Source organism: Cedecea sp. FDAARGOS_727 (assembly GCF_012273235.1).
Classification (GTDB): domain Bacteria; phylum Pseudomonadota; class Gammaproteobacteria; order Enterobacterales; family Enterobacteriaceae; genus Cedecea; species Cedecea davisae.
This window is the reverse complement of the sequence record NZ_CP050966.1, coordinates 4,020,868-4,251,553: the sequence shown is the minus strand read 5'-3', so window position 1 is coordinate 4,251,553 and position 230,686 is coordinate 4,020,868. Positions and strand designations below refer to the sequence as shown.

At 54.8% G+C, this 230,686-nt stretch carries 197 protein-coding genes, 3 pseudogenes and 1 other annotated feature (2 of these 201 running past the window's edge); of the genes and pseudogenes, 88 read left to right on the top strand and 112 right to left on the bottom strand.

The genetic code is table 11. The features are described 5' to 3' along the window. Positions 1 to 173, top strand: partial view of a methionine ABC transporter substrate-binding lipoprotein MetQ gene (gene metQ, locus FOC35_RS19950; RefSeq protein WP_172569941.1) — the 3' portion only. Its footprint begins 652 nt before the window's first position; 173 of the gene's 825 nt are visible here — the last part of the coding sequence; the start codon falls outside the window, past its left edge; the stop codon is at positions 171 to 173. A gap of 113 nt (positions 174 to 286) precedes the next feature. On the opposite strand, the gene FOC35_RS19945 is transcribed toward metQ, so the two are convergent. Continuing rightward, on the bottom strand, positions 287 to 922 hold the full coding sequence (locus FOC35_RS19945; protein WP_172569940.1) for a response regulator transcription factor: 636 nt from the start codon (positions 920 to 922) through the stop codon (positions 287 to 289). Between the two features lie 655 nt (positions 923 to 1,577). On the opposite strand from FOC35_RS19945, the gene FOC35_RS19940 reads away from it, so the two are divergent. The 3 genes from FOC35_RS19940 to FOC35_RS19930 are packed head-to-tail and all read left to right on the top strand — an operon-like array spanning position 1,578 to position 3,730. Further along, positions 1,578 to 2,891, top strand: coding sequence for a hypothetical protein (locus FOC35_RS19940; RefSeq protein WP_254065319.1), 1,314 nt, complete (start codon positions 1,578 to 1,580; stop codon positions 2,889 to 2,891). After that, positions 2,876 to 3,352: a hypothetical protein gene (locus FOC35_RS19935; protein WP_254065318.1), complete on the top strand. Its 477-nt coding sequence runs from the start codon at positions 2,876 to 2,878 to the stop codon at positions 3,350 to 3,352. The genes FOC35_RS19940 and FOC35_RS19935 overlap by 16 nt, the downstream gene beginning before the upstream one ends. Before the next feature lie 51 nt (positions 3,353 to 3,403). Further along, on the top strand, positions 3,404 to 3,730 hold the full coding sequence (locus FOC35_RS19930) for a YkgJ family cysteine cluster protein (protein WP_172569939.1): 327 nt from the start codon (positions 3,404 to 3,406) through the stop codon (positions 3,728 to 3,730). On the opposite strand, the gene FOC35_RS19925 is transcribed toward FOC35_RS19930, so the two are convergent. After that, a complete protein-coding gene (locus tag FOC35_RS19925) occupies positions 3,722 to 4,381 on the bottom strand; it encodes a DUF1345 domain-containing protein (RefSeq protein WP_172569938.1) in 660 nt (219 codons plus the stop codon). The genes FOC35_RS19930 and FOC35_RS19925 overlap by 9 nt on opposite strands. 343 nt (positions 4,382 to 4,724) lie before the next feature. Further along, positions 4,725 to 4,934, bottom strand: a pseudogene (locus FOC35_RS19920) (hypothetical protein); the annotation flags it as partial. On the opposite strand from FOC35_RS19920, the gene FOC35_RS19915 reads away from it, so the two are divergent. From FOC35_RS19915 to FOC35_RS19900, 4 genes are all read left to right on the top strand, one after another. Next, positions 4,909 to 5,214, top strand: coding sequence for a hypothetical protein (locus FOC35_RS19915; RefSeq protein WP_305792511.1), 306 nt, complete (start codon positions 4,909 to 4,911; stop codon positions 5,212 to 5,214). The pseudogene FOC35_RS19920 and the gene FOC35_RS19915 overlap by 26 nt on opposite strands. Positions 5,215 to 5,484: 270 nt before the next feature. Further along, on the top strand, positions 5,485 to 5,673 hold the full coding sequence (locus tag FOC35_RS19910) for a hypothetical protein (protein WP_172569937.1): 189 nt from the start codon (positions 5,485 to 5,487) through the stop codon (positions 5,671 to 5,673). Between the two features lie 449 nt (positions 5,674 to 6,122). Then, positions 6,123 to 7,154, top strand: coding sequence for a glycosyltransferase family 9 protein (locus FOC35_RS19905; protein WP_172569936.1), 1,032 nt, complete (start codon positions 6,123 to 6,125; stop codon positions 7,152 to 7,154). A 54-nt stretch (positions 7,155 to 7,208) separates the two neighbouring features. Further along, entirely contained in the window at positions 7,209 to 7,379 is a 171-nt protein-coding gene (locus FOC35_RS19900) for a hypothetical protein (RefSeq protein ID WP_172569935.1), read from the top strand. An 88-nt stretch (positions 7,380 to 7,467) separates the two neighbouring features. Here the strand turns inward: FOC35_RS19900 and dgcJ are convergent, their stop codons facing one another. Further along, on the bottom strand, positions 7,468 to 9,093 hold the full coding sequence (gene dgcJ / locus FOC35_RS19895; RefSeq protein WP_254065317.1) for a diguanylate cyclase DgcJ: 1,626 nt from the start codon (positions 9,091 to 9,093) through the stop codon (positions 7,468 to 7,470). 422 nt (positions 9,094 to 9,515) lie between these two features. Between dgcJ and FOC35_RS19890 the strand changes: the two genes are divergently transcribed. Further along, positions 9,516 to 10,757 (top strand): condensation domain-containing protein, encoded by a 1,242-nt coding sequence (locus FOC35_RS19890; protein WP_172569934.1) that lies wholly within the window; start codon positions 9,516 to 9,518, stop codon positions 10,755 to 10,757. Positions 10,758 to 10,771: 14 nt separating this feature from the next. Here the strand turns inward: FOC35_RS19890 and FOC35_RS19885 are convergent, their stop codons facing one another. Then, positions 10,772 to 11,680, bottom strand: a complete 909-nt coding sequence (locus tag FOC35_RS19885) for a LysR family transcriptional regulator (RefSeq protein WP_172569933.1) — start codon at positions 11,678 to 11,680, stop codon at positions 10,772 to 10,774. A 134-nt stretch (positions 11,681 to 11,814) separates the two neighbouring features. Here FOC35_RS19885 and FOC35_RS19880 point away from each other — a divergent pair, with 134 nt between their 5' ends. Continuing rightward, the gene (locus tag FOC35_RS19880) at positions 11,815 to 13,218 is read left to right on the top strand and encodes an MFS transporter (protein WP_172569932.1); all 1,404 of its coding nucleotides are present in this window, start codon (positions 11,815 to 11,817) and stop codon (positions 13,216 to 13,218) included. Positions 13,219 to 13,241: 23 nt separating this feature from the next. On the opposite strand, the gene FOC35_RS19875 is transcribed toward FOC35_RS19880, so the two are convergent. Both FOC35_RS19875 and FOC35_RS19870 read right to left on the bottom strand, forming a co-directional pair. Then, positions 13,242 to 13,865 (bottom strand): DNA-binding protein, encoded by a 624-nt coding sequence (locus FOC35_RS19875; RefSeq protein ID WP_172569931.1) that lies wholly within the window; start codon positions 13,863 to 13,865, stop codon positions 13,242 to 13,244. 29 nt (positions 13,866 to 13,894) lie between these two features. Beyond that, positions 13,895 to 14,221, bottom strand: coding sequence for a GNAT family N-acetyltransferase (locus FOC35_RS19870; RefSeq protein WP_172569930.1), 327 nt, complete (start codon positions 14,219 to 14,221; stop codon positions 13,895 to 13,897). 110 nt (positions 14,222 to 14,331) lie between these two features. On the opposite strand from FOC35_RS19870, the gene dsbG reads away from it, so the two are divergent. Beyond that, positions 14,332 to 15,096, top strand: coding sequence for a thiol:disulfide interchange protein DsbG (gene dsbG / locus FOC35_RS19865; RefSeq protein WP_172569929.1), 765 nt, complete (start codon positions 14,332 to 14,334; stop codon positions 15,094 to 15,096). A 3-nt stretch (positions 15,097 to 15,099) separates the two neighbouring features. Here dsbG and FOC35_RS19860 read toward each other — a convergent pair whose 3' ends face one another. Beyond that, positions 15,100 to 16,035: a zinc-dependent alcohol dehydrogenase family protein gene (locus FOC35_RS19860; RefSeq protein ID WP_172569928.1), complete on the bottom strand. Its 936-nt coding sequence runs from the start codon at positions 16,033 to 16,035 to the stop codon at positions 15,100 to 15,102. A 342-nt stretch (positions 16,036 to 16,377) separates the two neighbouring features. Here FOC35_RS19860 and FOC35_RS19855 point away from each other — a divergent pair, with 342 nt between their 5' ends. Continuing rightward, positions 16,378 to 17,838: a T3SS effector OspC family protein gene (locus FOC35_RS19855; protein ID WP_172569927.1), complete on the top strand. Its 1,461-nt coding sequence runs from the start codon at positions 16,378 to 16,380 to the stop codon at positions 17,836 to 17,838. 181 nt (positions 17,839 to 18,019) lie between these two features. Here the strand turns inward: FOC35_RS19855 and FOC35_RS19850 are convergent, their stop codons facing one another. From FOC35_RS19850 to sad, 5 genes are all read right to left on the bottom strand, one after another. Beyond that, the gene (locus tag FOC35_RS19850; protein ID WP_172569926.1) at positions 18,020 to 19,075 is read right to left on the bottom strand and encodes a diguanylate cyclase; all 1,056 of its coding nucleotides are present in this window, start codon (positions 19,073 to 19,075) and stop codon (positions 18,020 to 18,022) included. 82 nt (positions 19,076 to 19,157) lie between these two features. Next, positions 19,158 to 20,627, bottom strand: coding sequence for a GGDEF domain-containing protein (locus tag FOC35_RS19845; protein ID WP_172569925.1), 1,470 nt, complete (start codon positions 20,625 to 20,627; stop codon positions 19,158 to 19,160). A gap of 449 nt (positions 20,628 to 21,076) precedes the next feature. Then, the gene (gene glsB / locus FOC35_RS19840) at positions 21,077 to 22,003 is read right to left on the bottom strand and encodes a glutaminase B (protein WP_172569924.1); all 927 of its coding nucleotides are present in this window, start codon (positions 22,001 to 22,003) and stop codon (positions 21,077 to 21,079) included. A 69-nt stretch (positions 22,004 to 22,072) separates the two neighbouring features. After that, positions 22,073 to 23,674, bottom strand: coding sequence for a methyl-accepting chemotaxis protein (locus FOC35_RS19835; RefSeq protein ID WP_172569923.1), 1,602 nt, complete (start codon positions 23,672 to 23,674; stop codon positions 22,073 to 22,075). 195 nt (positions 23,675 to 23,869) lie between these two features. Next, on the bottom strand, positions 23,870 to 25,261 hold the full coding sequence (gene sad / locus FOC35_RS19830; protein ID WP_172569922.1) for a succinate-semialdehyde dehydrogenase: 1,392 nt from the start codon (positions 25,259 to 25,261) through the stop codon (positions 23,870 to 23,872). Positions 25,262 to 25,363: 102 nt separating this feature from the next. Between sad and FOC35_RS19825 the strand changes: the two genes are divergently transcribed. Together FOC35_RS19825 and FOC35_RS19820 are read left to right on the top strand one after the other, a co-directional pair. Beyond that, complete coding sequence (locus FOC35_RS19825; RefSeq protein ID WP_172570410.1) at positions 25,364 to 26,230, top strand: LysR family transcriptional regulator; 867 nt, start codon at positions 25,364 to 25,366, stop codon at positions 26,228 to 26,230. A gap of 176 nt (positions 26,231 to 26,406) precedes the next feature. After that, positions 26,407 to 27,342: a ChuX/HutX family heme-like substrate-binding protein gene (locus FOC35_RS19820; protein WP_172569921.1), complete on the top strand. Its 936-nt coding sequence runs from the start codon at positions 26,407 to 26,409 to the stop codon at positions 27,340 to 27,342. A 111-nt stretch (positions 27,343 to 27,453) separates the two neighbouring features. On the opposite strand, the gene FOC35_RS19815 is transcribed toward FOC35_RS19820, so the two are convergent. Further along, complete coding sequence (locus FOC35_RS19815; protein ID WP_172569920.1) at positions 27,454 to 28,245, bottom strand: PhzF family phenazine biosynthesis protein; 792 nt, start codon at positions 28,243 to 28,245, stop codon at positions 27,454 to 27,456. 196 nt (positions 28,246 to 28,441) lie between these two features. Here FOC35_RS19815 and FOC35_RS19810 point away from each other — a divergent pair, with 196 nt between their 5' ends. Next, positions 28,442 to 29,641: a sugar transporter gene (locus tag FOC35_RS19810; RefSeq protein WP_016536525.1), complete on the top strand. Its 1,200-nt coding sequence runs from the start codon at positions 28,442 to 28,444 to the stop codon at positions 29,639 to 29,641. Positions 29,642 to 29,670: 29 nt separating this feature from the next. On the opposite strand, the gene FOC35_RS19805 is transcribed toward FOC35_RS19810, so the two are convergent. Further along, complete coding sequence (locus tag FOC35_RS19805; protein ID WP_172569919.1) at positions 29,671 to 30,339, bottom strand: MarC family NAAT transporter; 669 nt, start codon at positions 30,337 to 30,339, stop codon at positions 29,671 to 29,673. Between the two features lie 176 nt (positions 30,340 to 30,515). On the opposite strand from FOC35_RS19805, the gene marR reads away from it, so the two are divergent. The 3 genes from marR to marB are packed head-to-tail and all read left to right on the top strand — an operon-like array spanning position 30,516 to position 31,617. Further along, complete coding sequence (gene marR / locus FOC35_RS19800) at positions 30,516 to 30,950, top strand: multiple antibiotic resistance transcriptional regulator MarR (protein WP_039898250.1); 435 nt, start codon at positions 30,516 to 30,518, stop codon at positions 30,948 to 30,950. Positions 30,951 to 30,971: 21 nt separating this feature from the next. Further along, the gene (marA, locus tag FOC35_RS19795; protein ID WP_016536528.1) at positions 30,972 to 31,364 is read left to right on the top strand and encodes an MDR efflux pump AcrAB transcriptional activator MarA; all 393 of its coding nucleotides are present in this window, start codon (positions 30,972 to 30,974) and stop codon (positions 31,362 to 31,364) included. A gap of 40 nt (positions 31,365 to 31,404) precedes the next feature. Further along, complete coding sequence (gene marB / locus FOC35_RS19790; RefSeq protein WP_172569918.1) at positions 31,405 to 31,617, top strand: multiple antibiotic resistance regulatory protein MarB; 213 nt, start codon at positions 31,405 to 31,407, stop codon at positions 31,615 to 31,617. 43 nt (positions 31,618 to 31,660) lie between these two features. Here the strand turns inward: marB and eamA are convergent, their stop codons facing one another. Then, a complete protein-coding gene (eamA, locus tag FOC35_RS19785) occupies positions 31,661 to 32,563 on the bottom strand; it encodes an O-acetylserine/cysteine exporter (RefSeq protein ID WP_172569917.1) in 903 nt (300 codons plus the stop codon). Between the two features lie 198 nt (positions 32,564 to 32,761). Here eamA and FOC35_RS19780 point away from each other — a divergent pair, with 198 nt between their 5' ends. Continuing rightward, positions 32,762 to 33,973: an MFS transporter gene (locus tag FOC35_RS19780; RefSeq protein WP_305792503.1), complete on the top strand. Its 1,212-nt coding sequence runs from the start codon at positions 32,762 to 32,764 to the stop codon at positions 33,971 to 33,973. Between the two features lie 13 nt (positions 33,974 to 33,986). Here the strand turns inward: FOC35_RS19780 and FOC35_RS22965 are convergent, their stop codons facing one another. The 13 genes from FOC35_RS22965 to FOC35_RS19715 form a co-directional block, all read right to left on the bottom strand. Next, entirely contained in the window at positions 33,987 to 35,165 is a 1,179-nt protein-coding gene (locus tag FOC35_RS22965) for a GNAT family N-acetyltransferase (RefSeq protein WP_172569915.1), read from the bottom strand. Positions 35,166 to 35,259: 94 nt separating this feature from the next. Next, positions 35,260 to 35,958 carry an urea ABC transporter ATP-binding subunit UrtE gene (urtE, locus tag FOC35_RS19770; protein ID WP_172569914.1) on the bottom strand — a complete coding sequence of 233 codons (699 nt, stop codon included), beginning with the start codon at positions 35,956 to 35,958 and terminating at the stop codon, positions 35,260 to 35,262. Positions 35,959 to 35,967: 9 nt separating this feature from the next. Beyond that, the gene (urtD, locus tag FOC35_RS19765; protein WP_172569913.1) at positions 35,968 to 36,765 is read right to left on the bottom strand and encodes an urea ABC transporter ATP-binding protein UrtD; all 798 of its coding nucleotides are present in this window, start codon (positions 36,763 to 36,765) and stop codon (positions 35,968 to 35,970) included. Next, positions 36,765 to 37,838 (bottom strand): urea ABC transporter permease subunit UrtC, encoded by a 1,074-nt coding sequence (gene urtC, locus FOC35_RS19760; RefSeq protein ID WP_172569912.1) that lies wholly within the window; start codon positions 37,836 to 37,838, stop codon positions 36,765 to 36,767. Before urtC ends, urtD begins: the two co-directional genes overlap by 1 nt. Next, positions 37,838 to 39,409: an urea ABC transporter permease subunit UrtB gene (urtB, locus tag FOC35_RS19755; protein WP_172569911.1), complete on the bottom strand. Its 1,572-nt coding sequence runs from the start codon at positions 39,407 to 39,409 to the stop codon at positions 37,838 to 37,840. The genes urtC and urtB overlap by 1 nt, the downstream gene beginning before the upstream one ends. Before the next feature lie 121 nt (positions 39,410 to 39,530). After that, complete coding sequence (gene urtA / locus FOC35_RS19750; protein WP_016536537.1) at positions 39,531 to 40,802, bottom strand: urea ABC transporter substrate-binding protein; 1,272 nt, start codon at positions 40,800 to 40,802, stop codon at positions 39,531 to 39,533. Between the two features lie 30 nt (positions 40,803 to 40,832). Continuing rightward, entirely contained in the window at positions 40,833 to 41,513 is a 681-nt protein-coding gene (locus FOC35_RS19745; RefSeq protein ID WP_172569910.1) for a GntR family transcriptional regulator, read from the bottom strand. Between the two features lie 4 nt (positions 41,514 to 41,517). Beyond that, positions 41,518 to 45,138 (bottom strand): urea carboxylase, encoded by a 3,621-nt coding sequence (uca, locus tag FOC35_RS19740; RefSeq protein WP_172569909.1) that lies wholly within the window; start codon positions 45,136 to 45,138, stop codon positions 41,518 to 41,520. A gap of 9 nt (positions 45,139 to 45,147) precedes the next feature. Beyond that, positions 45,148 to 46,944 carry an allophanate hydrolase gene (gene atzF / locus FOC35_RS19735; protein WP_172569908.1) on the bottom strand — a complete coding sequence of 599 codons (1,797 nt, stop codon included), beginning with the start codon at positions 46,942 to 46,944 and terminating at the stop codon, positions 45,148 to 45,150. Between the two features lie 230 nt (positions 46,945 to 47,174). After that, positions 47,175 to 47,408, bottom strand: coding sequence for a DUF2526 family protein (locus FOC35_RS19730; RefSeq protein WP_172569907.1), 234 nt, complete (start codon positions 47,406 to 47,408; stop codon positions 47,175 to 47,177). A 67-nt stretch (positions 47,409 to 47,475) separates the two neighbouring features. Beyond that, positions 47,476 to 49,074, bottom strand: coding sequence for an ABC transporter substrate-binding protein (locus FOC35_RS19725; protein WP_172569906.1), 1,599 nt, complete (start codon positions 49,072 to 49,074; stop codon positions 47,476 to 47,478). Between the two features lie 136 nt (positions 49,075 to 49,210). Further along, on the bottom strand, positions 49,211 to 49,930 hold the full coding sequence (locus FOC35_RS19720; RefSeq protein WP_172569905.1) for a glutamine amidotransferase: 720 nt from the start codon (positions 49,928 to 49,930) through the stop codon (positions 49,211 to 49,213). Positions 49,931 to 50,028: 98 nt separating this feature from the next. Beyond that, complete coding sequence (locus tag FOC35_RS19715; RefSeq protein WP_172569904.1) at positions 50,029 to 51,228, bottom strand: MFS transporter; 1,200 nt, start codon at positions 51,226 to 51,228, stop codon at positions 50,029 to 50,031. 92 nt (positions 51,229 to 51,320) lie between these two features. On the opposite strand from FOC35_RS19715, the gene FOC35_RS19710 reads away from it, so the two are divergent. After that, on the top strand, positions 51,321 to 51,839 hold the full coding sequence (locus tag FOC35_RS19710; RefSeq protein ID WP_172569903.1) for an Lrp/AsnC family transcriptional regulator: 519 nt from the start codon (positions 51,321 to 51,323) through the stop codon (positions 51,837 to 51,839). 2 nt (positions 51,840 to 51,841) lie between these two features. Here the strand turns inward: FOC35_RS19710 and FOC35_RS19705 are convergent, their stop codons facing one another. From FOC35_RS19705 to FOC35_RS19690, 4 genes and pseudogenes are all read right to left on the bottom strand, one after another. Then, on the bottom strand, positions 51,842 to 52,903 hold the full coding sequence (locus FOC35_RS19705; RefSeq protein ID WP_172569902.1) for a DUF2955 domain-containing protein: 1,062 nt from the start codon (positions 52,901 to 52,903) through the stop codon (positions 51,842 to 51,844). Beyond that, a pseudogene (locus FOC35_RS19700) lies at positions 52,893 to 53,953 on the bottom strand (HlyD family secretion protein). Before FOC35_RS19700 ends, FOC35_RS19705 begins: the two are co-directional and overlap by 11 nt. Positions 53,954 to 54,012: 59 nt before the next feature. Then, positions 54,013 to 54,471 carry a MarR family winged helix-turn-helix transcriptional regulator gene (locus FOC35_RS19695; protein WP_172569901.1) on the bottom strand — a complete coding sequence of 153 codons (459 nt, stop codon included), beginning with the start codon at positions 54,469 to 54,471 and terminating at the stop codon, positions 54,013 to 54,015. Positions 54,472 to 54,633: 162 nt separating this feature from the next. Beyond that, the gene (locus FOC35_RS19690) at positions 54,634 to 55,185 is read right to left on the bottom strand and encodes a flavodoxin family protein (protein WP_172569900.1); all 552 of its coding nucleotides are present in this window, start codon (positions 55,183 to 55,185) and stop codon (positions 54,634 to 54,636) included. Positions 55,186 to 55,464: 279 nt separating this feature from the next. On the opposite strand from FOC35_RS19690, the gene FOC35_RS19685 reads away from it, so the two are divergent. From FOC35_RS19685 to FOC35_RS19665, 5 genes are all read left to right on the top strand, one after another. Further along, positions 55,465 to 56,835, top strand: coding sequence for an SrfA family protein (locus FOC35_RS19685; RefSeq protein ID WP_172569899.1), 1,371 nt, complete (start codon positions 55,465 to 55,467; stop codon positions 56,833 to 56,835). A gap of 2 nt (positions 56,836 to 56,837) precedes the next feature. Continuing rightward, a complete protein-coding gene (locus FOC35_RS19680; RefSeq protein ID WP_172569898.1) occupies positions 56,838 to 59,810 on the top strand; it encodes a virulence factor SrfB in 2,973 nt (990 codons plus the stop codon). After that, positions 59,807 to 61,948: a virulence factor SrfC family protein gene (locus FOC35_RS19675; protein ID WP_172569897.1), complete on the top strand. Its 2,142-nt coding sequence runs from the start codon at positions 59,807 to 59,809 to the stop codon at positions 61,946 to 61,948. The genes FOC35_RS19680 and FOC35_RS19675 overlap by 4 nt, the downstream gene beginning before the upstream one ends. Positions 61,949 to 63,016: 1,068 nt before the next feature. Beyond that, the gene (locus FOC35_RS19670) at positions 63,017 to 64,747 is read left to right on the top strand and encodes an ABC-F family ATP-binding cassette domain-containing protein (RefSeq protein ID WP_172569896.1); all 1,731 of its coding nucleotides are present in this window, start codon (positions 63,017 to 63,019) and stop codon (positions 64,745 to 64,747) included. A 206-nt stretch (positions 64,748 to 64,953) separates the two neighbouring features. Next, the gene (locus FOC35_RS19665; RefSeq protein ID WP_172569895.1) at positions 64,954 to 65,202 is read left to right on the top strand and encodes a hypothetical protein; all 249 of its coding nucleotides are present in this window, start codon (positions 64,954 to 64,956) and stop codon (positions 65,200 to 65,202) included. Positions 65,203 to 65,291: 89 nt separating this feature from the next. Here FOC35_RS19665 and FOC35_RS22700 read toward each other — a convergent pair whose 3' ends face one another. Further along, positions 65,292 to 65,471 (bottom strand): YnfU family zinc-binding protein, encoded by a 180-nt coding sequence (locus FOC35_RS22700; RefSeq protein WP_115586240.1) that lies wholly within the window; start codon positions 65,469 to 65,471, stop codon positions 65,292 to 65,294. A 183-nt stretch (positions 65,472 to 65,654) separates the two neighbouring features. After that, positions 65,655 to 66,992 carry an esterase-like activity of phytase family protein gene (locus FOC35_RS19660; protein WP_172569894.1) on the bottom strand — a complete coding sequence of 446 codons (1,338 nt, stop codon included), beginning with the start codon at positions 66,990 to 66,992 and terminating at the stop codon, positions 65,655 to 65,657. Between the two features lie 194 nt (positions 66,993 to 67,186). On the opposite strand from FOC35_RS19660, the gene FOC35_RS19655 reads away from it, so the two are divergent. Both FOC35_RS19655 and FOC35_RS19650 read left to right on the top strand, forming a co-directional pair. Then, the gene (locus FOC35_RS19655; protein WP_172569893.1) at positions 67,187 to 68,725 is read left to right on the top strand and encodes a methyl-accepting chemotaxis protein; all 1,539 of its coding nucleotides are present in this window, start codon (positions 67,187 to 67,189) and stop codon (positions 68,723 to 68,725) included. 130 nt (positions 68,726 to 68,855) lie between these two features. Then, positions 68,856 to 69,773, top strand: coding sequence for a bestrophin family protein (locus FOC35_RS19650; protein WP_172569892.1), 918 nt, complete (start codon positions 68,856 to 68,858; stop codon positions 69,771 to 69,773). A 50-nt stretch (positions 69,774 to 69,823) separates the two neighbouring features. On the opposite strand, the gene FOC35_RS19645 is transcribed toward FOC35_RS19650, so the two are convergent. Then, positions 69,824 to 70,504, bottom strand: coding sequence for a helix-turn-helix transcriptional regulator (locus tag FOC35_RS19645; RefSeq protein WP_172569891.1), 681 nt, complete (start codon positions 70,502 to 70,504; stop codon positions 69,824 to 69,826). Positions 70,505 to 70,579: 75 nt separating this feature from the next. On the opposite strand from FOC35_RS19645, the gene FOC35_RS19640 reads away from it, so the two are divergent. Beyond that, on the top strand, positions 70,580 to 70,939 hold the full coding sequence (locus FOC35_RS19640; RefSeq protein WP_016536560.1) for an antibiotic biosynthesis monooxygenase: 360 nt from the start codon (positions 70,580 to 70,582) through the stop codon (positions 70,937 to 70,939). Further along, entirely contained in the window at positions 70,932 to 71,675 is a 744-nt protein-coding gene (locus FOC35_RS19635) for a sulfite exporter TauE/SafE family protein (RefSeq protein ID WP_172569890.1), read from the top strand. The genes FOC35_RS19640 and FOC35_RS19635 overlap by 8 nt, the downstream gene beginning before the upstream one ends. Here the strand turns inward: FOC35_RS19635 and FOC35_RS19630 are convergent. Then, positions 71,672 to 72,061, bottom strand: coding sequence for a rhodanese-like domain-containing protein (locus FOC35_RS19630; protein ID WP_172570409.1), 390 nt, complete (start codon positions 72,059 to 72,061; stop codon positions 71,672 to 71,674). The genes FOC35_RS19635 and FOC35_RS19630 overlap by 4 nt on opposite strands. A gap of 66 nt (positions 72,062 to 72,127) precedes the next feature. Between FOC35_RS19630 and ftrA the strand changes: the two genes are divergently transcribed. Both ftrA and mgtS read left to right on the top strand, forming a co-directional pair. Continuing rightward, positions 72,128 to 73,132, top strand: a complete 1,005-nt coding sequence (ftrA, locus tag FOC35_RS19625; RefSeq protein ID WP_172569889.1) for a transcriptional regulator FtrA — start codon at positions 72,128 to 72,130, stop codon at positions 73,130 to 73,132. A gap of 121 nt (positions 73,133 to 73,253) precedes the next feature. Next, entirely contained in the window at positions 73,254 to 73,349 is a 96-nt protein-coding gene (gene mgtS, locus FOC35_RS19620; RefSeq protein WP_039898262.1) for a protein MgtS, read from the top strand. Positions 73,350 to 73,480: 131 nt separating this feature from the next. On the opposite strand, the gene FOC35_RS19615 is transcribed toward mgtS, so the two are convergent. The 3 genes from FOC35_RS19615 to FOC35_RS19605 are packed head-to-tail and all read right to left on the bottom strand — an operon-like array spanning position 73,481 to position 75,198. Further along, positions 73,481 to 74,152 (bottom strand): DUF799 domain-containing protein, encoded by a 672-nt coding sequence (locus tag FOC35_RS19615; protein WP_172569888.1) that lies wholly within the window; start codon positions 74,150 to 74,152, stop codon positions 73,481 to 73,483. Beyond that, positions 74,149 to 74,508 carry a DUF4810 domain-containing protein gene (locus FOC35_RS19610; protein WP_016536566.1) on the bottom strand — a complete coding sequence of 120 codons (360 nt, stop codon included), beginning with the start codon at positions 74,506 to 74,508 and terminating at the stop codon, positions 74,149 to 74,151. The genes FOC35_RS19615 and FOC35_RS19610 overlap by 4 nt, the downstream gene beginning before the upstream one ends. Positions 74,509 to 74,520: 12 nt before the next feature. Beyond that, a complete protein-coding gene (locus FOC35_RS19605; RefSeq protein WP_172569887.1) occupies positions 74,521 to 75,198 on the bottom strand; it encodes a CsgG/HfaB family protein in 678 nt (225 codons plus the stop codon). A gap of 242 nt (positions 75,199 to 75,440) precedes the next feature. On the opposite strand from FOC35_RS19605, the gene FOC35_RS19600 reads away from it, so the two are divergent. Next, a complete protein-coding gene (locus tag FOC35_RS19600; protein ID WP_016536569.1) occupies positions 75,441 to 75,800 on the top strand; it encodes an RcnB family protein in 360 nt (119 codons plus the stop codon). 45 nt (positions 75,801 to 75,845) lie between these two features. On the opposite strand, the gene FOC35_RS19595 is transcribed toward FOC35_RS19600, so the two are convergent. The 4 genes from FOC35_RS19595 to FOC35_RS19580 all read right to left on the bottom strand — a co-directional run bounded on the left by FOC35_RS19595 (position 75,846) and on the right by FOC35_RS19580 (position 81,165). Further along, positions 75,846 to 76,103, bottom strand: a complete 258-nt coding sequence (locus FOC35_RS19595) for a MafI family immunity protein (protein WP_016536570.1) — start codon at positions 76,101 to 76,103, stop codon at positions 75,846 to 75,848. A gap of 148 nt (positions 76,104 to 76,251) precedes the next feature. Next, positions 76,252 to 77,154, bottom strand: coding sequence for an alpha/beta hydrolase (locus FOC35_RS19590; RefSeq protein WP_172569886.1), 903 nt, complete (start codon positions 77,152 to 77,154; stop codon positions 76,252 to 76,254). Positions 77,155 to 77,270: 116 nt separating this feature from the next. After that, on the bottom strand, positions 77,271 to 77,732 hold the full coding sequence (locus FOC35_RS19585) for a hypothetical protein (protein WP_172569885.1): 462 nt from the start codon (positions 77,730 to 77,732) through the stop codon (positions 77,271 to 77,273). A 7-nt stretch (positions 77,733 to 77,739) separates the two neighbouring features. Next, positions 77,740 to 81,165 carry a DEAD/DEAH box helicase gene (locus tag FOC35_RS19580; protein ID WP_172569884.1) on the bottom strand — a complete coding sequence of 1,142 codons (3,426 nt, stop codon included), beginning with the start codon at positions 81,163 to 81,165 and terminating at the stop codon, positions 77,740 to 77,742. A 244-nt stretch (positions 81,166 to 81,409) separates the two neighbouring features. On the opposite strand from FOC35_RS19580, the gene ydfZ reads away from it, so the two are divergent. Beyond that, the gene (ydfZ, locus tag FOC35_RS19575; RefSeq protein WP_172570408.1) at positions 81,410 to 81,613 is read left to right on the top strand and encodes a putative selenium delivery protein YdfZ; all 204 of its coding nucleotides are present in this window, start codon (positions 81,410 to 81,412) and stop codon (positions 81,611 to 81,613) included. A gap of 37 nt (positions 81,614 to 81,650) precedes the next feature. Here the strand turns inward: ydfZ and FOC35_RS19570 are convergent, their stop codons facing one another. Next, on the bottom strand, positions 81,651 to 81,941 hold the full coding sequence (locus tag FOC35_RS19570; protein ID WP_172569883.1) for a hypothetical protein: 291 nt from the start codon (positions 81,939 to 81,941) through the stop codon (positions 81,651 to 81,653). A gap of 64 nt (positions 81,942 to 82,005) precedes the next feature. Here FOC35_RS19570 and tam point away from each other — a divergent pair, with 64 nt between their 5' ends. After that, positions 82,006 to 82,764 carry a trans-aconitate 2-methyltransferase gene (gene tam / locus FOC35_RS19565; protein WP_172569882.1) on the top strand — a complete coding sequence of 253 codons (759 nt, stop codon included), beginning with the start codon at positions 82,006 to 82,008 and terminating at the stop codon, positions 82,762 to 82,764. Here tam and FOC35_RS19560 read toward each other — a convergent pair. The 3 genes from FOC35_RS19560 to FOC35_RS19550 all read right to left on the bottom strand — a co-directional run bounded on the left by FOC35_RS19560 (position 82,761) and on the right by FOC35_RS19550 (position 85,662). Then, positions 82,761 to 83,690, bottom strand: coding sequence for an AraC family transcriptional regulator (locus tag FOC35_RS19560; protein ID WP_172569881.1), 930 nt, complete (start codon positions 83,688 to 83,690; stop codon positions 82,761 to 82,763). The two genes, tam and FOC35_RS19560, sit on opposite strands and share 4 nt — an antisense overlap. Before the next feature lies 1 nt (position 83,691). Further along, positions 83,692 to 85,110 (bottom strand): aldehyde dehydrogenase family protein, encoded by a 1,419-nt coding sequence (locus FOC35_RS19555; RefSeq protein WP_172569880.1) that lies wholly within the window; start codon positions 85,108 to 85,110, stop codon positions 83,692 to 83,694. 117 nt (positions 85,111 to 85,227) lie between these two features. Beyond that, positions 85,228 to 85,662: a multidrug/biocide efflux PACE transporter gene (locus FOC35_RS19550; RefSeq protein WP_016536579.1), complete on the bottom strand. Its 435-nt coding sequence runs from the start codon at positions 85,660 to 85,662 to the stop codon at positions 85,228 to 85,230. An 88-nt stretch (positions 85,663 to 85,750) separates the two neighbouring features. Between FOC35_RS19550 and FOC35_RS19545 the strand changes: the two genes are divergently transcribed. Both FOC35_RS19545 and FOC35_RS19540 read left to right on the top strand, forming a co-directional pair. After that, the gene (locus FOC35_RS19545) at positions 85,751 to 86,614 is read left to right on the top strand and encodes a LysR family transcriptional regulator (RefSeq protein WP_172569879.1); all 864 of its coding nucleotides are present in this window, start codon (positions 85,751 to 85,753) and stop codon (positions 86,612 to 86,614) included. A gap of 82 nt (positions 86,615 to 86,696) precedes the next feature. Further along, positions 86,697 to 87,320, top strand: coding sequence for a LysE family translocator (locus FOC35_RS19540; RefSeq protein ID WP_016536581.1), 624 nt, complete (start codon positions 86,697 to 86,699; stop codon positions 87,318 to 87,320). Between the two features lie 47 nt (positions 87,321 to 87,367). Here the strand turns inward: FOC35_RS19540 and FOC35_RS19535 are convergent, their stop codons facing one another. Further along, on the bottom strand, positions 87,368 to 87,556 hold the full coding sequence (locus tag FOC35_RS19535; protein WP_016536582.1) for a YdiH family protein: 189 nt from the start codon (positions 87,554 to 87,556) through the stop codon (positions 87,368 to 87,370). 123 nt (positions 87,557 to 87,679) lie between these two features. Between FOC35_RS19535 and FOC35_RS19530 the strand changes: the two genes are divergently transcribed. Both FOC35_RS19530 and FOC35_RS19525 read left to right on the top strand, forming a co-directional pair. Further along, positions 87,680 to 88,069, top strand: a complete 390-nt coding sequence (locus FOC35_RS19530) for a thioesterase family protein (RefSeq protein WP_016536583.1) — start codon at positions 87,680 to 87,682, stop codon at positions 88,067 to 88,069. Between the two features lie 118 nt (positions 88,070 to 88,187). Next, on the top strand, positions 88,188 to 88,856 hold the full coding sequence (locus FOC35_RS19525) for an epoxyqueuosine reductase QueH (protein ID WP_016536584.1): 669 nt from the start codon (positions 88,188 to 88,190) through the stop codon (positions 88,854 to 88,856). 264 nt (positions 88,857 to 89,120) lie between these two features. On the opposite strand, the gene dcp is transcribed toward FOC35_RS19525, so the two are convergent. Beyond that, positions 89,121 to 91,169 (bottom strand): peptidyl-dipeptidase Dcp, encoded by a 2,049-nt coding sequence (gene dcp / locus FOC35_RS19520; RefSeq protein WP_172569878.1) that lies wholly within the window; start codon positions 91,167 to 91,169, stop codon positions 89,121 to 89,123. 135 nt (positions 91,170 to 91,304) lie between these two features. On the opposite strand from dcp, the gene ydfG reads away from it, so the two are divergent. Both ydfG and FOC35_RS19510 read left to right on the top strand, forming a co-directional pair. Then, positions 91,305 to 92,054: a bifunctional NADP-dependent 3-hydroxy acid dehydrogenase/3-hydroxypropionate dehydrogenase YdfG gene (ydfG, locus tag FOC35_RS19515; RefSeq protein WP_172569877.1), complete on the top strand. Its 750-nt coding sequence runs from the start codon at positions 91,305 to 91,307 to the stop codon at positions 92,052 to 92,054. Positions 92,055 to 92,145: 91 nt separating this feature from the next. Further along, positions 92,146 to 92,832: a GntR family transcriptional regulator gene (locus FOC35_RS19510; protein ID WP_172569876.1), complete on the top strand. Its 687-nt coding sequence runs from the start codon at positions 92,146 to 92,148 to the stop codon at positions 92,830 to 92,832. Between the two features lie 54 nt (positions 92,833 to 92,886). Here the strand turns inward: FOC35_RS19510 and FOC35_RS19505 are convergent, their stop codons facing one another. The 5 genes from FOC35_RS19505 to FOC35_RS19485 form a co-directional block, all read right to left on the bottom strand. Further along, positions 92,887 to 94,338 (bottom strand): mannitol dehydrogenase family protein, encoded by a 1,452-nt coding sequence (locus FOC35_RS19505; protein WP_172569875.1) that lies wholly within the window; start codon positions 94,336 to 94,338, stop codon positions 92,887 to 92,889. A gap of 36 nt (positions 94,339 to 94,374) precedes the next feature. Further along, the gene (locus FOC35_RS19500) at positions 94,375 to 95,766 is read right to left on the bottom strand and encodes an MFS transporter (protein WP_172569874.1); all 1,392 of its coding nucleotides are present in this window, start codon (positions 95,764 to 95,766) and stop codon (positions 94,375 to 94,377) included. Positions 95,767 to 95,829: 63 nt separating this feature from the next. Further along, positions 95,830 to 96,843: a Zn-dependent oxidoreductase gene (locus FOC35_RS19495; RefSeq protein ID WP_172569873.1), complete on the bottom strand. Its 1,014-nt coding sequence runs from the start codon at positions 96,841 to 96,843 to the stop codon at positions 95,830 to 95,832. 35 nt (positions 96,844 to 96,878) lie between these two features. Beyond that, positions 96,879 to 98,093 (bottom strand): D-mannonate dehydratase ManD, encoded by a 1,215-nt coding sequence (manD, locus tag FOC35_RS19490; protein WP_016536591.1) that lies wholly within the window; start codon positions 98,091 to 98,093, stop codon positions 96,879 to 96,881. A 179-nt stretch (positions 98,094 to 98,272) separates the two neighbouring features. Then, entirely contained in the window at positions 98,273 to 98,599 is a 327-nt protein-coding gene (locus FOC35_RS19485) for a YnfA family protein (protein ID WP_172569872.1), read from the bottom strand. Between the two features lie 112 nt (positions 98,600 to 98,711). Between FOC35_RS19485 and FOC35_RS19480 the strand changes: the two genes are divergently transcribed. Beyond that, positions 98,712 to 99,113: a DUF1283 domain-containing protein gene (locus FOC35_RS19480; RefSeq protein ID WP_016536593.1), complete on the top strand. Its 402-nt coding sequence runs from the start codon at positions 98,712 to 98,714 to the stop codon at positions 99,111 to 99,113. A gap of 62 nt (positions 99,114 to 99,175) precedes the next feature. Next, the gene (gene speG, locus FOC35_RS19475) at positions 99,176 to 99,733 is read left to right on the top strand and encodes a spermidine N1-acetyltransferase (RefSeq protein WP_016536594.1); all 558 of its coding nucleotides are present in this window, start codon (positions 99,176 to 99,178) and stop codon (positions 99,731 to 99,733) included. A 43-nt stretch (positions 99,734 to 99,776) separates the two neighbouring features. On the opposite strand, the gene paaK is transcribed toward speG, so the two are convergent. The 11 genes from paaK to paaA are packed head-to-tail and all read right to left on the bottom strand — an operon-like array spanning position 99,777 to position 109,290. Further along, the gene (paaK, locus tag FOC35_RS19470) at positions 99,777 to 101,093 is read right to left on the bottom strand and encodes a phenylacetate--CoA ligase PaaK (protein ID WP_172569871.1); all 1,317 of its coding nucleotides are present in this window, start codon (positions 101,091 to 101,093) and stop codon (positions 99,777 to 99,779) included. 22 nt (positions 101,094 to 101,115) lie between these two features. Beyond that, complete coding sequence (gene pcaF / locus FOC35_RS19465) at positions 101,116 to 102,324, bottom strand: 3-oxoadipyl-CoA thiolase (RefSeq protein ID WP_172569870.1); 1,209 nt, start codon at positions 102,322 to 102,324, stop codon at positions 101,116 to 101,118. Beyond that, a complete protein-coding gene (paaI, locus tag FOC35_RS19460) occupies positions 102,321 to 102,746 on the bottom strand; it encodes a hydroxyphenylacetyl-CoA thioesterase PaaI (protein ID WP_172569869.1) in 426 nt (141 codons plus the stop codon). Before paaI ends, pcaF begins: the two co-directional genes overlap by 4 nt. Further along, complete coding sequence (locus FOC35_RS19455) at positions 102,736 to 104,160, bottom strand: 3-hydroxyacyl-CoA dehydrogenase (protein WP_172569868.1); 1,425 nt, start codon at positions 104,158 to 104,160, stop codon at positions 102,736 to 102,738. Before FOC35_RS19455 ends, paaI begins: the two co-directional genes overlap by 11 nt. 2 nt (positions 104,161 to 104,162) lie before the next feature. Further along, positions 104,163 to 104,951, bottom strand: a complete 789-nt coding sequence (paaG, locus tag FOC35_RS19450) for a 2-(1,2-epoxy-1,2-dihydrophenyl)acetyl-CoA isomerase PaaG (RefSeq protein WP_172570407.1) — start codon at positions 104,949 to 104,951, stop codon at positions 104,163 to 104,165. Beyond that, positions 104,951 to 105,718 carry a 2,3-dehydroadipyl-CoA hydratase PaaF gene (gene paaF, locus FOC35_RS19445; RefSeq protein WP_172569867.1) on the bottom strand — a complete coding sequence of 256 codons (768 nt, stop codon included), beginning with the start codon at positions 105,716 to 105,718 and terminating at the stop codon, positions 104,951 to 104,953. Before paaF ends, paaG begins: the two co-directional genes overlap by 1 nt. Next, complete coding sequence (gene paaE / locus FOC35_RS19440; protein WP_016536601.1) at positions 105,718 to 106,785, bottom strand: 1,2-phenylacetyl-CoA epoxidase subunit PaaE; 1,068 nt, start codon at positions 106,783 to 106,785, stop codon at positions 105,718 to 105,720. The genes paaF and paaE overlap by 1 nt, the downstream gene beginning before the upstream one ends. Positions 106,786 to 106,792: 7 nt before the next feature. After that, entirely contained in the window at positions 106,793 to 107,287 is a 495-nt protein-coding gene (gene paaD, locus FOC35_RS19435) for a 1,2-phenylacetyl-CoA epoxidase subunit PaaD (RefSeq protein ID WP_172569866.1), read from the bottom strand. A gap of 10 nt (positions 107,288 to 107,297) precedes the next feature. Beyond that, positions 107,298 to 108,053: a 1,2-phenylacetyl-CoA epoxidase subunit PaaC gene (paaC, locus tag FOC35_RS19430; protein WP_172569865.1), complete on the bottom strand. Its 756-nt coding sequence runs from the start codon at positions 108,051 to 108,053 to the stop codon at positions 107,298 to 107,300. 8 nt (positions 108,054 to 108,061) lie between these two features. After that, entirely contained in the window at positions 108,062 to 108,349 is a 288-nt protein-coding gene (gene paaB, locus FOC35_RS19425; protein ID WP_172569864.1) for a 1,2-phenylacetyl-CoA epoxidase subunit PaaB, read from the bottom strand. 11 nt (positions 108,350 to 108,360) lie between these two features. Beyond that, positions 108,361 to 109,290 (bottom strand): 1,2-phenylacetyl-CoA epoxidase subunit PaaA, encoded by a 930-nt coding sequence (gene paaA, locus FOC35_RS19420; RefSeq protein ID WP_172569863.1) that lies wholly within the window; start codon positions 109,288 to 109,290, stop codon positions 108,361 to 108,363. 284 nt (positions 109,291 to 109,574) lie between these two features. Between paaA and paaZ the strand changes: the two genes are divergently transcribed. Together paaZ and tynA are read left to right on the top strand one after the other, a co-directional pair. Beyond that, positions 109,575 to 111,620, top strand: a complete 2,046-nt coding sequence (gene paaZ, locus FOC35_RS19415) for a phenylacetic acid degradation bifunctional protein PaaZ (RefSeq protein WP_172569862.1) — start codon at positions 109,575 to 109,577, stop codon at positions 111,618 to 111,620. A 561-nt stretch (positions 111,621 to 112,181) separates the two neighbouring features. Continuing rightward, on the top strand, positions 112,182 to 114,455 hold the full coding sequence (tynA, locus tag FOC35_RS19410) for a primary-amine oxidase (RefSeq protein WP_172569861.1): 2,274 nt from the start codon (positions 112,182 to 112,184) through the stop codon (positions 114,453 to 114,455). A 34-nt stretch (positions 114,456 to 114,489) separates the two neighbouring features. Here the strand turns inward: tynA and FOC35_RS19405 are convergent, their stop codons facing one another. Continuing rightward, positions 114,490 to 115,185 (bottom strand): class I SAM-dependent methyltransferase, encoded by a 696-nt coding sequence (locus FOC35_RS19405; protein ID WP_172569860.1) that lies wholly within the window; start codon positions 115,183 to 115,185, stop codon positions 114,490 to 114,492. Positions 115,186 to 115,720: 535 nt separating this feature from the next. Here FOC35_RS19405 and FOC35_RS19400 point away from each other — a divergent pair. After that, positions 115,721 to 116,494 carry a hypothetical protein gene (locus FOC35_RS19400; RefSeq protein WP_172569859.1) on the top strand — a complete coding sequence of 258 codons (774 nt, stop codon included), beginning with the start codon at positions 115,721 to 115,723 and terminating at the stop codon, positions 116,492 to 116,494. 29 nt (positions 116,495 to 116,523) lie between these two features. Here FOC35_RS19400 and FOC35_RS19395 read toward each other — a convergent pair whose 3' ends face one another. From FOC35_RS19395 to FOC35_RS19375, 5 genes are all read right to left on the bottom strand, one after another. Next, positions 116,524 to 117,699, bottom strand: coding sequence for an HlyD family type I secretion periplasmic adaptor subunit (locus FOC35_RS19395; protein WP_016536614.1), 1,176 nt, complete (start codon positions 117,697 to 117,699; stop codon positions 116,524 to 116,526). After that, positions 117,696 to 119,876, bottom strand: coding sequence for a type I secretion system permease/ATPase (locus tag FOC35_RS19390; RefSeq protein WP_016536615.1), 2,181 nt, complete (start codon positions 119,874 to 119,876; stop codon positions 117,696 to 117,698). The genes FOC35_RS19395 and FOC35_RS19390 overlap by 4 nt, the downstream gene beginning before the upstream one ends. 96 nt (positions 119,877 to 119,972) lie before the next feature. Continuing rightward, positions 119,973 to 136,220: an Ig-like domain-containing protein gene (locus tag FOC35_RS19385; RefSeq protein ID WP_172569858.1), complete on the bottom strand. Its 16,248-nt coding sequence runs from the start codon at positions 136,218 to 136,220 to the stop codon at positions 119,973 to 119,975. A gap of 134 nt (positions 136,221 to 136,354) precedes the next feature. Continuing rightward, positions 136,355 to 137,698, bottom strand: a complete 1,344-nt coding sequence (locus FOC35_RS19380; RefSeq protein ID WP_016536617.1) for a TolC family outer membrane protein — start codon at positions 137,696 to 137,698, stop codon at positions 136,355 to 136,357. A gap of 876 nt (positions 137,699 to 138,574) precedes the next feature. Continuing rightward, on the bottom strand, positions 138,575 to 140,077 hold the full coding sequence (locus tag FOC35_RS19375; protein WP_172569857.1) for an aldehyde dehydrogenase family protein: 1,503 nt from the start codon (positions 140,075 to 140,077) through the stop codon (positions 138,575 to 138,577). Between the two features lie 191 nt (positions 140,078 to 140,268). Here FOC35_RS19375 and feaR point away from each other — a divergent pair, with 191 nt between their 5' ends. Continuing rightward, the gene (feaR, locus tag FOC35_RS19370) at positions 140,269 to 141,183 is read left to right on the top strand and encodes a transcriptional regulator FeaR (RefSeq protein WP_172569856.1); all 915 of its coding nucleotides are present in this window, start codon (positions 140,269 to 140,271) and stop codon (positions 141,181 to 141,183) included. Positions 141,184 to 141,246: 63 nt separating this feature from the next. On the opposite strand, the gene FOC35_RS19365 is transcribed toward feaR, so the two are convergent. Genes FOC35_RS19365 through FOC35_RS19355 form a run of 3 tightly spaced genes read right to left on the bottom strand, consistent with a single transcriptional unit; the run spans position 141,247 to position 144,415 of the window. Further along, the gene (locus FOC35_RS19365) at positions 141,247 to 141,570 is read right to left on the bottom strand and encodes a YdbL family protein (RefSeq protein ID WP_172569855.1); all 324 of its coding nucleotides are present in this window, start codon (positions 141,568 to 141,570) and stop codon (positions 141,247 to 141,249) included. A gap of 14 nt (positions 141,571 to 141,584) precedes the next feature. Further along, the gene (locus FOC35_RS19360; protein WP_016536623.1) at positions 141,585 to 141,776 is read right to left on the bottom strand and encodes a YnbE family lipoprotein; all 192 of its coding nucleotides are present in this window, start codon (positions 141,774 to 141,776) and stop codon (positions 141,585 to 141,587) included. After that, positions 141,773 to 144,415: a YdbH family protein gene (locus FOC35_RS19355; RefSeq protein ID WP_172569854.1), complete on the bottom strand. Its 2,643-nt coding sequence runs from the start codon at positions 144,413 to 144,415 to the stop codon at positions 141,773 to 141,775. The genes FOC35_RS19360 and FOC35_RS19355 overlap by 4 nt, the downstream gene beginning before the upstream one ends. A gap of 212 nt (positions 144,416 to 144,627) precedes the next feature. On the opposite strand from FOC35_RS19355, the gene FOC35_RS19350 reads away from it, so the two are divergent. Together FOC35_RS19350 and hslJ are read left to right on the top strand one after the other, a co-directional pair. Continuing rightward, positions 144,628 to 145,617: a 2-hydroxyacid dehydrogenase gene (locus FOC35_RS19350; RefSeq protein ID WP_016536626.1), complete on the top strand. Its 990-nt coding sequence runs from the start codon at positions 144,628 to 144,630 to the stop codon at positions 145,615 to 145,617. Positions 145,618 to 145,735: 118 nt separating this feature from the next. Further along, on the top strand, positions 145,736 to 146,167 hold the full coding sequence (gene hslJ / locus FOC35_RS19345; RefSeq protein WP_016536627.1) for a heat shock protein HslJ: 432 nt from the start codon (positions 145,736 to 145,738) through the stop codon (positions 146,165 to 146,167). Here the strand turns inward: hslJ and FOC35_RS19340 are convergent, their stop codons facing one another. Together FOC35_RS19340 and FOC35_RS19335 are read right to left on the bottom strand one after the other, a co-directional pair. Beyond that, positions 146,168 to 146,434, bottom strand: a complete 267-nt coding sequence (locus FOC35_RS19340; protein WP_039898277.1) for a DUF333 domain-containing protein — start codon at positions 146,432 to 146,434, stop codon at positions 146,168 to 146,170. Between the two features lie 179 nt (positions 146,435 to 146,613). After that, positions 146,614 to 146,916 carry a cupin domain-containing protein gene (locus FOC35_RS19335; RefSeq protein WP_254065315.1) on the bottom strand — a complete coding sequence of 101 codons (303 nt, stop codon included), beginning with the start codon at positions 146,914 to 146,916 and terminating at the stop codon, positions 146,614 to 146,616. A 250-nt stretch (positions 146,917 to 147,166) separates the two neighbouring features. Here FOC35_RS19335 and nifJ point away from each other — a divergent pair, with 250 nt between their 5' ends. After that, a complete protein-coding gene (gene nifJ, locus FOC35_RS19330; RefSeq protein WP_172569853.1) occupies positions 147,167 to 150,694 on the top strand; it encodes a pyruvate:ferredoxin (flavodoxin) oxidoreductase in 3,528 nt (1,175 codons plus the stop codon). Between the two features lie 44 nt (positions 150,695 to 150,738). Here nifJ and dbpA read toward each other — a convergent pair whose 3' ends face one another. Beyond that, complete coding sequence (dbpA, locus tag FOC35_RS19325; RefSeq protein ID WP_039899321.1) at positions 150,739 to 152,112, bottom strand: ATP-dependent RNA helicase DbpA; 1,374 nt, start codon at positions 152,110 to 152,112, stop codon at positions 150,739 to 150,741. Between the two features lie 261 nt (positions 152,113 to 152,373). Here dbpA and FOC35_RS19320 point away from each other — a divergent pair, with 261 nt between their 5' ends. After that, positions 152,374 to 152,793 carry a DUF2000 family protein gene (locus FOC35_RS19320; protein WP_016536633.1) on the top strand — a complete coding sequence of 140 codons (420 nt, stop codon included), beginning with the start codon at positions 152,374 to 152,376 and terminating at the stop codon, positions 152,791 to 152,793. A gap of 329 nt (positions 152,794 to 153,122) precedes the next feature. Here FOC35_RS19320 and FOC35_RS19315 read toward each other — a convergent pair whose 3' ends face one another. Then, positions 153,123 to 153,578: a DUF805 domain-containing protein gene (locus tag FOC35_RS19315; RefSeq protein WP_172569852.1), complete on the bottom strand. Its 456-nt coding sequence runs from the start codon at positions 153,576 to 153,578 to the stop codon at positions 153,123 to 153,125. Positions 153,579 to 153,769: 191 nt separating this feature from the next. Here FOC35_RS19315 and FOC35_RS19310 point away from each other — a divergent pair, with 191 nt between their 5' ends. From FOC35_RS19310 to ttcA, 6 genes and pseudogenes are all read left to right on the top strand, one after another. Then, positions 153,770 to 155,806, top strand: a complete 2,037-nt coding sequence (locus FOC35_RS19310; RefSeq protein WP_172569851.1) for a prolyl oligopeptidase family protein — start codon at positions 153,770 to 153,772, stop codon at positions 155,804 to 155,806. A gap of 139 nt (positions 155,807 to 155,945) precedes the next feature. Beyond that, positions 155,946 to 156,344, top strand: a complete 399-nt coding sequence (locus FOC35_RS19305) for an ACT domain-containing protein (protein ID WP_172569850.1) — start codon at positions 155,946 to 155,948, stop codon at positions 156,342 to 156,344. Between the two features lie 385 nt (positions 156,345 to 156,729). Further along, entirely contained in the window at positions 156,730 to 156,957 is a 228-nt protein-coding gene (locus tag FOC35_RS19300; RefSeq protein WP_172569849.1) for a type II toxin-antitoxin system Phd/YefM family antitoxin, read from the top strand. A gap of 29 nt (positions 156,958 to 156,986) precedes the next feature. Continuing rightward, entirely contained in the window at positions 156,987 to 157,316 is a 330-nt protein-coding gene (locus FOC35_RS19295; RefSeq protein ID WP_172569848.1) for a type II toxin-antitoxin system RelE/ParE family toxin, read from the top strand. A gap of 34 nt (positions 157,317 to 157,350) precedes the next feature. Next, positions 157,351 to 157,913, top strand: a pseudogene (locus FOC35_RS22960) (tyrosine-type recombinase/integrase); the annotation flags it as partial. Positions 157,914 to 157,962: 49 nt separating this feature from the next. Next, complete coding sequence (gene ttcA, locus FOC35_RS19285) at positions 157,963 to 158,898, top strand: tRNA 2-thiocytidine(32) synthetase TtcA (RefSeq protein WP_016536646.1); 936 nt, start codon at positions 157,963 to 157,965, stop codon at positions 158,896 to 158,898. A gap of 461 nt (positions 158,899 to 159,359) precedes the next feature. Here the strand turns inward: ttcA and zntB are convergent, their stop codons facing one another. From zntB to FOC35_RS19270, 3 genes are all read right to left on the bottom strand, one after another. Beyond that, positions 159,360 to 160,343: a zinc transporter ZntB gene (gene zntB / locus FOC35_RS19280; RefSeq protein WP_016536649.1), complete on the bottom strand. Its 984-nt coding sequence runs from the start codon at positions 160,341 to 160,343 to the stop codon at positions 159,360 to 159,362. A gap of 168 nt (positions 160,344 to 160,511) precedes the next feature. Further along, the gene (locus tag FOC35_RS19275) at positions 160,512 to 160,778 is read right to left on the bottom strand and encodes a DksA/TraR family C4-type zinc finger protein (protein ID WP_016536650.1); all 267 of its coding nucleotides are present in this window, start codon (positions 160,776 to 160,778) and stop codon (positions 160,512 to 160,514) included. A 71-nt stretch (positions 160,779 to 160,849) separates the two neighbouring features. After that, a complete protein-coding gene (locus FOC35_RS19270; protein WP_016536651.1) occupies positions 160,850 to 162,469 on the bottom strand; it encodes an ABC transporter substrate-binding protein in 1,620 nt (539 codons plus the stop codon). 166 nt (positions 162,470 to 162,635) lie between these two features. Here FOC35_RS19270 and mpaA point away from each other — a divergent pair, with 166 nt between their 5' ends. Further along, on the top strand, positions 162,636 to 163,343 hold the full coding sequence (gene mpaA, locus FOC35_RS19265) for a murein tripeptide amidase MpaA (RefSeq protein WP_172569847.1): 708 nt from the start codon (positions 162,636 to 162,638) through the stop codon (positions 163,341 to 163,343). On the opposite strand, the gene ycjG is transcribed toward mpaA, so the two are convergent. Beyond that, positions 163,344 to 164,309 (bottom strand): L-Ala-D/L-Glu epimerase, encoded by a 966-nt coding sequence (ycjG, locus tag FOC35_RS19260; RefSeq protein WP_172569846.1) that lies wholly within the window; start codon positions 164,307 to 164,309, stop codon positions 163,344 to 163,346. A 138-nt stretch (positions 164,310 to 164,447) separates the two neighbouring features. Between ycjG and tpx the strand changes: the two genes are divergently transcribed. After that, positions 164,448 to 164,954 (top strand): thiol peroxidase, encoded by a 507-nt coding sequence (gene tpx, locus FOC35_RS19255; RefSeq protein WP_016536654.1) that lies wholly within the window; start codon positions 164,448 to 164,450, stop codon positions 164,952 to 164,954. 51 nt (positions 164,955 to 165,005) lie between these two features. Here the strand turns inward: tpx and tyrR are convergent, their stop codons facing one another. The 7 genes from tyrR to pspA all read right to left on the bottom strand — a co-directional run bounded on the left by tyrR (position 165,006) and on the right by pspA (position 170,960). After that, entirely contained in the window at positions 165,006 to 166,568 is a 1,563-nt protein-coding gene (gene tyrR, locus FOC35_RS19250) for a transcriptional regulator TyrR (protein ID WP_172569845.1), read from the bottom strand. A gap of 226 nt (positions 166,569 to 166,794) precedes the next feature. Further along, a complete protein-coding gene (locus FOC35_RS19245) occupies positions 166,795 to 167,862 on the bottom strand; it encodes a YcjF family protein (RefSeq protein ID WP_172569844.1) in 1,068 nt (355 codons plus the stop codon). Further along, on the bottom strand, positions 167,859 to 169,256 hold the full coding sequence (locus FOC35_RS19240; RefSeq protein ID WP_172569843.1) for a YcjX family protein: 1,398 nt from the start codon (positions 169,254 to 169,256) through the stop codon (positions 167,859 to 167,861). The genes FOC35_RS19245 and FOC35_RS19240 overlap by 4 nt, the downstream gene beginning before the upstream one ends. A gap of 114 nt (positions 169,257 to 169,370) precedes the next feature. Beyond that, entirely contained in the window at positions 169,371 to 169,604 is a 234-nt protein-coding gene (pspD, locus tag FOC35_RS19235) for a phage shock protein PspD (protein ID WP_016536658.1), read from the bottom strand. 41 nt (positions 169,605 to 169,645) lie between these two features. Then, positions 169,646 to 170,005 carry an envelope stress response membrane protein PspC gene (gene pspC, locus FOC35_RS19230; protein WP_016536659.1) on the bottom strand — a complete coding sequence of 120 codons (360 nt, stop codon included), beginning with the start codon at positions 170,003 to 170,005 and terminating at the stop codon, positions 169,646 to 169,648. After that, positions 170,005 to 170,229, bottom strand: a complete 225-nt coding sequence (gene pspB / locus FOC35_RS19225; RefSeq protein ID WP_172569842.1) for an envelope stress response membrane protein PspB — start codon at positions 170,227 to 170,229, stop codon at positions 170,005 to 170,007. Before pspB ends, pspC begins: the two co-directional genes overlap by 1 nt. A gap of 62 nt (positions 170,230 to 170,291) precedes the next feature. After that, positions 170,292 to 170,960, bottom strand: coding sequence for a phage shock protein PspA (pspA, locus tag FOC35_RS19220; RefSeq protein ID WP_016536661.1), 669 nt, complete (start codon positions 170,958 to 170,960; stop codon positions 170,292 to 170,294). 172 nt (positions 170,961 to 171,132) lie between these two features. Between pspA and pspF the strand changes: the two genes are divergently transcribed. The 10 genes from pspF (at position 171,133) to pdeR (ending at position 184,050) form a co-directional block, all read left to right on the top strand. Beyond that, positions 171,133 to 172,131, top strand: coding sequence for a phage shock protein operon transcriptional activator (gene pspF / locus FOC35_RS19215; protein WP_016536662.1), 999 nt, complete (start codon positions 171,133 to 171,135; stop codon positions 172,129 to 172,131). A 114-nt stretch (positions 172,132 to 172,245) separates the two neighbouring features. Beyond that, entirely contained in the window at positions 172,246 to 173,883 is a 1,638-nt protein-coding gene (gene sapA, locus FOC35_RS19210; protein WP_016536663.1) for an ABC transporter substrate-binding protein SapA, read from the top strand. Beyond that, entirely contained in the window at positions 173,883 to 174,848 is a 966-nt protein-coding gene (sapB, locus tag FOC35_RS19205) for a putrescine export ABC transporter permease SapB (protein WP_016536664.1), read from the top strand. The genes sapA and sapB overlap by 1 nt, the downstream gene beginning before the upstream one ends. Next, positions 174,835 to 175,725, top strand: a complete 891-nt coding sequence (gene sapC / locus FOC35_RS19200) for a putrescine export ABC transporter permease SapC (protein ID WP_016536665.1) — start codon at positions 174,835 to 174,837, stop codon at positions 175,723 to 175,725. Before sapB ends, sapC begins: the two co-directional genes overlap by 14 nt. Beyond that, positions 175,725 to 176,717 carry a putrescine export ABC transporter ATP-binding protein SapD gene (gene sapD / locus FOC35_RS19195; RefSeq protein ID WP_016536666.1) on the top strand — a complete coding sequence of 331 codons (993 nt, stop codon included), beginning with the start codon at positions 175,725 to 175,727 and terminating at the stop codon, positions 176,715 to 176,717. The genes sapC and sapD overlap by 1 nt, the downstream gene beginning before the upstream one ends. Continuing rightward, positions 176,717 to 177,523 carry a putrescine export ABC transporter ATP-binding protein SapF gene (gene sapF / locus FOC35_RS19190; RefSeq protein WP_016536667.1) on the top strand — a complete coding sequence of 269 codons (807 nt, stop codon included), beginning with the start codon at positions 176,717 to 176,719 and terminating at the stop codon, positions 177,521 to 177,523. The genes sapD and sapF overlap by 1 nt, the downstream gene beginning before the upstream one ends. A 141-nt stretch (positions 177,524 to 177,664) precedes the next feature. Continuing rightward, a complete protein-coding gene (fabI, locus tag FOC35_RS19185; RefSeq protein WP_016536668.1) occupies positions 177,665 to 178,456 on the top strand; it encodes an enoyl-ACP reductase FabI in 792 nt (263 codons plus the stop codon). A gap of 211 nt (positions 178,457 to 178,667) precedes the next feature. Beyond that, the gene (locus tag FOC35_RS19180) at positions 178,668 to 179,843 is read left to right on the top strand and encodes a carboxymuconolactone decarboxylase family protein (RefSeq protein ID WP_172569841.1); all 1,176 of its coding nucleotides are present in this window, start codon (positions 178,668 to 178,670) and stop codon (positions 179,841 to 179,843) included. A gap of 85 nt (positions 179,844 to 179,928) precedes the next feature. Further along, positions 179,929 to 181,863 (top strand): exoribonuclease II, encoded by a 1,935-nt coding sequence (locus tag FOC35_RS19175; RefSeq protein WP_172569840.1) that lies wholly within the window; start codon positions 179,929 to 179,931, stop codon positions 181,861 to 181,863. 195 nt (positions 181,864 to 182,058) lie between these two features. Continuing rightward, complete coding sequence (gene pdeR, locus FOC35_RS19170) at positions 182,059 to 184,050, top strand: cyclic di-GMP phosphodiesterase (RefSeq protein ID WP_172569839.1); 1,992 nt, start codon at positions 182,059 to 182,061, stop codon at positions 184,048 to 184,050. Here the strand turns inward: pdeR and FOC35_RS19165 are convergent. After that, on the bottom strand, positions 184,047 to 184,916 hold the full coding sequence (locus FOC35_RS19165; RefSeq protein WP_172569838.1) for a crotonase/enoyl-CoA hydratase family protein: 870 nt from the start codon (positions 184,914 to 184,916) through the stop codon (positions 184,047 to 184,049). The genes pdeR and FOC35_RS19165 overlap by 4 nt on opposite strands. A gap of 222 nt (positions 184,917 to 185,138) precedes the next feature. Between FOC35_RS19165 and FOC35_RS19160 the strand changes: the two genes are divergently transcribed. After that, on the top strand, positions 185,139 to 185,321 hold the full coding sequence (locus tag FOC35_RS19160) for a hypothetical protein (protein WP_039898281.1): 183 nt from the start codon (positions 185,139 to 185,141) through the stop codon (positions 185,319 to 185,321). A 33-nt stretch (positions 185,322 to 185,354) separates the two neighbouring features. On the opposite strand, the gene fsa is transcribed toward FOC35_RS19160, so the two are convergent. After that, positions 185,355 to 186,017: a fructose-6-phosphate aldolase gene (gene fsa, locus FOC35_RS19155; protein WP_172569837.1), complete on the bottom strand. Its 663-nt coding sequence runs from the start codon at positions 186,015 to 186,017 to the stop codon at positions 185,355 to 185,357. A gap of 137 nt (positions 186,018 to 186,154) precedes the next feature. On the opposite strand from fsa, the gene FOC35_RS19150 reads away from it, so the two are divergent. The 4 genes from FOC35_RS19150 to osmB all read left to right on the top strand — a co-directional run bounded on the left by FOC35_RS19150 (position 186,155) and on the right by osmB (position 190,772). After that, a complete protein-coding gene (locus tag FOC35_RS19150; RefSeq protein ID WP_172569836.1) occupies positions 186,155 to 187,054 on the top strand; it encodes a glycyl-radical enzyme activating protein in 900 nt (299 codons plus the stop codon). A gap of 5 nt (positions 187,055 to 187,059) precedes the next feature. After that, complete coding sequence (locus tag FOC35_RS19145) at positions 187,060 to 189,492, top strand: formate C-acetyltransferase/glycerol dehydratase family glycyl radical enzyme (RefSeq protein ID WP_172569835.1); 2,433 nt, start codon at positions 187,060 to 187,062, stop codon at positions 189,490 to 189,492. A gap of 42 nt (positions 189,493 to 189,534) precedes the next feature. After that, positions 189,535 to 190,293 (top strand): DNA-binding transcriptional regulator YciT, encoded by a 759-nt coding sequence (locus FOC35_RS19140; protein WP_016536679.1) that lies wholly within the window; start codon positions 189,535 to 189,537, stop codon positions 190,291 to 190,293. Positions 190,294 to 190,553: 260 nt separating this feature from the next. After that, the gene (gene osmB, locus FOC35_RS19135) at positions 190,554 to 190,772 is read left to right on the top strand and encodes an osmotically-inducible lipoprotein OsmB (RefSeq protein ID WP_039899323.1); all 219 of its coding nucleotides are present in this window, start codon (positions 190,554 to 190,556) and stop codon (positions 190,770 to 190,772) included. 129 nt (positions 190,773 to 190,901) lie between these two features. Here the strand turns inward: osmB and yciH are convergent, their stop codons facing one another. The 5 genes from yciH to pgpB form a co-directional block, all read right to left on the bottom strand. Continuing rightward, positions 190,902 to 191,228, bottom strand: a complete 327-nt coding sequence (yciH, locus tag FOC35_RS19130) for a stress response translation initiation inhibitor YciH (protein WP_016536682.1) — start codon at positions 191,226 to 191,228, stop codon at positions 190,902 to 190,904. A 6-nt stretch (positions 191,229 to 191,234) separates the two neighbouring features. Further along, positions 191,235 to 191,972 carry an orotidine-5'-phosphate decarboxylase gene (gene pyrF, locus FOC35_RS19125; protein ID WP_016536683.1) on the bottom strand — a complete coding sequence of 246 codons (738 nt, stop codon included), beginning with the start codon at positions 191,970 to 191,972 and terminating at the stop codon, positions 191,235 to 191,237. A gap of 197 nt (positions 191,973 to 192,169) precedes the next feature. After that, positions 192,170 to 193,339 carry a lipopolysaccharide assembly protein LapB gene (gene lapB, locus FOC35_RS19120; RefSeq protein ID WP_016536684.1) on the bottom strand — a complete coding sequence of 390 codons (1,170 nt, stop codon included), beginning with the start codon at positions 193,337 to 193,339 and terminating at the stop codon, positions 192,170 to 192,172. A 6-nt stretch (positions 193,340 to 193,345) separates the two neighbouring features. Next, the gene (locus FOC35_RS19115; RefSeq protein WP_016536685.1) at positions 193,346 to 193,651 is read right to left on the bottom strand and encodes a LapA family protein; all 306 of its coding nucleotides are present in this window, start codon (positions 193,649 to 193,651) and stop codon (positions 193,346 to 193,348) included. 146 nt (positions 193,652 to 193,797) lie between these two features. After that, positions 193,798 to 194,556 (bottom strand): phosphatidylglycerophosphatase B, encoded by a 759-nt coding sequence (gene pgpB / locus FOC35_RS19110; RefSeq protein WP_172569834.1) that lies wholly within the window; start codon positions 194,554 to 194,556, stop codon positions 193,798 to 193,800. A 210-nt stretch (positions 194,557 to 194,766) separates the two neighbouring features. Here pgpB and ribA point away from each other — a divergent pair, with 210 nt between their 5' ends. Continuing rightward, a complete protein-coding gene (gene ribA, locus FOC35_RS19105) occupies positions 194,767 to 195,357 on the top strand; it encodes a GTP cyclohydrolase II (protein ID WP_016536687.1) in 591 nt (196 codons plus the stop codon). A gap of 43 nt (positions 195,358 to 195,400) precedes the next feature. Here the strand turns inward: ribA and acnA are convergent, their stop codons facing one another. From acnA to topA, 6 genes are all read right to left on the bottom strand, one after another. Continuing rightward, positions 195,401 to 198,076, bottom strand: a complete 2,676-nt coding sequence (acnA, locus tag FOC35_RS19100; RefSeq protein WP_172569833.1) for an aconitate hydratase AcnA — start codon at positions 198,074 to 198,076, stop codon at positions 195,401 to 195,403. Between the two features lie 174 nt (positions 198,077 to 198,250). Next, positions 198,251 to 198,349 carry a small membrane protein YmiC gene (gene ymiC, locus FOC35_RS22910; RefSeq protein ID WP_305792502.1) on the bottom strand — a complete coding sequence of 33 codons (99 nt, stop codon included), beginning with the start codon at positions 198,347 to 198,349 and terminating at the stop codon, positions 198,251 to 198,253. Between the two features lie 157 nt (positions 198,350 to 198,506). Next, positions 198,507 to 198,677: a hypothetical protein gene (locus FOC35_RS19095; RefSeq protein ID WP_172569832.1), complete on the bottom strand. Its 171-nt coding sequence runs from the start codon at positions 198,675 to 198,677 to the stop codon at positions 198,507 to 198,509. Between the two features lie 2 nt (positions 198,678 to 198,679). Then, on the bottom strand, positions 198,680 to 198,808 hold the full coding sequence (locus FOC35_RS19090) for a YmiA family putative membrane protein (protein WP_016536690.1): 129 nt from the start codon (positions 198,806 to 198,808) through the stop codon (positions 198,680 to 198,682). A 344-nt stretch (positions 198,809 to 199,152) separates the two neighbouring features. Next, positions 199,153 to 200,127 (bottom strand): HTH-type transcriptional regulator CysB, encoded by a 975-nt coding sequence (gene cysB / locus FOC35_RS19085; RefSeq protein WP_172569831.1) that lies wholly within the window; start codon positions 200,125 to 200,127, stop codon positions 199,153 to 199,155. A 203-nt stretch (positions 200,128 to 200,330) separates the two neighbouring features. After that, positions 200,331 to 202,928 (bottom strand): type I DNA topoisomerase, encoded by a 2,598-nt coding sequence (topA, locus tag FOC35_RS19080; RefSeq protein ID WP_172569830.1) that lies wholly within the window; start codon positions 202,926 to 202,928, stop codon positions 200,331 to 200,333. A 398-nt stretch (positions 202,929 to 203,326) separates the two neighbouring features. Here topA and FOC35_RS19075 point away from each other — a divergent pair, with 398 nt between their 5' ends. Next, complete coding sequence (locus tag FOC35_RS19075; protein ID WP_016536694.1) at positions 203,327 to 203,578, top strand: YciN family protein; 252 nt, start codon at positions 203,327 to 203,329, stop codon at positions 203,576 to 203,578. A gap of 37 nt (positions 203,579 to 203,615) precedes the next feature. Here the strand turns inward: FOC35_RS19075 and sohB are convergent, their stop codons facing one another. Further along, positions 203,616 to 204,665, bottom strand: a complete 1,050-nt coding sequence (gene sohB, locus FOC35_RS19070) for a protease SohB (protein ID WP_172569829.1) — start codon at positions 204,663 to 204,665, stop codon at positions 203,616 to 203,618. 723 nt (positions 204,666 to 205,388) lie between these two features. Between sohB and FOC35_RS22955 the strand changes: the two genes are divergently transcribed. Continuing rightward, complete coding sequence (locus tag FOC35_RS22955; RefSeq protein ID WP_371810708.1) at positions 205,389 to 205,613, top strand: YoaK family small membrane protein; 225 nt, start codon at positions 205,389 to 205,391, stop codon at positions 205,611 to 205,613. 562 nt (positions 205,614 to 206,175) lie between these two features. Here the strand turns inward: FOC35_RS22955 and FOC35_RS19060 are convergent. After that, positions 206,176 to 206,547, bottom strand: coding sequence for a tail fiber assembly protein (locus tag FOC35_RS19060; protein ID WP_256380175.1), 372 nt, complete (start codon positions 206,545 to 206,547; stop codon positions 206,176 to 206,178). A gap of 621 nt (positions 206,548 to 207,168) precedes the next feature. On the opposite strand from FOC35_RS19060, the gene FOC35_RS19055 reads away from it, so the two are divergent. From FOC35_RS19055 to cobO, 4 genes are all read left to right on the top strand, one after another. After that, positions 207,169 to 207,489: a hypothetical protein gene (locus FOC35_RS19055; protein WP_172569828.1), complete on the top strand. Its 321-nt coding sequence runs from the start codon at positions 207,169 to 207,171 to the stop codon at positions 207,487 to 207,489. A 2-nt stretch (positions 207,490 to 207,491) separates the two neighbouring features. Then, positions 207,492 to 207,866, top strand: a complete 375-nt coding sequence (locus FOC35_RS19050) for a tyrosine-type recombinase/integrase (protein ID WP_256380161.1) — start codon at positions 207,492 to 207,494, stop codon at positions 207,864 to 207,866. A gap of 156 nt (positions 207,867 to 208,022) precedes the next feature. Beyond that, on the top strand, positions 208,023 to 208,784 hold the full coding sequence (locus tag FOC35_RS19045) for a YciK family oxidoreductase (protein WP_172569826.1): 762 nt from the start codon (positions 208,023 to 208,025) through the stop codon (positions 208,782 to 208,784). Beyond that, entirely contained in the window at positions 208,781 to 209,371 is a 591-nt protein-coding gene (gene cobO, locus FOC35_RS19040; RefSeq protein ID WP_172569825.1) for a cob(I)yrinic acid a,c-diamide adenosyltransferase, read from the top strand. Before FOC35_RS19045 ends, cobO begins: the two co-directional genes overlap by 4 nt. 30 nt (positions 209,372 to 209,401) lie before the next feature. Here the strand turns inward: cobO and rluB are convergent, their stop codons facing one another. The 4 genes from rluB to FOC35_RS19020 form a co-directional block, all read right to left on the bottom strand. Further along, on the bottom strand, positions 209,402 to 210,289 hold the full coding sequence (gene rluB / locus FOC35_RS19035) for a 23S rRNA pseudouridine(2605) synthase RluB (RefSeq protein WP_016536698.1): 888 nt from the start codon (positions 210,287 to 210,289) through the stop codon (positions 209,402 to 209,404). Positions 210,290 to 210,486: 197 nt separating this feature from the next. Continuing rightward, a complete protein-coding gene (locus tag FOC35_RS19030; RefSeq protein ID WP_172569824.1) occupies positions 210,487 to 211,305 on the bottom strand; it encodes a MerR family transcriptional regulator in 819 nt (272 codons plus the stop codon). Between the two features lie 10 nt (positions 211,306 to 211,315). Continuing rightward, positions 211,316 to 211,936: an L-threonylcarbamoyladenylate synthase gene (locus FOC35_RS19025; RefSeq protein WP_016536700.1), complete on the bottom strand. Its 621-nt coding sequence runs from the start codon at positions 211,934 to 211,936 to the stop codon at positions 211,316 to 211,318. Then, positions 211,933 to 212,829, bottom strand: a complete 897-nt coding sequence (locus FOC35_RS19020) for a PHP domain-containing protein (RefSeq protein WP_172570404.1) — start codon at positions 212,827 to 212,829, stop codon at positions 211,933 to 211,935. The genes FOC35_RS19025 and FOC35_RS19020 overlap by 4 nt, the downstream gene beginning before the upstream one ends. A 141-nt stretch (positions 212,830 to 212,970) precedes the next feature. After that, positions 212,971 to 213,068 (top strand) — a sequence feature (Trp leader region). Between the two features lie 21 nt (positions 213,069 to 213,089). Here FOC35_RS19020 and FOC35_RS19015 point away from each other — a divergent pair. Genes FOC35_RS19015 through trpA form a run of 5 tightly spaced genes read left to right on the top strand, consistent with a single transcriptional unit; the run spans position 213,090 to position 219,622 of the window. Further along, the gene (locus tag FOC35_RS19015; protein WP_172569823.1) at positions 213,090 to 214,652 is read left to right on the top strand and encodes an anthranilate synthase component 1; all 1,563 of its coding nucleotides are present in this window, start codon (positions 213,090 to 213,092) and stop codon (positions 214,650 to 214,652) included. Beyond that, a complete protein-coding gene (gene trpD / locus FOC35_RS19010) occupies positions 214,652 to 216,247 on the top strand; it encodes a bifunctional anthranilate synthase glutamate amidotransferase component TrpG/anthranilate phosphoribosyltransferase TrpD (RefSeq protein ID WP_016536703.1) in 1,596 nt (531 codons plus the stop codon). Before FOC35_RS19015 ends, trpD begins: the two co-directional genes overlap by 1 nt. Before the next feature lie 4 nt (positions 216,248 to 216,251). Next, on the top strand, positions 216,252 to 217,613 hold the full coding sequence (trpCF, locus tag FOC35_RS19005) for a bifunctional indole-3-glycerol-phosphate synthase TrpC/phosphoribosylanthranilate isomerase TrpF (RefSeq protein WP_172569822.1): 1,362 nt from the start codon (positions 216,252 to 216,254) through the stop codon (positions 217,611 to 217,613). Between the two features lie 12 nt (positions 217,614 to 217,625). Beyond that, the gene (gene trpB, locus FOC35_RS19000) at positions 217,626 to 218,816 is read left to right on the top strand and encodes a tryptophan synthase subunit beta (protein ID WP_172569821.1); all 1,191 of its coding nucleotides are present in this window, start codon (positions 217,626 to 217,628) and stop codon (positions 218,814 to 218,816) included. Further along, the gene (gene trpA, locus FOC35_RS18995) at positions 218,816 to 219,622 is read left to right on the top strand and encodes a tryptophan synthase subunit alpha (RefSeq protein WP_016536706.1); all 807 of its coding nucleotides are present in this window, start codon (positions 218,816 to 218,818) and stop codon (positions 219,620 to 219,622) included. Before trpB ends, trpA begins: the two co-directional genes overlap by 1 nt. A 42-nt stretch (positions 219,623 to 219,664) precedes the next feature. Here trpA and ompW read toward each other — a convergent pair whose 3' ends face one another. Further along, positions 219,665 to 220,297, bottom strand: a complete 633-nt coding sequence (gene ompW, locus FOC35_RS18990) for an outer membrane protein OmpW (protein ID WP_016536707.1) — start codon at positions 220,295 to 220,297, stop codon at positions 219,665 to 219,667. Between the two features lie 331 nt (positions 220,298 to 220,628). Between ompW and FOC35_RS18985 the strand changes: the two genes are divergently transcribed. From FOC35_RS18985 to yciA, 3 genes are read left to right on the top strand one after another with little or no spacing between them, the layout of a single operon-like run. Further along, positions 220,629 to 221,372 carry a YciC family protein gene (locus FOC35_RS18985; RefSeq protein ID WP_172569820.1) on the top strand — a complete coding sequence of 248 codons (744 nt, stop codon included), beginning with the start codon at positions 220,629 to 220,631 and terminating at the stop codon, positions 221,370 to 221,372. Between the two features lie 59 nt (positions 221,373 to 221,431). Beyond that, positions 221,432 to 221,968, top strand: a complete 537-nt coding sequence (locus FOC35_RS18980) for a septation protein A (protein WP_016536709.1) — start codon at positions 221,432 to 221,434, stop codon at positions 221,966 to 221,968. Further along, positions 221,968 to 222,363 (top strand): acyl-CoA thioester hydrolase YciA, encoded by a 396-nt coding sequence (gene yciA, locus FOC35_RS18975; RefSeq protein WP_016536710.1) that lies wholly within the window; start codon positions 221,968 to 221,970, stop codon positions 222,361 to 222,363. The genes FOC35_RS18980 and yciA overlap by 1 nt, the downstream gene beginning before the upstream one ends. Before the next feature lie 96 nt (positions 222,364 to 222,459). Here the strand turns inward: yciA and FOC35_RS18970 are convergent, their stop codons facing one another. Both FOC35_RS18970 and FOC35_RS18965 read right to left on the bottom strand, forming a co-directional pair. Continuing rightward, positions 222,460 to 222,708: a hypothetical protein gene (locus tag FOC35_RS18970; RefSeq protein WP_172569819.1), complete on the bottom strand. Its 249-nt coding sequence runs from the start codon at positions 222,706 to 222,708 to the stop codon at positions 222,460 to 222,462. After that, on the bottom strand, positions 222,698 to 230,686 hold the 3' portion of the coding sequence (locus FOC35_RS18965; RefSeq protein WP_172569818.1) for a hemagglutinin repeat-containing protein. It continues 5,676 nt past the right edge of the window; 7,989 of the gene's 13,665 nt are visible here — the last part of the coding sequence; the start codon falls outside the window, past its right edge; its stop codon occupies positions 222,698 to 222,700. Before FOC35_RS18965 ends, FOC35_RS18970 begins: the two co-directional genes overlap by 11 nt.

The following is a 230,686-nucleotide window of genomic DNA, read 5'->3' as shown; positions in this document are numbered from 1 at the left end:
AAAACGGCCTGTTCGTTGAGGATAAAAGCTCGCCTTACGTGAACATTATCGTCGCCCGGGAAGACAATAAAGACAGCGAGAAGGTGAAGAACCTGGTGAAAGCCTACCAGACCGATGAAGTGGCCGCCGCGGCCGACTCAATTTATAAAGGCGATGCGGTAAAAGGCTGGTAACGCTTTGCCGCAGGCCAACGCTAGTTATAACGTTATAGTAGCGTTGGCCATACCGCCGGTATTTACCTTTCAGTGGTTGGAAGGGGTATTAATAATCAGGTGTTTTATATTCATTAACCACTAAATAAAGTCTGGTAATGACCGGTGATAACTTCATTCAGGCTTTTAGCTCCCGCACGGCGCAGGGCAATCATTTTATAGCGGCTCACAGCGGAATAGCTGATACCCATTCTCAGGGCCACTTCTCCTGGGCTTTGACCATCCAGCAGGGCACAGACTACTTCACGCTCCATTTTTCTTGGGTGCCTCTGGAATTCTCTGGCTGAAAGAGATGAGTTACCTTGAGGGGCGTTAACGATCTTCTGAACCAGTTTTGTTAATACCGCCAGCGGGCGTGATTTATCTATTACGGTCATGCTTCCTACCTTCGAGCTGACCTTGCGCTGCCCGCCAGAATAGCTGGTGGTCAATAAAATTGTTTTGCCCGGATAATCATTGAGGACGCTAAACAACGTCGACATCTCCGGGCAAAGGCTATCCGACTCTATAATCAGGAGGTCTGCTTGCGGCCTTACCAGAATGTCTTCCAGCTCGTCCAGATCGGCGCGGGCATCGGAAAATTGCCAGTCACGGTGTGCGTCGCACAAAGCTTTGATACCGAGCAACGTATACACGCAGCGGGCTACAACAACTATCTTCTTTACATCGTTTTGCTGTTCAGAAAAAGCCAATGTTGATTCGCTACGCATTATTTCCCTGCCCGTTAATACTTTATTAAAAAGACAAATTTATATTCTTAGCAATACTCTGACTCTATGGCCGCCAGTCTTGTTTTGCTATGGGGGAATATAATGTTGAAGGCAGGAACTTAAAATAGGACAGGGCACCTTTGATCTGTAGGCTCAGGACTACAAGATTTTTATTAATCAATTGAAAGTATGAACAGGCTCTTTGAGCCTGTTATTTGGGTGCATTTATTTACCGAAAAGATGAGTGCCAACAGAAAGACACCCGCTGAGCAGAAACAGGGATGACAGTACAAACCAGATTGTTAACCGCTTCATTGAATAACCCCGGCATTTAGAAAAGCGACACGCAGCCGCTCAGCATAGAAATTGAACATAAAACCACCAGGTGACACACGATTTTCTGATACATATAGTTTTCCCATTTAACGTCGATATGAGGTTTAGCTTGCCCGGTGTTTGTCAAAGGTCTGTCAATGTGGTGTGGGGAGATAATCAAGTTTACAGAGGGATAACTACAAATTTTAGTAGTTATCTGATTGATGTATTGACCTCGAGTATTTCCGAAGTAACATTTTGACACTTTTATGTTTAACCAGAGCCAATAGCTCTGGCTCTGGATGTACCTTGATTCAATAGAAATCTGGGTGAGATTACTATGGACAAAAAAGCGAACGACTCGTTATTTCCTTCAGATTCAGGCCGAAAACAAAACGATAATAACGATGAAGTAAAACGAGATCGTATTCGTACCGCCACTGCGCTGGCGGGAGATGAGGTTGTAAAGCGTTTTGGGAGTGCGAGCGCTGAGTACCTCAAAGGATACCGCGGCGTTGATAATGAAACGGGACAACAGTTTACTAAAGGTCTGGCGGACGTTGCGAAGCATAAGGTTAATCCCGCTTACGCTAAGCAAAATATTAAGCAACAGGCAGGATTTTCTGCCGAGATAGCAACCACAAGCAGAGATAACGCTGAAGCCATTATTAACGGCGATAGCGCTCGCACCGTCCGCAGTGACGATTTGCCTCAGTATGGCCGCAATCACAACGTAGTCGACCGCGTAAAAATTCAGGATGGCGTAGTTATTGAAGGCTCTCAGAGCCAGATGAAATTTGTTGGTAACCGGGACGATCTTTTTAAAAATATCGCCGGAGAAGAGGGGAAATTCAGCCGCTATCGCGGGGTTAAACTGGAATTACCAACAGAACAATATGAGGGGGCTGCTGCACATTGTCGTGCAAAAGCATCCTCATTGCGCACTCAGGCAGACAGGGTTGAAGCCGAAGGTAAGCAGGATGTAGCCGATCGATTTCGCCGTGAAGCCGATAATTATGAGCAACTGGCTGATAATGTTAGTGACAGCGGCCTGACAAAGGAGCAAGCGATCTATTATCGCGAGCATCCTAAGATTGCAACGGCGATGGATATCGCACGTACCAGCCACCGCGCCGGCATAGAAGGGGCAAAGAATGGGGCAATGGTAGGGGCCGCTATTTCATTATTCACGAATATTTTCAGTGTTGCCCAGCAGGAAAAGGCGCTGGGTGAAGCAATTGAAGATATCGCGATCGATACGGCGAAAGCTGCCGCTCTGGGCTACGGTACAGCATTTGCCGGTTCCGCAATCAAAGCAGGTCTGCAACAATCCGGGGGCCAGGGGTTAAGGGCCATAGCCGGAACATCCGCTCCTACATTGGTAGTCAATATCTGCCTGTCTCTGGGGGTATCGATCAAGCGCTATATCAACGATGAAATTGATGGTGCTGAACTGCTTGAAGAAATCGGAGAGAAGGGCGCAGGTATGCTCTCCAGCGGCATGATGGCTGCCCTTGGACAGATAGCCATTCCGATCCCTGTAGTTGGCGGGATAATTGGCGGCATGATCGGTTACACACTCTCAACGCTACACTTGCATGGTTGGGCGGCGGTTCCCTGGCCACCGGCGGTTTTGGAATGGCTGGCGGCATGATGGTGTTGGGCGGCATTATCGCCGGGCCGGCGCTGGCAATTTTCGGCCATATCCTGGGGAGTAAAGGTGAGGAGGCGCTGAACAATGCCCGAACCAATATGGAACAGGCTCAAACAATTCGAGCCGAGGGACTGCTGATGGTTAGTAAACTTCAGGCTATCGAAAAGGTCACGGCGCTGGCAAACAACGTATTTTCTCACACCAGCGGTCGCCTGCGTGGAACCGTGCGTGAAATGAAAGAAGCTCTGGAAAGCTACGGTGAAGACTTCAAAGCTTTCCCGCAGGAGAGTAAAGAAGCTGTGTTCAAGTCCGTTAAGTATGCGCAATTGCTGAAAGCGATGATCGATACGCCAATTCTTGACGAGGACGGTAACCTGGTGCTCTCAACCGAACGTCGCATCATTGATATTGCTGCTGTGGCCGAGGGCAATAAAGACGAACTCGACGAAGTTATCGCGTAGTCTATAAGTTCAGGCTCGCTGAAAAGGCGAGCCTGATTGCGAGACCTGCCTATGCACTGCAACGACAACTTTTCTTCCTTTCCCTGTGTCCAGTGCGGGCTTTGCTGCCAGCGCGTCAATTTTGCAGAGGAAACCCGCGCTCTTGATCGGGGAGACGGCACTTGCCGATACTATAATGCGGCCAGCAGGGGTTGCAGTATTTACAACGAACGCCCGGACATATGCCGTGTGGACCTGCAATACAAACTTAATTATGTCCACCTTTATACATGGGACGAATTTGTGGCGCTAAACCTGACGGTATGCAGGCAGCTCATTGCTGAAGATGAGTCGGGACAGAAGGGTAGCGCCGTCAGCCCTGTATTTTCCTCAACTTAGCAATCCGGCACCCACGTTGACCGATAACCCCAGAATAGCCAGGTTAAAGAGAAATGAGATAACCGATTGCAGCAGCGTAATCTTTCTCATCTCAGTGGTGCCCGTTGCCACATCCGCAGTTTGCGACGCAACGGCGATAGTAAAGGCGAAATAGAGAAAATCCCAGTAGCCGGGGTCGGCTGGTTTATCAGGGAAGATCATCGGCGTGACGTCTTTGCTCCGGTGCAGGTAATGGTTGTGAGCGTAATGCATAGCAAATGAACTTGGCAGCAATGCCCAGGAGACAATCAGCGTAGTTGCCGTCAGCAATAAATGGAGTATACGCGGCGTTCCGGTAAGAGAGTGCAGCGAAGAAAGCTCGCTCAGAATAGCGACAATGCTGGCAATACAGGCCAGGATAACCATACCAAGAACCAGCGACGCGCTTTGATCCTGTATTTTTGCGATGTGGTGGATATCTTTCACGTCGGTACGCAGCATGCGAAACCAGATAAAAATCAGGTACAACCACGCCAGAACATTCCAGCCGATCAATATGCGTTGCAGAGTGCCTGTCTGAGCCGGAAGCGCATAATAACAAATAACGCCTGCAAGAATTGAAATCAGCAGCCGCAGCCTGGCGAACAGGTGTGTCCTTAGCGAAAGTCCCATGAGGATAAGTTTTCTACGAGTAATGGATAACTTTAACTGTAGACGATGCAGAGACTCAGGGCCTGACCGCTGTATGTTGAAGACCGAGCCAATGAGCCAGAACGTGTTGGTTTCACCAGAGGGAAGGCTGGATATGAAGCTGGGTTAACCTGAGTGCGCACTAATAAATGCAATTTAACATAATATACATTATGCGCACCGATATGAGGTAAGGAAGAATCTGGCGTTTTGTGGGCATCGTTGGCCTGGTTGTTTTTAAGTGCCATAGGCTCTTTCATCTTATCGAACCGACCGTACAACTGTAGATATTGAGCCGCGGCTTAGATGCAGCGGATCAATATTATTAACTAGCCGAAGGCTCATCTGTTACCGAACTGGTACGAATACGCTGACCAATTATTTGTAACGTGCGCAGTACCAGCATCACTCCCAGTAAAGTGTCCGGCTGGCGCAGCAACGAATAAACTGCGCGATAGCTTGGTTGCGGATCGCCCAGCTGTAACTCGGTATGAGCCATCTTTAGCGCGGTGCCACTTTCCCAACCCGCGGATACAGACAAAATTCAGGTAGCCAGCGGCTTATTAAGCGGCGGCGAACGGTTGAAGGCGGCTCTGGCCTGCGTGCTGTATGCCGACCCTGCTCCTGAACTGTTGCTGCTTGATGAACCCAGCAACCACCTTGATTTAGCATCCCTTCACGCACTTGAGAGCATGCTTTCAGGTTACCAGGGGGCCTTTATGGTGGTTTCGCATGACGAGGTATTTCTTAACAACCTCAACCTCACCGGACGTTTATTGCTTGAAGAATCCCGCTGGCAACTTCAGGCGCAGTAGACTGTGATAGTTCAGGAAATATTTAATACAACTGGCCCCCACGCCGATAAAGGTTAAAACAGGCCTGGGGATTAATTTAGTGGCCATTTCAGGAAAAATTAAGCACTAGCGAGCTATTAATTTCAAGTAAAAATATAAGGAAATTAAGCATTTAAGCTTGAAGATAAGAAGCTCATTTAGTATTGTTTTATGGTTTTCTTTATATTTCATTCACAAAGAAAATATATTGTATTTATATAATCACACAGCTTTAAATAGAGGGGAAAGGATATGCCAAAATCAGACTGGGATTACGTTAACAAAAGTCAGGATTATGAATTAAACGATCTCTTGAGCAAGTATGGTTACAGAGAAACAGCGGCGAACAGAACGCTGCTAAAAAACAACCTGCCCGCTAATACAAAGCATAGCGAAGTAAAAGACTTAATTCATAAAATTCCAGGGTTGGAGAAGAAATAACTCCTTAACCTTTCAGGAATAAAACTCAAAGGCCACTTTGGAGAAACACATTATCTTTAGCGGCCTTTTTAGCCCTGTCTAATGGCTCTCTCGCCAGTCCATATACGCATTACAACGGTTCTCAATCATCAACAGGTTTCTATTCATCACCTATACTATATAGCGGTGAGTAACACGTTAAGGTGAAGCAAAATGCCTAATCCACTTGATGCCTGTATGTTTGTCCTGCTTGTGGTGGGAGCCTTACATGAGCTGGGTTTGTTCCCCTATTAAGATGTGCCCCACTACCTCGCAAACGCCTGCGCGGCTCCGGATTATCAGATAGCGCCTGACTGCCTCTCCTGACTGGTAATCCGCCCCGTCTTTACCCACAAAGATAGCCCCGTTGAATTTACCAGAGGCTGGTGTCTTAATGCCTGTTACGATTCCACCATAAGCACAGGAATGACATGAATCCAGAGCTTGAGACCTTTGCAGGCAGTTTGCTTCTCAATGGAAAGACGCTTGTCGCCTCTTACGACCTCGAGCAGTCACCGCTCCCTGCAGATACCGCTATGCAGCTAAAGCCGCTGCACGAGCCTGTAGTTTATAACTATGCTCTACGGCCATTTTCTGTTGATTACCGCACTATCCGGCGTCTCTGCATTATTAACGGCATGGGCGTGACGCTTGGAGATTCGATTATAGGCATCAGCGCCCTTCAGGCAATAAAAGCGATCAATCCTGAAATTCACCTTACCCTGCTTCGCCCGCATACCTGCCCGACCTATATTGAGCAAATTTACCAGCTTGCAGATGCAGTAGTTGATGACCTGCGCTACTTGCCGGTAAATCTTCAAAGCATGTTGGCGCAAAAAGATGTGTTGATTGATATGGGGAACCAGCTGTTCCGGGATGATTTCGGCACAATGGAGATGCACGATTTCTTCCTGCGGCACCTCGGGATCGAACCTGCGACGGTAGAGACCAGTATCAGGACTAATCATTGGCTGCGTGAATCTATTCCGGAGCAACCCTCCCCGCTAAATACGCCTTACGTTTTACTCAGCCATAATGCGAGCACGCCTCTACGCAGTATTCCGCAAAGCGTGCTCGTGGATCTCGTGGAGCATATTTACCGACAGCATAAGATAACGGTGGCCGGATTTACGGCGGTAGACCACCCGTCTTTTATTGACCTCTCCGCCCGCTCGCAATCCACCCTCGATTTTATCGCCATTATCCGGCATGCCAGCGCGCTCTATACCTGCGACTCTTCCGCACTGCATGTTGCCGCAGCGTTTGCAGTGCCAACGGTTTGTTACTTCAACGCCATCAAATCATCACTCCGGGCCGTCTATTATCCGCTATGCAATAGCATAGATTTAGGAACGGAGCGCACCGCGCTATTGCACCAAAGCAATGAGAGCCAACTGCTGGAAGAAATCGAACACAACTACCGGCGCTACCTCGGGGCCGTTCTCAGCAAACATCATATATGATATAATTTTGACCACTTTCACTGGTTAAAAAAACTGTAAACAGAACATATCATTATGAAACACCTGCTGCTGGCCCTCTTTATGTTTGTTCCCCTGAAGCTCTCTTTTGCCTCGGTAACGGCCAGCATCCAGGTCAGCATGACCATAATGTCCGACCGGCTACCCCTGAAGATAACCAGGATAAAGCTTTCTGAAGACCGGGTGATGATAATCAATGAGTGGTAGTTTTTGTGCGACAGGAAAATTAGCGACTTTGTGCTGAGGTTGGAGGAATGGCAATATCCTATCTACCAAAGCGTTAACGCTCAACCCATTATCTGCTGGTAGATGTTTCCCCATATTTATTGCGCTTATGCTGGTATAGCAACTCATCAGCTTTGAGCAACGCGGTTTCCAGAGTATCACCCTGCACTAACTGGTAGCTTCCGTAGGAAAATGCCACCATTTTTTCTTCATCAATCCCGGCCAGATACGCCTGAATGCGGTTTATCACTTCATGCGATTTCGCCAGACTGTAATCAATTAAAATAAGGCTAAACTCGTCGCCACCGAGCCGGATACCGTAATCGCTTTTACGAATCGACTGAGCCAGCGCTCTGCCGAGATACTGGATAGCCCGGTCCCCCATGTGGTGGCCAAGGGTGTCGTTAATTTTTTTCAGGCCGTCGCTATCGACGGAAATCACTGTTACGGCAATGTTTGCCTGTAGCAGAGCCTGAATTTTCTGTTCAAGCGCGGGCGTCAGTACCTTGCGGTTATAGAGACCGGTCATCGCATCGGTCATATTGTCCCGGGACAAGGAACGATGCTTGTCCAGCTGCTTTCTGGCATAGCGGCACAACAGCCAGGTGCCTACAGCGTAAATCACTATCAGCCAGAAGATGTTGATCAGGAAATAGAGCGCATCCAGTTTTATGTGTAGCGTGTAATAGCCGGTTATTTTTTCCTGGCGCGTAATCGGCGTGAATGACTTCAACACCGGGTGGTGGAAGCTGATTTTATCGCCGGTTGCATTATCGGTCACATACAGCGACAGGAAACGCCACAGCAAAGGTCTCTCTGCTGTATAAAATGAGGTCGCAAGATCGTCAATATTGATATCAGTAAGCACCAGCCCTTTAATGGCGTCGTGCTGGAAAACAGGAGTGATCATGCTAATGATATTTTTCCGGGTATAGCCATCATGATAGATGTGGGAAACAATATTTTCCCCAAGGCGTAAATCATGTAACGCCGCAGTATCGATGTTGATGGTTTCCCCGCTACGGTCGATATCTATCTCCCCGTTTTCGCTGGTCAGCCAGTTGCTAAAAGTATAGTGATTGCTGTCAACTAACTTATTGATATAAATATAATTATTTTTAATATCGATGTAGTATCTGACATTATTGAACAGATAGCCGCTGTAGTTCGAGAAACTGTATTTTGATGCCGTATCCGAACTGTTCCCCTGAACCAGATGCAGGGCAAGTACGTCTTTTTTCCAGCTATCGCAGGCGGGGTTCCTCGTTTGCAAAGTGCCACTTAATGCCCTGAAACGCTGACTGGATAGATTTACCCCGTAAACGCCATTCATTGATTCCGCATACTGGCATACAGTATCCAGATTATTTCCTGCCGCGTTGATACCCGCCGGAGCAGTTGAGAATACACGTGACATCCGAAAGGCAATGTTCTGGTTAATATATTCTTCATGAAACAGCGCTGACTTACCGTTCTCGGCAATATACCCCATGTAGCCCTCCAGACTACGATACTCCCGGAGTGCAAAACCGGCGAAGATTGCAGTCGTTAAAATAAAAATAACAATAACTGCGTTTATATATTTAGTCGGCGACAAAATGATGTATTCCCTCAGAAAATTCTGCCTTTCAGGATGAGAGGGAGTATAGCATATAGCGCTGCTCCGGCTTACCTCCCAGTTTTGCAGTAAAAGCATTCCAGGAAAGCTCCGATCCCGAGAAGGCGTGCATTTTGAGCCTGAGTGCTGCACAGTGGCTGAAGGGCGAACCGGGGGATAACAGCCCGCGGAGATGGCCAGCACTTTAACGGCCCGACCAGGGTAACCCTGGATCTTTAGCCAGATGCAAAACACAGGTAATATTCATGCAGGTGTATTCGCTCATGCACCTTATTTTTGAAATATATTATTCATTATATATCCTGGATATATTCCATATACATGCATATTAATTTCATATAATGAAATAACTGTTGATAGCAGGCCAATTATAGATAAAATGCGAATTCAGCATTCTCTGCATGGATAAATATTTAAACCTCCTATTGTCACGCTTTATTCACAATCAATATCAATGAAATAATCATAATATATTTAAACCATTCACTGTGGACAGGTAAATGCTAAATACAGATCAAAGTAAATCAGTTCTTCGCGCGCTTGGCGCACTTGAAAGTTACGCCTGGCAGATTGACACCACCAGCCCCAAACATTTTACGGTGACCGCAGAAGTTAGCGGCAGGACCAAACCCGCCGACTGGCAGGTCGCGCTTAAAACGGTTCAGCTAAGGCACCCGCTGGTGAATGCACGCGTGGACGGCGGCATCGATGGCCGCCTGTATTTTTTGCACGATCAATCCGTGGAGATCCCGCTGCGCATCGCGCGGATAGATAAAATCTTATCTATTGAACATGAAATTAAAAGAGAGTTCTCGGCCCCTTTTGGAACGGGAGATGTGGCTCTGCTTAAAGCCGCGTTGCTTTATGGCGAAGAGCGCTGCGTGATAATTATTACCGCACATCACGCCATCGCAGACGGCATGTCTCTGGCTCATTTTATCTATGACATTCTGCAAACATTAGCCGGCGAATCCCTGCCGCATTTGGCCTTGCTACCTTCCATTGAAGAGATCTGCTCTACCAATAACCAGGCCGCTGGAGCAATTAATTCGCCCGCTTTTACAAATGAACCGGTGCCTTACGCGGAGCGAAGTTTAGATAAGCTCCAGGTTGTCCGCCAGCGGCTTTCCCCTGAACTTTCTGCCTCTTTACGGGAACAATCCAAACGGGAGAACACGACGGTTCATGGAGCCTTAACCGCCGCTTTTGTTATAGCTTTATCTCAATCCCCTGCCCGGACAAGTCGCCCGGTTCGTATCTGCACGCCCATTAACGCCAGGAAATATTCTTCTCTGGATTACGGCCTCAGTTTTTTAGCCTTGTTTCCAACCTACGGCTATCACGACGGTGAAGCAGAAAATTTTTGGGAGATTGCTCGCTCGGTGACCGCCGACTTAGAAGCCTACAGAATTCAGCCGGGAATGGCTGCCCTGATAGGTCTGGTTGAGCCGTTTATGAACAATCACGGACTCAATAAGATGATTCATTTTGACAGTAGGATCTGTGCGCCGGACATTTTAATCTCAAATCTTGGAGTGCTTAATTTCTCACGAAATATTGGGGAATTAACCCTGGAATCACTGTGGGGGCCTAATGTGCTAATCGGTACCGAGGGTGAGCAAACCATCGGCGTTGCCACGATAAACGGCAACATCCATCTGATCCATACTTCGTACCAATCAGCACCTCATCTGTTGGAAGGGGCAAAAAAAATACTGACCGCGGTAACAGGCAGGTTATAAATCTGCGCCGCCGGTCAGGCTGCAAGCTCCCGGCAAACGCTCAATACCAGCTGCCGCAGCCAGCGATGGGAGAGATCCGCTTCCGAGCGTGGGTGCCACATCTGCGAAACGGTGATTTGCCGCGTAGCGACCGGAAGAGCAAAAGCATAAAGCTGGCCTGCGGGCTGGCTAACCACAAAGGATGCAGGCACAAGGGCTATCAAGTCTGAGGCCTGCGCCACTCGCAATGAAACTGGGAAACTTGGCACAACGGCGGCAATATTACGCTTCAGGCCCAGCTCGGCCAGCGAATCATCCACAGGGCCGTGAGGAATACCTCCCCTGCGGGAAGTGACTACATGCCCCCAGGCAATATACTGCTCGGGAGTGATATTTTGCGAGTGCGCGAGTGGATGCCCGGCGCGCACCACGGCTACAAAGCTATCGCGGAACAGCGCCTGAAGCCGAATTTCCGGCCCCATCTCACCCAGCACCCCAATCTCAAGGTCAACCAGCCCCTCACGCAAATGTCGGGAGCCTTTTTCAGGTTTGGGCATAAAGCACAACCGTACGCCCGGAGCCTCACGCGCCGCAGCGGCAATCAGCGCCGGGCCAAAGGCCTCAACAAAACCGTCATTGGCCCGAAGAGTAAAAACGCTGTCCAACGTCGTCAGGTCCAGCTCTGCTCTTGAAGGGCTTAACAAGCTACGAGCCTCATGCGCCGCGTTCCTTGCCCGCTCGCGAATTGCTTCGGCGTAAGGCGTCAGCACCATATTTCGCCCGGCTCTCACCAGCAGCGGGTCACCGGTGGCCTTACGCAGGCGGCTTAACGTCCTGCTCATGGCAGAGGCGCTTAAACCCAGCCTGCGTGCTGCCCCGGCCACGCTTCCTTCTGCCAGAAAGGTATCCAGCGCCAACAGCAAATTCAGATCTGGCTCGCTCATTATGGCTCCTGTAAAAAGACATGGCGTCTCATGCAGCTATTAATTGCAACTGGTGCGTCTTCCGCCTTGTATCAAGTATCACTATATTCTCAGCACTGACAACCGAATGCGCTGCTTTGCGGCAAGGAACGATGATGGAATTACTTTCAACCCGGCCCGGAGATGAGGGTTTACCGGGGCGTCCGCGTCTGCTGGCGATGATTGCCGTGATGACGACGGTAACCATGGCGGTATTTGACGGCTCAATGGTCAATATCGCGCTCCCGGAAATCTCAAGGGCGCTGAGCGTCTCCGCCAGCGATGCCGTTTGGGTGGCAAATGGCTACCTGCTTGCCGCCGCGATGACGCTTGCCATCTTCGCGGCGTTGGCTACCCGCATTGGATTCCGGCAGATATTCGTATTTGGTCTGAGCCTGTTTACCCTGGCTTCCGCTGGCTGCGCACTCTCCTCATCTCTTGATATGCTGGTCTTTATGCGAGTATTGCAGGGGATCGGCGGCGCGGCGGTTCTGAGTATTTCGCCCGCTATTTTACGGTCTATCTTCCCCAACAGGTTGCTGGGGCGGATCCTCGGGCTGAACGCATTTCTTATTGCCACCAGTACGGCCGTTGCGCCTCTTTTGGGCGGCACGCTGCTTTCGACGCTGGGCTGGGAATGGCTGTTTGCAATCAATCTTCCACTGGGAATGGTGGCGTTACTGCTGAGCCTGCGTGCATTACCGTGCAACCCGGCCCGGAACAGTAAACGGTTTGACTATGCCGGCGGCGTGTTCTCCGCTCTTTTATTGGGGGCGCTGATTATGGCTGCGGACAGTTTCACCAAAGCTAGCGGCCTGGTTTCTGCATTGTGTTACAGCGCCACGGCTTTGGTGGCCATCGTCGCTTTTATCTGGCGTGAGCGCCGCGCTTCTCAGCCTCTGTTGCCGCTGGAGATCTTCGCCTCCTCCAGGTTTTCACTCGCGGCGCTGACTTCACTCGCTTCGTTCGTTGGCCAGGGCATCACCTTTGTCGCTTTGCCCTTCTTGTTCCAGAACGTTTACGGCTATAGCGCCTTTGGTTCCGCGCTGCTCTTTACCCCGTGGCCGGTTGGTATCATGCTGGCAGCTCCTTATGCCGGGCGCCTCGCCGACCGCCATCCGCCGGCCATTATTGCCACGCTCGGCCTGAGCGTTTTTACCCTCGGATTACTGCTATTAGCTCTACTTCCTGAGCACGCATCGGCCTGGGATATCGGCCTGCGCAGCCTGGTGTGCGGTATTGGCTTCGGTATTTTCCAGAGCCCGAATAACAGAGAGATGATGGCCAATGCTTCGCGTGAACACAGCGGTTATGCCTCCGGCGTGCTGGCTATTATGCGTACCTTCGGGCAGTGTCTTGGGGCGGCGGTTGTCGGCATTATTCTGGCCCTCTATGGCAACCAGCTCACGCAAGAGCCGCAGGCGGTCCGCCTCAGCCTCTGGATTGCGGCCTGCGCGACTCTGCTGGCCATCGCCTTTAGCGGTCTGCGAACCTTCCGGACGTTAAAAGAGAATATTTAGCCTGATGTTTCAGGAACACTCTCTTAAAGCCGGTAGGCCGGAATAGCTCTGGTCGTGCCGGTCAGGCTGTCAAAAACATCTCTTTCCACCGTGGAGATGGGCACACCGGACTGCCTCAGCACCGACACATCGGCGGCAATACGCTGCTGCCCCAGCCAGAAAAGACCGTCGAGGGCGGTAACCTCCAGCCCGGACTCCAGCGCCAGCTTCAAACGCCCGCGAGGATTTTTTACCTGTAGGGCAACCTGCTGGTAGGCCGCTGCGGTTGCGCCTCCCGCCTCAGTCCTGCGGATACGGTTTGAGAACTTATAGCGAAATGTATCCGGCACGGCGCTCAGGTCAGCCTTAATGCTGTAAACCTGCCCGCGTTTATTGCCGTTCACCAGCACGCTCTTCTGGCTAAGCTGGAGTTCGTCTCGTAATTTATCAATAAGCTGCGGCGCCCGCAGGAGCAGCAGGCGAAAAGGCAGTTCGAAACTGGTGACGTAATCCACATTGAGTAACGCAAGGCGCAGGCGCTGCTGGCTATCCGTAGGATCTTTTTGATACTCGTCCCTGACCTCAGCCCACTGGCGGGCGAGCCGCGGCGTCTCTTCAATCTCGATAAAACTGTATTTTTCAATCTGGTAGTCGATGCGATTGCTCATAACGATGTCCTTCCCATGATTACCCGGTGCTACAGCTCGCAAATCATCTCAAAACAACGCAAAGTTCCGCCTGCCAGGGATGAGGGATATGTCCCCTCTTTTATCACGCTAAACCCCTGTTTCAGGTAAAAGTCACGGGCGTCGGGCGTGGAAGAAAGCATCAACGTACGCATGCCGCGCTGGCGAGCTTCCTGCTTAATCGCATTAAGTATCTGCCGTGCCATGCCCCTTCCGGTGAATGCCGACGCCGCCAGCACTTCAGGTGGGTAATCGGCTCTGCAGCCGTGGCGAATTGCCTGATTCCTGATGTTCCATAATGCTTCCGCTTCAGCGGGAACCGCACGTCTGACAACCATCGCCACCCTCCTGAATGCCCGTTTACGTAATTGAAAGTAAGAGTGATTACTTAGCATAAAAAGGAATGTTACCCTGCGCTCGAAGATAACATTTAATCAAGGACCCTCCGATGAAAAAAAACGCTGCCCTCGCCGTTTCGTTAAGCCTGCTGCTGACGTCCTCCGCTTTTGCTGCCGAAGGCAAACAGCCAGCGCCGATTGAGGCTCTGGAAAAGCAAGGATTTGAGATTAAAGGTGAGTTCAAAGCGCCCGGTGATTTAAAGGGTTATGCGATGCAGTACCAGGGTCAGGGTACCACCGTCTACCTCACGCCGGACGGACAACACGCAATTATGGGTAACCTGGTGGATTCAGCAGGCAAAAACCTGAGCGACGAGCAGGTTGAAAAGTTTGTCTATGCTCCCATGGCGAAGGCAATGTGGCAGAACCTGGAAAAACATCGCTGGATAGCGGCCGGTGACGCAAAAGCGCCGCAAATTGTTTATGTATTTGCCGATCCTTACTGCCCATACTGCACGCAGTTCTGGGAGCAGGCTCAACCTTGGCTCAAGTCAGGAAAGGTCCAGTTGCGTGTGCTGCTGGTCGGCATGCTGCGCCCGGACAGCGGCCAGAAAGCTGCCGCTATTATGATGGCAAAAGATCCGTCTAAAACCCTGGCCGATTACGAGAACAGTAAAGGCAAAATTGCGCTGCAAAAACCGGAAAAAATCACGCCTGAAGTTGGTGAGGCGATAAAAGCCAACCTTACGTTGATGGACGACCTGGGAGGAAACGCCACCCCGTCGATTTATTACCTCAACGCGGAAGGCCGCTTGCAGCAGCACCAGGGCATGCCGGATGCAGAAACGATGAAAACCATTATGGGCGAGAAATAACCGCTAGAGCACCAGCAGCGGCTTACTCTGGCGGCCAGGCTTGCGGAACAGCGCCAGTGCCTGGCGCCACTCTTCCAGCGGGTAACGTTCCGTGCCGGAAAGGTTACAGTGCTCCAGCTCTTGCCACATGGTGACAAACCAGCTCTGCCAAACTTCCACTGGCGTAACCGCCAGCACGTCCCGCAGATGAAAACGTTGAGCAATAACGTTTTTCCCTCGTGGGGAAAATGCTTTGCCGCTTAGCAAACCGTAAGAGACCATGGCCGCTGAAGGATTCAGATTCTCTAGCATCAAAGTAGCCAGCTCGCCGCCTACCGCATCGTATACCACGTCTACCCGCTCTGCTGCTTCTGCAATGGCCGCGCCGTTTTTAATACTCAACGGGATTACGCCGTGGCCTAGTAATTCGGGAACATGCTGCTCAGATCGATAGACGGCGTATATTTCGTCTGCGCCCTGCGCTTTTGCCCATTGAATAAGCAAGCTGGCGCAGGCCGATCCTGCCGCGGTTATCAGTAATTTTTTACCGGCGACCGGCCAGCTAGTAAGCATTAGCCAGGCAGCCAGCGGATTAATATAGCCGCGCGCCGCCAGTTCACTGGATATTGTGTCCGGAACCGGTACGGCCCACCGTGGAGAGCAGTCAACCCTGCGCTGCCAGGTCCCGTCTCCGCGCAGCGGCAGAATTCGTTTCCCCAGCCATTCAGGCTCATGCGCCTGCTCAACTATGCCAACGCCCTCATAGCCCGCAACTCGCGGAGGAAAAACCCGATGGCTATAGGCGCCGGTAATCGGAATCAGGTCGGAAGGGTTTATTGGCGCATAGAGCATTCTCACCCGCAGCGTGCCGGGGCAAAGGGGGGGAAGCCGTGTTTTTTCGAGAGTCAGAACCTGTTCCGGCTCACCAAACTGGCGAAACCAGAGTGCCGAATTTTCCATAAAAAGTGCCTGCAACAGCCGTAATAGGGGCACTATAACATGCTCTGGCGTTATGGGATTCTACGCCGGAACCGCCGAAATTGTCGTTACTTCAGTTGCGGCCGGGCAACAAGCCAGAGTGGTGAAGCTTACTCCGGGAACCTGCCTCTACGCTCCGGGGACCCGATGGGGAAAATGTTATTTAACTCGATTAGCTATCTGGCAGAATTATTTTCAGTGTCACGGTCAACAATATACCAAAGGTTAATGCGAAACCGAACACTACCGGAAGAGTCGTTATTTTAAAGTAATGCAAGCATTGATATGCGACAAAGTCATTTTTACATAAAAGAGGACTTAATCATGCCAAAATCAGCAATACAGCACAGCGTTTCAGCCGGCGCTTATGAGAATAAACTTCATGATAATGCTTGTCTTCCGCCAGATAGAGAAACTGGAAGGGAACGAAGTAACACCATAAAAAATGTCATTTCTGTACAAAACTTTCCGGATACAATGTTTAAGAGTAATGATTTAAAGAACAGAAGTGCGGATGTAATAAAAGCATTTTTTAAGAAAACAATAGCAGCTCAGAGCTATAATAAAATGTTTTCTAAAGGTGATAATTTCAGTGATTTAGGCATCGCTCTGACAGATTCATCAGCAAGGAAATCTTCATTACACTCACTACAGCATCTTAATAATGTATCTAAAAACTATTTAACGAAAATAAAAGAAAAAACCCAAAATTTAACCTCGCAGGAAAAGGTTTTGCTAAGTAAAGTGGTAGATGCAAAAATCCATTTCAGACATCAAAGTAATTCAAATTTGGTAGATGCCGCTGGAATACTTAACATCATGTCGTTGAATAAGTTGCAATCTAATGCAATTAACACTGCAGAAAATACGTACTCAGAAGATATAAGATGTTTAAGCAATCAGGATTTTGTTTTTTTTGGCGTTGAATTTTCTGATGATAAGGCTCAACTCCCTCTCAATACCCGCCATACAACTGTAGATTTTGGAGCCAATGCTTATATAGTTGATGAGCAGTTTCCTCATGGGTATCTGACATTGACTGATCATTTTGATAACAAAATACCACCTGCATTTAAGCATGAGCATAAGGAGTTCATAGCTCAATTCTCTGAGGTAAGAAAAGAAATTGACCGTAGAGTTCATGGAGATAAAGGTAAAAAAGATGTTCCTATCTTTAATTCTAAAGACATGAAACTTGGACTGGGGTTACACCTCATAAATTTCCTTAGAAAAAGCAATGATATAGAGTTTAAAGGATTTGCTCTGAATAAAAACCTGGACGATAAAAATTTAGACAAAATTCTAAATTTTGTATTTCAACCAGAGTTCCATGTCCCGAGGATGGTTAGCACGGATAATTTTAAAGAAGTAAAGCTACGAGAAATAAGTGTGAAGGATGCGGTTAAAGCATCTAATTTTGAAGCTCTTTCGGTACATATGAGAAACAAGGATGATGCATGTAAAGTTATGGGGCTTGCTATAGAATGCGCTAAAAAAGATATTGTTAATTTTTTATTCTCAAAATTCAGTTTTACTAAAAAGGATGTAATAAAAATGTCTACCCGATATGATGTTGAGTACTTACTAAGTCGCTCTAATGCGGATGAAAAAATTCTGAGAGATTTTTTGGAACGTGGGTTAGTGGAACCAAACCATACATTCAGGAAAATTAATTCTGGTGATACAATGTTAGACAATGCAATACAATACAATAAAAAAGAAATGATTGGTATATTGCTTGAATATGGTGCTCTTTGTGGAAAAGAAATTAATAACCACAGGTAAGTAAAAACATCTACAAAGGCTGGTGATTTTTTATCAAGTATAAATTACCAGTCTAAGTGCGCTCGCAACTTAGTAATCATAACAATATGAAAACTCTTTGCAACTCACAATGACATATTCTGCTACCAGCACTGGTGCTTAGAGTACATGTTTACTCTTTATGTCCTGATTTGTTAATCGACTAATAAGACGCAAAAATACGGTTCTTCCCTGCCCGCTTAGCGTTGTAAAGCGCGTCATCGGCTGCCTTCAGCCATTCGGCAGCGTCAGGCATTTCTTTAGTTGCGCAGGCAATACCTATGCTGAGCGTACAGTAGGCATTTTTTTCCGGTAACACGCGTACATTGATCGACTCCAGCAGGATGCGTTGAGCAATACTCCCCGCCTCTTCAAGCGTGGTATTTGGCATCAATACCACAAATTCATCGCCCCCAAGCCTGGCTGGAGTATCGGTTGAACGCGTGACGATTCGCAGAACGTCGGAGACTGCTATCAAAATAGAGTCGCCCACCTTATGCCCAAAACGATCGTTAACTTCTTTGAAGTTATCGATATCGATAAACATTAGCGCCGAGCTTCCGCAGGCGACACGCAGCCTTGCCAGTTCATTACCGATCTTTCGCTCCAGCAGGCGGCGGTTGGCTATACCCAGCAGCGGATCCATCATCGCAATGCTTTCCAGCTCGCGGCTTTTCTCACGCAGCTTTACCGCAATCGAGGCGGTAAGCATGCTAAGCGCGATGGTGTAAACGGAAATAAGCGGAAGCGTGGCGTACATCGTTCGCGTCGAAACGGCAGACTCAAACGGCATGCCGTGGCTCAGCCAGGTGAGCAGGAACGTCACGACCATCGCCAACATGGCTTTGATCATCAGAGGTTTTCCCCCGGCGGCCAGGCGGTCGGAGATGAGTATCGTGACGATGGCAACCGACGGCAGCGGGCTTAGCGCCATCATGGCAATCCAGAAACCGCCAGCGGCAGCATCTATCATCAGGTTTTGCTTTTCACTGTTTACCGGGGAGCGTGAGAAACGAGCCTTCAGCAGTGCAACGTGCGGCCACACAAAGGCGTTAGCCGCCAGCAGGCAGATAACCGGTAACGACGCGCCGTGTTGGTTCAGCACCGACAAGATAGGAAAGAAACACAACAGCGTGCCCAACATTCGCATCAGATACATGCGGTTGACGAATCGTGAGCCTTTTTTTCTGGCTTTTGGTGCAGGATCGGGGGCTATCATAAATTTCTCAGGCGAACAGACCGGCAGCAACACTAACAATAGAGTGTAAGAGATCTCATATGGACAAAGCTATGCCATAAGATTACCGGGGCGTCGCGGGCATCTCTTCGCCTCCGCTATCCGTGATGCTCGTCTTGTTTCTCCCCTGTCGCTTCGACAAATAAAGATTCTTGTCCGCTTCCGGGATAAGCATATTAAAGGTATCTTCCAGCGTTTTTTCTGCCACTTCTCCGGCTGCAAGCCCGATGCTCACGGTAATAAATAACGGCTGCTGCTGGTACAAGAAACTGCCCTGCTCGATGGTTTTACGGATCTGCTCTGCAATTTCGTAGCCTTCATGCAGATCATGGGTTCGGCAAACCACCACGAACTCCTCGCCGCCGATACGAGCCACCATCCCCCGGTCGCCTACGGTGTCCAGCACCCTGGCGGCAAAGGATGCCAGCACCGCGTCTCCGCATTCGTGGCCCCAGCTGTCATTTATGCGCTTGAAGAAATCGATATCAAGCAGCATTACACACAGCAGCGGCTGCTTGTTCAGCGGCAGATGCCCGGTGCGTTTTAATGCTTCAAACAGGCCCGAGCGAGAATAAACGCCGGTAAGATAGTCGAAGTCGGCGCGCAGTGAGGTCTGCTTTATTAGCTGATTAATCGCATCCACGCTGATAGACACAATCAGCGGGCAGATGGCAATTGTTGCAATCCCCAGGCGGGCGGAAAACATCTGATCGACCAGCAGTAAAGGCTGCTCGGAGTGCAGGTTAATCGCGGCGTGGGAAACCAGCACTATCTCCGCCGCACCCGTGATAAGAGTTAGCAGCGCAGTGACCGGCAGCGGATAACGAATGGCGCACCAGATTAACGCCGGAAGCGGGAAAGCGAGGCTACCCGCCCCACCGATAGCAATAGCGGTGCCTACTGCGATAACCACAGCGAACAGCGGATAAAGATCGGAAGGCACCAATGAGGGCTGTTTGCGCCATTTCGGCCAACTCGCGCTGAGCAAACAAGGCAACATAAGCACGCCGGTTGAGAACTGTTCGCTCACCCAGTCGGCGTACAGCGGCATAAATTTTTCATGGTAGTCGCCGCTTATGCCAAGTGAACCTATTGCACCGAACAACGAGCTTAATATCGCCGCAATGAGCGAGAAGTTGAAAATATTAAAGGCGTTTAGCGCCCAGTTGCTTTCGTCCATATTCCGCGAATAGCGCAATAATAGCCGCGCCGCGGTAACGATAAACACCATGTTGGAAAAGTTAATGATGGTTGACTGCCAGCCCCACTGCGTAGTGAACGCGTCATAAACCAGCATTGCCGCATAGCTAATAAAGTAATATACGGCTTTATTGAGCCACGGATTACGCACAAAAATGGCGGCCAGCACCGCGTTCAGCGGCCAAAATAGCGACAGATCGTTAACCAGCCGTAGTGAGGCGCCGAAGAAGTAAAACAGCGTGGTAAAAAAGAAGATGCTGACAGCATTTAACAGCATCTTTTCCGGGGAAAAGAATAAAAACTTAGGTCGATTAATCATGCCATCATGATTCATGTTTATTCATTCACCGCTGAAAAGAATAGCGCCATCAGGTGATTGCGGAAATAAGCAATAGCTTAGCATGTTTGCTGCGGCCAGGAGCCCGGTTGTTGAGAGAAAAAGGGAAAATCACCGCCCTGGCCCGGCTCACCGCATCAACTATTACTCATAAGCTAAATTCTCGCCACTTGATAACCTGGTGATGGAAAGCTTCGGGATTTCTGACTAAAAATTCAGACTTATTGCCAATTAATAATTAGCAGCCTCAGGTTTAACCGATGTTTAAAGTGACTGCCTTATAGTCACAGCATACAGGTTTTCCCGGAGATGAAATGCGCAAAACACCGTGGGCGGAACGATTAATCATCACCGCCATTATGCTAACTGTTCTGGCAACCGTTAGCCTGGTTGGCGTCCTGTGGTTGCGTGTGCCGGGATTGTTGCTGCTGTAAGCCCCAGCAAGTTTAGAAAATTGAACGCCCAATGCGCTGAGAAAGTATTTCCAGCGCTGCCGTGCCCGCCAGAGAGTTACCTGACGCATCCAGTTCAGGGCACCACACCGCGATAGACATCTCGTTCGGCACCACTGCGATAATCCCGCCGCCGACGCCGGACTTACCCGGCAGGCCAACACGATAAGCGAATTCGCCCGCTCCGTCATACATCCCGCTGGTTATCATCAGGGCGTTAATCTGCCTTGCGTGCTGGGCCGAAACCACCGGCTCATCGAGATGCAATGCCTGCCCCTGGTTTGCCAGGAACAGGAAAGTTTTAGCCAGTTCAAGGCAGCTCATTTCCAGCGCACAATAATGGAAATAAGTTTGCAGCACCGTTATTACGTCATTTTCAAAGTTGCCGAAGGACTTCATTAGCCAGGCAATGGCGGCATTGCGGGCAGAATGTTCAAATTCGGAACGCGCCACGCGGGTGTCGTAAACCAAATCGTCTGCGCCTGAAAGCTGGCGTACCACTTCCAGCATGCGTTGTTTTGGCGCGCTGAGCCGCGTTTGCAGCATATCGCACACGACCAGCGCCCCGGCATTAATAAACGGATTTCGCGGCTTTCCCTGCTCCAGCTCCAGCTGCACAAGCGAGTTAAACGGCTGGCCGGAAGGCTCTTTGCCCACGCGCTGCCAAATTTCATCTTCTTCGTAGCGGCCCAGCGCCAGCGTCAGGCTCAGAACTTTTGAAATCGACTGAATAGAAAAGCGTTCAGCGGCGTCCCCGGCGCTAAAGAATTCCCCGTCAACGGTACACACCGCGATGCCAAGCTTACTGCCGGACACTTCTGCCAGCGCGGGAATATAGTCGGCAACCTTCCCTTTACCGAGCAAAGGACGGACTTGTTCGAGGATCTCTTCCAGTAACTGATTATTTAATTGAACCGGCACCGTGCTCTCCTGAGCGATGTGTTAAGCGGCGCAAGTATATCAGAGCGACGGGCCGATAATAAAACGAACTCAGGCCGTCATCTGGAAGCGAGCAACGGCTTTTTCCAGTCGCTGCGACTCGCTGAGCAGCCGCTGGGAGGTATTCGTCGAAGCCTTAATCAGCCGTCCTGTTTGATTCACCGCCTGGTTGAGCGTGGTAATACGGCTTGTCACTTGATGTACGCTGGTCCCCTGGTCTACCGAAGCGCTGGAAATTTCGTTTAACAACCCGCTCAGACGGGTGACCTGAGCAATAACGCTCTTGAGTTGATTCTCCAGTTCCGACACCGCCTCGCTGCCCTGTTCAATGCCCTGCAACGAGTTGTTGATAAGCGCCTGAATATTTCTCGTTGACTGGCTGCTCTGCTTCGCCAGCAGGCCAACTTCACGCGCCACAACGGCGAAGCCACGCCCCTGATTACCGGCATGAGCAGCCTCAATTGCGGCATTAAGCGCCAGGATATTAGTCTGGAAGGCGACATTATCGATCATCGCCACAATGCCGCGCATTTCCGCCGAACGGGTGACAATATCCTGCATCGAGGCGTTAACCGTATGCATCATCTGGTCACCTCCGGCTACCATCTCCCGCGCTTCATCGGCGCGCTGGTTGGCCTGAATAGCATACTGACTGTTTTCCTGAACGCGAGATTCCAGCTCGGTAATGTGCTGCGTCACCCTTTCCAGCTCCTGCTCTTGTTGAGCGGATTGGTTAAACAGCTCATTATTACTCTCGGCGAGCTGGCCGATATTACTCAGCAGCGTAGCGGAAGATTCTCGCACCTCCAGCACCAGCTGCTGTATTCCCTGCTGCATTTCCAGCACGCTGCCGTGGAGCTGCTTCACTTCGCGGTTTACCAGCCTGCGTTCGGCTGGCAGGCGCGATAAATCTCCGGCTGCCAGCACATGCAGATGCTCAATCAACCCTCTAAGCGGGCGGATAACCCAGCGTGCGACGCCGAGCCATACCGCGATTGCAACAACCAACAGAATACCTAACGCGATAATAAACAAAGTCTGCGCCTGGCTCAGGCTGCTCAGAAGCGAGCCGCTGGCCTGCACGGTTTGCTTCTCCCCCTCGGTCTGATAGCGCGCGTACTGCTCGTTGAAATCGGACTGAAACGCCTGAATCGGCACTTCAAAAAATGCGTCTATCGAGGCGTGTTTCTGCATCCCTTCTAGTTGCTCTTTCAGGCCGCTGAAAAATAGCTGATAGCTGCTGGCCAGCGCGTCGCTGCTTGCCGGGTGCAGTTTTTGCCAGGCGGAGAAGTTTTGCTGCGACTCTTTTAACGACTTATCGGCTTCATCTACCAGGCTGTTCCAGCTGCCGACCGAGCCGGTTTCTTTATCCTGCATAAAGTAGACACCCGCGCGGTTTAAGAGGTCGCTGGTCATTAACAATGAAGTTCTCGCCTTTTCCATTACCACCTGCTGCTGGTGAAGCTGGCCGCTTTCAAGCACGCTTTGGCGGGTATCACGGAGGATGTTGGAAAGCGAAACGGTCGAGAGAATTTGCAGCACCGAAAAGAGTGCTATCACGCCAACAACTCCGCTCAGCAGCCCAAACTCGCGCGGCCGCCCGGTCAACAGGTTAAGGGGATTTAAACGGCCAAAAATTTGACTTATGTTCATGATTTTCTTCAGTAACACAACGATGCCGCGAGTGTACTGAGCGAAAATGACAGAAATATTTCATTCCCATGACAAACAAGGCCACCCGAAGAGTGACCTTGTTTAGTGCTGGCTAAATCGCCAAAATCCAGCTCTATCTCTTAATTTGAGGCCGACAATGGAGCATTATCCGCCGGCAGTCTGGTGTCGTTTAAACTAGCGACGATCCTTCCATACGGTCTGAATGTTACAGAACTCATGCAGGCCAAAGTGGGAAAGTTCGCGGCCAAAACCGCTCTTTTTCACTCCGCCGAACGCTACTCGTGGGTCACTGGCGCTGTAGCCGTTGATAAACACGCCGCCGCACTCAAGGCCAGCCGCCATTTCCAGCGCCAGGTTCTCGTTAGCGGTAAAGACCGTTGCCGACAGGCCGAAATCGCTGTCGTTAGCCAGTTCCAGGGCATGTTGACTATCGCGGGCAACGGTAATAGCGGCCACCGGGCCAAACAGTTCCTGGCGGAAGGCGGTCATATCTGGCGTAACACCAGCCAGCACCGTTGGCGCATAGTAATTGCCTTCTCCGACCAGTTTTTCTCCGCCAATCAACAATTTTGCACCCTGACTAAGTGACGTTGTCACTTGCTCATGCAACTCATCTCGTAGATCGTAGCGAGCCATAGGCCCGATACGGGTTGACTCTTCCTGCGGCGCACCCAGCTGGTAGTGTTTAAGCTCGGCAATGAATTTGTCGGTAAAGGCATCGGCGATACCCGCTTCAACGATAAATCTTTTCGCCGCGGCGCAGACCTGCCCTGTGTTCTGAAAGCGGCCCGCAACCGCGGCTTTTACCGCCTCGTCCAGGTCAGCATCTTTGAGGACGATAAACGGGTCGGAACCGCCAAGCTCCAGCACACATTTTTTCAGCGCCGCGCTTGCCTGAGCGCCAATTGCCGCCCCCGCTCTGCCGCTGCCGGTCACCGTGACGGCGGCAATTCGTGGGTCGTTAATCGCCTGGCTAACGCCTTCCGGCGTGACGTTAAGCAATTCGAACAGCGAGGCAGGGAAACCCGCAGCGATAAACATCTGGCGAATAATCTCGGCGCAGCCCATCACATTTGGAGCGTGTTTCAACACATAGCTGTTACCGGCCAGCAAAATCGGCACCGCACCTCGCAGCACCTGCCACAAAGGGAAGTTCCACGGCATCACGGCAAGGATCGGCCCCAAAGGACGGTACTCAATAACCGCTTTATTATTTTCAACCAGCGTGGACTCAGCGCCGAGCATCGCCGGGCCGTGTTCCGCATACCAGTCGCAGAGGTTGGCCGACTTAGCGACTTCGGCACGAGCCTGAAGGATAGGCTTACCCATCTCGGCGCTTATCATCTGCGCCATCGCCTCACCGTGCTGGCGCACCGCTTCACCTAAATCACGCAGCTTTTGCGCGCGGGCTTCCAGCGGCGTAGCCCGCCACTGTTTAAAAGCCTGGTGGTTGCGGGCAAGCGCTGCATTAATCTGCTCTGCATTCTCGAAAGGATAAACCGCAATGTGCTCACCGGTAGCGGGATTGCGTGAAATGGCGTGGGTTTGCCCGGTTACTGATTGCATGGTGGTGCCTCGACAGGTGAATGAGATGTTAACAGTAGCCTTGAGGCACGAAGTTTAAAAATGAATAATACTGAGCAAACCATTCACGATTTGAGAAAGCTTATGGACCTGACCCAGCTGGAAATGTTTAACGCAGTGGCCGAAACGGGCAGTATCAGCGCCGCCGCACAGCAGGTACACCGCGTACCGTCCAACCTCACTACCCGCATCAAACAACTGGAGGCTGACCTCGGGGTTGCGCTATTTATCCGCGAAAACCAGCGGCTGCGGCTTTCGCCTTCCGGCCACAGCTTCCTCGACTACAGCAAACGCATTCTGGCGCTGGTGGATGAGGCCCGAACGGTCGTTTCCGGCGATGAGCCTCAGGGGTCGCTGGCTTTAGGCTCGCTGGAAAGCACAGCGGCTGTACGCATTCCCGGGCTGCTGGCGAACTTTAACCAGCGCTATCCCAAAATCCATCTTTCACTGGCTACCGGGCCTTCCGGGGACCAGATCGACGGCGTGCTTGAGGGCAGGCTTTCCGCCGCTTTTGTTGACGGGCCGGCGCTGCATCCATCGCTTGAAGGCATTGCGGTTTATAGGGAAGAGATGGTTATCGTCGCGCCTGCGGACCATAGGCCAATTCTACGGGGGAGCCAGGTGAACGGTGCAAATATCTACGCTTTCCGGGCTAATTGCTCCTATCGCCGCCACTTCGAAAGCTGGTTTCACGATGACAAAGCCATCCCGGGGAAAATCCATGAAATGGAGTCATATCACGGCATGCTGGCCTGTGTTATTGCCGGAGCCGGGCTGGCGTTAATGCCCAGAAGCATGCTGGAGAGTATGCCTGGCAGTCATCAGGTGAGTACCTGGCCACTGCCGGAGGAGAAGCGTTATCTGAATACCTGGCTACTGTGGCGGCGGGATGCTAAAACGCGTCAGCTTGAGGCTTTTATTTCCCTTCTTGAACAACCTCCGACTGATTAATAATTGCGCAGAAAACGCAACCAATCGGTTATTTATTGAACGCCGCTGTCAATTATAGCGACAATCACTAACCGATTATCTCTTTATATAAGATGATTCTTTTTTGATAGTTTTTTAATGCGGAATATTAAAAATTAAGTGCCCATTATTAATATTGTTTGAAAAAGGAGTTCATTATGGTTGGGAACGTCAACTACTCAATAAGGGAAACAGGTAATGTGTGGGGCATAGATTTGAACAAACCCTCAAGCCCCTCTTCATTGAAAAACATAATCGAAAGCATAAAAAACGTCTCTAATTCAAATGTTGAAGTCGCTACCCCAGGGCCACTTAATCGTTCGAACATACGCGTGTGTGGGCGGGTAAAACAACCCTCCGCAAATGGTCATCTAATCCTCAATCCGGAGGGTGTCGATGTCAGAATAATACCAGGAAAAATAAATAACGTTGAATACGAGAACGTTTCAGGTGATAGATACAAGGCCCGGTTTAAAGATTGTGATAGCAATGATGTGATGAGCATGAGCTTTACCTCAAATGAAAAAATTGATAGCGGCGTCAGGCCTGTCTACTCCAGACAAATCCAAATGAAGAGTATCGACAGTCAAAAAAGCATTGAGGAACTCTGGAGAGGCATGACGGACCCTCATCATTTTTATCCTATGTTACAGCAGCTTGGGATAAGCAAGCTGGACGCTTTTCGGCGTGTGCCGCCCGATCTGGCCTCCCGGGTTGACACCGATAGTTTAGGGCTGACTCTACAGAATATACATAAGAGAAAAGATAACATCATGGCCTTCGTTGGCAACAATGCCGTTGTACAGATATATACCGGTCCGGTATTAAAGATCGCCGAAGTGAAAGGCAGTGATAAAATATTTATTCATGGAGTAACAAAAGAAGGAGAACCAGCAGTCATTAATTTATCAAAAAAAGATATTGCTCAGGCATGGGTGGTAAATAAGAGATCAAATGACGGTTACATTACTAGCCTGGAGATTTTCGATCATCAAGAAAACCACATCGCACAGTTTTACGGGGTCAGAAAAGAAGGTCAGAAACAAAATGAAAATTGGCATAAACTGATGAAAGAACTTCCAACCATCATTTAGCCATACTCGAGCCTTACGAACGGTAACTTGCTTTCAAAAAGGCTCGTTTGATATCTATGGCTTAATAATCAAATTAAAATTATTTCCACCCGTTATTTATTCTTTATTGTACTATCGCAATAACACTTTCCCAATCAAATAAGTCACCGCTTTGCCGCCAATCAGCACTCGCTCACCTTTATACTGGCAGCGTAAATCTCCACCGCGGTAAGAAACCTGGCGCGCCAGCAGATGGGTTTTATTTAATTTATCCGCCCAGTACGGGATAAGCATGCTGTGGGTAGAACCGGTCACGGGATCTTCCGGCACCGACTCACCGGGGCAGAAGAAACGGCTAACAAAATCGTATTCCCCCTCGCCCGGCGCGGTCACGCAGACCATTTTATCCAGCGGGATCATCGCGTTGATATCCGGCTTGATAGCCTCTACTTTCGCCTGGCTCGCCAGCACAACCATATAATCCCTGCCCACACGCAGCTCTTTGCACTCGCTAATACCCAGCGTTTCCAGCAGTTGCGGCAGCGGCGCTATCTGTTCGGTTTCCCATGCGGGGAAGTCCAGCGTTAGCCACTCGCCGTTGCGGGTCACCGTCAGCGGGCCAACAAAACGGGTGCTGAAGTGGATCACCGATTCCGGATAATCAAGATGTTCAAAAATAACGTGCGAGGCCGCGAGCGTAGCGTGTCCGCAAAGGTTGATCTCGCTCTGAGTGGTAAACCAGCGCAGCTCGAAGCCGTCATCGGTATTAACAAAGAAGGCGGTTTCCGACTGGTTATGCTGCTGTGCCATCTTCAGCAGCGTTTCGTCCGGGAGCCATTCGGTGAGCGGGCAAACCGCCGCCGCATTGCCGCCAAACGTGGTGTCGGCAAAAGCATCTACCATATAAAAGTCAATTGCCTGCATAAGTCATTCCTCTGTTTGTCGTTATTATTTTCGTCCTGCCTACCATGACATACTCATTTCCGGCATGCCTGTTTTTTCTCACCCATTTTTTCTCTGCGCCATCAAATGAGACTTAAATCACAAAATGGGTTGTCTGTGTGTTTTGATGGTTTTATCATCCGCCCATTCCTTCCTTTGTTCACCTGCGCGATAAAATATGACTATCAATACAGTTTCACGCAAAACGGCGTGGCTGCGGGTAGTAACGCTTGCCGTTGCGGCCTTTATTTTTAATACCACCGAGTTTGTGCCGGTTGGCCTGCTGTCGGATATCGCCCAAAGTTTTGGCATGGAAACGCCGCAAGTTGGCATCATGCTGACCATTTATGCATGGGTTGTGGCGCTGATGTCCCTGCCGTTTATGCTGATGACGAGCCAGGTAGAGCGCCGCCGCCTGCTTATTGCCATCTTTTCGCTGTTTATCGCAAGCCACGTGCTGTCGTTCCTTGCCTGGAACTTTACCGTGCTGGTGATAAGCCGCATCGGGATTGCTTTCGCCCACGCTATCTTCTGGTCGATTACCGCCTCACTGGCTATTCGTATGGCTCCGGCCGGTAAAAAAGCCCAGGCTCTGAGTCTGATTGCCACCGGCACCGCGCTCGCGATGGTGCTCGGCCTGCCGCTTGGCCGCATCGTTGGGCAATATTTCGGCTGGCGCACCACCTTCTTCGCCATCGGCGTAGTCGCCGCGATCACCCTGTTCTGCCTGATAAAACTACTGCCGAAGCTGCCCAGCGAGCATTCGGGATCGCTCTCCAGCGTGCCAAAATTATTCAGCCGCCCGGCGCTGGTCAGCATCTATGTTCTGACCGCAGTCGTGGTAACGGCAAACTATACCGCCTACAGCTACATTGAGCCGTTTGTTCAGCAGGTTGCCGGGCTAAGCGCCAACTTTGCCACCCTTCTGCTTCTGCTGCTCGGTGGCGCGGGGATAGTCGGCAGCGTGCTGTTCGGCAAACTGGGCAATAAATACGCGTCGCTATTAGTCAGCTCGGCTATCGCTCTGCTGACCCTTTGCCTGGCGCTGTTGCTGCCCGCCGCAGGCAGTGAGCTAAATCTTGGGATGCTGAGCCTGGTCTGGGGCGTGGCGATTATGATTATCACCCTCGGCATGCAGGTTAAAGTGCTGGCCCTGGCGCCGGATGCCACCGACGTGGCGATGTCGTTGTTTTCGGGGATTTTCAATATCGGGATTGGGGCAGGCGCGCTGCTGGGTAACCAGGTCAGCCTGCATCTTTCTATGTCGAACATTGGCTTTGCCGGGGCGGTTCCGGCGCTGGCGGCGTTAATCTGGTCGGTGCTGGTGTTCCGCCGCTGGCCGGTGAAACTTGAAGAACAGGCCCGGACGACGCACTAAAAAAAACGCCCCGAGGGGCGTTTTTGCTATCAGGCGTGGTAAGTCTTAACGATTTCAAGCACGCCGTTAATAATAAACTGAACGCCCATACACACCAGCAGGAAGCCCATCAGGCGGGAAATAGCCTCGATGCCGCTTTTGCCGACCATGCGCATAATTGCCCCGGAGCTGCGCAGGCTTACCCACAGAATCAGGCCGACAGCGAGGAAGATAAGCGGCGGCGCAACGGTAATCACCCATGCAGGGAAATCTGACCCGGCGCGGACGGTAGAGGCAGAGCTGATTATCATCGCAATTGTCCCCGGCCCGGCGGTGCTCGGCATCGCCAGAGGAACAAACGCGATATTGGCTTCAGGCTCTTCGCTCAGCTCTTCTGATTTGCTTTTTGACTCCGGCGATTCGTGCGCCTTTTGCTGCGGAAACAGCATGCGGAAGCCGATAAAGGCAACTATCAGCCCCCCGGCAATACGCAGCCCGGGAATCGAAATGCCGAAGGTGTTCATCACCACCTGCCCGGCGTAATACGCCACCATCATAATGGCAAACACATTCACCGATGCAATCAGCGACGTGCGGTTACGCTGGCGGGTGTTCATGTCTCCCGAAAGCCCGAGGAAAAGCGCCACGGTCGTCAGCGGGTTGGCAAGCGGCAGCAAAACCACCAGACCCAGGCCAATGGCCCTGAGTAAATCCATCATATTTCTGTCCTTTTAATAGCGGGCTGTTAGCGGGTCTGAGTATAGCAGCAAGCAGTTTACCGACGGCAGGTGAAGCGTTTTAGCTTTTCGTGGCATCGGGTAAATCATCAAGTTGACTTATACTTGCCCCGGCAATAATATCTGCCGTGACTAATCTACTTGCCTGGGCAAACATAGTGAAAAGCACCTGTGATCTGTTTAACGAAATCATCCCCCTCGGGCGGCTGATCCATATGGTGAATCAACATAAAGATCGCCTGTTAAACGATTCACTATCGCCGCTGGATATCACCGCTACCCAATTTAAGGTGCTGTGCTCCATTCACTTTGAAGTGTGTATCACCCCTGTCGAGCTGAAAAAAGTGCTTTCCGTTGATCTCGGTGCGCTAACCCGCATGCTCGACCGCCTGCTGTGCAAAGGCTGGATTGAGCGTTTACCGAATCCCAACGATAAGCGCGGCGTGCTTATCAAGCTGACGCCGGAAGGCGTTGCGCTTTGCGAAGAGTGCCGCAACCTTGTGGGGCTAAGCCTCCATAAAGAACTCACAAAAAACCTGACGGAAGACGAAGTGGATACGCTTTATCGACTGTTAACAAAGGTATTGCCGTAAACCTGCAAAAGAGGTGAAACGATGTCCAGACGCAACAATGATGCAATTACGATTCATAGCATTTTGGGATGGATAGAACAGAATCTGGAAACCCCCCTCTCGCTTGAGAAGGTTTCTGAGCGTTCTGGCTACTCTAAATGGCATCTGCAGCGGATGTTTAAAAAAGAGACCGGTCATTCACTGGGCCAGTACATCCGTAATCGCAAACTGACGGAAATCGCGCTGAAGCTCAAAGAGAGCAACGAACCGATTCTCTACCTGGCAGAACGCTATGGTTTTGAGTCGCAACAGACGTTGACCCGCACCTTTAAGAACTACTTTTCGGTGCCACCGCATAAGTACCGGGTGACGCGGCTTGCCGGAGAAGGCAAGTATCTGCATCCGTACAACCAGTATTGTAGTTTGTGTAATTAATAGTATCGCCGCCTGTTTTTGCAGGCGTAAACGAGGAAATATGAAATTCATCTCCGCAGCCACCCTTATTCTGGCTCTGGCATCGGCAAACGCTCTTGCGGAGCAATCCGGCAGCTTCACCGCGTCTCAGGCCAATTACGGCAACATGATCTCCTGCTCGGGCGGTCAATTGTCTAAAGGCCCACAGCACACCGCTGCCGAAAAATCTGAACAACTTGGCTCACCTTATTACCACGGTAATGCTGATTTGTAAGATTGAGGCTAACCCGCCCGGCTTAGGGCGGGTGCCGCAAAAACTAAGAAGAAAGGCCCTTCACAGAACGCCGAACACGCAGGCCAAAAACGTTGATATACAGCCCCGCCATAATCAGCACCGCCCCCAGTAACTGCATTACCGAGAGCTTCTCATCCAGCAGCAGCGCAGCGCTCGCCATGCCGACAACCGGCACCAGCAGCGACAGCGGCGCCACGCGCCATGTTTCGTAGCGCCCCAGAAGCGTCCCCCAGATCCCGTAGCCGATAATGGTCGAGACAAACGCCAGGTAAACAAGCGACAAAACGGTCGTGATGTCGATATTTACCAGGCTAGTCAGCATCACGCCCGGGCCATCCAGCAGCCAGCTTGCGGCAAAAAACGGCAGCACGGGAATAAGCGCGCTCCAGACAATCAGCGACATAATCTGCGGACGCGGCTGATGCTGCATAATTATCTTGTTAAAGATATTGCCGAACGCCCAGCATAGCGCCGCCGCCAGCGTCAACATAAAGCCAAGCAGCGCAACATGCTGCCCGTCGAGACTGCCTTCAATCAGCACCAGCACGCCAAACACCGCCAGAGTTATCCCCGCCAGCTGCTTGCCCTGTAGCCGTTCGCCAAAGAAAAAAGTGCCGAGAATAATGGTAAAAAAGGCCTGTGATTGCAGGACCAGCGAGGCAATACCGGCGGGCATGCCGAACTTAATAGCGGAAAATAAGAAGGCGAACTGCCCGAAGCTGATGGTCAGCGCATACCCAGCCAGCAGGCGAAAAGGAAGTTTTGGCCGGGCGACAAACAGCAGCGCGGGAAACGCCACCAGCAGAAAACGCAGACCCGCCAGCATCAGCGGCGGCATGTTGTGTAGCCCCAGCTTGATAATCACAAAATTCACGCCCCAAATCACCACCACCAGCAATGCCAGTAGCCCATCTTTACGCGTCATAACCCTGCCCTGTATTTATTATCAGTATGTAAAAAAATAATCCCGATGCGCGAAATCAAACAGATACAGATCGCACTTTTTTGTTGGGATACAGATGTGTTGTAACGTGCTTTGCCGCCGTTTATTGTATGTACTTGGCTGATTCTTCATGATAAATCTGTTCCCCACGCACATAAACCTATAATAATGCACACAACCATGACCACCCTGAGCAAACTGTTTTCCGGCAAGCAATTAGCAACAACTGTGTTACTTCTTTCCTCCCTATTACTCACAATAGGGCGCGGCCTGACCCTGCCATTTATGACCATTTACCTTTCGCGCGAATACCATATGCCGCTGAAGGACATCGGCATGGCCATCACCGCCGCGCTGGTTGCTGGCGTGTTGTTCAGCCTGTGGTTCGGTATTCTGGCGGATAAGTTCGACAAGAAAAAAAACATGCTGCTGGCGGTCATCATCTTCTTCGGCGGCTTTCTTGCTATTCCGATGGTGCATCACGCCGGGCTGGTTGTGCTGTTTTACTCCATCATCAACTGCTCTTACACGGTGTTTTCCGTGGTGGTAAAAGCCTGGTTCTCGGACACGCTCGATATCAGCCTGAAGCCCAAAATTTTCTCGCTCAACTACACCTTCGTGAACGTTGGCTGGACGGTTGGCCCGCCGCTTGGCACCTTCGTGGTGATGTACAGCACCAACCTGCCGTTTTTGCTCTCCGGCCTTACCGCCGTCCTGCCGCTGATGATGATTGGCCGCTGGGTTAAACCCCTGCCGATGAGCGCCTCTACCGCTGATGCCTCGGACAAAGTCCTGCCCTCACCGCACATCATGCTGCGCGACAAACAGCTGATGTGGTTCACCAGTTCGGCGTTCCTCGGCTCGATGGTCTACGGCGCGTTCGCGGGCTGCCTGTCTCAATATGCCATCGTCATCGGTGACGCAGGATTGGCGGAAAAAGTGGTCAGCGTGGTGCTTTCGGTTAACGCTATCGTGGTGGTAGCGTTTCAATATTTCCTCGGCAAAAACATCCGCCCCGATAACATCAAAAAAATGATGTTCTACGGCACGCTCTTTTTCGTCTGCGGGCTGGGCGGTTTTATGCTCTCCGGTACTAATCTCTGGCTGTGGGGGCTATCTTCACTGGTGTTTACCATCGGAGAGCTTATCTATGCTCCGGGCGAATATATGCTGATCGACAACATTGCGCCTCCGGGGCTGAAGTCGAGCTACTTTGCCGCCCAGCAGCTTGGCTGGCTCGGCGGAGCCTGTAACCCGCTGGTCACCGGGCTGCTGTTAAGCTGGCTGCCGCCGTATATGCTGTTTGTGGTGCTGATGGCCACCATCCTGCTGGCTTACTACGCCGTAGTGGTCGGGATGAAAGCGCCGCCCCGCCAGCCGATGGCGGCCTGACGGGGCGCCCAGGTTAGACTTCTTTCTGGTATTGAATAAAACCGGACTTCGCCGCTACTTTGTCATACAGGGTTTGAGCGGTGGCGTTAGTCTCGTGGGTGTGCCAGTAGAGGCGGCCGCTGTTATTCGCCTCCGCGTGCTGGCGTACGGCCTCGATTAACGCACGCCCTACGCCCTTGCCTCTCGCCTGTGGAGCCGAGAACAAATCTTCAAGGTAGCAGTAGTGAGTCTCAGACCAGGTGCTGCGATGATAGAGGAAGTGGGTGAAGCCGAGCAGCCTGCCCTGGCCGTCAAACGCGCCCAGCGCCCACATCGGTTCTTTGTCATCAAGCATGCGCCGCCAGGTGAGCGCCGTGACCTCGTCGCTGATTTGAGCATCATAAAACGTCAGGTAACCCTGCCAGAGCGCCAGCCACTGCTCGCGATCGCCGTGATTGAGCAAGCGCACGTTCAGCGAAGGATTGAGTTCAGTATTGCCGCCGCTAAGCTCCGTGCGAATAGCGGCCAGCCCCTGCTGCTGGACGCCACCAACGATATTCGACGCCGAAAGCCAGCGCTCAAAAGCGCTTTTCACCAGCGGCCATTCACCGTCTGTAATTGAGAACCAGGCCGTATCGCGGGTTCTGCCTTTATAAATGCTCATCTGGCGGAAAACGCCTTCAAAACGAAAACCTAAACGCAATGCCGCGCGGCGAGATGGCCCGTTAAGGCTATCGCACTTCCACTCGTAGCGGCGGTAGCCGAGGGTTTCAAATGCGTACTTCATCAGCAGGTAGTGCGCTTCGGTTGCCTGAACGGTACGCTGCAACAGCGGGGAGAACACCACGAAACCGACTTCGATAGAGCCGTTTGCCGGGTCGATTCGCATTAGTGAAAGCGTGCCCATGGCCTGGCCGCTTGCGTTATCCACCACCGCAAAATGGAACGGATCGGCGCTTTTCTCAGCCCCGGCAATATAACCCATAAAATCGGCTTCGGTTTCAAAAGGCCCCACGCTGAGGTAGGTCCAGCCACGCTGATCTTCGTCCTGGCTCCACGCCTGCCAGAGATGAGCGCCATGCTTTTCGGCACTCAGGGGTTCAAGGCGACAATATTGCCCGTTGAGAGTGACCCGCTCAGGCAGCGGGCGACGCTGCCAGTCTGGAAGAGAGAAACCAATCGGCTGCTGAAAACTGTTAACGGTAAAAGACATAATAACCTCTGGAATTCGATAGAGAATACCGAAAACTATAGGCGCGCAGAGGTTCAGCCAGAAGTACCACAATCATTAATTTTTGGCAGACCACTTAAATAGCGACCAGCCCGCGCACGCCCTCCTGCTCCATCTCGCTTCCGCGCCCGCTCTGGACGATTTCTCCTCGCGACATCACCAGATAATTATCCGCCAGTTCGGCGGCAAAGTCGTAAAACTGCTCAACCAGCAGGATAGCCATATCGCCCTTTCCGGCCAGATGGCGGATAACCTGAGCAATCTCTTTGATGATTGAAGGCTGGATGCCTTCGGTTGGCTCATCGAGGATCAGCAATTGCGGTTTGCACGCCAGCGCCCGGCCAATCGCCAGCTGCTGCTGCTGCCCGCCGGAAAGGTCGCCCCCGCGCCGCTGCCTCATCTCATGCAGCACCGGGAATAGCTGGTAGATTTCATCCGGCACCGTTCTGGCCTGGCGACCGGGAAACCGTGAAATCCCCATCAGCAAATTTTCCTCAACAGTCAGGCGCGGAAAAATATCGCGCCCCTGCGGCACATACGCGATTCCGGCCTGCACCCTTTGGTGAGGTTTACGCTGGGTTATCACGCTATCCTGCCAGCTTATGTTTCCACTTTTCACCGGGAGCAGTCCCATCAGGCACTTCAGCAGCGTGGTTTTACCTACGCCGTTGCGCCCCAGCAGGCAGGTCACTTCGCCGATCTTAGCTTCGAAGCTGACGCCGCGCAGAATATGACTGCCGCCGTAATATTGATTTAATTCGCTCACCCGCAGCATGCTCGCTCCTTAACGTCCGAGATAAACTTCGATGACCTGCTCGTTAGCCTGCACTTCGCGCAGCGATCCTTCCGCCAGCACCTGCCCCTGATGCAACACCGTTACATGGTCAGCGATGGTTTCCACAAAGCCCATATCGTGTTCGACCACCATCAACGAGTGTTTTCCCGCCAGGGCGCGAAACAGCTCGGCGGTATATTCGGTTTCCGCATCGGTCATGCCCGCAGCGGGTTCGTCCAGCAACAGCAAATGCGGCTCCTGCACCAGCAGCATGCCGATTTCGAGAAACTGTTTTTGACCGTGCGACAGCAGCCCGGCCCGGCGGTGCCGCTCGCCCGAAAGCCGCAGCGTAATAAGCATCTCGTCGATGCGATCCCGCTGGTCGCTATTCAGCTTTGCCTTAAGGCTGGCCCACACGGATTTATTGCATTTCTGGGCAATCTCCAGATTTTCAAATACCGTCAGCGCCTCAAACACCGTGGGTTTCTGAAACTTGCGGCCAATTCCGCGCCTTGCAATCTCACCCGGCTCAAGGCGCAGCAAATCGATTGACTGGTCGTAAAATGCGCGCCCGCTCTGCGGCTTTGTTTTGCCGGTAATCACGTCCATCAGGGTCGTTTTTCCCGCACCGTTGGGGCCAATAACGCAGCGCAGTTCGCCGACGCCAATCTTTAAAGACAGATTGGTGAGCGCCTGGAAACCGTCAAAATTGACGTTAATATTCTCAAGATCAAGCACTGGATCGGTTTGCTCCCGGAAGCGGTCGGTTGGGTGCTGGCGGGTGAATAGCGGTTCAGCAGGCTGCATCACTTCTCTCCTTTGTGCAGCAGGCCAATTACCCCGCGCGGTAAAAACAGCGTCACCAGAATAAAAATCAGCCCGAGAAACAGCTGCCAGTATTCCGGCACGGCTACGGTAAAATAGCTTTTCGCCCCATTAACCAGCCCGGCCCCCAGAACCGGGCCAATCAGCGTGCCGCGTCCGCCCAGGGCCACCCAGATAGCCGCCTCAATAGAGTTAGTCGGCGACATTTCGCCGGGGTTGATGATGCCGACCTGCGGCACGTACAGCGCTCCGGCCAGGCCGCACAGCACGGCGGAAAGCGTCCAGACCAGCAGCTTGAATCCGCGCGGATCGTAGCCGCAGTAAACCAGCCGGTTTTCCGCATCGCGCACCGCGGTCAGCACCCGGCCAAACTTGCTGCGGGCAAGCGCAAAGCCAATGCCCAGACTTGCAACCAGCAGCAGCACCGTAGCGACAAACAACCCGATGCGTGTGCCGGTGGCGGTAACCGGCATACCGAGCAGCGTGGTAAAGCCGGTAAAACCGTTGTTGCCGCCAAAGCCGGTTTCGTTACGAAAGAACAGCAGCATTCCCGCGTAGGTCAGCGCCTGGGTCATTATCGAAAAATAGACGCCTTTAATTTTTGAGCGGAAGGCGAAGAAGCCAAACAGCAGCGCCAGCAGCCCCGGCACCGCCACTATCAGCACTAGCGCCCAGGCAAAATGCTGAGTGCCCCACCAGTACCACGGCAGCTCGCTCCACGAGAGAAAAGACATAAAACCCGGCAGCCCGTCGCCCGCGGCCTGGCGCATCAGATACATGCCCATTGCATAACCGCCGAGGGCAAAAAATAGCCCGTGCCCGAGCGATAGCAGCCCGGCATAGCCCCATACCAGGTCCAACGCTACGGCAACGGTTGCATAGCAGAGGATCTTGCCGATAAGCGTCATAGTGTAGGTTGACAGGCTCAGCGGGCTACCCGCAGGCAGCAGGGTAAGAAACGGCAGCGTCAGCATCAGAGCAACCAGCAGCGCCCCCAGAACCAAAGTGGCGCGCGGAGCTTTACGGCTCAGCGTTAAAGTCAGCGGCATGCTCATCAGTCAATTACCCTCCCTTTCAGCGCAAACAGCCCTTGCGGACGTTTCTGAATAAACAACACAATCAGCACCAGGATAATGATTTTCCCCAGCACCGCGCCCGTCTGCGGCTCGAGGATTTTATTGAAGATCCCGAGGCCGAAAGCCGCTGCCACGCTGCCCGCCAGTTGTCCGACGCCGCCCAGCACTACCACCAGGAAGGAGTCGATGATGTAGCCCTGGCCAAGCTCCGGCCCGACGTTACCAAGCTGGGAAAGCGCGACCCCGCCCAGGCCGGCAATGCCCGACCCGAGGCCAAAGGCCAGCATATCCACACGCCCGGTAGAAACACCGCAGCAGGCGGCCATCGCCCTGTTTTGCGTGACCGCACGCACGTTCATCCCGAGGCGGGTTTTATTCAGCAGCAGCCAGGTAAACAGCAGCACCAGCAGCACAAACCCCAGCACCGCCAGCCGGTTCCACGGCAGAATCAAATTCGGCAGAACCTGTAGCCCACCGGAGAGCCACGCGGGGTTCGCCACCTCAACGTTTTGCGCGCCGAACGCCATACGCACAATCTGGATAAGCATCAGGCTTATACCCCACGTCGCCAGCAGCGTCTCAAGCGGGCGGCCATAAAGGTGGCGGATAACGCTGCGCTCAAGCGCCATGCCAATCCCTGCGGTCACGACAAAAGCAACCGGCAGCGCGACCAGGGGGTAAATCGCCAGCCATGACGGGGCGAACTGCTGGAAGCCAGCCTGCACCAGCCAGGCCGAGTAAGCCCCGAGCATCAGCATCTCGCCGTGCGCCATGTTGATGACCCCGAGCAGGCCGTAGGTGATGGCCAGGCCAAGCGCCGCCAGCAGCAATATCGAGCCAAGTGACAGGCCCATAAACGCCTGGCCCAGAATCTCGCCCAGCCACTGCCGGTGCTCAATCTTGCGCAGCCCGTCGATAGCGGCCTGGCGCACAGCAGCATCCGGCTCGCCTGCGGCATCGCTTAAGGGGCTGAGTAATGCCTCGGTGTCCGGGTCAGCCGAGTGGCTCAACAGTTTCACGGCAGCCAGGCGGTCGGACGCCTGCGGGCTGGCAAGCTCAAGCCTCGCAATGGCGGCCTCCAGCGCTCCGCGAACGGCATCGTCTTTTTCCATGCCCAGTCTTTGCTGCAAGACGGGCAGCAGTTCAGGCGCGGCGTCTTTCTGCAACGCCCTGGCAGCGCGCAATCTTGTAGTGACGTTGTCACTTACCAGCTGATGGCTGGCAAGCGCCCCCGCCGCCAGAACGCGTAATCTGTTGGTCAGGCGCAGCTTTTTAGTTTCGCCCTGCGGCGCGGCCTCCTGCCCAAGCGGAGCTAATCCGCTGCTGGTCTGGTTAAACGCGCTATGCCCGTCGGTAACCAATGTCTCCTGCTGCAAAGCGTTTAGCAGCGGCAGGCGAGCCGGATTGGGCTTAACCGCCCAGGCCTGCAACAGCCGGGCCTGCTGGCTACGGTTAGCCGCCGCAAATGTCTCCGCATCACCGGCGGCGGCAAGCCCCGGCAGCAGCGCGGCCACAAGCAGCAGCAGCCGGGCCAGTGTTGCTAATGTCATGGCTTTCTCCTGTTTGATTTCATCCTGTTGCCCCTCACCCTAACCCTCTCCCCGGAGGGGCGAGGGAATAAAGTATTTCCCCCTCTCCCTCCCAGGGAGAGGGCCGGGGTGAGGGTAAAAATCAGTTACTGGCGGTCTTCACCGGTAGATCGGATTTTTTATCATTTCCCGGAATAAAAGGACTCCAGGGCTGGGCGCGAACCGGCTTGTCGGTCTGCCAGACCACGTTGAACTGGCCGTTGCCTTCGATCTCACCGATCATCACCGGCTTATGCAGATGATGGTTGGTGGCATCCATTGTCAGAGTAAAACCGGACGGAGCCTTAAACGTCTGTCCGGCCATGGCGGCACGGACTTTATCCACGTCGGTGGTTCCCGCCTTTTCAACGGCCTGCGCCCACATATGGATGCCAACCCAGGTCGCTTCCATCGGGTCGTTGGTCACAACGGTTCCGGCGTTCGGCAAATTGTGGGCTTTGGCATAGGCCTTCCACTCGCTGACAAACTGTTTATTGGTCGGGTTATCAACGGACTCGAAGTAGTTCCAGGCCGCAAGATTGCCCACCAGCGGTTTGGTGTCGATACCGCGTAACTCCTCTTCGCCCACCGAGAAGGCCACAACCGGCACGTCGGTCGCCTTCAGCCCCTGGTTAGCCAGCTCTTTGTAGAAAGGCACGTTAGAGTCGCCGTTGATGGTGGAGATAACCGCCGTTTTGCCGCCCGCTGAGAACTTCTTGATATTGGCAACAATGGTCTGGTAATCGCTGTGGCCAAACGGGGTATAAACTTCTTCGATATCTTTATCCTGAACGCCTTTAGAGTGCAGGAAAGCGCGCAGGATCTTGTTGGTGGTGCGCGGATAAACGTAGTCGGTACCGAGCAGGAAGAAGCGTTTTGCCGCCCCGCCGTCTTCACTCATCAGGTACTCCACGGCGGGAATGGCCTGCTGGTTTGGCGCCGCGCCGGTATAAAACACGTTCGGCGACATCTCCTCGCCTTCGTACTGCACCGGGTAGAACAGCAGGCCGTTCAGCTCCTCAAATACTGGCAGCACCGACTTGCGGGACACCGAGGTCCAGCAGCCGAAAACCACCGCTACTTTGTCCTGGCTCAACAGCTGGCGAGCCTTCTCGGCAAACAGCGGCCAGTTGGATGCCGGGTCAACCACTACCGGCTCAAGCTTTTTCCCCAGTACGCCGCCCTTCGCGTTGATATCGTCGATGCTCATCAGCGCCACGTCTTTTAGCGGCGTTTCGGAGATGGCCATCGTGCCCGACAGCGAGTGCATAATCCCGACCTTGATGGTGTCGGCGGCCTGAGCCGCAAAGGCCAGCCCAAAGCTGACAACCGAGGCGGACAGCGCGAAAGCTTTAACAAAGGTACGACGTTGCATAAGTCTGACTCCCCTAAGAAAAATAGATAGTTAGCCCAGCTTGAGCTTCCGGGCCTGGTGCAGCATATGAAGCGTTATCTGACGAACCTCTTTCTGACTGGCGGCGATATGGTCGTGTAGTCGGGTTTGTGCCTCCTGAAGGTTGCGGTCCCATACGGCGAGCAAAATCTGCCCGTGTTCTGCGTAAGTCGCGGTAACTCGAGGCTGGCGGGTAAAATCCAGCCTGCGCACAATGCGAATTTTTTCGGTGATTTCCCGGTGGATCCTCGCCATTTCCGGGTTGCCCGCCGAGGAAACCAGCGTCATATGAAAAGCCTCATCGTGCGGCGCAACATTCATGCCCTCATCGAGCTGCGGGCTGTCGAGCCAGAATTGTTTAAGCGCCTGCAACGGCTGCGGCCAGTCCGGCTCCGCCCGCAGGCATAGCCGCTTCACCGCTTCAAGCTCCAGCACGATGCGCAGGTCATAAAGTGACTCGAGACTTTCGAAATCCACCGCTTTGATCTGCCAGCCGCTGCGGGGCTGCACATCGACATAGCCTTCCTGTTGTAGGGCATAGAGCGCCTGGCGAACCGGCGTGCGGCTGGCGCTCATGCGGTCCGCAATTTCGTTTTCGCTGAAGCGATCGCCCGGCAGCAGTTGGAAGTCGAAGATCTCCTGCTTTAGCTGCTGGTAAATGCGTTCGGCTACGGCTTCTGGTCGCTTTGGCATAGGCTTACACCGCGTCCAGCCACAGCAGCGCATCTCCCGGCCCCACCGGTCGCCCCTGCAGGCACTGAATGCGCACCACCTTGCCGTCGCACGGGGCGCTGACCAGCAGCTCCATTTTCATAGCCTCGACCACAATCAGCGGCTCGCCCTGCTTCACGCTCTGGCCCGGCTCCACAAGAATTTTCCAGACGTTGCCGTTCAGGTCAGCGCTAACCAGCTGCCCTTCCTGCTCTTCATCCGGCACTCCGGCGGCGAGCAGCGCGCTTTCAACCGCGGCGCTTTCCTGTTCCTTCCAGTGCGCGACTTCGCTGTGGAAGGCGGCCTGCTGGCGGCTGCGGAATGCGGCGATATCTTCTGCGTTGTCGGCAAGGAAGCGGCCGTATTCGGCGAAGTCGAACTCAACCTCTTCAATTTCAATCTGCGCTCGCCCCTCACGGAATGCGGTGCGCAAGCGGGTTAGCACTTCTTCACTTACCGGGTAGAAACGCACCTGGTCGAAGAATTTCAGCAGCCACGGCTCGTCGCCAAACTGCTCGTTTTTGAGGAATTTGTTCCAGATAGGCAGCGTGCGCCCCACCAGTTGATAGCCGCCGGGCGAGTCCATGCCGTAGATGCACATATACATGCCGCCAATGCCCACCGTGCCTTCTGCCGTCCATGTGCGTGCCGGGTTATATTTGGAGCTCAGCAGGCGGTGGCGCGGGTCAAGCGGTACCGCGCAGGGTGCGCCGAGATATACGTCGCCCAGGCCCAGCACCAGATAGCTGGCGTCGAACAGGATCTGCTTCACCTCTTCACGGCTTTGCAGCCCGTTGGTACGCTGAATAAAATCGACGTTGTTTGGCAGCCAGGGCGCCTCCTCCCGCACCGTCTCCCGGTAACGTTCCACCGCAGCCAGCGTGGCGCTATCTTCAAATGCCAGCGGAAGGTGAATCACGCGAGAAGGAATTTTTAGGCCGGTTACGTCGCCAAGCTGTTTTTCCAGACTCAGGAGCAGCGCCAGCAGCTGGCTCTGGGAAATTTGCTGGCCGTCATAGCGAATTTGCAGCGAACGCACGCCCGGAGCTAGCTCTTCAATGCCCGTCTGTCCGGCCTGTTTAATCGCTTTCATCAGCAGGTAAATGCGCAGCCGCAGCGCCAGATCCAGCACGTTGTCGCCGTATTCAATCAGCAGATAGCTGTCTCCCGCCTGGCGATAAGTCACCGCAGGCAGCGCCCCTTCGGCGGCCAGTTGTGCAAGAATAGCGGCGCTGGTCGTCGCACCCGGCTCGATGGAAGGATGCAAGTCAGGCAAGGTGTTTACCGCACAGAGATGGTTGACGGCCACCTGCTGGGCAATTTCCAGCGACTGGGCGTGCTCAAAACTGATGGCGTGAAAACGAATCCGGTCGCCGGGCTTAACCTGCCCGACCTTCCACAACTCGGCTTTGGCAATCGTCACCGGGCAAACAAAGCCGCCGAGGCTTGGCCCGTCTCGCGTGAGGATTACCGGAAAGTCGCCGGTAAAGTTCACCGCGCCGATGGCATATTCGCAGTCGTGAACGTTAGACGGATGCAGCCCCGCCTCGCCGCCGTCGGCTCTCGTCCATTCGGGTTTTGGCCCCACCAGGCGCACGCCGAGACGGTTAGAGTTGTAGTGAACCTGCCATTCGGCGCTGAAGAAGGTTTCCATCGACTCAGGCGTGAAGAAGTCCGGCGCGCCGTGCGGCCCGTACAGCACGCCAATATCCCAGACTTCGCCGTACTGCGGGATAAGCGCCGGTTCCGGGGCCTGCGGCAGGCCGATAGGCGCAGGCGTGGTGCAGGCCGGAAGACCGGGCTGCGAGATAGCCAGCACGTCCGCAATGCGCAGAGTGCGCCCGGCATGGCCGCCAAACTGCCCGAGGGCAAAGGTCGAGCGGCTGCCGAGATAAACCGGCACGTCGAAACCGTTACGCACCGCCAGATAGGTGCGACACCCGCTGCTGGCGCGGCCCAGCTTGAGAACCTGCCCGGCTTTAACCACCGTCGGCAGCCAGAAACTTACCGGCTGGTCGTCAAGCGTGGCCGGGCAAGGCGCGCCGGTGAGCGCAATTGTCGCCTCGCTGTGAAAGCGCAGCGTTGGCCCCTGCAACGTAAACTCCAGCCCGGCGGCGGAAGGATGGTTGCCGACGATACGGTTAGCCAGCCGGGAGGCATAATCGTCCATAGGCCCGGAAGGCGGCACGCCGATGTCCCAGTAGCCCTGGCGACCCGGGCTGTCCTGGATGCTGCTCCAGGTGCCTGGCTCCAGCACCTCAACGGCATGAGCCTGATAACTCACGCTATCCAGCAGGCGCGTCCACATCACGCCCGCTTTAAACTCCGGCAACTGAATAATCTGGCGCAGATAGTCGATATTGGTGGCAATGCCGTGCAGGCGGGTCGCCGCCAGAGCCGCGTTTAGTTTACTTAACGCCTGCTGACGGTCTGCGCCGTGAACGATGATCTTGGCGATCATCGGATCGTAAAACGCGCTCACTTCGCTGCCGGTGCTGACCCAGCCGTCTACCCTGACATCCTGCGGGAAATACACTTCGCTCAAGACGCCAGGCGAGGGCTGGAAGTTTTTCAGCGCATCTTCCGCATAAATACGAACTTCGATGGCCGCGCCCTGAGGGGCTTCCGCCATTTTCTGCCAGTCCGGGGAGTTTCCCGCCGCCACGCGAAGCATGCATTCAATAAGGTCAAGACCGGTTACACACTCGGTTACCGGGTGCTCAACCTGCAAGCGGGTATTCACTTCGAGGAAATAAAAAGCATCCCGGGCCGCATCGTAAATAAACTCCACCGTACCGGTGCTGCGGTAGTTGACCGATTCACCCAGCGCCACGGCAGCACGATGCATAGCCTCGCGGGTTGCCTGCGGCAAATTTGTCGCGGGCGTCTCTTCCACCACCTTCTGATTGCGGCGCTGTAGCGAACAATCACGCTCGCCGAGCGCCACGACCTTCCCTTTGCCATCGCCAAAAATTTGCACTTCAAGGTGACGAGCCTTATCGACAAAGCGTTCGATAAACACGCCGTCATCGCTAAAGAATTGCGCGCCCATGCGCTTAACGCTTTCCCAGGCCTCAAGCAGCATTGCTTCGCTATCGCAGCGCGTAAGGCCGATACCCCCGCCGCCTGCCGTGGTTTTTAGCATCACCGGATAGCCAATTTTTGCCGCCGCCAACTGCGCCTCTGCGAGCGATGTCAGCAGGCCGGTTCCCGGCGTCATGGGGACATCCACCCCGGAAGCCAGTTCACGGGCGCGGTGCTTCAGGCCAAAATCGCTTATTTGCTGCGCGGTTGGGCCGATAAAAATGATGCCAGCGGCCTCACAGGCTTCGGCAAACTCGGCCCGTTCTGAGAGAAAACCATAGCCGGGGAAAATCGCCTCCGCGCCGCTCTCTTTGGCAGCAGCCAGAATTTTTTCAATATTCAGGTAAGTGTCACCGGCTTTGTCTCCACCCAGAGCAATAGCCATATCGGCGTCAATAACGTGCTGCGCGCTGGCGTCGGCGTCCGAATAAACGGCAATGCTGGCAATGCCCATTCGCTTCAGCGTGCGGATGGCACGGCAGGCAATTTCACCGCGGTTGGCTATCAGTACCTTGCTAAACATGTTCCCTCCTCAGGCGCTATGATGGCGAGCGAGCCAGGCTTTCCAGCCGCCCCACGCGGTAATGTCCGTCGCGCCTTCTGTTGCGCACGGTTCACAAATAAAGCCTTTCACGCTGCGCCCGTCGTTCAGGGTGAGCGTGCCAATGCCAAGCGGAGCCGGGATCTCGGCAACAAATTCCCCGAAACGAGCCAGCGGGATGTCCCAAAGCTCAACGGCAATCGGCTGCCCCTCTGCCGCTCGCACCAGGCCAGGTTTTGGCGGCTGGGTATTAGCTAAGGCGTACAGGCGGTAGGTTTCGGCGGTGTGCGTTTCTTCGATAAACACCGCATTACGATCGGTAAGCTGGTGGTTCAGCGGCATACCGCGCAGATGAGCGCCAACGACCGCCACGCGCACGTAGCCCTCATTCGGAGTAAAAGGCCGGGTCGCAGGCAGTTTCTGCGAGGTGGCTCCTGCTTGCAGACCAGACTGGTTTTGCCAGACCGAGCCGAAGTGGCTGAGCGCGGCGTCATGCCAGGCTGGCGCAATCAGCGTTATCCCCGCAGGCAAACCGTCGGCACGGAAATCAGCGGGCAGCGCCAGTGCGCTGAGATCGGCGAGATTTGTGAAGTTGGTATAAGTGCCAAACTGCGAGTTGTAGCGCACAGGCTCATCCCGCATTTCCGCGATGGTATGGATAGTTGGCGAAGTCGGCACGACCAGCGCGTCAAATTCCGCCAGTTGCTGATTGATACGGCGCGACAGCCCGGCGCGGGTATATTCGGCCTGCCAGGCATCGCAGGCTGAGTAATTCAGCCCACCCGCAACAATGCCGCGCACGGTTGGGTCCATGGCTTCCGGGTGTTTTTCAAAAATCTCTTTTACCGCCACGGTACGTTCTGCAACCCATGCGCCGTAATAGAGCTGCTCTGCGAGCGTGATGAAGTCGCTGAAATCAATGGCAACCAGCTCCGCGCCCATTGCCATCAGCCGCTCCAGAGAACGTTGAAATGCATCTTCGCTCTGCGTATCGCCGAAAAACTCCAGCCGGTCTGGAATGGCAAAACGCATAGCCGGGTTGAAACGAGCCGGAGCGGTGTTGGGATTCACGCGCGAATAGGGATCGAGCGGATCGAAGCCGCCCGCCACACTGGCAACCATGCTGGCATCTGCTGCGGTATGGGCGAAAATAGATACGCAGTCATTAAGGCGGCAGGCGGGCACCACGCCCGTGGTTGAAAGCCAGCCTTTGGTCGGCTTTAAGCCCACAATATTGTTAAACCCGGCGGGTACGCGGCCGGAACCTGCCGTGTCGGTTCCCAGCGAGAAGCAAACCAGGCCCCGGGCCACCACGGAGGCAGAGCCAGAACTTGAGCCGCCGCTCACATAATCCGGGTTAAAGGTGTTTACCACCGCCCCAAAAGGCGAACGTGTTCCCACCAGGCCGGTAGCAAACTGGTCGAGGTTGGTTTTGCCCACCACGATTGCCCCGGCTGCTTTAAGGCGCGCAATTACAGTGGCGTCTTTGCCCGGTTGATAAGTAAATTCCGGGCAGGCAGCGCTGGTTGGCATCCCGGCAACATCGATATTATCTTTAACCGCAAACGGTGCGCCTAATAAGGGAAAATCATCCACCGTTTTCGTTCCGGCATTTAACGCCTGCAACAGAAAATTTAGCTGGTCAGCTATTTGCTGCTCGCTTGCAATATAAATCCAGGCATTATCCTGCCGGGAAATATCCCTCATCAGCCGGCGGTAAGCGCCGACGAGAATGTCGGGCTGCGGGCGGTAATCATTAATCCACTGCGATAACAGAGCGACTGTCATAAACTGGCATCCCAACTGGTATACAAGATGGAATAGATAAAGCAATTACAATGCCAGAATATTTAACCTGTTAACTAACAATAACATAGGGTTTATGGATAAGTTTTAATTATATTGATCGCACCGTTATGGCGCTTTATTTTAGTGCGGATGGCTTATTCAGAGGAGATATCCGGCGACCGCATCTTCCGCCGGATATATTATTTGAAGTGATACCGTGAGCAGGCAGTTTAAATAATAGTGCCGCTGCGCGTCAGTAACTCGCGGCGTTCTTCGGTTTCTTCTTTATGATGATTGCCCTTGTGGGCAATGGCGATACGCAGGCGCTGCTGCTGGGCGTAGCGACCTTCACGCGTTAACTCCGCGTCTTCACTTAATTCGATCAGTAACTCGTTCATATGAACAATGACGTCTTCGGCAATTGCCGCGTCTACACGGCTGATAACGTCTTCAAGGTGAGCCATAGATATTCCTTACGGTTCTTACAGGGGTTCGCCCCTCACACCTGCATTCGTGAGGGGCGAGAGTGTCTTAGTCCAGCTTCGCTTTAGAGAAGTCGCTTCCGGCCAGGCTCACGCTGTAGCCGCTGACGTTGCTGCGGGTAACGTAGAAGGTTTTTCCGTTAGCCAGCGCAATCCACGGAGCCTGCTGGTAATAAACCTGCTGAGCCTGAACGTAGAGTTTAGCGCGGGCGGCCGGGTCGCTGGTGAGCTTGGCTTTCTGTACCAGAGCATCGTAGTTTTTATCGCACCAGCGGGCAACGTTGGAGCCGCTGGCAACGCTGCCGCAGCCCAGCAGCGTATCCGCGAAGTTGTCCGGATCGCCGTTGTCGGACATCCAGCCAAACAGCGCGGAGGAGTGCTCGCCTTTGCGCATCCCGGCCAGATATTCGCCCCATTCATACGTCACGATTTTGGCGTTAACGCCAACTTTCGCCCAGTCGCTCTGGATCATCTCGGCAATACGGCGTGAATTTGGATTATAGGGACGCTGCACCGGCATCGACCACAGGTCGGTATCAAAGCCCTTATCCAGCCCGGCTTGCTTCAGCAGCGCTTTAGCTTTCTCCGGGTTGTAATCGTAATCTTTTAAATCTTTGTCATAACCGAGCATGGTCGGCGGGATCGGGGATTTAGCCACCGTGCCGGAGCCCATGAACACTGCGTTAACGATGGCTTTTTTATCCACCGCGTAGTTCAGCGCCTGGCGCACCAGAGCATTATCAAACGGCTTTTTGCCGGTGTTAAACGCCAGATAGCCTACGTTCAGGCCGTCGATGCTGTGCAGCGCGAGGTTTTTATCCGCCTTGATGGCGTCAAACTGCACCGGGCTGGGTGCCGGGATAATCTGGCATTCGTTTTTCTGCAACTTGGCCAGGCGCGTTTGCACGTTAGGCGTAATAGAGAAGATCAGGTGCTTAGTCGGCACCTCGCCTTTCCAGTAGTTCGGGTTGGCAACATAGCGGATCACCGAATCGATTTTGTAATCCTGTAGCGCATACGGCCCGGTGCCGATAGGGTTGTTATCCACGCGCTCCGGCGTGCCCGCTTTTAGCATCGCATCGGCATATTCCGCCGAAAGAATAGAAGCGAAGTCCATGCCCCAGTCGGCAAGGAAGGCGGCGTTCGGCTCTCTGAGGGTGAACTGAACGTGGTAATCATCCAGTTTTTTCACATCGACAATAAGCTTGTCCAGCCCGACGTCGTTAAAGTATTCGTAATTCGCCTGGGAGACTTTGTGGTACGGGTTGTTGGCATCTTTCTGGCGCATGACCGAAAACACCACATCGTCGGCGTTGAAGTCGCGCGTCGGCTTAAAGAATTTATTGCTGTTGAACTTCACGTCCTGACGCAGCGTAAAGGTATATGTTTTGCCGTCCGGGCTGATTTTCCATTCTGTTGCCAGTGAAGGGATCGGCGTATTGTCGCTCGGGTTGAAATCAATCAGGCGGTTATAGAGCGTTTGCGAGCTGGCGACAAAGCTTGGGCCGGAGCTGGCGATTTGCGGGTTAAAGGATTCCGGAGAGGCTTCAGAGCAGTAGACCAGAGTGCTGTTTGCCGCCGCCATTGCGCCGCTCGCCGGGAGGAGCGAGCTCAGCAGCAGGCCGAGCAGAGTTTTCCCTGTAGACATGTTGTTTGCCTTTTATTTGCTTGCCAAATGGTTGATCAACTTATTATTACTCACAGTAATAACAGCACAGCATGGCGCCACAATCAAACAGCAAACATCCGGTTTCCTGTGCAATGGTGGCGGTTAAGGTGTGTATTCAGGCAGATGGCAATACAAAACGCTGCAAAATGGCTCTGGCTTCAGGCGTTCCACTGACCTCGCTCAGCAAGGCCTGTTTGTCTTTGCCCTTCAGCGCCGCCCGCTCGCTGCGGCTGGCAATTATCTTGTTCATCACCGAGGGGGTGAATTCCGGGTGGAACTGCACCGAAATCGCGCTCGGCGTGTAGCGGATAATCTGGTTGGCGTCGTGGGAGGACGCTCCGAGGCAGACCGCGCCCGGAGGCAGTTCCAGCACGCTTTGCTCATGGCTTAAAAATACCGGAAACGCCGGGGAAAGATGAGCGAGCGCCGGGTCTTTTTGGCCCGCCGCGTTTAGCTCAACCTGAAGTTGCCCGACCTCACTTCCCTGCGGGTGGTAGTCCACTCGCCCGCCCAGCGCATAGGCGATAAGCTGATGTCCGTAACAGACGCCAAACAGCGGCGTTCCGGCGGCCACCACCTGTTTAATCCATTCCGCCGTGCGCTCGCTCCAGGCTTCGTGCTCGGTCACCATCGACCAGGAGCCGGTAATTACCGCAGCCTGAAAGGTCTCCGGCGCAGGCAGCGGCTCATCCAGGAACGGGCGAACAATTTTAAGCTCGACATCCGGGTGCTTTAGCGCCGCCTCAAACCACGACGGCTGGTCGCCCACCGCGTTGCGAATATCGACCGGCGGCCGCCCCATCTGCACCAGCAGAACTGGCAATTTTTCACTCATGCGTAAGTCATCCTCAGCGTAATCCCGATGCTCCAGAATTAGCACAGGCCGCCGGGGTTGTCTCAGACAAAAAAGCTATAAAATGTAAGCCAGAATGTTCAATCTGCTGCCCTGATTGCCTGACCGGCGAAGTCCCTCCACAGGCAGGTAAGCACCGCGAGAACGGTTAAACCCAGCGAAACCAGGGCCGCCAGTGCAAAGCCATGATGAGTGTAGAGTGGCCCATAGCCGCTGCTCCCGGCAAAGACCGCAAGGTAGGTTACGGCGCTGTTCAGCCCCATCAGCGTGCCGCGCTTTGCCGGATCGATTGCCGTAAGCCGCTGAATCAGCAGATTGACGCCCAGATGGTTAACCAGCCCAAGCGTAAACAGCAGGAAAATGACGGCCATAAAGCTGCCGCCCAGCAAGGCCAGCCCGAGGTAAACCGCTGCCGCTACCAGCAGCACGGGCTGCATCAGCCTTCGGGTGCCAAGCTTATCCACCATGCCGCTAAGAAATGCCGCACAGCCAAACCCTGCGCCGTAGGCCACGGCTACTACGCCGTTTGCCGTAACCGGCAGGCCCAGCCCCTGATGGAGATGATCGCCAAGGTAAGCATACAGCCCATAAAAAGCGGTCATAAAAACGCCGCAAACCATCAGCAAGGATTTTATGCCGGGTAAACTCAGCGCAGAAAGCGGAGACGGCGCGATCCCGGCAGCCGGGCGATCCTGCATGTTTAAGCGGATAAGCGCGAATAACGCCAAGGCCGCCAGCCCGCTCACAGAAACGTAAACCGCGCGCCAGCTAATCAGCTCGGTAAGAACCACCGAGAAGGAAACGCCCGCCACCATACTCAGCGTCCAGCCGGTCAGCACTTTGCCAATGGTCCGGCTCTCCCTGCCCGGCTGAGCGATGGCCGCGGCGCTGGCATAAATAGCGGGTAAGGCGATCCCGGAGGCAACCCCGGCAATAAGCTGAGAAGCAACGAACAACGTGACGGACGGTGAAGATGCGCAGAACAGCAGAGCCGCACCCAGCAGGCTCATGGTGAATTTCAGCATTCTGGCCGAACCAACCAAATCAATAAACCGGGCCAGGAATAACGCGCTTGCTGCCGTCCCGAGACCAAAGGCCGCAGCGGCCATCATGACCGCCGGCACAGTCGCGCCGAGTGAAGCGGCCACTTCAGGGCCAATAGGCCCCAGCACCATTGAGTTTGCGCCGATTACGCCGACGCAGCCGGTGAGTACATATACGGCTTTAGAGGATGTCAGAGACGGCTCCGGATGACACTCCAGACACTGGCTAGTTTTCATATTGCTTCCAGGATAACGATTAGAACTTGACTTATATTCGATAAAAACCAATTTTAACCGAATGAAATTCAGGATCATCAGCCAGAGGCAATATGAAAAAAGAAACAGATAGTATTAAGCAGAACGGCGTGGCGGAGCGAAATATCAATGCCGCCGACCGAAGAATATTAAGCGCGCTGGTGGAAGATGCCACCATCAGCTATGCGGATCTGGGTGAAAAGGTGGCGCTTTCCGCTCCGGCGGTGCACGAAAGAGTTAAGCGGCTGCGGCGCTCAGGCGTCATTCAGCAGACCTCCGCGATTATTGACCCGAAAGCTATCAACAAGAACCTGCTGGCCTTTGTCCACATTGACACCAAAGGCTGGGGAAAAACGCCGGATCTGCTGCGTATCTCCGCCTACCCGGAGGTAGAAGAGATCCATTCTGTGGCGGGCGATACCTCAATGTTGCTGAAAGTCCGTACCGAGGATTCACATGCCCTGGAGGCCCTGCTCGCCCACCTCTACGAGATTAACGGCGTGCTGGCGACCAGAACCTACATTGTGCTTTCGACCTACCTCGAACGCCCCGTTCAGCCCGGCATCACCAGCGACTGGCCGGGGCAGGAATAGCCTTACTTCATCACATAGCGCGTTGAGGCGAAATTATTCAGCAACTTATGGACAATAAAAGTGACCGCCAGAGTGCCGATAATCGCCACCGAAACCGATGAAATGCGGTACAACGCGCTAAAAACAATGTCCTGATTCGGGTGCATGTATTGCCCGAACATCAGCGCCAGGGTGGTAAGAATAGAGAAACCAACGCCCGGCCCCACTTTCTCAAACACATGTATACGCGCCGCGAGTAAAAAGCCCAGGCTAATCAGCGGCATCAGCAAAATCAGGTGGCGGCTGAAGTCATAAATAACCAACTGCACCAACAGAGCATAAATACAGCCTGCCACCACACCAACAATGCGCCACCACGAAGAAAGGATCGCCCCACGAAAGTGCATCGGGAACAGCGCAAATATTCCGGCCATCAGCGCCGCCAGCGAATCATTCAGCGTGTAAATTTGAAACACCGTAAACAGGAGAGTAGCGGTAATCGAAGCCAGCAGCGTTTCATGCATTACCCTCGCCCCATCCTTTTGGATGGCGGGAGGCGGCTGCCGTGGCTCTACGTCGGGCAGCAGGTAACAGCCCAGCGCCGAAAGCCCGACGGCCAACAGGCTGCCGATGATGTTTGAAATCATCAGGTCGCTCATGTCCGTTGTCGGGTAGCTGAGAAAGTTCGCCATCACGCTCAGGCAAACCACGCCCATTGAGCCGAAAAGAAAAAGCGGCCCGCGGCTCATCAGGTAGAACCGCACCATATACATCAGAAAAACGATAATTGTCATCGGCAGCGGGTATGTCGCCAGCACGGTGAACAGCACCGTCATTTCAACGCAGTTAATCAGGGCGTTGGCTATCATCTGCCGGGCAATGTGGCCGTTAAATATCGGCACCAGCCCGGTCAGCATTATCGGATAGACAACGTAAAACACCCCGTACTGAGTATTCACCCAGCTATAGACAAACATCCCGATGCAGCCCGCCATCACGATGCGCAGCATATGGCGGAAGTCATTACCGCTGAAGGGTGTCGGCTTATTACGCTTGAGCGGGCCGAGGATAAATTTAATAAACATAGTGCAGCCAGCTCACCAGTTTTATCTGCATGCTGCCGATAAACGAGGCAAATGCCGAGGGAGAATTGTATAGCTGAACCGTTGCTCTGGCACCCGCAGGCAGAGCGGGCATGGCCTCGCCTTCAAGCGTCAGGTGGATACGCATTCGCTGCGCGTCACGCACCCAGCGGTTTGAGGTTTCAGGGGCCGATAGCTGGCCGTTGATGGCCTGCTGCCCCGTAAAACGCCCGCATCTTTGCTGGAGACATGTGCTTTAAACACCTGCCCCGGCAGGCCGTCAAAGACGATATCTGCGGCGGTATTGGGCAGGGTTTTACTCAGGCTTTTTTCGCGAAAATCAGCCACGATATCGAGATTATCGCTCACCAGCGCCAGCGCGGGCGCTCCGGCTCCGGCATACCAGCCCTCTTTCAGTTGCAGGTTACTGATTACCCCGTCGCTGCTTGCTACCACGCGGGTGTAATCCAAATTCAGCCGGGCATCGTTGAGCAGGTTACGGTACTTCTGTAGGGTGACGTTTTGCTCATCGCGGCTGCCGCGTGAAATAACCAACTGATCGAGCGCGGCCTTCAGGTTATTGACGTTTTGCTCAGCGCTCTGCCAGCGCGTGAATGCGGTATCTAAATCCTGCCTGGATATCAGGTTGCCGCTGCTCAGGCCGTTGTAGCGGTGATAGCTGCGCCCGGCGTTATCGGCGTCGAGCTGCGCCGCTTTGATTTTCGCCCGGCTGGCAGCAATCTGCGCATCAATTTGCTGGTTATCCAGAATCGCCTGCCGGTAGCCAATTTCCGCGCGCTCGAGCTGGTTCTGATAAGGCTTATTATCGATTTCAAACAGCACGTCGCCCTTTTTCACCAGACTGTTATTGCTGACGTAGATATGCGTCACGTAGCCGGAAATGCGGGAAGATATCGGGGTAACAACGCGCATAACAGTTGAGTCCGGGGTTTGCGGCACCCAGATATCAGCGGCAAGAAAATAGAAAAACATTGCGGCAAACAGCGCCAGCGTCACTTTTACCCAGCGGGTAAATCGTTGTTCAGGGGTCATAACTACTCACAAAAAGAGGACAAAAACGGGCCGCTCATGCCGCAGCCAGAAAAAAGGTATTAGCGAATTTTGATCATGTTGGCCGCGAGCTGGTTAACCGTCTGGCTAAACTGCTCGAGCTGTTTCTGAGGAATGTCCTGCGCAACCTCAAGCTGGCAGCGCTCGACGGTTTCGCTCACGGCTTTAATCGCCTGCCTCCCCGATTCCGTCAGCGAGATAAACTTCACCCGGCGATCTTTCTCATCCGGCATGCGGGTCACATAGCCCTCCTTCTCCAGCACCGCGAGGGTTCGGGTCAGTGGAGGTAAATCAATGCCCTGCGCCCTGGCAAGATCCGTCACGGTCGTTTTATCCGCCGCGACGCTAAGCTGCATCAGCACCGTCCAGCTGCATTGGGTCAGGCCGGTAAAAGCGACGGCGTCATCAACAATCCCTCGCCACAGACGAACCAGCATCGCCAGACGCATACCCAGCGGCCGGTCGGCAAAGCCTGCTATATCGTACTTATCTTCATGCATGATGGGTTCCTGCCGGGAAATAGTTACTTTGATAGTTATCATGATAACTATAACTTTGGAAATTAAAACCGATAATCACCAGGGGTAATCAATACGGGGAAATAGCGGGTGGGATAAAACAAAAAAAGCGCCCGCAGGCGCTTAGAAGGTGAAAGGCAGGATTTAGCTCAGGCGAGCGGCTACATCGGCAACGCGAGCGCCATATTTAACCGCAGTGTCCAGGTCGCCCTGGGCAATTTGCTCTGCGCTGGCATCGGCTGGAGACTGGACCAGCAGGCCAACGGAGCCGCCGAGGTTGTTAACGTCGTCGCGGGTTGCCGCCAGGGTGTTAGAAGGCAGTTGACCGAGGCTGACCCAGATCCCGCCGTGCTGGGAGGCAAGGGTCTGCATCCACTGCAGGCTAACCTGCTTGTCGCCGTTCAGGCTGGCGCTGTTGGTGAAGCCGCCGAACACTTTGTCCTGCCAGCCGCGGGTGAACCAGACTTTGGAAGAGGCATCGGCGAACTTCTTGAACTGCCACGGAACGTTGCCCATGTAGGTTGGTGCGCCGAAGATAATCGCGTCGGCGTCGTTAAGCGTTTGCCAGTCTGCTTCCTGAATATCGCCATTGCTGTCAACGGCGATAAGTTCGGCGCTAGCGCCTTTGGCGACATGCTCCGCCACTCGTTTGGTGTGGCCGTATCCGGAAAAGTAAATAACAGCGATTTTAGCCATAATTTTTCTCGACATGGTTAGTGGAAAGGCTCCGGCCAGATGGCCGCAAAACTTCATCCATCCTCACCTTCTTTTACTTACAGGTCAAGAAGTTACCCGACCGTAAGTTACTTACCTGCGGGTAAGTATCGGCTTTGTAGTTAAGCCACTGTTGTATCTAATAGCCAGATAATTTACCCATTTTGCCGTCTCTTCTGCCGTTTGACTTAGGGCCGCCTGGTTAAAATGCTAAGCGTGAAGGTGGCTCTCGGGTGAGCCGTTAACAGCAGGATTGATGACGTGGCAAAAACATTATTGCGCAGTGGATGCCTTGATGACTTTCTCGCACTGGGCGAAAACGGTCAGGCGGTGTTTGATTCGGCGTTTCAGATACGCGAAACCTTACGCCTTCGTAAGCAGCAGGCCGTCGCCGACGCGCTGGCTATTCCCCAGCCGAACGATGAAGGTGACCGGGTAGACTGGTATTCTCCGCAGGAAGGCAGCGTGACCAGCTGGGCCGCCGCCAGCGATGAAGAACGCCGCACCGCCCTACGCTACCTCGATAATTGTCTGTCTAACGTGGCTTCGCTTAGCGCCCGCTGCCAGCAGGCGGAAAAAACTTCCATTCGCCTGTTTGGTGCCCTGCTCGAGAAAGCGCTGCAATTTCCCGGCAGCCAGCACGTTTACCTGGTGAACGGTAAACCAGTTATCACTTTTTGGGGCTTTGTAAACCTGAACCAGGGCGCGCGTGACGATGTGCTTGGATGCCTGCGTGCGGTCGAACCGCGTGAGCCGGAGATTGCTTTTATCCCGGAAGAGGTAATGCCGGAGCCGGAGCCTCTGCCGGTAGTGATTAGCGAGCCGGAAAAACCGCTGCTCGAAGCGCCGGTTGCGCTCCAGGCCTCAGATGAATCGCCGGTGTACAGCATTGGCCCCGCCCCTGCTAACGCCGCCGTGGTTGAAGAAACACCTGAAGTTCAACCGCAGCCCGCTTCCGCGCCTCAGGCCCGACGCCGCTGGCTACTGCCGGTAGCCGCCGTGGTTGCTCTCGCCGTTGCCGTTCCAGTTGGTTATTTCCTGATTTCAGGCCAGCAGCCCGCATCGGTAGCCGTTGCCCAGGCCGAGGTTGTGCCTCAGCCTGGTGCCCCGCAGCCCGTTCAGGCGGTCGAGGTGGCTAAAAATAGCCTGCCGCTGACCCAGGCCGAAGTCGTGGTGCCGCCAAAACCCGAGCCTGCGCCAGTAGCCGCCCCGGAGCCTGAAGTTATTGCCGTGGCCGCCGACGTACCGAAGAATGCGCTGATCCTCCCTGCCGAGGCGTTAAAGATTGGCTCCACCAAATTCCTCAACGGCACCTGGCGGGCACAGATCAACTTTAGCGATCCTATCACCGGCAAGCCGCCGAGCCTGCGCTACCAGATTGCCAACAACAAAGGCAGCGTGCGCCTGGTTTACGGCGACAATGTAGTCTGTAAAGCCGAAGTCTTCTCCGGCCTGCATCAGTCCGGCGCGTTGATGATTAAAACTCGCGGCAGCGCACGTTGCAGCGACGGCAACCGCTACCCGATGCCGGAAGTCACCTGTAAGACCGGCAGCAACAGTGCCGCAGAGTGCACGGGCCGCTATGAAAACGACAAAGTCGTGCCTATCACCTTCCGTAAAGTGAGTAACTGATAATGCTGGCGACTCTTTTTAACTACAAGCCGAGCGTTACGCTCATCAAAGACAGCGGCATTCAGTTCCTGGATTTTGGCCTGGCGCCGCAAACAAATGCCGCCCACGCCGGGCGCTTTGTGCGCCAGACGGCCAACGGCCCGCTGCTGCGCCTCGACTACGACGTAGTTCCTGGCAAATTTACCCTGCCCGGGGAGAACGGCTCCGCGCCTGAAGTGGTGAAACCCGAAAGCACCATTACGCTAGGTCACTCTCTGCGGATGATGGACAAAACCTGGCTGCCGCTGCCGTTCCTGCGCTTTAACCCGCCGCGTACCTTTGTGGGCGGCCCGGATAACTGGGCGCGCGTGCAGGTTCGTGTCCTCGATACGCCGGACTCTGCTGGCAACACGGTGCGTATCAGCATCGCGCTGGACAGCAAAATCTACGCCGACGATCATCCCGCGGCGCACCTCGCGCCGACCGAGAGCGACGTGCGCAACGGCACCCGTTTTGCGCTGGCATGGCACAACCACGAAATCAAAGATTTTCTCGACCAGACCTGGGTCGACGGCTGGCTGCGTGAAGCCTTTAGCCAGTTTGCCACACGCGTGGAAGAGCGCGCCGAACGCGACCTGAGCGCGGCAATGAAAGCGTTCGAATACCAGGCGCATTACCTGAATATTCTCGAGCTTATCGGCAATCAGCTTGCGGTACCGGAAGTGAAAATCGTCACCGCTACGCTGCAATCTCCGGCGATTGATGTGGATTTAGTGCTCGACGTCGGAAATACCCACACCTGCGGCGTACTGATTGAAGACCACGGCGAAGAGAACGACGGCCTGCGCCAGACAGCCGAACTGCAAATCCGCTCCCTTAGCGAACCGCAGTTGATCAACGACGCAATGTTTACCAGCCGCCTGGAGTTCAGCGAAGCCAAATTCGGCAAGCAGCATTTCTCCGTGGAGAGCGGCCGCGACGATGCGTTCGTCTGGCCTTCTATTGCCCGCGTGGGCGACGAAGCCCGCCGCATGGCCTGCGCCCGCCTGGGTACGGAAGGTGCCAGCGGCATCTCCAGCCCGCGCCGCTATCTGTGGGACGTTACGCCCGCAGGCCAGGACTGGCGCTTCAGCCAGATGGGCGTGAAAAGCCAGCGTGAGCCGCTCGCGACCGCCTTCCCGCTGATGAACCTGATGAACGACGACGGCCAGCCGCTTTACGCCCTGCCGATGGACGAGCGTCTGCCGGTATTTTCCCCGCAGTACAGCCGCAGTTCACTGATGACCCTGATGCTGTGCGAGTTGCTGTCTCAGGCGCTGATGCAGGTCAACAGCATCGGTTCGCGCCAGAGCATGGGCCACCCGACGTCGCCGCGTCAGCTGCGTAACCTCATTCTTACCCTGCCTTCGGCAATGCCGAAGCCCGAGCGCGAGCTGTTCCGCCAGCGCATGCAGGAGGCGGTAGGCCTGGTCTGGAAAGCAATGGACTGGCACCCGACGGACGAAGGCTTCACGCTTGAGCGTGATAAGAAAAAAAGCATTGTGCCGGTGCCGGAAGTGCAGATGGAGTGGGACGAAGCGACCTGCGGACAGCTGGTCTGGCTGTACAATGAGGCGCTGGTTAACTACGCCGGGCAAACCGGGCGCTTCTTTGAAAGCCTGGCCCGCCCCGACCGCGCGCTGAGGCCAGACGAACCAGCAGGCAAAACGTTGCGCGTCGCCTCTATCGATATCGGCGGCGGCACGACGGATATGGCCATCACCCAGTATCAGCTGGACGACGGCGTAGGCAGCAACGTGAAAATCGCCCCGCGTTTGTTGTTCCGCGAAGGGTTTAAGGTTGCCGGTGACGACATCCTGCTGGACGTTATCCAGCGCTGCGTACTGCCCGCATTACAGGCTCATATTCATAAAGCCGGCGTGGCCGATGCTCCGGGTTTGATGACGACGCTGTTCGGCGAGTCAGGACGCATGGATACCCGCGCCACCCTGCGCCAGCAAACCGCGCTCCAGCTGTTTATCCCGCTGGGCCATGCGGTGCTTTCGTTCTGGGAAGAGAGCGACCAGGAAGAACCGGATTCGGTGCTGGAAGCCACCTTTGGCGAGCTGCTGACGCAAATGCCAACCCGCAACGTCATCAATTACGTTCAGCAGGCGGTGCAGCATGAGCTCCCCGCCGACGCGCCGCAGTTCGACGTGATGAGCGTACCGTTACAGGCAGAAATTGCCGCGCTGCAGGATGCGCTGCTGGCGGGCCAGTTTACCCTCACCGCCCCTTTACAGGCGCTGTGCGAAGTGATCAATCATTATTGCTGCGACGTACTGCTGGTCACCGGCCGCCCTGGCTGCCTGCCGGGCGTGCAGGCGCTGCTGCGCCATTTGCAGCCGGTGCCGGTCAACCGTATCGTCTGGCTGGATAACTACCAGACCCACGAATGGTATCCATTCAGCCAGCAGGGGCGCATCGGCAACCCGAAATCTACCGCTGCGGTGGGCGCGATGTTGTGCAGCCTGGCGATGGATCTGCGCCTGCCCAGCTTTAACTTTAAGGCCGCCGATATTCAGGCCTACTCCACGGTGCGTTATCTCGGCATGCTGGACGGCAACGACCGCCTGCTGGAAGAAAACGTCTGGTATCGCGATATCGATCTTGATAGCCCGCAGGCGAGCCTGGACACCCGAGTTCACTTCCCGCTGCGCGGCAACGCCTGCCTCGGTTTTCGTCAGTTGGATAATGCGCGCTGGCCCGCCACGCCGCTGTATACCCTGGCTATCAACTCGCCGCAGCTGGCCAAGTCTATCGCCGGAGACGGCGTACTTAACGTCAGGCTGAAGCAAACCCGTGAGGCCGAGTCGTTCCATCTGGCGGAGGCGTGGCTTTCAGACGGCAGTAAAGTGCCGCTTGAACAACTGAGTTTTAAATTGAATACCCTCGCCGGCAGCTACAGCGGCGCGACGCATTACTGGATAGACAGCGGGAGCGTGTACCAAAAATGAAGCAGTCAACCACCTCGCTTAACCATCTGGTGAACTGGGTTCAGATGACCCGTACTTTTGCTCCGCTGCTGGACAGCGAAGCCGACAGCCTGCTGATAAAACTCCAGCAGCTTAGCGAACGAAATCGACGCATTACCTCGCTTGAAGACGCGCCGCTAACGCTCGGCATCTACGGCCACGCGCTGGACGGTAAAAATCATCTGTTGAATACTCTGCAAGGCAACCCGAATTGCCGCATTGATATTCAGCTTGGCGACAAACGCCTGGATTACCTGACGCACATTAATCCGGGCCATACTCCGGCTGCAATGGCGGTACGCTTTAGCTCACAACAGCCGCCGGAAGTGGATAATTACCCCCTGCTGCTGACACTGTATAGCGAAGTCGAGCTGGCTCAGCAGTTTATTAACCAATATCACGCAGCTCCGGCTCCGCGCCTTGCCACCTCCAGCGCGGTAACCCTGCGCTTAGCCGAACTTGAATCCCGCCGTCAGGCCACGCCGGTAGAGGGGCTAACGGCCGAACAGGTAGCCGATCTGCTGCGTGGCTACCACCGCTTGCAGCGTCGCCAGAATCACCTCGACGTTAACGTTTGTTATCAGATGGCACAGCTCGCCCCGCTGCTTACGGTGGAAGATCGTGCTTCGCTGTTTGCCCTGCTGTGGGGAGAGGATAGCGCCCTGACCGAGACCTGGCTGCGGCTGGCTCACGCGCTCCAGCATCTCGGCGGCGTGGAGCAGGTATTGGCTCCGGCAAGCCTGGTGGTGGACAGCTTCCTGCTGCCAGCCGAAGGTTTCCTGATCCCGGCAAGTCCGGATGATCCTCAGGAGCAGGCCGACGTAATGGTTTGCCCGCTCTCGGAACGACAGCCTGGCCCACATCTTAGCCTGCCGCAGAGCGATCTTGCCCTGCTGTGCGCCGAAGTTGTGTTTACCCTGAACCAGGAATCCGCACTGCAGCTGGTTGATTTGCTGGACATTCCCGGGCACCAGCTCACCTGGTACACCAACCGCCTTCAGCCCGATACGCTGCTGGTTTGCAACGCGGTAAGCGAGCGCGCTGAAGTTCAGGCGACCGGTAAAGCGCTGGCATGGTGGGTGGACAGCACCCAAAGCCCGGGGCACAGTTCGCTGCCGGGTCTGGTCTGGACAATCACGCCGTTCGACGCCCGTTTCACCAGCGGAGCCAGTCTCGATGATGGCGTACAAAGGCTGGTCGGCCACCCCGGCAAACGCTGGGGAACGCTACAGGCGCTGGACAGCCGAAATATGCACCGCCTGCTTGAATGGCTGACAGACGCTCTGAATCACGCCCGCCGCGAACAGCGCATTGCCGCTTTGCGTAACGAGCTGGACGCGCAAACCGTGGCCCTGTTCCAGCGCTTTAGCGAAGCCCATCAGGTCACGCAGCAGCAGGCTCGCCAGCAGGCAGAAGATCTTGTTCGCGCCCTGCAATCCCGAGCGACCCAGCACGGCAACCTGCTTGCCAGCCTGGTGCCTTCCCGCGATGCGCTCCAGCAGCGCTGGCTTCAGCACCAACAGCAGCATCAGCCGAAGCCGGAAGGTTTTGCCCTGGAGATAGACCTGTTTGCCGACACCGTTGAGAGCGAAGCGCCGGTGACCGATGGCATCAGTTATGCCCGCGCCGTGCACCAGCTCTGGGTTAATCACCTGCGACTGCTCGGTCATCGCCGCGAAGCCGCGCACCAGTTTGGCCTCGACGGCATTCAGCTTCAGGCGCTGTGTGAGGTGCTGATTGTCGCCAGCTACCGGCTGGATGTTCCTGCCATGCTGGAACGCAGCATGCAGAGCGGCGAGTCCGGCCTTGAGCTGGACATTTCCCGCGCCAGCACGGTGCTGGGTGACTTCATCGCCTGGCTGGGCTATGCCAGCGTTCCCGTTTCTGGCCGCCCGGCGAGCCGTGTAAACAAAGGCCAGGCGGTATTTGCGCCCCCAGCTCAGGCCGACATCAGCCGCCGCCTGACAAAGCTTGGCGAGCAGCCAACACGGGGCAACGCCAGCTATGTTTACGACTGGCTGGTTGCGCTCTACACCCGAGCGACAGAAAACATCGGCTACCAGAACCCGCAGGATATAAACGATAAGCAGCGCCAGACATTGCTGAAATTATTGGGGTAAATGAGGTTGTCCTGACCCTGGCGGACATTTCACCCAGGGTTGAGCCAAGTTCATATATGCAACGCTAAGAGGTTATCTTTTTTGGTTACAGGCGTTTATGCAAACCCGGAACAATGGCCACGCTTTTATCTCCGGCTCTCATTATCCCCCTCACCCCGGCCCTCTCCCCAAAGGGGCGAGGGGGCAAAAAATAGCTTTATCACCAGCGTTAAATCCCGCAGCGATGCCCTTTCCCCCTGACACGTTCACCGTTCGCAGAACGTGCAGAGGAAGCAGATTTACCGGTGAACGGAACATAGCCGTACTCACAAAGGTTATCTCTCCTGATTAGAGCTGTTTATGCCAACCCGGAGAGAATTCCGTTCACGCAATATCCCGCTGCTTATGAAGCTCCGGCACCCGTGAACGTCTCAGGGGAGTCACCGTCACTCCCCTGAGCACCCGGACTCCCGGCGAGATAAATCGCCGCAAGCGGTAAACCTCCGTTTTATCTCCCTGCCCTGGGTCGGCTGCGATGCGTTCCCGACGCTCACAGCCTCCGCCCGCTCCCGGCGTCCGGACCCTGGTCAGTCGGAGAGAAAACGGAGGCGATTTAAGCCGGAACAAGTGCCGCGCTTTAAGCCCGCAGCAATACTGAAAATAACAGTAGCTTCAGGTCCCACAACCACGCCCTTGCCCCCTGACACGTTCACCGTTCGCAGAGCGTGCAGGGAAAACAGATATACGGGTGAACGGAACATCACAATACTTGCAGAGCTTATCTCTTCTGGTTAGAGCCGTTTATGCAGCCAGGAATTCTGGCAGTTGGCAGCCAGCTGAATTTCCCGCTACAATCGCTTCACCTATAAACCAACTGAATATAAGGAGGATCCCCATGTTGTCTTGTGAGCGTTTTAATCGTTCGCATACTTTTGGCGATCGTCATTGCTCAAGCGTTATCGGTTCCGTGCTGCGATAACTTCGGCTTGAGCGAAGACATTCACTAAATCCCTTCCCTCGGGCTTACCGGGTTATCGTCAGCTTTATACGACGAGGCGTTTTTACGCCCTAACTCTTGAGTAAGTACCTATGAGCACTTTATTAACCGCCCAATCTCTGCACCTCGACACCGCTTTCGGTTCGCTGCTGGAGTCCATCACTTTTACCCTTAAAAAAGGCGACCGCATCGGCTTAATCGGCCATAACGGCTGCGGCAAAAGTACCCTGCTGAAACTGCTGGACGGCACCCTGCTGCCAAATAGCGGCTCGGTAACGCGGGCCAGCGCCTGCCTGATGGCAAGGGTTGAACAACATCTGCCGGAAAGTCTCAATGAGATGACTATGCTGGACGCCGTGCTGGCTCAAATTGAGACGGGTCTGCGCGAGAGTGAACGCTGGCGCGCGGAGGCTCTGCTGGCAAGCATGGGCTTTAACGAAGCCGACTGGCTGCTTACTTCGGGCACGCTGAGCGGCGGGCAGCATACGCGCCTGCTTCTGGCGCGCGCGTTGATTAGCGAACCGGACCTGCTGCTGCTGGATGAGCCGAGCAACCACCTCGACCTGCCTACGCTGCTATGGCTTGAGCAGTTCCTGCGTGGCTGGAACGGCAGCTTCGTGCTGGTTTCACACGACCGCAACCTGCTGGATAACGTCACCAACGGCAGCTGGATTTTGCGCGACCGCACGCTGCATTTCTTTGCTCTGCCCTGCTCTCAGGCGCGTGCCGCGCTGGATGAACGAGATAAAACCGATGCCCACCGCCGCCAGTCGGAGCAGAAGGAAATTGACCGTATCGCCGCCAGCGCCAAACGCCTTGCTATCTGGGGCAAGGTCTACGACAACGAAGATCTGTCGCGTAAAGCTAAGCAGATGGAAAAGCGCATCGACAAGCTCAAGGATGAGCAAACCGAGCTAAGCACCGGGACACAGTGGCAATTGAGGCTGAAAGGCGAAGCGCTACCGGCCGACCGCCTGCTGGAGCTGGAAGCGCTGGACGTACGCCCCGCGCCCGAGTGCGAGCCGCTGTTTAATCTCCCCTTACAGCGGATTAAAAGCAGCGACCGCGTGGCGATTATTGGCCGCAACGGCTGCGGGAAATCTTCGCTATTGCGCCTACTCTGGCAACAGTATCAGCAGCCGGAGCAGGAGGAAGGCATCCGCCTGCATCCTCGCGTTCATCTCGGTTATTATGACCAGACGCTGCACCAGCTAAAAGACGGCAATACGCTGCTCGAAGCGCTTGAGCCCTTTGCCGCGCTTAGCGAACAGAACCGGAAGATGGCGCTGATTAGCGCTGGCTTTCCGTGGCTGCGCCACCAGCAAACCGTCAGCACGCTAAGCGGCGGAGAGCGTTCACGGTTGCTGTTTGTAGGCCTGACGCTGGCGCGCTACTCGCTGCTGATGCTCGACGAGCCGACCAACCATCTGGATATGGAAGGTAAAGAAGCTCTGGCTGAAACGCTGCAAAGCTTTGAAGGTGGCGTGATGCTGGTGACTCACGACCGCGAGCTGATAGTCAGAGGCTGTAATCGCTTCTGGCTGGTGGATAACGGCGAGCTTAGCGAGTGGCACGACCTGGATGCGCTGTACGACCTGCTCACCGCCGAAGAAACCGGCCAACCGGTTTCCGAAGCTCGTCCTCCTCTCCGGGAGGACAGGCCAAAATCCTGGCACGAAAGCGATGAGCTACTGGAGCGGCTAATCGAGCTGGAGGAAAAGCTGGCTGAGGATATGGCGCGTAAGGAAAAGCACCAGAAACCGGCGCTGCAAAGTCAGTGGCGAAGTGAGATTGAAGTGTTAAATAAAAAATTAGCGATTTAACTAATAAGGCCACTGTAATGGTGGCCTTATTTTTCATGAAATACATCAGCGCCACTAATTCCCTAATATATTCTTTTCTTTTTTGCGCGGCTTACTTAACATTAATCACCCCGAGATAACCTTATGCTATTTATCGCCGACGGCAAGCCGTTATTTTAAATAGCTGATGTACTTATTGAATCGACTAAAAACGAAAGGATACGACTATGCAAATAGTAAATTTAACGCGAGCCTTGTTTTGCAATAGTGGGAAAGCAGCATACCGGTTAGTTTTAGGTAACCTGCGATTCAGCCGCTTCGCCACCTTTGTCATCTCGATAAAAAACGAAAATGCTCAATTTAAATTAGCTAACGCTAATCTAAGCAGCAAGGAAACGATTCATTTAAAAAACAAAGTAGCCACCTATAGCAGATACTTAGAAAACATAAACTTCCTTAACGCGATGAGAGGATAAACCCCAGGTTTTTCAACAACCTTCCCCTGGGTTCATATCAGTTTTATGTTGCCCGGGGGATGTTTTATTGGCCGATAACGTGAAAAACGTTACCTCTTGTCTTGCTGGCGGCATTCAGAGGGAAGAAATAGCGTGCCGCAGTGCGTGCAGACCAGAATTCTGCCTTTCTTTACCTTCGCCGAACTTTGCCGTGACCGGTGCCCGCACCATGGACAGGCCAGACTCACCGAGGGAGAGAAAAACGCTTTAATAAAGCTGATATATGACATCAGGCATATCTCGTGAAGGGGTCTGCAACCTTACGCCCGTTACCCGACAATAGCCCTTTATTTAGTTTTTATTTTCTACTTTTGCGTGGTGTCAGCCACATCAGTGAAATTTTTTGCCCGATGACCCAAAACGAAGCATTAGCGCTCCCGCTCTTAAGGAAAGAGAGGGAACGCTCCAAATAATTATTTCAGCGGCTCCGCCAACTTAATCACCCACAGCTCATTCTGTGATTCTGGCTTCTCCAGCGGCTTCAGCTCGATTTTAGCATCCACTTCTTTTCCGTCTTTCAGCAGGTGACCCTTGCCGTCAACCTGATAGTCATCGGCTTTATCCAGCACCGCCTGCAGGCCAAAATCGTTATCGTTGATAACCGCGATGGTCTGCTTATCAATCAGCGCCATTCCTTCGGCTTTCTCCTGCTGCCAGCCAAGCTTGCGCAGGTCGGCAACTTCTTTCTTGCTCGCCAGTTTGATACCGCGCGCTTTCAACTGCTCCGCGTCATCAAATTCAGGCGCTTTTTCTTTATCGAAGCTCGACAGGTCAGAAGCGTCTTTCAGGTCAACAACATAGACCAGGTTACGCATCTGTTTATTCTTGTCGCCACCCTGCTCAATCAGCAGCAGGCGATGATTGTCCAGCGCCACAATGTCACCGATTTTGGCATCTTTGGCCTTTTTGTAGACATCAACGTCTATCGGGTAGCCGTACATTTCAGTTTTGCCGGTCGCCGGATCAAGGCTGACCAGGCGAGTAAACTGTGCGCTGTTTTTGGTTTTACCGTCGATGTCGAGCGTGCTTTGCACCGCTGCGATAATACGTCCATCCGGCATACGGGTAATGCCTTCAAAACCGCGGTTCGGCTGGCGCCATTTGACGATGTTTGGCAGCCCGCCGGCCACGCCTTGCTCACCATGCTCCGCCTGCGGGCCGTATTTCTTCAGAATTTTGCCGTTAGCGTCGATATTTAGCACAAACGGGCCATATTCATCGCAGATCCAATATCCGCCTTTACCGTCCGGCGTGATGCCTTCGGTATCCAGCCCGCGCTTGTCGCTGCTGAGCTGTTTCAACGTGTCGCTGAGCGCGATTTCATTGGTCGCACCGATAAGACCTTCCGGCAGCGGCAGGCCGCTAATTGGCCCCTGGTCATCATGCAGTGGTTTGGCATCCACGGCTTCGGCTTTGCCATTCCCGACACGAATGGTCATCAGCAGCGGGGTAAATTTGGGATTAGCAAAAATCTTTGACTCTTTTTTACCCGCCTTCGGCGAGTCAGCATTTGGCCCGCGATCGGTTACCGTAGCGAACACCAGATCATCGCCCTGCTTGCCGATAAATGTCAGGCCTGAACCCACGCCCACCGGCAACCCATGCGGGAAGTTAGCGGCGTATTCGCCTTTGTATTCCACGCTATCACCTTGCGGGAACGTGACAACGTAACGGTCAGTCTGCGCATCAGCAGCGTGACCGGCCAGAGGTAAAACGGTACTGCAAAGCAAGGCAAGTGTTTTTAATTTCATGGTTTTTATACACATCAGTGGTTGAAGTACCGGAGTTATAAAATAGACAGATGACAGTAAGATTACACTTTGTGCGCTTAACTCGCGCGACGGTAAATATCCGGCTCCCTCTGCCGATAACCCTACAGCCAGCAATGACGAAGAGCGTTCGCCGCTGGCAGGGAAAGAATATTTTATCGATGTAAGGATTAATTATGTCAGTCAGGCGTTTTTCGATTTTAGTTTTCAGTACGTTACTGCTTATTTTTCTCGCCAGCACCGCCACCAATATCTGGTCTCTCACCCGCAGCAACCACGCCCTAAATGACGTAAATAGCGAAATTCGCGTTGTGTTATCGGTTATCGACCCGATCAACCATAGCCGCACCATGCGCGTACGCGCGATGCAGGCAGTCCAGGAGATGGATCTGGGTAACGCGGCACAGGCAACAAAGAGCCTTGAAGGCGCAAGCGAAGCGTTGGGCAAAGCTGATGCCAGCTTCCAGGGCTATATCAACGCCGCTAAACAGCCCGGAGAGCAGATGCTTGCCGATGACTACAAAGCAGCTTATCTCGCCTATCGTGACCGGGGCCTGCACCCCCTGCTGGATGCGGCAAAAGCCAATGATAAAACGCGATCTACCGAACTGGTAACGGCGACAATTCCAATGCTCGATCGCCAATTTGAGATAACGCTGGATAAATTGCTTGCCTTCCGGGAACAGCATGCCCGCCAGCTAAATGAGAACGCGCAAAGCGGGTTCCACTCAAGCCTGGTCACCCTCGCCCTGTTTGCAGCACTGTTTATCGCTATTCTGGCCGCTATCTTTATTCTGCTTAAAGTCCGCGTGCTTAAAGAACTGGATACCGCCAAAGCCCACTGCACTGAAATTGCTAACGGCCTGCTGCATCGCTCGATTGAGATCAAGTCTAAAGATGAAATTGGTGAAATGATGCATAGCCTCGAGCAGATGCGTCTTTCCCTCACCGAAATCATCGGCCAGGTGCGCGAGTCCAGCCATACCGTGGCTCACGCCTCCGAAGAGATAGCCGCGGGCAATACCGACTTATCCGCCAGAACCGAAGAGCAAGCCGCCTCACTTGGCGAAACTGCCGCCAGTATGGAACAGCTTACGGTGACGGTAAAACGCACCTCAGAAAGCTCGCACCAGGCGAATACGCTGGCTAACGGCATGCTGGCCGCCGCCAACGACGGGCAGCAGATTGTCAATCAGGTTATTGATTCTATGCGTAATATCGAAACCAGCTCCGGCAAAATCGACAGCATTATTTCAATTATCGAGGATATTGCCTTCCAGACGAATATTCTGGCTCTTAACGCAGCGGTTGAAGCCGCCCGCGCAGGAGAGCAAGGCCGTGGCTTCGCGGTAGTTGCGTCCGAGGTGCGTAACCTGGCACAACGTTCCTCCGTCGCCGCGAAAGAGATAAAAGATTTGATTGAGCTTTCCGGGCAGCAGGTGACCAACGGCAGCGAGCTGGTGAACCGCGCCGGCCAGAGTATGCAACGCATCTCCTCTTCTATTAATCAGGTCACGACTCTGATGGCAGAAATTGCTGTGTCCACCGGCGAGCAGAGCCGGGGCATCGAACAAATTAACCAGGCCGTGCTGCAAATGGACGTGGTAACCCAGCAGAACGCCGCTCTTGTAGAGCAGGCTTCCGCCGCCGCGATGTCGTTAAAAGAGCAGTCGCAGATGCTCAATGAATCAGTATCGGTATTTAAACTGGCCTAATGTGGCTAACAACGTGCCGCCTCGTTTCTCGGCGCGGTGGCGCTTTGTTAATGTTCTGTAGTGATAAATGTTGATCTGGGTCACGGTCTGCCGTTAAATACAGGCTCTTGTTACTATTCTGTTACTCATCATGATCGTTCGTCCACATCAACATTGGCTGGCCCGGCTGTTCGTCTGGCATGGCTCGGTACTGGAAAAAATCTACTCCCGCCTGCTGCTGAACCTCGCGCTTTCAATCAGCGTGATTTTCTTTCTGCCGTGGTATGAAACGCTTGGCATCAAGCTGACCATTGCGCCATTCAGCATTCTCGGCGTTGCCATTGCTATCTTCCTGGGCTTTCGCAATAGCGCCTGCTACGCCCGTTTTAACGAAGCGAGACTGCTTTGGGGCCAGCTGGCAATCACCTCCCGCTCGCTGCTGCGCGAGGTGAAAACGCTGTCCGGTGAGCAACCAGAGGCGGTACAGCAGTTCGTCAATTTGCAGGTTGCCTTTTGCAACAGCCTGCGCATGACGCTGCGTAAAAAGCCGCAGCACGAAACGTTGAGCCGCTTTCTTACACCGCAGGATTTAGCCTGGGTGAGCGAGAGCCACGCGCCCTGCAACCGTATTTTAATGTTGATGGGCAGTTGGCTGAACGACTGGCGTAAGCGCGGTGTTATCTCGGACGTGCTGTGGCGCAGCCTTGATAATCATCTCAACGAGCTGTCTGCGGTTTCTGGCGGCTGCGAGCGCATTATCTCCACTCCTATGCCGTTTGCCTATAGCCTTATCCAGCACCGCACGGTCTATATTTTCTGCATTATGCTGCCGTTTGCCCTGGTGACCGACCTGCATTACATGACGCCGTTTGTCTCGGTCTTTGTTTCCTACACCTTTATCTCGCTGGACTCGCTGGCGGAAGAGCTGGAGGATCCGTTTGGCACCGAGGATAACGATCTGCCGCTGGATGCCATTTGCGTAGCCATCGAGCGTGATTTGCGGGATATGAATGACGAGGCGGAGAAACCGGAAGCCCTGAAGCCTAACCGGCATTATCGGCTGAACTAATCAGCTGCGCGGGCCTGAAATATCCTCTCCCGGAGTGGGAGAGGAAAACGCTAAAACACCACGCCAAACAATTTCCCAAGCCTGCGCTTGCCGGTGTCGGAAATATGCAGTTCGCGGCTGACTAAATTGCGATTTACCCACCCTTTTTGCTCGCAGGTGTGCAGAAGCGCTTTTCCCAACTGGCCGCCAAGATGCTCGCGCCTCTCGCTCCAGTCGAGGCAGCCGCAGGCCTGGCGCCGCCGCGACGAGCCGATATCTATATTTACCCCAAGCCCAAGCAGTTGCTCACGCCCATGATTCGTTAACTCGTAGCCCTCACCCTCCAGCCAGTTAAGCTGAAACAGCGAGTCGTGAATGGCTACCGCAACTTCTCCGGCCATGTGGTCGTAGCAGGTTCGGGCGTAGCGTAAATTGTCGGGGGTTTTGCTGCGCAAATATGCTCTATCCATTCCCGCAAGCCCCATCAGGCCCTCAAGCGCCCCGGCTATTTGGCTGCTGTAAAGCCGGTAGTAGCGGTGCCGCCCCTGCTGCACGCAGGCAATTAGCGACTGTTCCATCAGCTTTGCCAGATGGCTGCTAGCGGTAGAAGGCGCCACATTTGCCATCACGCTCAGCTCGGTAGCCGTCCAGGCGCGGCCGTCCATCAGCGCGCACAGCATGCTGGCACGGGTTTTATCGGCAATCGCGGAGGCGACGGCGGCGAGGCGGGTTTCGAGAAAATTGGTTTCCATATTTCGATGCTCAGCGAAGCGTCCGGTCCGGCGATGATTTAGGGTTAATGCGACACAACAACAAGGAGCAACCTGATGATCGCCGTGATTTTTGAAGTTCTGCCAGCAAAGAATAACTATAACCGCTATCTTGACCTGGCGGCAGAGCTTAAACCGCTGCTGGCGGAAATAGACGGGTTTATTTCAATCGAACGTTTTCAGAGCCTTAGCGAACCGCAGAAAATTCTTTCGCTCTCGTTCTGGCGTGATGAAGCCGCCGTGTTGCAGTGGCGCAATCAGGAGATGCACCGGGGCGTACAAAGCCAGGGGCGCAATTCCGTGTTTGAAAATTACCGTCTGCGGGTGGCTCACGTCGTACGTGATTACGGCATGTTTGACCGGGAGCAGGCCCCTCAGGACAGCCGCAGCGCCCACGAAGGAAATCCCCATGAATGAATTGACGCTAACGCTGGCAATTGCGGCAACCTTCGTGCTGGCGGGCACGGTCAAGGGCGTAACCGGAATGGGGCTGCCGACGGTTGCAATGGGCATTCTTGGTTCGCTTATTTCTCCGCTAGCAGCAGCAGGCATGCTGCTGCTACCCTCCTTCCTGACCAATTTGTTCCAGCTTTATGAAGGCGGCAATCTGCCTGCTTTGCTGAAGCGCCTGTGGCCGATGATGTTGACCATTGTGCTCGGCACGCTGGCCAGCAGCAGCCTGCTAGCCTCCGGGAGTAGCCACGCCACGACTATTGCCCTGGGCACAGCGCTGATTATCTATGCGCTGTGGACGCTATTTGCCAGTCCCCTGCACATTCCCCCACGCCATGAACCCTGGCTTTCGCCGCTGATAGGCCTGCTAACCGGCCTTTTGACCGGCGGAACCGGCGTGTTTGTTATCCCCGCCGTGCCTTATATCCAGTCGCTGGGTTTACAGCGCGATGAGCTGGTTCAGGCTCTCGGGCTATCGTTCACCTTCTCCACTCTCGCGCTGGCCGCCGGGCTTTGGTGGCACGGAGCTCTGCAAGATATTGCCCTGGGCACTTCGCTAATGGCGGTACTCGCCGCGCTTATCGGGCTGTTTGCCGGGCAGCGTATTCGCAAGCGCATCAGCCCGGTTGCGTTTAAGCGCGGCTTTCTGGTCTGCCTGATACTGCTTGGCGCGGATATGGTGCTACGCGCGCTGCTCTAGGCAAAGGCCAGTTTTTCATCTTCCCACCCGGTGATACCGCCCGGCATCACTTTTACCGGCCTGCCGAGGCGGGCCAGTTTGAGCGCGGCCTGGTCGGCTCCGTTGCAGTGCGGTCCGGCACAATAAACAACGAACAGCGTATCCAGCGGCCATTCAGCCATGCGATCCGCGGTAATAAAACGATGGGGTAAATGAATTGCGCCGGGAATATGGCGGTGGGAAAAAGTTTGTTCCGTTCCAACCACATGCAGAATAACGAAGTCTGTTTCGCCGCTCTGGATAGCGGCATTCACATCCGCACAGTCGGTTTCCAGAGACAATTTGTGCAGGTAATGCGCGGCGGCAATATCAGGTGCAGCGGCCGGGTAATCGGTAACATAGCTCATCATAGTCCTCCTTTTAGAATAAGCTTTGATTGTGCCGGACAGGCCCCCTCTTGACAGCTGGCATAAATGACCATTAGCGTAAAGATTATGACAAAATTAATCGCTGCCGCTAAAAACCCGCTGGTCGTCGCAATCGCCTACGACGGGCTTTGCACTTTCGAATTCGGCGTTGCCGTCGAGATCTTTGGCCTGCCGCGCCCGGAAATGGGCGAAAATTGGTATCGCTTTGCCGTTGCGGGGGTTGAACCCGGCGAACTCCGGGCAATGGGAGGCATAAGGCTGACGGTGGACGGAGGGCCCGAGCTGCTCGATACGGCCAGCCTGATAATCGTTCCCGGCTGGAGAGGCGTTGACCAGCCTGTGCCGGAAGCGCTTATCCGGGCATTGCAGGCTGCTCACCGGCGCGGAGCGCGCATCATGTCTATTTGCTCCGGCGTGTTTGTCCTGGCGGCTGCCGGGCTGCTCAACGGCAAACGGGCAACCACCCACTGGCGCTACACCTCAGCTTTGCAGACTCGCTTCCCGGAAATTGAAGTTGTGCCGGACGTGCTCTACCTGGATAACGGCGATGTGCTGACCTCGGCAGGTAGCGCGGCAGGAATAGATTTGTGCCTTTATCTGGTGCGCCAGGATTTTGGCTCTGCCGCGGCCAATAGCGTCGCACGGCGCCTGGTCGTTCAGCCCCACCGTGCCGGAGGCCAGGCTCAGTTTATTGAGCAGGCGGTGCCCGTTGAGTATGAAGGCGAACGCTTTGCTCCGCTGTTTGACCATCTCCAGCGTCATTTGGCTGATAATCATTCCGTGGCGAGCATGGCGGCCTTTGTCGGTATGAGCTCACGAACTTTTTTACGCAGGTTTGAGGCCGCAACCGGTATGACTCCGGCGCGCTGGCTGCTGCAAACCCGGCTCAAACGCAGTCGCGAACTGCTGGAGAACAGCCAGATGCAGGTGGAGCAGATAGCCGAACTGGCCGGTTTTGGTTGCGCTGCGACCCTGCGGCATCATTTCCGGAAACATTTAGGCACATCTCCCGGCGCTTATAGAAATACATTTACTTCTCAAAACGAATAATTTACCACCGGTTAGGCATTGTTTAAGTTGTGTACGCTATGATGGCTCCACTCATCTGAGTAAACCCTTTTTTATCACGCGAGGTATTTCTATAGAAATGCAGTAATCTGGAGGATTAATTATGTTAGGGAACATGAACGTATTTATGGCAGTACTCGGAATAATATTGTTTTCCGGTTTCCTTGCCGCCTGGTTTAGCCACAAATGGGATGACTAATGAACGGTGACCTTCCCCCACCTACGACGCCTCTCGCGAAATAATATTTCCGGGAGGCGTTTTCTTTTGTACTGCACCAGAAATAAAAAACCGCCAGCAGGCTGACGGTTTGTGAATGAATCGGTCAACTATTACAGCGCTGTTTTACCATATTCAGGTGAGCGAGGCCCGTACAGCAGGCCGTTGCCCCCACCCGCTGACAGCAAACGCGCGCTGGTCACGCCCGCAACATCATGCGATTTATCGGTAGCCGTATTGGCAATCTGCGTCACAGCTGCGGTGATTAAGATACCTAACAGGCTGTTATTGCCGCTGTTATTGTTACCTTCGTCGGACGACGCGGTAGCGCTCTTTTTCCACAGCTCTTTACCGGAACGTAAATCAACCAGGCGAGCGTCAGCCGTTACTCGAGTGCTGCTATTAATAACCTGGTATGACGTCCCATAGTCCGTCACGTTAAGATATAAAACCGCATCTGCGCCAAAAATATCGTGCAGCTTCTTAACAGGGATAGCGTTAATGTCATTCGCATTGCTCACCCCATTTTGCTTAAAGGTTTCTTCAACCACCGCGACCGGGAAAACGTAATAGCCAGACTCTGCCAGTGGCATTGTCACTTCACTCAGGAAGCTATGCCCGGCATTGATCTCCGGGGAGGAATTTTTCGGCGTCAACACCAGGATGCTGCGTGGTTTGCTCTGTTTAAAAGCTGAATAGTCCGTTTTAGGCGCGTTAGAATTCTGGGCACAACCGCTTAAGACCAGAGCAGAGGCTATGGCAAATAGAGCTAATAATGATTTCATTTCAGGGCACTCTTATTTTTGCTGGTGAGAAAATCGATATAAGTAGCAGATTCAGGGAATGCCCTTTTCTCACTATTAAATTCAGTCATCGCCAGATCCATTTTCCCCGTATTGCTATAAAGCATGCCAAGGTGAGCATGTACGCCAGGAGGAACAGGTTTTGAGCTGGCTTTCGCTTTTTCAATCAGCTGCTGCAGAGCAGCAATTTGCTCCTGCGGGTTCGCATCCTGCGAGTAATATTTGTATACCGTGTCCTGATAATTATCCCATTTATAGATTTGAGTGGGTGCCTTAGCGGCGCAACCTGCCAATAATAATGCAAAAGTAACAAGTGTAACTTTATATAAACCAGTCATTATAAATTCCGTTTAGTTTGTTTTTGCCGGGTTCCAGGCGCCGGAATCGATACCAGCAACAAGATTGTTCACCGCTTCACGAATAGCCAGATCCAGCACTTTGCCGTTTAGCGTGGAGTCATAGCTGGCGGTGCCGCCGAAGCCAATAATTTCGCGGCTGGAAAGCGCGTACTCACCGGCCCCCTGAGACGAAAAGACCACTTCAGAAGTTTTTACATTAACGACATTGAGAGCAACTTTGGCATAGGCTATTTGCGATTTACCGCGCCCCAGAATACCGAACAGTGCGCGATCACCGGTTTCTTTACGGCCAAATTCCGTGACGTCACCGGTAATAACATAGGTGGCGCCCTTCAACTGCTGGCTTTTGCCATTAATATCGGCTTCTGCTTTAATTTCCTGCATATTTGAGCGGTCGAGAACGTTGAAACGCCCGGTTTGCTGCAAATCGGTCTGTAAAATAGTCTTAGACTGGTTACCTAATCTGTCTACACCATCCGAAAAAATACCGTTCATGTAATCAGAGCGGTTGTCGAATTTACCAATGGAGATCGGACTGCGAGGGCCCTGCCACGGCGTGTTGTAGCTAGCTACTTTAGCCACTTCGAGCGTACGGGAACTTTCCTGTGCACAGCCGCTGAGCACCAGCGTAGCAACGCACAACGCGCCGAAAGATATTTTTTTATACATTACGTCTTCATTTCCTTGTCAAATGAACGATAAGCCTCTGCAAATCGTGAATAACCCTGAGGATATCGGCAGTGCGACATTCTTCTTTACGGCAATCGCCCCTCCTAAATTTGGTAGATATCGGCACCTTACGGAGGATTTGCTAACAAAAAAATACAGTGCGTAATGAGCAAATCAGGAAAATTCGTTGTCTTCGTTAAACGATTAAACAAAAGCGGACTGGATTTCACTCTGGAGAATTTATGCGCAAGTCGACGAAAGTGGCAGTATTGACAGCTGTATGGCTGGCGGGCGCGTTGCCCTCTTTGGCCTTTGCCTACTCGGGGGATAAACAGCTTAAAGCAACGGCGCCGGGCACGTCCGCGCAATCCTACGAACTTAAAGAATTCTCCTCAGATTTCAAAATGTATAAGATTGGCGATATCGCACCGGAAATCTACCGTAGCGAGCCTTACAACATCAAAAGCTGGCAGCTGCGCCACCTTCCCGCTCCGCAGGCCGGAAGCCACTGGACCTATATGGGCGGCAATTACGTGTTGATTACCGATGCCGAAGGGAAAATACTTCAGGCAATGGCCGGGGATATATTCTACCAGCACTAAGGATTACCCAACCCTAAGGCCGGATATCCTCAGTGTGACTATGGTTTATTTCAATAAATTTCGCAGGGGATCGATATCAGAATATTGATTGTCGATCTCCAGTTGCCCGGCAATATCCAATACCTGTCTGTATTCCTCCGGGCTAATGCGCACCTGATAATTTGCGATATGTCCGCATAGCGTTTCAAACGCCAGTACGTTTTCAGAAAAGTCGATATATTCCAGCGCAAAGTCGATAAGCGACGAATCGAGCCGGTTTTTAAGAGCCTCACCAAAGGTTTTAATTTTTTCGTTGATATCCATGTTGACCACGTAAAGTTAATTGTTATTTGCGTGCCATCATTGCGTAAGAGGATCGGCATCCTGCCGAAATACATCCTTTGGGATATCGGATTACGAGGGAATTTCTTGAGGGGAATTATCAGCTGTATTTTTAAATAACGATCGTTCTCTAACTTTCAGCCAGCCATTTGGCATAATGCTGCGGCCATTTTACGGTTGGCGTTCCGGGCTTACCCATTCCGAACCCGTGACCACCGCTGCTGTAGCGGTGCATTTCTACCGGCACATGCCGCTGCTCGCAGGCTGCCGCCATGATTAGCGTGTTCTGAGGATTGGACACCGGGTCGTCCTCCGCCTGAACCAGGAAGATCGGCGGAGAATGCGGCGTAACATAGTTTTGCACCGACCATTCAGCATTCTGCGCCGCTGGTGCATCTTTGCCCACCAGAATTTTATGGGTTGAGGTATGGCTATAGGGCTCTTCCAGGGTAATTATCGGATAAATCAGCGCCGCGCGGTCTGCAAACGCCGCCGTGTCGTCCAGCTTGTCCTGGCGTGGATACGAACGATAATCCTGCCGTGCAGCGGCCAGGCCAAGCAAATGGCCACCGGCTGAAAACCCCAGCACGCTGACGTGTTTTTCGCGCTGGCGAATCACTCTTAATGCCCGCTGGGCATCCTGGAGCGCCACAAGATTGCCATCGGCCCAGCCTTCCCCCGGCAGCCGGTAGCTGAGTACATAGGCGGTATACCCTCGCTCCGCCAACCATTCGGCGGCGGGCCAGGCTTCTGAGCCCATTTCAATCCGCTTATAGCCTCCACCGGCCGCGACCAGCACCGCATGGCCGTTTGATGAAGCGGGTTCAATAACGGTAAGGACAGGGATCGCAACATTGCTTTGTGCACCGCGTGCGGAGGTTTGAATACTCCCCGAAGGCCCACCTCCGCCGGGAGGCGAGCCGTTCCACAGCGGAATAACCGAGCGTTTAATGCCTGATGAAGCAAAGGATACGCCAGCCTTTGCGGCTAACAGGCTGGCGGTAATACAGGTAATAAAATGACGACGATCCATATTAAGCTCCTGGCAACACAGGCTTTGTAATATGCCAAAACAGTGTTGCTAAACTAGCAGGATAAACGTTAATAAGGTAACCAGCCGTTTCATCAGAATTTATCTGACTACTGTTATCAGGCGCCGCGCCTCCCGAGAATACCGCGCGGCATTTCAGCAATGATGTCGCTTTTGATTTTTTCCATCTGCGACTCAGTTTGAGCCGCCCTGCTCTCATGGGCTTCACGTAGAGTGGTACGTGTTTCCTTCAACTCATCGCGCAGCCTTTCGCTAATGCGGGTTTCCATTTGCTCCATAATTCTGCTTAGCCGTTGCTCAATAACTTCATCAACAATGGCCGGTAGCCGGGATAGGCTGTTTTCGATCTCTTCCTGCTGCTTTTGTATTTCAGCGCTCTTTTCCGTTAATGCAGCAATTGCGATGTTTGCCTGTTCAAATGTGCTGCCGGCGTTTTCCTGTGCATCATGAACATCCGTCAGTAAATTTCTAAGTTCTTCTACTTTGCTTATCACTTCGCCAAGCTTTTCACTGGATGCTTTCACTTTGGCAATGGCATCAAAACCTTCTTCAAAAGACATTATTTCCTCAGATTATTTGAGCTAATTCGTCAGCAACTTCCCGGAAAAGAGCGGATTTGATGGCCGCCGCCGGGAGGTCTTTATGTATAGATAAAAGCTGGTGTCGTGTTGGCTTAGCCTCGAGCAGCCAATGGGCGATAGCTTCCCGGGCGTAGGCGTTACTTCCCGCAACTTTGGTCAGGAGCGTATGCCCGTCCTCTTCCCAAAAGCGAAGAACACCTTCGGGGACAGCTTGTTGAAAACGCATACGTGTTTCAGTGTCTGATGCCGTTTCATTTAATAATTGCAGGCAGGCAGCCGCAAGATTCAGACCGGGGCTTTCCTGAGTGCCCTCAAGTAAACGAGCCAACTGAGCGGATAATTTTCTCAGGATAGAAGCATCGAGGAGCTCCTCGCTATCTTTTGATGTAATTAATGCACAAAGCGCCTCCGCTGACTCGGCCAGCGTCATGTCTCGCAATGAGGCCAGCTGGAACGCATTATTGTCCACTTTAAAAAACGATTCGAGCGTGTCGCGAAAGGCAACGGCCTGCTCGGGCGTGTATTTCAAACAAGCATTGTACAAGTTCCAGGTAGATTGCAGCCTGCTTCCAAGTTGAGTCCTGCGCACCCAATCCAGCAGCAATGAATAAAGCCCTGGCCAGTTTTCTGTTTCTTTGGCCAGGACATTCAATTTGTCTATCACCACTGACTCGGCCGCTCTACCGTCAATGGACTGGATACGAGCTTTAACCGTGCCGCAAGCTTGAGAGAAGCTGGTTTTTAACCGTCGAACCTCTACCGCCTGCACCGAAAGCTCCTCACCTTGTCCTCTCCCCCAGTCAATGACGGTCCAGGGTTCAATTAATCCCATTTGATAGAGGCGGAAAAGCGTCAACTGGAAACGCAAACCGTTGTGCAAATCTCCACATACGCTCTTTATATGTATTGTTAATCTGTCTTTCTCTGAATCGCGGATAATCCCATGGAGGCGGGTAACCAGATCCTGTTCATCCGCCAGAGAAATTAATCCCTGCCTGAGAAACCAAAGCTGTGAACGGAAATCACCTCTGGAAGCCTGGCCTCTTGAGGATATTTCGTTTTCCACCGCTTCAGGTGTCAGGTTTGCTTGCAGCTTGAGCCAGATTTGTTCTGCCTCATCGGTTTCTGCGCGGAATAACATATGGCAGTGCGACGGACGGCGATCTCTCCCGGCGCGGCCAGCCTCCTGGTAAAATGCCTCCATTGAGCCAGGCATTCCGACATGCAGCGTATGCCGAACATTAGACTTGTTGACGCCCATCCCAAAAGCCTTGGTGGTGATAATGATATCAAGCAGCCCCTTCTTCCAGCATGACTGAACCACCTGCTTATATTGCTCATAATCATTTGACGCCGTCAGAGGTTTATTTTGCAATATCCGCCACGCATTTTCAGGGTTAAAGCTCTTAGGCATAGAGCCGGAAAAGAACCCTATTTTTAAATCACCCCGCTTCTTTGCAAGGCTTTGCGATAATAATTCGACACCATTTTTTCCACTGGCGTACCTCGAAAATATATGCACAGCCGGCGGTGGCTCATCACTATTTACTGGCGCTATTTTCTCAATCTTTTTAATCACCTCGCTGGATGAGTTATCTCCTTTATAGATAGAGAAATTTAACTCAGTGCGGCTTCGGTGCATTTCGTAGGCAATGAACTCATCCGGAATCTGGAATTCGGTTTGAATATCCTTCAACACATTCACGCTTGCCGTTGCCGTAAGCCCGAGAACGGGAATATCACCGGCAATTTTGCGGAGTGTACCCGGCAGGGTGAGATAGGAAGGCCGAAAATCGTGCCCCCACTCACTCATACAATGGACTTCATCAATCACAAACATTCTCAGCAAATGGGCCTGGCGTAGCCGGAGAACGATACGGCGGAACCCTTCTGTTTGAAAACGCTCTGGAGAAACAAATACAAAGCGCATATCGCCGCTTAAGATTCGTTCTTGATAAATTTTATCTCTCAACGCTGCGGGCATGTCGCTGTCAATATTGACGACTCGGCCAGAGAAGCCAGCATTTTCTAGTTCTGCACAGTGGTCCCGGCCGAGAGCTTTGATCGGGACCACTACAATGGTGACCCCCTGGCTCAATAACGCAGGGATCTGAAAGCAAAGGGATTTCCCACCTCCTGTCGGCATCAGCCCCAGCGACTTTTGTCCTGATAGCGCATTTAAGATAAGCGTTTCCTGCCCGGGGCGAAAACTGCCATGCCCAAAGATTCGATAATTTAATTCATTCAGGCATTCACCAGAATATAAACCAACAAACCTTTGATCTGGATTTTTCGCGCTTAGATAAGATTTTCCGGAGCACCGCAGCCTGATTAGCTTAGCCGGAGATTGCGTCCCTATAGAAAATGAGTGACTTTGCACCGGGCTGGTATATATCGTTATACCGGCGGTATTTCCCGCATTATCATCCGGGCGGCTGAAAAGTCGCATATCAAAAAGCAACCCATCATCATCAAAAACAAGGTCGGGAAGAGTAAACGCCTGGTTGCGTATTTTTGAAAACAGTGAAAACCAACCAAATAAATCTTCGAACGCTCGACCAATCCATTTGCGCTCTGGATCGGAAATGAAGTCTTGTTTGATATTCACTCGCCAGCTGGATGACAGCAAATCTAATTTGCCGCAGGAAATGGCCAGCATTATTGCAATTTGTAGTCTAAGAATGGCGGTTAATTCATACCGCACCGAGGGTTGCTGCTCTCCGTCTGAGAGCATCTTTTTATATCCAGCAAGCTGCTTGCTCTTTTCAAAATGTGCAGTTAATTGGCCGATAAAATCATAAAAATGATTATTTTTAAGGCGCATATCCTCAGTTTTTAGGCGCAGCGTTTTAATACCATGCTGTACCAGAAAGCTGTCTCTTTGCCGGTCCTTGAGTTTCTGGTGAGTTTCTCCATGCTGCCCTCCATCGATTTCAATAACCAGTTCTGCCTGTGGCAAATAGAAGTCTACTCGTTCAGAGTTGGCTCCGGACATCAGCTTGTAAGACGCACCCAGTGCGCTGAAAAGCGGGTACTCGGGAACCATAAGGCCGCAGACAAATTCCCACCCTCTCAGGTAGTTGGGGATTATCTCATCAAAAAATTCCAGGGCAGGGTTGTAGCCATCGTCGCCACCGAGAATAGTCTCTCCCCAATAAGGGTGGGTTTGCGTCGATAATAACAGCGAAGTCTGGTCCAGCTCTTCCCACTGGCAGCTCATGAGCTTGAGAAGCTGAGGAGTTGGCCGGGTTGGAGCACCTCGAGTTAAAATAGCAAAACTATTTGCCACATAATCAGGTACGGCTCCGCATTCATCTGTTAAGCCATCCACCTCGAACAGAATATCTCCCTTAAAATATCCTGCACAAACCGAAATTCGTGTATTTTTTGAAGCAGCAAAGAAAGGTTGCATTACAAACAACGCTGTATAAAAAGACGATCGGAGAAAGATATTCAGCCGCCAGACTTATGTCAACTCATGCTCCAAATTAGTTAAAAAAACGACACTTAAATAGTTTACAGATGTAACTATCAGCACTCGACATTCATCATACAAATGCACCAGTATTGATCTCGATTAATGTTCAGCTGCCACCGGCTTTTTTAAAATAGTGGCCGTCAGATTTTTTCATTCGCAAAGAGGAGCACTGAAAATGATGATGACCTGGGACCGCAATCGCAATGCCATTACCGCAGGTAGCCGTGTGCTGATTAACGGCACGGGCAAAACTGGCGTGATTAAGGCTATTCACGGCGAAGGGAAAAGTGCCGAGCAGATTCGCCGCAGCAAGTGCGTGGAAGTAGAAGGCTGTGAAGGACAATATGAGCCAACGGAATTATTCCGTCTTGGGCTTCACTAATGACTAAAATTACCCGGCATTGTGCCGGGTAATAAAACTATTTGCGCAGCGCTCGTACCTGGGAAAAGCCGTGCTCAAACACGCTGTCAGCGGCGCAGATAATGACAATGACGTCTCCGCCTGAGGCTTCGCTCAGTAAACGCTCCAGTTCGGCGTCCAGCTCGCGGTTCATCTTCGGCATCGCGAGGTGCATTTCGCCCGGATAATCTTCGTCCTCATCGGGAGGCATGTCCTCGATGCGGCTGCCTTTCACCACGTAAATCAGCAACTCGTTGCCATTATGGTTAAGTTGCAGTCTTAAATATTTGCCTACCGGATGTTTAGCCATGCGTTACCTTCAATAGCGTATAAAATAGTTGTCGGCATGTTAGCAAAGCAACGAGGATAAAACGATGCAGGACTGGAACCCCGCGCTCTATTTGCAGTTTGAAGCTGAACGTACCCGCCCGGCGGCCGAGCTGGTTGCCCGAATTAACCACCCTGATGCCAAAACGTTTACCGATTTAGGCTGCGGCCCCGGCAACTCCACCGCCCTGCTGCGCAACCTTGCCCCCACGGCCGCGATTATCGGCCTTGATAACTCTCCGGCGATGCTGGCCAAAGCCGCCGCCGCGCTGCCCGACTGCCGTTTTGAAGAGGCTGATATCGCCAGCTGGCAGCCGGAAGTGAAGCAGGATGTGATTTTTGCCAACGCCTCGTTACAGTGGATACCGAATCATAGGCAGGTGTTTCCGCACCTTGCCTCACAGCTTGCCGCAGGAGGAGTGCTGGGGGTACAGATGCCGGATAACTGGCAGGAGCCGACGCATAGCCTGATGCGCCAGGTGGCGGACGAACTGGGCATTTCGCGTTCCAGCCGCGAGGCGCTGCTCGTTGCGCAGGAGTATTACGATTTGCTGGCGGGATCCGGCTGCCTGGTTGATATCTGGCGCACCACCTACTTCCACGTCATGCCCTCAGCCCGCGCGATCATCGAATGGCTCAGCTCCACCGGCCTGCGCCCATATCTGAACGGGCTGGACAGTAATCAGCAGGAGGCGTTTCTTGAACGCTATCATCAGTTGCTCCAGCGAGCCTACCGCAAGCAACATGACGGCAACGTGCTGATGCCTTTCCCACGTTTGTTTATCGTGGCGCGTAAACCAGCCTAAAGCGAGGTGCCCTGCTGGCGCAGGGCATCGATATCCTGAAGAGGAGATGCCCCGAACGCGCGGCGGTATTCCCGGCTAAACTGCGAGGGCGAGTCATAGCCCACCTTCCAGGCAACGCTTGCCACATCGCCTTCGCTACTCAGCAAGCGACGGCGCGCTTCCAGCAGCCTTATCTGTTTTTGATATTGCAGCGGGCTCATGATGGTCAGCGCTTTAAAGCGATGATGCAGGCCAGAGGTGCTCATGCCCACGCGCTTCGCCAGCTCATCAATTATTAGCGGTTCGGCATAATTTTGTTTTATCCAGGCGATAGCTTCCCCTACGCCTTTACCCTGCGCCCAGCCCAGGGCCTGTTTCCAGAAAGCGGCTCCCACCGGGGCAACGACCAATCGGTAAAGGATTTCCTGCTTGATAAGCGGGGCAAGGGCGTAAAGGTGTTCCGGGCTGTCCAGCAGCTGAACCAGCCGCAAAAAAGCCGCCTGAAGCTCTTCTTCCGCGTCGGCAACCCAGGCACCGGTTTTCTCCCCGCTGCCGTCCGGGAGCGTAACTTTCATGTTCACTACCAGGTCGGCTATCTCTTTGCCGTCAAGATCGATGCGCACGCCATAATAAGGTTTCTGAGCGGTGGCCTCGGTTACCTGGCCGGAAACCGGCATATCCACCGCCGCCAGCGAGTAGCTTCCCGGCCCGTATTCGCTGACGCGTTCGCCAATCAGCATTTTTTTGCTGCCCTGAAGCACCATGCACATGGAAGGCGAAAGCATGCCGCGGTTAAGCAGCGTCGGGCCGTCCAGGCGAATAAAACTCAGCCACGGCAAGGCGCTACCCAATTCTTTCAGGCCTGAGTCTTGTGGCGAAAAACGCCCGGCAACCAACCTGCATAATTCACTGATAATGCGGCCCGCAGGCCGCTCCTGTTGTTGCATCTCACCGCCCCATAATGGCTTTTGGTTCAAGATACGCTTCCAGCCCGTAGACGCCAAACTCCCGCCCCAGACCCGACTGTTTGAAACCGCCAAACGGTGCGAGCGGCTCGTCGTAAACGCCGTTGATAAACACGCGCCCGGCAATCAGCTGGCTGGCAATAGACGCCGTACGTTGAGCATCGTTCCCGCTGACATAAGCCTGTAGGCCATAAACCGTGTCGTTGGCAATTTGTACCGCTTCGGCATCGTCCCTGTAGGTTATAACAGACAATACCGGCCCGAAGATCTCCTGCCGGGCGATAGTCATGTCATTGCGCACGTTGACGAATACCGTAGGCTTAACAAAATAGCCGCTGGTTAAGCCCGCTGGACGACCTTCCCCGCCGCACAGCAGCTCCGCACCTTCTTCGATGCCGGTACGAATGTAATTCTGCACGCGCTGATACTGGCGGGCGGTAACGGCGGTCCCGATAGTAGTCTGCGGGTCGCGCGGGTCACCCACCACCAGCGTATTCAGGTGTTTCAGTATCTGCTCTTTAACTTCTTCCAGACGGTTTTCATGCACCAGCAGCCGCGTTCCGGCAATACAGGCCTGGCCGCTGTTCCACGACATAACCTGCAAGGCCAGAGGAATTGCCCGCTCAAGATCCACATCGTCGAGCAGCACATTGGCCGATTTTCCACCCAATTCAAGCGTTACGCGCTTCATGGTCGCCGCGCCGTCACGGGCAATAGTTTTGCCCACGTCGGTTGAGCCGGTAAAGGAGATTTTGGCGACGTCCGGGTGGCGCGTTATCTCGGCTCCCACCACATTGCCGAGGCCGGTGACAATATTAATCACGCCGTCAGGAAGGCCAGCCTCATGCAGACATTCGGTAATCAAGGCCGTTTGCTGCGCGCTTAGCTCGCTGGGTTTAATAACGGCCGTGCTGCCGGAGGCGATAACCATGGACAGCTTATTGGCAATAAAACCGTAATTAGCATTCCATGGCGTAATCAGGCCGACAACGCCAAGCGGCTCCATAGCTACTGTAGCCGTACCAACCTGGGTTTCGAATGGATAGTTTTTCAGCAACTCGCTGGCCTGAAGAAAGCCGGTATATGAGCGGATGACGGTGCTTTGGGCAAAGCCGATCGGGCAACCGTACTCTTCTACCATAGTTTCTATAAGCTCGGACTCACGCGCTTTTAGTGCATCATGCAGCCTTTGCAGCCAAATCATCCGCTGTTCGCGGCTTGAAAGGCGCATCTGGGGAAAAGCTGCTTTTGCGGCGGCGATGGCAAGGCGGGTATCTTCTTCATCCGCCAGGCGAACCTGGGCGACGGGCTGCTCGCTGACCGGGTGAAGCAAAGTCAGCACCTCGGTGCCGTGCGGCCTAAGGTGCTGACCGTTGATATAAATAGTATTGAGGATTTTCATGGGTTGCGCTCCAGGGGTTGTGTCTACCGTTTAAGTCTCGGTGACTCAGGCCATTTTCCTGTAGCGCAATCCTGTTGGATGATTGCACAATCCTGCAAAAGCGGATTAAATTTTCAACTACCTGTTCTCTGCGGTCTGGAAACGACGCGCCCGTACCCAGTCGTAACACCAGTTATAAAGCACGGTATACGGCAGGAAGAACAAGAAGAAGCCGATTTCAACCATCAGCGCCTGCAGCAGAGTGACGTTAAGCATCCACGCCGCCAGCGGCAGACCGATCAGAATAAAGCCCCCTTCAAAGCCCAGCGCGTGGGCGATGCGCAGAGGCATGCCGCGTTTGCGGGACGGCGGGAAGAATTTATCAAACCCGGTGTTATAAATAATGTTCCAGACCATGGCGACGGTGGACAGCATGATCGCCAGCGCTCCCATCTGGAACAGCGGCTTATTCATCAGCCATGCGGCCGTGGGTGCACAAATACCAATGGCGATAACTTCAAAACCGACGGCGTGCACGATACGTTCGGCGAAGGTTCTGTTTTGCGATTTCATTTTTATGACTCCTGTTTCACAAGGTCGCCATTATCATCGCAATTACTGATATGATTAAGCTAACAGCCATCGATAAAAGCGATAGTTCATGCGTTACTCACCGGAATCTCTGGAAGCCTTCTTACAGGCCGTTGAAACGGGCTCTTTTTCCGCCGCCGCGCGCAAGCTGAAAAAGAGCCAGTCCACCATCAGCAGCGCGATTGCCAATCTTGAGGCGGATTTGGGCGTGACGCTGTTTGACCGCCACGCCCGCCAGCCAACGATTACCGCCCACGGTCAGCGGATTCTGCCCTACGTACAGGCCATATTTGCCGCCAGCGAGCGGCTTGATGAGGTCTCGGTAAGGTTGGCGGATAACGTCGAACCGCGCCTGAGCTTTGTGCTCTCCGACATGTGGCAAACCGCCCATCATGAGTCGATTCTTCAGCAGTTTTCCGCGCTCTACCCGGATATAGAGTTCGAGTGCATGATTGCCGAAGATGAAGACGTTATCGACCTGCTGCAATCCGGCCGCGCCCACGTAGGCGTTTTGCGTGTGCAGAAAAATTATCCGCCGGATATCACCGTCGCACGCCTGCAGGTTGGCGCCGAGATGACCATTTTTATCCATCGGGATCACCCTCTGGCCGCCCGTAAAGAGGTGCGAATGGACGAGTTACATACCGTACGGCAGCTGGTGCTGAAAACTTTTGTTCGCCCGCGTAATGTGGCCGAGCGCGGGCCCGTTTGGTCTTCACCCTCTCTGCTGTTGCTGCTGGAGATGGCGGAACAGGGATTTGGCTGGGGAATATTGCCGAGCTGGCTGGTGAAACAGTTTGGCCACGGCGTGCTGAAGGCGCTGCCGGTGGAAGGCTGGCCTCAAATGCTGGAAGTTGACGTTGCATGGTCGAATAAAACACCGCCGGGCCCTGCCGGGCGATGGATGATAGACAGGTTACGGGAGCGGCAGTAATAAATGCGCACACAGTTTCGGTTGTCAGCCTTTGTATTTTCAGGTTAAAAGTTTTGTTTCCCCACTCACAGAAAGGCCGCAGATGAGCGCTATTACCACTCTTTTCGCAATTACCGCCACCGTTACGTTGGGGGCGATGAGCCCCGGCCCCAGCTTTGTTTATGTGGCGCAGAATGCCGTTGCTCGTTCACGGGCGCACGGCCTGGTGACGGCTTTAGGCACCGGCGTTGGTGCTGCGGCGTTCTCGCTGATGGCGCTTCTGGGTTTACAGGCTTTTCTTCTGGCGGTTCCGGTGGCGTATACCGGAATAAAAATTGCGGGGGGCATTTATCTGCTGTGGCTGGCTTATAAAATCATTCGCCATTCACGCGAGCCGCTACACGTAGGCAATGTCGGCAAAAGTGAGAAGAGCATGTTTTCGACCTTTCGCGACGGGCTTTTCACCCAGCTTAGTAACCCGAAAACGGCGGTGGTTTTTGCCAGTATTTTCACCGCGTTGCTGCCGCGAGAGATCCCGACCTTCTATTATGTGGTGCTACCGTTGCTCTGTTTTGTGATTGACGCAGGCTGGTACTCGATTGTTACGCTGGTGCTCTCATCTGAAAGGCCACGCAACGCGTATCTGCGCTTTAAGACAGTTATCGACAGGCTGGCGGGCGGCGTGATGGGGATTCTGGGGCTGAAGCTGATTTTCTTTTCACGCTGAGCATTAAAACAGAAAGCCACCGCAGACGGTGGCTCATTCGAGAGGAATCAATGAATCCCCAACCGGTGCGCATGGGAGATTTCTTCGCGCAGCTCAAGGTGGGTTAAGCCCAGTAGATCGGCAAACTCCAGTTTTAGCTGCTGCAGGCGGATCAGGAATTGTGCGGGGGTCAACTGCTCCTGCTCACGGCGAAGAAATTCAAACGCTAAGGTGGTTGGGGTTATCTCGGTGTCCATGTTAATCCTCTGTTTGGTTGTGAAATCAGGACGATTGTATCACAAATGAGCTGTGCAAAAAACGGTCAAAACGGCGTTTTCTGGCGCTTTTAACTCTTACCTAAACGACATCAGGAACGAAGCATGTTTTCAAAGCATTATGAAGTTGATGAAAGCCATATTGATTTTCAGGGCGTGGTAGACGGCCTTTATTACCCGTTTTATATGGAGTGGACCCGCCACGCGTATATGCGTGAAGCGCTGGGGATTGATATCGAAGAAGAGTTTCGCCAGGGCAAGCTCTATATGGTGCTGGAATACTCCCTGCGCTTTCGCAAAAGCCTGCAAAAAGGCGACAGCGTCGAAGTCACCTGCCAATTAGAGCGCAATGAGAAGCGTAACCGCGTGAACTTCGCCCAGCAGATAAAAGTCGACGGTGTGGTTTATGCCGAGGCGACTTTTGTCGCAACCTGCCTGGCAAACGGCCGCCCTTCTATGCCGGAAGCCGTGATGAGTGCGTTAGAGCAACTCTGAATATCGTTAAGGCCTGAAAATGGCCTTAACATTAATATCTTTAATTATTTATGGTTATTCTGTTGCCCAAATCCTGCTAACCTTTGCCGATACGTGAATTCAATTTCAGGATATTGCTATGCAAGAATTTATCCGCCCAATGTTGCAACTGCCTAATAACGAAAAGAAACTGTTGCTGCATTCCTGCTGTGCCCCCTGCTCGGGCGAAGTGATGGAGGCGATTCAGGCTTCCGGTATCGAATACACCGTTTTCTTCTACAACCCTAATATTCACCCGCAGAAAGAGTATCTGCTGCGTAAAGAAGAGAATATCCGCTTTGCCGAGCAACATGGCGTGCCGTTTGTGGATGCCGACTATGATACCGATAACTGGTTTGAACGGGCAAAAGGGATGGAGTGGGAGCCTGAGCGCGGGGTCAGATGCACGATGTGCTTCGATATGCGTTTTGAACGCACCGCGCTGTATGCCCACGAGCACGGGTTTAACGTCATCAGTAGTTCACTCGGTATTTCTCGCTGGAAAAATATGCAGCAAATCAATGACTGCGGCCAGCGAGCGGCCGCGCCTTATGAAGGCATGAGCTACTGGGATTATAACTGGCGTAAACAGGGCGGCTCTGCACGCATGATTGAGATAAGCAAGCGCGAGCAGTTTTACCAGCAGGAGTATTGCGGCTGCGTTTATTCCCTGCGCGACACCAACCTGCACCGCAAAGCCAACGATCGCCCGCTGATTAAGATAGGCAAGCTTTACTACGGCAAAGACGACGACACTTCGCAGGCATAAATAAACGGGGCGGGTGAACGAGCGTGCGGTGGGGTTAAAAATCCGGGAGCCTGCCGACATCAGTCAGGCCCCGTAATTACTCAGTAAATCCCAGAAGTCCCCTGCACTTTCCTGAGCAGGTCTGCAATTTATAGTCAGCAACCCTGTAAATTGCACGGATATATTCTATTTGATTTTTAAGGCACTTAACGCAAATCATAGCTTTGCAGTTTGCGTTAAGTGCGATTTCACTGTGGCTACATTAATGAGAGCGCTTTCTTCGCGTTATTCTCCCGCCAGCCCGCGATTTTTTAACATCGGCTCGCTGCGTGGATCATGACCGCGCCAATCGCGATACAGCGCTTCCAAATCGCTGCTGTTGCCGCGCGATAAAATACCCTCCCTGAAACGCTGCCCGTTTTCCTGCGTCAGCCCGCCCTGCTCCACAAACCACTGATAGCCGTCATCCGCCAGCATCTGCGTCCAGATATAGGCGTAGTAGCCTGCCGCATAGCCGCCGCCAAAGATATGGGCGAAATAGCTGCTGCGGTAACGCGGAGGAACTTCGGCCAGCCGGATATGCTCTTTTTCCAGCGCCTGAGATTCAAAGAGTGTGACATCCTCAATTTGCGTTCCCGCCTCAAGGCTGTGCCAGTTCATATCCAGCAACGCGGCCGCCAGCAGCTCGGTCATGTCATAGCCTTTGTTAAACTGCGCGGCACGGAACAGTTTGCTGCGCAGCGCTTCCGGCATAGGTTCATTGGTTTGGTAATGGCGGGCGTAGTTGGCAAACACCTGCGGCTGGCTGGCCCAGTGCTCGTTGATTTGCGAAGGAAACTCCACAAAGTCACGCGGCGTATTGGTGCCGGAAAGGCTTGCATAGCGCTGGGTCGCAAACAGGCCGTGCAACGTGTGGCCAAATTCATGGAATAGCGTCACTACGTCATCCCAGGAAATCAGCGCCGCTTCACCGGCCGCCGGTTTAACGTAGTTACAGACGTTGTAGATAACCGGCATAGCGCCAAATAGCGTTGACTGCTCGACAAAGTTGCCCATCCACGCCCCGCCGCTTTTGCTGTCGCGGGCAAAGAAATCGCCGTAGAACAGCGCCATGCCGCGCCCGTCTTTATCGAATATTTCCCAGGTTCGCACGTCCCGGTGATAAGTCGGGATATCAAACCGCTCGACGAAGTTCAGGCCAAAAAGCTGGCTGGCCGCCCAGAACACGCCGTTGTGCAACACGCCGTTAAGCTCGAAGTAGGGTTTAATCTGGCCTTCGTCGAGATCGTATTTAGCGCTGCGAACCTGTTCGGCGTAGAACTGCCAGTCCCAGGCTGCTGCCTGAAAACCACCCTGCTGTTGGTCAATAACATGCTGAATGTCTTTCAGTTCGCGCCCGGCGCGCCCGGTTGCGGCAGGCACAATATTTCTCATAAAGCGCAGCGCCGCATCGGGCGTTTTTGCCATCTGGTCGGCCATTTTCCAGGCCGCATAATTGTCAAAGCCCAACAGCCTGGCCTGTTCTGCTCGCAGTACCGCCAGGCGCGCCACAATGGAACGAGTGTCGTTGACGTCGTTGCGCTGAGAGCGTTCCCAGCCCGCGTTAAACAGTTTTTCACGCGTGGCCCTGTTAGCCAGGCTTTGCAATGCGGGTTGTTGGGTAAAGTTCAGCAGAGGTATAAGCCATTTACCCTCCAGCCCTTTGTCCGCTGCGGCCTGAGCGGCGGCGGCAATTTCAGCGCCGGTTAAGCCTTGCAGCTCGCTGACATCATCAACAACAAGCCCGCCGGCTTTATCTGCCGCATGCAGGCGATTGTTGAACTGGCTGGTCAACTGCGCGCTCTCTTTATTCAGCGCTTTCAGACGCGTTTTATCGCCCTGGCTAAGCGTTGCCCCGGCCAGCTTGAAGTATTGCCATGTGACCTCGATCAGGCGCAGCGATTCCGCATCCAGTTCTAAACCGTGGCGCTGACGATAAACCTCGTCGAGACGGGCAAACAGCCTGTCATTAAGGCGAATGTCATCGGCCAGTTCCGCCAGTTCGGTTGAAAACGCTTCATCAAGCTGCTGCAAAAAATCGCTGGTATGAGCCGACGTCATGGCATAAAAAACGCTGGTCACCCGCCCCAGCATCGCGCCGGTTTGCTCCAGCGCCAGATAAGTGTTTTCAAACGTTGGCGCATCCGGGTTAGCGGCGATAGCGGCAACCTCTTCCCGTTTTATACGCTTACCTTCATCAAAGGCAGGACGATAATGCTCGTTAGCAATGACGTCAAAATGCGGAGCCTGATAAGGCAATAAACTCGGCTGTAAAAATGGGTTGTCGTGCAGCATTCTTTACTCCCGGTGACCTGAAAAGATCTCTAGTTATAGCGTATTTGCCTCTGTTTCTTAATATAAAAACTAAGATTACCGCAGCCCGCTGGCGTGCTAATGTAGAGGAAAACAAAAGTGTTGAGGAACGAAAAGATGATTGTACTGGTTACGGGTGCTACGGCAGGTTTCGGTGAAAGCATTACCCGCCGCTTTATTAAGAATGGCCATAAGGTTATCGCCACCGGCCGCCGTCAGGAGCGCCTGATAGAGCTGAAAGAAGAGCTTGGGGATAACCTGATGACGCTGCAACTCGATGTGCGCAACCGCGCCGCTATCGAAGAAGCGCTGGCAAGTCTGCCGGACGCATGGCGGCAGATTGATATCCTGGTGAACAATGCCGGTCTGGCGCTGGGCATGGAGCTAGCGCACAAAGCTAACGTTGACGACTGGGAAACCATGATCGACACCAACAACAAGGGCCTGGTTTACATGACCCGCGCCGTGCTGCCCGGCATGGTCGAGCGCAATCGCGGCCATATCATCAACATAGGTTCCACCGCAGGAAGCTGGCCGTATGCGGGCGGTAACGTCTATGGAGCAACTAAGGCGTTTGTGCGCCAGTTCAGCCTGAACCTGCGTACCGACCTGCATAAAACCGCCGTGCGCGTGACCGATATTGAGCCGGGCATGGTTGGCGGCACAGAGTTTTCCAATGTACGCTTCAAAGGCGACGATGATATGGCGGGTAAAACCTACGAAAATGCCAATGCTTTGACCCCGGAAGACGTAACCGAGGCGGTCTGGTGGGTTGCAACGCTGCCTAAGCACGTTAACATCAACACGCTGGAGATGATGCCGGTTAGCCAATCCTTTGCCGGGCTGAGTATTCACCGCGAAGGTTAATCCTCCCCCTGTACCCGGATGATTACTCCGGGTATAGGTTTTAACGTTATTCGGTGTTAAATTTGCCTAAAAGCTCTAATAAGAAAAACGCATGCCACTTTCCAGCGAAATCAATCCCACTCAGCCGGTAAATCAGCAAATTTATCGCATCCTGCGGCACGAAATTGTGCGCTGCCTGATAGCACCAGGTACGCCACTTTCGGAGAAAGAAGTTTCGCTGCGCTTTGACGTCTCGCGCCAGCCGGTGCGGGAAGCGTTTATCAAACTCGCGGAAACGGGCCTGGTGCAAATTCGCCCTCAGCGCGGCACATGGGTAAGTAAAATATCCATCAGCCACGTAAAAAACGGGTGTTTTATCCGCGAGGCCATCGAAAGAGCGGTGGTTAAACGCGCGGCGGCGAAAGTAACCCACTCGGATTTATTCACGCTTGAGCATTTACTCAATCAGCAAAGCGTGGCTATCAGCGACGGTAAAATTGATGATTTTTTCTCTCTTGACGATAAATTCCACCAGCAGCTCGCGCTGATTGCGGATTGCAGCCTGGCGTGGGAAACGGTCGAAAATATTAAAGCAACTATGGATCGTGTGCGTTACATGAGCCTCGATCACGTTTCGCCCCCGGCGATGCTGCTGGAGCAGCACCACGACATTTTTAATGCGCTGAAAGCTCAGAATGAAGAAGAAGTTGATGCCGCAATGCACCGCCATTTACATGAAATAAGCCAGTCTATCTTGCAAATCAGGCAGGAAAAACAGGACTGGTTTAGCGACGAGTAATTTTATTTCCCCTACAGCGAAATAAGCATCAGGCGGGTTACCCCGCCCGGTAAATCAGAACTTTGCTACCGTCGCCATTGCGCCGTTTTCCCACAGTTCCAGATACAACTCGGTTACCAGCGCCACAAATTCGCTGTTCGCAGGCAGGTCTTTCCCAAAGATAGTTTCCAGACCAAGCAGGGCGATGACTCGCTCAGCCCCTTCTTCGCTTTGCACCACCTTACTTTTAATCACTCTCGCTAGCGGATCGCTAATTTCTATTGGCTCCCCCAGGTCGTCTACGCCGCCCACATAGCGCAACCAGCCCGCAACGCCGAGCGCCAGCAGATCGTATCTGCTACCGTTGGCGATATGCCATCGAACGGCATCCAGCCAGCGCTGAGGAAGCTTCTGGCTGCCGTCCATCGCAATTTGCCAGGTGAGATGCCGCAGAGCCGGGTTGGTATAACGGCTAATGAGCGAATCAGCATAGATTTGCAGGTCTACGCCCCTCACGCGGAGCGTTGGCGCTTGCTCATCGAGCATCAACCGTTTTGCCACACGGCGATAATTTTCGTCCCACATGCAGTCGGAAATATACCTGTAGCCTGCCAGACAACCCAGGTATGCCAGAAAGGAGTGGCTACCGTTAAGCATTCGCAGCTTCATCTCTTCGAACGGCAGCACGTCGTGGACCAGCTCAGCACCCGCAAGCTCCCAGGCCGGGCGACCGGCAACAAAGTTGTCTTCAATCACCCACTGACGGAAAGGCTCACAGGCAACCGCCACCGAATCGGCTACGCCAGTTTGCTCCGCCACCAAGGCAAGCGTTTCCGGCGTAACGGCCGGAACTATTCGGTCAACCATGGTCGAGGGAAAAGTCACGCTGGCCTCAATCCAGGCTGCCAGTTCCTCGTCAATAGCTCTCGCCCAGGCGATAATCACGCGGCGGGTTATGCGGCCATTTTCCGGCATGTTATCGCATGACATCACGCTGAATGCCCCAAGGCCTGCTGCTCTGCGCCGAGCCAGCGCCTCCACAATTACGCCCGGTGCGGACTGCGGCCGATGCGGGTTGGCAAGGTCATGTATAAATAATGGATGATCGGTCAGTAATTCCCCGGTTGCTGGGGAATGACAGTAGCCCTTTTCGGTCACCGTCAAGGAGACAATCGCTACTTCAGACTGGGTTAGCGCGGCCAGCACCGCTTCGATGCCATCCATCTTCGCATGCAGCGCCTGTGTCACTACGCCCACTACACGGATATGCCAGGCATCAGCGGACATCTCCGCTACGCTATACAAGTTACCCTGCCGTTTCAGGTCAGCAATTTGCTGCTCACCGCCGATTAAATTGACCTCACAATACCCCCAGTCGCTACCGTGCTCGTCAGCCAGAATATCGGCGTACACCGCCTGATGTGCGCGGTGGAAAGCCCCAAATCCGAGATGGACGATGCGCGTAACCAGCCGGCTTCGGTCGTAGCCAGGAACAACCGCCCTGGCCGCGAGTAATTTATTTTCCATAATAGATTTCCTGTGGGTTGCGCTGTGTATAGCGCTTCAGTAACTACGTGCTTGATCAAGCGCTGGCGTGGCTTTGGGTTCGGCGGCGTCTTCCTCAATACTAAGGTCACGATCCCTGACCTCCGGCATCAACAGCGCGGAAAGCAGCCCAATAATCGAGTAACAAACCAGCATCACCACAACGGGCCACCAGGAATCCGTCATATTAACGAAAATACCGGCCAGCACCGGCCCGAAACCAACGGCCACCAGCCCGCCCACTTCCTTGGAGATAGCCATGCGGGTAAAGCGATTACGCGAGCCGAACATTTCCGCCATCGTGATGTTCTCCAGCGCAAACAGCCCCAGGACAGCAACGTTATGAATGATGATAATGGAGGCCATAATCACGCTTACCCCCTTGCTGCTATCAACAATCATCGAGAGCATTGGCCAGGCGAGAATAATCGCCGAAATATTGATGATGATATAAGGTACGCGGCGGCCCACTTTGTCGGACAGCCATCCAAGAAGCGGAATAGTGATGAATCCGATAGCCGAGCTGATCATTAAGGCATCGGTCGGAATGCTTTTATCAAACAGCAGGGTCTGTACAAGGTAGCCCGCAAGGAAAGTCTGGATCAGGCCTGAATTACCCGCCTGACCAAACCGCAGGCCGGTTGCCAGCCAGAAGGACTTGCTGGTGAACATAGCGCTAAGCGAATGGGTGTCGCCGCGCTCTTTTACGCCAGCCGTTGCCTCCTCCTCGCTGACTTTCTCAAACACCGGGCTTTCTTTCAGGTTAAGCCGCAGCCAGATCGCAAATATCATCACCACCGCGCTTGCGAGGAACGGCACGCGCCAGCCCCACGCCAGCAGCTGTTCTTTATCCAACACAAAGAACATCACCGCCCAGATTGCCGTAGCCGATAACGTACCGCAGTTGGTGCCCATAGCGACCAGGGAAGAAATAATGCCGCGCCTACCCTTTGGCGCATATTCCGCCAGCATTGTTCCCGCTCCGGAAATCTCGGCTCCCGCCCCCAAGCCCTGGATAATACGCAGGGCAACCAGCAGCAGCGGTGCAAAAATCCCGATTTGTGCATACGTCGGTAATACGCCAATCAGCGTGGTACAAATCCCCATCATAGTGATGGTAATAAACAGGACTTTTTTACGCCCGATGGTGTCACCCATACGGCCAAAAATAAAAGCCCCGACTATCCTGGCAATATAACCTGCACCGTAGGTTCCCATTGCCAGAATTAATGCCATGGAAGCAGACTGCTCCGGAAAAAATATTTCGTGAAACACCAGCGCTGCGCCAAGAGAGTAAAGCTGGAAGTCCATGAATTCCAGCGCGGTGCCCAGCCAGCCTGAAACGGCGGCCTTTATCAAGTCTGAAGTGCTTCTTTCCGGCTGTTGCGGATTTAATAGGGTTGTCGTCATAGTTCTGATCTCTGAAATTTATTGTTGTAGGTACAGAAAATATTCAGAAACAGCAGCTGTGGCTCAGAAATTCAATAAGACCTTACAGCAGTGCTGCTGGTCTTTTTCGAAGGTTTCCATCGCCTCAATAATCTGAACATAATTAAAATGATGAGTGATTAGTTTTTTAGGCTGAATAAGCCCGGCCAGCATCCAGCTGATGACCTGAGAAAAGCGATTACTGTTGAGACGGGAGCTATAGATAGTTAGCTCTTTGCTGGTAATGCCCTGCTGGCTAATGACGCAGGGTTCGGAGGAAAAACCCATAATGCCGATACGCGCCGCAGGGGATGCGAGGCGAATCGCCTCCGGCAGAATGGAAGGATGGCAGGCTGCATCGATAATAACCGTCGGGAGGATGCCAAGCACGGTGAGCTCTTCAACCAGATCCAGCCCTGCGTTATTGATAACGCGATCCGCGCCGCAGGTTTTTGCCATTTGCAGGCGTTCCTCAATGCGGTCGACGGCAATCACCTCTTTTACGCCATACACTCCGCGCAGCGCCTGAATACAGGTCAGCCCCATCGGCCCTGCGCCGTATACCAGGGCGGTATCCAGCTTGCCGGGAGTCAGCTGGCTGCAAAGATTGGCGGCGATGGTAAAAGGCTCAATCATCGTCGCTTCATCGTCGGAGATTGCATCCGGCACAATGTGGACATTTTTAGCGGGGAGCGTCACGTATTCGCTGAAGCCGCCGTCGCGGTGCACGCCGATAACCTGGAGTTCTTCGCAGACGTTAGGCCGCCCGACGGAGCAAGGATAGCAGCGCCCGCAGCTTACTACCGGGTCCCCCGCCACTCGCGCCCCGAGCAGGTTTGTGTCAACGCCCTCGCCAACGGCATCAACGTGGCCAAAGAATTCATGTCCGATCACGCGTGGGTATTTAGCAAAAGGATTATGCCCGCGCCAGATGTGCAGGTCCGAGCCGCAAATTCCCGCACTGGCAACACGCATTCGCACCTCGCCCGCCTCCGGGTGCGGGTCTTCGCGCTCTTCGATAACTAAATCATTCGGGGTTCTGACGGTAATAGATTGCATTATTTTTACTCCATCCAGTTTCGATAAAGGCTCGATCACCAGTTCCAGAGCGTGCCGTCTTCCAGGCGAGCCACCGGAAGATAGGCTGGTTCGTAGGGATATTTAGCCGCCAGCTTTTCGTCAAATTCGATGCCGAGGCCGGGCTTATTGCCGGGATGCATATAGCCGCTGTCGAACGACCAGCTATGGGGGAAGACTTCCAGCATCTGCTCTGAGTAACCCATATATTCCTGCACGCCAAAATTCGGCACCCAGAGGTCAAAATGCAGCGCTGCGGCCATGCAGACCGGCGAGAGGTCGGACGGCCCATGCGAGCCGGTGCGGACCTGGTACAATGAGGCAAAATCGGCAATACGGCGCATGCCTGTAATCCCGCCCGCGTGGGTAATGGTGGTGCGGATATAATCGATAAGCTGCTCTTCAATCAGCTGCTTGCAGTCCCAGATGCTGTTGAACACTTCTCCCACGGCAATTGGCGTCACCGTGTGCTGGCGAATCAGGCGGAAGCACTCCTGGTTCTCCGCAGGCGTTGGATCTTCCATCCAGAACAGGCGGTAGTCCTCAACGCTTTTGCCAAAACGCGCGGCTTCTATCGGCGTCAGCCGATGGTGCATGTCGTGCAGCAGATGCTCCTCGAAGCCAAACTTCGAGCGAACCGCATCAAACAGCTTTGGCGTAAAGTCGAGGTATTTTTCCGTGGACCACAGCTGCTCTTCCGGCCAGTCACCCTTGGTCGCTGGCTCGTATGCCTGCCCTTTGCCTTTCGCCATACCGTAAGTCGTTTTCATGCCCGGCACGCCGCACTGGACACGAATAGCTTTGAAACCCATCTCTTTATGGCGGGCATAGTCTTCCAGCACTTCATCAATGGAGTGCCCTGTGGTGTGGCAATAGACCATGACGCCTTCGCGCGATGCCCCACCCAAAAGCTGGTAGAGCGGCATTCCGGCGGCCTTAGCTTTAATATCCCACAGCGCCATATCCACAGCCGAAATGGCAGACATTGTGACCGGTCCGCGCCGCCAGTAGGCGCCTTTGTAGAAAAACTGCCAGATATCTTCGATGCGCTGGGCATCGCGACCTATAAGCTGCGGGCAGACGTGATCCCGCAGATAGGAGGCGACCGGCAGTTCGCGCCCGTTGAGCGTGGCATCCCCCAGCCCGGTTATTCCCTCATCGGTGGTTATTTTCAGCGTGACAAAGTTACGCCCCGGACAGGTGACAAACACCTCGGCACTCACTATTTTCATTACCTGATTCCTTGCGGCAGATTGCAGCGGCGACAATTATTGAGGCAGAAACTACCCTCAACACAACTACCATACAAGTATGCAAATAATGATATCCGAAGATGAGTCACACTTTATGTATGACTCAATGCAACATATACATCCGAAATGGGAAGAGGATTGGAGGGAAAAAAAGAGAATCAGGCCCGGCCCCAGCCGGCGACGATAATAAGCATGCCGCAGAAGGCAATGGCCGCCCCGGTCCAGTCATAAACGCTAAGTTTTACGCCATCAACAATGCGCAGCCAGAGCAGCGCGGTGACCACATAGACTCCGCCGTAGGCTGCATATACCCTACCGCTCGCCGCCGGATGCAGCGTTAACAGCCAGACAAAAATCACCAGAGAGAGCGCAGCAGGCAGCAGTAACAACACCGAACCGCCTCGCCTCAACCATAGCCAGGGCAGAAAACAGCCGATAATTTCCGCAAGCGCGGTGGCAAAAAACAGCAATGTCGTTTTGATCATATTGTGATTTATTCAGTAATAATGGTTGCAGAAGATTGACGCATATAGGCGCAATCCTGGACGAATGGTATTATTCGCTCTGAAAACTGCTTAACCCTAAAAGGAAATTGCAATGAACTCAATCCTTCGTAAGCCTCTGTCATGGATGCCGTTAGCCTTGCTGGGTGCAGCGCTCATGGTTTCCGTTCCGGTGCAGGCAGATACGAACGTTGTCGTCGTCCAGCCAGGCTCCGGCAACACCGTGGGCGGTCAGGAAAACTCGCTGACCCGACAGCGCGCCGCTGAAGAAAAAGAACAGTGGAACGACACCCGCACTCTGCGCCAGAAGATTAACCGCCACAACGAAAAAGTATTCGATCGTGAATCTGCCCGTGGTGATAAAAACTGGGACAAAGAAGATGCCGCCCAGGACAACTTCGACAAATGCCAGCAAAGCGCCAACGTCAACGTCTACTGGGAGCCAAACACAATGCGCTGCCTGGACCGCCGTACCGGCCGCATTGCTAACCCATAATTTCACCCGTCTTTAAAGGCTCCTGCCGCCGGGAGCCTTCCCCATCTGCGCAAGGACAAGCCATGAGTCAGGAATTAACAATTCGCCTTCGCCCGCTTGAGCGCGAAGATCTTCGCTTCGTTCACCAACTGGACAACAATGCCAGCGTGATGCGCTACTGGTTTGAAGAGCCTTACGAAGCGTTCGTGGAGCTTTCCGACCTTTACGACAAGCACATTCACGACCAGAGCGAACGCCGCTTCGTTATCGACTGCAACGGCATGAACGCCGGCCTGGTGGAGCTGGTAGAAATAGACCATATTCACCGCCGCGCGGAGTTCCAGATAATTATTACCCCGGATTATCAGGGCAAAGGCCTGGCCTCACGCGCCGCCAAGCTGGCGATGGATTACGGTTTTACCGTGCTCAATCTCTATAAGCTGTATTTGATTGTCGATAAAGAGAACGAAAAAGCGGTGCATATCTACAAGAAGCTAGGCTTTATTGTGGAAGGCGAATTGATTCACGAGTTCTTTATTAACGGCCAGTATCGGGACGCTATCCGCATGTGCATTTTCCAGCATCAGTTTTTGGCGAAAAAAACGCCGGAAAACACTTTACTGAAGCCTACCGCACAGTAGGCCAGAACCCTCTCCCGGCCCGGGGAGAGGGCATTAATCCCGGCTACTGATTCGCCGCCTGGCGCAGGTCACACACCCGAATAGCCTTTCCTTCCGAACGCGGCAGGCTGCCGCAGTTAACGATAGTAATATCGGTAGAAATCCCCACCATCGACTTGATGCGATGACGCAGCTCGTGGCACACGCCGCAGCGCTGTTCATGGCTGAGGTAGAGGCTGCTTTCCTTCAGTTCCACCTTGATTGCCAGGGTGTCGAGATGCCCGCGGCGATGCACTTCCAGCTGATAGTGCGGCGCAAGATGCTGGAATTTGAGGATCTCTTCTTCCAGCTGCGACGGGAAGACGTTTACCCCACGGATAATCAGCATATCGTCCGAACGCCCGGTGATTTGGTCCATGCGGCGCATAGTGCGCGCGCTGCCGGGCAGTAAGCGCGTCAGGTCGCGCGTGCGGTAGCGAATAACCGGTAATGCTTCTTTGGTGAGCGTGGTAAACAGCAGTTCGCCTTGCTCACCGTCTTCCAGCGGCACGCCGCTCTGCGGATCGACAATTTCCGGGTAAAAATGATCTTCCCAGATGGTCGGCCCGTCGCGAGATTCGAGGCACTCCATGGCAACACCTGGCCCCATCACTTCCGACAGGCCATAAATATCCAGGGCGGTAATACCCAGGCGACGCTCTATTTCCGCGCGCATGGCTTTAGTCCACGGCTCCGCGCCAAACACACCAACCCGCAGAGAGCAACCGCTGGCATCCCCGCCCATCTGGCGCTCCATCTCTTCAATCAGATTCAGGCACCAGGATGGCGTAACCATAATCATATCCGGCTTAAAATCACGGATCAGCTGCGCCTGTTTTTCGGTCTGGCCGCCGGACATCGGGATCACCGTAGCACCGAGTCTTTCTGCGCCGTAATGCGCACCCAGCCCGCCGGTAAACAGGCCATAGCCGTAGGAAACGTGGATTTTATCTTTGGGCGTTCCGCCAGCGGCACGCAGAGAACGGGCAACCAGGTTAGCCCAGGTATCGATATCGTTCTGGGTATAGCCCACTACCGTGGGTTTGCCGGTGGTGCCGGAAGAAGCGTGAATACGCACCACTTGTTCCATCGGCACCGCGAAGGTGTCAAAAGGATAGTTATCGCGTAGATCCTGCTTAGTGGTGCACGGAAACAGGCGAATATCTTTCAGCTCTTTAAAATCATCAGGGTGAACGCCAACGGCGTCAAATTTACGCTTATACATTGGGACATTGTTATAAGCGTGATTCAGGGTCCACTTCATGCGCTCCGTTTGCAGGGACTGAAGTTCATCCAGCGATGCGGTTTCAATCGTTTCCAGCTTGGTTGCAGAGGTTATCATTATAGGGTACTCGCAGGTTTGATTAGCTCACACGCTCAAGGATCAGGGCAATGCCCTGACCCACACCGATACACATGGTGCAAAGGGCATAGCGCCCGCCGCGCCGGTGCAGCTCCAGGCTGGCCGTCAATGCCAGTCTGGCTCCGCTCATCCCCAGCGGGTGCCCTAAGGCGATGGCGCCTCCGTTAGGATTCACATGCGGGGCATCATCCGGGAGCCCCAGTTGACGAAGCACGCCGAGCGCCTGCGCGGCGAACGCTTCGTTTAATTCAATTAAATCCATGTCGTGAATACTGAGCCCGGCGATTTCCAACACTTTTCGTACCGCAGGGACCGGGCCAAGCCCCATCAGACGGGGTTCGACGCCTGCGGTCGCCATAGCAACAATTCGCGCTTTCGGGGTCAGACCCTGGCGTAACGCGGCGGATTCGCTGGCAATAATCAGCGCCGCAGCTCCGTCGTTCACGCCGGAAGCATTACCCGCGGTTACCACGCCGTTTGCACGGAACGGAGTTTTCAGTCCTGCCAGCTGTTCCAGCGTCGTTTCCGCTCGCGGATGCTCGTCTTCACACACTTCAGTTACAGCCCCCTTGCGCCCGCTAAGGGTCACCGGAACAATCTCTTCGGCCAGAATTCCCTTCTGCTGAGCCTGCGCGGTGCGCTGCTGGCTGCGCCAGGCGAAGGCATCCTGATCGGCACGACTTATATTTAACAATTCTGCTACATTCTCTGCCGTTTCCGGCATGCTGTCAGTACCAAATTGCGCGGCCATGAGCGGGTTCACAAAACGCCAGCCGATGGTAGTGTCGAACATCTCCGCCTGGCGCTGAAACGGCGAGCTGGCCTTGCCCATCACAAACGGCGCCCGCGACATGGACTCCACTCCGCCCGCCAGCATCAACTGTGCGTCGCCCACTTTTATTGCGCGAGCGGCGAAGCCCACGGCATCCAGCCCGGAGCCGCACAGGCGGTTAATAGTCGTGCCCGGCACGCTCTGGCCTAATCCCGCCAGCAAGGTCGCCATGCGCGCCACGTTGCGGTTATCTTCCCCGGCCTGGTTGGCGCAGCCGAAAATCACGTCGTCCACCGCGCTCCAGTCCAGATTCGGGTAACGGGCCAGCAATTCCCGGAGAGGAAGCGCCGCTAAATCATCCGCACGCACGCCGGAAAGCACACCGCCGTATCGGCCAATCGGAGTGCGAACGCCGTCGCATATAAAAGCCTGATTCATAATTTTTCTCCCGAAACGGTAGTCCCGATGCGATGTGCACGCCCGCGAAACAGCGCCAGCGTTTTCTCATCCTGATTGATAATTTCGATGTCGTAGACCCCGGTCTGCCGTCCCTGATGGCGCACCTGAGCCACCGCTTTCAGGCGGTCACCCTCTTTACCCGGACGCATGAAATCGATATTGCAGCCCGAAGCGACCGCCGCCAGCCCCTGGCTGTTGCAGGCGTAGGCAAAAGCGGTATCGGCGAGGGTAAAAAGCTGCCCGCCGTGGCAGGTCTGGTGCCCGTTGAGCATTTCGGCGGTAATCGTCATGGTCAGCACCGCAAACCCTTCGCCCATTTCGATGATTTCAATGCCCATTTGCTTTGCGCAGTTGTCGCGGGCGTACATTTCGCGGGCGTTAGCCCATGCATTAGTGCTCATGTTGGTTCTCCAGCAGCGCGCGCTGGCGCAACAGTGAGGTTGGCCGGTAACGCTCTTCTCCGTAGTGGCGCTGGAGGTTTTCCAGCAGCGTTAGCACGTTCTGCCAGCCGAGTTTTGCGCCCCAGGCGAGCGGCCCCTGCGGATAATTGACGCCCAGGCGCATAGCGGTATCGATATCCGCCTCGCTGGCGACGCCTTTTTGCAGCGCATCCAGCGCCTCGTTTGCCAGCATCGCGACCGTGCGCCAGACCAGCATTCCGGGGTAATCTTTAATCACCAGCACGCGCTTGCCCTGCTGCTGGAAATAATGAATAACTTTCGCCAACTGCAAAGACGTGACCGATGCAGATGCCGCCAGTATCTCCAGCGAGGTGTCGGCCAGCCTGTCTCTCAGCACCACCGGGCGCTTTAGCTCTGCCGACAGCGCCGTTGCGGTAATCCCGCTGGTCACCGCCACCAGAACTTCATCCAGCTCGAGCGTTTTACCCGTATGTACCACCTGCGTAGCGGCGTTATCGTTCGGCTGCCCGGCCTGATATTCCGGCTGGACATCCAGCGGCCAGCGGTATACGCCCTGCCCGGTTTTCTTGCCGAGGCGTTTGCCCAGCACTAATTCCTGCTGAGCCAGTGACGGCAGGAATCGGCGCTCCTGCCAGAAGGCGTTAAACACCGAGCAGGTCACGGCAAAATTTACGTCCTGACCAATCAGGTCAGTCAGCGCCAGCGGCCCCATCGGGAAACCGGCGCCCTCACGTAAAGCGGCATCAATCACTGCCGCAGGAGCAACCTGCTCCTCCAGGGCTCGCCACGCTTCGGCGTAATAAGGGCGAGCCACTCGGTTAACGATGAAGCCCGGCGTGGACTGGCAGCACACCGGCTGTTTTCCCCAGCGCAGAGCCAGCTCGCTCAACTGCCCGGCAACCTCAGTAGAGGTCTCCAGGCCGCTAACAATTTCCACCAGCTTCATGACCGGTGCGGGATTAAAGAAGTGCAGTCCGGCCACGCGCTGAGGGTTTTCAATTCCGCTGGCGAGAGCGGTAATTGAAATCGATGAGGTATTACTGGCAAAAACCGCATCCGGAGAGCAAATTGCAGCAAGATCGCGGAAAATTGCTTGTTTGATATCGATTTGCTCGGCGGCGGCTTCGATGACCAGGCCCACATCGGCGAGGTCTGCCAGCTTTTCTGCCGCATGCAGACGGGCCACCGTCGCCAGCCTGCTGGCTTCATCAAGCTTTCCCTTTGCCACACGGGCGCTGAGCGCGGTGGCAATACCGTCGATGGCGCGTTTAGCCGCGCCGGGCTGAATGTCGTAGAGCCAGACGCGATAACCGGCACCGGCGGCAACCTGCGCAATACCCGCGCCCATTGTGCCGCTGCCGATCACCGCAATAACTGCATCAGGCGTCAGCATGATCATTTCCCCTTAAAGGTTGCCGGGCGCCTGGCCAGAAACGCAGAAACGCCTTCACGGTAATCTTCGCTGCGCCCGGCGAGGCGCTGGTAATCACGTTCCAGATCCAGTTGGGCATCAAGCGTGTTGGTTTCTGAGGCATAAAGCGCTTTTTTGATAAGCCCAAGGCCGAAGGTCGGCTGGCTGGCAAAATGGGTCGCCAGCTGCCGCGCGGTATCGCCCAGTTGCTCGTCGTCCACTACCTGCCAAATCATGCCCCACTGGTGAGCCTGTTCGGCGCTAAGCGTATCGCCCATCAGCGCCAGGCCCATTGCCCGGGCGCGGCCCGTAAGGCGGGGTAAAAACCAGGTACCGCCGCAGTCGGGAACCAGACCCAGCTTGCTGAAAGACATAATGAATTTTGCCGAACGTGCGGCGATAACCATATCGCAGCCCAGCGCAAGCGTAGCGCCCGCTCCGGCAGCCACGCCGTTTACCGCGGCGATGACCGGTTTTGGCAATTTAGCCAGGCGGCGCATCAGCGGGTTATAGAAAGTCTCTACCGAATAGCCGAGATCGGGTACTTCGCCGCTCGGGTCAACATTGCGGTCATTAAGATCCTGCCCGGCACAGAACCCGCGCCCCGCGCCGGTAATCAACAGGCAGCGAATAGTTTCATCGCGTTCGGCTTGGGTCAGAACTTCCGCCAGCTGGCGGTGCATCTCGTCGTTAAAACTATTGAGGCGCTCCGGGCGGTTCAGGGTCAGGGTCATTACCCCGTTTTGCACATCGCTAACAATAAAACTCATGATTAACGTCCTTTGAAGGCGGCAGGTCGTTTTTCCAGGAAGGCGGCAATGCCCTCCTGGCGATCTTCGGTGGCGGCGAGCAGCGTAAACAGCTGGCGTTCCTGCAACAGCCCCTGATTAAGGCCGGTTTCCTGAGCCTGGCGAAGAGCCGTTTTTGCCGCCTGAAGCGCAAGTGGAGCGTGGCGGGCAATTTGCGCGGCCAGCTTTTGCGCATACTCGAGGGTAAGCGCCGAAGGATGAACCTCCGCAACCAGCCCGGCCTGCAAGGCCCGCTGCGCATCAATTGGCTCGCCGCTCAACACCATGCGGTAGGCCAGCGCTTTTCCTACGCTGCGGATAAGCCGCTGCGTACCGCCTGCCCCCGGCATAATGCCGAGCGTAATTTCCGGCAGGCCGAAGCGGGCATTATCCCCGGCAATAATAATGTCGCTTAGCAATGCCAGTTCGCAGCCTGCGCCGAGCGCATAGCCGTTAACGGCGGTAATCAGCGGTTTAGAAAAGCGTTCAATGCGCGCCCAAAGCTGCGGGCGCGGGTCGTTGAGCGTGGCGGGCATATCGCGGCTTGCCATCTCTTTTAAATCCGCCCCGGCGGCAAAAAAACGTTCATTGCCTGCAACAACAACGGCGCCAATGCTTTGCTCCTGCTGCGCCGCTTCCAGCGCTTCGGCGAGCTTCGTCAACAGCCCATTATTCAGGGCATTACGCGCCTGGGGGCGGTTCAGCGTCAGGGTTAAAACTCGCCCGATCTGGTGGCTCAGTATTTCGCTCATCACAGCCCCTGCGCGTCAAAATCAAGTACCACATCGTCACCCTTCGGCAGCGCCTGGCAGCTCAGCACATAGCCCGCCGCCAGCTGATCCGGCTCCAGGCTGTAGTTGACGCCCATTTCCACTTCACCGCTTATTACTTTGCAGCGGCAGGTGGCACAGACGCCGCCCTTGCAGGCATACGGCAGGTCAGCCCCCTGACGCAGCGCCGCATCAAGAATGCTTTCGTCCCCGGCGGTAAGCGTAATCTGGCGAGCGACTCCGTCCTGGCGCAGAGTGACAACTTTGCCTGCGGCCTGCGCCCGCGAGCGGGAACTCGGGGTGATGCCCGGCGTGTTGAAGTGTTCGATATAGATATTCTGCTGCGCTACGCCAAGCTCCAGCAGCGTGGCCTCGGCTTCCTGCATCATGCTTTGCGGGCCGCAGATAAAGGTGCGATCAAAGCCTTTGAGATCCAGCAGATGGTCGCCCAGCGCCCGGAGCTTCGCGCCGTCCAGCCGCCCGCTGAGCAGGTCACTTTCCGGCTTTTCCTGGCTGAACAGATAGATAAGCTGTAGCCGCTGCGGGTAGCGGTCTTTAAGATCGGCCAGCGCCTGGCGGAACATCATGCTGCCGCTGCTGCGGTTGCCATAAACCAGCGTGATGCGGCTTTGGGGTTCAGCGGCGAGCGTAGAGCCGATAATGGCCAGCATCGGCGTAATGCCGGAGCCAACCGCCAGCGCCAGATAATTGCCTGTGGTTTGCGGGTTTGGCTGGTAGCCAAATGTCCCCTGTGGAACCATCACTTCCAGCGACATACCTGCCGCCAGGTCGCTTAATGCATATTGAGAAAAGCGCCCGCCTTCAATGGCTTTTACCGCCACGCAAATTTCGCCCGGCTTTTCCTCACGGCAGATAGAGTAACAGCGGCGCAGCTCTTCGCCGCCCAACTTAGCCTTCAACGTCAGGTGCTGGCCGGGACGAAAACGATAATGGCCGCGCAGCTCGTCGGGAACGGCAAAAGTGATAGCCACCGCTTCCGGGGTTTCAGGTTCAATACGCGCCACTTTCAGGGAATGAAACGTCGTCATGGCAACCTCAAATACATTTAAAGTAATCAAAGGGTTCGCGGCAGCTGTCGCAGCGGTAAAGCGCTTTACAGGCCGTGGAACCGAATTCGCTAATCAGCGAGGTGTGCTCGCTGCCGCAGCGCGGACAGGTCACCTGTGCCGCCAGAGTTGCGTGGCACGAATGCCCCTGAGGCGGGCTGATGCCGTAGGCACGCAGTCGGGATTTAGCCTCCGGCGTCATCCAGTCGGTTGTCCAGGCGGGATGCAGAACCTGCTTGATATGCACCGGGCTTAGCTCTGCCGCTTCCAGCGTTTCGCGAATCGCAGAGAGTAAAAACTCGGTCGCCGGGCAGCCTGAATAAGTCGGCGTAAAGCCGATGTGCCAGCCGTCCTGCCGGTGCTCCACGCTGCGAACCATGCCCAGGTCGGTGATGGTCAGCACCGGAATTTCCGGGTCGCTTATTTCACCAAGCAGGCGCCATACGTCGCGCACGGCTGCGGGTTGAAGCGTTGCGGTTTGCATCCTGTTCTCCTTACCACTGCTGATTCGGATAAGCGCGCTGGAGGTATTGCATTTCTGCCAGCAGCGGGCCGAGGTGTTCGGTGTGCAGGCCCTGCTTGCCGCCGGTGCGGTACGGCGCTTCTGCCGGTATCTGCAACGAGGCTTCGCTCAGCCCGGCGACGACCTCCAGAAGCCATTCGTCTCTGAGAGCCCGCGAGTCAACCGCAATGCCCTGCTCCGCCAGCTCAATCTCCAGCTCATCGGCGACAAACATTTCGCCGCTAAAGCGCCACAGTTTGTTAAGAGCGTTTTGCATTTTTTCTTGCGACAACGCCGTCCCGTTACCCAGGCGCAGCAGCCAGCCGCGGCTAAAACGCAGGTGGTAACGCACCTCTTTAATCGCTTTGGCAGAGATAGCCGCCAACTGCTGGTCTTTGCTGTCCACCAGGCGACTGAACAGTGCGACGTGCCAGGCGTCCAGCAGGTACTGGCGCATTAAAGTTTCGGAAAAATCGCCGTTTGGCTGCTCGGCCAGCAGCAGATTTTTGTATTCGCGTTCATCGCGCCCGAATGCCAGCTTGTCTTCATCCAGACCGCTGCCTTCACGTTCCGCCGCATAAGTCAGGAAATTGCGGGCCTGTCCCAGCAGGTCGAGGCCGATATTTGCCAGCGCGAGATCGATTTCCAGTTCAGGGGCATGGCCGCACCAGGCACTGAGACGCTGGGCCAGCACCAGGCAGGTATCGCCGAGGCGCAGGCTGTATGTTGCTACGGGATCGAGTGTCATCGGCTGCCTCACATATGCTCGATGCCGTCAGGCAGCGTGTAGAAAGTGGGGTGGCGGTAAACTTTGCTGTCCGCGGGGTCGAAGAACTCCGGGCGTTCTTCCGGCTGGGAAGCCACTATCTCGCTGGCCTTGACGACCCAAATAGAGCAGCCTTCGCTGCGGCGGGTATAAGCGTCGCGGGCGTTTTCCAGCGCCATCCGATCGTCGGCGGCGTGCAGACTGCCTACGTGACGGTGGGATAATCCATTTTTGTTGCGGATAAAAACTTCGTACAGCGGCCAATAGACATTGCTCATTTTTCTCTCCTTCAGGCGGCGTTGCGTGCCTGTTGTTTTTCGGCATACGCAAGGGCGGCTTCGCGCACCCATGCCCCTTCTTCCCAGGCTTTACGTTTGGCGGCCAGGCGCTCTTCGTTGCAGACCCCGCGCCCGGCAACCACTTCATTAAATTCCTGCCAGTCAATTTCGCCGAAGCGGTAATGACCGCTTTCTTCATCAAGGTGCAGGTCTTTGTCCGGTACGGTCATGCCCAGCAGTTCAACCTGCGGCACGGTGTTGTCCACAAAGCGCTGGCGCAGTTCGTCATTGCCAAAGCGTTTGATTTTCCAGGCCAGGCTTTGTGCGCTGTTTGGCGAGTTGTCGTCGTTCGGGCCAAACATCATCAGCGCCGGCCACCAGAAGCGGTTGATGGCGTCCTGCAACATCTGACGCTGTTCGGGGCTGCCGTTTGCCAGCACCGCGCAGGCTTCAAAACCCTGCCGCTGGTGGAAACTTTCTTCTTTGCAGATTTTCACCATTGCTCTGGCGTAAGGGCCATAAGAGGTGCGGCACAGCGCAACCTGGTTAACGATGGCGGCCCCGTCTACCAGCCAGCCAATGACGCCGATGTCGGCCCAGTTCAGCGTCGGGTAGTTGAAGATTGAGGAATACTTCATCTTGCCGTCGAGCATCTTCTGGTAGAGATCTTCCCGCGCACAGCCCAGCGTTTCGGCCGCGCTGTAGAGATAAAGACCGTGCCCCGCCTCGTCCTGCACTTTTGCCAGCAATATCGCCTTACGGCGCAGGCTTGGAGCGCGAGTAAGCCAGTTCCCCTCCGGCAGCATGCCAACTATCTCAGAGTGGGCGTGCTGCCCAATCTGGCGAATCAGCGTTTTACGGTAGGCCTCCGGCATCCAGTCCTGAGGCTCAATAGCGGTTTCCTGGCGGATCCGCTCCTCAAAGCGTTGTTGTTCTGTCACGGCATCACCTTATGATTCAGTTTAAATCCACAAGTCGTTAAAATGTGAATCACGTAATGATTAAAAGTTACAGATAAGTTAATGGAGATCGCAAAGTCATCACCACACGTTTGTGAGGCTTATCACGATAAATATCTACAAATGTCTATTTATCATTGAGATAACCTAATGACCGATAAAACACACAATCACATTGTTAATAAATTATTAAACTACGACTTGATTTTTATGATTCACAAAACAAACATTATATGAATTAAATGCAGCGAATCATGGAGAGTGTGATGCAACAGTTAACCAGTTATCTGGCCGGGCAGTGGTTTACCGGTCACGGTAAAGAAAGAACTATTTTTCATGCCGTTAGCGGCGAACCTTTGTGGCAGGTCACCAGCGAAGGTGCGGATATGGCGCAGGCGCGCCGCTTTGCCATAGAGCAAGGCGGCAAAGCGCTTCAGGAAATGACCTTTATTCAACGAGCGGCGATGCTAAAGGCGGTTGCCAAACATCTGCTGGCAAACAAAGAGGCGTTTTACGAGGTTTCCTACCAGACCGGCGCAACCAAAGCAGATAGCTGGGTCGATATCGAAGGCGGCATTGCTACCCTTTTTGCCTATGCGGGAATGGGCAACCGCGAACTGCCGGACGACATCCTCTGGCCGGAAGATGAGTTAATTCCGCTGTCAAAACAAGGAGGCTTTGCCGCCCGCCACGTACTGACTTCAAAATCCGGCATGGCGCTGCACATCAACGCCTTTAACTTCCCCTGCTGGGGCATGTTGGAAAAACTGGCCCCGACGTGGCTCGCGGGTATGCCAGCCATCATCAAACCCGGCACCGCCAGCGCGCAGCTGACTCATGCTATGGTTAAGTCGATTGTTGAGTCTGGCCTGGTGCCGGACGGCGCTATCAGCCTGATCTGCGGAGGCGTTGGCAACCTTTTCGAACAGCTGGACGAGCAGGATGTGGTGACCTTCACCGGCTCCGCCAGCACCGGCCAAAAGTTACGTTGTCACTCAAATATTGTCGCCCGATCCATCCCGTTCACCATGGAGGCGGACTCGCTTAACTGCTGCGTGCTTGCGGAGGATGTTTCGCTGGAGCAGCCTGAATTTGCCTTGTTTATTCGCGAGATAGTCCGCGAAATGACCGCCAAATCAGGCCAGAAATGTACCGCTATCCGTCGCATCATCGTTCCCCACAAGCAGCTTGATGCCGTGATCAGCGCTCTGAAAGCGAAACTGGAAAAAATTCAGCCTGGCGATCCGGCAGTGGAAGGCGTGCGCATGGGCGCATTAGTCAGCGTGGAGCAGCGCGAAGACGTTCAGCGCAGAGTCGACCAGCTGCTCGAGGCCGGTTGCGAAGCCGTGCTCGGCGGCAAGGCTGATGCCTCGCTGCGCGGCGCATTCTTCCCGCCAACCCTGCTGCTCTGCCAGCAGCCGGACGAAACGCCTGCGGTACATGAGCTTGAGGCCTTCGGCCCGGTGGCAACCGTTATGCCGTATCGCGATATGAACCACGCCATGGCGCTGGCTCGCGCAGGCCAGGGTAGCCTTGCCGGAACGCTGGTTACGGCCGACGAGAAAATCGCCCGCGAATTTATTCTTGGCGCGGCGCGCGCTCATGGCCGAATTCAGGTACTCAACCAGGAGTCAGCGGTTGAATCTACCGGCCACGGCTCGCCGCTGCCAATGCTAGTTCACGGTGGCCCCGGGCGAGCAGGCGGCGGCGAGGAACTAGGTGGCCTGCGGGCGGTGAAGCATTATATGCAGCGTACGGCAATTCAGGGCAGCCCGACGATGCTGGCCGCCATCAGCCAGCAGTGGAACTATGGCGCTAAAGTTCAGGAAGATGCGGTGCACCCATTCCGCAAGCACTTTGAAGAACTGCGCCTCGGCGAAAGTATTCTTACAGCACGCCGAACGATTACCGAGGCCGATATTGCGAACTTCGCAAACCTCAGCGGCGACCGTTTCTATGCTCATACCGACAAGATAGGCGCGGCGGAATCTTTCTTTGGCGAGCGTGTGGCACACGGCTACTTTGTTGTCTCTGCCGCGGCCGGGCTGTTTGTTGACCCAGGCGTAGGCCCGGTTATCGCCAACTACGGCATGGAAAACCTGCGTTTTATCGAGCCGGTCAAAATTGACGATACCATTCAGGTGCGCCTGACCTGCAAACGCAAAACGGCAAAGCCACAGAAAAGCGCGGAAGATAAGCCGGTTGGCGTGGTGGAATGGGCGGTGGATATCACCAACCAGCATCAGCAGATTGTCGCCCGCTATTCGATTCTTACTTTAGTGGCCCGTTTACACGGTGATTTCGCCTTGTAGTTTTACTCACCTTGCAGCAAGTGCCTCGCTTCAGGCCCGCAGCGATGCCCTTTCCCCTGGCTCTCACCGCCCCCGGCTTTGACCCATTTCAGGCGGGGTTGAGCTGCCGGGAGCAGCGAAAGAGAGCGATCGTCGGGAACGGATCGCGAACGACCCCGAATGTTTGGGTGATAGCCGGGGGTTTACCGCTTTAGCGGCGATGAGTTTGCCGGGCGCCGGGGGTTGCCAGGGGGAAAGGCGTAATTTCCCCTGACACGTTCACCGTGCACGGAGGTGCCAGAGATAATCCGCTGTGCGGGTGAACGGAACATAACCAACCTTGCAGAGGTTATATCTCCTGGTTACAGCCGTTAATGCCAACCCGGAGAGGATTCCGCCGGACGGATGAACGGAACAGATCCGGGCGAATAGCTCCCCCTCCAAACCCGCATTCTGGCAACCACAACAAAACGGTTGGCAGACACGACAAGGGAAGCGCCGACGGAAGTTGTTATGTTGAATCCGACACTCTTTATCCAGCACGCAGATAACAACACAACACACTCTGAAGGTGAGAACGTGATGACAATTAAAACTGGAAAAAAAGCGCTGGCGCTGGCCATTGCGCTCCTGACCTCTGCCGGTGTTAACGCCCCAGCCTTCGCCCACGGCGGCGAAGCGCATATGGTGCCCATGCAGAAAACGCTCGCTAATTTTGGCGCGGACGTCCAGTGGGACGATTACGCGCAAATGTTTACCCTCATCAAAGACGGCGCTTATGTAAAAGTGAAGCCAAACGCCACCACGGCGGTGGTTAACGGTAAAACGCTGAAACTTGAAGTGCCGGTTATCTTTAAAGACAAAACGGCGTTTATCTCCGAAGGCTTTATCAATGAAGTTTTCCAGTCCGGGCTGGATCAAACCTTCGCCGTAGAGAAAAAACCACACCCGCTTAATTCCCTCAGCGCCGATGAAATTAATAAAACGGTGGAGATAATCAAAACAGCGGCGGAGTACAAAGCCAATATCCGCTTTACCGAGATTTCACTGCGCGAGCCGCCTAAAGAGCAGGTATGGAAGTTTGTGATGGACGGCACCAGCATTAGTCAGCCCCGCGAGACCGATGTCATTATGCTCGATGGTCGCCATATTATTGAGGCCACTGTGGATATAAGCGCGGGAAAAGTGAATTCATGGAAGCCCATAGAGGGTGCTCACGGCATGGTATTGCTGGACGATTTTGCCAGCGTACAGTCAATAATCAACGGCAGTAAAGAATTTGCCGAGGCGGTGAAAAAACGCGGTATCAACGATCCGTCTAAAGTGGTGACCACCCCGCTCACGGTCGGCTATTTTGACGGTAAAGACGGCCTGAAGCAGGATCAGCGTCTGCTTAAGGTCATCAGCTATCTCGACGTTGGCGACGGCAACTACTGGGCGCATCCGATTGAAAATCTAGTCGCCGTGGTAGACCTCGAGCAGAAGAAAATCATAAAGATTGAAGAAGGCCCGACTATCCCTGTACCGATGACGCCGCGTCCTTATGACGGGCGCGACCGCGCTGCCCCGAGTCATAAACCGCTGGAAATTATCGAACCGGAGGGCAAAAACTACACCATTACCGGCGACACCATCCGCTGGCAAAACTGGGATTTTCACCTGCGCCTCAATTCCCGCGTCGGGCCAATCATCTCTACCGTGACCTATAACGACAACGGCACCAAACGCAAAATAATGTATGAAGGTTCGCTGGGCGGGATGATTGTGCCATATGGCGACCCGGATATCGGCTGGTACTTCAAGGCCTATCTGGATGCAGGTGATTACGGCATGGGCACGCTGACCTCGCCAATAGCACGCGGTAAGGACGCACCGGGCAATGCGATTTTATTGGATGAAACCATTGCCGATTACACAGGTAAACCAACCACGATACCACGCGCTATCGCCGTTTTTGAGCGCTATGCCGGGCCGGAGTACAAGCATCAGGAAATGGGCCAGCCGAACGTCAGCAGCGAACGCCGCGAACTGGTGTTGCGCTGGATTAGTACCGTCGGCAACTACGACTATATCTTTGACTGGGTATTCCACCAGAACGGCAGCATCGGTATCGACGCGGGCGCTACGGGCATTGAAGCGGTAAAAGGCGTGAAGGCTAAAACCATGCACGATGCCAGCGCGAAGGAAGATACGCGCTACGGCACGCTGATTGACCACAATATCGTCGGCACCACCCACCAGCATATTTATAACTTCCGCCTGGACCTGGATATTGATGGCGAAAATAATAGCCTGACTGCTATCGATCCGGTAGTGAAGCCAAATACCAGCGGCGGGCCACGCACCAGCACCATGCAGACCGATGAATATGCGATTAAAAATGAGCAGGATGCGGCCCAGAAATTTGACCCCGGTACCGTGCGCCTGTTGAGCAATCCTAATAAAGAGAACCGCATGGGCAACCCGGTTTCTTATCAACTGATCCCTTATGCGGGAGGCACTCATCCGGTAGCCACCGGCGCGAAATTTGCTCCGGACGAATGGATTTATCACCGCCTGAGTTTTATGGATAAACAGCTGTGGGTGACCCGCTATAATCCGGATGAACGCTATTCAGAAGGCAAATACCCTAACCGCTCCGCCCACGATACCGGGCTGGGAGCCTATACCAAAGACAACCAGTCGCTGGAAAACAGCGATAACGTAGTCTGGCTGACCACAGGCACCACGCATATTGCGCGTGCTGAAGAGTGGCCAATCATGCCAACGGAATGGGTACATGCCCTGCTGAAACCGTGGAACTTCTTTAACGAAACGCCAACCCTGGTGCAGTCGGCGGATAAGGCCGGGAAGTAGTCAATAAGGGCGCTCCGCAACGAGCGCCCGCTTTTTATTCCGCAGACTTAACAGCTTGCCAGGCGTGGATCAGCAGCGACTGAAAGAACTGGACGCTGCTCGCAAAACCCGCTTCCAGCAACAGCGCCTCCGTTTGCCGCGGTGCAAGCAGCAGCAGGCGACGGTTTAGCTCAGCCTTAACCTCTTCGATATCGCGCGGGCGCTGGGTGAACGCCTGCTGCAACGCTACCCAATTTTTCAACTGCCCGTTAAAAGCCGAGTCCTGCATATCACCGGCTATCTCGGCCGCTATCAACTGCCCGTTTGGCTTCAGCCTGTCAGCAATGTGCTGATAAATGCCGCCGCGCCGTGGGTGCTGGATAAAATGCGCCACCAGCAGGCAAAGCGCCACGTCGAATTTGCTCTGCGGCCGAACATCATCCACATGGCCGACAATCAATTCGCAACGTTCGCTGAGCCCTTCCCGCTCAAGTTTTTCAGCGCATACCGCCAGCATATCCGGCGAAGGATCAACCCCGGTAAAGCGCCATGTCGGGTGCTCTTTTGCCAGCCTGACTATCTCTGTTCCGGTGCCGACACCCACGCACAGCACACGAAAATCATCTGGAAAATCTCGCAGCAGCAATGAGATAAGCAGGTGCAGGTTGTCCGAAATTTCCTTCAGCCGCTGGTTACTGACGTCGTACTGGCGTGAAAACTCAGCGTTAAAAATGTCATTGGTATCGTTCATCAGGCTGCCTCGGTTCACGGCTTTAACAACTCATGTAACTTACGATAGCACATGAGTTGAGGGTTTAAAAATCGTTTTCTTCAGCGCCATCAACGCCTCTCAGAACAGATTCTCCGCTGAAAAATATCCGATTAAATAACCGATTGATTAATATCCAGGCAAATAAAACAGCCCCTAATGAAATTTCTTTTCCGCTGTCGGAATAATTTTTTCCGCAAAATGAAACAAAATATTACCTGAGTAAAAATAAGCATTTTTAGTCACGAAAAAGTAAAGTTTAAATAATTCCGAGACGATCTTTTTTATTTGGAGACAACTAGTGATATACTGCCAGACGGTTTGCAAACCATTTAAGAATAATCAGGCCACTTGTTATCTGGCCTTACAAAACCTCAATCTGGCACTCATTTTATGGGTTCGATCCCCCGTAACTGAAAGACCGGGACAATAAATAATTATGACCTACCATCCACTTCAAAACACCATAGCAACATACAGTCAGAAAATAAAAAGCCACCCTCGATTTCGGGAGGCTATGCGGCATCATTATGACTCACTGTTAGTTACTTATAAAAAGCAGCCGCTATTTTATAAAACTATTCTGCAAAGCTCCCGCTTTCATGTTGTGCTGGCGCTGCTTTGCTTCCACTATGGCGACCGTCGTGCGGTGCTGGCGGATATTAAAGAGTTTTGCGTGAGAATGGAGTTAACCAGCCTGAACACCGTGAATTCGCTGGTGACTCTGCTGCGCATCACCGGGCGTATGACGCTGGAAAAAAGCGAGGATGACCGCCGGGTTTTGCTCTATACCCCCAGCGAAAAAGGCCTCAATGAAACGCGCAGTTATATGCAAATTTCCATACCTTCGCTGAAACTTTTACTCCCGGAAAATACGCTTTCGATTCACGCTCTGGAAGATGAGGCAACCTTCACACAGTTTTTCCGTCGCAGCTCCGGGCTGTTATTTGATGAAGTAATATTGAGCCGACTGGTAGACAACAGCGCGATGTTTGTCGATAAAGATGCCGGGCATATTATCATGTTAAGAATATTACTTAACGCCCGCCAGGATGAAAATGGCCGCTGGTGGCTACAGCCCAACTACAATAAAACGGCAAAAGAGCTGTCAATTTCGCGCATGCATCTTCGCCGCATTATTAACTGTGGCATCTTAGCCGGGCTATTCAGCGAGGATAATGAAGGTCTGCTGGAAATTCATCAGAGCTTTATTGAAATGGCCGAATCTTATTTTGGGTATTACTTCTCATTTATCCTTTACGGGCTTAATATCAATCCTTGTGAAGTGTAAGAAAAGCCGGCATAAAGCCGGCTTTTCTATTATCTCTCCCGCAGCGCCTCTCTCGCCTTATTCAGCGGTTTCAGCAGATAGTCGAGTATCGATTTGCTGCCGGTTTTAATATCTACCGTCGCTATCATACCCGGGAAGATCGGGAACGCTTTTCCTTCGCGGTTTTCAAGCTGGCTGGCGTCGGTGCGAATGTAAACCCGATAGTAGTAAACGTCCCGCTTCACTTCATCCTGAAGGGTGTCAGGCGAAATCATCGTAACCACGCCCTGCAGCCCGCCGTAGATGGAGTAATCGTAAGCGGTTATTTTGACCAAAGCCTTTTGTCCTGGATGGATAAACGCTACGTCTCGCGGGGAGATCTTCGCTTCAATCAGCATTTGGTCATCAAGCGGAACCAGCGTCATCAGCTTGCCGTTCGGCGGGATCACTCCGCCAACGGTGGTCACTTCGATGCCCTTCACAATCGCCCGCAGCGGCGCGGTGAACTTCAGCCGGGTCAGGGAATCCGTTCGCCCACGCATCACCGAGCGCTGGGTTTCTATTTCTTCATTGGTTTTTGCCAGCTCTTCACGCGCGCGCACGTAATACTGGTTTTGCATTTCGGTAATTTTGTTTTGCAGCTCATTTTTCTGCCTTTGCAGGCGCAGCACCTCAACGCTGCTGGCCGCTCCCTGCTTAACCAGCGGTTGAGTCATGGCCAGCTCCCGCTGCACCAGCGCTACGGCCTCGCGTAAACCGGCAACCCCTTTTTCCAGGCTGCTACGGCGTGATTCGTATAAAGCCGTCTCCTGGCTGACCAGCTCGCTGTCGGTTGCCAGAATGTCAGGGAAAGTCAGAGGCGTACCGCCAACTTCGGCTTTTAAACGAGAAGCCGTCGCTATCGCGGCGTGCAAACGTGATTCGCTCTCCTGCACGCCGGACTCGGTTTTGGTGCGATCAAGCTGGGCCAGGACCTGCCCGCGTTCCACAATATCGCCCTCATGGACTTCAAGCTTGTATAGGATCCCTCCTTCCAGCGACTGAATGACCTGCTCACGGGCGGAAGGCACAACTTTGCCCGAACCTGTTGTCACCTCATCGAGGGTGAAGAAGTTTGCCCAGACAACAAAAACCAGCAGCATCAGCCCCAGGGCCCAGGCAACCAGGCTGGAGCGAGGGAGCGCAGGCTCCTTGAGGCGGCTGTTATAACGCGTGATGTCATTCATGCCTGCGCCTCCGTGGCTTCGGCCGTTTTAAGAGTTGCGGTACGGCGCGGCGCGGCCTTTTTCTCCATCATGCCGTGCTGTTGTAGAATTTTGTCACGCGGGCCGTCCATGACGATACGGCCCTGATCCAGCACGATAATGCGGTCAACAAGCTGCAAAATCGGCATTCTGTGAGTCGCCACCACCATCGTTCGGTTGCCGAGCCAGCCCCCAAGATTGGCAATCAGCTGCCGCTCGCTCACTTCATCCAGCCAGGCCGTTGGCTCATCAAGCAGCAGGATCTGCGGCTGGGTTATCAGGGCTCTTGCCAGCAAAAGCGCCTGCCGCTGCCCGCCGGACAGCCCCGCGCCGCCTTCGGTAATCAGATAATTGAGGCCATTTTTCTGTTTCTGCACAAAGCTCAGAGCGCCGCTAAGAACCAGCGCCCGATGGATCTCTTCGTCGGTCGCCAGCGGGCGCCCCATCGTCAGGTTGTCGCGTACCGAGCCAAAGAACAGCCGGGCCTGCTGGCTCAACAGATGCATATCGCGGCGCAGATCGGCGGTATCCAGCTGGCCGAGACTAATATCATCTAGCAGGATCTGGCCATGCTGCGGCGTCTGCATTCCTGCCAGCAGCTGCAATAGCGTGCTTTTCCCCGACCCGTTGCGGCCCAGCAGCGCAATCTTTTCCCCGGCCTGAATGGTCAACCTGGCGATATCGAGGTCGTTAACCTTCTCTTCTTCGTCGTAATAAAACGCGGCGTAGTTGAGCTGATAATTGCCCCGCAGGTGAGATTTATGCACTTTCTTACCCTGCTCGGGATCGTCAAGCGGGCGCTGCATAAGGTCGTCCAGCCCCTTGCGCGCGACTTTCGCCTGCTGCCAGCGCGAAAGAACGCCGGAAATCTGCGCCAGCGGCGCAATAGTGCGAGATGCGAGGATCGAGGTTCCTACCAGCGCACCGGTGGTCATATCGCCATTGATAACCAGATAACAGCCGACAAGCAGCACAACGGCGTAAACAATCGACTGCACTTCCTGAGTCCAGGTCATCAGCATGCTGGTTAGCCAGCGCTGCTTCATGCCTACCGCCGCCGCCACGTCGTTGGTGTTATTCCACTGATTCTGGAACCGCTGTTCCGCCCGCAGCAGTTTAATGTCTTCGATGGACTGCACGGCTTCAACCAGCGTTGCGTTGCGGATAGCAGACTCGCGCATTCCTTCATTGGAAAGCTGCGCCAGCGGGCGCTGTACTAGCAGGCCGGGGATCAGCAACAGCGGAATAGCCAACAGCACCACAAACACCAGCGGGCCGCCGATAAGCCACAGGATAAAGACAAACAGCAGGAAGAACGGGATATCCGAAACCGTGCTGATGGTGGTGGAGGTAATTAACTCGCGCACCGATTCCAGCTCGCGGATTTGCGAGATAAACGAGCCGGTGGATTTTGGCCGCGCGTTATTTTTAATGCGCAGCGCGCGGGCAAAAACCCGGTCAGAAATACGCAGGTCGGCCCGCTTGCCGACCACATCGGCAATGTGTACACGAAGCATACGCATGGTGAATTCAAAAATAATCGCCAGCATCACCCCGCCGAACAGCACCCAGAGCGTCGGTACCGACTGGGAAGGCACGACGCGGTCATATACCTGCATCGAAAAAATCATCCCGGCAAGCGCCAGCACGTTGGCCGCCATTGCCACCAGCATGATGTCTCCGTAACGCTTCCAGTCTTTCAGGGCCAGCGTCCAGAACCAGTTTTTCTGATACGGCTTAACGTAATCGTCCACGCGCGCATCGGGAATGGAGTTCAGCGGGCGCAGCAGAATAATGCCTTTAAGGCGCTTTGCCAGCTCGTCACGGCTAACGACGGTTTCCAGCCCGCCGTCTCCGCTGAGCTGCACGCTAATCTGCCCATAGTTATCCATACGTGTCAAAACGGCCATTTGCCCGTCGGTAAACTCGGCCACCAGCGGCAGTCGCCACGGATCGATAAGCGAAACGTCTGCCGGTGCGGTACGCATGGCGAGCCCAAGCTGGCGAGCGATATCTTCCAGCACCAGATGATGAGGGCTTTGGCTCTCCTGATTGATGCCCACGCGAACGTGTTCCTCGGAGAAATCCAGACGATAGTGGCGCGCGACGCTAAGCATCGCCTGCAGCCAGGGTTCGTAGCGGGTATGCGTTGAAGTCATTACGTTTCACGTCCTGCGAAAGAAAAATAAATCTGCGGCTATATCTTTTAAGCGACAGCTGCCCCGCCGGGCTTAACTCCGGCGGGGCCTGTTACGCTAGATAACCAACAGCTGGTGGTTGGCCAGTAGCGTAGCCAGATCGGTCTGCACGCCGTTGAGCGTGACGACCGTGGTTGGGTCAAAGGCTCCTCCCTTGCCGTCACGATCGATCTGGATTTCGGTATTACTGCCGTTCTGCACCACTTTGATGTAATCGCCGATATTGCCTGCCCCCGCGCCCAGCTGCGCCACGCCGTTGATGTAATGCGCCGAGCCATCTCCGGCATAGCCGCTGCCCTGCAACAGTTCGCGCAGGTCGATACGGTCGCTGTCTGCGGTACCTTCCCAGGTGCCAACCGAGAAGCCGTTAACCACATCGCTGCCGTTCCCGCCGGTCGCATCCGCGTTATTCAGCAACTTGTATAACAGCGTATCGTGGCCGCCGTTGCCGATATTGAAGATGTCGTTGCCGCCGCGACCTTCGAAGACGTTATTCCCGCTGTTTCCGGTTATCACATCATCGTGGTCAGAGCCTGCAATGCCTTCGATATTGGTGAAGGTTGCGGTGTTAAACCCGGTGTTTTGCGCGCCGGTTTTACTCAGATCCGCATTGATCCCAACGGTGGAGTTTTTGAAGTCAACAACATCCATACCGCCGGTTGCGCTCCAGGTCTGGTGATCCGAAGAGGTTTCCCATCCGCCGCCGCCGTTGTAGACGTAGGTTCCCTGTGCGGCGACAAAGGTATCGTTGTAGCCGGTTCCGGTCAGGTTTCCGCCGTGAATACCGGTTGCAGCGTCTGCCGTCAGGGCATAGCTTTCTTTTCCGTCTCCGGCGGTTAACCCGTCCCACGTTTCGTTGCTGGAAACGCCGTTAATGGCGCGCACCAGTACCGCGCTGTAGGTTTCTGACGGGCTTAAACCGTAGAAGCTCACCAGCGCCGAAGCATCGTTAATGCCGATGCCCGACTGGGCGTTAATCACCTGGCTTGCCACCAGCACGCCCGCGGAGTTGTACAGCTTCACGGTGTTGCCGTAGAAGACGTTCATCCCTTCACCATCGACTATTTTGAGGTGGATAGCCGTACCCGGCGCAACGGTGTTGGTGTTGCGCTCCAGCACTACGCTGCCGTTCTGGCGGAAGATCAGCAGATCCTGTGCACCATCCCAGTCGTAATCCACCAGCGCCGCGCCGGAAACCTGGCTGGCGGTGGCCGATCCAAACTTAGACGAGGTAAAGCTCGCCGCACCCGGCAGCGCGTCGTTGGTGTAAATGTACGACTGCCCGGTATTCGCCAGCTTGATGATGTCCATCCTGCCGTCGAGGTTCCAGTCCACCGCCACGCTCACGGTGCCGTTATACTTCTCTGTGCCTACCGCCGTTCCGGTCTGCAAATTGCCCTTGCCGTCGTTCAGCATTAGCAAGCCGCCGGTTCCCGCGCGGGACATGCCCATATACAGATCCATATAACCGTCACCGTTAAAGTCGGCCCAGGTCATGCTGACCGCATTACTCGCCGCCGCAGAGCCGGTTGCGCTGTACATGGTGTTAATGAAGTTCTGGCTCCAGGTAAACGTCCCATCACCTTTGCTGAACATGGTGGACAGCGCGTAGTTATTGCCGCCGTTGGTGGTGTGCTGGGCAATATCCACCATGCCATCGTTGTTCAGGTCAACGCCGGAAGCTTCAATCAGGCTGTTGTAGTTACCCACTTTTGCGCCGGTCACGAAGTTGCTGTAGGTCCCACTGCCGGATGTGCCCGTCAGCTTGCCGCCGTTGTTGTTCATAAAGGTGCTGGAGTCCGGCCCGCCCGCGTCGCCCATCACAAAGTCAACGTAGCCGTCGCCCTGGAAATCAATCGCCACCACCGCGCCGTACCAGAGCAGTGCGCCAACCGCCGCGCTGCTGCCGGTGCTGGTCGACGTATAGGTCCCGTCGCCGTTGTTTATCAACTGGGCGATGTAGCTATAGTTGGTGCTTTCCACCAGCATATCTGCCAGCCCATCGCGGTTGATGTCAGCATAGGCGCCGGTGGTGTAGCTCCCGGTCATGGTGAAGTTGCCGCTGACGCTGTAATTGTTGCGGTCGTTAGCGGAGGCAAACTGCTGGTTGCTGGCAAACGTCCACATACCGTCCGTATCCAGCATATAGCTTGCTGAATAAGCGTTGGTTGCGCTGGTGAAGGACCAGCCCGGCGTCATAGATGCCTCCGCCCCGACCACTACTGTGCCGTGCGTAAGACCCGCGTTGTTGCCGTTACCCGCGCTGCTCATTACCTGCGCCGTTACGTCATAGCTTTTCAGCCCCAGGGCATTTCCGTCAGGGATCTGCAAATACCAGGTGTTAGACGAAGGATCGACCACCACCGCACCGCCGCGTTCAGAGCTGTAGGTTTTGCCGTCTACCGTGACAACCACATACTGCCCGTTGACCAAATCGGCATTTACGGTGCCGGTAATAATCGGCGTGGTGTCCGTCGTCGTCAGGCCGTCAACCAGCGCTTTGGTGGTAGGTATCGAGGTATCTACCGTCAGGCTAAACTTGTTCGAGTCGGTGTAGTTCCCGGCTTTGTCGGTGATACGCAGCACATAGTTGTAATTGCCGTCCAGCAGGCCGGAATCCGCAAACGTCCAGTTGGTTCCGCCGGTAATAGTCACCTTGCCCACCAGCACGCCGTCGCGGAAAATTTGGGCTATTTCGCCGTCCGCCAGCGCATGATTCAGAGTGCCGTTAAGCACCGGAGAGTTATCATCCGTCGGATAGCTGCCGTCGAAGTTACCGGTACGTTCGCCGGTATCATCGGTGTAGCTCACAATAGTGCCGAGCGTGTCCGGCGCCAGGGTATCAACCGTGACGGTCTGGTTGGCGGTTGAGCCAACGTTTCCGGCCTGGTCGATAATACGAACCTGGTAGAGGTAATCCCCGTCGGCAAGCGTGCGCCCGTCAACGTAGTGCCATGCCGTGCCGTTAACCACGACATCGACCCAGTTTTTGCCACCGTCCAGGCTTATCTGCACTCGCTCATCGCCTGCCAGCGTATGGCCCAGCGTACCGTTCAGGGTCAGCGTGGTATCCATGGTGATAAAGTCGCTGCTGCTCTGCCCGGTGTCTTCGGAGATGCTGTCGATAGTAATCCCGTAGACAGGCGCGACGGTATCAACGGTTACGGTCTGGGTGGCCGTATCACCCACGTTCCCGGCGAGATCGACCACACGAACCTGGTAAGTGTGATTTCCGTCAGCCAGAACCCGCACGTCAGTGTAGTGCCAGCTGGTTCCGCTCACGGAGGTGGCGTAAACCCAGGTTAAGCCGCCGTCCAGGCTTATCTGGACGAACTCGTTGCTGCCGAGCGCCTTGCCCAGGCTGCCGTTCAGCGTCAGCGTATTATCGTTGGTGATAAAGTCGCTGCCGCTGAAGCCGCTGTCGTTGCTGATGCTATCGACGGTAATCGTTATCGCCGCATCCGGGGCGACGGTATCCACCGTCACCTGCTGCGAAGCGCTCTGCCCGACGTTTCCGGCATCATCCACCACGCGCACGATGTATTGATAAGTGCCGTCGCTAAGGGTTCTTCCGTCGTTGAAGTACCAGCTGGTTCCGAGCGTAGTCACCGTCTGCCAGGTCGTTCCGCCATCGAGGCTTATCTGGACATACTCGCCGTCCAGCAGCGCGGCGCCCACGGTTCCACGCAGCGTCAGCGAAGTATCGTTGGTAACAAAATCGCTGTTACTCAGCCCGGTATCGTCGCTGATGCTGTCGATAGTGACGGTTTTGCTGGCGTCAGGCGCTACGGTGTCCACCGTTACCAGCTGGCTTGCGGTTGAGCCGATATTGCCCGCGGCATCAATAACCCGAAGCTGATAAAGATAATCGCCGTCCGCGAGGACCCGGCCATCGATATAGCTCCAGCTGGTGCCGCTGATGCTGACATCAACCCAGGTTTTACCGCCGTCAATACTAATCTGCGCGTGCTCCCCGGCCGCCAGCGGCGCGCCAAGTTTACCGCTCAGCGTCAGGGTATTGTCGCTGGTGATAAAGTCATGTGCGTCCAGACCGGTATCGCGGGAAACGGCTTCCACTGTGATGGTTTTGCTTGCATCAGGGGCGACGGTGTCGATAACCACATTTTGCGCGGCGGTCGCGCCTACGTTGCCCGCATTGTCTATCACGCGAACGTTATAGGTTACCGTGCCGTCCGGCAGCGTGCGGCCATCCGCAAAACTCCATGCGGTGCCGTTAACCACCAGATCGATCCAGCTTGCGCCGCCGTCGAGGCTTATCTGTGCCTTCTCATTATTGCCCAGCGCTGCGCCCAGCGAGCCTTTCACCACCACCTTGTTATCGGCGGTAATAAAGTCCGTGGCGCTCAGCCCGGTATCGTTTTGCAGCGCATCAATAGTAATGCTCATCTGCGGCGGCGTGGTATCCACGGTAATGGTGCGGTCGGCCCTGGCGCTATTGCCGATGCTGTTGCTGACGCTGGCGTGAATCACATACGAGCCGCCGTCTGCCAGAGCGGTTACCGCACTGCTGCCGAGGGTGTAGCTCCAGCTGCCGTCGCTTTGTACCGTAGTGCTATAAGTCTGTCCGTTCAGCGTGATGGTCACGGTTTGTCCGGCAGGAGCATTGGTTGTCCCGCCGATTACCAACGGCGTGCCGTGCTCCGCGGCGCTGACTATATCGTCTCCGGCAAAGGTGCCTACGCTAATGGTCGGCACTTCGCCGCTCAGGGTGACCTGAGTGCTGCCGCTGCCGCCGTTGCCCGCCTTGTCGCTGACGGTGGCAGAAATAACATAACTGCCGTCCGCCGCGCCGAGGAAGTCCTGCGCCGGAACGGTAACCGACCAGCTGCCGCCGTCGCCAACCTTAGCGGTGTAGCTATGGTTATTGAAGGTAACGGTGATGGTCTGGCCCGGCTGTGCGCTGGTGGTGCCGCTGATGACCTGACCCGCCTGCTGTTCGCCACTGTTAATGATGTCGTCGCCCGCCACCTTATTGAAGGTGATGGTTGGCGCCACCGTGTCCACCGTCAGGGTGCGGTCCGCGCTGCCCGGGTTACCGGCTTTATCGCTTACCGCGGCATTAACGATAAAGTCGCCCTCGGCAAGTTTCGCCAGGTCCTGGGCTGGTACGGTAAGGCTCCAGCTGCCGTCCGCCTGAACGGTGGTTTCGTAGCTTTCAGTGCCCAGGGTTACCGTCACTTTCTGCCCAACTTCCGCGCTGCTGGTTCCGCGGATCGTCAGCGGCTGCTGCTGCTCCACGGCGTTAATCACATTATCGCCAGACAGGTCAGCGATAGTGATAATTGGCGCGGAGGTATCCACGCTGATGTTATGGCTTGCTGAAGCCGAATTGTTGGCGCTGTCGGTGGCCGAAGCCGTCACGGTGTAGCCGCTGCCGTGCGTCAGATTCTGCACCTGCTCCGCCGGAACGGTAACCGACCAGCCGCCGCCCGCCTGAATAGTAGCGCTATAGCTCACGCCGTTCAGGATGACCGTAACCTGCGTCCCCGTTGCCAGTTCGCTGCTGCCACCGCTGATAATCAGACTCTGGCTGGCTTCGGCCGCGTTAATCACGTCATCATTGCTGATGGTGTTGATAGTCAGCCCGACGGTTGAAGCGCTTACCAGCACGTTATGCGACGCGCTGCCCTCGTTACCTGCGGCATCGGTCAAGACCGCGCTGACGGTGGCGGTGCCATTTTGCAGAGCGGAGATGGCCGATGCCGGAACGCCGACGCTCCAGTTTCCGCTGGCATCCACCGTTGTGGTGTATTTGATGCCGTTGAGGGTGATAACAATTGTATTTCCCGGAGCCGCGCCGCTGCTGGAGCCGGAGATAATCTGCGCCTGCCCGTGCTCGCTCAGGTTGATAATGTCATCGCCCGCTATCGGGTTGAAACTGATTGTCGGCGCGGTGGTATCCAGCGTGATGCTCTTGCTGCTTGTTGTGCCGTTGCCAGCCGCATCGTTTACGCTGACGCTAATCTGGTAATTATTGTCCGCCAGCGCACCCAAAGCCGTTGCATCGAGAGTGATGCTCCAGCTGCCGTCCGCCTGCACAACGCCGGTATGTGTTTTTCCATCCAGCGTCAGGGTAACGGTCTGGCCCGGTTCCGCATTTGAGCTACCGCTTACCGTTACGCCGGTTCCGGCTTCTTTCGCGTTAATCACGTTGTCTGCCGCAACCGTATCGATAGTCAGGGTTGGAGCGCTTGCGTCCACGCTATATTCACGCTCTGCCGATGCGCCGTTACCGTTCACATTCGAGACGCTAACTTTTACCGAAGCATCGCCATCTTTCAGGCCGCTGAGGTCACCCGCCGGAACGCTGTAGCTCCAGCTGCCGTCATCTTTAACCTGAGTGGTATAGCTGCGCCCGCCGAAGGTAATCGTGACGGTTTGTCCGGCTTCCACGTTTTGAGTGCTGCCGGAAAGCAGCAGGTCTGCGCCTTTCTCTGCGGCATTCAGCACGTTGTCGGCCGTAATGCTATTCACGCTGATGGCTACCGGGCTGAGATCTACCTTGACGGTATGATCGATGGAAACCGGGTTACCCGCGCTGCTGCTGCCTGCCGCGCTGACGGTAACATCGCCCGCTGGCCAAAGGCTTACATCATTCGCCGGTACTGCCGCAGACCAGACGCCGCTGGCGCTAACGGTCGCCAGATAGCTTTTTCCGCCGATAGTTACGGTGACGGTGCTGCCCGCGGCCATGCCGCTGGCGCTGCCGCTAACGATCAGATTCTGTCCGTGTTCGATGGCATTAATAACGTCGTCGCCCGCCACGGTGTCGATGCGGATGCCAGGCAAGCCGGCGTCGATAGCAAAATCATGTTCGGCGGAGCCGCTATTACCGTGGCCGTTGGTGACCGATGCGCTCACCGTCAGCTTGCCGTTACCCAGCGCGGCCAGCACGTCCGCCGGGAGTTCGAGGCTCCAGCTCAGATCGCTTTTCACCGTTGCGGTGTAGCTCTTCCCACCCAGCATAATTGTGACAACGTCACCTTCCGCAGCATGGCTTACCTTCCCGCTCAACGTCTGCCCGGCGGCAACTTCAGCCGCATTCAGCACGTTGTCAGCGGTTATAGCATTAATGGTGACGGCCGGGGCCGCCGTATCCACCAGCAGATTGGCATTAGCGCTCGCGCTATTGCCGATGGCGTTTGTCGCCGTAGCGCTCAGGGTATAATTCGCTTCACCCAGCGCGGCCAGATCGCCGGGCTGAACCTCAAGGCTCCAGTTGCCGTCTGCATCCGTAGTGGCGCTGTAGTTTTTGCCGTTCAGCGTGACGGTTACACGGGTTCCCGCCGCAAGGTTGGCGCTGGTTCCGCTCAGGGTAAGAGCTTCGCCTTTTTCCACCGCGTTAAGCACGTTGTCGCCGCTGATGGCGTTGAAGTTAACCGACGGCAGGCCGGTATTAACCAGCACTTCGTGGCTCCCGCCGCCGGTATTCCCCGCCGAATCGGTCAGGCTGGCGGTTATTGTCACTTTGCCGTCGGCAAGCTGGCTCACCACTTCCGCCGGGACGCCTATGCTCCAGTTGCCTGCGGCGTCAACGGTAGTAGTCCAGCTTTCAGAGCCGAGGGTGACGGTGATTTTATCGCCCACCGCCGCGCCGCTGCTGGTGCCGGAAACTATCTGCGCCTGGCCGTGTTCGGCAAGGTTAATCACATCGTCGCCCGCCACGGTGTTGAAGCCGACGGACGGCACGGTAGCATCCACCTTCACGTTATGGCTGGTTGTGCTGCCGTTGCCTGCCGCATCGCTGACGCTGGCCGCTACGGTATATACGCCGTCGGCAAGCGCGGAGGCTTTGTCCGCTAGCACGGTCACGCTCCACGAGCCGTTCGGCTGCACTGTGCCGGTGTAGCTTTCGCCGTTAAGCACCACGGTGACGGTTTGCCCCGCCTCGGCGCTGCTGGTGCCGGTAATGACCACCGGCTGCCCGACTTCGACGGCGTTCAGCACGTCGTCTCCGCCAATAACGTTGATTTGCAGCGTCGGCGCTGCGGTATCGACGCTGATTTCGCGCCCCGCAGAAGCGCCGTTGCCGTTAACGTTCACCGTGCTAACTTCAACCGAAGTGTCGCCGTCTTTCAGGCCCTTCATATCACCGGCTGGAACGGTAAATTCCCAGCTGCCGTTCGCCTGTACCTGAGTGGTATAGGTGTGCCCCGCAAAGGTAATCGTGACGGTTTGCCCCGCTTCCACATTCTGCGTGGTGCCGGACAACAGCAGATCCACCGCTTTCTCGGCGGCGTTCAGCACGTCATCCCCGGCAATTTGGTTGACGGAAATCACCACGGCGCTGAGATCAACATTCACCGTATGGTCGATGGATACCGGGTTGCCGGTATCGCTGCTGCCTTTAGCGGAAACGGTAATATCCCCGGCGGCCCACAGGCTAACTTCATTGCCCGGGACGACGGTTTGCCAACTGCCATCAGCGCTGACCACCGCGCCATACTCTTTGCCATTGACCGTTACGGTCACCGCGCTGCCCACACTCAGGCCGGAGCTGGTGCCGCTGATAATCAGATTGAGGCCATGTTCGATGGCGTTAACAACGTCATCCCCGGCAATGGTGTTAATACGCAGCCCCGGCAGCGCGGCATCAATGGTGATATCGCGCGATCCGGTGCCGGTATTGCCCGCGCCGTCGGTCACCGAAGCGTTGATTTTAAGATCGCCATTGCCCAGCGCTTCCAGTACGTCTTTACCCAGCGGCAGGCTCCAGGTCAGATCATCCTGAACTTTTGCCGTGTAGTTAACGCCGCCGATATTGAGGGTAACGTCCGCTCCGGCCTGCACGCCGGTGACTCGCCCGCTGATTATCTGCCCCGCGGTCAGTTCGCCCGCGTTGATAACATCGTCTGTAGCAACAACATTGATGGTTACGCCCGGCAACGTCGAAGCCACTTCCAGCGTGCTGGTCTGGCCGCCGCTGTTCCCTACGGCATTGCTGGCGCTAACGGAAACCTCGTAGAAAGCTTCGCCAAGATGAGCGACATCCTGCGCAGGAACGGTCGTCGTCCATTTGCCCTGGTCATCAACCGTTGCGGCATAGTTTTTGCCGTTAAGGGTTACGGTTACCAGAGCGCCAGGAGCCAGCCCGGTCGATGAGCCGCTGATGACTACGTCGCCGGTTTTCTCATCGGCATTAAGAATATTGTCTCCGGCGATGGTATCTATCGCCAGGGTCGGAGCGGCCGTGTTGACGGTAATTTCGCGCGAACTGTCGCCGGTGTTGCCCGCTTTATCGGTAATGGAAGCGGTAACGGTGTGGCCGCTGTCCGCTAACGCGCCGATATCCCCGCGCGGTATGCCCACGCTCCAGTTGCCCGCCGCGTCAACCACGCCGGTGTAACTCTTATTACCCAGCGTCACGGTGACAATATCACCCGCCGCCGCGCCGGTACTGGTGCCGGAGATAATCTGCGCCTGCCCGTGCTCGCCGCTGTTTATCACATCGTCTGCGGCAATCGCGCCGATGGTGACTTTTGGAACGGTAATATCAACCAACATGTCGCGGCTGGCCGAGCCGGCGTTGCCCGCGCGGTCTTCCACGTTTGCCGAAATGACAATATTACCGTCGGCCAGCTTGCCGACATCTTCCGCCGGCACCGTCAGGCTCCAGCTGCCGTCGGCCTTAACGTTCGCTTCGTAATCTTTGCCGTTGAGCTTCACGGTAACGGTCTGGCCCGCTTCTGCGGAACTGGTGCCGCTAATAACCAGCGCCTGCTTCGCCTCGGCGGCATTCAGCAGGTTGTCCTGGCTTACCGGGTCCAGCGTGACCGTAGGGGCAAGCGTATCCACGCTGACGTTTTGTGCCGCGCCGGTAGTGTTGCCGTTATTGTTGGTCACGCTGACCTGCACGCTGGTATCGCCGTCTTTCAGGCCCACCATATCCGCGGCGGGAACCTTGTGGCTCCAGCTGCCGTCAGACTGCACGGTAGCGGTGTAGGTGTGGCCGCCAAAAGTAATGGTTACCGTCTGGCCTGCTTCCACATTCTGCGTGCTGCCGGAAAGCAGCAGATCGGCGCCTTTCTCGGCGGCGTTCAGCACGTTGTCACCTGAGACGGTATTGATACTGATAACCACCTCGCTCAAATCAACAACGACCTGGTGCTGGATGGCGACATCATTACCCGCGCTGCTGCTGCCTTTTACCTCGATGCTAATGGAACCTTCATTCCACTGGCTAACCTCGTTGCCCGGCACGGCGGCCTGCCAGCTGCCGTCTGCCCGCACGGTGGCATCATAATCTTTGCCGTTTATGGTGACGGTCACCGCGCTCCCGGCTTTCAGGCCGGTGCTGGTGCCGGTAATAATCAGGTTCTGGGCATGCTCGATGGCGTTTATCACGTCATCACCCGCCACGGTATCCACACGCAGCCCCGGTAAATTGGCATCTATAGCGATATCGCGGCTGCCGCTGCCGGTATTGCCGTGGCCGTTGGTAACCGAAGCAGTCAGCGTCAAATCACCGTTGCCGAGCGCCGTAAGGATCTCTTTAGAAACCGGCAGGCTCCAGCTCAAATCATCCTGCACAATCGCCTGGTAGAGTTTGCCGCCGAGATTAATAGTGACAACGTCACCTGATGCGGCACCGGTCACCGTCCCGCTGAGGGTCTGGCCGCTGGCGATTTCACCGGCGTTGAGGATATTGTCGGCGGTAACGCTGTTGATGGTTACCGTAGGCAGCGCGCTGTCTACCTGCACGTTATGGCTGGCGCTATTGCTGTTGCCGCTGGCGTCAGTCACGTTTGCGCTAACCTGGTAGTTAGCTTCGCCCAGCTTGCCTACCGCAGAAGCGGGCACGGTAGTGCTCCAGCTACCGTCATCCCGGGTGATGGCCTGATAGTTCACGCCGTTAAGCGTGACGGTGATGACGGTGCCCGCTGGCTGATTACTGGTGCCGGAGATTTGAAGATCCTGACCTTTTTCAACCGCGTTGATCACATCATCGTGCGCAAGCGTTGCGATATCGATCGTCGGCAGAGCGGTATTCACCGTTATGCCGTGCGTGATGCTGCCGGTGTTGCCCGCAGCATCGGTAACGCTGGCGGTGAGCCTATAGCTTCCGTCCGCCAGCCCTTTAATCACGGCAGCAGGAATGCCTACGCTCCAGTCGCCGTTGCTGTCCAGAGTCGTGGTGTAGCTGAATGAAACGCCGGAATCGTTAGTAATTTTTACGGTCACAACGTCCCCGGCGGCTGCGCCGGTGCTGCTTCCGCTGATGGTTTGCGCGTAGTTGTGTTCCGTAGCGTTAATGGTGTCATCGCCCGCAACGGTTTCAATCGTCAGCTTCGGCTCGGTGATATCTACCAGCATGCTGCGGTCGGCGTTTGACGGGTTGCCGGCTTTGTCAGCAACCGTGGCATGAACCGTGACATTCCCGTCGCTAAGCGCCGCCAGCGCGTCTGCCGGGACGGTGATGCTCCAGCGGCCATCGGCCCCAACTTTTGCGCTGTAACTGATGTTGTTCAGGGTAAGCGTCACTTCCTGGCCCGGCTCGGCGGTGCTGCTCCCGGTAATGGTCAGAGGCTGCTTCGCTTCTGCCGCATTAAGGATATTGTTGTCGCTCAGCGGATCGATGGTCAGCAGCGGAGCGCTGGTGTCAACGCTGTATTCCTGCCCGGCGCTCGCCGGGTTACCGCTGGCGTTGCTGACGCTAACGGTGACCTGTGCATCACCGTCTTTGAGCTTAGCCATGTCCGCCGCCGGAACGCTAAAGCTCCAGGTGCCGTTATCGTTAACGGTGGTGGTGTAGCTGTGCCCGGCGAAGGTAATCGTCACGGTCTGCCCCGGCTCCACATTAGTGGTCATCCCGGAGAGCAGAAGATCGGCGCCCTTCTCCGCGGCGTTCAGCACGTTGTCCGCCGTGACGCTATTAATACTGATTGAAACCGGAGCCAGGTCTACATCCACGATGCTGTCGATGCTGACCGGGTTTCCGGCGCTGCTGCTGGCGGAAGCGGTGACCGTCAGCACGCCATCCGGCCAGTTGGCAACGTCGGCGGCAGGCACCGCCGCACTCCAGCTGCCGTCGGCATTGACCGTGGCCGGGTAATTTTTGCCATGCAGGGTAACGGTGACGACGCTACCTGCCGTGAGATAGCTGCTGGTGCCGCTGATTATCAGATTCTGGCCGTGTTCCGCGAGGTTAATAATATCGTCGCCCGCAACCGTGTCGATGCGCAGCCCCGGAAGTTGAGCGTCGATAGTGATATCGCGCTCCGCGCTGCCGGTGTTGCCGTGTCCGTTAGTCACCGAGGCATGAACCGTTAGCTCGCCGTTGCCCAGCGCGGTAAGAATCTCTTTCGACAGCGGCACGCTCCAGCTGAGGTCGTCCTGAACCACGGCGCTGTAGCTTTTGCCGCCCAGCAGCACGGTCACGGTGTCACCGGCCTTCGCGTTCATCACGCTGCCCCGCAGGGTTTGCCCGGCGTTCACTTCAGCAAGATTGACGGTGTTATCGCCCGCCACGGTATCGATCAGCACAATCGGCAGCGAGCTGTCTACCAGCACGTTGTGGCTGGTGGAATTGCCGTTGCCGCTGGCATCCGTGACCGCCGCGCTGACGGTGTAGTTAGCCTCACCCAGCTTAGCAACGTCCTGGGCGGGGATTTCTACGCTCCAGCGATTGCCGCTCACGGTGGCGCTGTAGTTCACGCCGTTAAGCGTGACGGTGACCCCCGTACCATCAGGCTGATCGCTGGTACCGCGGACGACCAGTGAAGCGCTTTTTTCAGCCGCGTTAACCACGTCATCCTGAGCAACGGTGTCGATGCTGATTTGCGGTAGCCCGGTCGCCACTTCGAAGTTAAGCGCGCCGCTGCCGCTGTTACCCGCTTTATCCGTAACGACTACGGTTGCGCTGTATTTGCCGTCGGCCAGGCCGCCGATGACATCGGCAGGCAGGCCAAGGCTCCAGTTGCCGCTGGCATCCAGCACCGTCGTATATTCAACGTTGTTGATGGTGATTTTGACCGCATCGCCAGCCGCCGCGCCGGTCGCTTTGCCGGTAAGCATCTGCGCCTGGCCATGCTCAAGCTGATTAATGATGTTGTCGCCTGCAAAGGCGTTGATAGTGACAACCGGCACCGTGGTATCCACCAGCATGCCGTGGCTGGCGCTGCCCGGGTTGCCCGCAACGTCATTGACGCTGGCGCTTATCGACCAGCTGCCATCGTGAAGGTTGGCCAGATCCTGCGCCGGAACGGTGACGCTCCAGCTGCCGTCCGCCTGAACCTGCCCGGTGTAGCTTTGCTTATTGAGAATGACGGTAACCGTCTGGCCCGGCTGGGCGGTGCTGGTGCCGGTAATTGCCAGATCCTGCGCCGCCTCGGCGTGGTTAAGAATATTATCCGCGGTGATGCTGTTTAAGGTAATGGCCGGAGGTTGAGTATCCACCAGCACTTCACGCGCCCCGCTGGCGCTGTTACCGCTAGTATTAGTCACGCTAACGGACACTTCGGCGCGGCCGTCAATCATTGCGCCCATATCAGAAGCCGGAACCGTGTAGCTCCAGCTGCCGTCTTCATTCACCGTCGTGGTGTAGGTGTGACCGGCAAATTTGATAACCACGGTCTGCCCTGGCTCAACGCCCTGGGTTTTACCGTTGAGCGTCAGGTCTGCCGCCTTCTCGACCGCATTTAGCATATCGTCGCCGGTGACAGCTTCGACGGTTATTGCCACCGAATTCAGGTCAACTTCCAGTTCGCGGGACATCACCGCCGGGTTGCCCCATTCGTCTGCGGAGCTGGCAACAATGCTCAGCTTTCCGTTTGCCCAGGAGGCTAAATCAGCGGCGGGAACGCCAATCTGCCAGCTGCCGTTTGTGTTAACCACGGCCTGGTAGTCAATGTTGTTGATCCGCACCGTAATGGTGGTTCCGGCGCTAAGATTCGCGCTGCTGCCCGTCACGGTAAGATCCTGGTATTGCTCGATGGCGTTAATCACGTCGTCGCCCGAGATGGTGTTAATGCGCAGCCCCGGAAGCTGGGCGTTAATGTTAATTTCGCTGCTGCCGCTGCCGGTATTTCCGTGCCCGTTAGTCACGGAGGCAACGATAGACGCATCGCCGTCGCCCAGCGCTTTTAAGTCAGCGGCAGGCACCGTGGTGCTCCAGCTCAGATCGTTTTGCACCGTCGCGGTATAGGTTTTTCCGCCGAGTTTAATGGTGACCGTATCACCTTCGTGCGCCCCGGTGACCCGGCCGCTAAGCAGCTGATCGTTATCTATTTCGCTGTTGTTAACCCGGTTATCCCCGGCAAAAGCAGAAACAATCACCGTCGGCAGCGCGGTATCAACCAGCAAGGTCGCATCCGCCGATCCGGTATTGCCGTTGCTGTCTGTGCCGCTAACGCTGAGGGTGTAGTTGGTATCGCCGAGCTTAACCACATCGGTGACAGGCACTTCTACGCTCCACGCGCCATGGTTCACCATGCCCGCATAGTTCACGCCGTTAAGCGTAACGGTAATCGCGCTGCCGTCCGGCAGGTTACTGGTGCCGCTCAGGGTAAGCGGCTGCCCGGCCTCGCTGGCGTTGAGTACGTTATCGTGGCTTATGGCGTCGAAGCTAAACGACGGAGGCGTGGAGCTAACGGTAATATCATGGTTTACGCTGGCGCTGTTGCCTGCCGCATCGGTGATGGTCACCGTAATAGTGTTCTGGCCTTCCGGCAGCGAGGAAACAACTTCTTTAGGAATGCCCACGCTCCAGCTGCCGTCTGCTTTAACGGTAGTGCTGTAGGTTGCGCCGCCCACGGAGACGGTTATCTTATCGCCCTCTGCCGCGCCGCGGCTGGTGCCGGAGACGATCTGTGCCTGCCCCTGCTCGGTCACGCTGAGAATGTCGTCACCGGCAACGGTATTGACGCTGGCCTCTGGCGGAGTGGTGTCTACCAGAAGCGAAGTGTTGGTATTAGTGGTATTGCCCGCTTTATCGCTGACGCTGAAGTTAAGCGTGTAGTTGTTGTCCACCATGGCCTGAACATCGGCGGCGGGGAGCGCCAGGCTCCAGCTGCCGTCCGCGCCGACTACGGCTGTGTAAGTCAGGCCGTTCAGTTTCAGGGTTACGGTTTGTCCCGCTTCAGCGTCGGTTTTACCGCTGACGATGACAGGGCCGCCGTGTTCCGCCGCGTTAACAATATTGTCCCCGGCAACGGTATCTACCGTCAGAACCGGGGCTTTGGTATCAACGACAATCGTCTGGCTGGCGGAGATTGTATTCCCGGCGGCATCTTTGCCGCTTACGGCAACCGTCCAGCTGCCGTCGGCCAGGTTTTTTGCATCCGCTGCAGGAACGTTGAGACTCCAGCTGCCGTCCCCGTTAACGGTGGTTGCGTAGGTTTTACCATTAAGGGTCACGGTTAATGCCGTACCCGCTGCCAGCTCTTTTGAGCTGCCGCTTAACAGCAGATCATTTGCCTGAGCGGCCGAGTTAATTACGTTTTTGTCGGCAGTAACGGCGACGTCGATGGCGGCCTCTGCTGTGACAATATTCAGCGTGATGTCGCCCGCAGAGCTGACTTTGCTGCCGTCAATCTGCACTACGCTGTAGGTATGTGTGCCGTCGGGCTGTTCGCCGAGCAGCACGCTCCAGCTACCGTTTTTATCTACCATGGTGCTGGCGATGGTATTGCCGTTAGCGTCTTTGATTTGAATCGTCGCGCCCGGCTGGCCGGAGCCGCTAAAGGTTGGCGTGGCGTCATCGGTGACCGCATTGCTGCTCAGCAGCCCTTTGCTGTCGCCTTTGTTATCGGTCACCGCAAAGGTCGGCCTTGCGCTGTCAACCTCTTTGGTATTATCGATTATTTCGGTGTGATTTTTGTCGCTGCCGCCGTGAGCAAGCAGTGCGCCAACCCCGACGCCGCCGGCAATAGCACCGGCAACCCAGCCCCAGGGAACATCGCTCAGTACGGAGCCATCCAGCAGAGGCTGTACGGACTCAATCGGCATAGCCGTTGCCGTAAGCTCGATGCCCTGGCCGCCCAGCGCCGCACCCGCGTCGTCGAAAGTGATATGAGTAAGCCCGTTGCCGTCGTCGAATACCAGCTCAGAGTGGCGGCCGGACTGCCCCTCTTCTTCCGCGAAATAGCCGTTACAGCGCATCACGCTGCCGTCTTTCATGTAGATCAGCAGGTCTTTACCCTGGCGCACATAGCGAGCCACGTCCTGGGCGCTGCCGTGAACCTGGATGATCGACGGGGAAGAGAGCGAAACGGAAAGATTGCCGTCGCTGGTTAATACTGTTTTCTCTGCATTTTTGCGCGAAATAACGTCAACAACTTTACTCATAGCACTTCTCCTTAAATATGCCGAAACGGGGCATATACGCTTATTTTTGAATGTGCGTATCCCTGAGAAATCTGGATCTCATTTCACATCAACTTATTTTTTCAGTTATCGCTAACTTGCTGCTCTGTTGGTATTTATTTCAATTCAGGTAATTTCGATGCGGCGTTTTTTTCAATCCCCGTCAGCGGCAATAAATTGTCTACGGCGGCGGCATAATTTACCGCTGCCAGCCAGCCGTCATAATCGGCATTAATTTGTGCCCACGCCGCCTGAAAAACGTCCTGCTCCACGCTTAATAAATCGTTGAGGCTGCGTTTGCTGAGCTTGTATTCGTTTTTATAAACCTCACGGGCGCGGCGGGCGTTGTCCAGCTGTAGCTTTCCGGCCTCTTCCCGGCCTCTGGCACCGCTCCAGTCCGCCATCGCTACCGAGGCCTTCTGCAACACGTCAAATTTAGCCTGCTCTACCTGTGAGGTAGCAATACGCCGCGCGCCCTGAGCCTGCTCAACCTGGGCCGAAACGGCGCCCCCCTGATAGATTGGGGCATCAACGTTAAGTTGAATTTGATCGTCCCAGTAAGCGTTATTGTTGGACTGATAGCGGGTGCGCCCGCCCCTCAGGCTTAACGTGGGCCAGTGGCCGGACTTTGCTTTATCGACGGCATAATCCGAGGAGTTGCGCATGGCTTCAGCCGCTAATACCGCCGGGATAATCGAGTAGTCAATGTTGTCGAGCGGCTCCTGCTCCAGCGCCAGCTTCATCGGCAGCGGCTGGTATTGAGCGGCTTTCACTCCTGTCAGCACCACCAGCCGCGCTTTCGCGCTCTGTAAGGCGGCCTGATATTGTTCCAGCGTCGAGCGCATACCCGCTATCCTGGTTTGGGTTTGCAGCACGTCCGAGCTGGAGCTAAGCCCGGCGTCAGCACGCAGCTTCGCCATGTTGTTCACGGTTTGCAGCGCGGCAACGCCCTCGTCGGCGGCAGCAATCAGCGCCTGGTAGCGCTTGACCTCGATATACGTCTGGGCGGTTTTCTCCGCCACCTCGGTTAACGTTGCCATCAACTGGTAACGGTAGCTTTCCCGCTGGCTCTGCTGCTGGCTAATATTGCTGCTGGTTTTGCCGAAGTCATACACCAGCTGGGTAAGACTGAGACCGTACGCAGCCGAATTTTTTAATGAACCGCTGGAGTCAGTGGTGCTGGAGTGGCCGGTGCTGCCGCTAAGAGAAACCTGCGGGAACCATGCGCTCCGGGCCTGGTCGATTTGTGCCTGGCCGATGCCGAGCTGCGCGGCCTGCCGGGAAACCGCAGGATCTCTGTCCAGGGCAAACAAAATGCTCTCTCCGAGCGTCAGGCTGGTGGCTTGAGCAACGCCGGGGGCAGCGGCCCACTCCGGCGCAGGGGCGGCATTTCCACCCGCGCTGGCCCCGATACAAATAAGGGCGAAAATGACGCCTGACAGAGAATAAAAATGGGCCATAATCGCAAGATCCTTCTACTCAAAATAAATACAGAGATGCGGCAAAAGCTCCGCCTGCTGATTGGCGGATATGACTAAGCAGCCCAATAAATTGAGCGTATTAAATATATAAAAAGACAAAGATTTTATTATTGCGTGGCCGATTAATTTTCTTACCAGCACACCATCTGATTTCTTCAACTATCAATGAGTGTTTTTTCTTCGCACTTTCGCTTCCCATGAATAAATGAAACCCATAATCGAATAGCTATTTCCTTTAGGCTTCCGGCGATTTGAAAAAATAACCAACGAATTAAATATGACTTATTTTATTCAGCGGCGCAAATAACCAGGATGCTTTTTCCTACCGGTTTGTAAGAAAAATCCTACCAGATAAAAATTAACCTCACCAACGATTTTGTGTTAAAGACATGTTACGCAAAAGCAAAGTGGTGACAGTAACTTAGGAGAAAATGACAATATCTGCGCTAAAAACGAAAACGTCGAAGATCGATAATTCATAGAGTTAGCTTACATAAATTGATTTACATCAAATTTACATTTCGTATTAACAGACCGATAATATCAGGTTGCTCATTTTTGGTTGTTTTTTTATAGATGTTAATTTTTTGTTGATGCAAGGGTGTGCTGCGGTCGCCAGAACGCTTTTCAACGCCGCTGAATACCCCTCAGAGAAAGTCACTTCATGACCAAAATAGCGGTTTCTTGACAAAAAAACGCAAAAAAAAGCCGGGAGATCCCGGCCTGAAGGTAGCTACAGATTTCATTAGACTAATGGTCAAGACTGGTTAACAGTCTCCCCCGCAAGCGAGGGAGTTCAACACTAGCAGCGACAAATAATAACGGATAGTGATAAGACCCAAAATGTGTCGCTATTTAGTAGCGCACGCATACCGTTTTAGTTTCGGTATAGGCGTCCAGCCAGTCCGGGCCAAAATCACGCCCGGTTCCGGACAGCTTCATTCCGCCAAACGGCATGTTGGCGTCTATCAGCGTGTGGCTGTTAACCCACACCGTTCCGGCCTGGATGCGCCCGGTATACTGCATTGCGGCCTGTAAATTATTGGTCCAGAGACTGGCAGTCAGGCCGTATTCGCTATCATTGGCCTGGCGTAAAGCCTCTTGCGCATCCGCCACCCGAACAAGATTGACAACCGGGCCAAAGACTTCTTCACGAGTGAGTTTCAGGCTGGCGGAAGGATTCACGACCAGCGTAGGCGCAATGTAAAAACCGTCGCCTTGCGGCCCCGAGTTACCGCTGATAATTTCAGCTCGCTGCTGTTGCGCATCCGCCAGATAGCCCGCTACTTTCTGCTGCTGAGCTTTAGAAACCAGCGGGTTAATGTGCGCCTGAGGATCCAGGCCCGCACCAACCTGTAACGATTTCACCGCCTGCTCAAAACCGCTAACCAAAGTATCAAACAGCGGCGCTTCAATATAAATTCGCGAGCTGGCGGCACATACCTGCCCCTGGTTCAGGAAGCTTCCGGCCATCAGGCCTTCAATAACCATTGCCGGGTCGGCGTCTTTCAGCACGATGGCCGGGTTTTTACCGCCCAGCTCCAGCGTGACCCTGGTCAGACGGTCAGCCGCCGCTCTGGCAATGCCTTTTCCGGTGGCCGTCGAGCCGGTAAAGCTAACCTTAGCCACAAGAGGATGTTCGGTCAGCGCTTTGCCACAGCCTGCTCCGCTGCCGGTTACTACATTAAACATGCCATCCGGCACGCCCGCCTCGCTCGCCAGTTCCGCCATGCGAAGCAACGTCAGCGGCGTTGTCTCTGAAGGTTTCACCACGATGGAACAGCCGGCGGCGAGTGCGGGCATGACTTTCCACATACCTATCAACAGCGGAAAGTTCCACGGCACGATACCGGCTACCACGCCAATTGGTTCTTTGCGTGTCCAGGCCTGGTAACGCGCCCCTTCCGGCATCGGGATCGATACATCCAGCGTCTGGCCGCTAATTTTAGTGGTCAGGCCTGCGGTGTAACGCATCCAGTTCAAAGTGCATCCCACTTCAAAAGCGCGGGAAATATTGATCGACTTACCCTGCTCCAGAGTTTCCAGCTGCGCCAGCTCTTCCGTATTCTGCTCAAGCAAATCGGCAAAACGCAGTAAGATCCTTTCCCGCCCGGCGGGCAGCATATTTGCCCAAACGCCGCCGCTGAATGCGCGCCAGGCAGAGGTTACCGCTCGATCGACATCCTCTGCGCTGGCATCGGCGCTGCTGGATATTTGTTGCCCGTCCGCCGGGTTGTAAACCGCCAGCCGGGAGGCGCTGTCGGACTCCTGCCAGCGGCCATCAATGTAAAGCCCATGAGAACGCTGAAGAAACTGGCGCACATTGCCCAGCACGCTTACCGTTTCTTGCTCAGACATAGCATCTCCTTATCAAAGTCATTATCGGGTAGCACCTCTTCATTCTAGGCGTTATGTTGAATTCCGGGTTTGCTGCGGCTGACATTCGCTTTGCTGGCTGTGACACGCTACACAAATACAAATCATGCTGCTTTTTTTGAATCACGTTTACCTATAGTTATTGGCGTCGGGCGACGAAAGGTGGGGGATGTATGGCACAAGAGCAATACAACGAGCGATTCGAAAAATGGCTGGATCAGGTTAATCGTGCATGCGGGCGCTTTGCCGGTGCGGCGCTGAAAAGTGAATTTCACGGCAGCCTGAGCGAGCAGCAGATGCATGCCATGAAGCTTAGCGTCGTGGAGATAAGCCAGGCCAGCCTGGTGAGAACCCGGCGCGAGGTTTCACAAAGCAACGACGCCTGGTTTTATACCGTATTTCAGCTGGCCGGAGAGGCCGTAATGGAGCAAGGCGACAGCCAGGCCGTGCTACGAGGCGGCGACATCACGCTTATCGACGCCTCTCAGCCCAGTCGTTTTACTTATACCAGCGGCGCAAAACAGGTCTCTCTGCTGCTGCCCCGCCACCTGCTTGAACAGAACCTGCGTTTCGGTGACATTCCCTGCGCGCAAAGGCTGGCGGCGGAATTACCGATGGTGCGGCTTAGCCATAGCCTGCTGCGCGAAAGCATGGGGAGCAACTCTCTTAGCAATAATGAGAGTGAAGCTATGCTGGAAGCGATTACCTGCATGCTTACCCCTGCGCTTATCAACCGCAGCCTTCCTCACTCCAGGCGCGACCGCCATCTGCAAAAAGTCATGTCGCTGATTGATGAGCATATTCAGTCCGAAACGCTGCGCCCGGAATGGATTGCCAGCGAATCCGGCATGTCGGTACGCAGCCTCTACCGCCTGTTCGCAGATAAAGGGCTGGTAGTCGCTCAATATATTAAAAATCGCCGTCTTGACCTGTGCGCCCAGGCGCTGCGCACCGCCGGGCAAAGCGAGAAACTCGCGGGGATTGCTTACAGCTGGGGATTTGCCGATCACAGCCATTTTTCAACGGCTTTTAAAGGAAGGTTTGGGCTTTCGCCGGGGAAATATAGGAAGCGTTTTCAGGCCGCCTGAAAAGAGCCCTCTCACCCTGAGCCTTCCTGAAAGAAGGCCGGGGGTGAGAGTAAAATACCAAAACTACTTCTTCATCCACTGGCCGTTCAGACCACGCACATACTCACCGACCGGCGCACGATCGACCAGTTTCTGCCCGGCAAGCCGCGCCACTTCGTTGATCGAAATATTATTGGTGTCCGCCAGCTGCTGGTAATGCTGGGCGCGGGCATCATTGATGCTTTTTACCAGCGCCAGGGTTTCCTGGTCCTGTTTTATCGGCGCAATATAGCCGCTTAGCGTTTCGCCGACCCGCCCCTGTTCACGAGCTTCATTCAATGTCAGAGCCATTGCCGACGCGCTGAACAACAAGGCCAGCGCCAGCGCCCCTTTAAGAATAGATTTCATCCCCGTTCCCCTCATCAGAACAGATCGCTGCGGCTTTTGAGCAGGCTTTCGACATCTTTATCCACTTTGATATGGATCTCATGCTCAATTTTGACATTCATATTGATGGTGATTGGCTCTTTCGGCGCCGCTACCTCGATTCGCGGCGTGCAGCCCGCCAGCATCATGGCGCAGGGTGCCAGCAGCGCGGCGGTTAATATTTTCATTGTCTGTCCTCACAGGCTTCGCCGGGTTGGGTACAGCGCGCTGACGGCAGCGCGGCATTCTCTTCCAGCCAGGTTTGTAAATTATCGCCAAAGCGCAGGCTGCGCCACAGGGTAAACAGGTTTTCCTCATGGGTATAGTTGAGATTGACGGTATTTGTTTTCCCCTCGACGTGGCTGATGCCGGTCACGCTGGAGCGCATTTTCACTATGCCGAGATTATCAAGACTGATTTGGGTCCAGGAGCGGGAAATTTCCATATAGCGCAGCCAGTTAATTGCCGCCCCCGCAGCCATATTATTATCGACGATGGCGTCGGCCATATCCTTATCCATGCGGAAGGTCATCGGCCCGGGGTTTGTCAGCCAGCCGTCTTTGATTATCCACTGCGGATGGTTAAGCCACAGCGGCAGCGCGCCGTTGAAGCGCCCGGACATGGTGAACTGTTTCGGGCTAATCGCGCTGATGAGTTCGCTCGATGAGAGATTTTGCAGGCGCAGCAGCGCCGCATCATGCTGCGGCATACGCAACTGCTGCATGGATATCTTGCCGCCCAGCACATCGGCATTCACGTTGCTTAGCAGCAGAGGCTGACGTTCGCTCCACGGATACCAGCCTTCAAGATCGGCAGTAATATTTTGCGTCGCAATCTGGTTACGCACTTCTGCGATGCGCAGAGTGACCGGCCCACGGGTGCCGAGATGCCAGGTGGCGTCGCTGAAGCGGAACGGCAACACAAAGTCTACGCCGTTGATTTGGTTATCCGGCATCCAGACGCTGCCGTTTTTTACCACGCCGTGGCCGCCTGCCTCGAAGCCCTGCCCGGCGGCGGCCGAGAAAGCAACCTGAGCGTAGAGCGCGCCGCCCTTCAAATCCATTTTCCAGTCCGCCGGGAGCAGCGGCTGGAACACGGTCAGCACCTGCTTTGGCCACCATGCATTACCGCGCAGGCGCTCGCCATCCCAGCGCCCCACCACCCGTACCGGGCCAATAGCACCCGCATGGAGATCGCCTTTGTACAGGAAGGAAGTTGGGTTTTGGCCGCTGACGCTAAACTTGAGCGTTGAAGGGGGCAAGGCGCTGCCGCCGCTGAAGGTGGCTGCTCCGGCATCCAGCGAAAAGTCACCGCTAAAGGTTTCTTTTTTTTCGTTACGCTCCCAGCGCAGCGGTTTTTCCAGCACCAGGCGCGGCTTGGCTATCAGCATCGAGCCGTATTCCAGTTTGTCGAATCCGGTTGAGAGCGAACTAAGCTCTATTGCGCTGTCGCGCCATTCGCCAAGGCCCCTGACGTCCCACTTAGCCTGCATCGGCGTGAAACTGCCCTTGCCCCAGTAGCGCCACTGCCACAGCCCGGCGTCCGGCAGGAAGTCGTTAGCTTTGCCGTCAAGATGCAGTTCAACGGAGCCCATTTCGTTATCGTGAGCGCGCAGAATTGCCTGCAAACGACCATCTACGCCTTTACCCGAGACGCGCACGCCGGCCAGCGGCCAGCGCACATCATCTATATTCAGGGTTTCAATCAGCCGCCCGCGTGAACGCAGCAGCGCGCCGGGGCGGAACAGTAAAGCCGGGTCGGTAAGCGCCCCGGTCAGCTCGCCGGGCAGCACCGCGTAAAAAATCAGCTGATCCTGTTTGGCTTCGCCGGTTAGCTGAAACGGTAAGGCGCTGTCGGTCATGCTGAGCTTGCCCGGCCCGATGTTCAGCACGGCGTTACCCTTCCCGGCTTCGCCCTGGGTCACCACGTTCATTCGCCCGGTGAAAACAGCGTTATCCAGCCCCTGCTGCCAGTCTTCCACCTTCAGCGCCAGGCCGCCGCGCAGAGGGAAACCGGCGTAGGGCCAGTTCCACTCGCCGCCGTTAATCTCCAGCATTTTCTCGCTAAGACTCCACGGAACCGAAAGCAACATCTCGTCTGAGGCGGCTTTTCTGACCGCTAACGTACCCGAGCTGGCATGCCAGTTCAGCATCACGTCAAGCTTGTCCGGCTCCTGCGGAATTTGTACCTGAGTCGCAACCTGGCCATCGGTCGGCAGGCCGTCGGGAACCAGAGGCAGGGTTAACTCGCCCACTAATTCCAGCGGTGGAAGACCTTCGAATGCGCCAACCTTCAGCTCGCCTATCCGCAGGATCTGCCCTTTAAGGGTCGCGGCAACGGTCAGCAGTTTGCCCTGGTAATCCAGGTGCTGTTGCTCCGGCGTCAGCGACAGGCGCAGCGCCCCCGAATACTGCTGCCACGGAGTCACGTTGAGCTTATCGATAGTCAACCAGGTGTTGGGCAGCATTTTCTGCCATTCTTCAAGGGTACGCGGTGCGGCGGACGAGGCATCATCCTGCGGGATTTTGCTGATACAGTCCGGGTTCAGATTGAGCTCTGCAACCTGCAGGCGCCAGCGGCTTGGGTGGCTGAGGGTGGCATCCCTGAGATTGGCAAGTTCGCACTCACCCGCCAGATAACGGAGATCGGGAATAACAATTGCGCCGTTATGCAGGCGCGGGCTGGCTTCCATCGCGATGCGCGTTCCCTGCGGCAGCCAGATACCGGCAAGCGTCGGCAGCCAGTGAGCGAGCGTCAGCAGCAGCGAAAGCGGCAGTAAAATCAGCGCCAGCAGCAGCGCAAGGGCGGCTTTGTATTTACCCTTCATGGGTGGTTAATATCCTGATTCAGCGACAATTTAAGCCGAAATATGTCATTATTCTGGCACGATTATGGCCGGACGTGAAGGCGGCGACAGCATTAAGCTTAGCTTGCCCGGAAAGTGTAATAGTCACCCGGCGTTAAAATTTCTTTTAAGAAATTGTATGATTATTTTAAGCATGGTAATTTTGGAACCAACCCTTTCTGGAGATAAGTCTTATGAAACTTGCGGTTTATAGCACAAAACAGTACGACAAAAAGTATCTGGAGCAGGTTAACCAGGAGTATGGCTTTGATCTTGAATTTTTTGACTTCCTGCTGAGCGAGAAAACTGCCAAAAACGCCAACGGCTGCGACGGAGTCTGCATCTTCGTTAATGATGATGGTAGTCGCCCGGTACTCGAAGAGCTAAAAAAACACGGTGTTAAATTTATCGCTCTGCGCTGCGCCGGTTTTAATAACGTGGATTTGGAAGCGGCAAAAGAGCTCGGCATGCCGGTAGTCCGCGTACCTGCTTATTCGCCTGAAGCCGTCGCCGAACACGCCGTGGGCATGATGATGTGCCTTAACCGTCGCATTCACCGTGCCTACCAGCGCACCCGCGATGCCAACTTCTCGCTCGAAGGGCTGACCGGTTTTACCATGCACGGCAAAACCGCTGGCGTCATCGGCACCGGCAAAATCGGCGTTGCGGCGCTAAGAATTCTGAAAGGGTTTGGCCTGCGCCTGCTGGCGTTCGATCCGTACCCAAGCGCGGCTGCTCTGGATCTAGGCGTGGAATATGTTGACCTGGAAACGCTGTTCGCCCAGTCAGACATTATTTCCCTGCACTGCCCGCTGACGCCGGAAAACTATCACCTGCTGAACCAGAGCGCCTTCGACCAGATGAAAAACGGCGTGATGATCATCAACACCAGCCGCGGCGGCCTGATTGATTCCCAGGCGGCCATCGACGCGCTCAAGCATCAGAAAATTGGCGCGCTGGGGATGGACGTTTACGAAAATGAACGCGATCTGTTCTTTGAAGATAAGTCCAACGACGTGATTCAGGACGACATTTTCCGCCGCCTCTCCGCCTGCCACAACGTGCTGTTTACCGGACATCAGGCGTTTTTAACCGCGGAGGCGTTAACCAGCATCTCCGAAACCACGCTCGAGAACCTGCGCCAGCTTGAAAAAGGCGAAGCCTGCCCCAACCAGCTGAACTGATTTGCCGCCCTCTTCACGCCGGAGAGGGCTTTTTAAGATTATCCTTACTGCTTCATGCGCCACATCCTGCGAAAGTGGCGCCCTTTCATTGATGACACATAAACCTTAGGGAGAAGAGATGAAAAAGTTTGCTTCACTTATGCTGGCAAGCGTTGTTCTGGCGGGCTGTGCCCAATCAGCCGATAAAGGCTCCGTAACCGCGCAGGACTTGCAGCACCACCGTTTTGTGCTGCAAAGCGTTGACGGCAAGCCTCTGGATGTGAAAAACAGCAAGCGCGCACCCGAGCTGAGCTTTGGTGAGAACATGCATATTTCAGGCGCGATGTGTAACCGCTTTATGGGTCAGGCAACGCTTGAGGGCGACACGCTGAAGGCGAAGGGTCTGGGGATGACCATGATGCTGTGCGTAGAGCCGCAGCTTAACGATCTGGATCACCGCATCAACGACATGCTCACTGCCGGAGCAAAAGTTACGCTGGAAAATCAGCAACTGGTGCTGAAAAGCGGCCAACATACGCTGACGTACAAACTGGCCGATCTGGTTAACTAATCAGTAGCTGCCACAGGTGCCGGCGGCGAGCGAGTTCTCATTACAACGCTTGCCGTTTGGCATGGCACACATGCCCATCGCACTGCCGTCCAGCTGACGCGCAACGCTCATCGTCCCGCCGATCATCGCACAATTCGCTTCGCCCTGGCTCGACATCGCTGCCCTCAGGCCCGGTGGAACATGGGCCGCAGTGGCCTGTTGCGGGGGTTCATTACTGCAAGCTGATAATAATAGTGCGGCACAACCGGCTAAAAACGCAGCGCGCATGGCTTCTCTCTCCTGGCTGAATATGCAAAACCTTTGCATAATGGCGCATGGTTACCGCTGCGTCGAGGGCATAAAGCAATAAAATGTGTTGCTTTTTGTGGTGTCGATCACCTTTTAAAACAAAACATCAGAGTTTTCTTAGCGCCCCGCCTTTTTATCTCGCTAAATCAAGCACGCCATCACTCCCGGTCAACCAGCAATAACGTGCCGTGACTACCGGGCAAAACGCGGTGTTCAGCTCCGGCCGGAATAAGATAAAAATCCCCGGACTTAAGCCTGATGGTTTCTCTCCCGACCTGGAGATCCATCTCGCCTTCAATCACCACCAGAAGCTCGTCAAACCCCGCATGGGACTCAACCGGAATGCCTTCCCCACCCATTTTGATAAGCTTAATGTTGGCGCCGCCGATTTTCCCCAGCACCTGCGACTTCCAGATATCCGGTAGTTCAAACGCCATCTGTGTTAACGATCCGCTATTCATGCCGTCTCCTTGTAGGGTAAGCCCCTATCCTCACCGCACTTTTCCCGTCGGCCAAATTCTTAATAACCATAAGATATTCACGAACTATTGCGCGGGGTAACGCAGTCGTTAACGATGGATCAATTTGTGCACTCCTGGCCCGAACAACTTCAAGGGGCCAGGTGGACGTACTATAATTGAGGGATTAATTATTACGGGACTCGGGGTTAGCAGGCGGGTCCCTTTATTTTGCGCAATGTAAAGGTGTCTTATGATCACTATCGACGGCAACGGTGCAGTCGCCTCCGTGGCGTTTCGTGCCAGCGAAGTTATTGCCATCTACCCTATCACCCCCAGTTCGACGATGGCCGAGCAGGCCGATGCCTGGTCCGGTGACGGCAGGAAAAACGTCTGGGGCGACACGCCTCGCGTGGTAGAAATGCAGTCCGAAGCGGGTGCGATTGGCGCCGTCCACGGCGCGCTGCAAACGGGTGCCCTTTCTACTTCGTTTACATCATCTCAGGGTTTGCTGCTGATGATCCCAACGCTGTACAAACTGGCCGGTCAGCTGACCCCGTTTGTGCTGCACGTTGCCGCCCGCACCGTAGCCACCCACGCGCTGTCGATTTTTGGCGATCATTCCGACGTGATGGCCGTGCGCCAGACAGGCTGCGCCATGCTCTGCGCCAGCAGCGTGCAGGAGGCACAGGACTTCGCGCTGATTTCGCATATTGCCACCCTGAAGAGCCGCGTGCCGTTTATTCACTTTTTCGACGGCTTCCGCACCTCGCACGAAATCAACAAAATCGTGCCGCTGGCGGACGACACTATCCGCAGCCTGCTGCCGCAGAAAGAGATCGATGAGCACCGTGCTCGCGCTCTGAACCCTGAGCACCCGGTTATCCGTGGGACCTCGGCAAACCCGGACACTTACTTCCAGTCCCGCGAGGCCACTAACCCCTGGTACAACGCCGTTTACGCCCACGTTGAGCAGGCGATGAACGATTTTGCCGCTACCACCGGGCGCAGCTATCGTCCGTTTGAGTATTACGGGCACCCCGAAGCCGAGCGTGTGATTATCGTTATGGGTTCTGCGGTAGGGACTTGCGAAGAAGTCGTGGATGAGTTGCTGACTCGCGGCGAGAAAGTGGGCGTGCTGAAAGTCCGCCTGTTCCGCCCATTCTCAGCCGAGCATTTGCTGGAACTGCTGCCGCAAACCGCCAGCCGGGTAGCCGTTCTGGACCGCACTAAAGAGCCGGGCGCGCTGGCCGAGCCGCTTTATCTCGACGTGATGACAGCCCTGGCCGAGTCCGTCAGCCGCGGCGACCGCGAAACATTGCCTCGCGTGATTGGTGGCCGCTATGGCCTGTCATCTAAAGAGTTCGGCCCGGAATGCGTGCTCGCCGTCTTTAACGAACTGAGCGAAGACAAACCTCGCCCTCGTTTCACCGTCGGTATTTATGACGACGTTACAAACCTGTCGCTGCCGTTAGGGCAAAACACCCTGCCCAACCGCGCTAAGCTTGAAGCCCTGTTCTACGGCCTCGGCAGCGACGGTAGCGTTTCGGCAACCAAAAACAACATCAAGATTATCGGCAACTCGACGCCGTGGTTTACCCAGGGCTATTTCGTTTACGACTCCAAAAAAGCCGGTGGCCTGACGGTTTCACACCTGCGCGTAAGCGAGCAGCCGATAAATTCCACTTACCTGATTGAGAAAGCGGATTTCGTCGGCTGCCACCAGCTGCAATTTATCGACAAGTATCAAATGGCGGAGCGCCTGAAGCCCGGCGGCATTTTCCTGCTTAACACGCCGTACGCCGCCGATGAAGTCTGGAGCCGTCTGCCGCAGGAAGTGCAGGCGGTGCTTAACCAGAAGCAGGCGCGTTTATACGTGATTAACGCGGCGAAAATCGCCCGTGAATGCCATCTGGGCGCGCGCATCAATACCGTTATGCAAATGGCCTTCTTCCACCTGACGCAGATCCTGCCGGGCGATACCGCACTTGCCGAATTGCAGGGCGCGATTGCCAAAAGCTACAGCAGCAAAGGCACGGAAATAGTCGAACGTAACTGGCAGGCGCTGGCGCTGGCGCGCGACTCCCTCGCCGAAGTACCGCTGCAGGCCGTTAACCCGGACAGCGCAATGCGCCCTCCTGTGGTTTCCGACGCCGCACCTGATTTTGTTAAAACCGTCACCGCTGCCATGCTGGCCGGCCTGGGCGATGCCCTGCCGGTTTCTGCTCTGCCGCCGGATGGCACCTGGCCGATGGGCACCACCCGGTGGGAGAAACGCAATATTGCGGAAGAGATCCCAATCTGGAAACCGGATCTTTGCACCCAGTGTAACCACTGCGTTGCCGCCTGCCCGCATTCGGCCATCCGCGCCAAGGTGGTTCAGCCCGACGCGATGGAAAACGCGCCGGAAGCCCTACAGTCGCTGGATGTAAAATCTCGCGATATGCGAGGCCAGAAATATGTGTTGCAGGTTGCGCCGGAAGACTGCACCGGCTGTAACCTGTGCGTGGAAGTCTGCCCGGCTAAAGATCGCCAGAACCCGGAAATCAAGGCCATCAATATGCTGTCCCGCCTTGAGCACGTTGAAGAAGAGAAAGAGAATTACGACTTCTTCCTCAACCTTCCGGAAATCGACCGTTCCAGCCTGGAGCGCATCGATATTCGTACTTCTCAGCTGCTGACGCCGCTGTTTGAATACTCCGGCGCCTGCTCCGGCTGCGGCGAAACGCCTTATATCAAGATCCTCACCCAGCTGTACGGCGACCGCATGCTTATCGCTAATGCCACCGGCTGTTCGTCTATTTACGGGGGCAACCTGCCGTCTACGCCGTACACCACGGACGCCAATGGCCGCGGCCCGGCCTGGGCTAACTCGCTGTTTGAAGATAACGCCGAGTTCGGGCTTGGTTTCCGCCTGACCGTGGACCAGCACCGCGCTCGCGTAATGCGCCTGCTGGGCCAATTTGCCGACAAACTACCGGCAGAGCTGAACGAGCAGCTGCACGCTGAGGCAACGCCGGAAGTTCGCCGCGAGCAGGTTGCCGAGCTGCGTAAACACCTGGCTAATGTTGACGATGCGGATGCTCGTCAGCTGATGACCGACGCCGATGCGCTGGTGGATAAATCCATCTGGCTGATTGGCGGCGACGGCTGGGCCTACGACATCGGCTTTGGCGGCCTTGACCATGTGCTGAGCCTGACCGAGAACGTCAACATTCTGGTGCTGGATACTCAATGTTATTCCAACACCGGCGGCCAGGCCTCTAAAGCCACGCCGCTTGGGGCAGTAACCAAGTTTGGCGAACACGGCAAACGCAAAGCGCGTAAAGATTTGGGCGTCAGCATGATGATGTACGGCCATGTCTACGTCGCACAGATTTCCCTGGGCGCACAGCTGAACCAGACGATAAAAGCGATTCAGGAAGCGGAAGCTTACCCTGGCCCGTCGCTGATCATCGCCTACAGCCCTTGCGAAGAGCACGGCTACGATCTGGCCCTGAGCCACGATCAGATGCGCCAGCTCACGGCGACCGGCTTCTGGCCGCTGTACCGCTTCGACCCGCGCCGTGCAGATGAAGGCAAACTGCCGCTGGCGCTGGACTCTCGTCCGCCGTCGGACGCGCTGGCAGATACGTTGATGAAAGAGCAGCGTTTCCGCCGCCTGAACGCACAGCAGCCAGAAGTTGCCGAACAACTATGGAAGGATGCCGCAGCTGATTTGCAGAAGCGTTATGATTTCCTGGCGCAGTTGGCGGGCAAAGCGGAGATAGTTAGCGAGTAATTGGGGAATGACCCTCACCCCCGTGGGGTGAGGGGAAAACTGATTTACTTCAGCAGGCGAACCTTCACGGATTTACCCTTGATTTTGCCCTGCTGGAGCTGCTTCCACGCGTGACGCGCCACGGACTGGCGCACCGCCACGTAGACATGAACAGGATGCACGTCGATTTTACCGATATCCGCCCCTTCCAGCCCCATTTCCCCGGTTAATGCCCCCAGAATATCACCCGGACGCATTTTGGCTTTTTTACCACCGTCGATGCACAGGGTCGCCATTTCGGCCTCAAGAGGTTTAACCGAAACGCCGGACGGCACCTGCTGCCAGTTCAGGGACAGGTTGAGCATTTCGGCAAGCACGCCTGCACGCTGGGCTTCTTCCGGCGCGCAGAAACTGATAGCCAGCCCGCTCTGACCGGCACGCGCTGTACGACCGATGCGGTGAACGTGAACTTCCGGGTCCCAGGAGAGTTCGTAGTTAATCACCATTTCAAGTGCTTTGATATCGAGGCCACGGGCGGCAACGTCGGTAGCTACCAGCACGCGGCTGCTGCCGTTAGCAAAACGTACCAGCGTCTGGTCACGGTCGCGCTGTTCCATATCGCCATGCAGCGCAAGCGCGCTTTGGTTACGCTCATTCAATGCATCGCAAACGGCCTGGCAATCTTTTTTGGTATTACAGAACACCACGCAGGAAGCAGGCTGGTGCTTGCTCAGCAGCGCCAACAGCAGGCCAACTTTACCGCCGCGGGAAACTTCATAGAACTGCTGCTCAACGGCAGGAAGTTCGTCCACGGTGTCAATTTCAATGGTCAGCGGGTCACGCTGCACGCGTCGGCTGATGGCCGCAATCGCGGTTGGCCATGTTGCGGAGAAGAGCAATGTCTGGCGCTTTTCAGGCGCATGGGCGATAACTTCATCGATAGCATCGGCAAAGCCCATATCAAGCATGCGGTCAGCTTCATCCAGCACCAGCGTTTGCAGAGCATCCAGGCGGACTGTCTCTTTTTTGAGGTGATCCAGCAGGCGGCCGGGCGTTGCCACAATAATATGCGGGGCGTGTTGCAGGGAGTCACGCTGGACGCCAAACGGCTGGCCGCCGCACAGCGTCAGAATTTTAATATTCGGCATATAACGAGCCAGACGGCGCAGTTCTTTTGCCACCTGGTCGGCCAGTTCACGCGTTGGGCACAGCACCAGCGACTGGGTTAAGAACTGGCTGGCGTCGATGTGCTGCAACAGGCCGAGGCCAAAAGCTGCGGTTTTACCGCTGCCGGTTTTTGCCTGAGCGCGGACGTCTTTTCCGGCAAGAATAGCGGGCAAAGCCGCGGCCTGAACGGGCGTCATTTCGTGATACCCCAGTTCGCTAAGGTTGGCGAGTTGTGCTTCAGGTAAAGCGTTCAGTGCGGAAAAAGCGGTCACAATGGTCATCTCTTAATAATAACGGGCAGGCGCGTATGCTAGCAGATTCGCGGGCTTCAGGCGTCAGTTTATCAATTTTGCTGCTTTAACGGACAAATCAATAAAAATGGCCCTTTCTTCTGCTTCTGCGGGTCTGCCGGCAATAAAGGTTTAAAGATTGATCCCAAACAGAAATTCGGCTAAAGAAATGATTATTATGCTGTGCTTTGCACCTTAAGCTAAATCAACAAGGTATTTCCCGGTAAAAGATAAGGAATCAGAATGTTCGAGGATAATGACTATAAGCTTTACGTTATCGTCAACCGTAACGCCGAGATTAGCGTGCAGATGAATGCCGTTGGCCACCTTTGCGGCGGGATTATGCTAAAAGCCGAAGAGCCGAAATTTCATGATTACCTCAACCAGGATAGCGGCTTAAGCGCCTATATGAACCACTATCCGGTTGTGGTGTTGCAGTCCAAAAACAGCAGCCAGCTGGCTACCGCGCTTGAAAAATGCAAAGAGGAAGGCGTGCTGTATAACTTCTTCACCACGACTATGCTGTCCCACTCCTCTGAACAGCAGATTAAAGATACGCTTGAAGCGCCCTTCGCCGGGCTGGACTTCGTGGCCATCGCCCTGTACGGCGAGACGGAAAAACTGAAGCCGGTGACTAAAAAATTCTCAGTGTTTAAAGGCTAATCGCCAGGGTAATAATGCGCCGTGTTATTACCCTGCCCTTACTACCACTCATCTCCCGCGTAGAGGCTGAGAATGTCATCCTCAAACCAGCAGCCTACTTTGTAATACATTGCGCAGCCGATCAAAAAGCTGGCGATAAGTATCAATGCCGTCAAAAATCCTTTCACTTCGTAACACTCTCCAGTAGGTCTCGCGGTGATATTGACAGGGCGGGCAAAAAAAAGTTCCGCGATGTTACTATCTCACACAGCCGGGGCATCTTGCGGGGAAGACCAGACCGTTAGTATCGGCCCGGCTCCCTGAGACTTTATGGATAACGGGATAGCCCGTTAGTCAGGAATATTTTTAGATTTAAAACAGCATAGCGTGATGACAAGGATCACCGGCGCCCAGAATAAAACAACGCTCAGCGTCAGATTAATGTACACATAGGCAGACGGCGATGCGTAGTTGATGGCAATCACGCTAAGCAGCCGGTTTAACAGCGGTAACAGATACGCAATCCCAAACCACCAGCCGGTGCGACCAATATCATGAATTCTCCTGATCCCAACAGCCAGCGTCGGAAGCAGCAGCACGAGCGACATCACGGCGTAAATCAGGCCGATATAAAACATCGGCGGCTCCTGCTGAGCCAGGCCCGCGCGGATGCCGATAACTACTGGCGTTAACAGCAACACCGCATAATTGATGCCAACAAACGCCCAGAACTCTTTCCTTGTTGCTCGCCCTTTAAAAACGAGTCCTTTTTTCCATCCCTGCAAATAACTTGCCCAAAATCCCATATCTATTCCTTGTTATATCCTTGCGTTAAGCGCGCATGAAACGCTGGTTATCAGCGGCTGTCAAGCTACCCGATCTGTTAGCAAAAGCCGCCTTGCTACTGGAGTAAAACCACAAAAGCCCTCCGGTGTACTGAAAATGAGCATAATGATATGTTCAACTGCGGAACAGGTACTCTACAAAAGGACTCGTGATGAAACAGTCAGAGATTGAGGATTTACTCAGCAAGCTGGAAGCGCCGCACGACGAGGCAGCGCTAAGCTGGGTGGCAAAACAGAATCAACGCACGACGGAAATATTCGCCCGTGGTGAGCGTTTCGAGAAAATGCAGCACGCTATTTTGCAGGCGCTGGACGACAAAACGAATATCCCGTGGGGGAGTCATTACCGCGAGATGGTCTACAACTTCAGGCAGGATGACGAACACCCTCGCGGCATCTGGCGACGCACCACAGAAACCTCGTACCGGACGCCAAACCCGGAATGGGAAACGCTACTGGATATCGACCGCCTGAATGATGTAGAAGGCAAAAACTGGAGCTACCACGGCGCGGACCTGCTCTTCCCGGATTATTCGCGGGCGCTGGTCTTCTTATCAAGCGGCGGCGATGCCTGCGAGATTCGTGAATTCGATCTGGTGAATAAAGTCTTTATCCGCGACGGTTTCTATCTGCCGGAAAGTAAAAGCTCGGTAAGCTGGCTTGATGAAAATACGCTGCTGCTGGCGCTGGACGCGGGCGGCGACACGCTCACCACCTCAGGCTATCCACGCTGCGTTTACCGCTGGATTCGGGGAACCTCACCGCAGCAGGCCGGGCTGATTTACGCCGGTGAAGCAACGGATATGATGGTTTCAGCCTGGCACGACGCTACGCCAGGCTTTGAAAGAGACCTGGTGTACTGTCGCCAGGATTTTTACCACGGTAAGACCTGGCTACTGAGCGGCCAGAACGAACTGGCGCTAATCGACATCCCGGATGATGCTTCATGCCGGTTCTTTAAAGACTGGCTGCTGCTCACGCTGAACTCAGACTGGCTTATTCAGGATAAAACTTGGCCCGCCGGATCTTTACTGGCTATTGATTTCGCGACCTTCCAGCGTGGCGGGCGTGAATTCATTACTCTGTTCACGCCAAACTCCCGAACCAGCCTGCTGGGTTTCAGCACGACCCGCGATTATCTCCTGCTTAACCTCACTCAGGATGCGGTAGAAAAAGTCGAAATCATGAAAATTGAGGGTGGTCAGCCGCAAAGCTTGAAGATCCTGGCTCTGCCTGATTTTACTAACGTTTCGGCCGGCGGTATTGATCGCGAAAGCAACCGCTACCTGATGGTCAGCCACGGTTTCCTTCAACCTTACAGCCTCAGTTATGGGGATCTGGACGACGACTCTCTTGCCCTTGTAAAACAAGACCCGGCCTGTTTTGAGGGACGTGAGTTTGAAGTCACCCAGCACTTTACCCTGTCGCCGGACGGCGCGCGCGTCCCCTATTTTCAGATAGCGGCCAAAGATCTGGCACTTTCAGGCGATAACCCAACGCTGCTGTACGGCTACGGCGGGTTCGAGGTTTCATTAACGCCCGATTATTTAGGCCCCAAAGGCGCTACCTGGCTGCAAAAAGGCGGCGTTTACGTTGTCGCCAATATTCGTGGCGGCGGTGAATACGGGCCAGCCTGGCACCAGGCCGCCTTAAAGCAACATCGCCACCGAGCCTATGAAGATTTTGCGGCCGTTGCTGATGATTTAATCGCTCGTAAAGTCACTAACCCGGCAAGTCTGGCGGCTCAGGGCGGCAGCAACGGCGGACTGTTGATTGGCAATATGCTGACCGACTACCCCGAGCTGTTTGGTGCTCTGGTGTGCGAAGTCCCGCTGCTGGACATGCTCAACTACCATCGCTGGCTGGCGGGCGCTTCGTGGATTGCCGAGTATGGCGACCCGGAGATCGCCGAAGAGCGTCAGTGGCTGCTGAATTACTCTCCGTTTGACAAAGTTAGTGCCGAAAAACAGTACCCGCCGACGCTATTTACCACCGGTACGCAGGACGACCGAGTAAGCCCGGCGCATGCACGCAAAATGGTGGCGCGTATGCAGCAGCAGGGTCACGAGGATGTCTGGCTGTACGAGGAAACTGAAGCGGGCCACGGCAGCGCGCCGGAGAATAGCCAACGGGCTTTTCACCAGGCAATGGTTGAAGAGTTTTTGTGGCAGATGTTGACCGGGCGCTAAGCGCCCAAGGTAAGGCTGCCTGCTGGCGCTAACTGCAAGACTATTAGATATGCTAATGGATTAGCATATCTTTTAATTTTTATTTATCAGCCAAACGCTATTTAATCGGCGTCTTAACCCCCTCGACGGAGAAAGAAAAATGGCTGGTGAGAATAACCTCGAAATCCTGCTTAAAAACGCATCCCCGGAACTTAACCCCGGCCGGTATGTGTTTTGCACGCTGGCAGTCCCTTCTGCAGAAATTAAAGACGCGGCTATCGTCATCATTCGGGAAGCCGAAGGCGTCACGCTGGTTCTTCCTGAAGACGTGGCCGGTCAACATGCTTTGCGCTATGACTATGTCGCCAGCTGGATAACCCTGAAAATCCACTCTTCCCTTGCAGCCGTTGGCCTCACTGCCGCCTTTTCCCGCGTGCTTGCGAATAAAGGGATCAGCTGTAACGTGGTCGCGGGCTATTACCACGACCATATTTTCGTCGCCTGCGAAGACACGGCCTCTGCTCTTACCACGCTGTCTTCACTTTCGTCAGCCGCATAACGCCCCCTGCAGTTGGTAGAAAGCCTCGGTATTGCCGGCCCCGCTGTAAATCCTGCTGGCATTTGGTGCCGCAATCCGTACCATACACGCCAGCATTACACACCTCGCGTGTTGGATTCAGAGCCAGAGACTTTCATTACCAGCTAAAAATCCGAATATGACACAGTAATTCACCCAACATACTGAAATTAAATAAAATATTAACTAGTTAGAATCCTGCCACTCCTCCGCCAGCCTCCGCTAACTTACTCAATCCATACCTTTTCCCCCCCCAATTTTCACGTCTAAACCTCAGGACTCCTTGTGCGATTCAATAAACTCCGGTGTTGCCATTGAACCATAAAAAGACTAAATTAAGACCGAACATGAATCCGGGAATAACATTATGAAAGTTGAGACTATTAGCTTCATAAAAAAGAACGCTGCTTCTCTTAATCTGTCCGAACCGATACTGGTAACGCAAAATGGCGTTCCTGCTTATGTCATCGAGTCTTATGACCAGGTGCAAGAGCGCGAGAATGCCATTGCTCTTTTGAAACTGCTTACGCTTTCGGAGAAGGACAAAGCCGAAGGCAGACTGTTATCGAGAGAGCAGTTGCTGGATGGCATTTGATAGGGGAGCGCTGATAAAAGGATCATGTCATGCAACAAGTCAGCATCGAATACACGCTCACGGTAAAAACCTGTATTGATCATATTGCGGTTTTTCTTCGCAATGCAGGGGTAGAGCCAAGGGGAGTAATAGCGAGTATTTTGGATGAGTTTGAAAGGAAAGTAACTGCGTTCCCTCTCGGTTGCCAGGTATGCCCGGAGCTGGTTAATCTTGGTGTTTCAAAGTACCGCGAATGCAATACCTCAGATGGCTACCGAGTGCTGTATTCAACTGACGGCTCGACAGTAACAGCGCATGCGGTTTTATCGCAACGTCAGGATGTTAAACAACTGCTATTCAAACGCCTTATTCAAGCATGAAAAATCCCGCTTCGGCGGGATTTTTCATTATCACATCAGTGAAATCAATCTGGGTGAGTTCAATTATCAAAGCCGTTTTCCCCTTCAAAAAAATCTCAAAAATCGTCACGACCATATCGGTAAAAACACTGGGAGAATTGTGCGACCTCTGGCTCTCGATAAAAGAGACCGAACTGGCGGCCAACACCCTCAGAAAAACCGTGTCGCAAATCGAAACGCTGAAGTATGTGACCAACAAAAGCACTCCGGCGACCACAATCCGCTACAGTGACATCCTGAACTACCGAAACACAGTTTTTGCACTTCGTTTTTATGCCGCGAATGCGTAAAGGGGAGCAAAAACCTTATTATTCTGTCACCAGTATCGGCGCCAGGTGGAACGCAGCTGTAAAACGTGCTGGAATTCGCCGCCGTAATCCGTACCATACACGCCACACTTACGCATGCTGGCTGTTATCGGCCGGTGCGAACCCCTCTTTTATTGCGAATCAAATGGGGCATGAAAACGCGCAAATGGTTTATGAGGTCTACGCTACGTGGATTGAAGAACTGAGCGGTGATCAGGTGAATATGCTTAACGGCAGGCTGGCACTTTGAAAAAACTTTGCCCCTTATATGCCCCTTTTGGTTTCAGAGACAGTAAATAATGCAAGAAAATCAGCAAGCTACAAAGAAAGAACAGTACAACCTGAACAAGTTACAGAAACGCCTGCGCCGCAACGTGGGCGAAGCGATTGCCGATTACAACATGATTGAAGACGGCGACCGCATTATGGTCTGCCTTTCCGGCGGCAAAGACAGCTATACCATGCTGGAGATCCTCACCAGTCTGCAAAAGAGCGCGCCTATCAGCTTCAGCCTGGTAGCGGTGAACCTCGACCAGAAACAACCGGGCTTCCCTGAGCACGTTCTGCCGCAGTATCTGGAAAGCATCGGCGTTGAGTACAAAATTGTCGAAGAGAACACCTACGGCATCGTTAAAGAGAAGATCCCGGAAGGCAAGACCACCTGCTCACTTTGCTCGCGCCTGCGCCGGGGTATTCTGTACCGCACGGCAACCGAGCTGGGCTGCACCAAAATCGCCCTTGGCCACCATCGCGATGACATTCTGCAAACGCTGTTCCTGAACATGTTCTACGGCGGAAAAATGAAAGGCATGCCGCCGAAGCTGATGAGCGACGACGGCAAACACATCGTTATTCGCCCGCTGGCCTACTGCCGCGAGAAAGATATCGAGCGTTTTGCTATCGCGCGTGAATATCCGATTATTCCATGCAATCTCTGCGGCTCGCAGCCAAACCTGCAGCGTCAGGTTATTGCCGATATGCTGCGTGACTGGGATAAGCGTTATCCGGGTCGAATCGAAACCATGTTCAGCGCTATGCAAAACGTGGTGCCATCGCACCTGTGCGATACGGAGCTATTCGACTTCGTTGGTATCACTCACGGTTCTGAAGTGGTTAACGGCGGCGATCTGGCGTTCGACCGCGAAGAGCTGCCGATGCAGCCCGTTGGCTGGCAGCCGGAAGAAGACGGAGCAGAAACCTCTCTGCAACGCCTGGATATTCTGGAAATCAAATAACCTTTCATTCCCTCTCCGCCCGGAGAGGGAAAACTTCAGTGATGCGCAGGCGGGTCGATTATCGGATGCGGATCGGGTTCGGTCGGCGGGTCGGGTAGCGGCTGAGGTCTGGGAATGGGGTCGGGTACCGGGATGGGTTCGTTCGGGAACGCCGGGTCGCTCATTGTCAGGCTGTTGCGATACAGCATCGTCATCTCCTGGGTCAGTGAATCACCCTTTAAAGCATAGCCGACAAATCGCAGGCAAAAAAAAGCCGACTAATAAAGTCGGCATCGTACGAATCAATTGTGCTATGCAGTAATTCTAAAAAAGGAAGTAAGACAATATGGAGCGCAACGCCCATCGCTTGACGTTGCATTCACCTGCGAGAGAGAGTTTGCCTTTGTGGCGCTTTTTGTTTCTTGATTTCGCTCAATAACAGCGCCGTTTTCAGGCCATTTCCTCGCTAAAATCGCGCAAATTTATAACCATTTACTGCGATGCAACCACCAGGCAACACCGCCGATAAGAACTACCAACATTATACAGAACAGGCTGAAGCCGAACGCCCAGCCGCCGCCGGGAATGCCGCCGAGGTTGACCCCAAACAGCCCGGTTAAAAAGGTGCTTGGCAAAAACACCATCGCCATCAGCGACATGGTGTAAGTCCTGCGGTTCATCGACTCCTGCATCACCTGGGATATTTCGTCCGTCATTACCCCGGTACGTGCAATGCAGGAATCAATCTCATCAAGCCCCCTGCCCAGCCTGTCGGCAATATCCTGCATGCGGCGGCGCTGGTCGTCGCTCATCCAGCTCAGGCGTTCGCTGGAAAGCCGGGCATAAACGTCACGCTGGGGTGACATATAGCGGCGCATCACAATTAGCTGTTTACGCAGCAGCGCCAGCGTGCCGCGAGGCGGAACTTGCTGATCGAGAAGGTTATCTTCAAGATCGATGATTTTGTCGTGCATCTGCTCGATAAATTCGCTCGCGTGGTCTGTCAGGGCGTCGCAGGCATCCACCAGCCAGCTTCCACAGTCCGTTGGTCCTGTGCCTTCGTTGAGATCGTTAACCACGTCGTCAAGCGCCAGAACCTGGCGGCGGCGGGTGGAAACAATCAGGCGCTCGTCGATGTACAAACGCACGGCAACCAGCTGGTCCGGACGCTCATCCGTGCTGCCGTTTATACAGCGCAGCGTAATCAGCGTGCCGTCACCCACTCTTGATACGCGCGGGCGCATACTCTCGCCCGCCAGCGCATCGCGAACATAATTAGGCAGCAGCGGCGTATTGGCCAGCCAGTCGGCGCTATCGGCATTGGTATAATTCAGATGCAGCCAGCAGGGGTGCTCGCTGTCGATAATCTCATTATTATCAAGCGGCTTGACGCCGCCTTTACCATCAAGTTGCCAGGCGAAAACCGCGTCCGGTACATGCAGTTCGCTGCCTTTAATTACATCCACTGCGCAATCCTCAAACTGAGTCTGTTCTTTCTGACAGTCTAGCCATCTCTGGAGCTAAGGCAACAGATAGCGCGGGTCAAACGTTCTGAATTCGCAGGAAAAAGAGTAAACAAAGCTTAAGCGGAGTATTGTTTCGTGCAGAAAAAACCGGGTGGGTGCCCGGTTTTATTAGCGTAGCTGGCTGTCTTTAGAGCCGCGGCGGTTATAGCCTGAAAACGTTGCCCGGTGGGCATCTTCCACCTGCTGGCATTTAACGCACAACCGCACGCCCTGAATCGCTTTTCGCCTTGCCTCCGGGATGCTCTCCCCGCACTCTTCGCAGTGTGCAAGGCTTTCTCCCTTTGGCAGTTCGCTGCGCGCTCTGGCTACAGCATCGTCTATGGTGCTGTCGATTTGCTCCTGAACGGCGTCGTCGCTGGCCCAACCTGATGCCATATTCTCACCTCCGCAATCGCTAACCTGATGAGAGGATTATAACACTTTCAGCGTACGAATTTTAGCCAGGACTAGTGCTTAATAATGTACATCGTCCGACTATAGGCGACATCCTCAGGGTTATCTATCGGATAGCCTTTCAGCCAAGGCTTGATCAGGCGGCCATTGGTGTACTGATAGATTGGCGCGATCGGGGCTTTTTCCTGAATGATTTTTTCCGCTTCGTTATAGTCTCTATTACGCGCTTTATCGGTGGTTTCCAGAGCAGCCTGAGCCAGAAGTTTGTCATAAGCCGGGGAGTTAAAACGCGAAATATTACCGCTGTGGGTGGCCGTGAGCAGCGAGAGGAAAGTAGAAGGTTCGTTGTAGTCACCCACCCACGAAGCGCGGATCACGTCGAAGTTGCCGGTATTGCGGCTGTCGATATAGGTTTTCCACTCCTGGTTTTGCAGCTTCACGTCTACGCCGAGGTTCTTCTTCCACATTGAGGCGACGGCGATGGCGATCTTCTGGTGGTTTTCAGAGGTGTTGTACAGCAGCGTCAGCTTCAGCGGTCTGGACTCGCCGTAGCCCGCGGCACGCAGCAGCATCTTCGCCTGGGCGTTCAGCTCCTGCTGGCTCATGGTTTCAAACGGTGAAGGCTCGGGGGTAAATCCGGCGGTCACGTCCGGGGTAAAGCGCCACGCCGGTTTTTCACCGGTTCCCAATACTTTTTCCGCCATCAGGCGGCGGTCGATTGTCATGCTCAGCGCCAGGCGAACGCGCGAATCAGCCGTCGGCCCTTTTTGGGTGTTAAAAGCATAGTAATAAGTGCCAAGCTGCGGCGGCGTGTAAACCTGGCCAGGAATATCCTTCAGCAGCTTCTGATAGAGGTTTTTCGGGAAGGATTCGGTGATATCGATATCCCCGGCCTGGTAGCGTTTAGTGGCCGCCGACTCCTGGTTAATCGGAATAAAGGTGACTTTGGTCAGCACCGTTTTGCCGTTATCCCAGTAGTTTTTGTTCGGTACAACCACCAGCTTCTCGTTGACCACCCGGTCCTGCAACGTGAACGCGCCATTACCCACCAGATTTCCGGGCTTAGTCCACTCCCCGCCAAATTTCTCAACCGCCGCTTTTGGCGTTGGGTAGAAAGCAAAGTTGGCCGTCAGGCTCGGGAAAAACGGTACCGGTTTATCAAGCTGGACGCGCAACGTTTTAGCATCAACGGCAGTAACCCCGAGCTTATCCGCAGGCATTTTACCGTCGATAATTGCCTGTGAATTAGTGATGCCCGCCAGCGTGGCGAACCAGGCAAATGATGAAGTATTTTTTGGATCAACCAGGCGCTGCCAGCTGTAGACGAAGTCCTGCGCCGTCACCGGCGTCCCGTCGGACCAGCGCGCGTTGTCCCGCAGCGTAAAGGTCCAGATGCGGTTATCGTTGCTCTGCCATTTGGTAGCAACGCCCGGCACCAGCTCTCCCTTTTCATTCTGGTTAACCAAACCTTCAAAAAGGTCACGTATAACCTGGATTTCGGGCAAACCGACCGCTTTTATCGGATCAAGGCTCGCGGGTTCGTCTTTAATATGCCTGACCAGCTCCTGATGGGCAGCTAACTGGGTTCCGGCCGGAACGTCCGCCGCCCACGCGCTTTGCAGCATGCAGGCAACGGCCACCGCACAATAGCTTAAACTGACGCTTTTTTTCATCGTTATCCTTCCGTGTTTTTGCAATCAGGAGATTAATGTAAGTTACTGTAGCGCAATTTATTATTCTGTTGCCAGGAAGATGCTCACATCTATGGTTTAAGGTGAGTTTTGCTGAAAACATTGCTATTAATAATGTTAAAACCTTCCTGTTTAGCAGAGGAACATCATGCCCACGACCCGCCCTCGTCCCCAGCGTGGACATCTGCCCCCGGGCTGTGAACGCTACGGAAAATCCGCTTTAGGCGCCCCGCTGCTCTGGTTTCCTGCCGCCGTTACCGACGAGCCCAGTGGGCTGATTATTGCCGGTACGCACGGCGACGAAAACGCTGCGATGGTTGCACTTTCCTGCGCGCTGCGTACGCTTGAGCCGCAATTTCGCCGCCATCATGTGATTCTCGCCGTTAACCCGGATGGCTGCCAGCTGGGGCTGCGCGCCAACGCCCACGGCGTCGATCTTAATCGTAATTTCCCTTCTGCAAATTGGAAGGCAGGCGAAACGGTCTACCGCTGGAACAGCAGTGCAGAACTGCGGGATGTAGTGCTTTCAACCGGCAAAACGCCCGGTTCCGAGCCTGAAACCGCCGCCCTGTGCCAATTAATTCACCGGCTACAGCCCGCATGGATTGTCTCTTTCCACGATCCCCTGGGCTGTATTGAGGACCCGCACAGCTCTGCTCTTGGTCACTGGATGGCGGAGGCTTTCACCCTGCCGCTGGTCACCAGCGTGGGTTACGAAACGCCGGGTTCTTTTGGCAGTTGGTGTGCGGATTTAAACCTGCCCTGTATTACCGCAGAGTTCCCACCAATTTCAGCGGATGAGGCCAGCGAGCGCTATCTCCAGGCGATGATCGGCCTGCTTCACTGGCGTAAATAGCTACGGATAAAGCTTGCCGGTTACAAAATTCAACCCCGGCTCGACGTCAACGGCAAGCCAGGTCGGGCCATCCAGGTCTGCAAAGCGTACTTTAGCCGCCAGCGGCAAGGCGGCGGCTATCGCGCGTGAAGTGCAAAGCATACAGCCGAGCATCACGTCAAACCCTTGCTCCCGCGCGGCTTTAGCCAGCAGGAGCGCTTCTGTCAGGCCGCCGGTTTTATCCAGTTTGATATTCACCATTTCATAGCGCCCCGCAAGGGTTGCCAGGCTGCTGCGGGTGTGGCAGCTTTCGTCGGCGCATACCGGCAGCGGATGGATAAAGTTTGCCAGCGCCTCGTCCTGCCCCGCAGGCAGCGGCTGCTCCAGCATCGCGACGTTAAGGTCGGCAAGCAACTGGCAGCGAGCGGCTAGCCCGTCACCGCGCCAGGACTCATTGGCATCAACAATTAAAATGGCCTCAGGCACCGCCGCTCTTATAGCGACCATTCGCTCGGTAATCAGCCGGTCGTCCAGCTTCACCTTTAGCAAGCGAGCGCCCTTTTCCCACAAAAGCGCGGCGGATGCCGCCATCTGTTCGGGAGCGGCAATAGTGACGGTTTGCGCGGTGGTGAGCATTTCCGGCAGCTCAACCGCGGCCAGGCCGGAGATCGTTGTGTGTTTCTGTCGAGCTTCGAGATCCCAAAGCGCACTGTCGATAGCGTTGCGGGCGGCTCCGGGCGGTAAAGCCTCTTGTAGTCCGGCACGCGTCATCCCGCGTTCAAGCTCGGCTAAAACGGTGGTAATTTGCGCCAGCACGGAGGCATCGCTTTCGCCATAGCGGGGGTAAGGCGTGCATTCACCAACGCCTTTTACTCCGTCTTCTTCAAGCTCAACGACCACGACAACCGCTTCGCTGCGCGTCCCCCTGGAGATAACAAATGGCGTATGGAGCGGCCATGCTTCCTGGTAAACTTTCACTGTTCTCATCATTGTCTCCCTTTGGGCTTATCACCTGAGTATAGCGAGCCATGGCTTTTATCAGGAGTATCAGTTTTTTATGTTCATCACGGAATTCATGGAATACACTGTCCCGGGCGTTAATTTTATGTAAAAGGAAGATTAAACATGTCACAAACCGTTCATTTCCAGGGCAACCCGGTGAAGGTTGCAGGTCAGCTCCCGCAGGCAGGCAGCAAAGCAGCAGCGTTCTCTTTGGTCGCTAAAGACCTTTCTGATGTTGCGCTGAGCCAGTTTGCCGGCAAACGTAAGGTGCTGAATATTTTCCCGAGCATCGACACCGGCGTCTGTGCCGCATCCGTGCGTAAATTTAACCAACTGGCAACCGAGCTGGATAACACCGTGGTACTGTGTATCTCTGCCGACCTGCCGTTCGCCCAGTCTCGTTTCTGCGGCGCAGAAGGTTTGAACAACGTTATTACGCTTTCCACCCTGCGCAACCCTGAGTTCCAGCAGGCCTACGGCGTGAGCATCGCCGAAGGCGCTCTGAAAGGCCTGACCGCACGCGCGGTAGTGGTTCTGGATGAGAAAGATGAAGTGGTATTCAGCGAGCTGGTGAATGAAATCACCAACGAGCCGGACTATACCGCGGCTCTGGAAGCTCTGAAGGCTTAATATTGTAAGCGCTACAGACAAAAAACCCCGGCGAGCCGGGGTTTTCTTTTTCTACTCTTCGCTTTTCTTATGGCTCAGGCCATATTCGCGCAGCTTATTGGCTATCGCGGTATGGGAAACCCCAAGGCGTTTTGCCAGTTTGCGGGTACTTGGATAGCTGCGATAAAGCTGGGTCAGCACCGAGCGCTCGAAGCGGCTGGTGATATCATCCAGCGAACCTTCCATCGCCTCCTCGCCCACCGCCAGGCTTGCGGTATCGAAGTCCGGCAGCAGGATGTCTTGCGGGCGCAGTTCGTAGCCTTCCAACTGGGTCAGCGCGCGATAAATGGCGTTTTTCAGCTGGCGCACGTTGCCCGGCCAGCCGTAGCGAGTAAGCACGCTGCTCAGATCATGCGCCAGTTTAGGACGCGGAACACCCTGTTCGTCGGCAAAGCGGGCAACAAACAGTTCGGTCAGCGGCATGATGTCCTGCGGACGATCGCGCAGCGGCGGCAGATTCAGCGTCAGCACATTCAGGCGATAATAGAGATCTTCACGGAACTCGCCTTTTTGCACCAGCTCAACCAGGTTCTTCTGCGTGGCGCAAATCACTCGCACATCGACGTGGACTTCGTGCTCCTCGCCTACGCGGCGGAAGGTTCCGTCATTCAGGAAGCGCAGCAGTTTGGTCTGCATCCTCGGCGACATCTCGCCGATTTCATCCAGCAATACGGAGCCGCCGTTGGCCTGCTCGAAGAAGCCTTTTTTGCCTTCGACGGCGTTCGCGTAAGCACCCGCCGCGTGGCCGAACAGCTCGCTTTCAATCACATCATCAGGAATTGAGCCGCAGTTCAGCGCCAGATAAGGTTTCTGTGCGCGCTGGCTGCTGAGATGGCAGGCATTAGCCAGCAAATCTTTGCCTGTGCCGGTATCGCCAACAATCAGCAACGGCGCGTTCAGCAGCGCCAGTTTACGAGCCTGCTCAACCACCTGCCGCATTTTAGGACTAACGGCAACAATCTGGTCGAAGGCGCTGAAATCGCTGCTGGAAAGATTTTGCAGCTGGCGACCCATGCGCACCGTGGAACGCAGCATCACTACCGCGCCCACCAGCAGAGGCTGTTTATCTTCCCCGTCCAGGTGAACCGGCGTGATTTCCATCAGGAAGTTTTGCCCGTGGATCACAACATGTTCGGTATGCGAGTCGCGAGGCTCGCTTTCCAGCCAGCGGGTAAAGTTAAAGCCGTTGATAAGCGTCCCGGCATTGTGATTGCGCAGGCGGTCTTCACTCTGCCCGAACAGCGTGCAGCTGGCCGGGTTCGCAAGCTCAACCTTGCTACGCATATCCAGAGAAAGCACTGGTTCCGGCAGCGCTTCCAGCAGCGCGCTCAGGGCGCGGTGCTCACGCTCGGACGGCATCCACGGCACTTTACGCACGTCGGTAACGTCGGGAATGCGGCGAATTTCAGCCATCAGGCTGCTGAAGGATTCAAAATCAAGTGAGGAGAAATTAAGGTAAATACGCCCAATCGGGTCAATTTCGATGCCGCGCAAATCGATACCGCGCAGTACCAATAGATCGAGCAGTTCGCGTGTGAGACCAAGGCGGTCCTGACAAAAGACTTCCAGACGCATGCAGGTGACCTTATTTTGCAGTAAACGGCCTATGTCCGTCAGCCTGAGGCTGAGCTCTCATAGAGTTGTGAGAATGATAACTCACTTAGTCCCCGGCAAGAAGATACCTGTCATGAAAAGTTGACACTGAAAGGCAAACCACTGGTCAACGAGAAGATTATTTTTACCCGAAGCTGTAAATGAAAAAAGGCAGCCGCAGCCGCCTTTGTTGTCGCTGATACTCGTTTTAATGAGCCGCTTTGTTTTTTCCCGAGGCCAGCGTCTCTTTCAACTGTACCAGCAGCTGTTTACGGAAGTCCCCAAGCCTCGGCTTATCGCCCTCCAGCCACGGGAGCGGGCGGCAAAGCTCCATCGCTTTAATGCCGAGGCGCGCGGTTAGCAGCCCCGCACCAATGCCCTGAGCGGCACGGGCGGAGAGCCGGGCGGCAATATCCTGAGACATCCAGTCCATTCCGACCTCCCGCACCAGCTCGCTGGCCCCGGCGAAGGCGATGTTCAGCAGCACAAGGCGGAACAGGCGAATCCGGCTGAAGTAGCCAAGCTCGATGCCATACAACGTGGCGATGCGGTTGATCAGGCGCAGGTTACGCCAGGCGATAAACGCCATATCGACAAGCGCCAGCGGGCTGACGGCTATCATTAGCGTGGACTCGGCGGCAGACCGGCTGATTTCGCGCCTTGCCTGAGCGTCCAGCACCGGCTGCACAAGCTGGGCATACAGCGAGACCACTTCGCGATCGTTATGGGTTTCGTGAATAGAAGCGTACCAGCGTTGCAGCGCCGGGTGGCCTTTATCCAGCCCGGCCTGAGCGGCCAGCTTCTCGCAAAATGCACGCCCTTTACCGCTGCCGTGGCTTGCCAGCAGATCTCGTGCTTCGTCGCGCTCTTCAGCGCGCTGACGCAACCGCCACAGCCGCCGCCATTCGCTGGCAACCGACCCCACACCGGCGGCGACAATTAATCCCCCGGCAACGCCGCCGCCGAGCGCAATCCAGTCCTGCGCCACAAAGGCGTTGTGCGTCCACTGGATCCCCTGAGCAACGACGCTAACGCCGAACAGCGCCAGGCCCGCCGTGACCATTTTTCGCCACAGGCTGCGCTTTGGCCTTAGCGCGGCTTCAACCGCCGCCTCGGCCTGCCCTTCGTCTTCGGCCAGCTCATCAAAGGTGGCGGCAACCGGGGTGAATTTTTCCGCCTCCGGCTCGCTAAAGGCATGAGCCGCCTTCCAGTCCTGCTCCTTCACCGCCTCAAGCGGCTGCGCAAAGTCGATGCGCGGTTTGATAGGATCGCTCATCGCAATTTATCTCCAATCAAAAACTCCAGCGCCGCGTCCAGACGGATGTGCGGCAGCGGCCTGTCCACATCCATAACCTGCGGCCTGAACTGTTCAAACTGAAACCCCTGGCTTTGCCAGAAGGCGTTACCCGGCAGGCGCGAAGGGACTTCGCCGGGGTAAACTGTCAGAGGTGCGCCGTCGCTAAGGCGGTTCCCGCGCAGGGCGGGAATTTGCTCACCCTGCACTTCCACCATGCCACTTTGCGTGGCCTGCACCGAAGCCAGCCCCATGCAGTCCATGCTGATGCCTTCAAAAGCCGCGTTCTGCCATGCGTCCTGCACCAGTTGCTGGAGCAGCGAAACCATGTTCGCGTGCTGGTCAACCGTTACGTGGTCGGCTTTAGTCGCGGCAAACAGCAGCTTGTCGATAACCGGGGAAAACAGGCGGCGGAACAACGTGCGCTGCCCGTAGTGGAAGCTCTGCATCAGTTGAGTCAACGCAAGGCGCATATCATTGAACGCCTGCGGGCCGCTGTTAAGCGGTTGAAGGCAATCGACCAGGACAATCTGTCTGTCAAAGCGCAGGAAATGATTTTTATAGAAACCTTTGACCACTTTTTCGCAGTAGTAGTCAAAACGTGCGCGCAGCATTCCGAGATTGCTGCCTTTATCCGCCTGTGCCAGTCTGGACTCGCCGAAGCCGTCCACGTCCGGCCACGGGAAGAATTGCAGCGCGGGCGCACCAGCCATGTCGCCCGGCAGCACAAAGCGTCCCGGCTGAATAAAATGCAGCCCTTCTTTTTTGCAGCGTACAAGATAATCGGTCCACGCCTCTGCAATAGCAGCAAGGCGGTTCTCATCGGCGGGCGCTAACGGGTCCAGCCCCTCGCACAGGCGGCGCCACTCGGCTGACCATTCGGCACGCTGGCCCTGTAACAGGCCGGTCATCTGCCGCGACCAGCTCAGGTAATCCTGAGCCAACATCGGCAGGTCCAGCAGCCACTCGCCCGGGTAATCAACAATTTCCAGGTACAGAGTCGAAGTGTCTTTAAAATGGCGCAGCAGCGAATCGTTGGAGCGATAGCGCAGCGCAAGGCGCATTTCGCTGACGCCGCGCGTCGGCGTTGGCCATGCAGGAGGAGTGCCGTACAGCTGCGCCAGCCCTTCATCGTAGGTAAAGCGCTGAATACCGAGGTCGCGCTGGGGCACACGTTTTACGCCAAGCAGCCGCTCTTCACGCGCGGCGCTCAGCATCGGCAACCTCGCGCTGGTATGAACACCGAGCAGTTGGTTAACCATTGCGGTGATAAAAGCGGTTTTGCCGCTGCGGCTAAGCCCGGTTACCGCGAGACGTAAATGACGATCGACGCCCCGGTTAACCAGGGCGTTAAGTTCATTTTTGATTCGGTTCATAAGCGTCCTGATTGCCTTAGGCCTGGGGGAAAAACCTTCATTGATAATATCAAATAGGGCTGATTGCCACGAATCAAAGCGTTATGGCGAAAAAACTCGCCGTTGGGAGGGAGGTTATTTTGCCATGCGGCGATCGTAACGGTTGGAAACGTTACGCAGAATGCGGGTCAGCAGCGGCTCCAGCACCACGGCCAGCACCATTTTTAGCGGACGACGGGCAACGGATTTTATCGCCCATGCTGCAAACCCGGCCGGGCCAAACCGCAGCGCGGCCAGCAGGGCCAGTTTCCCCGCCAGTTGCAGGCCGGGTTTTGCTTTTTGCGAAACGGATTGAAACTTAGTCATCATAACTCCTCACAACGGCGGGAGGTCGCCCTCCCGGTTTCGGACTATAGCTGGCGGAAGCGGCTGCGCAGCGTGAAGGTATCAGAAGTGATATAGCGCTCCATCGAACGCAACTTCTGCTCCCCCGCCGCCAGTTCGGCATCCACCGCGTTTAGCAGGTCGCGGCTGGTAGGCTGGTCGCTTTTCTCATCCGCGCCGTAGGGCATCGGGTCAAGAACAAACGTCATCACGATGTAGGCCACCAGCACGAAGAACGACAGGCCAAAAAATATCGACAAAATGGCGATGGCGCGGACCAGTTTGACCGGCACATCAAGGTACTGGGCAATACCGGCGCAAACGCCCTTTACCATCCCTTTCTCAGGGATGCGCCACAGCTTACGACCGGAAAATGAGTTCACCATTAGTTATTTCTCCAGTTCGGATGTTCGGCATCGAGGATCTGCTCCAGAGACTGAATGCGCTCCCGCATCTGCCGCGCCTCATCAGTCAACTGCGCCAGTCGTTGCTGTTCACTTTGTGAAAGCTGTGTGCCATCGGGCCGATTGCTGTAATGAAGCCACAGCCAAATAGGCGCGACGAACAGCACAAAGATGGTCAGCGGTATAGCAAGAAAAAGCGCGGTCATGTGTACTCCTTACGGGTCAGGCTCGACTCGCGGCGCGCCATGCGCAGCCGCGGCCTGGATTATTATTGATTATCCTGGTTCATTTTTGCTTTCAGCGCGGCGATCTGAGCGCTGATTTCATCATCCGCTTTCAGTTCGGCAAACTGCGAGTCCAGCGATTTTTGCTTGCCGAAGCCGTGGCTTTCCGCCTCGGATTCCATCTGGTCTATACGGCGTTCGAAAGATTCGAAACGCGCCATCGCTTCATCCAGCTTGCCGCTGTCCAGCTGGCGACGAACATCGCGTGAAGAAGAAGCCGCCTGGTGGCGCAGGGTCAATGCCTGCTGGCGGGCGCGGGTTTCGCTGAGTTTATTTTCCAGCTCGCCTATCTCTTTCTTCATGCGGGCCAGAGTTTCATCAACGTGAACCACTTCATTTTCCAGCGTGGTAATCAGGTCGGTCAATTTCTGTTTTTCAATCAACGCGGCACGCGCCAGGTCTTCTTTATCTTTACGCAGCGCCAGCTCGGCTTTTTCCTGCCATTCGGCCTGCTGGGTCACAGCCTGCTCTACGCGGCGGGCGAGCTGTTTCTTCTCGGCCAGCGCGCGGGCCGAAGTGGAACGAACCTCCACCAGCGTGTCTTCCATTTCCTGAATCATCAAACGCACCAGCTTCTGCGGGTCTTCCGCTTTTTCCAGCAGCGAGTTGATGTTAGCGTTCACGATGTCGGCAAAACGAGAAAAAATACCCATAATTCAATCCTCTTAGTCATTATCTCAGGTGCCAGGCACTCTGTTCGCAGTGGATATTGCAGAGTTCATGCCAACTTTTTAATGCATTGATTTTAATCTATTTAATAAAATTTGACCTATCAAAGAAAGCCGCTATATTGGTTAAATTAACTAACTATTAGTGAATTTAACCATGTCGGATAACAAAGATAACCTAATCGGCGAGGCCAACAGCTTTCTCGAGGTAATGGAGCAGGTTTCCCGGCTCGCGCCGCTGGACAAGCCGGTTCTTGTCATCGGCGAGCGCGGCACGGGTAAAGAACTGATAGCCAGCCGCCTGCACTTCCTGTCCCGCCGCTGGCAGGGGCCGTTTATTTCCCTCAACTGCGCCGCGCTAAATGAAAACCTGCTGGACAGCGAGTTGTTTGGCCACGAGGCCGGAGCGTTTACCGGTGCCCAGAAACGCCATCAGGGGCGTTTTGAACGTGCCGAGGGCGGGACGCTGTTTCTTGATGAGCTGGCTACCGCCCCCATGCTGGTACAGGAAAAACTGCTGCGCGTGGTGGAATATGGCGAGCTTGAGCGCGTCGGCGGCAGCCAGCCGCTACAGGTTAATACCCGGCTGGTTTGTGCCACCAACGCCGACCTGCCACAGCTTGCCGAAGAGGGGAAATTCCGCGCCGACCTGCTGGACAGGCTGGCGTTCGACGTGGTGATGCTGCCTCCGCTGCGCGAGCGCCGCTCGGATATTCTGCTGCTGGCGAACCACTTCGCCATGCAAATGTGCCGCGAGCTGAACCTGCCGCTGTTCCCCGGCTTTACCGACTATGCCAGCGAAACGCTGCTCGACTATGCCTGGCCCGGCAATATTCGTGAGCTAAAGAATGTAGTGGAGCGCTCGGTTTATCGACATGGCTCGAGCGATGAGCCTCTGGATAACATTATTCTGAATCCTTTTACCCGCAGGCTCGCGCCCCTGCATCCGGCAGATAAGAGCCCCCCTTCCGGCCTGCCCGCGCTGCCGCTCGATCTACGCGGCTGGCAAAATGAGCAGGAAAAAAGCCTGCTGGAACAAAGCCTGAAGCAGGCGGCATTTAACCAGCGCCGTGCTGCAGAACTGCTGGGCGTGAGTTATCATCAGCTGAGGGCGATGATGAAAAAGCACCAGATAAACCCGGCCACGCCGTCATAAGCGCCGATTTTTTCATCGCTCTGCGCAGAAAATTGCCGATCGTCACCAGTAATTTTGGGGACAAGGCAAGAGTGCGATACACTTTGCCTATCACCTGAGATAACTCAAAAACTTATGCGCGGAATGCTCTCCACCCTGTTACTGGGTTTATGCTGCCTGAGCGGCGCGGCGCGTGCCGCAACGCCTGCTGAAAAGCCGGCAGATATTCGCCGGAGCGGGTTCGTTTATTGCGTCAACGGGCAGGTCAACACCTTTAACCCGCAGATGACCAGCGGCGGCCTGACTGTAGATACGCTGGCAGCTCAGCTTTATGACCGCCTGCTCGACGTAGACCCTTATACTTACCGGCTGGTGCCGGAGCTGGCGGAAAGCTGGGAAGTGCTGGATAACGGCGCAACCTACCGCTTCCACCTGCGCCGCAACGTCCAGTTCCAGACAACAGCCTGGTTCAAACCCACTCGCCCGCTGGACGCCGACGATGTGGTGTTCACTTTCGAGCGCATCTTCGACCGCAACCACCCGTGGCACAACGTTAACGGCGGTAGTTATCCCTATTTCGACAGCCTGCAATTCCCGGAAACGGTAAAAAGCGTGCGCAAGCTGGATGACAACACCGTCGAGTTTCGTCTCAACAAACCAGATGCTTCCTTCCTCTGGCACCTGGCGACGCATTATGCGTCCGTAATGTCCGCCGAATACGCCGCGCAGTTGAGCAAAGCCGACCGCCAGGAGTTGATGGATCGCCAGCCGGTGGGCACTGGCCCGTTCCTGCTTAGCGAATATCGCGCCGGGCAATACATTCGCCTTGCACGTAATCAGCACTTCTGGCGCGGCGTACCGCTGATGCCGCAGGTAGTGGTTGACCTCGGCTCCGGCGGCACGGGGCGTCTGTCCAAATTACTGACCGGCGAGTGCGACGTGCTGGCCTGGCCTGCCGCAAGCCAGCTGACTATTTTACGTGACGATCCGCGCCTGCGTCTGACGCTCCGCCCCGGGATGAACATTGCCTATCTGGCGTTCAATACCAACAAAACGCCGCTCAACAATCCCGCCGTTCGCCACGCGCTGGCGCTGGCCATTAATAACCAGCGTCTGATGCAGTCGATTTATTACGGCACGGCAGAAACCGCGGCTTCTATTCTGCCGCGTGCTTCATGGGCCTATGACAACGACGCAAAAATTACCGAGTACAACCCGGCGAAAGCCCGCCAGCAGCTTCAGGCGCTGGGGGTCAATAATCTTGAACTGCGCCTGTGGGTGCCGACCAGTTCCCAGGCCTGGAACCCAAGCCCGCTTAAGACCGCAGAGTTGATTCAGGCCGATATGGCGCAAATTGGGGTAAAAGTGATTATCGTCCCGATGGAAGGCCGCTTCCAGGAGGCCAGGCTGATGGATATGAACCACGACCTGACCCTGGCCGGCTGGGCCACGGACAGTAACGACCCGGACAGCTTCTTCCGCCCGATGCTGAGCTGCGCCGCTATTGGCTCCCAGACTAACTACGCCCGCTGGTGTAATCCGCACTTCGACAGCGTGCTGCAAAAAGCCCTCGCATCACAGCAGCTGGCCGCCCGCATCGAAGCCTACAACGAAGCACAGGATATTCTCTCCGAGGAGCTGCCGGTACTGCCGCTTGCTTCATCCCTGCGCCTTCAGGCTTACCGCTATGACATGAAGGGTCTGGTGCTTAGCCCGTTCGGCAATGCTTCTTTTGCCGGGGTGTCGCGGGAAAATGTTGAGGTGAAAAAATAATGATAATTTTTACCTTACGCCGCCTGCTATTGCTGCTGATCACCCTGGTTTTCCTGGCGCTGGTCGGCTTTAGCCTCAACTACTTTACCCCTCACGCACCGCTACAGGGTGCCTCGCTGTGGAATGCCTGGGTATTCTGGTGCGAGAGCCTGCTGCACTGGGATTTTGGCGTCTCAAGTATTAACGGCCAGTCGATTAACGAGCAGCTGCGAGACGTGTTCCCGGCCACCATGGAACTGTGCATTCTGGCCTTTGGCTTCGCGCTGCTGATCGGCATTCCGGTGGGAATGCTGGCCGGCGTCATGCGCAATAAATGGCAGGATAAACTGATCAGCGCCCTGGCGCTGGTGGGCTTCTCCATCCCCGTATTCTGGCTGGCGCTGCTGCTGACGCTGTTCTTCTCCCTGACGCTCGGCTGGTTCCCTGTTTCCGGGCGTTTTGACCTGCTGTACGAGGTGAAATCCGTCACCGGTTTTGCGTTAGTGGATGCCTGGCTCTCCGACTCCCCTTACCGCAGCGAAATGATCGTCAGCGCTATACGCCATATGGTGCTCCCGGTCGCGGTGCTGGCCGTGGCGCCGACCACCGAAGTCATTCGCCTGATGCGCCTGAGCACAATTGAAGTGTTCGACCAGAACTATGTGAAAGCTGCCGCCACGCGCGGGCTCTCTCGCTTTACTATTCTGCATCGCCACGTTTTGCATAATGCATTGCCGCCTGTTATTCCGCGTCTTGGCCTGCAATTTTCAACCATGCTGACGCTGGCGATGATCACCGAAGTGGTGTTTAGCTGGCCGGGCCTTGGCCGCTGGCTGATCAACGCCATTCGCCAGCAGGACTATTCGGCGATTTCAGCCGGGGTGATGGTAATCGGCTCGCTGGTGATTATTGTTAACGTGATTTCCGACATTCTGGGCGCTATGGCCAACCCACTGAAGCATAAGGAATGGTATGCCTTACGATAGCGTCTACCGCGAGAAGCGGCCGCCCAGTACGCTGCGCCTGACGTGGCGTAAATTCTATGGTGATACTACCGCGATGATTGGCCTTTACGGCTGCGGCGGCCTGGTGCTGCTGTGTCTGTTCGGCGGCCTGTTCGCACCTTATCAAATCGATCAGCAATTCCTCGGCTATCAGCTGCTGCCGCCTTCATGGTCGCGCTATGGAGAGGTTTCGTTTTTCCTCGGCACCGATGATCTTGGTCGCGATGTGCTTAGCCGTCTGCTAAGCGGTGCGGCACCGACCGTCGGCGGCGCTTTTATGGTCACGCTGGCCGCTACGCTTTTCGGCATCGTGCTCGGCGTGATTGCCGGGGCGACTCACGGGCTGCGCTCTGCGGCGCTCAACCATATTCTCGACACCCTGCTTTCTATTCCTTCGCTGCTGCTGGCGATTATCGTGGTGGCCTTCGCTGGCCCAAGCCTCAGCCACGCGATGTTTGCCGTCTGGCTGGCCCTGCTGCCGCGTATGGTGCGCTCGGTGTACAGCGCGGTGCATGACGAACTGGAGAAAGAGTACGTGGTGGCCGCCCGCCTCGACGGCGCTTCTACGCTCAATATTTTATGGTTTGCGATAATGCCGAACATCACCGCAACGCTGGTGACGGAAATTACGCGCGCGCTCTCTATGGCGATTCTCGATATTGCCGCCCTCGGCTTTCTCGATCTCGGCGCACAACTGCCCTCGCCTGAATGGGGCTCGATGCTCGGGGATGCGCTGGAGCTGATTTATGTTGCGCCCTGGACGGTGATGCTGCCCGGCGCGGCCATTATGATAAGCGTACTGCTTATCAACCTGCTGGGCGACGGCTTGCGCCGCGCAATTAATGCGGGGGTGCAATAATGCCATTACTTGATATCCGTAATTTGACCATCGAGTTCATGACTTCAGAAGGCTGGGTGAAAGCGGTAGATCGCGTCAGCATGACGCTGACGGAAGGCGAGATTCGTGGCCTGGTCGGTGAGTCCGGCTCGGGCAAAAGCCTGATAGCCAAAGCGATTTGCGGCGTGACCAAAGACAACTGGCGCGTAACCGCCGACCGCATGCGCTTCGACGACATCGACTTGCTGCGCCTCTCCTCCCGCGAACGCCGCAGGCTGGTGGGCCATAACGTATCGATGATTTTCCAGGAGCCGCAGTCCTGTCTCGATCCTTCGGAAAAAATCGGCCGTCAGCTTACCCAAAATATCCCCGGCTGGACTTATAAAGGCCGCTGGTGGCAGCGTTTTGGCTGGCGTAAACGCCGCGCCATCGAGCTGCTACACCGCGTCGGGATCAAAGACCATAAAGACGCCCTGAGTAGCTATCCGTATGAGCTTACGGACGGCGAATGCCAGAAGGTGATGATTGCCATCGCGCTTGCCAACCAGCCGCGCCTGTTGATTGCGGACGAACCGACCAATGCCATGGAGCCGACCACGCAGTCGCAGATTTTCCGCCTGCTGACGCGGCTGAACCAGAACAACAACACCACGATTTTGCTTATCAGCCACGACCTGCAAATGCTCAGCCAGTGGGCCGACAAGATTAACGTGATGTACTGCGGGCAAACGGTAGAAAGCGCCAACAGCGAAGATCTGGTGACGACGCCGCACCATCCTTATACCCAGGCGCTGATCCGCGCTATCCCTGATTTTGGCAGCTCAATGCCGCATAAAAGCCGCCTGAACACTATGCCGGGCGCTATCCCACTGCTGGAACAACTGCCGATGGGCTGCCGCCTTGGCCCGCGCTGCCCTTACGCCCAGCGCAAATGTATTGAAGCGCCGCGGCTTGAAGGAGTGAAAAATCATCTGTATGCCTGTCATTTCCCGCTGAATATGGAGAGTCAGTAATGGTCGAAACGCTGCTGGAAGTCCGCAATTTAAGTAAGACGTTTCGCTACCGCACCGGCCTGTTCCGGCGTCAGCATGTTGAGGCGGTAAAGCCGCTCAACTTTACGCTGCGCGAGAAGCAGACGCTGGCCATTATCGGCGAGAACGGTTCCGGTAAGTCCACGCTGGCGAAAATGCTGGCCGGAATGATAGAGCCGACCACCGGCGAACTGGTGATTGACGATCATCCGCTGCATTACGGCGATTACTCCTGGCGCAGTCAGCGTATACGCATGATATTTCAGGACCCCAGCACCTCGCTTAACCCGCGCCAGCGTATCTCTCAGATACTGGACTTTCCGCTGCGCCTGAATACCGAGCTGGAGCCGGAGCTGCGGCAAAAGCGCATTCTGGAAACCCTGCGAATGGTTGGGCTGCTGCCCGATCACGCCAGTTACTATCCGCATATGCTGGCGCCAGGGCAAAAACAGCGCCTGGGTCTGGCCCGCGCGCTGATCCTGCGCCCGAAGGTGATTATCGCCGACGAGGCGCTGGCTTCGCTGGATATGTCGATGCGCTCCCAGCTGATCAACCTGATGCTGGAATTACAGGAAAAACAAGGAATATCTTATATTTACGTCACGCAGCACATTGGCATGATGAAACACATCAGCGACCAGGTAATGGTGATGCATCAAGGTGAAGTGGTCGAGCGCGGAAGCACCGCCGATGTACTGGCCTCCCCGCTTCATGAACTGACTAAGCGGCTGATTGCCAGCCACTTTGGCGAGGCTTTAACCGCTGACGCCTGGCGTAAAGATCGTTAAACCCCACTTTTCCCACAGCGGGAAAGTGGTCGGATTAACGCTTACGTTAGACTCATGTTAGAATCGCCCGGTCTTAACGTCGGCCTGCCTGTTTTTTCACCTGCTGGCCGCAACAACAATGACTATTAAGGATTAAAAGCTATGGGTTTTCTTACCGGTAAACGCATTCTGATCACTGGCGTCGCCAGTAAACTCTCCATTGCCTACGGTATCGCGCAGGCGATGCACCGCGAAGGTGCCGAGCTGGCCTTCACCTACCAGAACGAAAAGCTGAAAGGCCGTGTGGAAGGTTTTGCCGCCGATCTGGGTTCCAGCATCGTGCTGCCTTGCGATGTGGCTGAAGATGAGAGCATCGAAGCGCTGTTTACCGAACTGGCGAAGAGCTGGCCGAAATTTGACGGCTTCGTTCACTCCATCGGCTTCGCACCTGCCGACCAGCTGGATGGCGACTACGTGAACGCCGTGACCCGTGATGGCTTTAAAATTGCCCACGACATCAGCGCCTACAGCTTTGTAGCGATGGCAAAAGTTTGCCGTGAAATGCTGAACCCGGGTTCTGCCCTGCTGACTCTGTCCTACCTGGGCGCAGAACGTGCTATCCCTAACTACAACGTTATGGGCCTGGCAAAAGCTTCTCTGGAAGCTAACGTTCGCTACATGGCAAACGCTATGGGTCCTGAAGGCGTTCGCGTTAACGCTATCTCCGCTGGCCCAATCCGCACCCTGGCAGCTTCCGGTATCAAAGACTTCCGTAAAATGCTGGCCCACTGCGAAGCGGTTACCCCGATTCGCCGTACCGTTACCATCGAAGACGTGGGCAACTCCGCGGCCTTCCTGTGTTCCGACCTGTCTGCCGGTATCTCCGGTGAAGTGGTTCACGTTGACGGCGGCTTCAGCATCGCAGCAATGAACGAACTGGAACTGAAAGACTAATTTCGGTTCTTTAGCGGGGCGGGCTCAGGCTCGCTTCGCTATTTCCCCCTGCCTTCCTCCCCCGTTCCCGAATTTGTTATAGCTTTCCGATATTTATTATCACCGATCATTCTTTTGTCACCTCCCGAGCTTGCGCCAGGATAAAACAGCGAACCAGGCCCGGCATTCACGTTGTATCCGGGTCTGCAAACTTTTTGACCAAGGAACGACAATGGAACAACGCCGCTTTTCTGGTAAAAGCCACTGGTATCATGAAACCCAGTCCAGTCTGTGCCCGGCGGATGTACTGCCCTTAGTTCCCGAAGCGGCGCAGGTTGATGACCGCTTCCTGCTTGATTTAACGCCTTCTGAACAGCAATTAATCGTTGAGGCTCCGTGGCTTGACGCTGCCAGAGCCGCGGCCCATGTTCTGCTGCCCGACAGCATCGCCGTGACGCGCCTGCATACCCTGAGCAGCTATGACCGCCTGAGCACTGCTCTGACCGTCGCTCAGGTTTATGGCGTGCAGCGTCTTTGTAATCACTATGCCGCTCGTCTTGCCCCCCAGCCCGGCCCGGACTCCTCGCGTGAAAGCAATCGCCGCCTGACCCAAATAACCCAATTTGCCCGCCAGCTTGCCAGCCAGCCGACGCTGATTGATGACGTGGCGCTGGCCCAGCTCGATGAATGCGGGCTTTCGGTGGACGATATCGTCACCTTTACTCAGATTATCGGCTTCGTGGGCTTCCAGGCGCGCGCGATTGCCGTCTTGCAGGCTCAACAGGGCCTGCCCGTACGCTGGCTGCCGGGCCTGGACGGACTCCAGGATGCCGACCCTGCGCTGTTTGGCCCGGAGCCAGCCAGCTGGCAGCCGGGACTGGCTCCGGTTGAATCGCGCTATGCCCGCCCGGAGCAACTGGAAATTTTAAGCATCAGCCAGCCTTTGCGTGCGCTGCGGGATATCGCCTGGCTGCTGGCCCACGATGAACGCGCTTTGTCTTCGCTCAGCCAGCTAACGCGGCTGTTCTGGCAGATAACACCGCAGGTTTCGCACGACTCGCTGCTGGTCATCATGCTGACGTCGCGCATTAACGGCAGCCCCGCCTGCTTTAGCGATGCGGTAGCCGCATGGCAAGGCGATTCAGGCCTGCCGGACGCGATGCGCAACGGCGAACGCGCTCTGAACGCATGGAGTCATAATCACCCGCGTGAAAAAGCGATCATCCAGGCAGTCCAGTTGCTCACCCGGGCACCCGACAGGTTCAGCGCCGCCCAGCTTCAACCTTTGTATGAGCAAGGTTTTAGCGAACAGGACGTGCTGAAATTGCTGGTGGGCGCCGGGCTTGCGGGCTGGATAAATCGGCTGAAAATTGGCCTCGGGAATACCGCTCAAACGCTGGCTCCCTGAGGCTTTCAGGCAATCAGCGCTTGCCGCAGGGTGTGGTTTCGCGTAAAACTGTCAGCCGCTCTTTTGGCCACGAAAACGAAAAGATATGCTTCAGGATAACCCGCTGCTCGCGCAGCTAAAACAGCAACTGCATTCCCAGACTCCACGCGCTGAAGGTGTGGTAAAAGGTACTGAAAAAGGGTTCGGCTTCCTCGAAGTCGATGCCAATAAAAGTTACTTTATTCCGCCTCCGCAGATGAAAAAAGTGATGCATGGCGACCGTATCAGCGCCGTTATTCACAAAGATAAAGACCGCGAGTCTGCCGAGCCGGAAGAGCTTATCGAGCCTTTCCTGTCGCGTTTTGTTGGCCGCGTTCAGAAGAAAGACGATCGCCTGTCGATTGTGCCTGACCACCCGCTGTTAAGAGACGCCATTCCATGCCGCGCCGAGCGCAGCGTGACGCATGACTTCCAGAACGGCGACTGGGCGGTTGCGGAAATGCGCCGTCACCCGCTGAAAGGCGATCGCGGTTTTTACGCGGAGTTAACCCAATTTATTACCTTCGGGGACGATCATCTTGCGCCGTGGTGGGTGACACTGTCACGTCACAATCTCGAGCGTGAAGCGCCGGACGGCGTGGCGACCGAAATGCTTGACGAAGGCCTGGTGCGCGAGGATTTAACCGCGCTGGACTTTGTCACCATCGACAGCGCCAGCACCGAAGATATGGACGATGCGCTGTACGTTGAAGAGCTGGCCGACGGCAAGCTTCAGTTGACCGTTGCCATCGCCGACCCGACGGCCTGGATTGCCGAAGGCAGCAAGCTGGACGGCATCGCCAAAGTGCGCGCTTTCACCAACTACCTGCCGGGCTTCAATATCCCGATGCTGCCGCGCGAACTGTCTGATGACCTGTGCTCACTGCGCGCCAACGTTACCCGCCCTGTTCTTGCCTGCCGCATGACCATCGAGCAGGGCGGCGCAATCGGGGACAATATTCATTTCTTCGCCGCTAACATCGAGTCTAAAGCCAAACTGGTTTATGACGAAGTGTCCGACTGGCTTGAAGAAAAAGGCGACTGGAAACCGCAGAGCGAAGAGATTGCTCAGCAAATCCGCCTGTTGCAGCGCATTTGCCTGGCCCGCGGCGAATGGCGCCACAACCATGCTCTGGTGTTCAAAGATCGCCCTGATTACCGCTTTATTCTCGGCGAAAAAGGCGAAGTGCTGGATATCGTGGCCGAGCCGCGCCGCATCGCCAACCGCATCGTTGAAGAGTCAATGATCGCCGCTAACGTTTGTGCCGCTATCGTGCTGCGCGAAAAACTTGGCTTCGGCGTTTATAACGTCCATACCGGCTTCGACCCGGCCAATACCGAACAGCTTGCGGCGATGCTGCAAACTCACGGTATCACCGTGGACGCGCAGGAAGTGCTGACCCTCGACGGCTTCTGCAAACTGCGTCGCGAACTGGATGCCCAGCCAACCGGCTTCCTCGACAGCCGCATTCGCCGCTACCAGTCATTCGCGGAAATCAGCACCGAGCCAGGCCCGCACTTCGGCCTCGGCCTGGAAGCCTACGCGACCTGGACTTCACCGATTCGTAAATTCGGCGATATGGTTAACCACCGCCTGCTGAAAGCGATTATCAAAGGCGAAAGCGCCACGCGCCCTGGCGAAGATACCACCGTACAGATGGCGGAACGCCGCCGCCTGAACCGCATGGCCGAACGTGACGTCGGCGACTGGCTCTATGCCCGCTTCCTGAACGCCAAAGCAGGCACCGATACCCGCTTTGCGGCGGAAATTATCGACGTCAGCCGCGGCGGCATGCGCGTACGCCTGGTGGAGAACGGTGCGGTTGCGTTTATCCCTGCGCCATTCATCCACGCGGTGCGTGATGAGCTGGTTTGCAGCCAGGAAAACGGCACCGTGCAAATTAAAGGCGAAGTGGCCTATAAAGTGACCGACGTTATCGATGTCACCATCGCAGAAGTGCGTATGGAAACTCGCAGCGTCATCGCTCGCCCTGCCGCCTGATAGCGCAGCAAAGCCAGCAAAACCGGGCCACGTGCCCGGTTTTTTTATTTCTATAAATCCCGGCGGCTGTTTTTTGGTACATCCTCTGCAAAAACAATATCTTTTCTCTTTCACCAGGGCTTTAACATCGGCTTTCTGTTGCTACTATAAATAGTAGATTTAGGTGATTTTTTTCCCTGAGGCTCAGGAGTAAGAATGAAAGACGATTTGGAGCAGAACCTGCTTTATCGTTATCTGGGAACAACCAGCCCGTACTGGCGTTTGCCGGCGGACAGTAACGCTTTGCAGCTTTCGGCCAGCGAAGACGCCGACATCGGCCAGGTCGTGGCATTAGACTCGGCTCAGGCCGATGAAATTCGCCAAATGACGGTGATTACCTCCAGCCTGACCATGACGCTTTCGCTTTTTGGCATTGAGGTGCCGGTGCATATGGTTGGCCGCAAGGTTTCCAAACGCGAGTGGGCCGGCACGGCTTCCTCCTGGCATGATACCCACTCGGTCGCTCGCGATCTGGTGCAGGGCCTCTCTTTTGCAGAGCAGGTGGTTTCCGAAGCTAATTCGGTAATCGTCATCCTCGACAAACAGGGAAATATCCAGCGTTTCAACCGGTTGAGCGAAGAATACACCGGGATGAAAGAGCATGAAGTCATCGGTCAGAACGTCTTTAATTTATTTATGAGCCGCAGCGAAGCCGCCGCCTCGAAGCGTAATATCAGCGGTTTTTTTCGTAACGGCAGCTCTTACGAAGTAGAGCGTTGGGTAAAAACCCGCAAAGGGCAGCGCCTGTTTCTGTTCCGCAATAAATTCGTTCACAGCGGCAGCGGTAAAAATGAAATTTATCTTATCTGTTCGGGCACCGATATTACCGAAGAGCGCCGCGCTCAGGAGCGGCTGCGCGTGCTGGCAAATACCGACACTATCACCGGCCTGCCCAATCGCAACGCCATTTATGACCTGATAGCCGAAGCCATCGAAAATCGCGGCTCGGGCCAGGTTGGCATAGTTTATCTTGACCTCGATAACTTCAAAAAAGTGAACGATGCCTACGGGCATATGTTTGGCGACCAGCTGTTGCAGGCGGTTTCGCTCGCGATTTTAAGCTGCCTCGAAGAGGGCCAGGTGCTGGCACGTCTCGGCGGCGATGAATTTATCGTGCTGGCGACCAATACCTCTCAAGGCTCTCTTGAAGCCATGTCCTCCCGCATTTTGACCCGCCTCAGGGTGCCGTTCCGCATCGGGCTGATTGAGGTTTACAGCGGCTGTTCTCTGGGTATTTCGCTCGCCCCGCAGCACGGTGAGGAGCGCGAGAGCCTGATCCGCAATGCCGACACCGCGATGTATACCGCTAAAGAGAGCGGCCGCGGCAAGTTTTGTGTGTTTTCGCCGGAAATGAACCAGCGCGTGTTTGAGTATTTATGGCTGGATACTAATTTGCGCAAGGCGCTCGATAAAGAGCAACTGGTGATTCATTACCAGCCGAAAATGACCTGGCGCGGCGAGGTGCGTAGCCTGGAGGCGCTGGTACGCTGGCAGTCGCCGGAACGCGGCCTGATCCCGCCTCAGGGGTTTATCTCCTACGCGGAAGAGTCCGGGCTGATTGTGCCGCTCGGTCGTTGGGTGATGGTTAGCGTGGTGCAGCAGGTCGCGAAATGGCGCGATAAAGGTATTAACCTGCGCGTGGCGGTTAACGTTTCTGCCCGCCAGCTTGCGGACCAGACGATTTTTAGCGATCTTAAGCAGGCGCTTAAAGATCTTAATTTTGAATACTGCCCGATTGACGTGGAGCTTACCGAAAGCTGCCTGATTGAGAACGAAGAACTGGCGCTGTCGGTTATCAAGCAGTTCAGCCAGCTTGGCGCTCAGGTGCATCTGGACGATTTTGGCACCGGCTACTCCTCGCTTTCCCAGCTTGCACGCTTCCCCATCGACGCCATTAAGCTCGACCAGTCTTTTGTGCGCGATGTTCACAAACATTCGGTTTCCCAGTCTCTGGTGCGGGCGATTGTGGCGGTAGCCCAGGCGTTGAACCTGCAGGTGATTGCGGAGGGCGTGGAGAATCAAAAAGAAGACGCCTTTCTTACCAAGAACGGCGTCAACGAACGGCAGGGATTTCTGTTTGCGAAACCAATGCCCGCGGCCGTATTCGAGCGTTGGTTTAAGCGCTATCAGGCGAGAACAAAGCGCTAACCGGCCTTACGCATCGCCGTCGAAGTGTGGCGGTTTTGCAACTGTACCAGGCGCTCCATGTAGGCGATGTCCCTGGCCTCAAGGCAGAATGCCGCATCCACCCAGTCTTCGGTGATATCCATCAGCTCCGAGCGCGGCAACTGCAACACCCGCTGGCGCGCTCGGAGCATCGCTCTCACGCCGTTTAATTTCGGCAGCAGGGTATCAATGAAGGTCCGTGTGGCGAGGTAGCCCTGTCCCGGCTCAAACAGCTGATCCACTAGCCCGTGCTGGTGATACCACTCCGCCGTATGTGACTCCCCTTTATAAATAAGCTCTTCCGCCAGCTTCATGCCTGAGCGGCGCGCCACCAGAGAATAAGCCCCCATGCCGGGAAACAGGTTAAACGCAATTTCCGGGAAGCCGAGCCTGGCGTCGCGCTGGGCCAGCAGAAAATGGTGCGCCAGGGCGGCTTCAAACCCGCCGCCGAGCGCACTGCCTTCTACCATGGCAAGGCTTATTGCTCCGGTATCAAATCCTCGAGACGCCGCATGAACGCAGTCAACGCAGGCCCTTGCGTAGGCGCGTAAAGCTTCGCGCCGCCCATTACGAATCGTCTCGACAAAAAAGCCTAAATCGCCGCCGGTGTTATACATCCCGGGGACCAGCGAACCGGTGACCCAGAAATCAACTTTAAATCCGGCCTTCTGGACGATATATCCCAGATTCATGATTTCCTCTATCAGGGCATGATTGAAACAGGGGCGCGGCCGTGAGCGCAGCATCATCCAGACGGTGCGTCGCTCTTCTTCGTAATATCCAGACAGTTGCGTAAAACGTGCAGTATCGGTAAATAACTTGCAGGTTGTTTGGTCAATAACTGTCATAGCCTTATCCTCATCAAATGAATGTGCGTTAATCGCAGGATCAGACTAATCCACGGCTGTAGTTTGATGAATGTGATGCGCTGATTAATAATTATTGCTTATATGTTGTGCGATAATTTATTGAAGGATAAGGCGAAGAATTGGCCGTGCGCCCTTCTCTTTGGCGGCCTTTTTTTGCATTATGGATTTATGATTCGTTCGCCAACACAGACAGGATTTACTATGCCAACGCTTGATCCGCAGCAGCTTGCTAAACGTATTGATACCGTGCTGGATATTCTGGTTGCCAAAGATTATGCCTCAGCGATAAATAATCTTGAGATCCTCAAGGCCGAGCTGCTGAGTTTAGATAATGACGGGAATAAAACGAACGGCGAGCAGAAAAAGTCGCCGTGGGAAATTTAAGCAAAAGCCGGTAACCACCGGCTTTATTATTTTTTACAGCGTTAATGCGCCAAACGCGCCCTGCCAGTCTCTTTCGAAGCCTTCAATGGCCGCCGTCACCGCTGGCGTAACCAATATTTGCTCGGCCACATCAACCGGGAGCGTGATCGCCTCACACCCGGCGAGCAGGCAGGACATTGCCTGATGAGGCGTGCGGAAGCTGGCTGCCAGCACTTTTGAATCCGGGGCGTGCAGCGTCAGCAACTGCTGGAGATCCTGCACCATTTGTATGCCGTCCCCGCCCTGGGCATCCAGACGATTAACATAAGGCGCCACGTATTCCGCACCGGCCAGCGCCGCCAGCAGCCCCTGAGCCGCACCATATACCGCCGTGCCCAGCGTCGCAATGCCCATAATTTTTAGCTGTTTTAGCGCCGCCAAACCTTCCGGTGTACCAGGAACTTTTACTATCAGCCCCGGCACTCGCGTCGTCAGCAGTTGAGCCTCTTTAACCATCTCATCCGCCCGGTTGGCAATCACCTGGGCAAAAAGTTTGCCTTCGCCACCCAGCGCATCCTGCAACGCGGGCAAAACGTCCCAAAGCGGCTTGCCTGCCTTAGCAACAATTGAAGGATTGGTTGTTACGCCCTGCAATGGCAGGACACGCGCCAGACGTTTAACGGCGGCAACATCGGCGGTATCTAAATACAGTTCCATCACGCTCTCCACATTTAGAGTCATCTCTCACTGCGGGCATCATAACCCGGCTGTCGGATGTTTAGCTGATCAATATCAATATAACTTTCATTCGAAAGTAATTTAATTTACGAAAGAAACACGAATGAGATGAAGCTATGCTGTTTAATATTCAGCGTTACTCAACACACGATGGTCCTGGGATACGCACGGTGGTTTTCCTGAAAGGCTGCTCGCTCGGCTGCCGCTGGTGCCAGAACCCGGAAAGCCGCTCCCGGGAATGTGACCTACTGTTCGATCCTCGCCTGTGCCTGGCCGACTGCAATCTCTGCCAGCAGGCGGCACCTGAGATTGTTACCCGAGTGGGTCAGGAGCTGATTATTGCGCGCGGCAAACTTGACGAAAACGCAATAAGCACGCTGAGGAACTGCTGTCCGACCCAGGCGCTGACCGTCTGCGGAGAAGAAAAAACCGCCGACGACATTATGGCCGCCGTGCTACGCGACAAACCTTTTTATGAGCGTAGCGGCGGGGGCATTACGCTTTCGGGCGGCGAACCCTTTATGCAGCCTGAGCTGGCTCGCGAACTTTTGCAGCGCAGTAAACAAGCCGGGCTGAATACCGCCGTTGAATCCTGCCTGCATGTGCCATGGAAATACATCGAACCTTCGCTGCCGTTTTTAGATCTTCTGCTCGCCGACCTTAAACACGTAGATAAGCAGCGCTTCCACCAATGGACGGACGGCAACGCGGAGCGCGTGCTGGATAACTTCCGCAAACTGGCGGCGCGTGGCGTGGAGATGACGGTCCGCGTACCGCTGATCCCCGATTTTAACGCCGATGAGCAGTCGATTCGCGCCATCAGCGATTTTGCCGCCGATGAAATTGGCGCTAAAGCTATCCATTTTTTGCCCTACCACACCTTAGGTATCAACAAATACAACCTGTTGGCTCAGCCTTACCGCGCGGCGCGCTCGCCGCTTGATGCGCCGGATCTCCTGCATTTTGCCGAACAGTACGCCAGCCAAAAAGGCATGACGGCCTGGATAAGAGGATAAACATCATGACCGAACTGAACCTGAACTTTCTTAGCCCGCGTATCAAGGCGCATAAAGAAGCGCTGATCCACATCGTTAAGCCGCCGGTTTGCACCGAGCGCGCTCAACACTACACCGAGGTTTATCAGCAGCATCAGGATAAACCGCTGCCGGTTCGCCGCGCCATGGCGCTGGCTCACCATCTGGCCGAACGTACCATTTGGATAAAACACGACGAGCTGATTGTCGGTAACCAGGCCAGCCACGTTCGCGGCGCGCCTTTCTTCCCGGAATACACCGTCGGCTGGATAGAAAGTGAGATTGACGAGCTCGGCGACCGCCCCGGCGCAGGCTTCTCGATTTCAGATTCGGACAAAGCCGTGATGCATAAAATTTGCCCGTGGTGGCGCGGACAAACGGTGCAGGACAGGTGCTACGGCATGTTTACCGACGAGCAAAAAGCCTTGCTGGCAACCGGTATAATTAAAGCCGAAGGCAACATGACTTCCGGGGATGCCCATCTTGCGGTTAACTTCCCTCTCCTGCTGGAGCTTGGCCTTAATGGCCTGCGCGATAAGGTGACCGAGCGCCGTGCTCGTCTGAATCTTACCGACCAGGAGGATCTGCATAAAGAGCAGTTCCTTAAAGCCATAGATATGACTTTTAGCGCCCTTAGCGACCATATCCTGCGTTACGCCGAGCTGGCCAACAGAATGGCGACTGAGGAAACGCGAGAAACTCGTCGCGATGAACTGCTGGCGATAGCGGAGAATTGCGAACACATCGCCTCTCAGCCTCCGGTAACGTTCTGGCAGGCGCTACAGTTAAGCTACTTTATTCAACTGGTGCTGCAAATTGAGTCCAACGGCCACTCCGTCTCATTTGGCCGTCTTGATCAGTATCTCTACCCGTGGTATCGCCGCGACGTTGAGCTTAAGCAGACGCTGGGCCGCGAACAGGCGATTGAGCTGCTGCAAAGCTGCTGGCTGAAACTGCTGGAGGTCAACAAAATCCGCTCCGGGTCGCATTCAAAAGCGTCGGCAGGTAGCCCGCTCTACCAGAACGTCACCATTGGCGGGCAGACGCTGGTACACGGCGTTGCGGTGGATGCCGTCAACCCTCTGTCTTACGCGGTGCTTGAATCCTGCGGCCGCCTGCGCTCCACGCAGCCAAACCTGAGCGTTCGCTACCATGCGGGCATGAGCAATGACTTCCTCGACGCCTGCGTGCAGGTTATCCGCTGCGGATTTGGGATGCCTGCGTTTAACAACGATGAAATCGTCATAGATGAATTTATTAAAATCGGCGTCAGCCGCGAAGATGCCTACGACTACGCCGCCATCGGCTGTATTGAAACCGCGGTGGGCGGCAAGTGGGGCTACCGCTGTACCGGCATGAGCTTCATTAACTTTGCCCGAGTGATGCTGGCAAGCCTTGAACATGGCCGCGATGCAACCAGCGGGAAAATCTTCCTGCCTCAGGAAAAGGCGCTCTCAGAGGGAAACTTTGCTTCATTTGATGAGGTGATGGACGCCTGGGATACGCAGATTCGCTATTACACTAAAAAATCCATCGAAATAGAGTGCGTGGTGGACACGGTGCTGGAAGAAAATGCCCACGATATTCTCTGCTCGGCGCTGGTGGATGATTGTATCGAGCGCGGCAAAAGTATTAAACAAGGCGGCGCGAAATACGACTGGGTGTCGGGTCTTCAGGTCGGTATTGCCAACCTTGGAAACAGCCTCTCGGCGGTGCGCAAGCTGGTATTCGACGAGGGAATTATCGGCCAGCAGCAGCTGGCGGAAGCATTAGCCAACGACTTTGACGGGCTGAGCGGCGAGCAGCTGCGCCAGCGGTTAATCAACGGCGCCCCCAAATACGGTAACGATGACGACGAAGTGGATATGCTGCTGGCCCGCGCTTACCAGACCTATATTGACGAACTGAAGCAGTACCATAACACCCGCTTTGGCCGCGGTCCGATTGGCGGAACCTATTACGCCGGAACCTCTTCAATCTCGGCTAACGTGCCGTTTGGGGCAGCAACGATGGCGACCCCGGATGGCCGAAATGCGAAAACCCCGCTGGCCGAAGGTGCAAGCCCTGCCTCCGGTACGGACAGACTCGGTCCAACGGCGGTCATCAGCTCGGTTGGAAAACTGCCTACCGGCAAAATCCTCGGCGGCGTTCTGCTCAACCAAAAACTGAATCCTTCGACGCTGGATAATCCACGCGATCGGGAAAAATTAATGTTTATGCTGCGTACTTTCTTTGAGGCACACAAAGGCTGGCACGTTCAGTACAACATTGTTTCCCGTGAAACCCTGATAGATGCCAAACAAAATCCTGATAAATATCGTGATTTAGTGGTCAGGGTAGCGGGATACTCGGCCTTCTTTACTGCCTTATCTCCTGACGCGCAGGATGATATTATAGCCCGTACTGAACATACACTTTGACGAGAAGGCGGCGGTTACCCCGCCGCCTGACTACTGGCTGACATGAACTCAAGACAACAAATTATTCTGCAGATGGTTATCGATCAAGGCCGGGTAAGCGTGGCTTCTCTGGCGAAAACGACCGGCGTTTCAGAAGTCACGATCCGCCAGGATTTAAATCTGCTCGAGAAAAACAACTACCTGAGACGCATCCACGGTTATGCCGTCCCGCTCGATAGCGACGACGTTGAAACCCGAATGATGAATAACTACACGCTCAAACTGCAACTGGCGAATTACGCCGCTTCTCTGGTTAACGACGGCGAGACGGTATTTATCGAGAACGGCAGTAGCAATGCCCTGCTTGCCCGCACGCTGGCGGAGCAAAAAAATGTCACGATAATTACCGTCAGCAGCTACATTGCGCACTTGCTGAAGGATACCTCCTGCGAGGTTATTCTGGTGGGCGGGATCTACCAGAAGAAAAGCGAAAGCATGGTTGGCCCGCTGACCCGGCAGTTTATCAAACAGCTGCATTTTACCCGGGCATTTATCGGTATAGACGGATTTATGCCGGAAACCGGCTTTACCGGGCGCGATATGCTGCGCACCGACGTGGTCAATTCGGTGCTGGAAAAAGGCAGTGAGGCTATCGTGCTCACCGACAGCAGCAAGTTTGGCAATCTCCATCCTTATACTCTGGGGCCGATATCGCGCTTTAGCCGCGTGATAACCGATGCAGCGCTGGATGCAGAAACCTTACAGCAGCTCAAAGCCGCTGATTTACAGGTAGATATTGTAGATCCGTATCTTCCTGCCTGACGCTCTCCGGCCCGTGCGCCGCACGGGCATCATTGCTCTCAGAATTATCCCACACGTTAATTAAGAGTTTTTACCTGTGTTAATTCCGCGGGAAATTTAGAATAGAATTTAGCGATATAACAGGGAGTAATAAACGCACCTGCTGTTTTTTGAGCTTATATCGCAACATCGTTTCACGAACCGGCCCGGAAAAGTGCTCAATAAGCACTATACTTATCTGAGACTGGCTTCCGTGAATCAATTATTCTGGAGAAAGTATGATGACCTTAAATAACAAAAAAGTGGCCGCTGCAATGCTGGCTATTACTCTCGCAGTTTCCCTGAGCGGTTGTTCTAACTGGTCCAAACGCGATCGCAACACAGCAATCGGCGCAGGTGCCGGTGCGCTTGGCGGCGCGGTACTGACCGACGGCAGCACTCTGGGGACACTCGGCGGTGCGGCAGTAGGCGGTATTATCGGTCACCAGGTGGGTAAATAAGGCATGACGCCAGCAAAAGCTAACACGCTTTGACGAATTAATTGTGCATGATTTTCAGGTCTGACAAACAGCAGTCAAAAATAAGAGGCCACGGTATTTCCGTGGCCCATTAATAGATAATGCGAAATATTAACCGCCCGCGAGTTTGACCTTCATCCCTTTCGCTTCAAGCAGTGACTTTATCAGGTCGCGTTTATCGCCCTGAATTTCGATTATTCCGTCTTTAACCGCCCCACCGCATCCGCATTTCTTTTTCAGTTCTGCCGCGATTTTTGCCAGGGTAGCGTCGTCTTCATCAATCCCGCTGATAAGGCACACGCCCTTTCCTTTGCGTCCGCTGGTTTGCTTCTGGATCCGCACAATGCCGTCACCCTTTGGGCGCTCGGCTACCGCTTTTGGCTCATCAATACGCCCGGTTTCGGTGGAATAAACCAGACGGCTGTTCTCATCTTTCATTAAGCTTCAAGCCTCCTGTGCCAGCGATGCGCGGATATCACGCAGAGTTTGTGCAGGGTCGGCAGATTGGGTGATCGGACGCCCGATTACCATAAAGTCTACGCCTGCCTGCTGAGCCTGTTGCGGAGTCATAATGCGGCGTTGATCGCCCGCGTCGCTGCCTACCGGGCGAATGCCGGGAGTTATCAGCTTAAACTCGCGGCCAAAGGCGCTTTTAAAGCGCACGGCCTCCTGCGCGGAGCAAACTACGCCGTCCAGGCCACACTCTTTCGTCAAGCCGGCCAGGCGTTCGGCATAATCTGCCGGGCTGGACGCGATGCCTAAGTCAGCCAAATCACTGGCCTCCATGCTGGTGAGCACGGTGACCGCAATCAGCAGCGGCGCATCTTTGCCAAACGGCACCAGCGCTTCGCGGGCAGCACGCATCATTCTTGCCCCGCCGGTCGCGTGTACGTTCACCATCCACACGCCAAGTTCCGCAGCAGCAGCAACCGCCCGGGCAGTGGTGTTCGGAATATCGTGGAATTTCAAATCCAGGAATACGTCAAAGCCGCGCTGCTGCAAATCCCCCACCAGCTGCGGCCCAAACAGCGTGAACATCTCTTTGCCTACCTTGAGGCGGCAATCGCGAGGATCGATACGGTCGACAAAGGCCAACGCGCTATCGCGGTTATCATAGTCGAGTGCGACGACAATCGGTGAATCAGTGGCAACACGGGAGGAGGATGACGCAGTTGAGTTCATGGCAAAACCTTCTGACTGTTGGGCACCGGCGCGGCGCAAAAAAGTTAAACGGCAGCATTCTACTCGCCAGGCCGGAAAATTTACAGCCGCCATTGCCTCCTGCTAAGCGATAACTGCGCGGATGCTGAGGTTTGATGATGACTGATATCATTAGTATGTTGTAACTAAAGTGCGTTTTTTTTATTAATAGCCGCGGGCTATTGGCCATCAAGCCCGCGGATTGGTTTCACCGTTGACCACGCGCGGCAGGACGGGCAGTGCCAGTACATGGTGTAGGCGGTAAAACCACATTTCTGGCAGCGGTAGCGCGGCTTGGTGCGAATCTGCTCGCCCACCATATCACGCAGCACCATCAGGCTCTCTTTGGCGCGCCCTTCTTCCGCCTCATGCAGGTGGTAGTCCATCAGGCGATGGAAGACCCGCATGGTCGGATGGCGCTGCAACTGCCGGTTGATGTAGAGCTGGGCGGTTTCTGCCCCCTCTTTCTGCTCCAGAATGCTGGCCAGCATCAGCTCGGCTACCGCGCCGGTATTTTCTTCCACGCAGCGCTTAAGGAACGCTTCCCACTCTTCGGGCTTCCCGAGCTGCTGGTAGCAAACCTGTAGCATTTCCAGCGTCTCGCTTACCAGCTCGCTGTCCTGCTCAATAACGCGTTTGAGTGATTCTACCGCTTTGGCATACTCGCCCTTCTCCATAAAGATGCGGCCCATCATGATGGAGACTCTGGCGCAGTTGCGATCCGCCGCCGCGCCTTTTTTCAGCAGCGACATGGCTTTATCCGAGTCGTCACTGCCGATATTTTGCAGCGCAAGTTCGCAGTAGAAATGCGCGATTTCAACTCGCTGCTTGTCTTTGCCGAGCTTCACCAGCCTTTCTGCCACGTCGATGGCTTTTTGCCAGTCGCTGGTAGCCTGGTGGATTTGCAATAGCTGTTGCAGCGAGCTGACCCGGAAGTCGGTCTCGTCGATCAACTGGGCAAACATATCCTCTGCACGGTCGTACAGCCCGGCAGCCATGTAGTCTTTACCCAGTTGCTGAACCGCCAGCATGCGCTGGTCGTAGTTAAGCGACGCGCTTTCCATTAACGACTGGTGAATACGGATGGCGCGGTCAACCTCACCGCGCTGGCGAAACAGATTACCCAGCGTAAGGTGGGCTTCAACGGTGCCGGTGTCCTCTTTGAGCATATCGAGGAACAGATCGACCGCCTTGTCCTGCTGGTTTGACAGCAGGAAGTTGACCCCTGCCACGTAATCACGGGAAAGACGGCTGGCTTCCTGCTGCTTATCTTGTTGCGCACTTCTGCGCCCCATATACCAGCCATAGGCGGCCGCAACGGGTAACAGCAGAAACAGCAGTTCCAACATAGAGGGTTATTCCTTCACGGTCGGCGCGACGGGCGCCGGAACATCAGCGGCGGGAGTAACCTGCTGCTCAAGACGTTTAATTTTGCGCTCGGCGCGAGCCAGTGAGACGCGTACGCGCAGCCAGAACAGGCCGCAAATCAACCAGCCAAGGATAAAACCAGCGGCAAATAGCGTTGCCAGCAGGGTTGAAACCCGGTATTCGCCCTGCGCCAGCAGATAGTTAAAGTGAACAACCTGATCGTTTTGTGCGCCCAGAGTGACCGAAACCACGAAGATGGCGAGTACCAGCAAGAAGATGAATAAATATTTCACATTACGTCCCGTTATGTGGTCACAGGTGACTCAGCTATGCCAAAAATGAATCCCGGATGTATAAACTACCATTTCAGGCCAAACCGTGGAATCCATTAACCACCTCCAATTCGTAAGAAATGGGGGTTAAAACACTATTATCAAGCTTATTCGCCGCGTTCGACTATTTCCTGCTCTTCCTGAGCCGGCGGCGTAAGCGGTCCGCACCAGCGTTGAGCAAGCCAGGTAGCTAAAATTACCAGCAGCGCGGAGATAACCGTCGCCACGGCTAAATCACGCGGCCAGTGCATCCCCAGCAGCAGGCGGCTGCCCATAACCGCCGTCGCCCAGACTAATAAAACCACCAGCGTAATGGTCCGCCTGCGAGGCCACAACAGGCCGACGCCCAGCAGCGCCCAGCTGGCGGCAAACATCGTATGCCCGGAAGGGAAAGCAAACCCCGTTTCAAACTGCCAGTGGTTACGCAGCCAGCCGGGGATAGCCTGCTCATTATGAAGCTGTTCTTTGACCAGGTCCGCACGCTGGGTACGCTTTAAATTGTAGAACTCGTCGGTCGGGATATGGTGAGTTTTTTCGAGCCAAACAACGAACGGCCGGGGTTCCTGCACTTTATTCTTGATAACGGACTTAATGCCCTGACCTATAAGGATAGCAGCTGCAAGAATAGCAAATAACATCAGGGCGGGCTTGAGGCGAAAACGCAGGCACCACAGAAACCACCCACAGAGGGCAATATGGGTAATTGCACCCCAGGGCTGGGTCACGGTTTCTGTCACCCAATAAAGCAATTTTAATACACTCTCATTGCCACCCGGCGCCCACTGCCAGCCGCTCAGCCAGACGAGTAACGGCATGATTAACAGAAGAATTGCACCTGCGGTAATACGTTTTACTATTGCCTGCATGAAAACCTCGTGATAATGAAAGCCGTTAAAGAATAACTGATAAATGCCGGAGATGGCGAAAACGCAGCAAGGTAATTGGCAAAAATGGCTTTTTAACCTGCCAATGGAGCGAAGTGGCGTGCGTTATGGCAAAATATCCGGCATTAACGTACAAGCCAGACCTCTGGCAGACGCCGCAGGCGGTGTCGATATAAGTACCTGGAGAATCACATGCAGCTTAAACGTGTGGCAGAAGCCAAACTGCCAACCCCATGGGGCGATTTCCTGATGGTGGGTTTTGAAGAAATAGCGACCGGGCACGACCACGTAGCCCTGGTTTTTGGTGATGTTAGCGGAGAAGAGCCGGTGCTGGCTCGCGTTCACTCCGAATGTTTGACCGGCGATGCGCTGTTCAGCCTGCGCTGCGATTGTGGCTTCCAGCTTGAAGCCGCTCTGACCCACATCGCTGAACAGGGTCGAGGCATTCTGCTTTATCATCGCCAGGAAGGCCGTAACATTGGTCTGTTGAATAAAATTCGCGCCTACGCGTTACAGGATAAAGGCTACGACACGGTGGAAGCTAACCACCAGCTCGGCTTTGCCGCCGACGAGCGTGACTTTACGCTGTGCGCCGATATGTTCAAGCTGCTGGGCGTAGACGCCGTGCGTCTGCTGACCAACAACCCGAAAAAAGTCGAAATTCTGACTGAAGCAGGGATAAACATCGTTGAGCGCGTGCCGCTTATCGTTGGCCGCAATCCGAAAAATGCGCATTATCTGGATACCAAAGCCGCAAAAATGGGCCACCTGCTGTCCGAGTAATAACTTGCTTTACGGCTCCCCCCTTTCGGGGGGAGTTTCTTTCTTACTTCAGCATATTTCTGATGACATAGTGCAGGATGCCGTCGTTGCGGAAATAGGTTAATTCATTTCCGGTATCGATACGGCAGCGGCAGTCAATTACCTGCTGGCGTCCGTCGGCAAAGGTCAACGTTACCGGCACCGTGGCGCCAGGCTTTAATTGATTAAGATTGCTAATGTCTATTTTCTCTTCGCCGGTCAGGCCAAGCGTTTTACGCGTTACGCCCTGCGGGAATTCCAGCGGTAATATCCCCATCCCGATAAGGTTGGAGCGGTGAATACGCTCGAAGGATTCGGCAATAACGACCCGAATGCCCAGCAGCCTTGGGCCTTTTGCCGCCCAGTCGCGACTTGAACCGGAGCCGTACTCTTTCCCGGCGATCACCGCCAACGGCGTGTCCTGCTCTTTATAGCGCATGGCTGCGTCATAAATCGAGAGGACTTCTTCCCCCGGCAGCAGGCGCGTCATCCCGCCCTCCACGCCCGGCACCATTTCGTTACGAATGCGGATATTAGCGAAGGTCCCACGCATCATTACTTCGTGGTTACCGCGCCGTGAACCGTAAGAGTTGAAGTCTTTACGCTCAACGCCGTGCCCTTGCAGGTAGCGCCCTGCCGGGCTGTCCGGTTTTATACTGCCCGCAGGAGAGATGTGGTCGGTGGTGACCGAATCGCCAAGCATCGCCAGCACTTTGGCGCCGTGAATATCCTCCACCGGCTTAGGCTCCACGCCCATATCGTCAAAGAATGGCGAAAGTCGAATGTAGGTTGAGTCATCCTGCCAGCCGTAGGTCGCCGAGCGTTCAACTTCAATACTCCGCCACTCCTCAGTACCTTCAAACACTTCGGCATACTCTTTGCGGAACATATCCGTCGTGACCTGAGCTACCGCAGTGGCTATCTCCTGGCTGCTCGGCCAGATATCTTTCAGATATACCGGGTCACCTTTGCGGTCATGCCCAAGCGGCTCTTTGGTCAGGTCGATGTTCATATTGCCCGCCAGGGCGTAAGCCACCACCAGCGGCGGAGAAGCCAGCCAGTTGGTTTTCACCAGCGGATGGATGCGGCCCTCAAAGTTGCGGTTACCGGAAAGCACCGCGCCAACGGTAAGATCGCCCTTTTTAATCGCCAGCTCGATAGGATCGGGCAGCGGGCCGGAGTTGCCGATACAGGTGGTACATCCGTAGCCGACAAGGTTAAAGCCCAGTTCATCGAGATAAGGCGTCAGTTTCGCTTTTGCCAGGTAGTCAGATACGACCTTCGAGCCAGGAGCCAGCGAAGCCTTGACCCACGGCTGAGGTTTAAGCCCAAGCGTTACCGCCTTTTTGGCCAAAAGCCCCGCGGCCATCAGCACGCTTGGGTTGGAGGTGTTGGTACAGGAGGTGATTGCGGCAATGACTACCGCACCGTCCGGCAGTTGATACTCTTTGCCGTTAAGCGTGTAATTCACCGGAGCACGATCTTTATGCGAGGCGTTAACCTCCAGCTCGTTGCTGGCGGCAAATGCTTTCGGCACGCCGCCAAGCGGCACGCGATCCTGCGGGCGTTTTGGCCCGGCAAGGCTGGCCTCAACATCGTCCATATTCAGCGCCAGGGTGCTGGTAAATACAGGCTCATCACCCGCGTTACGCCACATGCCCTGCGCTTTGGCATAAGCTTCAACCAGCGCAACCTGTTCTTCGCTGCGGCCGCTAAGGCGCATATAGTCGAGCGTCACGCCATCAATCGGGAAGAAACCACAGGTAGCGCCATATTCAGGGGACATATTGGCAATAGTCGCTCGGTCTGCGAGCGGGAGCGAATCCAGCCCATCGCCATAAAATTCAACAAATTTACCCACCACGCCGTGCTTGCGCAGCATCTGGGTTACGGTCAATACCAGGTCGGTGGCGGTTATCCCTTCCCGCAGTTTGCCGTCGAGCTTAAAGCCAACGACGTCGGGAATAAGCATCGATACCGGCTGGCCGAGCATCGCCGCTTCGGCCTCTATGCCGCCTACGCCCCAGCCTAAAACGCCGAGGCCGTTAATCATCGTGGTGTGGGAGTCGGTGCCGACGAGGGTGTCCGGGTACGCAACCCATTCTCCATCAAGCTGTTCGCTCCATACGGCTTTACCGAGATATTCGAGGTTTACCTGGTGGCAAATGCCGGTTCCTGGCGGTACAACGCTGAAGCGGCTGAACGCCTGCTGGCCCCAGCGTAAAAAGACGTAGCGCTCATGGTTACGTTCCATTTCAAGACGCACGTTTTCTTCGAATGCATCTTTGTCGCCGAAATGGTCAACGGTAACCGAGTGGTCAATCACCAGGTCAACCGGCGAGAGCGGGTTCACTTTAGCCACGTCACCGCCGAGGCGTTTCACGGCTTCACGCATTGCCGCGAGGTCAACAACGGCAGGTACGCCGGTAAAGTCCTGCATCAGCACGCGGGCGGGTCGATAGGCAATTTCACGGTCGGCGTGGGCGTTTTTCAGCCATCCGGCAAGGGCGTGGATATCTTCCCGGGTAACGGAGTCTTCATCCTGCCAGCGCAGCAGGTTTTCCAGCAGAACTTTTAGCGACTTAGGTAAACGGCTGATATCCCCAAGCTGTTTCGCGGCTAGCGGCAGGCTGTAGTAGTGCCAGGTTTTATTTAGCGCCTGTAGGGTGTCCTTGCTGGCTTCGCGTAGGGTTAACGACATAGCTCCTCCTTTATGACAGGGATAGCGAGTGCCCTGATTATCGTCAGGGTCACTATTAAAGATAACACAAACTTGTCGTAACGATTTGATAACAACCCGAATTGATAAATGGACGTTATGCAAGCGGAGGTGAGAAAACAAAACGCCCCGGGTGTTAGCCGGGGCGCTGAGAGATTAATTAGTAAAAATGCGGAATAACTCTAACCAGAACAAAGAAGAGAGCAAAAACACTCCCAGCCATGCCCAGTATTTAGTGCCACAACGGCTATTCATAAACATTACTCAATGTTGCGCTATGCAATATGACTGATTAATTAATCAATCTCGATGGGTTATTGCTGTGTGTAATTATCAGTAAATAGTTCGTTTAGCCGCGGTAAATAAATTGTGTTTTTAGGCCGCGGATAAAATAAGCAATGTTAAATTAATCTTATTGTTTTTTACTGTCGTCTTCGGAAAACAAATCTATAAACGCCTGCTGCTGTTTAGTCAGCTCCCAGCCATCGGGCGCGGCGTTTGCGCTTTTCCTGTCAACCTTGCGCGGCTTGCTGTCGCTGCGGGTTACCGTTTTTGGTGCAGAGAGTCTGGCTCTGGCGGACATAGCTACCCCCAAAATTTCCAGGCAACTAATGCCACAACCAGCCAGAACAGGGCTGAAACCAAAAAGACCGCAATCCAGGCTTTACGTTTCAGGGCCGGATCCCTTTGCGGTTGTTCACTTCCTGATGACATTGCTAGCCTCATACAATCGACACCACTTATCGTAATAATTCTTAACAATCGGTATAACTAATCGCCAGTTGGGATTAATCCTAAAGAAACTCTAGCGCAAAAGCCAGCGAAATTGCGCCCTCAGAAGGAGAAAAGATTTAATCTTTTGACCTGAAATAAATAATTGAAGTGCCAAATTTGCGCAACTACTAATTATTTACTAGCTGTGTCTCTTTATTGCGACACAATAACCATTGGCGGGATGTGGCTTATTAAATGAAAGGGAACCGGCAAGAAGAATGCGTTTAATTCTTGTTTAATATTTAGAAGGGTATCTCCGGTTTAGCCGAAGATACCCGGGGGAATTATTTAGCAGGTAATTTAATATCTTTAAACATCGCTTCAATATCTTCATTGGAGCGTAATGCCACGGCGGTATCTACCACGTCACGCGTTAAATGCGGCGCAAAACGCTGAATAAAATCATACATATAACTACGCAGGAAGGTGCTGCGGCGGAAGCCAATTTTTGTGGTGCTGTGGCTAAAGACGCCCTGCGCTTCAATGCGGACCAAATCCGGGTCTGAAACAGGGTCAACGGCCATGCTGGCAATAACCCCTACTCCCAGCCCCAGGCGGACGTAGGTTTTAATTACGTCGGCATCGGTTGCGGTGAACACAATGCGCGGCGTGAGCCCGGCGCGGTTAAACGCCGTGTCCAGCTCTGAGCGGCCGGTAAAGCCAAAGGTATAAGTCACCAGCGGGTACTGGGCCAGCTCTTCAATCGTTACCGACTCTTTGGACGCCAGAGGATGATCCGGCGTTACCACGATAGAGCGGTTCCAGTGGTAGCATGGCAGCATCACCAGGTCGTCGTAAAGATGCAGCGCTTCGGTGGCAATGGCAAAGTCCGCATTGCCTTTAGAAACGGCCTCAGCAATCTGCGTAGGCGAGCCCTGATGCATATGGAGAGAAACCCGCGGGTAGCGCTCAATGAAGCCCTTGATAACGCCCGGCAGCGCGTAGCGTGCCTGGGTGTGCGTAGTTGCCACATACAAAGAGCCTTTATCCGGCCAGGTATGTTCCCCGGCGACGGACTTAATCGCATCCACCTTAGAAAGCACTTCGCGCGCGATGCGGATAATTTCCTGCCCCGCCGGAGTGACCTGAGTGAGATGCTTGCCGCTGCGGGCAAAAATCTGGATCCCAAGTTCGTCTTCCAGCATACGCACCTGCTTGCTGATGCCGGGCTGGGAGGTATAAAGCCCCTCTGCGGTGGAGGAGACATTAAGATTGTGGTTTACCACTTCAACGATATAACGAAGTTGCTGTAATTTCATGAATTACCGTCCAGGGTCAAAAAGGCCCCGGCACGGAAATGGCGGGGATTGAGACGCAGTGAAAGCGAAAATTGACATTGCTTTACGCACTATATCAGTTATAGCTACTTTGTATAGATGTGATAAAAAGATAATAAACAAGTTATATATGGCGCAATAAAAAAACCGGAGCCAGGCTCCGGTTTTCATCACTTCAGGCGGGATTATTTCTTGCCAACAACCCACTTACCTTCCACGAAGAAGGCGGACCAGCCGGTAGCTTTGCCCTCTTTTTCGGAAGCCACGTACTGCTGCTTGGTCTTACGGCTAAAGCGCACTACGGCTTTATTGCCTTCAGGATCTTCCTGAGGGGCATCTGCCAGGTAGCGCAGTTTCTCCGGCAGGCGATCGCGGAAGCGGTAGAGCTCTTCCACCAGCGGCGCACGCGTCTCACGCGATTTCGGGAAAGTATTCGCAGCCAGGAAGACACCGGCAGCCCCGTCACGCAGTACAAAGTAAGCATCAGACTTCTCGCACGGCAGTTCAGGCAGCGGAACCGGATCTTCTTTCGGCGGAGCAACTTCGCCGTTACGCAGAATTTTACGGGTGTTTTTACACTCTTCGTTGGTACAGGCCATGTATTTCCCGAAGCGCCCCATTTTCAGGTGCATTTCAGAACCACATTTTTCACACTCAACGATTGGGCCGTCGTAACCCTTAATGCGGAACTCCCCTTCTTCAATCTCGTAGCCATCGCAGGTCGGGTTGTTACCGCAAACGTGCAGCTTGCGCTTAGGATCGATAAGGTAGCTATCCATCGCCGTGCCGCATTTCTGGCAGCGACGTTTGGCGCGCAGGGCGTTAGTTTCCGCATCGTCACCTTCCAGCACGTTGAGAACTTCGTTCTCAGGCACCAGGTTGATGGTGGTTTTGCAGCGCTCTTTCGGCGGCAACGCGTAACCGGAACAGCCGAGGAACACGCCGGTACTGGCGGTACGGATCCCCATCTGGCGGCTACAGGTCGGACAGTCAATGCTGGTCAGCACCATCTGGTTCGGGCGCATCCCGCCTTCTTCCGGGTCCTGTTCGGCTTTTTCCAGCTGGCCGCTGAAGTCGCTGAAGAAGTTATCCAGCACGGCTTTCCATTCGGCCTGATTGTTTGCCACCTGGTCCAGGCTGTCTTCCATTTGCGCGGTGAAGTCGTAATTCATCAGCTCGCGGAAGTTCTCTTCCAGACGGTCGGTAACAATCTCCCCCATCTTCTCGGCGTAGAAACGGCGGTTTTCAGTGCGCACGTAACCACGATCCTGAATGGTGGAGATAATAGAAGCGTAGGTAGACGGGCGGCCAATACCGCGTTTTTCCAGCTCTTTAACCAGCGAAGCTTCGCTAAAGCGAGCAGGCGGTTTGGTAAAGTGCTGAGCAGGCAGCAGCTCAACCAGCGAAAGCGTTTCACCCGGATTCACCGGCGGCAGGGTGCGATCTTCATCGCCCTTACGCAGCGCAGGCATCACTTTCGTCCAGCCGTCAAAGCGCAGAGTACGGCCACGAGCCTTCAGGCGATACTCGCCCGCTTCTACCGTCAGCGTGGTGGAGTCGTACTTCGCCGGCGTCATCTGGCAGGCAACAAACTGGCGCCAGATCAGCTGATACAGCTTCTGGGCGTCTGCTTCCATATCTTTCAGCGCTTCGGCCTGGACATTCACATCCGAAGGACGAATCGCTTCGTGAGCTTCCTGCGAGTTGTCTTTGCTGGCGTACTGGTTTGCATCCGCCGGCAGATATTTTTTACCGAAGCTCTCTTCGATAAAACCGCGCACCATGCTCACCGCATCCTGGCTCAGGTTGGTTGAGTCAGTACGCATGTAGGTGATGTGGCCCGCTTCATAGAGGCGCTGCGCCATCATCATGGTTTTCTTCACGCCGAAGCCCAGACGCGTACTTGCGGCCTGCTGCAACGTGGAAGTGATAAACGGCGCGCCAGGCTTGCTGCTGGTCGGTTTATCTTCGCGATCCAGCACGGTATAACGAGCTTTCTCCAGCAGGCTGACCGCCGCCATAGTTTGCTCGCGGTTAACCGGACGGAACGGCTTATCAAGATGGTGACTGACCTGCATCGGCAGAGCATCGCCCTTCGGCGTCGCCAGATTCGCATCGATTTCCCAATACTCTTCCGGCACAAACGCTTTAATCTCGCGCTCACGCTCAACCACCAGGCGTACCGCTACGGACTGAACGCGCCCTGCGGACAGGCCACGCGCAATTTTCTTCCACAGCAGAGGCGAAACCATGTAACCCACAACGCGGTCCATAAAGCGGCGCGCCTGCTGGGCGTTAACGCGGTCAATATTCAGTTCGCCCGGCTTTTCAAACGCCTGGCGAATCGCATTCTTGGTAATTTCGTTAAAGACCACGCGGCTGTAGCGCGTGTCGTCGCCGCCGATAACTTCCCGCAGGTGCCACGCAATGGCTTCCCCTTCGCGGTCAAGGTCGGTTGCGAGATAGATGTGGTCTGCTTTTTCTGCCAGAGCTTTCAGCTCGTTGACCACTTTCTCTTTGCCCGGCAGGACTTCGTAATGAGCATCCCAGTTATGCCATGGATCAACGCCCATACGGTTGACGAGCGCTCCGCGTTCATCCTTTTTGACCTTTTTGGTCCCTTTGGCGGCGGCAGAGTCAGCGCTCTTTTTGGTGGTTGATCCACTGGTCGGCAAATCACGGATGTGACCGACGCTGGACTTAACCACGTAGTCATTACCGAGATATTTGTTGATCGTTTTGGCTTTTGCCGGGGACTCAACGATAACGAGAGCTTTACCCATTTTCACCTTTACCTATTTAATTCTTCCAGGAATACGTCGCGGGTTTACCTTCCACTGGCGACGTGCCTTTTTATATTGAGGCAGCGTCGAAGGAGATCAACTCTTTTTTTCAATAACCTGCATCACCCGAGGCGGACACAGTGGTTTTTGAGAACCCGAGTTCTGGCGCAAGTGGCATAGCACGACGGAAGTTTGGTCGAATGTCAAGCAATTCTGTTGCCAGATTTGCGAAAGCGTCACACTCTACCTGATAAAATATGTTACGCAACTTTATTAGCATGCAATGGCCTTTCTCGCCAGCATGGTTAACTTTGCAAACCCCATAAGGTTTACAGGGAAAATTTGCCCTTTACGCCCGAGCGGACGTAAACTAGCGCCAGTTTTTTAAGGAGAACATCATGCAAGAGACAACTCAGCCAATTAACCGCGAATCCCTCCTCGTTGAGGCGAATAAAATCATTCGTGAACATGAGGATTTCCTGCACGGGATGGAAGCCACCGGCGTAGAGCAAAAAAATGGCGTGCTGGTCTTTAAGGGAGAATACTTCCTCGACGAGCAGGGCCTGCCGACGCCGAAGAGCACAGCGGTGTTTAACATGTTTAAACACCTGGCCCATGTGCTTTCAGAGAAATATCATCTGCAAGACTAAATAAAAAAGCGAGGCTCTCAGGCCTCGCTTTTTTGCTTTAAAGCAGCGGCTTTTCACCGCGCTGCCACCAGCGAAGCAGCAGCCGATCCAGGCTCTTAGCCGCGCTGCCGGTAAAGCGATCCATCACTTTCTTGCGCTGGAGGTAGCGCACGTTTATGGCGTCGAACTCCTTCATCATATCCAGCAGCAGGTCGTCGCTGGTTGCAATTTCATCAACCAGCCCCTTTTCCTTCGCCTGCGTGCCGTACCAGTGTTCGCCTGTCGCCACCGCGTTAATATCCAGCGCCGGGCGCATATCGCTAACAAACTGTTTGAAGAGAAGGTGCGTCTCGTTCAGGTCTTCCCTGAACTTCTCGCGGCCCTGCTCGGTATTCTCGCCGAACAAGGTAAGGGTGCGTTTGTACTGACCTGCGGTATGCAGTTCTACGTCAATATTGTTACGCTTTAACAGACGGTGGAAGTTCGGCACCTGGGCGACAACGCCAATCGAGCCAATAATAGAGAAAGGCGCCACCACGATGCGCTGCGCAACGCAGGCCATCATATAGCCGCCGCTTGCCGCGACCTTGTCCACCGCCACCGTCAACGGCACCTGCTTCTCACGCAGACGCTGGAGCTGAGAGGCCGCAAGGCCGTAGCCATGCACCACGCCACCGGGGCTTTCCAGGCGCAGCAGAACCTCGTCTTTTGGCTTCACAACCGAAAGTACCGCCGTCACCTCTTCACGCAGAGAACTCACCTCGTGGGCGTCCATACTGCCTTTAAAATCGAGGACGTACAGCGTTGGCTTACCGGAACTGACGGTTTCACCGCGTTTAGCGCGAGCTTTGGCCTGCTTTGCCTCCAGCTTGAGCTTTTTCTTTTCCCCTTTGTGCCACAGCTTCTGCTGGTGCGGGTCGAGCATCGCCACCTGCATTTCCTGCTGAATATCCTGATACTGCTCGCTTAGATTCGTCAGCCGTAATTCGCCGCGCGTCTGCTTTTTACGTTGCGCAACATTCACCAAAATGAGGGCAATTGCGGCAATCGCGACCACAACCGTCACCGCTTCGGCCAGAAAAAGTCCATAATTAGCAATCAGATCCACATCTACCGCCTTTATCACCAAGCATTGTTAATACCTTCAAGTGTACCCGAGCAGATACGCTCCCGTCTGTAAGTAACTATAAAGGCTGCGAGAGCGCTTCCTGAATGGCATGAAAGGGATGAAATTTTTGCAAAATGTTAATCTCCGGCATTGTCTCCCGCTGGCTGATTGAAATGCATCCACCTTTCAGGCATAAAGATACTGCAATAAAAATAAATCCTACTATTATCAATTAGTTACTTAAATTATCAGTTCAAAAAACACACAACAAAACAGTACAAAACACACTCATCCTCAATATAGAAATCAACAAGTTACAGTAAATATAGAATCCTCATACATTACCTCTTCAAAACAATTTATGGTTCTCTTCTATATATAGGAGAATTTTTAGTAGTTGGAATGGACTGCGTGCTTGCAATCAATTCGAAGCCAGCGGCATGCCACGGCCGTAGACGGCATGGACAACATGATCGTATCCAGCGTGAGGATTTACTTTCCCCGACCTGGCGAAAAGTTGCCAATTCCGTCTGCAGATATGCGTACCTTTGCGATTAAAAGCACTACTGCGATCGTTGCTGCGTTCTGGGGTTCTGGGGTTCTGGGGTTCTGGGGTTCTGGGGTTCTGGGGTTCTGGGATGGTAAATGGCGGGTTCTGTCTATGCCTGAATATGAGAGTTCAGAAAAGGCGATTATGGCCGTAGTGAGGGGGAAAAAGCAGGGATGGGCTTAGATGGAGTACATCTATGCATCTCTGCTAATGCTGGTAGAATGCAAACACTGACGATACGTTCGAGTAGCGCCATGAAGGTGCTAATAGACATAACAACCAACAGGAAGTCACTGTTCATGAAGATAGGATATCTGTTCCCCGTTGCCATCATCGTTTCTGCTGTTGTTCTATTGGCATGGTTTGTCATTGGTGGATATGCGATGCCGGGGCAGTGATACGGCTCAACACGCGAGACGTTCGAGCAGAGAGAGACCGCAGAGATGCGGTCTTTTTTGTAATGGCCAATGCACCAGTTGCACCTTTTAACAACACCTGCATCACCTGCAGATTTTTGTTGCCCCGCATGAGTATCGATACAGAGTTAGAACATCCGACCATCAATCCTACTTAGCATTTGCAGAATTTTTTTGTATTATGTTAGTGTTTATCTCCAAAAATTGAAGATAATGGTTTTTCATTAGTCATAAAACATTTGTTATATAAGGAAATTAACAATTGGGTATTTTTTTGATAATTGTATACCTCGCCTTTTCTATTTCAATATTTTACACACTTCGCATAGTTCGGTCTTTCCTGGAAGAGCGTATTACTAATCTGGAAATGTCATGTTACGCCTTGATAGCTCTACTCTGGCCCCTTGAGTTGACGTTTATCTTTGTTGTTTTAATGCTGATTGGTCCTCTTGTTTACATTTTCCGTTTTCTCCGCCGTTCTTCTTAAAGTAACCACAAACCCAAAGCAATGGCTGCCTTTAAGGCAGCCATTGCTTTTTAGCTACTATACCGCCGGTTTGTAAGGCCAACTAATATCCGGAACGCTGGTTGCGTCTACCTCATTTAGTTTTTTCACATAACTCCGCCATGCAATCAGCCTGGATTTATCTTCATCGCTGATAATTCCCAACAGCAAATCGGTCTGCCATTCGCGTGTAATTTCCATAGCTTCAGCCAACAACTGGGCTTTGCGGTTTTCTGCTTCCTGTACGGCGATAGCGTGAAGTTCCTCCGGCGTGAGTGGTGGAATATCCTCCCAAACAGGGAGACCATCAGTATTTGCCACAGGCCTTTTTCCTTCTCTTTCTCCGACAAAAAACTCTGCAAAAATCTCATCCGCAACAGAGAGGACATCAGCGAATGCGTCTGTTTCCAGAAATACGCTTCCCGCAGCAATGAATACGTTATTTTTGCACTGTAATAGTAATTAGTCATTTACACTCTCACCACTGCAATCCAGTGCGCTGTTGCTGCGCTACCCTTGAACGTTTTATATGCTTCCTGTCACCAGTTCGAGCGGAACCCGAAAGAGGTGGTTCCCAGCGATTGAGCACCATAAATCACTAAGCCTGAGTACACATCCCCGGAAGAAAACCAGTTTGATACCGCTCATTCCTCCGTCAGAACGCTATAGAAACTCATCGCTGGGCCAAGATTCACGGTTGCAAATCCATTCGCATCTGTAGATTCCTTTCCGCCCTGAATAACAATGCCGCCAGGAAGCCGCATAACAAAAGCATTAACATTGCACGTTACAGAGAAGGACGACATATCAGGCACCTGGCCGGTTCCGGTAACCAGGCTATTGAGGCAAACATCAGGTTAGTGGATCGGCTTGATGGTTCCCAGATCTGGATTTCCACACCTGCCTTGACCGTTTCGCGGAGATACAAAAGCGCCGCAAGCTTAGGACAAAAAACCTCCGCGATTACGGGGGCGGGTATCAATAATAAAGAAATATTTCCCCCCACCACTCTAAAAAGGGTAACCACTAAGCATGTGGCCACCTTCTTATAATGAATACACGCTGGCGAGGAACGAGGCATCAGTTCAACTGTACCGTTCATTTTTTGTCGATATTTTTAACGAAGCGATTATGGAAGGGCATATTACAGTTAACCCGGCTCAGGCTACACGAACGGTTACAGAGGAAGTGAAACGCAAAAGGATAGATCTGGAAAAATACCAGGCAATAAGGGCTGTAATACCTGAGTTTACAACATGGGGAGATCTTGTGATGGATCTGGCGCTGGTAACCAGCCAGAGGCGTGGGGACGTGATAAAAATGGCGTGGGAAGATTTTGATGGGAAAAACTGAGGATGATACAGAGCAAAACGGGGGCAAAGCTAATGCTTCCTCTGGATCTAAAACTTTCAGCAGCAGAGTTAAGCCTTGGCGATGTACTGGAACGATGCAGGGAGCGTTACGGAAATCAGGGCTATCTGATTAAAAACCGCTCCGGGAAAATGCTAAATAATGGCCAGGTGTCGAAAATGTTCTGCGCAGCCAGAAACTCGCTAAATTTTGAATGGGACGGCTCACCAGCACCTTTTCATGAAATCCGATCATTATCGGCCAGGCTGTACAAAGACGAAAAAGGTGAAGAGTTTTCACAACGGCTGCTGGATCATAAATCAGCGGCAATGACAGCAAAATATCATGATGAAAGAGAGCAGAACTGGGTAGTTATTTGAAAGTAATATCGGATGAATATCGAATGATATCGGAAAGTGGCTTTTAAATGACTGATTTAAAATGTATAAATCTGAAACCCACCTTTCAGGCATAAAGCCGGGTAACTTAATGAGAAATAAGACGTGAGCGCTGAGCATCACGCGAGGAGCTAAACCATGCACTACCAGCCGCAAGACAATTTACTGCAAAACCGCATTATTCTGGTCACCGGCGCCAGCGACGGCATTGGCCGTGAAGCCGCCCTCACTTATGCGCGCTTTGGCGCCTCGGTGATCCTTTTAGGCCGTAACGAGCAAAGACTGCGCGCCGTGGCCGACGAAATTCATGCCCACGGTCTGCATCCGGCACACTGGTTTACTCTTGACCTGGCAACCACCACGCCGGAGGAGTGCCACGCTCTGGCAACTAAACTTTCCGGTATTGTGCCTCGCCTCGACGGCGTGTTGCACAATGCGGGCATCCTGGGTGACGTCACGCCGATGGACAAGCAGGACCCGCAAACCTGGCAGGACGTTATGCAGGTGAACGTGAACGCCACCTTTTTCCTGACCCAGGCGCTGCTTCCTTTATTACTCAAATCAGAATCAGGCTCTCTGGTATTTACCAGCTCAAGCGTGGGTCGCCAGGGCCGTGCGGGCTGGGGCGCGTATGCCGTCTCAAAATTTGCCACCGAAGGCATGATGCAGGTCCTCGCGGAAGAATATAAGCAGCACAACCTGCGGGTAAACTGCATCAACCCAGGCGGGACGCGTACCGCGATGCGTGCCAGCGCCTTCCCGACGGAAGATCCGGCAAAACTTAAAACACCGCGAGATCTGATGCCGCTGTATCTGTGGCTGATGGGCGACGACAGCCGTCGCAAAACCGGCATGAGCTTTGACGCCCAGCCCAACCGCAAACCGGGGATCTCAGAATGAGTGATGACCGCTACCAGCAGCGCCAGCAGCGTCAAAAAGAGAAAGTGGATGCCCGCGTAGCCAGCGCTCAGGACGAACGAGGCATCTTGATTGTCTTTACCGGCAATGGCAAAGGGAAAACTACCGCCGCATTCGGGACCGCTACGCGCGCCGTTGGCCACGGTAAAACAGTCGGCGTGATCCAATTTATCAAAGGCCAGTGGCCGAACGGCGAGCGCAATTTACTGGAGCCGCACGGCGTTGAATTTCAGGTGATGGCCACGGGTTTTACCTGGGACACGCAAAACCGGGAGACCGACACCGCCGCCTGCCTTGAGGTTTGGCAACACGGTAAAAGAATGCTGGCGGACGCCGCGCTGGACTTAGTTATTCTCGATGAGCTGACTTACATGGTGGCCTACGATTATCTGCCGCTGGAAGAAGTGCTCAACGCGCTGGCACACCGCCCTGAGAACCAGACGGTGATTATTACCGGCCGCGGCTGCCACCGGGAGATTCTGGAAATAGCCGACACCGTGAGCGAGTTACGCCCGGTGAAACATGCTTTTGATGCCGGGGTTAAGGCGCAGATTGGGATTGATTACTAATAAAAAACCCCTCAGGCGAGGGGCTTAGATTTAGTTGCCGTTACCGCTATTGCGGCCGCCGCCGGAGCGACGGTTGCCGCCGGTCACCTGAGTGTGACGCTTAACGGCGCGGCGAATCTGGTTCGCCTTCATACGGCGACGGTCTTTTTCAACCGCCACTTTGCTGCTGGTTTCTTCCGGCAGCTCTACCAGGGTACGCAGATAGTTAGTCTGGGCCAGGTCAAGCTCGGTATAACCGCCGCGCGGCAGGCCCTTAGGCAGCTTGATGTCGCCGTAGCGAACGCGGATCAGGCGGCTAACCTGAACGCCAACCGCTTCCCACAGGCGACGAACCTCGCGGTTACGGCCTTCGGTCAGGGTCACGTTGTACCACTGGTTAATCCCTTCCCCACCGGTGAACTTGATGGTTTTGAACGCCGCCGGGCCATCTTCCAGCTGCACGCCGCGGGACAGCTGCTTAACCTTGTCTTCATCGACCTGGCCAAACACGCGAACCGAGTATTCACGCTCTACTTCACGGCTCGGGTGCATCAGGCGGTTAGCCAGCTCGCCGTCGGTAGTGAACAACAGCAGGCCGCAGGTGTTAACGTCCAGACGCCCAACGGCAATCCAGCGCGCACCGCGCAGTTTTGGCAGGCGGTCAAACACGGTTGGACGCCCTTCAGGATCGCTGCGGGTACACAGCTCGCCTTCCGGCTTGTAGTAGGCCAGCACGCGGCAGATTTGCTCCGCAGATTCGCGAATCGAGATCAAATGACCGTCGATACGAATTTTCAGCGACTGGGTAATTTCAACACGATCGCCGAGCGTGGCGATTTTGCCATCAACGCTCACTCGACCAGCAGAGATAATGGTTTCAATCTCACGACGGGAACCATGGCCGGCGCGAGCCAGCACTTTTTGTAACTTTTCGCTCATTGAGCTTCCTCGGGTGTCGCCTTCACAGGCGTCTCAGATACTTTGAAATCAAAAGGCAAGGGCCTGATGAAGTATAAATACGGATTTGGACCGCTGCCCGGCGGTTAACAAACGCAACGGGCAGTTTCGTGGCCGCACATACTACACGAATTTTAGCTTAAATGGAGTTAAAACCCGCTCCCCGGAAGCAACTCTGGCTAATTACTGAGGCTATCTAATAACGAGGCCAGGGCCGGGGGCGAATGCCCGCTATTGCTTTCCAAATTTTTTGGCGGGTTGGCCGCCTCGCTTCCGCCGAGGAAAACCGGTCGCCCCTGGCTCAGCCAGCGTAAATACAGCGCCTGTTGCTCCGGATTTAGTGCCTCATCGGCCCAAACCATAATATGCTCGGCGTTGATACGGCTGAGGTCCGGCATTGGGATTTCGCGGTCTAATACCTCGACGCGAAAACCATCGCTGGCAAAACGAATACCTTCCAGCCAGAGTTCTACCGGGTCTTTCAGGGACAGCGCCAGGATAAACATGCTGCCGCCGGGGCGTTTACGCCCGCTGGCCAGTACAAAAGTGGCGTACTCAATTAGCGCCGTATCCAGCAGCGCGCGGTTCATCGCCATATCAAAACGTGCATCGGCGTTGAGCCACAGCCTTAGCGGGCGAATAACTTCATCAATAAAGATGCCGGGCGGCACTTCACGCCCGTAGCGCCAAATCAGCGCCCGCAGCTTCGTGGGCTGCATCGCCTCGCACTGTTCCAGCAGCGCATCCTGAACCTCCAGCCACCCGGAGGGGAAAGCGGTTTCGCCGCCGTTCAGCAATGCCAGCATATCAGGCAGGGCCACGCCTTTTTCCAGCCAGCCGACAATCTCGGCAACGCGCGTGCAGTGAGTCATATCAAAAAAACGGTGCCCGTTCTCATCCATCTGCGGTTTAATCAGGCCGTGACGCTGCCAGCTACGAATATTTGTGGGCGTCACGCCGCATTGAGAAGCAAGAACATCAATGTTAAATCGGGCCATTGCGATTTCCTTAGAGGAAAGGTTTAACGTCTCCGACGCCCTCACGCATCACTACCGGCGCGTCTTCCGTCAGGTCGATAACCGTGGTGGGCTGCTGCCCCAGATAGCCGCCGTGGATAACCAGATCCACCACTTTCTCAAGACGATCTTTGATCTCTTCGGGATCGGACTCGGTAAATTCGCTGCCCGGCAGCATTAATGAGGTCGAAAGCATCGGCTCATTCAGCGTTTCGAGCAGCGCCAGCGCTATCGGGTTCGACGGTACGCGCAGGCCGATGGTTTTACGCTTTTCCTGGAGCAGGCGGCGCGGAACCTCTTTGGTCCCTTTCAAAATAAAGGTGTAATTACCCGGCGTATTGTTCTTGATCAGGCGAAACGCGACATTATCGACAAACGCATAGGTAGACAGCTCGGACAAATCGCGGCACATCAGGGTGAAGTTATGCCCGTCCGGCAGCTGGCGAATGCGGCAGATTCGCTCCATCGCGCCCTTCTCCTCAAGCTTACAGCCCAGGGCATAGCCTGAATCCGTAGGGTAAACAATCACCCCGCCTTTACGAATAATGTCCACCGCCTGATTAATCAGACGCGGCTGCGGGTTATCCGGGTGAATATAGAAAAACTGACTCATACTGCCCTCTCTTTATCTTTCTGGCCCTGCCCCCAGGTCTGCCAGACCGGTTCAACCCCGGCCGGCAGCCACAGCTTGCGGCCCAACTCTATCCACGCGCAGGGCAGATGAAAATCCGACCCCTGCGACGCCAGCAGATTAAACTGCTGCGCGTAGCTCGCCAGCTGAGTACGTTCATTGGGGGCCTGCTGGCACTGCGCCACTTCCATAGCATCGCCGCCATGTTCAGCAAAGTGCGCCAGCAGTCGTTTTAGCCATTTTGCGGTCAGGCCGTAACGGCCCGGGTGCGCCAGTACCGCCTGCCCGCCAGAATGGTGAATCACATCAATAGCTTGTTCTATTGTACACCACTGGGGCGGAACATATCCGGTTTTCCCCTTTGCCAGGTACTTCTTAAACACGTCGCCCATATTGCTGGCCTTGCCCTGCTCGACCAGGAAACGGGCGAAGTGGCCGCGGGTAATCGCTCCACCGCCTGCGTGACGCATCGCCCCTTCCAGCGCGCCGGGGATACGGGCTTTATCCAGCCTGTCGGCAATCATCGCCGCACGCTGATGGCGGCGCTCGCTTTGCTGCTCCAGGAATAGCCTGAGCTCGGGATGTTGCTCGTCAATGCCGAGGCCGACGATATGGATCTCGTGGTTTTCCCAGAGGGTAGAAATTTCAACGCCGCTGATTAACTGTAGCGGTAATTGAAGACGTTCGATCTCTGCCCGCGCGGCCGGTAGCCCCGCCACGGTATCGTGGTCGGTAATCGCCAGCACGCTCACGCGCATATCAACCGCGCGTTTAACCAGGGCCTCAGGAGACAGCAGGCCGTCCGAGGCGGTTGTGTGGCTGTGTAAATCGTGGATCGTGGCCAGGGTGGGCTCGCTCAAAATAGCTCCGGGAATGGATAAATAGAAATTAGCGGCCCATGATAACGATATTCGGCTATTTTAAAAAATCACTATTGACAACTTACGCCCGAACCAGTTTACTAGTACGCAAGTTCACATGACGAGGTATCTGAAATGAAAGCGATGAATTCCCTGCTTAGCTGGTGGCGTACTTCCTGACTTCGGGCGGACCTCACGCGAACGCTGGTTACCAGCGCAGATACCAGGCCCGCTAATAACGCGGGCTTTTTTTTGAACAAAATTTGAGAACTGACATGCAAACACAAAAACCAGCATTAGAACTCCTGAGCAGCGAAGCCGCCTACCGTGAAAACCTAACCGCGCTGTTCCATCAGCTTTGCGGCGCTCGTCCGGCTACTCTGCTGCTGGAGTCCGCCGACATCGACAGCAAGAACGATTTAAAAAGCCTGCTGCTGGTCGACAGTGCGATGCGCATTACCGCCCTGGGTGACACTGTCACGTTACAGGCGCTCTCCGCCAACGGCGCTTCACTGCTGCCGCTGCTGGACGCCGCCCTGCCTGCGGGCGTTGAAAACCAGCATTTCCCTGATGGCCGCACGCTGCGCTTCCCGGCAGTCAGCACCCTGCTGGATGAAGATGCCCGCCTGTGCTCGCTTTCGGTCTTTGACGCCTTCCGCCTGATGCAGGAGCTGGTTAGCGTCCCTGCCGATGAGCGCAATGCGATGTTCTTTGGCGGCCTGTTTGCCTATGACCTGGTCGCCGGTTTTGAAGATCTGCCGCAGCTGAAGCAAGACAACCGCTGCCCGGATTACTGTTTTTACCTGGCCGAAACCTTATTGACCATCGATCACCAGAAAAAACAGACCCGCATTCAGGCCAGCCTGTTCACTCCGTCGGAGAGTGAAAAGCAGCGCCTGCTGAAGCGTACCGAACAGCTGCGCCAGCAGATTAGCGAGCAGCCAACCGCGCTGCCGGTGCAGAAAGTCGAGCACATGAGCTGCGACGTTAACCAGAGCGACGAAGAGTACGGCGCGGTGGTTCGCCAGATGCAGAAAGCGATTCGAATCGGTGAGATCTTCCAGGTGGTACCGTCCCGCCGCTTCTCACTGCCCTGCCCGTCGCCGCTGGCTGCGTACCAGACCCTAAAAAAGAGCAACCCGAGCCCGTATATGTTCTTTATGCAGGATAACGACTTCACCCTGTTTGGCGCTTCGCCGGAAAGCTCGTTGAAATACGATGCCACCAACCGCCAGATTGAAATTTACCCAATTGCAGGGACTCGCCCTCGCGGTCGCCGCGCCGACGGTTCTCTTGACCGCGACCTGGACAGCCGTATCGAGCTGGAAATGCGTACCGACCATAAAGAGCTTTCCGAGCACCTGATGCTGGTTGACCTGGCGCGTAACGACCTCGCCCGCATCTGTACTCCAGGCAGCCGCTACGTTGCGGATCTGACCAAAGTTGACCGCTACTCCTTTGTTATGCATCTGGTTTCACGCGTTGTCGGCGAGTTGCGCCATGACCTCGACGTGCTGCATGCCTACCGCGCCTGCATGAATATGGGCACCCTGAGCGGCGCACCAAAAGTCCGTGCTATGCAGCTGATTGCCGGTGCCGAAGGCGTCCGCCGCGGCAGCTACGGCGGCGCGGTCGGCTACTTTACCGCCCACGGCGACCTGGATACCTGCATCGTCATCCGCTCCGCCTATGTAGAAGACGGCATTGCAACAGTTCAGGCCGGTGCTGGCGTAGTGCTGGACTCAGACCCGCTGTCCGAGGCCGATGAAACCCGCAACAAAGCCCGCGCTGTTTTGCGCGCCATTGCCACCGCGCATCACGCACAGGAGATTTTCTGATGGCTGACATTCTGCTGCTCGATAATATCGACTCCTTTACCTACAACCTGGCAGATCAGCTGCGTGCTAACGGCCACAACGTAGTTATTTACCGCAACCACGTTCCGGCCCAGACCTTGATTGAACGCCTGGCGACGATGGACAACCCGGTGCTGATGCTTTCCCCTGGCCCAGGCGCGCCAAGCGAGGCGGGCTGCATGCCGGAGTTGTTAACCCGCATGCGCGGCAAACTGCCGATTATCGGCATTTGTCTCGGCCACCAGGCGATTGTTGAAGCTTACGGCGGCTACGTTGGCCAGGCCGGTGAAATTCTGCACGGTAAAGCGTCTTCTATTTCTCACGATGGCGAAGCGATGTTTGCCGGGCTGCCTAACCCGCTGCCGGTTGCGCGCTACCACTCTCTGGTCGGGAGCAATATTCCGGCCGGGCTAACCATTAACGCCCATTTCGACGGCATGGTCATGGCCGTGCGCCACGAAACGGACCGCGTTGTTGGCTTCCAGTTCCACCCTGAATCTATTCTGACCAGCCAGGGCGCTCGCCTGCTGGAGCAGACGCTGGACTGGGCTTTGCAGAAGCTGAAACAGGCAAATACGCTGCAACCTATCCTCGACAAGCTGTACCAGGCCCAGACCCTGAGCCGCGAAGAGAGCCACCAGCTGTTTTCCGGCATTGTGCGCGGCGAGCTGAAGCCGGAACAGCTGGCAGCGGCGCTGGTCAGTATGAAAGTACGCGGTGAGCACCCGAACGAAATTGCCGGCGCGGCTTCCGCCTTGCTTGAGCATGCGGCACCGTTCCCAAGCCCGGACTACGAATTTGCCGATATCGTCGGCACCGGCGGCGACGGCAGCAACAGCATTAACATCTCCACCGCCAGCGCCTTTGTGGCCGCCGCGGTGGGAATGAAGGTCGCTAAGCACGGCAACCGCAGCGTGTCGAGCCGCTCCGGATCATCCGATTTACTGGCCGCATTTGGCATCAACCTGGAAATGCCAGCCGATGCGTCCAGAAAAGCGCTGGACGAGCTGGGAGTTTGCTTCCTGTTTGCGCCTAAGTACCACACGGGCTTTCGCCACGCGATGCCGGTTCGCCAGCAGTTGAAAACCCGCACCCTGTTTAACGTGCTGGGGCCGCTGATTAACCCGGCTCATCCGCCTCTGGCGCTGATAGGCGTTTACAGCGCAGAGCTGGTGCTGCCTATCGCTGAAACCCTGCGTGTACTCGGCTATAAACGTGCGGCTGTCGTTCACAGCGGCGGGATGGATGAAGTTTCGCTCCATGCCCCAACGCAGGTTGCCGAGCTGCACGACGGCGAAATCAAAAGCTACCAGCTGACCGCCGCAGACTTTGGCCTGCCTGCTTACCACCAGGAAGCGCTGGCGGGCGGCACGCCCGAAGAAAACCGTGACATTCTGACCCGCCTGTTACAAGGTAAAGGTGAGACAGCGCACGAATCCGCAGTGGCCGCCAACGTCGCCATGCTGATGCGGCTGCACGGCCACGAAGATTTGAAAGCCAACGCGCAGAAAGTGCTGGATGTATTACGCAGCGGCGCAGCATACGACCGCGTTACCGCACTGGCAGGGAGAGGATAAGGCAATGCAGGAAACAGTATTGAATCAAATCGTCGCAGACAAAGCGCTGTGGGTTGAAGCCCGCAAGCAGCAGCAGCCGCTGGCGAGTTTCCAGAATGACATCGTACCGGCCACGCGCAATTTCTACCACGCGCTACAGGGTGCGCGCAGCGTGTTCATTCTTGAATGCAAGAAAGCTTCGCCGTCTAAGGGCGTGATCCGAGATGATTTCGACCCGGCGCGTATCGCAAATGTCTACAAGCATTATGCCTCAGCGGTTTCGGTCCTGACCGATGAGAAATATTTCCAGGGCAGTTTTGATTTCCTGCCGATAGTCAGCGGCATTGTCAGCCAGCCGGTGCTGTGCAAAGACTTTATTATCGACGCTTACCAAATTCATCTGGCGCGTTTTTACCAGGCCGATGCCTGCCTGCTGATGCTCTCCGTGCTGAACGACGAGCAGTATCGCCAGCTTGCGGCCGTGGCGCACAGCCTGAATATGGGCGTGCTGACCGAAGTCAGTAACGAAGAGGAACTGGAGCGGGCCATTGCGCTTGAGGCCAAAGTTGTTGGCATTAACAACCGTGACCTGCGTGACCTGTCCATTGACCTCGACCGCACCCGCCAGCTGGCTCCACGCCTGACCCACGGCGTGACGGTGATTAGTGAGTCCGGCATCAATAACTACGCTCAGGTTCGCGAGCTGAGCCACTTCGCCAACGGGTTCCTGATTGGTTCCGCGTTGATGAGCGAAGATGATTTAAACGCCGCCGTGCGCCGCGTGTTGCTGGGTGAAAACAAGGTGTGCGGCCTGACGCGCGGTGAAGATGCCCGCGCGGCACAAGAAGCCGGGGCGATTTACGGCGGGCTGATTTTTGTTCCGGCCTCACCGCGCTTTGTGAGCGATGAAAAAGCTGAAGCGGTTATTGCGGCCGCTCCGCTGCGCTACGTCGGCGTGTTCCGTAATACGCCTGTAACTGAAGTAGTAGAAAAAGCAGAGAAATTCTCTCTCACCGCCGTGCAGCTGCACGGCGACGAAGACCAGGATTATATCAACCAGCTGCGTGCGGCTCTGCCGACGAAGGTACAAATCTGGAAGGCGCTTAGCGTCGGCAAAACTCTGCCGGAACGCAACCTGCAGTCCGTCGATAAATACGTGTTTGATAACGGCCAGGGCGGCAGCGGGCAAAGCTTCGACTGGCGACTGTTAGCCGGACAAAAGCTGGATAACGTGATTCTGGCGGGCGGCCTCGGAGCGGATAACTGTGTAGAAGCGGCAAAAGCCGGCTGCGCAGGGCTGGATTTCAATTCCGGCGTGGAAAGCGCGCCGGGAATCAAAGATGCTAACAAGCTGGCTGCGGTCTTCCAGACCCTGCGGGCTTACTAAGGAAGAGATACCATGACTTTACTGAACCCTTATTTTGGTGAATTTGGCGGCATGTATGTGCCACAGATCCTGATGCCCGCCCTGCGCCAGCTCGAAGAAGCGTTTGTTGCGGCACAAAGCGATGCTGACTTCCAGGCCGAGTTTAACGACCTGCTGAAAAATTATGCCGGTCGCCCTACGGCGCTGACCAAATGCAAAAATATTACCGCCGGCACCAACACCACGCTGTACCTCAAGCGTGAAGACCTTCTGCACGGCGGCGCGCATAAAACCAACCAGGTGCTGGGCCAGGCTCTGCTCGCCAAACGGATGGGTAAAACCGAAATTATTGCCGAAACGGGTGCCGGTCAGCACGGCGTGGCCTCCGCCCTTGCGAGCGCCCTCCTGGGCCTGAAGTGCCGCATTTATATGGGCGCAAAAGATGTTGAGCGCCAGTCGCCGAACGTATTCCGTATGCGCCTGATGGGTGCCGAAGTGATCCCGGTACACAGCGGCTCCTCTACTCTGAAAGACGCCTGTAACGAAGCGCTGCGCGACTGGTCTGCAAGCTACGAGACCGCGCACTACATGCTCGGCACCGCTGCGGGTCCACACCCGTTCCCGACTATCGTTCGTGAATTCCAGCGCATGATCGGCGAAGAAACCAAAGCGCAGATCCTGGAGAAAGAAGGACGCCTGCCGGATGCGGTCATCGCCTGCGTCGGCGGCGGCTCCAACGCTATCGGCATGTTTGCTGATTTTATTGATGAAACCAGCGTCGGCCTGATTGGCGTTGAGCCTGCCGGTCACGGTATCGAAACCGGCGAGCACGGCGCGCCGCTCAAGCATGGCCGCGTGGGCATTTACTTCGGAATGAAGTCGCCGATGATGCAGACTGACGAAGGGCAGATTGAAGAGTCCTACTCTATCTCTGCCGGGCTGGACTTCCCGTCCGTTGGGCCGCAGCACGCCTACCTTAATAGCACTGGCCGCGCCGATTACGTGTCGATCACCGACGACGAAGCGCTGGATGCCTTTAAGACGCTGTGCCGTAACGAAGGAATTATTCCGGCGCTGGAATCTTCCCACGCCCTCGCCCATGCGCTGAAAATGATGCGCGAGAATCCGGAAAAAGAGCAGCTGTTGGTGGTGAACCTCTCAGGCCGCGGCGACAAAGACATCTTCACCGTCCACGATATTCTGAAAGCACGAGGGGAAATGTAATGGAACGTTATCATCATCTTTTTGAACAGCTTCAGGCACGCAAGGAAGGCGCGTTCGTTCCCTTTGTGACCCTTGGCGACCCGAACCCTGAGCAGTCTCTTAAAATTATCGATGCGCTGATTGAAGGCGGTGCAGATGCGCTTGAGCTGGGTATTCCGTTCTCCGACCCGCTGGCCGATGGCCCGACGATTCAGAACGCCGCGCTGCGTGCTTTTGCCTCTGACGTTACGCCGAGCAAATGTTTCGAGATGCTGGCTAAAATTCGCCAGAAATACCCGGAAATCCCCATTGGCCTGCTGATGTATGCCAACCTGGTGTTCAGCCGTGGTATCGACGAGTTTTATGCCCTGTGCGCCAAAGTTGGCGTTGATTCAGTGCTGATTGCCGACGTGCCGGTTGAAGAGTCTGCCGAATTCCGCAATGCGGCCCTGCGCCACGGCGTGGCCCCTATCTTCATCTGCCCGCCAAATGCCGATGATGCGCTGCTGCGTGAAATCTCTACCCACGGACGCGGTTATACCTACCTGCTTTCCCGCGCTGGCGTGACCGGAGCCGAGACCCGTGCTCAGCTGCCGCTGCATCATCTGGTAGAAAAATTGACAGAGTTCCAGGCTGCTCCGGCGCTGCAGGGCTTTGGTATCTCCGAGCCTTCTCAGGTTCGCGATGCGATTGCGGCGGGTGCAGCGGGTGCCATTTCTGGCTCGGCGGTGGTAAAAATTATCGAGAAGAACCTTGATAAACCTGACGTGATGCTGAGCGAGCTAAAAAGCTTCGTTCAGGGCATGAAGGCAGCCACGCGCGCTTAAAACATTCAGGCCGGGGAAACCCGGCCTTTTTGGCTCTGGCTATCAGAAACGATAACCTGCCGAGAACATAAATACCCACGGATCGAGGCGCGTTTTGATATTCTGCTGCTCGCCGCCGGCTTTAAATTTCACCTCGGTATCGATGTCCATATACCAGACGGACATATTCAGCAGCCAGTCGTTGTTAACCATGTAATCCAGCCCGACCTGGCCCGCCGCCCCCCAGGAATCCTTGACGCTCAGGTCGCTAAGACCCGCGCTTTTACCCGTTTCGTTAAAGCTGGCATCAAAGAATGTGGTGTAGTTAATCCCGGCTCCGATGTACGGGCGCACCTTGCTTTTAGCATCGCCAAAGTACCACTGCGCCATCAGCGTAGGCGGCAGCTGGTGCACGGTTGCCAGATCCCCGGTTGGCCCAAGGCCGACTTTATGGCGGAATGGCGTAGCCGCCAGCAGCTCAATCCCGATGTTGTCGGTGACCATATAGTCAAAGGTCAGCCCCAGCTGGGTATTGTTATTCACCTTAAAACTGCCCATGTTCAGCACGTTGTCCGAACCTTCCGTTGGGCGAACCGTCGCCGTACCTGCACGCATAAAGAATTCACCCGCCTGATGCGCCGACGCAGCGCCAGACAGACAACCCATCGCCAGTAATGCCAGAGTGAGTTTTTTCATAGCCCTTCCCTTGTTATGGTTTTTTAAACAGCGGGCTGAATATACTCAGAAAGAAGTACAAAGTGATCTAACGCCGATCACACTTTGCCGCCTAATTTAACATTCAATGATCTGGATTAATTTTTTGCATCCGCACAACAATCAATAAACAGAATCCAAATCAATTTTATTGAATTATCAACTTTCGTAAATTTCTGTCATATCTGTACAACCTACAAGCTAATCGACACTATTCAACCGCTTATAGAAAGTCTTTGTGGTGCCACGGCGCGCGCATCCAGGGTACAATTGCCCGCAGATTGATAACCGCTAGCAACACCAAGGAGAGTGCATGTCTATCACGGCGGGTTCCGTATACCGTGACACGGGAAATTTTCTTCGTAATCAGTTTGTTACTATCTTACTGATTGCATTACTTTGCGCCTTAATTTCGGTGGTCATTGGTCACGCGTTAACGCCCAGCGACGAACAAATGGCGATTTTGAGCCAGGGCGATAATCTGACGGGAAGCGTTGGGCTGTTCGAGCTGGTACAAAATATGACCCCGGAACAGCAGCAGGTGCTGCTCAAGGCCTCGGCCGCGGGCACTTTCTCTGGCCTGATTAGCAACGCTATTCTGGCGGCCAGCGTGCTGGTTCTGGTGCAAGTCGTCTCCGCCGGTCAGCGGGTTAGCGCCCTGCGCGCCATCGGTGCTTCTGCGCCAGTGCTGCCAAAAATGTTTATTCTGCTGTTTCTGGCAACGCTGCTGTTCCAGATTGGCCTGATGCTGGTTGTCGTCCCGGGCGTTTTGCTGGCTATCCTGCTTTCGTTTTCGCCGGTGATGCTGGCGCAGGATAAAATCGGTATTTTCCGCTCGATGCGCGCAAGTATGGGATTAGTCTGGTCCAATATGCGCCTGGTTGCCCCGGCGGTTATCGGCTGGCTGCTGGTAAAAGGGGCATTGTTGCTGCTGACCTCCACCTTCGCGGCGCTGCCGCCGGAAGTCGGCGTGACCATCCTGAATACGGTCAGTAACCTGGCATCTGCCGCGCTGCTTATCTATTTATTCCGCCTTTACATGTTGATACGTCAATAACCTTCCCCGGCTCCTGAGCGCGCGTTATAGTCAGGAGCCACCTCTTTACGGAACAGATTATGAAGCAGTTTCTCGACTTCCTGCCGCTGATTGTTTTTTTCGCCTTCTATAAGATGTACGACATTTTTGTGGGCACCTGGGCGCTGATTATCGCCACTGCATTAGCGCTGGTGTACAGCTGGTTTAAATACCGCAAGCTGGAAAAAACCACCCTGGTGACCTTCGTGATGGTGGTCGTTTTTGGCGGCCTGACGCTCTATTTCCACAACGCCGAGTTTATTAAGTGGAAAGTGACGCTAATCTACGGGCTGTTTGCCGCCGCGCTGCTGTTTATGCAGTTTGGCATGAACAAGCTGCTTATCCAGAGCATGCTGGGCAAAGAGATCTCACTCCCGACGGTGGTCTGGTTTCGCCTTAACATCGCCTGGGCGCTGTTCTTTATCGTCTGCGGTTTGCTGAATATTTACGTTGCGTTCTGGCTCCCGGAAAGCATCTGGATTAACTTTAAAGTCTTCGGACTCACCGCCCTCACGCTGGTATTTACCTTGCTGAGCGGGGTGTATATCTATCGCCATATGCCGCAGGATGAGAAGTAATGCCGAACGAATTACCGCAAGGTGAACTAGTACTGCGCACCCTGGCGATGCCAGCGGATACCAACGCCAACGGCGATATCTTCGGCGGCTGGATAATGTCGCAGATGGATATGGGTGGCGCAATTCAGGCCAAAGAAATTGCCCATGGGCGCGTGGTTACCGTGCGAGTGGACGGGATGACCTTCCTGAAGCCGGTAGCGGTTGGCGACGTAGTCTGCTGCTACGCGCGCTGCGTTAAGCGCGGTACTACGTCCATTACCATCAATGTGGAAGTGTGGGTGAAAAAGGTTTCTTCCGAACCTATTGGCCAGCGCTATAAAGCCACCGAGGCCATTTTTATCTACGTGGCCGTGGATAAAGCGGGCAAACCTCGCGCTATACCTCAGGTGGATTAAAGCTCAAGAAAACCCGGCATTGCCGGGTTTTTTATAAAAACCTCATAGCCATAGCAACCAGCAAGCCAATTCATCAAAGATTGGGATTGCAGAAAACTAACCGGGATTTGAAGGCGAGCTCGGTTTTTCTTTCGACATAAGACATTGTCCGACGCCAATAACAACTCCACACCCGATTGATATTTCAGCCCCTCCGATCAGGGTGCTACGATCAAAATCAAAATCACCCACTAAAAAATAGGAAGCCAAAGCTATAAGCAATCGCCCACCTGTGAGAGTAATGAAAAGACCAGCGGTCCATAAAGTGACCAGTAATAATAAAAGTTTAATTTTCTTATTTTGCATCACTCGTCTTCTCCAGTTTCTTCTGAACCTTTTCAGCTAGATTCTGTACGGCACTTCCAATGTATTCAGAGCCAGCAGATTCAGCTACCGCTCCCGTTAGTTTAGGAATAGTAAACGGTATTGCCGTTTGCAGCCGCTCCACACCTTTTCCTATACCAGCACCGCTAAGGGTACCAAAGCCTGCACCAATCATTGGAGCTGTAACATCTTTTCCCTGCAACTTAGCCCCTGCATAGGCGCCAGTGATACTTGCCGCTTCAGTGAACCAGAATCCTCTGCCCTGAGTTAATCCACTGATGCCGGTAGCGATAAGTGCATCAGTGGCACTGAATGGCTCCCCGCTATTCAGCTGATTAAACACATTAGCCGAACCGCCGATTGCACCCGCAGCGATAACACTCCCTGCCGTTGCTGTAGCGGGTAATAAAACCGGAGCCACTACCGTGCTCGCTCCTGCACCCCACGCTTTTAACAAGCCGGTAGCTGGGCTTTGACCTTCAGGCAAATCTCCCCTTGCCAGCTTATCCAGCCCTGCCTGCTTTTGCTCAGGCGTCAGGTTATTATTCTCCGCATACTGACCCCAGGAGGCTACCGAAGCTCCGTAGCTGTCCATACCGGTACCAAAACTCAGTCCATTATTCTCAACCGCATTTTTCCCGGCCTGAGCGCCGGTCGTTGCCGATGCAGTGCTGTTACCCACAACGCCTCCGGCAAGGCCCGCGGCCATGGTGCCCAGCAGGCTAACGACCTGTTTTTGATCCTGGCTCAGATCGCCAGGATCTTTGCCCGGGAACATTTCCGCGGCGATATGTCTTGCCGCAAGCTCTCCGCTGAACGCGCCTGCCGCACCCGCTGCCGCATTGCCTCCGGAAAGCTGGGCTGCCAGCGCTCCCCAGACCGCATGCGCCATCAGGTTAGCGGATTCATTCACCTTGCCGTCTTCGGTGGTTGCGCCCTTAATGGTCTGTGCCATGAGCGGATTCAGCCCACCCGCCAGCGCTTTTTTAAGGTCGCCCCCTGCCGCACCTGCCAGGATCCCGCTGACCGACTGCGCCACCATCTGGTATTTACCCCCGATGCCATACTCGCTAAACGCTTTTTGGTAGTCATCGGTTTTGCGTAACTGCTCTGCGGTCATGCTCGCATTTTGCCCGCCCTTCGCACGCGCGGCTTCCAGCGCCTGGGTGTCGCCGTAGGTCGACACCATGTTGGTCATCTGCCCGCCAATCTCACCCACCAGCTGCGCCGTTTGCAGGCGTTTCTGTTCTTTTTCCTTATCAAAGATCTGGCCAATACTGTCATTGGCGTGCTCGGTGTCACGGCTCAGAGCCGCAACGTCCTGCCGCTGGTTCGCCTTATCGCGGATGGTTATCGTGCCGTCCGCAACAGCGGATTGCGTGGTTCCCTCGGCATGTCCTTTACCGTTCATCCCCGCCAGCAATGACCCGGCATTTGCTATCCCATTTGCCGCCAGCATGGAGCCAGCCGACATGTTGCTGCCGCCAGACAAACTTATCCCGCTGTGGCTGACTTTATAGTCGGCTTTGTTGCCGACATCAGAGAAGCCCAGCGTCCCGGTATCGAGACTGTTTTTATCTGCCGAGGCGGTAGAGGCGATAACCGCTCCATCAAGCTGGGTATGGCGCCCTACGGTGATATCAAAGCCGCCGTTACCGGCAAACAGGCCCGTTTGCTCCTGCACCGAATCATAGGTGCTCTTCATCTTGTCCTGGCTGGCGCTGATATAGCCCGAGCCGGTCATACTCCCGAAGGTGAAGCTGCCGCCCGCGGCCACGCTGGTCTGCTTGCTGTCGTAGCGGTTGGAATCCTGCTGGCTGCTCATCAGCAGGTCACGGCCGATGTCCGCGACGATTTTATCGCCGTTAACCTGCGCTCCGTTCAGAACCGCATCGCGACCGCTGGTCAGAGACACCGTGCCGCCACTGTCGAGCGTAGTTTCGGTCCACGCCGTGCCGTTGCCTTTCTCTTTGCCCTTCGCCGCATTTACGTTGGCAAATACGCTGATGCCGCCGCTTCCGCCGCCAACGCCGATGCTGACGCCTACGCCACCGCCGCTGCTGCTGTTTTTCCCCGTCGTTAGCTGCGTATTGGCCGCGCCGCTCAACACGATGTCCTGGGCTGCCGCCAGCGTGGTGTCGCCTCCGGCTTTAAGCTGGCTGCCGCCAATTACGATATTGCCGCTGCCTTCACTTTTCCCGGTCGCCGCAATACTCAGGTTATTGCCCGCCGTCAGGCTTGAGCCGTTAACCGCATCCGATTCCATATGTTGTTCGGATTTGGATTTCTGTGTCGTGAGCGAGATGCTGACGCCTATGCCGTTATTGGGATCTGCTGAGGCCGTAGCCTGCTGAGAATTCAGATACGCCTGCCCGCCGGCCAGCGCGGTTTTAGTCGCCTGTAGGGCAGCTAAACGTCCGTCGCTCTCATTTTTAGTCGCCTGAGCCGTAGTCACCGCATTGTTGATGGCGTCTCCCACCGCCCCCGAAAGCGCCACGGTCAGCCCGCTGCTTTTCTGCTCAAACTTCTCATCGCGGGTGCGTTTATCGTGGCCCGGCTCAATCAGCACGCTCTCGCCGGAAACCGACAGGTCTTTACCCGCCACCAGGTCAGCACCGCCAATATGCGCCACGCCACCTGCGTTCACGCTGACGTTTCCGCCGGTTGAGCCAACGGTGCTGATGCTCTGACTCTGGGTGGTGCCCTGCTCACGAAGATCGTGCGTGCTTTTGCTGCTGCCGATCGTGAAGCCGATGCCTCCGGTGCCCATCAGCCCGCTCTTTTTAGTTTCCTTAAAGTGCCACGAGGAATCGGTGTCGGTGGCGGCCACAATATCGACGTTATTGCCCGCATGCAGCGCCACGCTACCATCGCCAACCACCGAGGAACCTTTCACCAGCAGGTCATTGCCCGCTTTGAGCGTGACGTTATCGCCACTCAGCAGCGTCCCGGCTTCACGCGTCGAGCTGCTTTCGTTAATGGTGTGAGTGGTTTTCTTACTGAGGAACCCTTTTTTGGTTTTGGTTTCTTCGACGTAGTGGTAATCGCTTTCGGTGGCGGTCAGCAGGTTGATATCGCGACCTGCCCCCACGCCAATATCCCCGTGGGCGGTAACCTGCGCCGCTTCGGTATTCACATCGCGCCCGGCAAGTATCATCGTACTGCCGCCGCTGGCAATTTCGCTGCCCTGCTGGCGTACGGACTCATTAATTTCGACCTTTTTCTTCGCGCTGTATTTATCGCTACGGCTGGTCTCGGCCGCGAGCAGGCTTATATCCCTTCCTGCCTGTAAACGTACGCTCTCTTCGGCGTTTAGGCGACTGCCCGCAACGGTAAGATCTTGCCCGGCCAAAAGACTTAAGTTACCGCCGCTGGTAATCAGGCTTTCCTGGTTACCGATACTGTCGTTGATATTGCGACCACGGTGCTTGTTATCGACCAACTGATTGCCGGTAATAGCGATATTGTCCCAGGCTTTCAGCAACATATCCCCGCCGGAGCTAAGATTCGCCCCGGTATTAACGATATCTTTCCCGGCACTCATGCTCAGGCTATCGCCGGCGCTGATTGAGGCGAGCGAACCAAGTTCAGTTTTGGTTAATGAGAGGGACGGCCCTTTCCATCCGCTTGTGGGGCTTGAAGCATTCCACTGGTTGGTCAGCGTTTGGTTAATAATGCTGCCGCCCACGCTCTCAAGGCTGACTTTCTGCCCGGCAATAGTGGAGCCAATGTTGTTGATATCACCCAGAGCGCTTAATTGCAGGCTTCCGGCAGAATTGATTGCCCCACCATTAATGTTATTAATCGCGTTCTGGCTGCTGGCTGCGAGCAGATTTTTACCCTGTAAGGTACTGCCGCTGTTGGTGATGCTGCCGCCGTTCAGGATGACCTGGTTTCCGGCTATAACGCTCCCGTTGTTAACGGCGATATCCTTCGGTGAGAGATAGAGCTTCGGTACCAGCACTTTCTGGCCGTCGATAACTACCGTTTCCCACCACAGGATGCTGGTATCAAGGGCGGCGACCTGGTCTGCAGAAAGGCTGACGCCTAATTGCAGCCCCAACTTGTCACGCGCTTGTGCCGCATGGTCAATAAGGTACTGCATCTGTTCCAGGTCGGAACCGATGCCGTTAACGTAGCGGTTTCCTGTCTGGTTGAGGATCTGGTTGCTGACGTAGCGGGTGTCGAAAGCGGCATCGCCGAGGAAGCGATAATCGTATTCCGGGCGCAGGTTGAGGCGCGCCAGGAAGTAATCCGAGCCGAGGAAATTATTGCTTTCAGTGTAAGTTGAACGGTTTTCCTGCGGAGCAGTTGGGGCAGAAGTTCCGGCCAGCTTATACAGATCGTTAAACAGGCTGTTATCCAGCTGCCCCAGGCCATCCAGCTTCGGGTTAGTGACAATCAGATACGGGCTTTTCGGATCTTTATTCGCCACGAAATAGCCGTTATTGCTGGCGGGCAGCGGGTAGTCGCTAAGCCTGACAGGCGATCCGCTGGCGGTTAGCGTCGAGGCGATAGCCGAGATATCCGTCAACGAAACCGGGCGATAATCATAACCCGCTGGCGGGGGCGTTTTTCCCCCGCTGGACGAAGCAATAACCTGCTCAGTTGCCGAAGTAATGCCGCCGGTTTTATCGCGGGCAACAGAACCGGATGTTTCACTCTGAGGCCCGACGGCTTCTGGCGCCACAGCCCCGCTGCCGATGCTGGTGTGTTTACCGCCAGCATTGCCGAGGTCGGTAAACGTAGCATCCTTACCCCCCAGCTCAATCGGTTTGCCGTCAGGTCCATTTCGATTGATTAAGGCCGTCGTTTGCTCTTTGATCCCAGCCTGTTTATCGTCGGACTGTCCAAAATCACCTACCCCCTGCGGGCGAGTATCAACTGCATTCAGGCCATTATTTTTAGTACTGTTATCGGCGAGGTCTTCAACATGTCCAACTCCGTTCCCGGCACCGGCTAAATTGATAGTCGCCTGTGGAGCACTGAGCAATGTATTACCGCTATTATTAAGCCCGGCGGCCTGAGAGCCAGCCCCAACGCCCGGCCCGGTAGCTAAGTTTAGCCCCGGCGCGCTGCGCCCCGGAGCATAGCCACCGGCATAAGCAGCGGATGAAGTATTACTGATATTGTTGCTAAAGTTGGCAACAACCGCGCCACCGGCCTGGATTACCGACCGGAAAACCTGATCTGTATCACGTCGAAGAGTTTCTGGTGCGCCATCCAGATAATATGTCACCGTGCGATTTTTAGAGGCTCGTTTATTATAAATATCTTTCATAGTCTTCGGCGTAGCGACTATTGTGGCCAAACGACCAGTGTATTTATAAACACGATATTCATCTTCTGCGTAACCAAAATAAGATTGGTTATTTAAGACGGAGCCAGAGAGATCTATTGCGTTTCCAGCCAGTAAATTGCTGGCCTGGTTATCCAGAGAGTTAGCGTAGATATGCAAATCTTTTTTCGCAGCAATGCGGGATACTCCGCCACTGGCGACAACATCCACAACTGTTGAACCACTAAGAACTCTTTTTCTCGACCCTTGCTGCGTTGGCGCAACGGTTGATGTAATACTTCCCCCCTGAGTTGAACCATGAAAATCCTGGTAGAATCCCCAATTGCCATCGCCAAGATCGACAACTTTTACATTTAGCGACATCGCGTTATTCGATGAATCACTCCCAGGCTGATAGCTCCGGGATTCAGTGAGGCCATCCCGCTCATTCAGTAAATGCCCGGTGCGGATTGAAATATCGCCATTCTGGGTTTCAATGCTGCCAGAAGTATTCACCACTTCAGCATTAGCATTGCCCGCCGCATCGCGCTGCATCCACAGGTTATTGCCTGCCAGAATATCGCCCCGGTAGTTGCGGATGCTGTTCGCCAGCAGGCTCATATTATTGCCCGCATACAGCAGGGCGCTGTTCAGCAACGTGCCGCCCGCGCTGGCAATCAGGTCGCCTGCCGTGCCGACAAACCCGGTGTTGTTGATGCCGTTCCGGCTGGTCAGGCGCAGCGTGCCGCCCGCCTGTACGCTTCCCGGCCCGTTAAGATTTAGCTGCCCGGCATTCAGATGGCTTTCGCCGTAGCCCGCTCTCAGTTGCCCGTTGTTGTTAAGTGTCCCGGCGGCGGAGAGTTGCAGCCCCTGGCCCTGCATCAGCCCGTTGACGTTGATATCACCCTGGCTGGTGAGCGACAGCGTGTTACCCGCCGCCAGGGCGGCAAGCTGGTTAAAACTGGCCTGGCTTGTCAGGGCGAGATTGCCCAGCGCCGTCACCTGCCCCTGCAGGCCGGTAGTCCCGGCGTTAATCGTCAGGTTGCCCTGGCTCAGCAGTTTTGCGGCCGCGCCGTTATTCACCTGCGAGGCAGTAATGCCCAGATTCTGCGCGGTGTAGAGCGTGCCGTTATTATCCAGTTGGCCGGGGTTGATCGTCAGGTTCGCGCCCTGCAACATGCCGTTATTCAGGATGTAGCTCCCGCCCAGTGTGCCCTGCTGCTGCGCCAGCACCGTGCCGCTGTTGGCAAGCGACCCGCCGGACAGCCACAAGTTAAGGCCCTGTACCCAGCCGCCGTTGGTAAAGCCCGGCGCGTTAAGCGTCAGCGTTCCGCCGCTGAGCAGTTGCCCCTGATTACTGCCGCGCTCGCGCAGGTCGAGCTGCGTGTTGCCGTTGCCCTGAAGCGTGCCGTCATTGTTCAATTGCTGCGCACCGAGTTGGAACGTACCCTGGCTCAGCATCACCCCGCCGCGCCCGTTATCCGCATTGCCCCGCAGGCTGGCATTCAGGGCGGTGTTCGCCTCCATGCGCCCCTGGTTGTTCAGGCCCGCGGCGTTCAGCGTCAGGGCATTGCCCTGAATATGCCCGAGATTGGTCAGCACGCTGGCCCCGATATTAAGCAGGCCGTTGGTCAGCAGTTTTGCGCCACTTTGCAGGTCGAGGTTACCCCCGAGCGTGACACCCAGGCCGTCAACCCCGCTGATGCTGCCGCTGCTGGTCAGAGTTGTGCCCCTGAGCGACAGGTTTTTAGCCGTCAATTGTCCGCCGTTGGTGAGCGTAGGTGCGGTTAGGATAGCCGTCCCGTTAGCCACCATCGTTCCGGTATTGCTCAGCCCGGATGTGAGCGCCAGGTCCATATTGCCGGTGCTCTGTAGCGTGCCATTATTCTGTAGTTGCTGGGCGTTCAGCTTCAGGTACTGCGCCTGCCACAGCCCGCCGTTGACGATATCCCGCCCGCCCACGACGAACGCTCCCTGGGTCTGCATCGCCCCGCCTGCGCGGTTGGTCAGCCCCTGCTGAGGTTGCAACGTCAGGGACTTGAGGCCAATCACGGAGCCTGCGTTATCGATGTTTAGGTTGCTGGCGGTAAGCCTGTCTCCCTGAATGTTGCCCCCGTTAAGCAGACTGCCGCCTTCAAGAATGACATCGCCTTCCCCCAGCAGAGAGCCGGTATTGTTCAGCGCCCCGGCGTTGATGCGGGCGTTGCCCTGGCTAAGCACCCGCCCGTCGTTGATCAGCTGGTTGTCCACCTGCGCCGTCAGCCCGTTAAGGCCGAGGGCGCTGCCGCCGTTGTTCCAGTTGCCAGCGTCCAGCGTCAGCTGCTGGCCCTGCATCAGCCCCGCGTTACCGAGCTGCCCGGCTTTCAACCACAGCAGTCCTCCGCTCAGCAGTTTGCCGGGAGCAGTATTGCTCAGCGTCGTGGCGGTTATCGACAGCTCGTTATCGCCCTGCAACACACCGCCATTATTGAGAATACTCACCGCCAGCATGGCGTTATTCGCCGCCAGCCGCCCGCCGTTATCCAGCTGAGTTGCCGTCAGCGTCAGCCCCTGCTGAGAAAGTATTACCCCCTGGTTTGTCAACTGCGGCAGGGAGAGGGAGAGCGCTCCACCGGTCAGGATTTTTCCGCTGACCTGGTTAGTGAGCATAAGATTTGAAGGTAAAAGAGAGTCCAGAGTCAG

Coding starts and splice junctions, on each gene's coding strand:
- FOC35_RS19945 (WP_172569940.1), bottom strand. CDS start 922: ATGCGTAGCGAATCAACATTGGCTTTTTCTGAACAGCAAAACGATGTA.
- FOC35_RS19940 (WP_254065319.1), top strand. CDS start 1,578: ATGGACAAAAAAGCGAACGACTCGTTATTTCCTTCAGATTCAGGCCGA.
- FOC35_RS19935 (WP_254065318.1), top strand. CDS start 2,876: ATGGCTGGCGGCATGATGGTGTTGGGCGGCATTATCGCCGGGCCGGCG.
- FOC35_RS19930 (WP_172569939.1), top strand. CDS start 3,404: ATGCACTGCAACGACAACTTTTCTTCCTTTCCCTGTGTCCAGTGCGGG.
- FOC35_RS19925 (WP_172569938.1), bottom strand. CDS start 4,381: ATGGGACTTTCGCTAAGGACACACCTGTTCGCCAGGCTGCGGCTGCTG.
- FOC35_RS19910 (WP_172569937.1), top strand. CDS start 5,485: ATGCCAAAATCAGACTGGGATTACGTTAACAAAAGTCAGGATTATGAA.
- FOC35_RS19905 (WP_172569936.1), top strand. CDS start 6,123: ATGAATCCAGAGCTTGAGACCTTTGCAGGCAGTTTGCTTCTCAATGGA.
- FOC35_RS19900 (WP_172569935.1), top strand. CDS start 7,209: ATGAAACACCTGCTGCTGGCCCTCTTTATGTTTGTTCCCCTGAAGCTC.
- dgcJ (WP_254065317.1), bottom strand. CDS start 9,093: ATGCTTTTACTGCAAAACTGGGAGGTAAGCCGGAGCAGCGCTATATGC.
- FOC35_RS19890 (WP_172569934.1), top strand. CDS start 9,516: ATGCTAAATACAGATCAAAGTAAATCAGTTCTTCGCGCGCTTGGCGCA.
- FOC35_RS19885 (WP_172569933.1), bottom strand. CDS start 11,680: ATGAGCGAGCCAGATCTGAATTTGCTGTTGGCGCTGGATACCTTTCTG.
- FOC35_RS19880 (WP_172569932.1), top strand. CDS start 11,815: ATGGAATTACTTTCAACCCGGCCCGGAGATGAGGGTTTACCGGGGCGT.
- FOC35_RS19875 (WP_172569931.1), bottom strand. CDS start 13,865: ATGAGCAATCGCATCGACTACCAGATTGAAAAATACAGTTTTATCGAG.
- FOC35_RS19870 (WP_172569930.1), bottom strand. CDS start 14,221: ATGGTTGTCAGACGTGCGGTTCCCGCTGAAGCGGAAGCATTATGGAAC.
- dsbG (WP_172569929.1), top strand. CDS start 14,332: ATGAAAAAAAACGCTGCCCTCGCCGTTTCGTTAAGCCTGCTGCTGACG.
- FOC35_RS19860 (WP_172569928.1), bottom strand. CDS start 16,035: ATGGAAAATTCGGCACTCTGGTTTCGCCAGTTTGGTGAGCCGGAACAG.
- FOC35_RS19855 (WP_172569927.1), top strand. CDS start 16,378: ATGCCAAAATCAGCAATACAGCACAGCGTTTCAGCCGGCGCTTATGAG.
- FOC35_RS19850 (WP_172569926.1), bottom strand. CDS start 19,075: ATGATAGCCCCCGATCCTGCACCAAAAGCCAGAAAAAAAGGCTCACGA.
- FOC35_RS19845 (WP_172569925.1), bottom strand. CDS start 20,627: ATGAATCATGATGGCATGATTAATCGACCTAAGTTTTTATTCTTTTCC.
- FOC35_RS19835 (WP_172569923.1), bottom strand. CDS start 23,674: ATGAACATAAGTCAAATTTTTGGCCGTTTAAATCCCCTTAACCTGTTG.
- sad (WP_172569922.1), bottom strand. CDS start 25,261: ATGCAATCAGTAACCGGGCAAACCCACGCCATTTCACGCAATCCCGCT.
- FOC35_RS19825 (WP_172570410.1), top strand. CDS start 25,364: ATGGACCTGACCCAGCTGGAAATGTTTAACGCAGTGGCCGAAACGGGC.
- FOC35_RS19820 (WP_172569921.1), top strand. CDS start 26,407: ATGGTTGGGAACGTCAACTACTCAATAAGGGAAACAGGTAATGTGTGG.
- FOC35_RS19815 (WP_172569920.1), bottom strand. CDS start 28,245: ATGCAGGCAATTGACTTTTATATGGTAGATGCTTTTGCCGACACCACG.
- FOC35_RS19810 (WP_016536525.1), top strand. CDS start 28,442: ATGACTATCAATACAGTTTCACGCAAAACGGCGTGGCTGCGGGTAGTA.
- FOC35_RS19805 (WP_172569919.1), bottom strand. CDS start 30,339: ATGATGGATTTACTCAGGGCCATTGGCCTGGGTCTGGTGGTTTTGCTG.
- marA (WP_016536528.1), top strand. CDS start 30,972: ATGTCCAGACGCAACAATGATGCAATTACGATTCATAGCATTTTGGGA.
- marB (WP_172569918.1), top strand. CDS start 31,405: ATGAAATTCATCTCCGCAGCCACCCTTATTCTGGCTCTGGCATCGGCA.
- eamA (WP_172569917.1), bottom strand. CDS start 32,563: ATGACGCGTAAAGATGGGCTACTGGCATTGCTGGTGGTGGTGATTTGG.
- FOC35_RS19780 (WP_305792503.1), top strand. CDS start 32,762: ATGACCACCCTGAGCAAACTGTTTTCCGGCAAGCAATTAGCAACAACT.
- FOC35_RS22965 (WP_172569915.1), bottom strand. CDS start 35,165: ATGTCTTTTACCGTTAACAGTTTTCAGCAGCCGATTGGTTTCTCTCTT.
- urtE (WP_172569914.1), bottom strand. CDS start 35,958: ATGCTGCGGGTGAGCGAATTAAATCAATATTACGGCGGCAGTCATATT.
- urtD (WP_172569913.1), bottom strand. CDS start 36,765: ATGCAGCCTGCTGAACCGCTATTCACCCGCCAGCACCCAACCGACCGC.
- urtC (WP_172569912.1), bottom strand. CDS start 37,838: ATGAGCATGCCGCTGACTTTAACGCTGAGCCGTAAAGCTCCGCGCGCC.
- urtB (WP_172569911.1), bottom strand. CDS start 39,409: ATGACATTAGCAACACTGGCCCGGCTGCTGCTGCTTGTGGCCGCGCTG.
- urtA (WP_016536537.1), bottom strand. CDS start 40,802: ATGCAACGTCGTACCTTTGTTAAAGCTTTCGCGCTGTCCGCCTCGGTT.
- FOC35_RS19745 (WP_172569910.1), bottom strand. CDS start 41,513: ATGCCAAAGCGACCAGAAGCCGTAGCCGAACGCATTTACCAGCAGCTA.
- uca (WP_172569909.1), bottom strand. CDS start 45,138: ATGTTTAGCAAGGTACTGATAGCCAACCGCGGTGAAATTGCCTGCCGT.
- atzF (WP_172569908.1), bottom strand. CDS start 46,944: ATGACAGTCGCTCTGTTATCGCAGTGGATTAATGATTACCGCCCGCAG.
- FOC35_RS19730 (WP_172569907.1), bottom strand. CDS start 47,408: ATGGCTCACCTTGAAGACGTTATCAGCCGTGTAGACGCGGCAATTGCC.
- FOC35_RS19725 (WP_172569906.1), bottom strand. CDS start 49,074: ATGTCTACAGGGAAAACTCTGCTCGGCCTGCTGCTGAGCTCGCTCCTC.
- FOC35_RS19720 (WP_172569905.1), bottom strand. CDS start 49,930: ATGAGTGAAAAATTGCCAGTTCTGCTGGTGCAGATGGGGCGGCCGCCG.
- FOC35_RS19715 (WP_172569904.1), bottom strand. CDS start 51,228: ATGAAAACTAGCCAGTGTCTGGAGTGTCATCCGGAGCCGTCTCTGACA.
- FOC35_RS19710 (WP_172569903.1), top strand. CDS start 51,321: ATGAAAAAAGAAACAGATAGTATTAAGCAGAACGGCGTGGCGGAGCGA.
- FOC35_RS19705 (WP_172569902.1), bottom strand. CDS start 52,903: ATGTTTATTAAATTTATCCTCGGCCCGCTCAAGCGTAATAAGCCGACA.
- FOC35_RS19695 (WP_172569901.1), bottom strand. CDS start 54,471: ATGCATGAAGATAAGTACGATATAGCAGGCTTTGCCGACCGGCCGCTG.
- FOC35_RS19690 (WP_172569900.1), bottom strand. CDS start 55,185: ATGGCTAAAATCGCTGTTATTTACTTTTCCGGATACGGCCACACCAAA.
- FOC35_RS19680 (WP_172569898.1), top strand. CDS start 56,838: ATGCTGGCGACTCTTTTTAACTACAAGCCGAGCGTTACGCTCATCAAA.
- FOC35_RS19675 (WP_172569897.1), top strand. CDS start 59,807: ATGAAGCAGTCAACCACCTCGCTTAACCATCTGGTGAACTGGGTTCAG.
- FOC35_RS19670 (WP_172569896.1), top strand. CDS start 63,017: ATGAGCACTTTATTAACCGCCCAATCTCTGCACCTCGACACCGCTTTC.
- FOC35_RS19665 (WP_172569895.1), top strand. CDS start 64,954: ATGCAAATAGTAAATTTAACGCGAGCCTTGTTTTGCAATAGTGGGAAA.
- FOC35_RS22700 (WP_115586240.1), bottom strand. CDS start 65,471: ATGTCATATATCAGCTTTATTAAAGCGTTTTTCTCTCCCTCGGTGAGT.
- FOC35_RS19660 (WP_172569894.1), bottom strand. CDS start 66,992: ATGAAATTAAAAACACTTGCCTTGCTTTGCAGTACCGTTTTACCTCTG.
- FOC35_RS19655 (WP_172569893.1), top strand. CDS start 67,187: ATGTCAGTCAGGCGTTTTTCGATTTTAGTTTTCAGTACGTTACTGCTT.
- FOC35_RS19650 (WP_172569892.1), top strand. CDS start 68,856: ATGATCGTTCGTCCACATCAACATTGGCTGGCCCGGCTGTTCGTCTGG.
- FOC35_RS19645 (WP_172569891.1), bottom strand. CDS start 70,504: ATGGAAACCAATTTTCTCGAAACCCGCCTCGCCGCCGTCGCCTCCGCG.
- FOC35_RS19640 (WP_016536560.1), top strand. CDS start 70,580: ATGATCGCCGTGATTTTTGAAGTTCTGCCAGCAAAGAATAACTATAAC.
- FOC35_RS19635 (WP_172569890.1), top strand. CDS start 70,932: ATGAATGAATTGACGCTAACGCTGGCAATTGCGGCAACCTTCGTGCTG.
- FOC35_RS19630 (WP_172570409.1), bottom strand. CDS start 72,061: ATGAGCTATGTTACCGATTACCCGGCCGCTGCACCTGATATTGCCGCC.
- ftrA (WP_172569889.1), top strand. CDS start 72,128: ATGACCATTAGCGTAAAGATTATGACAAAATTAATCGCTGCCGCTAAA.
- mgtS (WP_039898262.1), top strand. CDS start 73,254: ATGTTAGGGAACATGAACGTATTTATGGCAGTACTCGGAATAATATTG.
- FOC35_RS19615 (WP_172569888.1), bottom strand. CDS start 74,152: ATGAAATCATTATTAGCTCTATTTGCCATAGCCTCTGCTCTGGTCTTA.
- FOC35_RS19610 (WP_016536566.1), bottom strand. CDS start 74,508: ATGACTGGTTTATATAAAGTTACACTTGTTACTTTTGCATTATTATTG.
- FOC35_RS19605 (WP_172569887.1), bottom strand. CDS start 75,198: ATGTATAAAAAAATATCTTTCGGCGCGTTGTGCGTTGCTACGCTGGTG.
- FOC35_RS19600 (WP_016536569.1), top strand. CDS start 75,441: ATGCGCAAGTCGACGAAAGTGGCAGTATTGACAGCTGTATGGCTGGCG.
- FOC35_RS19595 (WP_016536570.1), bottom strand. CDS start 76,103: ATGGATATCAACGAAAAAATTAAAACCTTTGGTGAGGCTCTTAAAAAC.
- FOC35_RS19590 (WP_172569886.1), bottom strand. CDS start 77,154: ATGGATCGTCGTCATTTTATTACCTGTATTACCGCCAGCCTGTTAGCC.
- FOC35_RS19585 (WP_172569885.1), bottom strand. CDS start 77,732: ATGTCTTTTGAAGAAGGTTTTGATGCCATTGCCAAAGTGAAAGCATCC.
- FOC35_RS19580 (WP_172569884.1), bottom strand. CDS start 81,165: ATGCAACCTTTCTTTGCTGCTTCAAAAAATACACGAATTTCGGTTTGT.
- ydfZ (WP_172570408.1), top strand. CDS start 81,410: ATGATGACCTGGGACCGCAATCGCAATGCCATTACCGCAGGTAGCCGT.
- FOC35_RS19570 (WP_172569883.1), bottom strand. CDS start 81,941: ATGGCTAAACATCCGGTAGGCAAATATTTAAGACTGCAACTTAACCAT.
- tam (WP_172569882.1), top strand. CDS start 82,006: ATGCAGGACTGGAACCCCGCGCTCTATTTGCAGTTTGAAGCTGAACGT.
- FOC35_RS19560 (WP_172569881.1), bottom strand. CDS start 83,690: ATGCAACAACAGGAGCGGCCTGCGGGCCGCATTATCAGTGAATTATGC.
- FOC35_RS19555 (WP_172569880.1), bottom strand. CDS start 85,110: ATGAAAATCCTCAATACTATTTATATCAACGGTCAGCACCTTAGGCCG.
- FOC35_RS19550 (WP_016536579.1), bottom strand. CDS start 85,662: ATGAAATCGCAAAACAGAACCTTCGCCGAACGTATCGTGCACGCCGTC.
- FOC35_RS19545 (WP_172569879.1), top strand. CDS start 85,751: ATGCGTTACTCACCGGAATCTCTGGAAGCCTTCTTACAGGCCGTTGAA.
- FOC35_RS19540 (WP_016536581.1), top strand. CDS start 86,697: ATGAGCGCTATTACCACTCTTTTCGCAATTACCGCCACCGTTACGTTG.
- FOC35_RS19535 (WP_016536582.1), bottom strand. CDS start 87,556: ATGGACACCGAGATAACCCCAACCACCTTAGCGTTTGAATTTCTTCGC.
- FOC35_RS19530 (WP_016536583.1), top strand. CDS start 87,680: ATGTTTTCAAAGCATTATGAAGTTGATGAAAGCCATATTGATTTTCAG.
- FOC35_RS19525 (WP_016536584.1), top strand. CDS start 88,188: ATGCAAGAATTTATCCGCCCAATGTTGCAACTGCCTAATAACGAAAAG.
- dcp (WP_172569878.1), bottom strand. CDS start 91,169: ATGCTGCACGACAACCCATTTTTACAGCCGAGTTTATTGCCTTATCAG.
- ydfG (WP_172569877.1), top strand. CDS start 91,305: ATGATTGTACTGGTTACGGGTGCTACGGCAGGTTTCGGTGAAAGCATT.
- FOC35_RS19510 (WP_172569876.1), top strand. CDS start 92,146: ATGCCACTTTCCAGCGAAATCAATCCCACTCAGCCGGTAAATCAGCAA.
- FOC35_RS19505 (WP_172569875.1), bottom strand. CDS start 94,338: ATGGAAAATAAATTACTCGCGGCCAGGGCGGTTGTTCCTGGCTACGAC.
- FOC35_RS19500 (WP_172569874.1), bottom strand. CDS start 95,766: ATGACGACAACCCTATTAAATCCGCAACAGCCGGAAAGAAGCACTTCA.
- FOC35_RS19495 (WP_172569873.1), bottom strand. CDS start 96,843: ATGCAATCTATTACCGTCAGAACCCCGAATGATTTAGTTATCGAAGAG.
- manD (WP_016536591.1), bottom strand. CDS start 98,093: ATGAAAATAGTGAGTGCCGAGGTGTTTGTCACCTGTCCGGGGCGTAAC.
- FOC35_RS19485 (WP_172569872.1), bottom strand. CDS start 98,599: ATGATCAAAACGACATTGCTGTTTTTTGCCACCGCGCTTGCGGAAATT.
- FOC35_RS19480 (WP_016536593.1), top strand. CDS start 98,712: ATGAACTCAATCCTTCGTAAGCCTCTGTCATGGATGCCGTTAGCCTTG.
- speG (WP_016536594.1), top strand. CDS start 99,176: ATGAGTCAGGAATTAACAATTCGCCTTCGCCCGCTTGAGCGCGAAGAT.
- paaK (WP_172569871.1), bottom strand. CDS start 101,093: ATGATAACCTCTGCAACCAAGCTGGAAACGATTGAAACCGCATCGCTG.
- pcaF (WP_172569870.1), bottom strand. CDS start 102,324: ATGAATCAGGCTTTTATATGCGACGGCGTTCGCACTCCGATTGGCCGA.
- paaI (WP_172569869.1), bottom strand. CDS start 102,746: ATGAGCACTAATGCATGGGCTAACGCCCGCGAAATGTACGCCCGCGAC.
- FOC35_RS19455 (WP_172569868.1), bottom strand. CDS start 104,160: ATGCTGACGCCTGATGCAGTTATTGCGGTGATCGGCAGCGGCACAATG.
- paaF (WP_172569867.1), bottom strand. CDS start 105,718: ATGAGCGAAATACTGAGCCACCAGATCGGGCGAGTTTTAACCCTGACG.
- paaE (WP_016536601.1), bottom strand. CDS start 106,785: ATGACGACGTTTCATTCCCTGAAAGTGGCGCGTATTGAACCTGAAACC.
- paaD (WP_172569866.1), bottom strand. CDS start 107,287: ATGCAAACCGCAACGCTTCAACCCGCAGCCGTGCGCGACGTATGGCGC.
- paaC (WP_172569865.1), bottom strand. CDS start 108,053: ATGACACTCGATCCCGTAGCAACATACAGCCTGCGCCTCGGCGATACC.
- paaB (WP_172569864.1), bottom strand. CDS start 108,349: ATGAGCAATGTCTATTGGCCGCTGTACGAAGTTTTTATCCGCAACAAA.
- paaZ (WP_172569862.1), top strand. CDS start 109,575: ATGCAACAGTTAACCAGTTATCTGGCCGGGCAGTGGTTTACCGGTCAC.
- tynA (WP_172569861.1), top strand. CDS start 112,182: ATGACAATTAAAACTGGAAAAAAAGCGCTGGCGCTGGCCATTGCGCTC.
- FOC35_RS19405 (WP_172569860.1), bottom strand. CDS start 115,185: ATGAACGATACCAATGACATTTTTAACGCTGAGTTTTCACGCCAGTAC.
- FOC35_RS19400 (WP_172569859.1), top strand. CDS start 115,721: ATGCGGCATCATTATGACTCACTGTTAGTTACTTATAAAAAGCAGCCG.
- FOC35_RS19395 (WP_016536614.1), bottom strand. CDS start 117,699: ATGAATGACATCACGCGTTATAACAGCCGCCTCAAGGAGCCTGCGCTC.
- FOC35_RS19390 (WP_016536615.1), bottom strand. CDS start 119,876: ATGACTTCAACGCATACCCGCTACGAACCCTGGCTGCAGGCGATGCTT.
- FOC35_RS19385 (WP_172569858.1), bottom strand. CDS start 136,220: ATGAGTAAAGTTGTTGACGTTATTTCGCGCAAAAATGCAGAGAAAACA.
- FOC35_RS19380 (WP_016536617.1), bottom strand. CDS start 137,698: ATGGCCCATTTTTATTCTCTGTCAGGCGTCATTTTCGCCCTTATTTGT.
- FOC35_RS19375 (WP_172569857.1), bottom strand. CDS start 140,077: ATGTCTGAGCAAGAAACGGTAAGCGTGCTGGGCAATGTGCGCCAGTTT.
- feaR (WP_172569856.1), top strand. CDS start 140,269: ATGGCACAAGAGCAATACAACGAGCGATTCGAAAAATGGCTGGATCAG.
- FOC35_RS19365 (WP_172569855.1), bottom strand. CDS start 141,570: ATGAAATCTATTCTTAAAGGGGCGCTGGCGCTGGCCTTGTTGTTCAGC.
- FOC35_RS19360 (WP_016536623.1), bottom strand. CDS start 141,776: ATGAAAATATTAACCGCCGCGCTGCTGGCACCCTGCGCCATGATGCTG.
- FOC35_RS19355 (WP_172569854.1), bottom strand. CDS start 144,415: ATGAAGGGTAAATACAAAGCCGCCCTTGCGCTGCTGCTGGCGCTGATT.
- FOC35_RS19350 (WP_016536626.1), top strand. CDS start 144,628: ATGAAACTTGCGGTTTATAGCACAAAACAGTACGACAAAAAGTATCTG.
- hslJ (WP_016536627.1), top strand. CDS start 145,736: ATGAAAAAGTTTGCTTCACTTATGCTGGCAAGCGTTGTTCTGGCGGGC.
- FOC35_RS19340 (WP_039898277.1), bottom strand. CDS start 146,434: ATGCGCGCTGCGTTTTTAGCCGGTTGTGCCGCACTATTATTATCAGCT.
- FOC35_RS19335 (WP_254065315.1), bottom strand. CDS start 146,916: ATGAATAGCGGATCGTTAACACAGATGGCGTTTGAACTACCGGATATC.
- nifJ (WP_172569853.1), top strand. CDS start 147,167: ATGATCACTATCGACGGCAACGGTGCAGTCGCCTCCGTGGCGTTTCGT.
- FOC35_RS19320 (WP_016536633.1), top strand. CDS start 152,374: ATGTTCGAGGATAATGACTATAAGCTTTACGTTATCGTCAACCGTAAC.
- FOC35_RS19315 (WP_172569852.1), bottom strand. CDS start 153,578: ATGGGATTTTGGGCAAGTTATTTGCAGGGATGGAAAAAAGGACTCGTT.
- FOC35_RS19310 (WP_172569851.1), top strand. CDS start 153,770: ATGAAACAGTCAGAGATTGAGGATTTACTCAGCAAGCTGGAAGCGCCG.
- FOC35_RS19305 (WP_172569850.1), top strand. CDS start 155,946: ATGGCTGGTGAGAATAACCTCGAAATCCTGCTTAAAAACGCATCCCCG.
- FOC35_RS19300 (WP_172569849.1), top strand. CDS start 156,730: ATGAAAGTTGAGACTATTAGCTTCATAAAAAAGAACGCTGCTTCTCTT.
- FOC35_RS19295 (WP_172569848.1), top strand. CDS start 156,987: ATGCAACAAGTCAGCATCGAATACACGCTCACGGTAAAAACCTGTATT.
- ttcA (WP_016536646.1), top strand. CDS start 157,963: ATGCAAGAAAATCAGCAAGCTACAAAGAAAGAACAGTACAACCTGAAC.
- FOC35_RS19275 (WP_016536650.1), bottom strand. CDS start 160,778: ATGGCATCAGGTTGGGCCAGCGACGACGCCGTTCAGGAGCAAATCGAC.
- FOC35_RS19270 (WP_016536651.1), bottom strand. CDS start 162,469: ATGAAAAAAAGCGTCAGTTTAAGCTATTGTGCGGTGGCCGTTGCCTGC.
- mpaA (WP_172569847.1), top strand. CDS start 162,636: ATGCCCACGACCCGCCCTCGTCCCCAGCGTGGACATCTGCCCCCGGGC.
- ycjG (WP_172569846.1), bottom strand. CDS start 164,309: ATGAGAACAGTGAAAGTTTACCAGGAAGCATGGCCGCTCCATACGCCA.
- tpx (WP_016536654.1), top strand. CDS start 164,448: ATGTCACAAACCGTTCATTTCCAGGGCAACCCGGTGAAGGTTGCAGGT.
- tyrR (WP_172569845.1), bottom strand. CDS start 166,568: ATGCGTCTGGAAGTCTTTTGTCAGGACCGCCTTGGTCTCACACGCGAA.
- FOC35_RS19245 (WP_172569844.1), bottom strand. CDS start 167,862: ATGAGCGATCCTATCAAACCGCGCATCGACTTTGCGCAGCCGCTTGAG.
- FOC35_RS19240 (WP_172569843.1), bottom strand. CDS start 169,256: ATGAACCGAATCAAAAATGAACTTAACGCCCTGGTTAACCGGGGCGTC.
- pspD (WP_016536658.1), bottom strand. CDS start 169,604: ATGATGACTAAGTTTCAATCCGTTTCGCAAAAAGCAAAACCCGGCCTG.
- pspC (WP_016536659.1), bottom strand. CDS start 170,005: ATGGTGAACTCATTTTCCGGTCGTAAGCTGTGGCGCATCCCTGAGAAA.
- pspB (WP_172569842.1), bottom strand. CDS start 170,229: ATGACCGCGCTTTTTCTTGCTATACCGCTGACCATCTTTGTGCTGTTC.
- pspA (WP_016536661.1), bottom strand. CDS start 170,960: ATGGGTATTTTTTCTCGTTTTGCCGACATCGTGAACGCTAACATCAAC.
- pspF (WP_016536662.1), top strand. CDS start 171,133: ATGTCGGATAACAAAGATAACCTAATCGGCGAGGCCAACAGCTTTCTC.
- sapA (WP_016536663.1), top strand. CDS start 172,246: ATGCGCGGAATGCTCTCCACCCTGTTACTGGGTTTATGCTGCCTGAGC.
- sapB (WP_016536664.1), top strand. CDS start 173,883: ATGATAATTTTTACCTTACGCCGCCTGCTATTGCTGCTGATCACCCTG.
- sapC (WP_016536665.1), top strand. CDS start 174,835: ATGCCTTACGATAGCGTCTACCGCGAGAAGCGGCCGCCCAGTACGCTG.
- sapD (WP_016536666.1), top strand. CDS start 175,725: ATGCCATTACTTGATATCCGTAATTTGACCATCGAGTTCATGACTTCA.
- sapF (WP_016536667.1), top strand. CDS start 176,717: ATGGTCGAAACGCTGCTGGAAGTCCGCAATTTAAGTAAGACGTTTCGC.
- fabI (WP_016536668.1), top strand. CDS start 177,665: ATGGGTTTTCTTACCGGTAAACGCATTCTGATCACTGGCGTCGCCAGT.
- FOC35_RS19180 (WP_172569841.1), top strand. CDS start 178,668: ATGGAACAACGCCGCTTTTCTGGTAAAAGCCACTGGTATCATGAAACC.
- FOC35_RS19175 (WP_172569840.1), top strand. CDS start 179,929: ATGCTTCAGGATAACCCGCTGCTCGCGCAGCTAAAACAGCAACTGCAT.
- pdeR (WP_172569839.1), top strand. CDS start 182,059: ATGAAAGACGATTTGGAGCAGAACCTGCTTTATCGTTATCTGGGAACA.
- FOC35_RS19165 (WP_172569838.1), bottom strand. CDS start 184,916: ATGACAGTTATTGACCAAACAACCTGCAAGTTATTTACCGATACTGCA.
- FOC35_RS19160 (WP_039898281.1), top strand. CDS start 185,139: ATGCCAACGCTTGATCCGCAGCAGCTTGCTAAACGTATTGATACCGTG.
- fsa (WP_172569837.1), bottom strand. CDS start 186,017: ATGGAACTGTATTTAGATACCGCCGATGTTGCCGCCGTTAAACGTCTG.
- FOC35_RS19150 (WP_172569836.1), top strand. CDS start 186,155: ATGCTGTTTAATATTCAGCGTTACTCAACACACGATGGTCCTGGGATA.
- FOC35_RS19145 (WP_172569835.1), top strand. CDS start 187,060: ATGACCGAACTGAACCTGAACTTTCTTAGCCCGCGTATCAAGGCGCAT.
- FOC35_RS19140 (WP_016536679.1), top strand. CDS start 189,535: ATGAACTCAAGACAACAAATTATTCTGCAGATGGTTATCGATCAAGGC.
- osmB (WP_039899323.1), top strand. CDS start 190,554: ATGACCTTAAATAACAAAAAAGTGGCCGCTGCAATGCTGGCTATTACT.
- yciH (WP_016536682.1), bottom strand. CDS start 191,228: ATGAAAGATGAGAACAGCCGTCTGGTTTATTCCACCGAAACCGGGCGT.
- pyrF (WP_016536683.1), bottom strand. CDS start 191,972: ATGAACTCAACTGCGTCATCCTCCTCCCGTGTTGCCACTGATTCACCG.
- lapB (WP_016536684.1), bottom strand. CDS start 193,339: ATGTTGGAACTGCTGTTTCTGCTGTTACCCGTTGCGGCCGCCTATGGC.
- pgpB (WP_172569834.1), bottom strand. CDS start 194,556: ATGCAGGCAATAGTAAAACGTATTACCGCAGGTGCAATTCTTCTGTTA.
- ribA (WP_016536687.1), top strand. CDS start 194,767: ATGCAGCTTAAACGTGTGGCAGAAGCCAAACTGCCAACCCCATGGGGC.
- acnA (WP_172569833.1), bottom strand. CDS start 198,076: ATGTCGTTAACCCTACGCGAAGCCAGCAAGGACACCCTACAGGCGCTA.
- ymiC (WP_305792502.1), bottom strand. CDS start 198,349: ATGAATAGCCGTTGTGGCACTAAATACTGGGCATGGCTGGGAGTGTTT.
- FOC35_RS19095 (WP_172569832.1), bottom strand. CDS start 198,677: ATGTCCGCCAGAGCCAGACTCTCTGCACCAAAAACGGTAACCCGCAGC.
- FOC35_RS19090 (WP_016536690.1), bottom strand. CDS start 198,808: ATGTCATCAGGAAGTGAACAACCGCAAAGGGATCCGGCCCTGAAACGT.
- cysB (WP_172569831.1), bottom strand. CDS start 200,127: ATGAAATTACAGCAACTTCGTTATATCGTTGAAGTGGTAAACCACAAT.
- topA (WP_172569830.1), bottom strand. CDS start 202,928: ATGGGTAAAGCTCTCGTTATCGTTGAGTCCCCGGCAAAAGCCAAAACG.
- FOC35_RS19075 (WP_016536694.1), top strand. CDS start 203,327: ATGCAAGAGACAACTCAGCCAATTAACCGCGAATCCCTCCTCGTTGAG.
- FOC35_RS22955 (WP_371810708.1), top strand. CDS start 205,389: ATGGGCTTAGATGGAGTACATCTATGCATCTCTGCTAATGCTGGTAGA.
- FOC35_RS19055 (WP_172569828.1), top strand. CDS start 207,169: ATGTGGCCACCTTCTTATAATGAATACACGCTGGCGAGGAACGAGGCA.
- FOC35_RS19050 (WP_256380161.1), top strand. CDS start 207,492: ATGATACAGAGCAAAACGGGGGCAAAGCTAATGCTTCCTCTGGATCTA.
- FOC35_RS19045 (WP_172569826.1), top strand. CDS start 208,023: ATGCACTACCAGCCGCAAGACAATTTACTGCAAAACCGCATTATTCTG.
- cobO (WP_172569825.1), top strand. CDS start 208,781: ATGAGTGATGACCGCTACCAGCAGCGCCAGCAGCGTCAAAAAGAGAAA.
- rluB (WP_016536698.1), bottom strand. CDS start 210,289: ATGAGCGAAAAGTTACAAAAAGTGCTGGCTCGCGCCGGCCATGGTTCC.
- FOC35_RS19030 (WP_172569824.1), bottom strand. CDS start 211,305: ATGGCCCGATTTAACATTGATGTTCTTGCTTCTCAATGCGGCGTGACG.
- FOC35_RS19025 (WP_016536700.1), bottom strand. CDS start 211,936: ATGAGTCAGTTTTTCTATATTCACCCGGATAACCCGCAGCCGCGTCTG.
- FOC35_RS19015 (WP_172569823.1), top strand. CDS start 213,090: ATGCAAACACAAAAACCAGCATTAGAACTCCTGAGCAGCGAAGCCGCC.
- trpD (WP_016536703.1), top strand. CDS start 214,652: ATGGCTGACATTCTGCTGCTCGATAATATCGACTCCTTTACCTACAAC.
- trpCF (WP_172569822.1), top strand. CDS start 216,252: ATGCAGGAAACAGTATTGAATCAAATCGTCGCAGACAAAGCGCTGTGG.
- trpB (WP_172569821.1), top strand. CDS start 217,626: ATGACTTTACTGAACCCTTATTTTGGTGAATTTGGCGGCATGTATGTG.
- trpA (WP_016536706.1), top strand. CDS start 218,816: ATGGAACGTTATCATCATCTTTTTGAACAGCTTCAGGCACGCAAGGAA.
- ompW (WP_016536707.1), bottom strand. CDS start 220,297: ATGAAAAAACTCACTCTGGCATTACTGGCGATGGGTTGTCTGTCTGGC.
- FOC35_RS18985 (WP_172569820.1), top strand. CDS start 220,629: ATGTCTATCACGGCGGGTTCCGTATACCGTGACACGGGAAATTTTCTT.
- FOC35_RS18980 (WP_016536709.1), top strand. CDS start 221,432: ATGAAGCAGTTTCTCGACTTCCTGCCGCTGATTGTTTTTTTCGCCTTC.
- yciA (WP_016536710.1), top strand. CDS start 221,968: ATGCCGAACGAATTACCGCAAGGTGAACTAGTACTGCGCACCCTGGCG.
- FOC35_RS18970 (WP_172569819.1), bottom strand. CDS start 222,708: ATGCAAAATAAGAAAATTAAACTTTTATTATTACTGGTCACTTTATGG.